This is a genomic window from Streptomyces yaizuensis, from assembly GCF_034961445.1.
Classification (GTDB): domain Bacteria; phylum Actinomycetota; class Actinomycetes; order Streptomycetales; family Streptomycetaceae; genus Streptomyces; species Streptomyces yaizuensis.
Map to the genome: position 1 here is coordinate 173,015 of NZ_BSBI01000004.1, position 230,686 is coordinate 403,700.

Annotated in this window: 175 protein-coding genes and 5 pseudogenes (2 of these 180 cut by a window edge); 103 read left to right on the top strand and 77 right to left on the bottom strand. The window is 73.0% G+C overall.

Annotated elements, in window-relative coordinates; genetic code table 11:
* Both SYYSPA8_RS11780 and SYYSPA8_RS11785 read left to right on the top strand, forming a co-directional pair.
* Window positions 1-751, top strand: partial view of a saccharopine dehydrogenase family protein gene (locus SYYSPA8_RS11780; protein WP_323447038.1) — the 3' portion only. 350 nt of this gene lie to the left of the window's left edge; 751 of the gene's 1,101 nt are visible here — the last part of the coding sequence; its start codon lies beyond the left edge, outside the window; it ends in the stop codon at window positions 749-751.
* Window positions 748-1,341 (top strand): TetR/AcrR family transcriptional regulator, encoded by a 594-nt coding sequence (locus SYYSPA8_RS11785; RefSeq protein ID WP_323447039.1) that lies wholly within the window; start codon window positions 748-750, stop codon window positions 1,339-1,341. The genes SYYSPA8_RS11780 and SYYSPA8_RS11785 overlap by 4 nt, the downstream gene beginning before the upstream one ends.
* Window positions 1,342-1,366: 25 nt before the next feature.
* Here the strand turns inward: SYYSPA8_RS11785 and SYYSPA8_RS11790 are convergent, their stop codons facing one another.
* Window positions 1,367-1,495: a hypothetical protein gene (locus SYYSPA8_RS11790; RefSeq protein WP_323447040.1), complete on the bottom strand. Its 129-nt coding sequence runs from the start codon at window positions 1,493-1,495 to the stop codon at window positions 1,367-1,369.
* A gap of 170 nt (window positions 1,496-1,665) precedes the next feature.
* Here SYYSPA8_RS11790 and SYYSPA8_RS11795 point away from each other — a divergent pair, with 170 nt between their 5' ends.
* Window positions 1,666-2,427, top strand: coding sequence for a maleylpyruvate isomerase family mycothiol-dependent enzyme (locus SYYSPA8_RS11795; RefSeq protein WP_323447041.1), 762 nt, complete (start codon window positions 1,666-1,668; stop codon window positions 2,425-2,427).
* A 188-nt stretch (window positions 2,428-2,615) separates the two neighbouring features.
* Here the strand turns inward: SYYSPA8_RS11795 and SYYSPA8_RS11800 are convergent, their stop codons facing one another.
* On the bottom strand, window positions 2,616-3,056 hold the full coding sequence (locus SYYSPA8_RS11800; RefSeq protein ID WP_323447042.1) for a GNAT family N-acetyltransferase: 441 nt from the start codon (window positions 3,054-3,056) through the stop codon (window positions 2,616-2,618).
* Between the two features lie 100 nt (window positions 3,057-3,156).
* Here SYYSPA8_RS11800 and SYYSPA8_RS11805 point away from each other — a divergent pair, with 100 nt between their 5' ends.
* A complete protein-coding gene (locus SYYSPA8_RS11805; protein ID WP_323447043.1) occupies window positions 3,157-3,504 on the top strand; it encodes a hypothetical protein in 348 nt (115 codons plus the stop codon).
* A gap of 171 nt (window positions 3,505-3,675) precedes the next feature.
* Complete coding sequence (locus tag SYYSPA8_RS11810; RefSeq protein WP_323447044.1) at window positions 3,676-4,227, top strand: DUF2690 domain-containing protein; 552 nt, start codon at window positions 3,676-3,678, stop codon at window positions 4,225-4,227.
* A gap of 47 nt (window positions 4,228-4,274) precedes the next feature.
* Here SYYSPA8_RS11810 and SYYSPA8_RS11815 read toward each other — a convergent pair whose 3' ends face one another.
* Window positions 4,275-7,922 carry a WD40 repeat domain-containing protein gene (locus SYYSPA8_RS11815; RefSeq protein ID WP_323447045.1) on the bottom strand — a complete coding sequence of 1,216 codons (3,648 nt, stop codon included), beginning with the start codon at window positions 7,920-7,922 and terminating at the stop codon, window positions 4,275-4,277.
* Window positions 7,923-8,118: 196 nt separating this feature from the next.
* Between SYYSPA8_RS11815 and SYYSPA8_RS11820 the strand changes: the two genes are divergently transcribed.
* The 4 genes from SYYSPA8_RS11820 (at window position 8,119) to SYYSPA8_RS11835 (ending at window position 12,794) form a co-directional block, all read left to right on the top strand.
* Window positions 8,119-8,376: a YlcI/YnfO family protein gene (locus tag SYYSPA8_RS11820; protein ID WP_323447046.1), complete on the top strand. Its 258-nt coding sequence runs from the start codon at window positions 8,119-8,121 to the stop codon at window positions 8,374-8,376.
* Between the two features lies 1 nt (window position 8,377).
* On the top strand, window positions 8,378-8,749 hold the full coding sequence (locus tag SYYSPA8_RS11825; RefSeq protein ID WP_323447047.1) for a toxin Doc: 372 nt from the start codon (window positions 8,378-8,380) through the stop codon (window positions 8,747-8,749).
* Between the two features lie 117 nt (window positions 8,750-8,866).
* A complete protein-coding gene (locus SYYSPA8_RS11830) occupies window positions 8,867-9,460 on the top strand; it encodes a DUF4291 domain-containing protein (RefSeq protein ID WP_323447048.1) in 594 nt (197 codons plus the stop codon).
* Between the two features lie 52 nt (window positions 9,461-9,512).
* A complete protein-coding gene (locus SYYSPA8_RS11835; protein WP_323447049.1) occupies window positions 9,513-12,794 on the top strand; it encodes an ATP-binding protein in 3,282 nt (1,093 codons plus the stop codon).
* Between the two features lie 66 nt (window positions 12,795-12,860).
* Here SYYSPA8_RS11835 and SYYSPA8_RS11840 read toward each other — a convergent pair whose 3' ends face one another.
* Both SYYSPA8_RS11840 and SYYSPA8_RS11845 read right to left on the bottom strand, forming a co-directional pair.
* Complete coding sequence (locus SYYSPA8_RS11840) at window positions 12,861-14,105, bottom strand: cytochrome P450 (RefSeq protein ID WP_323447050.1); 1,245 nt, start codon at window positions 14,103-14,105, stop codon at window positions 12,861-12,863.
* Between the two features lie 215 nt (window positions 14,106-14,320).
* Window positions 14,321-15,157 (bottom strand): alpha/beta fold hydrolase, encoded by an 837-nt coding sequence (locus SYYSPA8_RS11845; RefSeq protein WP_323447051.1) that lies wholly within the window; start codon window positions 15,155-15,157, stop codon window positions 14,321-14,323.
* 320 nt (window positions 15,158-15,477) lie between these two features.
* Here SYYSPA8_RS11845 and SYYSPA8_RS11850 point away from each other — a divergent pair, with 320 nt between their 5' ends.
* Complete coding sequence (locus SYYSPA8_RS11850; RefSeq protein WP_323447052.1) at window positions 15,478-16,002, top strand: ATP-binding protein; 525 nt, start codon at window positions 15,478-15,480, stop codon at window positions 16,000-16,002.
* Window positions 16,003-16,035: 33 nt separating this feature from the next.
* On the opposite strand, the gene SYYSPA8_RS11855 is transcribed toward SYYSPA8_RS11850, so the two are convergent.
* The gene (locus tag SYYSPA8_RS11855) at window positions 16,036-17,007 is read right to left on the bottom strand and encodes a GlxA family transcriptional regulator (protein ID WP_323447053.1); all 972 of its coding nucleotides are present in this window, start codon (window positions 17,005-17,007) and stop codon (window positions 16,036-16,038) included.
* Window positions 17,008-17,090: 83 nt separating this feature from the next.
* Between SYYSPA8_RS11855 and SYYSPA8_RS11860 the strand changes: the two genes are divergently transcribed.
* Entirely contained in the window at window positions 17,091-17,393 is a 303-nt protein-coding gene (locus tag SYYSPA8_RS11860) for a hypothetical protein (protein ID WP_323447054.1), read from the top strand.
* A 61-nt stretch (window positions 17,394-17,454) separates the two neighbouring features.
* Here SYYSPA8_RS11860 and SYYSPA8_RS11865 read toward each other — a convergent pair whose 3' ends face one another.
* From SYYSPA8_RS11865 to SYYSPA8_RS11885, 5 genes are read right to left on the bottom strand one after another with little or no spacing between them, the layout of a single operon-like run.
* Window positions 17,455-18,774 carry a lysine N(6)-hydroxylase/L-ornithine N(5)-oxygenase family protein gene (locus tag SYYSPA8_RS11865; RefSeq protein WP_323447055.1) on the bottom strand — a complete coding sequence of 440 codons (1,320 nt, stop codon included), beginning with the start codon at window positions 18,772-18,774 and terminating at the stop codon, window positions 17,455-17,457.
* Window positions 18,771-19,391 (bottom strand): GNAT family N-acetyltransferase, encoded by a 621-nt coding sequence (locus tag SYYSPA8_RS11870; RefSeq protein ID WP_323447056.1) that lies wholly within the window; start codon window positions 19,389-19,391, stop codon window positions 18,771-18,773. The genes SYYSPA8_RS11865 and SYYSPA8_RS11870 overlap by 4 nt, the downstream gene beginning before the upstream one ends.
* Window positions 19,388-21,190 (bottom strand): IucA/IucC family protein, encoded by a 1,803-nt coding sequence (locus SYYSPA8_RS11875; RefSeq protein WP_323447057.1) that lies wholly within the window; start codon window positions 21,188-21,190, stop codon window positions 19,388-19,390. Before SYYSPA8_RS11875 ends, SYYSPA8_RS11870 begins: the two co-directional genes overlap by 4 nt.
* The gene (locus tag SYYSPA8_RS11880) at window positions 21,187-22,731 is read right to left on the bottom strand and encodes a pyridoxal phosphate-dependent decarboxylase family protein (protein ID WP_323447058.1); all 1,545 of its coding nucleotides are present in this window, start codon (window positions 22,729-22,731) and stop codon (window positions 21,187-21,189) included. Before SYYSPA8_RS11880 ends, SYYSPA8_RS11875 begins: the two co-directional genes overlap by 4 nt.
* Window positions 22,732-22,737: 6 nt before the next feature.
* Entirely contained in the window at window positions 22,738-24,549 is a 1,812-nt protein-coding gene (locus tag SYYSPA8_RS11885) for an IucA/IucC family protein (RefSeq protein ID WP_323447059.1), read from the bottom strand.
* Between the two features lie 211 nt (window positions 24,550-24,760).
* On the opposite strand from SYYSPA8_RS11885, the gene SYYSPA8_RS11890 reads away from it, so the two are divergent.
* Entirely contained in the window at window positions 24,761-26,287 is a 1,527-nt protein-coding gene (locus tag SYYSPA8_RS11890; RefSeq protein WP_323447060.1) for an MFS transporter, read from the top strand.
* A gap of 88 nt (window positions 26,288-26,375) precedes the next feature.
* Here the strand turns inward: SYYSPA8_RS11890 and SYYSPA8_RS11895 are convergent, their stop codons facing one another.
* The 7 genes from SYYSPA8_RS11895 to SYYSPA8_RS11925 form a co-directional block, all read right to left on the bottom strand.
* Window positions 26,376-28,436, bottom strand: a complete 2,061-nt coding sequence (locus tag SYYSPA8_RS11895) for an iron ABC transporter permease (protein WP_323447061.1) — start codon at window positions 28,434-28,436, stop codon at window positions 26,376-26,378.
* Window positions 28,436-29,431, bottom strand: a complete 996-nt coding sequence (locus SYYSPA8_RS11900; RefSeq protein ID WP_323447062.1) for an ABC transporter substrate-binding protein — start codon at window positions 29,429-29,431, stop codon at window positions 28,436-28,438. The genes SYYSPA8_RS11895 and SYYSPA8_RS11900 overlap by 1 nt, the downstream gene beginning before the upstream one ends.
* 146 nt (window positions 29,432-29,577) lie before the next feature.
* On the bottom strand, window positions 29,578-30,393 hold the full coding sequence (locus SYYSPA8_RS11905; protein ID WP_323447063.1) for an ABC transporter ATP-binding protein: 816 nt from the start codon (window positions 30,391-30,393) through the stop codon (window positions 29,578-29,580).
* Between the two features lie 302 nt (window positions 30,394-30,695).
* Window positions 30,696-31,559: a hypothetical protein gene (locus SYYSPA8_RS11910; protein ID WP_323447064.1), complete on the bottom strand. Its 864-nt coding sequence runs from the start codon at window positions 31,557-31,559 to the stop codon at window positions 30,696-30,698.
* A gap of 78 nt (window positions 31,560-31,637) precedes the next feature.
* Window positions 31,638-32,297: an RICIN domain-containing protein gene (locus SYYSPA8_RS11915; RefSeq protein ID WP_323447065.1), complete on the bottom strand. Its 660-nt coding sequence runs from the start codon at window positions 32,295-32,297 to the stop codon at window positions 31,638-31,640.
* Between the two features lie 59 nt (window positions 32,298-32,356).
* The gene (locus SYYSPA8_RS11920; RefSeq protein ID WP_323447066.1) at window positions 32,357-32,923 is read right to left on the bottom strand and encodes an RICIN domain-containing protein; all 567 of its coding nucleotides are present in this window, start codon (window positions 32,921-32,923) and stop codon (window positions 32,357-32,359) included.
* 51 nt (window positions 32,924-32,974) lie between these two features.
* Window positions 32,975-34,546 carry an AbfB domain-containing protein gene (locus tag SYYSPA8_RS11925; protein ID WP_323447067.1) on the bottom strand — a complete coding sequence of 524 codons (1,572 nt, stop codon included), beginning with the start codon at window positions 34,544-34,546 and terminating at the stop codon, window positions 32,975-32,977.
* Between the two features lie 941 nt (window positions 34,547-35,487).
* Here SYYSPA8_RS11925 and SYYSPA8_RS11930 point away from each other — a divergent pair.
* From SYYSPA8_RS11930 to SYYSPA8_RS11950, 5 genes are all read left to right on the top strand, one after another.
* The gene (locus SYYSPA8_RS11930) at window positions 35,488-37,083 is read left to right on the top strand and encodes an AbfB domain-containing protein (RefSeq protein ID WP_323447068.1); all 1,596 of its coding nucleotides are present in this window, start codon (window positions 35,488-35,490) and stop codon (window positions 37,081-37,083) included.
* Between the two features lie 122 nt (window positions 37,084-37,205).
* Window positions 37,206-38,330: an ALF repeat-containing protein gene (locus SYYSPA8_RS11935; RefSeq protein WP_323447069.1), complete on the top strand. Its 1,125-nt coding sequence runs from the start codon at window positions 37,206-37,208 to the stop codon at window positions 38,328-38,330.
* A 287-nt stretch (window positions 38,331-38,617) separates the two neighbouring features.
* Window positions 38,618-42,553 carry a hypothetical protein gene (locus SYYSPA8_RS11940; RefSeq protein WP_323447070.1) on the top strand — a complete coding sequence of 1,312 codons (3,936 nt, stop codon included), beginning with the start codon at window positions 38,618-38,620 and terminating at the stop codon, window positions 42,551-42,553.
* Window positions 42,554-42,578: 25 nt separating this feature from the next.
* A complete protein-coding gene (locus tag SYYSPA8_RS11945) occupies window positions 42,579-42,869 on the top strand; it encodes a hypothetical protein (protein ID WP_323447071.1) in 291 nt (96 codons plus the stop codon).
* A gap of 131 nt (window positions 42,870-43,000) precedes the next feature.
* Window positions 43,001-43,522, top strand: coding sequence for an AAA family ATPase (locus SYYSPA8_RS11950; protein ID WP_323447072.1), 522 nt, complete (start codon window positions 43,001-43,003; stop codon window positions 43,520-43,522).
* Window positions 43,523-43,577: 55 nt separating this feature from the next.
* Here the strand turns inward: SYYSPA8_RS11950 and SYYSPA8_RS11955 are convergent, their stop codons facing one another.
* Window positions 43,578-45,122, bottom strand: coding sequence for a hypothetical protein (locus SYYSPA8_RS11955; RefSeq protein WP_323447073.1), 1,545 nt, complete (start codon window positions 45,120-45,122; stop codon window positions 43,578-43,580).
* 373 nt (window positions 45,123-45,495) lie between these two features.
* Between SYYSPA8_RS11955 and SYYSPA8_RS11960 the strand changes: the two genes are divergently transcribed.
* Window positions 45,496-48,807, top strand: coding sequence for a S8 family peptidase (locus SYYSPA8_RS11960; RefSeq protein ID WP_407705994.1), 3,312 nt, complete (start codon window positions 45,496-45,498; stop codon window positions 48,805-48,807).
* A 194-nt stretch (window positions 48,808-49,001) separates the two neighbouring features.
* Entirely contained in the window at window positions 49,002-49,352 is a 351-nt protein-coding gene (locus SYYSPA8_RS11965; protein WP_323447075.1) for a hypothetical protein, read from the top strand.
* 62 nt (window positions 49,353-49,414) lie between these two features.
* Here SYYSPA8_RS11965 and SYYSPA8_RS11970 read toward each other — a convergent pair whose 3' ends face one another.
* A complete protein-coding gene (locus SYYSPA8_RS11970) occupies window positions 49,415-50,518 on the bottom strand; it encodes an abortive infection protein (RefSeq protein WP_323447076.1) in 1,104 nt (367 codons plus the stop codon).
* A 242-nt stretch (window positions 50,519-50,760) separates the two neighbouring features.
* Here SYYSPA8_RS11970 and SYYSPA8_RS11975 point away from each other — a divergent pair, with 242 nt between their 5' ends.
* Window positions 50,761-52,005: a helix-turn-helix domain-containing protein gene (locus tag SYYSPA8_RS11975; protein WP_323447077.1), complete on the top strand. Its 1,245-nt coding sequence runs from the start codon at window positions 50,761-50,763 to the stop codon at window positions 52,003-52,005.
* Window positions 52,006-52,683: 678 nt separating this feature from the next.
* Complete coding sequence (locus SYYSPA8_RS11980; protein ID WP_323447078.1) at window positions 52,684-52,932, top strand: hypothetical protein; 249 nt, start codon at window positions 52,684-52,686, stop codon at window positions 52,930-52,932.
* 213 nt (window positions 52,933-53,145) lie between these two features.
* Here the strand turns inward: SYYSPA8_RS11980 and SYYSPA8_RS11985 are convergent, their stop codons facing one another.
* From SYYSPA8_RS11985 to SYYSPA8_RS11995, 3 genes are all read right to left on the bottom strand, one after another.
* Window positions 53,146-54,750, bottom strand: coding sequence for an alpha/beta hydrolase (locus tag SYYSPA8_RS11985; RefSeq protein ID WP_323447079.1), 1,605 nt, complete (start codon window positions 54,748-54,750; stop codon window positions 53,146-53,148).
* 204 nt (window positions 54,751-54,954) lie between these two features.
* Window positions 54,955-55,365, bottom strand: coding sequence for a hypothetical protein (locus SYYSPA8_RS11990; RefSeq protein ID WP_323447080.1), 411 nt, complete (start codon window positions 55,363-55,365; stop codon window positions 54,955-54,957).
* 70 nt (window positions 55,366-55,435) lie between these two features.
* Window positions 55,436-55,876 carry a ribonuclease domain-containing protein gene (locus SYYSPA8_RS11995; RefSeq protein WP_323447081.1) on the bottom strand — a complete coding sequence of 147 codons (441 nt, stop codon included), beginning with the start codon at window positions 55,874-55,876 and terminating at the stop codon, window positions 55,436-55,438.
* Window positions 55,877-56,019: 143 nt separating this feature from the next.
* On the opposite strand from SYYSPA8_RS11995, the gene SYYSPA8_RS12000 reads away from it, so the two are divergent.
* The 3 genes from SYYSPA8_RS12000 (at window position 56,020) to SYYSPA8_RS12010 (ending at window position 58,966) form a co-directional block, all read left to right on the top strand.
* Window positions 56,020-56,319 (top strand): barstar family protein, encoded by a 300-nt coding sequence (locus SYYSPA8_RS12000; protein ID WP_323447082.1) that lies wholly within the window; start codon window positions 56,020-56,022, stop codon window positions 56,317-56,319.
* A 381-nt stretch (window positions 56,320-56,700) separates the two neighbouring features.
* Window positions 56,701-58,137: a family 16 glycosylhydrolase gene (locus tag SYYSPA8_RS12005; RefSeq protein WP_323447083.1), complete on the top strand. Its 1,437-nt coding sequence runs from the start codon at window positions 56,701-56,703 to the stop codon at window positions 58,135-58,137.
* A 268-nt stretch (window positions 58,138-58,405) separates the two neighbouring features.
* The gene (locus SYYSPA8_RS12010) at window positions 58,406-58,966 is read left to right on the top strand and encodes a hypothetical protein (protein WP_323447084.1); all 561 of its coding nucleotides are present in this window, start codon (window positions 58,406-58,408) and stop codon (window positions 58,964-58,966) included.
* On the opposite strand, the gene argJ is transcribed toward SYYSPA8_RS12010, so the two are convergent.
* Entirely contained in the window at window positions 58,954-60,108 is a 1,155-nt protein-coding gene (argJ, locus tag SYYSPA8_RS12015) for a bifunctional glutamate N-acetyltransferase/amino-acid acetyltransferase ArgJ (RefSeq protein WP_323447085.1), read from the bottom strand. The two genes, SYYSPA8_RS12010 and argJ, sit on opposite strands and share 13 nt — an antisense overlap.
* A gap of 84 nt (window positions 60,109-60,192) precedes the next feature.
* Entirely contained in the window at window positions 60,193-60,957 is a 765-nt protein-coding gene (locus SYYSPA8_RS12020) for a YqjF family protein (protein WP_323447086.1), read from the bottom strand.
* A 184-nt stretch (window positions 60,958-61,141) separates the two neighbouring features.
* Here SYYSPA8_RS12020 and SYYSPA8_RS12025 point away from each other — a divergent pair, with 184 nt between their 5' ends.
* The 4 genes from SYYSPA8_RS12025 (at window position 61,142) to SYYSPA8_RS12040 (ending at window position 64,207) form a co-directional block, all read left to right on the top strand.
* The gene (locus SYYSPA8_RS12025) at window positions 61,142-62,200 is read left to right on the top strand and encodes a Rieske 2Fe-2S domain-containing protein (RefSeq protein WP_323447087.1); all 1,059 of its coding nucleotides are present in this window, start codon (window positions 61,142-61,144) and stop codon (window positions 62,198-62,200) included.
* A 111-nt stretch (window positions 62,201-62,311) separates the two neighbouring features.
* Entirely contained in the window at window positions 62,312-62,752 is a 441-nt protein-coding gene (locus tag SYYSPA8_RS12030; protein ID WP_323447088.1) for a hypothetical protein, read from the top strand.
* The gene (locus tag SYYSPA8_RS12035; RefSeq protein WP_323447089.1) at window positions 62,749-63,099 is read left to right on the top strand and encodes a winged helix-turn-helix domain-containing protein; all 351 of its coding nucleotides are present in this window, start codon (window positions 62,749-62,751) and stop codon (window positions 63,097-63,099) included. The genes SYYSPA8_RS12030 and SYYSPA8_RS12035 overlap by 4 nt, the downstream gene beginning before the upstream one ends.
* 226 nt (window positions 63,100-63,325) lie before the next feature.
* On the top strand, window positions 63,326-64,207 hold the full coding sequence (locus SYYSPA8_RS12040; protein ID WP_323447090.1) for a universal stress protein: 882 nt from the start codon (window positions 63,326-63,328) through the stop codon (window positions 64,205-64,207).
* Between the two features lie 126 nt (window positions 64,208-64,333).
* Here the strand turns inward: SYYSPA8_RS12040 and SYYSPA8_RS12045 are convergent, their stop codons facing one another.
* The 3 genes from SYYSPA8_RS12045 to SYYSPA8_RS12055 all read right to left on the bottom strand — a co-directional run bounded on the left by SYYSPA8_RS12045 (window position 64,334) and on the right by SYYSPA8_RS12055 (window position 67,384).
* On the bottom strand, window positions 64,334-64,786 hold the full coding sequence (locus SYYSPA8_RS12045; RefSeq protein ID WP_323447091.1) for a GNAT family N-acetyltransferase: 453 nt from the start codon (window positions 64,784-64,786) through the stop codon (window positions 64,334-64,336).
* 658 nt (window positions 64,787-65,444) lie between these two features.
* Complete coding sequence (locus tag SYYSPA8_RS12050; protein WP_323447092.1) at window positions 65,445-66,002, bottom strand: NUDIX hydrolase; 558 nt, start codon at window positions 66,000-66,002, stop codon at window positions 65,445-65,447.
* 65 nt (window positions 66,003-66,067) lie between these two features.
* Window positions 66,068-67,384, bottom strand: coding sequence for a hypothetical protein (locus SYYSPA8_RS12055; protein WP_323447093.1), 1,317 nt, complete (start codon window positions 67,382-67,384; stop codon window positions 66,068-66,070).
* 142 nt (window positions 67,385-67,526) lie between these two features.
* Between SYYSPA8_RS12055 and SYYSPA8_RS12060 the strand changes: the two genes are divergently transcribed.
* The 11 genes and pseudogenes from SYYSPA8_RS12060 to SYYSPA8_RS12110 all read left to right on the top strand — a co-directional run bounded on the left by SYYSPA8_RS12060 (window position 67,527) and on the right by SYYSPA8_RS12110 (window position 82,823).
* Window positions 67,527-68,531 (top strand): ABC transporter substrate-binding protein, encoded by a 1,005-nt coding sequence (locus SYYSPA8_RS12060; RefSeq protein ID WP_323447094.1) that lies wholly within the window; start codon window positions 67,527-67,529, stop codon window positions 68,529-68,531.
* A complete protein-coding gene (locus SYYSPA8_RS12065; protein ID WP_323447095.1) occupies window positions 68,528-69,586 on the top strand; it encodes a FecCD family ABC transporter permease in 1,059 nt (352 codons plus the stop codon). Before SYYSPA8_RS12060 ends, SYYSPA8_RS12065 begins: the two co-directional genes overlap by 4 nt.
* Window positions 69,583-70,587: an iron chelate uptake ABC transporter family permease subunit gene (locus SYYSPA8_RS12070; RefSeq protein WP_323447096.1), complete on the top strand. Its 1,005-nt coding sequence runs from the start codon at window positions 69,583-69,585 to the stop codon at window positions 70,585-70,587. Before SYYSPA8_RS12065 ends, SYYSPA8_RS12070 begins: the two co-directional genes overlap by 4 nt.
* Window positions 70,588-70,664: 77 nt before the next feature.
* Window positions 70,665-71,532: pseudogene (locus SYYSPA8_RS12075) on the top strand (ABC transporter ATP-binding protein).
* 91 nt (window positions 71,533-71,623) lie between these two features.
* Window positions 71,624-71,767 carry a streptamidine family RiPP gene (gene amiA, locus SYYSPA8_RS12080; protein ID WP_323447097.1) on the top strand — a complete coding sequence of 48 codons (144 nt, stop codon included), beginning with the start codon at window positions 71,624-71,626 and terminating at the stop codon, window positions 71,765-71,767.
* A 163-nt stretch (window positions 71,768-71,930) separates the two neighbouring features.
* Complete coding sequence (locus SYYSPA8_RS38345) at window positions 71,931-73,403, top strand: hypothetical protein (protein ID WP_407705983.1); 1,473 nt, start codon at window positions 71,931-71,933, stop codon at window positions 73,401-73,403.
* Window positions 73,367-75,052, top strand: a complete 1,686-nt coding sequence (locus tag SYYSPA8_RS12090) for a CocE/NonD family hydrolase (protein ID WP_407705984.1) — start codon at window positions 73,367-73,369, stop codon at window positions 75,050-75,052. Before SYYSPA8_RS38345 ends, SYYSPA8_RS12090 begins: the two co-directional genes overlap by 37 nt.
* A gap of 32 nt (window positions 75,053-75,084) precedes the next feature.
* On the top strand, window positions 75,085-76,452 hold the full coding sequence (locus tag SYYSPA8_RS12095; RefSeq protein WP_323447384.1) for a YcaO-like family protein: 1,368 nt from the start codon (window positions 75,085-75,087) through the stop codon (window positions 76,450-76,452).
* Window positions 76,453-76,462: 10 nt separating this feature from the next.
* Window positions 76,463-77,971 carry a nitroreductase gene (locus SYYSPA8_RS12100; protein WP_323447098.1) on the top strand — a complete coding sequence of 503 codons (1,509 nt, stop codon included), beginning with the start codon at window positions 76,463-76,465 and terminating at the stop codon, window positions 77,969-77,971.
* A complete protein-coding gene (locus SYYSPA8_RS12105; protein ID WP_323447099.1) occupies window positions 77,968-81,075 on the top strand; it encodes an ATP-binding cassette domain-containing protein in 3,108 nt (1,035 codons plus the stop codon). Before SYYSPA8_RS12100 ends, SYYSPA8_RS12105 begins: the two co-directional genes overlap by 4 nt.
* Window positions 81,072-82,823: an ABC transporter ATP-binding protein gene (locus tag SYYSPA8_RS12110; RefSeq protein WP_323447100.1), complete on the top strand. Its 1,752-nt coding sequence runs from the start codon at window positions 81,072-81,074 to the stop codon at window positions 82,821-82,823. The genes SYYSPA8_RS12105 and SYYSPA8_RS12110 overlap by 4 nt, the downstream gene beginning before the upstream one ends.
* 82 nt (window positions 82,824-82,905) lie before the next feature.
* Here SYYSPA8_RS12110 and SYYSPA8_RS12115 read toward each other — a convergent pair whose 3' ends face one another.
* On the bottom strand, window positions 82,906-83,799 hold the full coding sequence (locus SYYSPA8_RS12115) for a TIGR03620 family F420-dependent LLM class oxidoreductase (RefSeq protein WP_323447101.1): 894 nt from the start codon (window positions 83,797-83,799) through the stop codon (window positions 82,906-82,908).
* 253 nt (window positions 83,800-84,052) lie between these two features.
* Between SYYSPA8_RS12115 and SYYSPA8_RS12120 the strand changes: the two genes are divergently transcribed.
* On the top strand, window positions 84,053-84,532 hold the full coding sequence (locus SYYSPA8_RS12120; RefSeq protein ID WP_323447102.1) for a VOC family protein: 480 nt from the start codon (window positions 84,053-84,055) through the stop codon (window positions 84,530-84,532).
* A 179-nt stretch (window positions 84,533-84,711) separates the two neighbouring features.
* Here the strand turns inward: SYYSPA8_RS12120 and SYYSPA8_RS12125 are convergent, their stop codons facing one another.
* Window positions 84,712-85,725, bottom strand: coding sequence for a TIGR04222 domain-containing membrane protein (locus SYYSPA8_RS12125; protein WP_323447103.1), 1,014 nt, complete (start codon window positions 85,723-85,725; stop codon window positions 84,712-84,714).
* 493 nt (window positions 85,726-86,218) lie between these two features.
* Here SYYSPA8_RS12125 and SYYSPA8_RS12130 point away from each other — a divergent pair, with 493 nt between their 5' ends.
* From SYYSPA8_RS12130 to SYYSPA8_RS12140, 3 genes are read left to right on the top strand one after another with little or no spacing between them, the layout of a single operon-like run.
* Entirely contained in the window at window positions 86,219-87,340 is a 1,122-nt protein-coding gene (locus SYYSPA8_RS12130) for a FecCD family ABC transporter permease (protein ID WP_407705985.1), read from the top strand.
* Window positions 87,340-88,113: an ABC transporter ATP-binding protein gene (locus tag SYYSPA8_RS12135; protein ID WP_323447104.1), complete on the top strand. Its 774-nt coding sequence runs from the start codon at window positions 87,340-87,342 to the stop codon at window positions 88,111-88,113. Before SYYSPA8_RS12130 ends, SYYSPA8_RS12135 begins: the two co-directional genes overlap by 1 nt.
* A 59-nt stretch (window positions 88,114-88,172) precedes the next feature.
* Window positions 88,173-89,192, top strand: a complete 1,020-nt coding sequence (locus tag SYYSPA8_RS12140; RefSeq protein WP_323447105.1) for an ABC transporter substrate-binding protein — start codon at window positions 88,173-88,175, stop codon at window positions 89,190-89,192.
* A 105-nt stretch (window positions 89,193-89,297) separates the two neighbouring features.
* Here SYYSPA8_RS12140 and SYYSPA8_RS12145 read toward each other — a convergent pair whose 3' ends face one another.
* Entirely contained in the window at window positions 89,298-89,762 is a 465-nt protein-coding gene (locus SYYSPA8_RS12145) for a MarR family transcriptional regulator (RefSeq protein WP_323447106.1), read from the bottom strand.
* Window positions 89,763-90,004: 242 nt separating this feature from the next.
* Between SYYSPA8_RS12145 and SYYSPA8_RS12150 the strand changes: the two genes are divergently transcribed.
* Together SYYSPA8_RS12150 and SYYSPA8_RS12155 are read left to right on the top strand one after the other, a co-directional pair.
* Window positions 90,005-90,172, top strand: coding sequence for a hypothetical protein (locus tag SYYSPA8_RS12150; RefSeq protein ID WP_323447107.1), 168 nt, complete (start codon window positions 90,005-90,007; stop codon window positions 90,170-90,172).
* 160 nt (window positions 90,173-90,332) lie between these two features.
* Window positions 90,333-90,971, top strand: coding sequence for an NAD(P)-dependent oxidoreductase (locus SYYSPA8_RS12155; RefSeq protein ID WP_323447108.1), 639 nt, complete (start codon window positions 90,333-90,335; stop codon window positions 90,969-90,971).
* Between the two features lie 24 nt (window positions 90,972-90,995).
* Here SYYSPA8_RS12155 and SYYSPA8_RS12160 read toward each other — a convergent pair whose 3' ends face one another.
* Window positions 90,996-92,342 carry an aminotransferase-like domain-containing protein gene (locus SYYSPA8_RS12160; protein WP_323447109.1) on the bottom strand — a complete coding sequence of 449 codons (1,347 nt, stop codon included), beginning with the start codon at window positions 92,340-92,342 and terminating at the stop codon, window positions 90,996-90,998.
* Between the two features lie 277 nt (window positions 92,343-92,619).
* Here SYYSPA8_RS12160 and SYYSPA8_RS12165 point away from each other — a divergent pair, with 277 nt between their 5' ends.
* Entirely contained in the window at window positions 92,620-93,279 is a 660-nt protein-coding gene (locus tag SYYSPA8_RS12165; RefSeq protein WP_323447110.1) for a LysE family translocator, read from the top strand.
* On the opposite strand, the gene SYYSPA8_RS12170 is transcribed toward SYYSPA8_RS12165, so the two are convergent.
* Window positions 93,189-94,340 (bottom strand): helix-turn-helix transcriptional regulator, encoded by a 1,152-nt coding sequence (locus tag SYYSPA8_RS12170; RefSeq protein WP_323447111.1) that lies wholly within the window; start codon window positions 94,338-94,340, stop codon window positions 93,189-93,191. The genes SYYSPA8_RS12165 and SYYSPA8_RS12170 overlap by 91 nt on opposite strands.
* Before the next feature lie 427 nt (window positions 94,341-94,767).
* On the opposite strand from SYYSPA8_RS12170, the gene SYYSPA8_RS12175 reads away from it, so the two are divergent.
* A complete protein-coding gene (locus SYYSPA8_RS12175; protein ID WP_407705986.1) occupies window positions 94,768-96,042 on the top strand; it encodes a phosphatase PAP2 family protein in 1,275 nt (424 codons plus the stop codon).
* Window positions 96,043-96,263: 221 nt separating this feature from the next.
* On the top strand, window positions 96,264-97,334 hold the full coding sequence (locus SYYSPA8_RS12180; RefSeq protein ID WP_323447112.1) for a protein kinase family protein: 1,071 nt from the start codon (window positions 96,264-96,266) through the stop codon (window positions 97,332-97,334).
* Window positions 97,335-97,421: 87 nt separating this feature from the next.
* Here SYYSPA8_RS12180 and SYYSPA8_RS12185 read toward each other — a convergent pair whose 3' ends face one another.
* From SYYSPA8_RS12185 to SYYSPA8_RS12195, 3 genes are all read right to left on the bottom strand, one after another.
* Window positions 97,422-101,282: an nSTAND1 domain-containing NTPase gene (locus SYYSPA8_RS12185; RefSeq protein ID WP_323447113.1), complete on the bottom strand. Its 3,861-nt coding sequence runs from the start codon at window positions 101,280-101,282 to the stop codon at window positions 97,422-97,424.
* Window positions 101,283-102,090: 808 nt separating this feature from the next.
* Window positions 102,091-104,127: a DUF6596 domain-containing protein gene (locus tag SYYSPA8_RS12190; RefSeq protein ID WP_323447114.1), complete on the bottom strand. Its 2,037-nt coding sequence runs from the start codon at window positions 104,125-104,127 to the stop codon at window positions 102,091-102,093.
* Window positions 104,124-104,453, bottom strand: a complete 330-nt coding sequence (locus tag SYYSPA8_RS12195) for a YciI family protein (RefSeq protein ID WP_323447115.1) — start codon at window positions 104,451-104,453, stop codon at window positions 104,124-104,126. Before SYYSPA8_RS12195 ends, SYYSPA8_RS12190 begins: the two co-directional genes overlap by 4 nt.
* Window positions 104,454-104,612: 159 nt before the next feature.
* On the opposite strand from SYYSPA8_RS12195, the gene SYYSPA8_RS12200 reads away from it, so the two are divergent.
* From SYYSPA8_RS12200 to SYYSPA8_RS12235, 8 genes are all read left to right on the top strand, one after another.
* Entirely contained in the window at window positions 104,613-105,338 is a 726-nt protein-coding gene (locus SYYSPA8_RS12200; protein WP_323447116.1) for a DUF998 domain-containing protein, read from the top strand.
* A 467-nt stretch (window positions 105,339-105,805) separates the two neighbouring features.
* Window positions 105,806-107,155 carry a cytochrome P450 gene (locus SYYSPA8_RS12205; protein WP_323447117.1) on the top strand — a complete coding sequence of 450 codons (1,350 nt, stop codon included), beginning with the start codon at window positions 105,806-105,808 and terminating at the stop codon, window positions 107,153-107,155.
* A gap of 117 nt (window positions 107,156-107,272) precedes the next feature.
* Window positions 107,273-109,042: a prenyltransferase/squalene oxidase repeat-containing protein gene (locus tag SYYSPA8_RS12210; RefSeq protein ID WP_323447118.1), complete on the top strand. Its 1,770-nt coding sequence runs from the start codon at window positions 107,273-107,275 to the stop codon at window positions 109,040-109,042.
* A gap of 128 nt (window positions 109,043-109,170) precedes the next feature.
* On the top strand, window positions 109,171-110,493 hold the full coding sequence (locus tag SYYSPA8_RS12215; protein WP_323447119.1) for a cytochrome P450: 1,323 nt from the start codon (window positions 109,171-109,173) through the stop codon (window positions 110,491-110,493).
* Window positions 110,484-111,404 (top strand): UbiA family prenyltransferase, encoded by a 921-nt coding sequence (locus SYYSPA8_RS12220; RefSeq protein ID WP_323447120.1) that lies wholly within the window; start codon window positions 110,484-110,486, stop codon window positions 111,402-111,404. Before SYYSPA8_RS12215 ends, SYYSPA8_RS12220 begins: the two co-directional genes overlap by 10 nt.
* A gap of 229 nt (window positions 111,405-111,633) precedes the next feature.
* Complete coding sequence (locus tag SYYSPA8_RS12225; RefSeq protein WP_323447121.1) at window positions 111,634-112,698, top strand: fatty acid desaturase family protein; 1,065 nt, start codon at window positions 111,634-111,636, stop codon at window positions 112,696-112,698.
* Window positions 112,699-112,853: 155 nt separating this feature from the next.
* Window positions 112,854-114,020, top strand: a complete 1,167-nt coding sequence (locus tag SYYSPA8_RS12230) for a glycosyltransferase family 4 protein (RefSeq protein WP_323447387.1) — start codon at window positions 112,854-112,856, stop codon at window positions 114,018-114,020.
* 103 nt (window positions 114,021-114,123) lie between these two features.
* On the top strand, window positions 114,124-115,401 hold the full coding sequence (locus SYYSPA8_RS12235) for a cytochrome P450 family protein (RefSeq protein ID WP_323447122.1): 1,278 nt from the start codon (window positions 114,124-114,126) through the stop codon (window positions 115,399-115,401).
* Here the strand turns inward: SYYSPA8_RS12235 and SYYSPA8_RS12240 are convergent.
* Window positions 115,340-115,831: a MarR family winged helix-turn-helix transcriptional regulator gene (locus SYYSPA8_RS12240; protein WP_323447123.1), complete on the bottom strand. Its 492-nt coding sequence runs from the start codon at window positions 115,829-115,831 to the stop codon at window positions 115,340-115,342. The two genes, SYYSPA8_RS12235 and SYYSPA8_RS12240, sit on opposite strands and share 62 nt — an antisense overlap.
* Window positions 115,832-115,920: 89 nt before the next feature.
* On the opposite strand from SYYSPA8_RS12240, the gene SYYSPA8_RS12245 reads away from it, so the two are divergent.
* The 4 genes from SYYSPA8_RS12245 (at window position 115,921) to SYYSPA8_RS12260 (ending at window position 118,881) form a co-directional block, all read left to right on the top strand.
* Window positions 115,921-116,931 (top strand): NmrA family NAD(P)-binding protein, encoded by a 1,011-nt coding sequence (locus SYYSPA8_RS12245; RefSeq protein ID WP_323447124.1) that lies wholly within the window; start codon window positions 115,921-115,923, stop codon window positions 116,929-116,931.
* A complete protein-coding gene (locus SYYSPA8_RS12250) occupies window positions 116,928-117,737 on the top strand; it encodes an oxidoreductase (RefSeq protein WP_323447125.1) in 810 nt (269 codons plus the stop codon). The genes SYYSPA8_RS12245 and SYYSPA8_RS12250 overlap by 4 nt, the downstream gene beginning before the upstream one ends.
* A gap of 126 nt (window positions 117,738-117,863) precedes the next feature.
* Window positions 117,864-118,640, top strand: a complete 777-nt coding sequence (locus tag SYYSPA8_RS12255; RefSeq protein WP_323447126.1) for a hyaluronoglucosaminidase — start codon at window positions 117,864-117,866, stop codon at window positions 118,638-118,640.
* Window positions 118,641-118,686: 46 nt separating this feature from the next.
* Window positions 118,687-118,881 (top strand): hypothetical protein, encoded by a 195-nt coding sequence (locus tag SYYSPA8_RS12260; protein WP_323447127.1) that lies wholly within the window; start codon window positions 118,687-118,689, stop codon window positions 118,879-118,881.
* 98 nt (window positions 118,882-118,979) lie between these two features.
* On the opposite strand, the gene SYYSPA8_RS12265 is transcribed toward SYYSPA8_RS12260, so the two are convergent.
* Entirely contained in the window at window positions 118,980-120,968 is a 1,989-nt protein-coding gene (locus SYYSPA8_RS12265) for an ABC transporter ATP-binding protein (RefSeq protein ID WP_323447128.1), read from the bottom strand.
* A gap of 358 nt (window positions 120,969-121,326) precedes the next feature.
* On the bottom strand, window positions 121,327-122,253 hold the full coding sequence (locus SYYSPA8_RS12270; protein ID WP_323447129.1) for an alpha/beta hydrolase: 927 nt from the start codon (window positions 122,251-122,253) through the stop codon (window positions 121,327-121,329).
* Window positions 122,254-122,513: 260 nt separating this feature from the next.
* Here SYYSPA8_RS12270 and SYYSPA8_RS12275 point away from each other — a divergent pair, with 260 nt between their 5' ends.
* Complete coding sequence (locus SYYSPA8_RS12275) at window positions 122,514-123,308, top strand: alpha/beta fold hydrolase (protein ID WP_323447130.1); 795 nt, start codon at window positions 122,514-122,516, stop codon at window positions 123,306-123,308.
* A gap of 36 nt (window positions 123,309-123,344) precedes the next feature.
* Here SYYSPA8_RS12275 and SYYSPA8_RS12280 read toward each other — a convergent pair whose 3' ends face one another.
* Window positions 123,345-123,965, bottom strand: a complete 621-nt coding sequence (locus SYYSPA8_RS12280; protein WP_323447131.1) for an RICIN domain-containing protein — start codon at window positions 123,963-123,965, stop codon at window positions 123,345-123,347.
* Between the two features lie 103 nt (window positions 123,966-124,068).
* Between SYYSPA8_RS12280 and SYYSPA8_RS12285 the strand changes: the two genes are divergently transcribed.
* Window positions 124,069-124,434: an iron chaperone gene (locus SYYSPA8_RS12285; protein ID WP_323447132.1), complete on the top strand. Its 366-nt coding sequence runs from the start codon at window positions 124,069-124,071 to the stop codon at window positions 124,432-124,434.
* A 54-nt stretch (window positions 124,435-124,488) separates the two neighbouring features.
* Here the strand turns inward: SYYSPA8_RS12285 and SYYSPA8_RS12290 are convergent, their stop codons facing one another.
* The gene (locus tag SYYSPA8_RS12290; RefSeq protein ID WP_323447133.1) at window positions 124,489-125,394 is read right to left on the bottom strand and encodes a hypothetical protein; all 906 of its coding nucleotides are present in this window, start codon (window positions 125,392-125,394) and stop codon (window positions 124,489-124,491) included.
* 224 nt (window positions 125,395-125,618) lie between these two features.
* Between SYYSPA8_RS12290 and SYYSPA8_RS12295 the strand changes: the two genes are divergently transcribed.
* The 12 genes from SYYSPA8_RS12295 (at window position 125,619) to SYYSPA8_RS12350 (ending at window position 138,048) form a co-directional block, all read left to right on the top strand.
* Window positions 125,619-126,914 carry a cytochrome P450 family protein gene (locus SYYSPA8_RS12295; protein ID WP_323447134.1) on the top strand — a complete coding sequence of 432 codons (1,296 nt, stop codon included), beginning with the start codon at window positions 125,619-125,621 and terminating at the stop codon, window positions 126,912-126,914.
* A 186-nt stretch (window positions 126,915-127,100) separates the two neighbouring features.
* Window positions 127,101-127,457 carry an NADH-quinone oxidoreductase subunit A gene (locus tag SYYSPA8_RS12300; RefSeq protein WP_323447135.1) on the top strand — a complete coding sequence of 119 codons (357 nt, stop codon included), beginning with the start codon at window positions 127,101-127,103 and terminating at the stop codon, window positions 127,455-127,457.
* On the top strand, window positions 127,448-128,644 hold the full coding sequence (locus tag SYYSPA8_RS12305; protein WP_323447136.1) for a hypothetical protein: 1,197 nt from the start codon (window positions 127,448-127,450) through the stop codon (window positions 128,642-128,644). Before SYYSPA8_RS12300 ends, SYYSPA8_RS12305 begins: the two co-directional genes overlap by 10 nt.
* Window positions 128,637-129,524: an NADH-quinone oxidoreductase subunit H gene (locus tag SYYSPA8_RS12310; RefSeq protein WP_323447137.1), complete on the top strand. Its 888-nt coding sequence runs from the start codon at window positions 128,637-128,639 to the stop codon at window positions 129,522-129,524. The genes SYYSPA8_RS12305 and SYYSPA8_RS12310 overlap by 8 nt, the downstream gene beginning before the upstream one ends.
* A 149-nt stretch (window positions 129,525-129,673) precedes the next feature.
* The gene (locus SYYSPA8_RS12315) at window positions 129,674-130,180 is read left to right on the top strand and encodes an NADH-quinone oxidoreductase subunit J (protein ID WP_323447388.1); all 507 of its coding nucleotides are present in this window, start codon (window positions 129,674-129,676) and stop codon (window positions 130,178-130,180) included.
* Window positions 130,177-130,482, top strand: a complete 306-nt coding sequence (locus SYYSPA8_RS12320; protein WP_323447138.1) for an NADH-quinone oxidoreductase subunit NuoK — start codon at window positions 130,177-130,179, stop codon at window positions 130,480-130,482. Before SYYSPA8_RS12315 ends, SYYSPA8_RS12320 begins: the two co-directional genes overlap by 4 nt.
* Window positions 130,479-132,347, top strand: coding sequence for a proton-conducting transporter transmembrane domain-containing protein (locus SYYSPA8_RS12325; RefSeq protein WP_323447139.1), 1,869 nt, complete (start codon window positions 130,479-130,481; stop codon window positions 132,345-132,347). The genes SYYSPA8_RS12320 and SYYSPA8_RS12325 overlap by 4 nt, the downstream gene beginning before the upstream one ends.
* A 5-nt stretch (window positions 132,348-132,352) precedes the next feature.
* Complete coding sequence (locus SYYSPA8_RS12330) at window positions 132,353-133,894, top strand: complex I subunit 4 family protein (RefSeq protein ID WP_323447389.1); 1,542 nt, start codon at window positions 132,353-132,355, stop codon at window positions 133,892-133,894.
* Window positions 133,895-133,917: 23 nt separating this feature from the next.
* Window positions 133,918-135,342 carry an NADH-quinone oxidoreductase subunit N gene (locus tag SYYSPA8_RS12335; RefSeq protein ID WP_323447390.1) on the top strand — a complete coding sequence of 475 codons (1,425 nt, stop codon included), beginning with the start codon at window positions 133,918-133,920 and terminating at the stop codon, window positions 135,340-135,342.
* A gap of 258 nt (window positions 135,343-135,600) precedes the next feature.
* Complete coding sequence (locus tag SYYSPA8_RS12340) at window positions 135,601-136,758, top strand: LLM class flavin-dependent oxidoreductase (RefSeq protein WP_323447391.1); 1,158 nt, start codon at window positions 135,601-135,603, stop codon at window positions 136,756-136,758.
* Window position 136,759: 1 nt separating this feature from the next.
* Window positions 136,760-137,377 (top strand): FMN reductase, encoded by a 618-nt coding sequence (locus tag SYYSPA8_RS12345; protein ID WP_323447140.1) that lies wholly within the window; start codon window positions 136,760-136,762, stop codon window positions 137,375-137,377.
* 134 nt (window positions 137,378-137,511) lie between these two features.
* Window positions 137,512-138,048, top strand: a complete 537-nt coding sequence (locus SYYSPA8_RS12350; RefSeq protein WP_323447141.1) for a hypothetical protein — start codon at window positions 137,512-137,514, stop codon at window positions 138,046-138,048.
* Between the two features lie 55 nt (window positions 138,049-138,103).
* On the opposite strand, the gene SYYSPA8_RS12355 is transcribed toward SYYSPA8_RS12350, so the two are convergent.
* Window positions 138,104-139,534 carry a polysaccharide lyase 6 family protein gene (locus SYYSPA8_RS12355; RefSeq protein WP_323447142.1) on the bottom strand — a complete coding sequence of 477 codons (1,431 nt, stop codon included), beginning with the start codon at window positions 139,532-139,534 and terminating at the stop codon, window positions 138,104-138,106.
* Between the two features lie 392 nt (window positions 139,535-139,926).
* On the opposite strand from SYYSPA8_RS12355, the gene fabG reads away from it, so the two are divergent.
* A complete protein-coding gene (gene fabG / locus SYYSPA8_RS12360) occupies window positions 139,927-140,721 on the top strand; it encodes a 3-oxoacyl-ACP reductase FabG (protein ID WP_323447143.1) in 795 nt (264 codons plus the stop codon).
* A gap of 57 nt (window positions 140,722-140,778) precedes the next feature.
* Here fabG and SYYSPA8_RS12365 read toward each other — a convergent pair whose 3' ends face one another.
* Window positions 140,779-141,183 carry a hypothetical protein gene (locus tag SYYSPA8_RS12365; protein ID WP_323447144.1) on the bottom strand — a complete coding sequence of 135 codons (405 nt, stop codon included), beginning with the start codon at window positions 141,181-141,183 and terminating at the stop codon, window positions 140,779-140,781.
* A gap of 457 nt (window positions 141,184-141,640) precedes the next feature.
* On the opposite strand from SYYSPA8_RS12365, the gene SYYSPA8_RS12370 reads away from it, so the two are divergent.
* Window positions 141,641-142,357, top strand: coding sequence for an SRPBCC family protein (locus SYYSPA8_RS12370; RefSeq protein ID WP_323447145.1), 717 nt, complete (start codon window positions 141,641-141,643; stop codon window positions 142,355-142,357).
* Window positions 142,358-142,478: 121 nt separating this feature from the next.
* Entirely contained in the window at window positions 142,479-144,002 is a 1,524-nt protein-coding gene (locus tag SYYSPA8_RS12375; protein ID WP_323447146.1) for a pentapeptide repeat-containing protein, read from the top strand.
* Between the two features lie 275 nt (window positions 144,003-144,277).
* On the opposite strand, the gene SYYSPA8_RS12380 is transcribed toward SYYSPA8_RS12375, so the two are convergent.
* Window positions 144,278-152,827, bottom strand: coding sequence for a type I polyketide synthase (locus tag SYYSPA8_RS12380; protein ID WP_323447147.1), 8,550 nt, complete (start codon window positions 152,825-152,827; stop codon window positions 144,278-144,280).
* A 176-nt stretch (window positions 152,828-153,003) separates the two neighbouring features.
* Between SYYSPA8_RS12380 and SYYSPA8_RS12385 the strand changes: the two genes are divergently transcribed.
* A complete protein-coding gene (locus SYYSPA8_RS12385) occupies window positions 153,004-153,591 on the top strand; it encodes a DinB family protein (protein ID WP_323447148.1) in 588 nt (195 codons plus the stop codon).
* A gap of 103 nt (window positions 153,592-153,694) precedes the next feature.
* Here the strand turns inward: SYYSPA8_RS12385 and SYYSPA8_RS12390 are convergent, their stop codons facing one another.
* Window positions 153,695-154,678 (bottom strand): helix-turn-helix transcriptional regulator, encoded by a 984-nt coding sequence (locus SYYSPA8_RS12390; RefSeq protein ID WP_323447149.1) that lies wholly within the window; start codon window positions 154,676-154,678, stop codon window positions 153,695-153,697.
* A 63-nt stretch (window positions 154,679-154,741) separates the two neighbouring features.
* Between SYYSPA8_RS12390 and SYYSPA8_RS12395 the strand changes: the two genes are divergently transcribed.
* Window positions 154,742-155,128: a VOC family protein gene (locus SYYSPA8_RS12395; RefSeq protein WP_323447150.1), complete on the top strand. Its 387-nt coding sequence runs from the start codon at window positions 154,742-154,744 to the stop codon at window positions 155,126-155,128.
* A 220-nt stretch (window positions 155,129-155,348) separates the two neighbouring features.
* Here the strand turns inward: SYYSPA8_RS12395 and SYYSPA8_RS12400 are convergent, their stop codons facing one another.
* The 3 genes from SYYSPA8_RS12400 to SYYSPA8_RS12410 form a co-directional block, all read right to left on the bottom strand.
* A complete protein-coding gene (locus SYYSPA8_RS12400) occupies window positions 155,349-156,236 on the bottom strand; it encodes a YwqG family protein (protein ID WP_323447151.1) in 888 nt (295 codons plus the stop codon).
* A 125-nt stretch (window positions 156,237-156,361) separates the two neighbouring features.
* Window positions 156,362-157,045 (bottom strand): hypothetical protein, encoded by a 684-nt coding sequence (locus SYYSPA8_RS12405; RefSeq protein WP_323447152.1) that lies wholly within the window; start codon window positions 157,043-157,045, stop codon window positions 156,362-156,364.
* 149 nt (window positions 157,046-157,194) lie between these two features.
* Window positions 157,195-157,518: a hypothetical protein gene (locus SYYSPA8_RS12410; protein ID WP_323447153.1), complete on the bottom strand. Its 324-nt coding sequence runs from the start codon at window positions 157,516-157,518 to the stop codon at window positions 157,195-157,197.
* A gap of 235 nt (window positions 157,519-157,753) precedes the next feature.
* Between SYYSPA8_RS12410 and SYYSPA8_RS12415 the strand changes: the two genes are divergently transcribed.
* The gene (locus SYYSPA8_RS12415; RefSeq protein WP_323447154.1) at window positions 157,754-159,190 is read left to right on the top strand and encodes a VCBS repeat-containing protein; all 1,437 of its coding nucleotides are present in this window, start codon (window positions 157,754-157,756) and stop codon (window positions 159,188-159,190) included.
* Window positions 159,191-159,326: 136 nt separating this feature from the next.
* On the opposite strand, the gene SYYSPA8_RS12420 is transcribed toward SYYSPA8_RS12415, so the two are convergent.
* Both SYYSPA8_RS12420 and SYYSPA8_RS12425 read right to left on the bottom strand, forming a co-directional pair.
* The gene (locus SYYSPA8_RS12420) at window positions 159,327-159,959 is read right to left on the bottom strand and encodes a trypsin-like peptidase domain-containing protein (RefSeq protein WP_323447155.1); all 633 of its coding nucleotides are present in this window, start codon (window positions 159,957-159,959) and stop codon (window positions 159,327-159,329) included.
* A gap of 263 nt (window positions 159,960-160,222) precedes the next feature.
* Window positions 160,223-161,290 (bottom strand): RICIN domain-containing protein, encoded by a 1,068-nt coding sequence (locus SYYSPA8_RS12425; RefSeq protein WP_323447156.1) that lies wholly within the window; start codon window positions 161,288-161,290, stop codon window positions 160,223-160,225.
* A 281-nt stretch (window positions 161,291-161,571) separates the two neighbouring features.
* Between SYYSPA8_RS12425 and SYYSPA8_RS12430 the strand changes: the two genes are divergently transcribed.
* A complete protein-coding gene (locus SYYSPA8_RS12430) occupies window positions 161,572-164,073 on the top strand; it encodes an XRE family transcriptional regulator (RefSeq protein ID WP_323447157.1) in 2,502 nt (833 codons plus the stop codon).
* Window positions 164,074-164,081: 8 nt separating this feature from the next.
* On the opposite strand, the gene SYYSPA8_RS12435 is transcribed toward SYYSPA8_RS12430, so the two are convergent.
* A complete protein-coding gene (locus SYYSPA8_RS12435) occupies window positions 164,082-164,579 on the bottom strand; it encodes a MarR family winged helix-turn-helix transcriptional regulator (RefSeq protein WP_323447158.1) in 498 nt (165 codons plus the stop codon).
* A 161-nt stretch (window positions 164,580-164,740) separates the two neighbouring features.
* Between SYYSPA8_RS12435 and SYYSPA8_RS12440 the strand changes: the two genes are divergently transcribed.
* Window positions 164,741-166,099 (top strand): serine hydrolase domain-containing protein, encoded by a 1,359-nt coding sequence (locus SYYSPA8_RS12440; RefSeq protein WP_323447159.1) that lies wholly within the window; start codon window positions 164,741-164,743, stop codon window positions 166,097-166,099.
* A gap of 118 nt (window positions 166,100-166,217) precedes the next feature.
* Here SYYSPA8_RS12440 and SYYSPA8_RS12445 read toward each other — a convergent pair whose 3' ends face one another.
* The 3 genes from SYYSPA8_RS12445 to SYYSPA8_RS12455 all read right to left on the bottom strand — a co-directional run bounded on the left by SYYSPA8_RS12445 (window position 166,218) and on the right by SYYSPA8_RS12455 (window position 169,441).
* On the bottom strand, window positions 166,218-166,421 hold the full coding sequence (locus tag SYYSPA8_RS12445; RefSeq protein ID WP_323447160.1) for a cold-shock protein: 204 nt from the start codon (window positions 166,419-166,421) through the stop codon (window positions 166,218-166,220).
* 319 nt (window positions 166,422-166,740) lie between these two features.
* Window positions 166,741-167,673 (bottom strand): trypsin-like serine peptidase, encoded by a 933-nt coding sequence (locus SYYSPA8_RS12450; protein WP_323447161.1) that lies wholly within the window; start codon window positions 167,671-167,673, stop codon window positions 166,741-166,743.
* A 430-nt stretch (window positions 167,674-168,103) separates the two neighbouring features.
* On the bottom strand, window positions 168,104-169,441 hold the full coding sequence (locus SYYSPA8_RS12455) for an MFS transporter (RefSeq protein WP_323447162.1): 1,338 nt from the start codon (window positions 169,439-169,441) through the stop codon (window positions 168,104-168,106).
* A 343-nt stretch (window positions 169,442-169,784) separates the two neighbouring features.
* Here SYYSPA8_RS12455 and SYYSPA8_RS12460 point away from each other — a divergent pair, with 343 nt between their 5' ends.
* Complete coding sequence (locus SYYSPA8_RS12460) at window positions 169,785-170,597, top strand: DJ-1/PfpI family protein (RefSeq protein WP_323447163.1); 813 nt, start codon at window positions 169,785-169,787, stop codon at window positions 170,595-170,597.
* Between the two features lie 133 nt (window positions 170,598-170,730).
* Here the strand turns inward: SYYSPA8_RS12460 and SYYSPA8_RS12465 are convergent, their stop codons facing one another.
* Window positions 170,731-171,234: a YfbM family protein gene (locus SYYSPA8_RS12465; protein WP_323447164.1), complete on the bottom strand. Its 504-nt coding sequence runs from the start codon at window positions 171,232-171,234 to the stop codon at window positions 170,731-170,733.
* Between the two features lie 189 nt (window positions 171,235-171,423).
* On the opposite strand from SYYSPA8_RS12465, the gene SYYSPA8_RS12470 reads away from it, so the two are divergent.
* The 7 genes from SYYSPA8_RS12470 to SYYSPA8_RS12500 all read left to right on the top strand — a co-directional run bounded on the left by SYYSPA8_RS12470 (window position 171,424) and on the right by SYYSPA8_RS12500 (window position 179,416).
* Window positions 171,424-173,070, top strand: coding sequence for a hypothetical protein (locus tag SYYSPA8_RS12470; RefSeq protein WP_323447165.1), 1,647 nt, complete (start codon window positions 171,424-171,426; stop codon window positions 173,068-173,070).
* 578 nt (window positions 173,071-173,648) lie between these two features.
* A complete protein-coding gene (locus SYYSPA8_RS12475; RefSeq protein WP_407705987.1) occupies window positions 173,649-174,545 on the top strand; it encodes a hypothetical protein in 897 nt (298 codons plus the stop codon).
* A gap of 172 nt (window positions 174,546-174,717) precedes the next feature.
* Window positions 174,718-175,992 carry an MFS transporter gene (locus SYYSPA8_RS12480; protein ID WP_323447166.1) on the top strand — a complete coding sequence of 425 codons (1,275 nt, stop codon included), beginning with the start codon at window positions 174,718-174,720 and terminating at the stop codon, window positions 175,990-175,992.
* Window positions 175,993-176,313: 321 nt separating this feature from the next.
* Window positions 176,314-176,940, top strand: a complete 627-nt coding sequence (locus SYYSPA8_RS12485; protein WP_323447167.1) for a choice-of-anchor C family protein — start codon at window positions 176,314-176,316, stop codon at window positions 176,938-176,940.
* A gap of 260 nt (window positions 176,941-177,200) precedes the next feature.
* Entirely contained in the window at window positions 177,201-177,665 is a 465-nt protein-coding gene (locus SYYSPA8_RS12490; protein ID WP_323447168.1) for a hypothetical protein, read from the top strand.
* A gap of 125 nt (window positions 177,666-177,790) precedes the next feature.
* Window positions 177,791-178,468 (top strand): hypothetical protein, encoded by a 678-nt coding sequence (locus SYYSPA8_RS12495; protein ID WP_323447169.1) that lies wholly within the window; start codon window positions 177,791-177,793, stop codon window positions 178,466-178,468.
* A 24-nt stretch (window positions 178,469-178,492) separates the two neighbouring features.
* On the top strand, window positions 178,493-179,416 hold the full coding sequence (locus SYYSPA8_RS12500) for a transporter substrate-binding domain-containing protein (RefSeq protein WP_323447170.1): 924 nt from the start codon (window positions 178,493-178,495) through the stop codon (window positions 179,414-179,416).
* Here the strand turns inward: SYYSPA8_RS12500 and SYYSPA8_RS12505 are convergent.
* Window positions 179,400-179,891, bottom strand: coding sequence for an NUDIX hydrolase (locus tag SYYSPA8_RS12505; RefSeq protein WP_323447171.1), 492 nt, complete (start codon window positions 179,889-179,891; stop codon window positions 179,400-179,402). The two genes, SYYSPA8_RS12500 and SYYSPA8_RS12505, sit on opposite strands and share 17 nt — an antisense overlap.
* A 118-nt stretch (window positions 179,892-180,009) precedes the next feature.
* The gene (locus SYYSPA8_RS12510) at window positions 180,010-181,113 is read right to left on the bottom strand and encodes a TolB-like translocation protein (protein WP_323447172.1); all 1,104 of its coding nucleotides are present in this window, start codon (window positions 181,111-181,113) and stop codon (window positions 180,010-180,012) included.
* A gap of 436 nt (window positions 181,114-181,549) precedes the next feature.
* On the opposite strand from SYYSPA8_RS12510, the gene SYYSPA8_RS12515 reads away from it, so the two are divergent.
* The 4 genes from SYYSPA8_RS12515 (at window position 181,550) to SYYSPA8_RS12530 (ending at window position 187,532) form a co-directional block, all read left to right on the top strand.
* Window positions 181,550-183,310, top strand: a complete 1,761-nt coding sequence (locus SYYSPA8_RS12515) for a methyltransferase (protein WP_323447173.1) — start codon at window positions 181,550-181,552, stop codon at window positions 183,308-183,310.
* Window positions 183,311-183,376: 66 nt separating this feature from the next.
* On the top strand, window positions 183,377-185,815 hold the full coding sequence (locus tag SYYSPA8_RS12520) for an SDR family NAD(P)-dependent oxidoreductase (RefSeq protein ID WP_323447174.1): 2,439 nt from the start codon (window positions 183,377-183,379) through the stop codon (window positions 185,813-185,815).
* A 164-nt stretch (window positions 185,816-185,979) separates the two neighbouring features.
* Window positions 185,980-186,798: a hypothetical protein gene (locus SYYSPA8_RS12525; RefSeq protein WP_323447175.1), complete on the top strand. Its 819-nt coding sequence runs from the start codon at window positions 185,980-185,982 to the stop codon at window positions 186,796-186,798.
* Window positions 186,795-187,532, top strand: a complete 738-nt coding sequence (locus tag SYYSPA8_RS12530) for a hypothetical protein (protein ID WP_323447176.1) — start codon at window positions 186,795-186,797, stop codon at window positions 187,530-187,532. The genes SYYSPA8_RS12525 and SYYSPA8_RS12530 overlap by 4 nt, the downstream gene beginning before the upstream one ends.
* Before the next feature lie 148 nt (window positions 187,533-187,680).
* Here the strand turns inward: SYYSPA8_RS12530 and SYYSPA8_RS12535 are convergent, their stop codons facing one another.
* The 5 genes from SYYSPA8_RS12535 to SYYSPA8_RS12555 form a co-directional block, all read right to left on the bottom strand.
* A complete protein-coding gene (locus SYYSPA8_RS12535) occupies window positions 187,681-187,974 on the bottom strand; it encodes a hypothetical protein (protein WP_323447177.1) in 294 nt (97 codons plus the stop codon).
* A gap of 460 nt (window positions 187,975-188,434) precedes the next feature.
* Entirely contained in the window at window positions 188,435-189,889 is a 1,455-nt protein-coding gene (locus SYYSPA8_RS12540; RefSeq protein ID WP_323447178.1) for a hypothetical protein, read from the bottom strand.
* A 32-nt stretch (window positions 189,890-189,921) separates the two neighbouring features.
* Window positions 189,922-191,265 carry a cytochrome P450 gene (locus tag SYYSPA8_RS12545; protein ID WP_323447179.1) on the bottom strand — a complete coding sequence of 448 codons (1,344 nt, stop codon included), beginning with the start codon at window positions 191,263-191,265 and terminating at the stop codon, window positions 189,922-189,924.
* A 21-nt stretch (window positions 191,266-191,286) separates the two neighbouring features.
* Window positions 191,287-192,702, bottom strand: a complete 1,416-nt coding sequence (locus SYYSPA8_RS12550) for a cytochrome P450 (protein ID WP_323447180.1) — start codon at window positions 192,700-192,702, stop codon at window positions 191,287-191,289.
* Window positions 192,703-193,315: 613 nt separating this feature from the next.
* On the bottom strand, window positions 193,316-194,146 hold the full coding sequence (locus SYYSPA8_RS12555) for a hypothetical protein (protein WP_323447181.1): 831 nt from the start codon (window positions 194,144-194,146) through the stop codon (window positions 193,316-193,318).
* A 725-nt stretch (window positions 194,147-194,871) separates the two neighbouring features.
* Between SYYSPA8_RS12555 and SYYSPA8_RS12560 the strand changes: the two genes are divergently transcribed.
* Window positions 194,872-195,786 carry a peptidoglycan DD-metalloendopeptidase family protein gene (locus SYYSPA8_RS12560; protein ID WP_323447182.1) on the top strand — a complete coding sequence of 305 codons (915 nt, stop codon included), beginning with the start codon at window positions 194,872-194,874 and terminating at the stop codon, window positions 195,784-195,786.
* A gap of 146 nt (window positions 195,787-195,932) precedes the next feature.
* On the opposite strand, the gene SYYSPA8_RS12565 is transcribed toward SYYSPA8_RS12560, so the two are convergent.
* Complete coding sequence (locus SYYSPA8_RS12565) at window positions 195,933-203,381, bottom strand: LamG domain-containing protein (RefSeq protein ID WP_323447183.1); 7,449 nt, start codon at window positions 203,379-203,381, stop codon at window positions 195,933-195,935.
* Between the two features lie 500 nt (window positions 203,382-203,881).
* A complete protein-coding gene (locus tag SYYSPA8_RS12570) occupies window positions 203,882-204,610 on the bottom strand; it encodes an ArsR/SmtB family transcription factor (RefSeq protein ID WP_323447184.1) in 729 nt (242 codons plus the stop codon).
* Between the two features lie 57 nt (window positions 204,611-204,667).
* Here SYYSPA8_RS12570 and SYYSPA8_RS12575 point away from each other — a divergent pair, with 57 nt between their 5' ends.
* Together SYYSPA8_RS12575 and SYYSPA8_RS12580 are read left to right on the top strand one after the other, a co-directional pair.
* Window positions 204,668-205,441 (top strand): flavin reductase family protein, encoded by a 774-nt coding sequence (locus SYYSPA8_RS12575; RefSeq protein WP_323447185.1) that lies wholly within the window; start codon window positions 204,668-204,670, stop codon window positions 205,439-205,441.
* A gap of 79 nt (window positions 205,442-205,520) precedes the next feature.
* The gene (locus tag SYYSPA8_RS12580; RefSeq protein ID WP_323447186.1) at window positions 205,521-206,126 is read left to right on the top strand and encodes a GOLPH3/VPS74 family protein; all 606 of its coding nucleotides are present in this window, start codon (window positions 205,521-205,523) and stop codon (window positions 206,124-206,126) included.
* Between the two features lie 393 nt (window positions 206,127-206,519).
* Here SYYSPA8_RS12580 and SYYSPA8_RS12585 read toward each other — a convergent pair whose 3' ends face one another.
* A complete protein-coding gene (locus tag SYYSPA8_RS12585) occupies window positions 206,520-206,990 on the bottom strand; it encodes an Lrp/AsnC family transcriptional regulator (RefSeq protein ID WP_323447187.1) in 471 nt (156 codons plus the stop codon).
* Window positions 206,991-207,049: 59 nt separating this feature from the next.
* Here SYYSPA8_RS12585 and SYYSPA8_RS12590 point away from each other — a divergent pair, with 59 nt between their 5' ends.
* Window positions 207,050-208,204 (top strand): trans-sulfuration enzyme family protein, encoded by a 1,155-nt coding sequence (locus SYYSPA8_RS12590; protein ID WP_323447188.1) that lies wholly within the window; start codon window positions 207,050-207,052, stop codon window positions 208,202-208,204.
* Between the two features lie 102 nt (window positions 208,205-208,306).
* On the opposite strand, the gene SYYSPA8_RS12595 is transcribed toward SYYSPA8_RS12590, so the two are convergent.
* From SYYSPA8_RS12595 to SYYSPA8_RS12605, 3 genes are all read right to left on the bottom strand, one after another.
* A complete protein-coding gene (locus SYYSPA8_RS12595) occupies window positions 208,307-209,539 on the bottom strand; it encodes a hypothetical protein (RefSeq protein ID WP_323447189.1) in 1,233 nt (410 codons plus the stop codon).
* Window positions 209,540-209,601: 62 nt separating this feature from the next.
* The gene (locus SYYSPA8_RS12600; protein ID WP_323447190.1) at window positions 209,602-209,910 is read right to left on the bottom strand and encodes a chaplin family protein; all 309 of its coding nucleotides are present in this window, start codon (window positions 209,908-209,910) and stop codon (window positions 209,602-209,604) included.
* 206 nt (window positions 209,911-210,116) lie between these two features.
* Window positions 210,117-210,266 (bottom strand): hypothetical protein, encoded by a 150-nt coding sequence (locus tag SYYSPA8_RS12605; protein WP_323447191.1) that lies wholly within the window; start codon window positions 210,264-210,266, stop codon window positions 210,117-210,119.
* Window positions 210,267-210,650: 384 nt separating this feature from the next.
* On the opposite strand from SYYSPA8_RS12605, the pseudogene SYYSPA8_RS12610 reads away from it, so the two are divergent.
* Window positions 210,651-211,388 (top strand): annotated as a pseudogene (locus SYYSPA8_RS12610) (enoyl-[acyl-carrier-protein] reductase FabV); the annotation flags it as partial.
* A gap of 311 nt (window positions 211,389-211,699) precedes the next feature.
* Here SYYSPA8_RS12610 and SYYSPA8_RS12615 read toward each other — a convergent pair.
* From SYYSPA8_RS12615 to SYYSPA8_RS12640, 6 genes and pseudogenes are all read right to left on the bottom strand, one after another.
* Entirely contained in the window at window positions 211,700-212,521 is an 822-nt protein-coding gene (locus SYYSPA8_RS12615; RefSeq protein ID WP_323447393.1) for an SDR family oxidoreductase, read from the bottom strand.
* Between the two features lie 138 nt (window positions 212,522-212,659).
* Window positions 212,660-212,998 (bottom strand): annotated as a pseudogene (locus tag SYYSPA8_RS12620) (RidA family protein); the annotation flags it as partial.
* 552 nt (window positions 212,999-213,550) lie between these two features.
* Window positions 213,551-214,045 (bottom strand): hypothetical protein, encoded by a 495-nt coding sequence (locus SYYSPA8_RS12625; protein WP_323447192.1) that lies wholly within the window; start codon window positions 214,043-214,045, stop codon window positions 213,551-213,553.
* 178 nt (window positions 214,046-214,223) lie between these two features.
* Window positions 214,224-215,213 (bottom strand): thiolase family protein, encoded by a 990-nt coding sequence (locus tag SYYSPA8_RS12630; RefSeq protein WP_323447193.1) that lies wholly within the window; start codon window positions 215,211-215,213, stop codon window positions 214,224-214,226.
* On the bottom strand, window positions 215,210-216,565 hold the full coding sequence (locus tag SYYSPA8_RS12635; protein WP_323447194.1) for a cytochrome P450: 1,356 nt from the start codon (window positions 216,563-216,565) through the stop codon (window positions 215,210-215,212). Before SYYSPA8_RS12635 ends, SYYSPA8_RS12630 begins: the two co-directional genes overlap by 4 nt.
* Window positions 216,562-216,846 carry an acyl carrier protein gene (locus SYYSPA8_RS12640; RefSeq protein ID WP_323447195.1) on the bottom strand — a complete coding sequence of 95 codons (285 nt, stop codon included), beginning with the start codon at window positions 216,844-216,846 and terminating at the stop codon, window positions 216,562-216,564. The genes SYYSPA8_RS12635 and SYYSPA8_RS12640 overlap by 4 nt, the downstream gene beginning before the upstream one ends.
* A gap of 551 nt (window positions 216,847-217,397) precedes the next feature.
* On the opposite strand from SYYSPA8_RS12640, the pseudogene SYYSPA8_RS12645 reads away from it, so the two are divergent.
* The 3 genes and pseudogenes from SYYSPA8_RS12645 to SYYSPA8_RS12650 form a co-directional block, all read left to right on the top strand.
* A pseudogene (locus tag SYYSPA8_RS12645) lies at window positions 217,398-222,053 on the top strand (beta-ketoacyl synthase N-terminal-like domain-containing protein); the annotation flags it as partial.
* 907 nt (window positions 222,054-222,960) lie between these two features.
* Window positions 222,961-223,104 (top strand): annotated as a pseudogene (locus tag SYYSPA8_RS38350) (alcohol dehydrogenase catalytic domain-containing protein); the annotation flags it as partial.
* Between the two features lie 186 nt (window positions 223,105-223,290).
* Window positions 223,291-224,940, top strand: coding sequence for an SDR family NAD(P)-dependent oxidoreductase (locus SYYSPA8_RS12650; protein WP_323447196.1), 1,650 nt, complete (start codon window positions 223,291-223,293; stop codon window positions 224,938-224,940).
* Between the two features lie 4 nt (window positions 224,941-224,944).
* On the opposite strand, the gene SYYSPA8_RS12655 is transcribed toward SYYSPA8_RS12650, so the two are convergent.
* The 3 genes from SYYSPA8_RS12655 to SYYSPA8_RS12665 all read right to left on the bottom strand — a co-directional run bounded on the left by SYYSPA8_RS12655 (window position 224,945) and on the right by SYYSPA8_RS12665 (window position 227,528).
* On the bottom strand, window positions 224,945-226,006 hold the full coding sequence (locus SYYSPA8_RS12655) for a beta-ketoacyl-[acyl-carrier-protein] synthase family protein (RefSeq protein ID WP_323447197.1): 1,062 nt from the start codon (window positions 226,004-226,006) through the stop codon (window positions 224,945-224,947).
* Complete coding sequence (locus SYYSPA8_RS12660; protein WP_323447198.1) at window positions 226,003-227,136, bottom strand: cytochrome P450; 1,134 nt, start codon at window positions 227,134-227,136, stop codon at window positions 226,003-226,005. Before SYYSPA8_RS12660 ends, SYYSPA8_RS12655 begins: the two co-directional genes overlap by 4 nt.
* A 125-nt stretch (window positions 227,137-227,261) precedes the next feature.
* Complete coding sequence (locus tag SYYSPA8_RS12665) at window positions 227,262-227,528, bottom strand: acyl carrier protein (protein ID WP_323447199.1); 267 nt, start codon at window positions 227,526-227,528, stop codon at window positions 227,262-227,264.
* 408 nt (window positions 227,529-227,936) lie between these two features.
* On the opposite strand from SYYSPA8_RS12665, the gene SYYSPA8_RS12670 reads away from it, so the two are divergent.
* Window positions 227,937-230,686, top strand: the start of a protein-coding gene (locus tag SYYSPA8_RS12670; protein WP_323447200.1) for an SDR family NAD(P)-dependent oxidoreductase. It continues 4,720 nt past the right edge of the window; only the first 2,750 of its 7,470 coding nucleotides appear in the window; it begins with the start codon at window positions 227,937-227,939; its stop codon lies off the right edge, out of view.

Sequence of the window (230,686 nt, forward strand, 5' to 3'; positions counted from 1 at the left end):
CGGCTCGCCCACCGCGCCCGCGCTCCTCTCCTCCGGCTGGATGGGCGGTGTGGTGCCGCTCGTCGCCGCCGTGCTCGCGGGGCGGGTCGGCGGGGCCGAGAGCGTCGACACCGCGATCCGCTACGACCTCGCCGACCGCTCCGGAGCCGACTCGGTCGAGTTCATGGACCGGCTCGGCGTCGACTTCGAGGTACTCCAGGACGGCCGCGACACGGTGGTGAGCCCCCTCAGCGGCGCCCGCACCCTCGACATCGGCCCGGACCGCACCAAGGTCGTCAGGATCGACACCCCCGAGCAGTTCACCCTGCCCCTGACCCTGGGTGCCCGCACGGTCACCACCCGGCTGGGCTTCAGCAGCGCCTCCACCACGTCCGCCCTGGTCGCCCTCGGCCGGACCGGGTTCTTCCGGCGGGCCCGGGGCGAGTTCTGGCGGCCCCTGCGCCGCCGTATCCTCCACTCGCCGGGCGAGGGCGGCACGGCCACCGTCCGGATCGAGGTGCGCGGGCCCGGCGGCGCCCTGACCGCGACCGTGACCGACGCGCGCGGCCAGTCCCACATGACCGCCGTCGGCGGGCTCCTCGGGCTGCGGCGCGTCCTCGGCGACGACGGCGCCCCGGCGCCCGGCGCCGGGCTCGCCCTCCCGGAGGCGCACCCGCTGCCGGAGACCGTACTGTCCGCGCTGGCGGCGGAAGGCGTCGTGGTCGACATCGTCCCGTCCCCTGCTGCGTCCTCTCTCCGGGCGGCCGCGTGACCACCGCCAAGGGCGCCGCCCGCCGCACGGCCCTCCTCGACGCCGCCGAGGCCCTGCTCGTGTCCGGCGGCCACACGGCCCTCTCCCTCCGCGCCGTCGCCGACGCGGCGGGCGTGCGCCTCGGCCATCTCCAGTACTACTTCCCCTCCCGGGACGGCCTCGTCGCCGAACTCCTCGCCCGGATCCTCCAGCGCTCCCTGGACCACCTGACGGAGAGCGCCACCGACGGAGGAAGCGGCAGCGGCACCGACGATGTCGGCCTCGACGCGCTCGTCGGCATGGTGCTCGGCCAGCAGACCGACACCGGACTCGTCCGCGTCTTCGCCGAACTGTGGGCCCTCGCCGCCCGCGACGAATCCGTCGCCACCGCCGTCCGCGCCTTCTACCGCCAGTACGTGGACCTCGTCGCCGACCGGATCGCCACCCACGCCCCCGGCCTCCCGCCACCGGAGCGGCGGGCCCGCGCCGAGGTCTTCATCGCCCTGGTCGAGGGCGCCTCCCTGATGCGCTCCGGGATCGCCGGCACCCCGTCGGCGGCCACGGACGCCCTGATCTCGGGCACGGCCCTCGCGATCCTCACGGGGAAATGAGCCCCTGGGAGCCCTCGAAGTCCGGTCACCCGCAGGCGGCGAGCGGGGTGCCGCCCGCGTCGGTGATGGTGTGGTGCTTCGAGCCGAGCGGGAGCGGACGCCGCTGCCTGACCGGCAGCAACGGATCGATCCGCCCCCACGGGTCATCCGGCACCCTCCACGGCTCCACGGAGGACCGTTCCCCTTCCCCATGAATCGTTCAACGAGCCGGCCAGGACGGGAATACGGCGACGACCAGGCTTTCCATGAGCTGCTCCCAACTCCCGCAGCTGACGGCCTGAAACAGAGGGTGCGTCGGCTGAGCCTGGGTGATAGGCAGGCGATGTGACAGAGAGCCTTGAGTTTTCCGCCCTGCTGCAACTGATCGACGAGCGGTCGGCCGTGTTCCGCAGTGCGGTCGCCGCCGCGCCCAGCCTGGATGCGCCGGTGCCGTCCTGCCCCGAGTGGACGTTGTTCGATCTGGTGCAGCACCTGGGTACGGGCCAGCGCTGGTGGGCCGCGGTCGTCACCGCGGGCCCGGCCGGGGCTCCGCCGGCCAAGGACGCTTCGGAGGCGCCGCGCGAGCCCCGGGCACTGCTGGCCTGGTACGCCGAGTCGAACGAACTGCTGCTGAGTGCGCTGCGCGAGGCCGGCGCGGAGCGCGAGTGCTGGGCGTGGTGGGGCGCCGGCGTATCGCCGGCGAACGCCTGGGGCGTCGCCCGGCGCCGGGTGCACGAGGTGCTGGTGCACACCTACGACGCCCAGCTCGCCGCAGGCGCCGTGCAGCCGATACCGGCGGACATCGCGATCGACGGCGTGGCCGAGTTCCTCGACACCTGCAACTCCACCCCGGCGGCCTGGCCGCACGAGCCGGCCACCATCCACTACCACGCCACCGAGGGCCCCTCCTGGCTCCTCGCACTGGACGGCACCGGCGCCTGGCCCGCACCCCTCACGGACGACACCGTGCCCGCCTCCGTTTCGGCCACGGGCACCGCCGAGCAACTGCTCCTCTTCGTCTGGGGCCGCCTCACGCTGAGCGACCTGACGGTCGAGGGCGACCGGCAGGTGTTCGAGCGGCTGATCGCCTGGGAGCCCGAGGAGTAGCCAGTCCGTACCGCTGGCGGACGGCCGGTACGGCCTCGTACGGCTCGGGCCCGTGCGCCTCCCGCAGCCCTGCCGACTTCGGAGGCCTGGAACCGCCGCCGCCCGGGGACGGGGCCGTCAGCAGGTGGACGCCGGCCACGTGCGGTGCGGTGCGGTGCGGTGGGGTGGGGTGTGCGGAGGGGCCGGAGTCAGGAGAGCCGCAGGTCGATCCAGGGGATGGTGTCCCCGGGAAGCAGGTACCGCTCGGTTTCGGCGAACCCGTGCCGGTGCGCGAACCGCAGCCCCTCTTCGTTGGAGGACAGGACGACGGTCTCGATGATGCCGGCCCCCAGCTCCCGTGCCCGGTCGAGCCCTCGCGCGTAGAGGGTCTCGCCGAACCCCTGACGCCGGTGGGCGCCGAGCACACGGGCGATCACCGTCGCCGTCCGCGTACCGTCCACCGGCGGGCGCACCGTACTGCACCCCACGAGAACGCCACCCAGATACGCGACTTCCAGATGATGACGCCGGGCACGTTCCCGTACCTCGTCCAGCGACAGAGGGTGGGTGGGGATGATCACGTTGTGGACGTACCTCCACTCCTCAAGGGCGGCGTCAGTGTCCGGTTGCAGGATGCGAAGGTCGGGCATCGCAGCAGGACACCCGAAGACCCCCCGGACGTCAACTCCGGGCGCCGGACGCCCACCACCGTCGACAGGACGGAAGCCGGGCGCGGGCAGAATGACTCCCGTGCCCACTACCGTTGTCGAGATCCATGTCCCGCTGACCCCGGCGCCCGGCCTGCCGGACGGTGCCTACCCGTTCCCCTGGATCGACGCGGTGGAGGACTTCCTCACCGGCCTGGAGGAACGGGGCCCCGTCCGGGTCCACGACGACGGCGAGGAGGACGGCGACGCCTACGTCTTCTTCGTCACCGGAGCCGGCGAGGAGGCCCTGCTGGCGGTGGCGTCGCGGGTCGCCGCCCTGTCCGGAGTCCCGGCGGGCGCCTTCGCGGTCGTCGGCGACGACACGGCCGAGGAGCCCGGACAGGCCAGGCGGATCCCCCTTCCCCTTCCCCTTCCCGGAGTGGGCCGGTGACCCGGCGGGAACCGCTCAGGGGGCGTGCGTCCCGGGGCCCGGGGCGCCCTTTTCGCCTCCTTCGCCCCCGCCGCCCCCGGGTGGCGCCTTGACCGGGCACGGAGCGGAAAAGAGGCTGATTCCCCGTACTCCTCACTCCTCCGTTTCCCGAACCACTCCCCGGGTGTGTCCATGACGACGAACAGCAGCGAGGGCGGCGACACCGCCTCCCCGGAACCCGCCCCGCGACCGGCAGGCCGTCGCCGTCTGCTGCACAGTCCGGGGTTCCTGGCCTTCTCGGTGGCCGTCGTGGGCGCCGTGCTGGCCGCCGTCGTGACCCCGGTGGGGGATCACGTGGTGAAGGCGTTCCTCGACGAGCCGACCTGCCCCGGCGAGGCGTGCGAGGGCAAGAACCCGCGCGACCAGGGGTGCGGCGAGGGCGCCCGTACGTTCAAGCCCGGGTCGGGCAACCCCGCCCAGCTCCAGATCCGGTACAGCGAGGACTGCCGGGCGCTGTGGGCCCGGATCCAGCGGGGCAGCCCCGGGGATCTCGTCACGGTGCGGGTCGACGGCGGCACCGAGCGGAGCGCGGAGATCGAGTACGACGACGACCAGTTCACCCACATGGTCGGCGCTCCGGACGGCGAGTTCCGGGTGACGGCCTGCGCGGTCCCCCAGCAGGGCGGCGAGAGCGCCTACGAGCGCTACTGCATCCATGCCACGGAGGCCACCGCCTGGCGCTGAACCCGGACGACGCCCCAGAACGGCATCACGGCGCCGAGCCGGGCGAGTCAGCAGGTCTTCCGGTAGCGCAGTCCGGGCATGTACGCGGTCCATTCCCGTCGGGTCAGCTCACCGGAGTGGGCACAGGTCGCCCGGGCGAGAGCGGGAGGGCCCACATCGTACGAAAGCGACGCTGTGTCCGCCGTAGCGGCCCGTACCCTGCCGTCCACGACGACAAGATCCCGTATGGGGCCGGAAGCCCTGGCCACCAGGGCGCCGTCCAGTTGGGGCGCGGCTGTTTCCCAGACGCGTATCGAGCCGTCCGCGAGGCCGACGGCGATCTGAGTGCCGTCGGAGGAGAACGCCAGCGCGGGTCGGCCGTTCGGGTTGCTGGGGCGGCCGTTCTCCTGTTCCTGAAGCACGGCGAGTCGTTCTCCGGTTCCGCGGTTCCAGAGGGTGACCCGTCCGACGTAATCACCGACCGCCAGATACTGGCCGTCGGCGCTGAAGGACACACTTTCCAGATTTCTTTCCCCTGGGGTCGCTGGTCGTGTGGGGCCGGCATCCATTGAATGGGATCGGCCGTCGGTGGTCAGTACGGTCCTCAGGTCCGGCGCGAGGAAACTGTCGTACGCGGTGATGTCGATGTCGGCGGCGAGCAGCCGACGGCTGCCGTGCTGGTCGAACCTCCACACCATCAGACGAAGGTGATCGCCTTCGCCGTTCACCACGATGCCGACGGAGGAGACGGTCACGAAGCTCCCGCCAGGACCGACAACCAGGCTCTCCGCGCCGGAAAGCCGCGCCGTCCAAAGGGTACGGCCGGTGGCCGTACTCACCACACGCAGATCTCGCGCTGGTACACCGGTGGCGTACGCGAGGGCGTCGCCGCGTGGCGAGAAAGCCAGCCTCAGGGGGCATTCTCGGCAGGTGGGGCTGGGGAGTCGGCGTATGAGGGCGCCGCTCTGGGCGTTGCGCAGCATCGGTCGTCCGTTCTCCGAGGTAACCGCGAGGCGGCCGTCCGGGCTGAGACGGATCTCCCGGACCTGGGGCAGAACGGGGGTGGTTTCCAGTGTCCTGCCGAGGAAGAGGGTGCGCGTCGTCACGCTTGCGCGGCCTTCCCGGTAGCGCACCATTCCTACGCGTTCGTCAACGCGGATCTCATAGACGCTGTGGTTGACAGGCGGGCTGATATAGACCGGGCTCCCGGGGTTATGGGTTCGCCAGATTCGCACGGTGCCACTGGTGTGCGCGGTCAGCCAATCACCGGACGGGCTGAACGCGAGGTTCTCGGCGTCACGGGCTGGCACATGAGGGCGCTCGCGTCCGGAGCGCAGATCCCAGGTGCGCACGCTGTTCGGCGTGGGTGCGGCGAAGGCCCGACTGTCCGGAGTGAAGGTGATTTCATCAGCCATGCAGGCCGCCCGCGATAGGTCCCGGGGCGGAGCGTGGACCGTCCGGCCGGTCAGATCGTGGATCATCAGACGGCCCTGATTGCACCAGGCCACCAGGCGATTGTCGTTCGTGACGGCGTACGGAGGGCCTCCGTTGCGGGCATTGCGGGTAGTGAACAGAGGCTTGCCGGTGCGGGTGTCCCGCACTTGGAGCAGACCACCACCATTGTCGCCGACGACGAAGAGCTGTCCGTCAGGACTGAAGAAACCCCTGTCAAAGCGGTGGGCACCCAGAGGGATACGGACTTCCCGCCCGTCGGGAGCGCGGCGCAGGACCAGGTGGCCGCTGTCCCAGGAGGCGATTACCCCGCTGTCGGGCGCGAGAGCGAAGAATTCCTCTCCGGGTATGCGGTCGTCTGCGATGTGTCGGTGGGAGGCGATGTCCCAGCGCATCAGCCGGTCCTTCACCACGACGGTGAGGGTCGTGCCGTCAGGACTCAGCTGGCGTTTGACGGGCTCTTGGTCGAGCGCGGGGGTGAAGAGGTCGTGGTCGCTCTGCCCCGCTCCGGCCCGCACCGCTTCACGGGTCTCCGGCAGATCGGCGATGCGGTACGCGGCCACTCCCAGGCGCAGGGCGACGCGTGGGTCGGTGGTGCGCAGGGTGGCGGCGACGGCGGCGATCCGGCGGGCCTCGGACTCGTCGCGGCGCTTTTCGATGGCCCGGCTCTGCTGCCAGGCAGCGGTGCCCGCGAGTACGGCGGTCACCAGTAGTGCGGCGAGCAGGCCGGTCAGGCTCCGGAGTCTGCGGACGGCCCGCCGCGCCGCTCTCTCCTCTCTTCGCAGCGCTTCGACTCCGGCTGTCAGGAAGGCGCGCTCGCCGTCGGTGAGGTCCGTGGCGTCAGTGAACGACTGACGGGCCAGGGCCAGCCGTACGCCCCGGTAGAGCGCGCCCGGGTCCCGGTCCAGCTCCAGCCACGCCCTGGCCGCGTCGGTGAGATGGCGGTGCCGTCGCAGTCGCTCGCGGTCCTCGTCGATCCAGGTACGGAATCTGGGCCAGGCGGTGAGCAGAGCCTCATGGGCGAGTTCGATCTCGTCGCCGTCGGTTGTCAGCAGCCGGGCGGTGATGAGGCTCTCCAGGATCCGGTTGGCGGTGGGTGAGGTGTTCAGTTCGGCGCGGCCGGCGCGGCGCCGGGTGTCCGGGGTGCCGTCGCCGGGGGCGACCAGCCGCAGCAGGAGGGCGCGGGCGACGGCGGCCTCCTCGACGGTGAAGGCGGCGCAGGTCTCCTCGGCGGTGTGGGCCACGGCCCCGTGGATACCGCCGATCGCGTCGTAGGCGGCCTCGGTGAGCCTGCGGCCGGCGCGGCGGCGCCACACCTCCCGCAGGGCGTGCGCCATCAGCGGGAGCCCGCCCGGCTCGCCGTCGGTGTCGGAGACGATCCGGGCCGTCAGCGCGCGCTCGACGATGACCTGCCGGGTGGCGGCCGGCCGGATCACCGCTTCCCTGAGCTGATGCGGTGTGAGAGGCCCGACGAGGAGGGCCGCGTCCCGCAGGGCTTCGGCGAAGGGGCCGTACTCGGCGCAGCGCCCCGAGAAGTCGGCCCGCACGGCAAGGACCGCGCTCAGCCGGCGGGCGGGGTGACGGGCGGCGAGGAGCAGGTCCAGGAAGGCGATGCGCTCGGCCGGGTCGTGACAGAGCGTGTAAAGCTCCTCGAACTGGTCGACCACGAGCAGGGTGCGCCCTCCGCCACCGACCGGGGTGAAGCGGGCCCGGTGAGTGTGGGCGGGCCGCTGACCGGGGGTGAGTACCTGGACGGTGGTGAAGTGGTTCGGGCCCTGTCCCCGGTCGCGCAGGGCGGGTACGAGTCCGGCGTGCAGCAGTGACGACTTCCCGCAGCCGGACGCGCCGACCACGATGGTGAGGGGCCGGCTCAGGGCGAGCTGGGTCAGACGGGCGGTGAGTTCTTCCCGGCCGTGGAAATGTGCCTGCTCGGCGGTGTGGAAGCGGGCCAGGCCGGGATAGGGCGAAGGGGAGTCGTCCGCCGACGCGATCTGGTCGCTGTGCTCCCTGGACACCTCGTGCCAGCGGGCCTCCCAGGCCACCGGGTCACCGCCGCACGCCTCGACGTAGGCCAGGGTGACATTCAGCGACGGAAGTTGTTCACCGGCCGCCGCCCGCGAGAGCGTCACCGGCGAATACGCCACCCCGCGTGCCATGGTCCGATAGGGCGGACCGCCCGCCTCCGTACGGAGTTTCCGCAGGTCGTGCGCGAACCGCTGCACCGGCCCCGCCGACGGGTCGACAGGCCCCTCACGACGCCCCACTCGTCACTCCCCTCCTGCTCCTCCTGGTGAAACCAGCCCCCGACCGAGGCTAGGAACCTGCCGAACAGGCGCACAAGCCCCCATCCGGCCCGCCCCTGGGCGGGATCCCCCTGGGCACACGGATTCGCGGATTCGCGGACTCGCGGACTTCGTCGGTTCCGTACCGACGCTGTACGCCCTGCTGTACGGTCGTGCCATGTCGAAGTCAGTGACGATCAGGGTCCCCGAGGAGCTCTACGCCCAGCTGCGGGAACGGGCCGACACCGAGGGCACCACGGTCACCGCGCTCATCACCGAGGCCGCGCGCAACGCGGTCCGCGACCCCCGCTTCGAAGGCGCGGCCGAGGTCTTCCGGCGGTTCGTCTCGGAGAACGCGGACGCGTTCGACACGGCCTTCCCCGAGGACGCCCCCACCCGCCAGGACGCCGCCGGGGCTCCCGGGCGGGCGGCCTGACGTGGAACTGCACATCGACATCCGCTGGCTTCTGGAGCGCCAGGCCGAAGTGCTGCCCAAGGACCCGTCGGTGCACGACTTCTCCACCCTCGTGGCCGCCGTCGCCCGCCACCGCGTCAACACTCCGCAGGTCGGAGCCACCGTCGACAACGCCTGGCGCGCGGCCGCCCTGCTGCACTCCGTCATCCGGCTGCGCCCGCTCCCGGCCCGCAACGCGCTGTACGGGGCCGCGATCGTCGTCTCGTACATGGACGCCACGGGCGAGGCCATCGACCCGCCGTACGGGGCGCTCATCGACCTCGCCCGCGACATCGACGCCGGTCGCGCGGACGGGTACGACGCGGCCGACCGCATCCGTTCCTGGCGGATCTGAGGGCGGAGACCTGAGGGCGGCGCGGAAAGCAGTCCCGCAACCAGTTCCGCAACCAGTCCCGCAAGCGGCGCGGAAAACGATTGGTCCCCATCAAGGCGTTCGTCCAGAATTGCCGGCATGCCAGAACCCACCTACCGGATCCGTGCCCTCCACACGGCGTCCACCGTCACCGTCTACCAGGCGTACACACCGGGAATCGGCCTGCCCGCCGCCCGGACGGGCCGCTTCCCGGCGGCCTGGAAGCGGGACCGGATGACGTGGATCAAGCCGTCCTTCCTCTGGATGATGTACCGCTGCGGATGGGCCACCAAGGAAGGACAGGAGACCGTCCTCGCCGTCGAGATCACCCGCGAGGGCTTCGCCTGGGCGCTGGAGCACGCCTGCCCCGCCCAGTACGAGCGCGGACTCCACCCCGACAGCGCCACCTGGCGACGCGCGCTGAAGCGGGCACCGGCCCGGGTCCAGTGGGACCCCGAGCGCGATCTCTCCCTGCGCCCCCTGCCCCACCGTTCGCTGCAACTCGGGCTCACGGGCGAGGCCGCCCACCGTTACGCGGACGAGTGGACCGTCTCCATCAGGGACGTCACCCCCCTCGCCCACGAGATCCGCGCCCGGGTACGGGACGGTGACGTCGACGGCGCCCGGCGACTCCTCCCCGCGGAACGCCCCTATCCCGAACCGGACGGGCTCCTGGACCACCTGCGCCCCTGAGCGGAGCCGAGGCCCCAACTCCCGTACCCGGCCGCGGTAATAGGCTGCTGCGGTGACGATCGAACTGACCGTTCTCCCCACCGTCTCCTACCGGGGCCACGAGATCACCGCCCCCCGGCTGCGAGGGCTGATCGCCCTGCTGGCCGGCGACGAGCGGTCCGGGTGCGGCACCGGGCGGCTGATCGAGGGGCTGTGGCCCGACGAGCGGCCCGCCAACCCGGCGAAGGCGCTCCAGGTCCTCGTCGCGCGGGCCCGTTCCCTGCTCGGCCCCGAGGTCATCGTCAGCACCCCCACCGGCTACCGGCTCGCGCTCGGCCCGGACCGGATCGACGCCTCCGCCCTGCTGCTGCACGCGGCCGCCGCCGCCGAGAAGTCCCGCGCGGGGGACCACGCGGGCGCCCTCGCCGAGGCCGAGGCGGGGCTGGAGCTGTGGGACGGCGCGGGCGCGGCGCCCCCGGACGGGACGGCCCCGGACGCGGCGGCCGGCGACCCGGTGGCGGAGCTGCGTGCCGGGTGCGCGGCGGCCCACCGTGGCCTGCGGCGGGCCGGCGCTCTCGCCCTGGCCCGCACCGGCGGCCGGGACGCGGCCGTCGCCCCCCTCACGCGCGCCCTGGCCGACCACCCCCGGGACGAGGAACTGCTGCTGGAACTGATGCGCTGCGAGGCGTCCGTCAGCGGCGCCGCCGTCGCGCTGATGCTGTACGACCGGCACCGCCGTGCCCTGCGCGACGAACTGGGCACGGACCCGGGCCCCGCGCTGCGGGCGTTCCACCAGGAACTGCTGCGCGGCGAGCGGCCCGCGATCCGGCGCGGAGTGCCGCACGAGCCCAACCAGCTGCTCGGCAGGGAGGCCGACATCGCGGCCGTGGAGCGGCTGCTCGGCGTCTCCCGGGTCACCTCGATCGTGGGCCCCGGCGGCCTGGGCAAGACCCGCCTGGCGGGGGCGGTGGGCCGGCGGTCCGGGGCGCGTTCGGTGCACATGGTCGCGCTCGCCGCCGTGACCGACGACGCCGATGTGGCGGATGCGGTCGCGGAGGCCGTGGGGGCGCGGGACCCGTCGCGCTCCCCGCAGCACCCCCCGGGTTCCCCGGCGGGCGGCCGGCGGACCGCCGACCTGGTCGGCGCGATCGTCCCGGCCGTCGGTTCCGGGCCGGCGCTGCTGATCCTGGACAACTGCGAACAGGTCGTCGCAGGGGTGGCCGACCTGGTGGGCGCGCTGGTCGCCGCCACCCGCGAGCTGCGGATCCTCACCACAGGACGGGCGCCGCTCGGCCTGTCGTCGGAGTCGGTCCACCTGCTGCCGGAGCTGGACCCCCGGGCGGCGGTGGAGCTGTTCGGCCGGCGTGCCCGCGCCGCCCGCCCCGGGGTGGAACTGCCCCGGGACGAGGTCGCGGAGGTGTGCCGCCGGCTGGACGGCCTTCCGCTGGCGATCGAGCTGGCGGCGGCCCGCGTACGGGTGATGACGGTCGCGGAGATGGGCCGGCGGCTGGAGGACCGGTTCGCGCTGCTGCGGGGCGGAGCCCGGGACACCCCCGAACGCCACCGCACCCTGCACGCGGTCGTGGACTGGAGCTGGAACCTGCTGGAGCCGAGGGCACGGGCGGCGCTGCGCGTGATGTCGGTGTTCCCGGGCGGATTCACGGCGGAGGCGGCGCGGGCGGTGCTCGGGAACCACCCCCGCTTCACCGGCCCCGGCGGCGACGACGTGCTGTCCGTCCTGGAGGACCTGGTCGACCAGTCCCTCCTGCGGGTCACCGACACACCCTCCGGTGCCCGCTTCGGGATGCTGGAGACGGTACGGGAGTTCGGCGCGGCGCACCGCGGCCGGGCGGGGGAGGACGCGGCGGTGGCCACCTGGTTCACCGCCTGGGCCGCGGACTTCGGCAGGAGCCACCACGAGGGGCTGTTCGGCCCGGACACGGCGGCCGTCCGGCAGCGGGCCAGGGCCGAACAGGACAACCTCGTACGCGCTCTCGCCCTCGCCCTCGCCGCGCGGGACGGGGACGCGGTCGCCGCGGTCGCCGCCGTCCTCGCCGGGCTGTGGACGGTGGAGTCCCACTACGCGCGGATCGGGACCCTGGTCGAGACCACCGCCCGGCTCTTCTCGCACCACCGCCCCGGCGCCGCCTCCGTCGAAGCGACCCGTACCGTGGCGACGCTGGTCTGCGTCGGCTCCCTGCTGGGCACCGGGCGGGCCGAACCACGGTTCCTGCTGGCCCTGCGCCGGCTGCCGGCGGCACCGCCCGACACCCTGGTCCGGGCCGCCGCGACGGTGCTGTGCGCGCTGCCGGGCGTGCTCGGCCCCGACGGGGCCGTACTGCGGGAGCTGCGGGCCGGCGATCAGCCCCTGCTCGCGGGTGTCGCGGACGGGTTCGCCGGGTTCGCCGCCGAGAGCGGGCAGGACCCCGAGCGGGCGATCGCGGCCGTGAGCGGCATGCTCGCCGCCGTCGAAGGGCTGGGCCTGCCGTGGCTGGAGGTGGTGGCGCTGTCCCGGCTGGCGGAGCTGTACCTCCACCACGAGCGGGGCGCGGAGGCACGGGAGAGCATCGGGCGGGCCATCGCGATCCTCGACGGCTCCGGCGCGTGGACGGACACGATGGGGCTGCGCTGGGCGATGGTCCTGGCCACGCTCCAGACCGGCGCGGTGGACGAGGCCGGGCACTGGCTGGAGGCGGCGGTGCGCGAGGAGCCCGGGGACTCGATCGAACTGCTGGCGCCGGACCTCGCGGCCCGCGCGGAGACGGCGCTCGCGCGGGGTGACACGGACCGTGGGCTGGCCCTGTGGCGGCAGGCGGTCGAGCGGCTGGCCGGGGGCACGGTCCCGGCCGCCTACGGCGCCGAACTGGACCTGGAGCCGTGGAGCCTGGAGGTACGGGCGGTGACGGTGGCCGCGCACGCGCGGCACGGCGCGCTCCACGCGGTGGGGGAGTTGCTGGCGGACCTTCCCGGCCGGCTCGCGGCCCGGTTGGAGAGCCGTCGGGGCCCCGCTCACCGCCGGCCGCCGGCGGGAACGGCGGTGAGCGGGGCGCTGGCGCTCGCGCTGGGCCTGGCGGACCTGGCGTCCCCTGCTCTTCCCGTCGGCCCCGCGGATACGGTCGCGGCGGCACGGCGGCGCGAGCGGGGCATCCGGCTGGTCGTGCTGGCGGACCGGCTGGGCTGTCCGCGCACCTTCCATCCGACGATGTCGTCGGCGGCCTCCGAGCGGCTCGCCCGTGCCGCCGACGGGGCGGTGTACGCGGCGGCGGTGGCGGAGTACGCCGGGCTGGACCGGGACGGGCTCGCGGCGGCGGGACTCGCCCTGCTGGCGGGGGAGGAGCAGGACGGGGCCCGCTGAGCCCCCGCCGTGAGCCGTTGCCGCAAGCCCCTGCCGTGAGCCCCTTGCCGGTACGGGGCCGGGGGCTCAGAACCGTACCGGCAGGCTCTTCAGGTGGAACCCGTCGCCGGGCCAGTGTCCGAACTCCAGCGCGTCCCGGGGCACGGCCGGTCGCAGGCCGGGCCGCCCGATGAGCATCCGCTCGAAGACGGTCCTGGTCAGCATCCGGCCGAGGGCGGCGCCGATGCAGTAGTGGGGTCCGTGCCCGAAGGCGAGATGTCCGTCGCCACGCCCGAACCGGCGCGAGATGTCCAGGTGTTCGGGGCCCTCCCCGTACTCGTGGGGGTCGTGGTTCGCGCCGAGGAGGGCGACCGCGACGGCCTCGCCCCGGACCAGTTCGGTACCGGCGAAGGTGAAGTCCTCGGTCGCGTACAGAGTGGCGCCGATACGGACGAGGGAGACATACCGCAGGAGTTCGGCGACGGCCCCTTCCAGCAGGTCCGGCCGGCCGCGGAGCAGGTCGAGCTGGTCGGGGTGGTCGAACAGGGCGAGAACGGCGTGCGCGAGGAACAGGGCGGGCGGTGTGATGCCGGTGTTGATGAGGAGCAGGACGGTGGAGACGAGACGTTCCTCGGTGAGGGGGGAGCCGTTCTCGTCGGTGCTGCGGATCAGGGTCGAGATCAGATCGTCGCGGCCCTCGGCGCGGCGCCGGGCGATGAGGTCCTTGAGATGCCCGACGATGCCCTCCAGCGCGGCGCCGACACCCGTGCCGTCACCGTAGGCGAAGTCCCGTATCCAGCCGCACACCTGGTCCCGGTCGGCGGCGTCCACACCGACGAGTTCGCAGATCAGGGAGGTCGCCAGGGGATAGGCGAAGTCGTGCAGGAAGTCCGCCTCGCCTTGGGCGGCGAGGTCGTCGGCGAGCTGCGCGGTCCGCTCCTCCAGGAAGGGGCGCAGGGCGGTGACCCAGCGGGCGGTGAAGGCCCGGGTGAGGGGCGCCCGGCGGCTGGTGTGCTCCTCGGCGTCGAGGAGGGCGAGATGGTCGTTGACGAACGCGATGTACTCGGGCGGGAGGTCGCTGAAGGCGTCGGTCAGTTCGTCCTGGTGATCGGTGACGCCCTCGGTGCCGGGGATACGGCCGCGGTCGCGGATCAGCCGGGGCTCGGTCAGGGCCTCCTTGACGTCGGCGTAGCGGGTGACGAGTCGTACGGGGGTGGTGAGGCCCGGCAGGACGACCGGGGTGAGCGAGGGCCGGTCCCGGAGGTCGGCGTAGCCGCGGACGGGGTCTTCGAGGAGTTCGGGGGTGAGGTGGCGGACGGGGCACTGCGACATGGGGTCCTCAGCCTTCCGGGATCTGCGGTCGGTTGCTTGCCCGAAGCCTGCGGGGAGCCGGTTTCAGCCCGGCGTCAGCGCGGTTTCACTCCTGACGCCCCCGGTGGTCGGGCCGGCGGGCGGGCAGGCGCGGCCGGACGGCGCTTTCCCACCCCTCCGGTAGCGCCCACCGTGCCCGCGCGGACCTGGTCCGCGTTCCCCCCCGGCGGGTGCCGCTACGGGCCCGTATCCGCCTCCACCGGATCCACCGGGTCCACCGGGGGTACGGGGTCGGCCCGGCGGACCGCCGCGGCGAAGGCGGCCGGGGCGTCGATGTGCACCAGGTGCGTCGCACCCGGGACGACCTCCGTCCGCATCGCGGGCAGCGCCCGCGCCAGCCGCCGCCGCACCCCGTGGAAGAAGGGATCGCTCCGCTCACCCAGCAGAAAGGTCACCGGGACCCGGACGCGGCGGATCCGGCGTGTCGGCAGATGCTCGAAGAGCACTCCGAAAGGATGCGGATCCAGCTCCGCCAGCACATTCGCCGCGTGCGAGAGCAGCCGTTCGCGCTCCTGCGCGGGCGCGCCGTCGAAGGAGTCGCCCGCCGCCCAGCGGAAGAAGTGCGCGGCGGCCTCCCGGGGCCGCCCCCGGAGCTGGTCGCGCTTGGCCCGGGCCAGGGCGCCCAGCATCGGCGCCGTGGCATGGCGCAGCCCGTGCAGCGGGGGTTCCACCAGGATCAGACGGCGTACCAGGTCCGGGCGTTCGACGGTCAGGGCGAGCGCGATGTTGGCACCCGCGCTCCAGCCGGTGACGGTCGCCGGTTCCCCGGCGACCTGTTCGAGCACGGCGGCGGCGTCCCGGACATGGCGGCGGTGATCACGGACCGGAGGGTGCGTGGAGGCACCGTAGCCACGCCGGTCGTAGACGATGACCCGGCGGTCCGCCGCCAGGTCGCCGACCACACCGTCCCAGGTCGCGGCCTGCGCCCCGCTGCCGTGGATCATCAGCATGGGTGCGCCCCGGCCGTGCTCCTCGTAGGCGAGGTCGGCTCCCGAGTAAGGGAGTACGGGCATCCGTGCCGCCCTCAGACCCGGGAGAGGGGGACGGTGTGCGGCCCCGGCCGGAGGCGGGCCATGGGCGGGGGGAACAGGGGAAGAGGGCACACGGGCGGCTCCTTCGCCGAGGGACACTTCCGGCACCGTAGGCTCCCGCGCCCGGGGCGCACTGTCCAACATCTGTACACACCGCCGCCCGGAACCCGAGCCGCACCGGAGTCCTCTCCCGCACCGGAGTCCTCTCCCGCACCGGAGTCCTCTCCCGCACCCGTACCCGTACCCGTTCTGTGACGCGATCCGTATCGGCCCGCGAACCGTGGCCCGCTAGCGTCGGGGCCATGATCGTATGGCTCAACGGCACCCACGGCGCGGGCAAGACGACGACCGGCGCGCTCGTGCAGCCGCTCCTCCCCGACGCGCGGGTGTTCGACGCCGAGAAGGTCGGCGAGACGCTGATGGACATCACCCCCGGGCTGCCCCGGACGGACAACTTCCAGCACTGGCCGCCGTGGCGGCCCCTGGTCGTCGAGACCGCCCGACACGTACTCGACTACACCGGCGGCACCCTGGTGATGCCCATGACCGTCCTCGTCGAGCGGTACTGGCGCGAGATCAGCGCGGGACTCGCCCACCACGCCATCCCGGTGCGGCACTTCGTCCTCCACGCCGACCAGGACACCCTGCGCCGGCGCATCGCGGGCGACACCGTCCTCGGCCCCGACTCCCCGTTCCGCCTGAAGCACCTCGAACCCTACGCCGAGGCGGCCCGCACCTGGCTGCACGCCGAGGCCGAGGTCGTCGACACCACACACCTCACACCCGCCCAGGCCGCCGGGCGGATCGCGGACGCCGTCAAGGGCTGAGGCCCGCGGGCCCGAAGGCTCCGAAGCCGTCCATCAGTGCCGCACCTCGGACACCGGGCCCCGGAAGGTCCTGCGGTACGCGTGCGGGGTGGTGTCGAGCGTCCGCAGGAAGTGGTGGCGCAGCAGGGCGGCGGTCCCGAACCCGGTGCGGCCCGCGATGGCGTCGACCGTGTCGTCGGTGGTCTCCAGCAGCTGCTGCGACAGCAGGATCCGCTGCCGCAGCAGCCACCGGTACGGGGTGGTCCCGGTCTCCTGCCGGAAGCGGCGGGCGAAGGTCCGCGGCGACATATGGGCCCGCTCGGCGAGCCCCTCCACCGTGATCTCCTGGTCGAGATGGTGTTCCATCCAGGTGAGCAGTTCGCCGACGGTGTCGCAGCGGCCGGCCGGCAGGGGGCGTTCGATGTACTGGGCCTGTCCGCCGTCGCGGTGCGGCGGCACCACCATCCGCCGGGCGACGGTGTTGGCGACCTTCGGGCCGTGTTCCTGCCGCAGCACGTGCAGCGAGGCGTCGATGGCGGCCGCGGTCCCCGCCGAGGTGATCACCGGCCCCTCCTCCACGTAGAGCACGCCCGGGTCCACGATGGCGCGGGGGAAGCGTTCGGCGAGTGCCTGGGCATGGCGCCAGTGCGTGGTGCAGCGCCGGCCGTCGAGCAGGCCCGCCGCGCCGAGGACGAAGGCGCCGGTGCAGACGCTCAGCAGCCGGGCGCCCCGCGCGGCGGCGTGGCGCATCTCGGCCAGCAGCTCCGGCGGATAGTCGCGGCTGGGGTAGTCGCCCCCGGTGGGCAGCGCGATCAGATCGGCCTCGGCGAGCCGGTCGAGTCCGTACGGGGTGGTGATCTCGAAGCCGGCGTGCGTGCGCAGCGTGGGCCCGGCGGCGGAGACCACGGCGAAGTCGTAGACGGGGAGCCCGTCGTCACTGCGGTCGTGTCCGAACACCTCGCACAGTACGCCGAGTTCGAACGGGTGGACGACATCGAGCAGGACGACGGCGACGTTTCTCAGCATGCGCGCAGTGTGGCAGTAATTTGCTTCCATATGACAGTCCTGCCACTGCCGGACCGGTCCCCCGGGCGGCGAAAGTGGTGGACATGACCACCACGACACTGTTCAGCTGGCTCGCGCTGCTCCTGGCCGCCGCTCTTGTCCTGCTCCCCTCCCTCGTCGGCCATCTGCGGGAACGCCGGATCGACCGGCAGCTGAGAGAGGCGGAACGGGGCCACCGCCCGTCGGCCCCGGCGCGCGCGGCCGCCCCCGCGCCCGGCCAGGCGGCCGCCCCCGCGCCCACGTCGGCGCGGGCAGCGGACCGGCCCCGGGGCTGGGACCCCGGCGCGACCCGTCACGAGGCACCCGTACGCGAGACGGCGGTACGCGAGACGGCCGCGCGCCCCTGAAACGCGGCCGCCCCACCCGGGGACACCGGACGGGGCAGCCACGCTCCGGCAGCTGACCGCGCTACGCGACCGGCGGCGGCGCCTCGAAGCTGGTGAAGGCGCTCCGCTTGGGCAGCCGGTAGGTCTCCCGCCCGGTGATCGCGTTGAGGATGGTCGCGTTGCGCACCGCGCCGATGTCCAGGTTCGGGGCGGAGACCCCGTGGGAGTGGGTCTCGGCGTTGGCCACGAACACCCGCCCGGTGACCCCGTCGGCGAGTTCGACCGAGTGGTCCAGACGGACGCGGTGCCGGCCCTGCCCGTCCCGCAGGAGCAGCTCGTCGATCGGCTCCAGGAACGCCGGCGGACGGTTGCGGTAACCGGTCGCCGCCACCACGAGATCGGTGGTGTGCTCGAAGAGCTGGCCGGTGTCCCGGTGCCGGCAGGTCAGCACCGTACGCCCCGCCGCGTCCACCGCCGCGGACTCCACGGTGATGCCGAACCGCAGTTCCACATCGGCGAGTCCGTGTTCCAGCTGGCGCCGGTAGAGCAGTTCGTGGACCTCCTCCAGGGTGTCGGTGGAGATGCCCTTGTAGAACTGCCACTGCTCGCGGGTCAGCCGGTTGCGTACCTCCTCCGGCAGGGAGTGGAAGTACTGCATGTACGCCGGAGTGGTCATCTCCAGGACCATTTTGGTGTAGTCCAGCGGCGCGAACGACGAGGTGCGGGTCAGCCAGCTGACCGCGGGCCCGCCCTCCAGGTTGCGGCCGATGAGGTCCACCGCGACCTCGGCCCCGGACTGCCCCGAGCCGACCACCGTGATCTTCCCGGCGGCCTCGATGTCCGCCACGCGGTGCACGTAGTCGCAGGTGTGCAGCAGCGCCGACGCGGGCAGGTCCGCCAGCGCCTTGGGGATGTGCGGCGCGGTGCCGATGCCGAGGACGAGATGACGGGCGGTCATCCGCAGCCGGGTGCCGTCGCCGCGCACGGAGAGCACGGTGAAGGTCTCCTCGGCGGCGTCCCAGCGGACCTCCTCGACCCGGTGGGAGAAGTGCACCGAGGGGAGTCTCGCCGCCGCCCAGCGCAGATAGTCCTCGTACTCCCGGCGGGACGGGAAGAAGTTCTCCCGCACCGTGAAGGTGTAGAGCCGGTCCATGTCGTGCAGGTAGGCGAGGAACGACAGAGGGTGTCCGGGCGCGACCAGGGTGACGAGGTCCGCGAGAAAGTTCACCTGCATGGAGGCGTTGCCGAACATCATCCCGCGGTGCCAGGTCAGCTCGGGCTGCTCCTCCAGCACCACCAGATCGAGATCGTCCACGGTCGAGGCCAGCGCGGCGAGACCCAGATTGAAGGGCCCGCAGCCGATGGCCACCACGTCGTGCCTGCTGCTGAGGGAGTCGGTCATCGGGGCAGATCCTCCTCGTGGCGCGGACGGATGAGCAGCGCGGCGTCCTTCTCGGGGAAGGTGATCCGACCGGCGGCGCGGAACCCGGCCGCGGCGAACGCCTTGAGCGAGGGCGCGTTGGTGACGTCCGGCTCGGCGACCACCCGCGTGCACGCGGGGTCGGCGGCGAGCAGGCCGTCGGCGAGCGCGCGCAGCAGCTCCCGGCCCAGGCCCTTGCCGGTGCTGCTCACCTCGCCGATGGCGATGTGCAGGCCCAGGTCGTGGTCCCGGTACGGATACTTCTCCGCGATCCGGTCCCGCACCACGCGGTAGATCTCGATGTACGCGAACGGGCGGCCGTCGAGATCGACCATGAGCGGCAGGATGGTGTCGCCCGCGAGATGATCCGCGATCTCCTCGACCCAGCGTTCACGCGGCCATGCCTGGTGCCAGAAGGCCTCGATGTGCGACGACTGCATCCAGCCGTGCACCCGTTCCAGGTCGGGGCCCTCGGCCCGGGCCACGCGCGCCGACCAGCGCCCTTCCAGTACGGGCAGTGGCGGCCCGGGGACCTCGGGCGACGGGCCCGCCCCCTGCTGCGGCTGCTGTGCCGGTTCTGTCAGCTGTGCCGACGTCATGCCGTGGCCTCCTGGAGGGGGTTGGGCGCGTCCAGGTAGACGGACTGGGCGTCCAGGGGCGCGAGGACCTCGTCGATGCCGTGCAGGCGGGTGAGCAGGTTGCCCTTGCACGGCAGGGTGCCGGCGTCCAGCCAGCGGCGGGCCAGCCGGTCGCCGCCGGGCCCCGCCTGGGCGAGGGCGGGCAGGGCCGCCCGCAGCCGGTCGGCGAGCACGGCGAGCAGGTCCCGCTCGTCGGCCAGCCCGTCGACGGCGAGGCAGCCGACGACCGACAGGACCTGGTTGCGCAGCAAGTAGTACGACAGCCGGTCGTCCACGATGGCGTCGTCCACGACGGCCAGCGTGGAGGAGTCCTCCCCGAGCCTCGCGAGCAGGCCGGGCAGATGGGAGGCGGCCAGGTAGTAGCCCTGGTTGTCACGGAACGTGCCGCCGGTCACCCGGCCCCGCGCGTCGAGGCGGACCAGGGTGTTCTGCTGATGGGCCTCCAGGCCGATACCGGTGGCGGCGTACAGGTGCAGCATGGGCACCAGCACCTTGTCGGTGTAGTCGGCCGTCCACTGCTCGGCCGCGCCGGCGCCGAGACCGGCCACCAGCTCGCCCAGCGCGCTGCGGCCGAGACCGGGCCTCGGCGCCACCAGGCCCACCAGGGTGCGCAGGTCGGCGATGTCGCGCGGCACCTCGCGCACGGCGACGTCGAGACCGGTCACCTCGGGGCCGCCCGCGCGGCCCGGCTCGTCCACCGCGAGCCAGGCGGGGTCGCGGGTGATGGCGAACCCGGGGTGGGCGTCGAAGGTGGTCCGCGCGTACCCGGCGTCGAGGAGCCGGTTGATCTCCAGACCGCGCAGGAGTTCGGTACGGGTCGACTCGCGCCGCGAGTTGGTCAGGCGCAGCCCCAGCGACAGCTTCAGCATCACGCCCGCGTCCGGCCGGTACACGGTGCGGACGCTGGACGTCGGCCACCACTTCGGGCCCAGCTCGCCCAGGGGCTCCAGCGCGCCCGACGCGACCAGGGCGGCGATCCGGGGGCGGTGCAGCAGGTCCCGGGCCTGCCAGGGGTGGGCGGGGACCAGGATCCGGCCGTCGTCCGTGCGGTGCTCGGCGAGGCCCGCGAGGAGGGCGACGGTGTCCTGGCCGGCCAGGGACGGGGCGCCGGCCACCGCGCCGTGCGAGACGACCGACGGGTCGGCGGCGAACCAGTGCAGCCGGAAGGAGCCGCGCAGCTCGGGCGAGAAGGCGGCGGCCTCGTGGTCGGAGATGCCGTCACGGCTCTTGGGCGCGGGGTGGTTCAGATGACCGAGCAGCAGGGCCTGTTCGGCGTCGAGGAAGCCGTCGACGCCGGGCGGCGGCCCGGGGTTGCCGCGGCGGTCGCCGATGAACGTGGCGACCCGCCGTACGGACTCGGCGGTGCGCTCCACCAGGTCGGCGACCTCACCGGCCGGGACCCCGCCGGGGCGGCTGCCGCCCCCCACGGCCGCTTCGGTGGAGAGCAGCGCGACGGCCGTCACGGGGTCGGCGGCGGCGCCCAGCGGCCCGCCGGGACCCATCAGCCGGACCGGGGCGAACCGGTGCCAGCCGGTGGGCGAGCGGTGGGTGACCTCGGTGACCAGGGTCAGCCCGGCGGTGGGGAGTTCGATCCGCAGCGGCCCGGGCGCGACGGGGGTGCCGGTCTCCAGGAGCCAGCAGCGCAGCAGCGCCTCCAGGTGGGCGTGCTCGGACGCGCCCCGGGGGTCGAGTTCGTGCAGCGGATCGGCCGGGGCCCGGTCCGCTTTCCCGGCGGGGGCCTCGGTGGCGACGGCGCTCATGCGGCGCTCTCCTCGGTCAGTCGTACGCAGGCGCGGCCGGCGTCGAGGACGGTGTCCACGAGGCCGTCGATGTCCTCGGCGGTGGTGGTGGGGTTGAGCAGGGTGAATTTCAGGCAGACCCGCTGGGGGGAGCCGGGCCCGCCGGAGCGGACCTCCGTACGCCCGATGAGCGCGGTCCCCGACTCCAGCAGCCGCCGGCGCAGCGCGCCGTTGAGGCGGTCGGCGTCCGCCGGGTCCCCGCCCCGGTAGCGGAAGACGACCGTGGTCAGCTCCGCCGGGGCGACCAGCTCCAGCTCGGGCTCCTCGCGGATGCGGCGCTCGGCGTGGCGGGCGAGGTCGTGGCAGATGTCGACCATGCGGCCCATCCCGGTCCGGCCGTGCGCCAGGAAGGTGGCGGCGGCCTTCACCGCGTCGGGGCGGCGGGTGGTCTGGAGGCTGCGCCCGAGGAGACCGTCGTAGCCCGCTTCGGAGTCGTCGGTCGGGTTGAGGTAGGCGACCTCGCGGTCGAGCGAGGTGAAGGCGGTCGTGTCGGACACCAGCAGCACACTGGTGGCGGCGGGCTGCCAGCCGATCTTGTGCAGGTCCAGGGTGACCGAGTCGGCCAGCTCCAGGCCGGCGAGCCGGCCGGCCAGCCGCTCGGAGAACAGCGCGCCGAAGCCGTACGCCGCGTCGACGTGCATCCAGATGCCCCGGTCGGCGGCGATCTCGGCGATCTGCGGCAGCGGGTCGATGGAGCCGAAGTCCGTGGTCCCTGCGGTGGCGACCACCGCCAGCGGCGTCTGGTCGGGCGTGAGCGCCGCCAGGGCCGCGGCCAGCGCCTCGGGCCGCATGCGCCGCTGGTCGTCGGTGGTGACGGGGTGGACGGCGGCCTCGCCGAGTCCGAGGGCGGCGCAGGCGCGCTGTACGGAGAAGTGGGCCAGCTCGGAGCAGAACACCACCGGTCCGGGCAGGGCGGCGACCCCGTCCTCGCGGGCGTTGAGCCCCAGCCGGTGGGCGGCGGCGTCCCGGGCGAGCAGCAGGCCGAGCAGGTTGGACAGCGAGCCGCCGGGGGTGAGGACGCCGTCGGCGCGCTCCCCGAGCCCGGCCAGGTGGATCAGTACGCCGATGAGCCAGCGTTCGACGGCGATGGCCGAGGGCCCCGAGTCGTAGGTGTCCAGCGAGGCGTTGGTGGCGCTCGCGAGGGCGTCCGCCGCGACGGCGACCGCCAGCGACGGCGGCTGGAGGTGGGCGGCGGCCCGGGGGTGGGCCAGGTTGATCCCGTGCTCGGTGAGCGTGGTGGCCAGCAGCCGCAGCGCGGCCCTCTCGCCGACTCCCTCGGCGGGCAGCCGGGCCGGGCCCAGGGCGCGGGCGGCGGCGCGGAGCACGTCGGTGGGGGTGCCGACCGGTATCGGCCCGGCGGGCCGGGCGGCCGACCGCACGGCGTCGACGGCGTCGCCGAGTGCGGCCAGGGCCTCGGACAGGCCCTCGGCGCCCCCCGCGAGCAGGGACGGCGGGAAGGACGGGTGGATCGAAGGTGCCTCGGTGAGCGGTGTCACGCCCATGTCTCCTCAGTCCTCGGCCAGCGGGTTGGGATGCGTGCCATTCGGGTACAGCGCGTGGCGCAGTGCCCGGTCGCCGTAGCGGGTGACCACGATCCGGTCGCGGTTCAGGCCGTAGCGGGGGATCTCCGGGGTGAGCAGGTCGTACTCGGCGAACCGCTCGGACAGCTCGGGGAAGCGCGCCTGGAAGTCGAGGATGGTCCTGCGGACCATTCGCCAGAACGTTTCTTCAGGGACGCCCAGCTGGTCGGCGCAGAGCGGCGCGAGGTAGCGGAAGTGGCCGACGAAGACCTGGTCCACCACGTGCTGCCGGATGATCGAGGGGTGCTTGCGCGGCAGGACGTGGTCGTGTCCGTCCGGCTCGGGGCCGCGCTCGGGCACATCGGTGAAGGACACGCACACGTCGTCGACGAAGTCCTTCAGATACAGGCGGGTCGGCACGTCGTTCTCGTCGTAGCCGATCAGCGTGTTCTGTCCGTGCGGGTTGAAGGTGACGCCGTACCGGTACAGCACGTGCATCAGCGGGACGAGCAGCGTGTCGAAGAGCCGCCGCAGCCACTCCTCGGCGTCGAGGCCGGAGGAGCGGACGAGTTCGGCGACGAACGCGTCACCGGTGTGGTCCGTGTGGAGCAGCGAGGCGAAGGTACGGACCCGCTCGTTCGGGTCCTTGCGCGCGGTGACCGAGTCGCGCCAGATGCAGCCCAGGGTCTCCAGGTGCTGGTAGGGCGCGTCCTCCAGTTTGGAGAGGTAGGGGTGGCGGACGGTGACGGAGGCGACCTCGCCGAGGAAGACGGTCCGGCACTGCTCGGTCAGGAAGGTGTCGCGCTCCACCAGGCCGCGCAGCCACTGGGTGACGACGGGCGCCCCCACGGTGCAGTGCGGCGGGATGCCCCGCCAGACCAGGGTGTTGAGGATCTTCAGCGGGAGTTTGACGTCGTACCGCTGCGGGGTGCCGACATTGGCCATCGTCCGGATGGACTGGCCGGGCAGATACGCGTCCGGGCTGTCGCCCAGCGGGATGATCCGGCGCTGCGCGATGTCGGCGGCGTGCAGGACCTGGACGGCGTGGTCCCACTGCCAGGGGTGGACGGGCATCCACACATAGCCCTGCGGGTCGACTCCGGCGGCCTCCAGCACGGCGGTGAAGCGGGTGCGGGTCGCCTCGTCCAGTTCGCGGGCGAGGATCTCGTGCTCGGACAGCTCCGACGTGCCCCGGAACTCGGCGAGTCCGCGGTGCACGGCGACCCACTGGAGCCGGAGCGACTGGCCCGACTCGGGGGCGTACTTCTGGACGTCGGTGGCCGAGAAGCCGATGCGGCCCTTGTTGGCGACGAGGAGGTTGTGCCCCGTCATCCGGCATTCGAGTTCCGTGTGGCCGAGGGTGCGCAGCTGGGCGACGGTCTCCCCGCCGTGGGTGATGCGGGCGGCATCGACGGCGAGCGTGGCGGACAGCTCGGTGAAGTAGGTGGCGATCGTGGAGGCGTCGCTGCCCAGGGTGGAGGCCGCCTCCAGGAGGAACTGCTGCGCGTCCCAGGCGGGTTCCGCCACCGCGTTGCCGAGCATGCTGGTGGCGGTGCGGGTGATCGACCGGTGGTCGACCCGCAGCCAGCCGAACGCTCCCGGGGTGGCGCTGAACGCGTAGGTCGTGCCGCTGTCGAGATCGACGCGGTAGCCGCCGTCTCCGGTCTCCGACGCTTTGAGCATGTCCTCGAAGCACCACTCGCCGATCGCTTTGGCGAGGAGCCGGCGATTGGCCTCCCGCCAGGCCGCGGGGGCCACTTCGGGCAGCGCGGGAACGGGATGGTCGGGGGGGATGGGCATCAAACAGCTCCGTTGTTCCGGTGGTTCGGATCGGCCTGGGCGGACGGACCCGGGCCGCAGTTAGGTTAGGCACACCTCACTCAGCCAACAAGATCGACTTTCGGCCACGTTGTCCGTGACACGCCATCAACTCGTGTCAGCGAAGTTAGGCTTACCAAACTTTGACCTCCCTTTGACCTCCATGATTTCTCCCGATTCGAGGTGATCAGCGGTGCCTTCCCGCCCTCGCACTCCCCGATGGACCTTCGCCTTGGTCAGCGCCGGTGGCGTGATGATGACCCTGGACGTGACCATCGTGAACGTCGCGCTTTCGGACATCTCCCGGGACCTGGACGCCGGACTCGGCCGGGTGCAGTGGACCGTGTCGGCCTACTCGCTCGCGTTCGGCGCCCTGCTGCTCAGCGCGGGCGCGCTCTCCGACCGCGTCGGGCGGCGCCGGGTCTTCACGGCCGGGATGGCGCTCTTCACCCTCGCCTCCGCCGGCTGCGGACTGGCCCCCGACGCCGGGACGCTCATCGCCGCGCGGGCCGCCCAGGGCCTGGGCGGAGCCATGGTGTTCGCGCCGACGCTCGCACTCCTGGCGGCCGCCTACGAGGGCGCCCGCCGCCAGGCCGCCATCGCGGGGTTCGCGGCCATCGCCTCCGCCGCCGGCGCCCTGGGACCCCTGGTCGGCGGCGTGTTCGTGCAGACCCTCGGCTGGCGGTGGATCTTCCTGATCAACGTGCCGATCGGCCTGCTGGTCGTCGCCGGCGCCCTGGCCCGGATGCCCGAGTCCGCCGCGCCGCGCGACACCCGCCGCCGGATCGACCCCCTCGGCGCCCTGCTCGCCGTCGGCACCCTGCTGGCCCTGCACTATCCGCTGGTCACCGGCCCCGAAGCCGGCTGGACCGCACCGGACGTCCTCGCGTCCGCCGCCCTCGCGGTGATTCTCGCCGTGGGCCTCGTGGCCGGTCAGCGCCGTGGCGGCGGGCTCATCGACATGACGCTGCTGCGCGTGCGCGCCTTCTCCGGAGCGGCCGTCCTGGGCTTCCTCGCGCGCATGTCCAGCCTGGGCGTCCTCGCGTTCACCACGCTCTGGCTCCAGAGCACCCACGGGTACTCGGCCCTCGAAGTCGGCCTCCACCTGCTGCCGCTCACCGGAAGCCTGCTGGTGGCGGGCCTGTTCGTCGCCCGGCTGCAACGCGTCTTCGCCCCCGACCGGCTGGTGGCCGGCGGCTTCGCCCTCCAGGGGCTCGGGCTGCTCGCCCTGGCCGCGGCGGCGGGGGACACCGTGGGACCGGCGGTCGTGGCGCAGGCGGTGACGGCCACCGGGTTCGTCCTGCTCGGTGTCGGAGGGGCCGTCATCTTCCCGCCCCTGATGGGGGTGGCGGTGAGCGCGGTCCCCGCCGACCGGGCCGGAATGGCCTCCGGGCTGACCAACGCCTCCTACCCGCTGGGCACCGCGACCGGTGTGGCCGTCTTCGGAGCCCTGTTCTCCCAGCGGCTGGAGGGGGCCGCTCCCGAGGTCGACCCGTCCGCGTGGTCCGCCGTCGAGACCGGGCACTTCGACCTGGTCGAACCCGCGCTCCAGCCGCTCGCCCGGTCCGCCTTCTCCGGCGCCTTCGCCGCCGTCTGTCTGGCGTCCGCGCTCGTGTGCCTCGTCGGGGTGTTCGTCGCCCGCACCCTCAGGCCCGGGGCGGAGCCCTTCGACGGCCCGGCCGTGAAGAGCCCCGCGGCCACGGTGGGCCAGAGGTCCTGACCCGCGGATCGCGGCCCGCCGGCCGTTCGGGGGTTAGGGTCACCGAACCCCCGAACGGCCGGCGGACGACCTGTGGAGCGGCGGCCGGTCAGACGTCCTGCGTCCGGCGCAGCAGCCACACCAGGTACGGCGCCCCGATCAGCGCGGTCACGATGCCGACCGGGATCTCCGTCGGGGCGAGCAGCCAGCGTCCGAGCGCGTCCGCCGCCACGACCAGGACGGCTCCCAGGACGGCGGCCATGGGCACCATCCGCGCCGTGCCGTTGCCGACGATGCGCCGGGCGAGGTGCGGTGCGACCAGTCCGACGAAGCCCACCGCGCCGACGGCCGCGGCGGTGCCGGCCGCGAGCACGGCACCCGCGCCCAGCACCAGCAGCCGGGCCTTCCCCAGGTCCAGGCCGAGCGCGCGGGGCAGCTCGTCACCGAGGGGCAGCAGGTTCACCGGCCTCGCCACGACCACGAGCGCCACCGCGACCAGCGCCGGCAGGGCGAGCCAGCCGAGCGCGGTGTAGTCCCGGGCGTAGGTGCTGCCCGCGAGCCAGCTCAGCGCGGCCGAGATGTTCATCTGCGCGCTGACCACCATGATGTTGACCAGGGCCATGGAGGTCGCGGCGGCCCCGATGCCGACGAGGACCACCCGCGTCGGGTCGAGTCCTGAACGCCCGCCCGCCCGGCTCCCCCGGGCGACGAAGACCACGAGGGCGAGCATCAGCACGCCCCCGATCGCGGCGGCGGCCGGGAGGGCCACGGCCGGGGCGGAGGGGACGACGACGATCACGGCGACCGCGCCGAGGGACGCCCCGCCGGTCACCCCGACGAGCCCCGGTTCGGCCAGCGGATTGCGCACGACGGCCTGGACCGCCGCACCGGCCACGGCCAGGCAGGCCCCGGCCAGCGCGGCGACCAGGACACGCGGCAGCCGGTAGTCGACCACGGCCTCGGTGGCCTCCTCGGCGGAGCCGAACAGGGCCGCCCCGAGCTGGCTCCAGGTGATGTCGACGTCACCGATCCGCAGCGACACCGCGATCGCGACGGCCAGCGCGACCAGTCCACCGCCGAGCGCCACCGCGTACGCGGGGGTCCGCCGCTGCCCCGACACGGTGACCGCCGCGCCGGTGTCGGCGTCACCGGTGCTCACCCGGCGCGCGAGCAGCATGAAGACCGGGCCGCCGATGAGGGCGGTGACCACGCCGACGGGGATCTCCGAGGTGTAGACGGCGGACGGCGGTACGGCCAGCTGGGCGGCCGCGTCCGCCGCGAGCAGCACTGTCGCGGCGAGCACCGCCGCCATCGGCAGGAGCAGCGCATGCCTGCGGACGCCCAGCTGCCGCACGATGACGGGCGCGATCAGGCCGATGAACCCGATCGGACCGGCCAGCGACACCGCCGAGGCGGAGAGCAGCACCGCGAGGAGGAAGGCGGCGGGACGGATGCGTTCCACCCGTACGCCCATCGCCTCGGCGGTCTCGTCGCCGAGGGCCAGCAGATCGAGCGGGCGGGCCAGCAGCGGTGCCACCAGCGCGCCCACGAGGACGACCGCGCCGAGCGTCAGCGGCCGTTCCAGATCCGCCTGGAGCAGGGTTCCGTTGCCCCAGAAGAACAGCCCCCGGGTCTTCTCCACATCGAGCATCTGGAGGAACTCGGCCCCCGCGGTCCCCGCCAGGGCGACGGTCGCCCCGGCGAGCAGCACCCGGCCGGGGGTGAGGACACCGCTGCGGCTGAGGAGATAGACCACGGAGACGGCGAGGAGACCGCCGACGAAGGCCGCGCCGCCGGTGGGCAGCGGACCCAGGCTCACCCCGGTGTACGCCACGAGCACCACGGCGAAGTAGGCCCCGGCGTTGACCCCGAGCGTGTCGGGGGCGGCCAGGGGGTTGCGGGTGGCTCCCTGGACGAGGACGCCGGAGACCCCGAGGGCGACCCCGACCACCAGCCCGGTCACGGTCCGGGGCAGCCGGCTGCCCACCAGGATGTCCCAGGTACGGGGGGAGCCCCGGCCCAGGACCAGGTCCACGATGTCGCCGGTGCCCACCCCGGAGGCGCCGATGCTGAGATGGACGACGGCGACGGAACACAGTACGAGAAGCAGGGCGCCGCCCACGAGCGGGGCTGGTGGGCGGCGGCCGAGCAGACGGGCGGGGACGGTCATCAGACCTTCAGGGCCTTGCCGGTCTCGTCGAGGACGTGCAGCGCGGAGAGCGGGCCGCCGAAGAGCCAGGTGCCGGGGTCGAGCGGGAGGACCCGGTCCTCCTTCACGAACTTCAGGCCCTTCCACACGGCGTTGTCCGCGAAGGCGCCCGTGAACGGGTTGTCCTTCAGGGCGGCGACATAGAGGAAGGTGGAGTCGGCGTTCACCTTGGTCAGGCCCTCGACGCCGACCGTGGTCATGCCCCACGCGTCGCCCTTGCCCGTCCAGCCGTTCTTCAGACCGGCGAGATTCAGCACCTGGGGCGTGATGGCGTCATCGGTGAGCACCCGCGCGGACGAGGTGCCGTTGGCGGTGAAGCCCTGGGCGACGGTGTACGTCAGGCCGCCCTTGCCCGCCTTCTCCAGCCGCGCCTTCAGATCGGCGGCCTTGGCGTCGATCTGCCCGTTGACCTCGGTGGCCTTGTCCTCCTTGCCGACCGCCTTCGCCAGCTCGGTGAAGTTCTTCTTCATCGTCTCCAGCTGCGGCTGGGTGGTGTACGTGAACGCCACCACCGGCGCGATGTCCTGGAGCGCCTTCAGGTTCGCCTTCGATCGCTCGTTGTCGATGACGATGAGATCCGGCTTCAGTGACCGGATCTTCTCCAGGCTCGGCTCGTTGCGCCCGCCGACGTCGGTGACGCTGTCCGGGAGGGCCGCGCCCTTCGCGGTGATCCAGGTGCCGTAGCCCTCGTTGTCGGCGTTGCCCACCGGCGGGACCCCGAGGGCCACCAGCTCCTCGGCGTACGTCCACTCCAGCGACACCACCTTCGTGGCGGGCTTGCTCAGGCTGACCTGGCCCTGCGCGGTGCTGACGGTGATCTTGCCGGCGCCCTTGTCCCCGGAGGACTTGTCGCCGCCGCCCGAGTCACCGGCCGTGCCGCCGCCGCAGCCGGCGACGGTGAGGGCGAGTGCGGCGGCGGTGCCGCCCGTGACGAGGGCGCGCAGAATCCTCTGCATGGTGGAACTCTCCTTGTGTACGGGTGTACGGGAAACGCTGGTGAAACCGCTGTGAGGCGGTGATGACGAAGAAGCCCGACGGGATCGGGGCCCGGGACCCGGGCTCGGGACTCCGGCCCCAGGACTCGGGGCTCAGGACTCGGGGCTCAGGTCTTGGTGACGGGCCGGTCGTGGCTCTCCGACCGCTGCGGGAAACAGGCGAGATACCCGGTCCCCGGATCCCGGACGACGTTGACCCGCAGACCGAAGGCACGATCGATGACATCCGGGGTCAGCACCTCCTCCGGTGCCCCGGACGCGGTGATCCCGCCGTCCGCGACGACGACGACCTCGTCGGCGTAGGCCGCCGCCTGCATCAGGTCGTGCAGGACCACGCCACAGGCGATGCCGTGCTCGCGGGCCAGCCGCCGCACGACGTCGAGCACCTCGAACTGGTGCCGCATGTCGAGATAGGTGGTGGGCTCGTCCAGCAGCAGCACCCCCGCGCGCTGCGCCAGCACCATCGCCAGCCAGGCACGCTGGCGCTCGCCGCCGGACAACTCGTCCAGCCTGCGGTCCGAGAGGGGTTCCGCGTCGGTGACGCCGAGCGCCCACTCGATCGACTCGGTGTCCTCCCCGGTGTGCCGGGCGAGAGCGCCACGATGCGCGTACCGGCCATGACGTACCAGCTCACGAACCGTCACCCCGGCCGGGGCGTGGGACGTCTGCGGCAGGAACGCCAGCCGCTGCGAGAGCGTACGGCGGGCCAGCTTCTGGACCGGCTCGCCATCGATGCGCACCTCGCCCGCGATCGGCGGCAGCAACCCGGCCACCGTGCGCAACAGGGTCGATTTGCCACAGCCGTTGGGCCCGACCAGCACGGTGATCGCGCCGGACCGCAGCTCCAGATCGACCTGCCGAAGAACCGGGCGACCCGCGTGCCCGACGTCAAGACCATTCGCCACCAGGCGGACGTCGTTCATGGACACCGCATGCCTCCCCACACCGAACTGACCTGATAAGCCTACAACTTAGGGAAGGTACACCTAACCTTTCGGCCAACTTCCTTCGCCTTGTGATCAGCTTGAGACCCAGCGCACTACCGCGCGCCCCCCGCGTACAACTCGCTTGCCCTGCGGGGGAATCCTCCTGTTCCCGGGCAAAAGGGGGACATTGATCGGTCGGTGATGTGCGCTGGGGGACCGGAGGGTCGCAGAGTCGCGAGGGCCGAGGAGGGCAGGGAATCAGGGGACGAGGGCAGGTGGGCGAGAGGCGGGCGGGCGGCCTACAGGAACGAGCGCATCACCTGGTACGGAACCATCATCAGACCCAGGCCCAGCAGTGGTACGCACAGGAGCACACCCAGCGTGCGCAACACCCAGCTGCCGAGGGAGTACCTGCCCACGGCCCGGGACAGGTTGCGGGGGTCGTAGACGACCGGGACCTGTCCGTCGACGACCAGCGAGGCGTCGTCCACCTCGACCGTGCGGGCGGCGCCCGACGCGTCGGTGAAGCGGCAGGTCAACTTACCGCTGCTGCTCTTCCCTGGCTGTGCCAGGACGGAGACTCCCCGCAGGCGCAGCAGCGCGCGGAGGTAGAGCGCGTGCAGACCGGCGCCGAGGCCGAACCCGCCGAAGAGCAGGGGTTTCACCCCGAGCACATAGATCAGGAGCCGGAACCACTCCCCGGTGGCGATCAGATGCACCAACCCGGCGAGATAGGCGAGGACGGGCAGAGCGAGAACGCCGACCAGAAGAATGATCACGAGGTCCCACTCCGACGGGCGCGACCACGCGCCGCGCCGCTTCGGGGCGGCGTCGGCCAGGATCTCGACCAGGTCGGAGCCGTTCACCGGCGGCTCGTCCGCAGTGCGGGCGGGAAGCCGGGTGTTGACGGCGTCGGCGAACGCGGTGGCGGAGGCGTCGTTGGGTGCGCCGACCCGGTAGGTGACGGGGTCGGCGCCGTGCGGGGCGGTCAGCACAACGGTGACGGCGGACCGCCCCGAGGCGGCCGCGCGGACGGTGGCGACCGCCCGCAGCGGTATGCGTCTTCGGACACCGTCCAGTTCGAGCAGGAGCCCGGTGGATTCCAGCCGGACGGATCCCTTACGGCTGCGCAGGGACACCGACGGCAGTGAGGTTCTGGCCATCCCGGGAGCGTAGGCAGGGGCCGGATCGCGGGGGAAGGCCCCCACGCCGGTGATACGGGCGGGATGAGCGGTGCCCGGTCAGGCCACCGGCGTGATCCGCCAGAGCTGCGCCGCCGACGTGGTGCACTTCGCCTGCCGTGCGGAGACGCCGTTGCCCGTCCCGGCGCCCTCGATGTCCAGACAGAGGCCCTCGGCATGGTCGGGGCGCAGCTGGAAGAGGTTCCCGGGCTGGTCCACGAGGGTCGCCCGCCAGCGCATCTGAGGGCCGCCGGAGCACGGGGACTGCTGGACGACGGCGGGCGACGCGGTGCTGTTCTTCGCCACCTCCAGGCACTTTCCGGTGCTGGTCGCCAGCCGCAGCTGGAAGGTGCCGGCAGCGATGGGGACCATGCGCCACCGCTGGGCGGCGGAGCCGACGCACTCCGACTGCCAGGGCTTGACGCCGTTGTCCGCCCGGCCCCGGTCGAGGTCCAGGCACTTGCCGCTGTGCTGCACCTTCAGTTCGACGATCGTGGCCGTGGCAGCGGCGCTCTCCGCCTGGACGCCCTCGCGCGCCATCATCGCCGCCTTCCTCGCCGCCGCGGCGGCCTCGGCGGCGGAGCCGGGCGGGTGCGGCGACGCGGGGTGGCCGGCGGGGGGAACGGGTCCAGGGAGCAGCGCCTGCGCGGTGGTCGCCGTGCCCACGAGCAGGGCGAGACCGGCGCCGACGGCCAGGGCCGCCCGGATGGTCCGTGACATGGTGAGTCCGTTTCTGTACAGGGGGAGGAGTGAGGGTGGTGCGGCGGGCCCGTGGCGGGTCAGGCCGCGGGCAGGATCTGCCACCGGCTGGCCGAGCTGCCCTTGCACAGGCCGATGTACGTGTCCGTGTTCTCCTCGACCGCGGCCCCGCTGACGGTGAGGCAGTACTCGGAGGCCACGTCCGGGCGCACCTCGTACAGGTTCGTGGCGACATCGGCCAGGTTCACGCTCCAGCGCTGCTCCGGCACACCGCCGCACCAGATCTGGAGGGCCTTCCACTGGTGGCCGGAGCCGGTGGTGAGGCATCTGCCGCTGTGCCGGGGGCGGAGCTCGAAGGTGCCCGGTCCGGTGGGGACCATCCGGAAGAGCTGGTGGTCCGTCTCGGGGGCGCAGGCCGACTGCACCGCGGCGGTCCGGTCCTTGAAGCTGCCCTTCGCGACGGTGAGGCACTTGCCGCTGTGCTTCACCTGGAGCTGGACGTACGACGGGTCGGCCGCGGCCGACGTGGCGGCCGGGTCGGCGGCGGCCGGGGCCGGGGACTGGTTGGCGCCGGCGGTGGCCGTGCCGCCGATCAGCGCGACGACACCGACGGTCGCGACCAGGGCGGTGCGGGCGGTCCGGAACATCAGGGGGGTCCGTTCTCTTGCGGGGTGGGCTCGGCCGGTGGGCGGGCGGGGTCAGGGCGCGAGCGGTGTGGAGACCTTCCAGGTGGAAGGCGTCTTGTTGGCGTTGTTGTCGTAGTGCTGGGCCGCGAAGAGGTCGCCCGACATGTGCCGGAGCCAGCGCTCCTCCTTGCCGTACCCCCACTGGAAGGAGGTCCCGGAGCCGATCAGGGCCTTGCGGGCGCACCAGGTGGCCGTCTCCCGGAACTTCGCGCTGCGGTCGTCCGCCGCCACCCGTACCCGCAGGGTGTCCGCGTCGGCCTGGAGGTAGTGGCCGGGCTTGCGCACGGACTCGAAGGAGTAGCAGCCGGCCCGGCCGGCGAGCGAGGGCAGCACGGTCCAGGTGGCGTCCTCGCGGTCGGCCTGCCTGTTCCTGGCGTCGACGGGGGCGAGGAAGCCCTCGCCGCCGTCGGCCAGGGACTGACGGGCGTACCAGCCGGGCAGCTTGGCGTCGGCGGCCTGGAACGACTGGCGCTTGAGCCGGTACTGCGTGTCCTCCTTGAGGAAATCGGCCACGGCCTCGTCGGTGCCCGCCAGCGCCTTCTTGGCGGCGGCCACCAGATGGGGGTGGACCCCGCCGTTCTCGGCGGCGGCCTGGATCTGGAGCGCCAGCCTGCGGTTGGCCTCGGCGATCTTCTTGCGGCGGTTCTCGTCGTCGCGCTTGTACGCGGCGTCCGCACCGGTGTGGATGAACTCCTTCCACACCGCCGGGTCGGGGCTGAGCACCGCGCGCTGGGCCGCGGCGTACAGCTCGGAGCCCTGGAGGTCGGCGGGGGCGACGCGCAGCAGCTCCCGGATGAAGTTGTCGTCGGCGAGGGCGAGCGCGGCCTCGGTGGGGACGGTGCGGAACAGTGCGGCGGCGCTGTTGCGGGCCGCCAGCTCCTTGAGGCGTTCGGCCTCCTTGCGGTCCCGCTCCGCCAGCTCCTCCAGTTCCCTGGCCACGTCCCGCTGATGGGCCTCGCGGGCGCCGTTGACGATGAAATCGCGCCAGGCGGCCGCGTCACCGGTCAGTGCCGTGGCCGCCGCGGCCCGGACCTCCGGGCCGGACGCCGCGTGGCGTGCGATCGCGCGGACGAAGTTGTCGTCGCTGAGCGCCAGCAGCTCCGGGGTGCTCGGGATGCCGATGGCGAGCAGCGCCTGCGACTTGGCCTGCCGGGCCGCGCGGTCGGCCTCGTCCCTGTCCCGTTCCCGCTGCTTGTCCAGCTCGTAGGCCTGGTGGATGCCGGTGGTGATGAAGTGCACGTGGTCGTCGGCGACGGTACTGGCCATGGCGTCCTCGGCGGCCGTGCGCACGGAGTCGAGCCGTTCGCCCGCGTCCCGGGCCTTCTGCCACAGCGCGTGGATGAAGTCGTCGTCGCTGAGCAGGAGCACATCGGGGGTGGGGTCGAGGCGGACCACGGCCGCGGCGTCGACCCGCTGGACGTCGGTGGTCCCGATCGTGCCCGCGAGTGCCACCGCGTTCGACGGCTCGGCGACGGCCGTGACGGGTACGGCGACACCGAGGGCGGCGAGCGCGGTGGTGGCCACGATGCCGTGGGTGAGGGCCCTGCGTACGTGGGCGGAGGGGAGAACCCGTCTCTTGTGCATGCTGATGTCCGTAGTCCTTGTGCTGTCGCCGCTCTTGGGCGACTCGATGGGTGTGCCGAAACGGGCGCGGCGGGGTGCGCCGACCGTCCCGGGGGAACGCGTAGGGCGTCGCCCGCGCCGCCGGTCCCCGTACGGACGGCCCGGACGGCCGTGTGTGCGGGGCCGCGCGGGGCGACGGAAGGAAGGCGCGCCGGCAGGCGAGGGATTCGCCGATGCCGGTGCCGATGGTGGCGGTGGTGGTGCCGGTGCCGATGGTGGCGGTGGTGGCAGGAGCCGACAGGGTTTCGACGTCACCTGTCGGCCGTACGGGAAGCGTCCTTTCCCCGTGCCGGCCGGTGCTCTAGCGGATGAATGCCGCCGTGGCCGCGGTGCTGATGTTCCCTGGCTCGCCGAACACCGCGAGACCGGCCTGCGCCGTCGCGGTGGCCCTGCACACAGTGGTGCGGTGCACAGTCATTCCCCCGGTTGTGAACGAACTCCTCCGAGCACGCGGAAGACGGAAGGAGTGTGGCCCTCCGCTGGTCCCTTCCGCATGCATCCCGGCCAGGCCGGTACCGGAACCGTAACCGCCGCTTACTGAATTCCGCAATGACCGTTTCCGGGATCCCGCAGGGTCCGATGGCCCCGTGGGCCGCTGTCTTCCCGTTGATCCGGTGTCCAGCACGCGGTGATCTGTCAGCACATCAGAAAGATCATTGCGGTGTTCGCTATGCGGACGTTAGGGTCCTGCTGACCAGCCGGACCGCCGTCGTGTTCCGGCCAATGAACCTCCCTCCTGACGTTGGGTCAGGGCGCACTCCGCGACGACCACGCGGCGCGCACCCGCCCGACGTCCGTTCGGCGTGCCCGCTGTCCGCCCGCGCGGCGGATCAGCCGCCGCACACCACCCCGCTCACGCAGAGCCGCCGGCAGCCCGGCGGCAGAGGAGTCCTCGCACACCCATGAACGCTCAGCACAACGCCTCCGCCCGCAGACGGCGGACCGCCATGCGCGGCCTCGTCGCCGCCACCGTTCTCGCGGCCGTCACCGGCACCGCCGTACCGGCCGCGGCCGCCGACACCGCGCCCGGAGCGCCGGACGCGGTCGCCAGTGCCGTGGGCATCGGGACGACCGACATCCAGCGCGTCGAGGCCGCCGCCGTCGTCCGCCTCGACCCGACCCCCGATGTCCTGCTCCTCAGCGACCACGACTTCATCCACGCCATCTGGCAGAAGGCCGACGCGGCGGGCGAGCGGATGGACGCGGTGCGCACCGCCGCCGAGAGCGCGATGGCCGGCACCTCCGCCGAGGAGCACGTGGCCTTCATCGTGACCGGCATCCACGAGGCGTACCGGCTGGACCAGCAGCGGGAACGGGACAAGGCGGAGGCCGAGCGGGCGGCCCGGCAGGCCAGGTCGCAGGTCCTGCTGACCATCGGCATCCCGAGCACTCCGGAGCTGCTGGCCCTCGCCGACGACAACTTCGTCCGGGCCGTCGCGGGACACGCCGAGTCGGGCCCCGAGGTGCGGACGGCGGCGCTCCAGGCGCTGGCCGGCGACGCGGCCGCCTGGCGGGAGTTCATCGTCAACGGTGCCCGCGAGGCCCACCAGCGGGACGTGGCCAGGGAACTGGAGGAGCTGGCGGAGCGGGACCGCAAGGAGGCCGAGCGGCTCAAGGAGCTGGCCGCGCGCAAGAGCACGGCGGCCCTGTTCGGCCTCACCGCCTCCGAAGCCATGCTCGCTCTCGCCGACGACAACTTCCTCCGGGAACTGCTCCGTCAGGCCACCCCCGACCAGCGGACCACCGAGCTGTACATCGAGGCGCAGCGCGCCGTCCTCAGCCCGGACCCGGCGGTGTGGAAGGCGTACATCCACACCGGCGCGGACGCCGCGTACAAGCGCGATGCCGAGAACCGCCGCAAGAAGCTGGCCGACGCGAACCGCAGGCTGGCGCTCCAGATCCAGGCCGCCGCCGAGAAGACCGGGGTCAACCCCCACCTGGTGGCCGCCGCGAAGAAGGCCCTGGCGGGGAGCGACGACGACGTCACCCAGTTCCTGAAGGCGGACACGCAGTACCGGCTCAAGCGCCAGTCGCTGGCCCCGTGGGGCAGCCCCGGCTATGTGAGCCTGTCCGGCGGGAAGGTCGTCCTCGGCGAAACGGTCAAGTCGACCAGCGCGAAGGCCGAGCGGGAGGACGCCACCTGGGTCGTCCTGCCCGCGCTCGCGAGCCAGGCCGGCTGCTACTCCTTCGAGTCCGTCCGCAAGCCGGGCCACTACCTCAGGAGCGGCAAGGCCGAGAAGGACGGGCTCCGGGTGGAACTCGCCGCCGACGACCGGAGCACGGCATTCCGGAAGAGTGCTTCATGGTGCGCCCGCGATCACGCCATGCTCTTCGGGGGGAGCGGCTTCACCCAGCCCGCCGGAAAGGGCGTGAACTGGCTGACGCGTTCGGAAGGGGCGCTCTACGCCGGCGGCGGCCTGAAGCTTCCCGATGCGGCGCCGGGTGCGATACCCACCCTTGCGGCCTCATGGAAGTTCTCCGCACCGCTGGCGCCCTGACCCGGTGCCGGGGCCCGAACCCCGGTGCCCCGACGGCGGCCGCACGGCAGGACGACACAGCGGTACTCGGCAGACGAACGACGGCGTACCACCCGTTGTGACAAAGGGGGAGAGCGACAGTGATGGCAGGTTTCACCACGCGCGGCGCGAGAGGCCGCAGATGGATCGCGTCCGGGCTGGTGGCCGGCGTGCTGGCCGGTGGCGGGGTGCTCGTGGGGGTCTCGCCCGTACAGGCGCACAGCGCGGTGGCCGTGGCCGTGGCCCCCGTACCGGCCGATCCATCGGCCCTGATGGTGGCGGCCGCGGCGAACGCCGCACGCGACCGGGTGACGCGGCTGGCGAAATCCGGCCTGCCCGCCGAAATTCGTACGTCCGCGTGGAACGCGCTGCGCAGCACGCGCGGCGACGCGGCGATCGCGGAGTGGCTGGCCCCCGGCGGCGGCTACGACGGGGCGAAGCAGCGCCTGCGGGACACGCGTACGCGCAACCGGGCCTTCTGCGAGCGGGTGGTGAGCACCCACCCGGCCGCGTTCTCGCCGGAGGTGCGCTCCGCCGCGCAGAAGGCGCTGAAGGGTACGGACGCCGACCGGGCCGCCTTCGTACGGACCGGTTACGCCGAGGCCCAGCAGCGCGACCGCCTCAAGCGGGAGGCCGACGCGGCGCAGCGGCTGGAGATCGCCGAGCGGGACCGTGCCTTCGTACGGGCGCTCGCGGACGGCGATCCGGGCGAGCAGGTCCGCGTGGCGGCGCAGTGGGCGCTGCGGGCCGGTGCCACGGACGCGGACATCGCCGAGTTCTTCGGCTACGGCTGGGCGACGGGCGCCGCGCTGGACGTGGAGGCGTACCGGCTGCGGGTGGCGGACGCCGAGGTGCGGCGCCACCACCAGCTGTCGCTGCTGGTCGCGCGGGCCGTGGCCGCCGAGGCGGCGCTGACGTCCGCCGCCGACACCGCGAAGGCGCGCGCCGAGGCCGAACTGGCCTGGCGCACGGTCGCCGATCACGCGGACGAGGCGCACCGGGCGTGGCTGGCCGAGCAGGAGGCGACCAGGGTGCAGGCGGAGAACTGGCAGAACATCGCCCGGCTCTCGCAGGAGAGCGCGGACGGCGTCTGGAAGCAGATCACCCTGCCGGCGGAGGCCCGTCAGCACGACTGGGCCGGGGAGCAGGCGGAGGCCGGAGCGGCGGCCGCCTTCTGGCAGGACATGGCGGACCGGGCGCGGGACAGCGAGAGCCGCGTCAGGGGCTGACATGGCGGGCTGACGTCACGGGCCCGGCGGCGACATGTTCCGCCGGGCCTGTACCAGCCGTAGCCCCCGACACCACCCGCAACAACTTCGGAAGCCAGGACTCCGACCGGTTCCCCCTGTCCGCGTACCCGCGGGCAGGGGCTCTTGTCCTGCTCCGATTCCTTGATTCCTCGATTCCTCGATTCCTCTGTCCGACCGATCATTTGAGGGGGATTCCCGTGAAGGGAAGATTCCGGCCGAGGGCCGGAAACATACGTGGCCGTGCGCCCGGCAGGATGGGCAGGGCGGTGGCCACGGCCCTGGCCCTCGCCGTCCTCGGCGTGACCGCCGGGGAGGCGGGCGCCGCCACCGCGCAGCGGCCGGCGGGTGAGGCGCTCGCGTCCGCCCGGGCCCTGGCCGCGCCGACCGCGCCGACGGCGGCCGTGCCGCCCCCGGCGCGTTCCGCTTTCGACACTTTGAGCGCGGACTTCGACCGGCAGCTCGTCCAGGACTACGCGGAGTTCGACGAGGAGGAGGAAGTCCGCGAGGCCGCCAGGAAGGCGCTGGAGAGCACCGATCCGAACGCGATCCGGGACTTCCTGGAACGCGGCGAGGCCGAGGCGCGCCAGCGCGCCAAGGACAAGAAGGACGCCGCCGACGTCGCCAACCGCCTCCGGATCGAGGCGCTGCGCGGCACGGGCGGCCCGTACTTCAACGCCGAGGTCGAGCGGGTCCTGAAGGGTACGGCCCGGGACCGCGAGGACTTCCTGGCGTTCGGTGCCGACATCGCCAGGCAGCGGGACCAGGCCACCGAGCAGAACGAGCGGGAGCGCGCGGCCGAGAACCGCAAGCGCGTCGAGATGCTCGCCACCGTCGGCGGCCCCGAGGTGAAGCGGACCGCGCAGGCCGCCCTCGCCACCGGTGACGACAAGGCGATCACCGAGTTCCTGGAGAAGGGCTACCTCGTCGCCGCGCGGAAGGACGCGGACGACCGCGCCGCGCACGAGCAGGCGCTGAAGGAGGCGCTGGAGGCGACCGAGAGGCTGCGCAAGCTGGCCGAGAACGCCGCGCGCGCCGCAGAGGCCCGTACCAAACTGATCGCCGCGCACGGCACGGCGGTGAAGGCGCTCAAGACCGCGTCGAACGCTATGAGCGCGGCGGCGTCGCAGTCCCGCGAGGCGGACCGGATGCTCGCCGCCGACCGGGCCGGAAAGCGTCTGTCCGACTACGGTCCGGTCAAGACCGAGATCGGCCGGCAGGTCGGCATCGCCGAGGGCGCGGCCGTCCAGGCACAGGTGGCGGCGGCGCAGGCCAAGGTCCAGGCCGATGTGCTGGTCGAGACGGGGCTGACCCACGGCGTCCAGTGGTCGGAGGTCGCGACGGGCATCGCGGCCAGTGCGGAAGCGGCGGCCACGGCGGCGGCGACCGCGCGGCACGCGGTGGACGCGACGGCCGCCAACGCGGCCGGCCTGAACTCCAAGAACCAGGCCGAGCTGCACGCGCGCCAGGCCGTGAAGTGGCGGGAGAACGCCGAGCAGCACGCGAAGGCGGCTGCCAAGCTCGCGGACGCGGCGGCCAGGCAGGCACGGATCGCCGCCGACGCGGCGGCCAAGTCCCGCCAGGCGCGGATCGACGCCGAGCAGGCCGAGAAGCAGGCGTGGAGCCACGCGAAGAAGACCCGCGACGCGCGGATCGAGGCGCAGCGCCAGGCCAAGGTCGCGGCCGAGCAGCGGGTGATCGCCGAGCGCGAGCGCGACCTGGCGGCAGCCGCCCGGGTCCGCGCCGAGCAGGAGCGGGACCGGGCCGCGCAGGCCCGTGCCGTCGCCGAGGCCGAGGCGCGGACCGCGTCCGCCCGGCGGGCCGATGCCCAGGCCGCCGCGGCCGTCGCTGCGGAGCGCCGGGCCACCGCGCAGACCCAGGAGGGCATCGCCTCCCGGGCCGACGAGCTGGCACGCGGCGAGGAGGGCAAGGCCCGCACGGCCCGTGACAGGGCGGTGGCGGCCGAGCGCGCCCACAACGCGGAGGAGGCCCGCGCCCGGGCGACCGAGGCACTGGCCGCCAAGGCCAAGGGCACCGAGTACGCCGAGACCGCGCGCGATGCGGCCACCGAGGCGCGGTCCGCCGCGAACGGGGCCGGGGCCGCGGCCGGTACCGCCCGTGGCGCGGCGAACGACGCGTCCGCGGCGGCGATGCGTTCGCGTTCGGCGGCCATCGAGGCCGCCGGTGCGGCCGCGCGGGCACGTGCGGCGGCCAGCGAGGCCACCGCGCACGCCGCGCGCGCCAACGCCGCCGCGAACAAGGCCGAAGGAGCCGCCTTCGCGGCGGACGCGGCCGCGAACAGGGCCGAGTCCGAGGCCGCCGCCACCCGCGCGGCGGCCCAGCGGGCAGGCGCCAAGGCCGCCGAGGCCACCGCGCAGGAGGCCCGGGCCGGCATCGCCGCCCACGAGGCCTCCCGGCTCGCCGGGCTGGCCGCGATGGAGGCCAACCACGCCCTCCAGGCCGCCAACCGCACCCGCGAGGAGGCCGAGGGCGCCACCCGCGAGGCGGCGATGGCCCGCCTGCACGCCACCACGGCGGTCCAGGCCGCCACATCGGCCCGTACCACCGCCGCCGGCATCGCCGACCCGGCGAACACCGCGATCCGTCTCACCGAGCCGTTCACCGGCACCGATGTGAACGCGGACTTCGCCACCGAGGTCGCCAAGGCGGCCCTGGCGCTGGGACAGGCCGAGGTCACCAAGGCCGAGACCAGGGCGGCCGACGCCGTCAAGGCCGCCGAGGCCGCCGAGGCGGCGGCCACCAAGGCCAACGCCCAGGTCGCACCCGCGTTCAAGGCGGCGGCAGCGGCGGCACGCTCCTCCGCCGACGCCGCGCGCTCCGCCGTGGCCGCGATGAAGTCCGCCGCCCAGGCCGCCGACGACGGCGCCAAGGCCCGGGCCGCGGCCGCCCGCGCCAACGAGGCCGACGCCCAGGCGCAGGCCGACGCGAAGCTCGCCCGCCAGTCCGCGGGCGAGGCCTTCGCGGACGCGGCGGCCGCCCGCAACGCCGCCACCCAGGCCGAGGCCGAGGCCGAACGCGCCCGGGGCGCGGCCACCGAGGCGGAGAACCACGCGGTGGCCGCCCAGAGCGCCGCCACCCACGCCGAACAGGAGGCGAGCGCCGCCCAGGGCGCCGCCGCCCAGGCGGAGAAGGACGCCGCCGACGCCGACCGGCTCGCCACCTCCGCCGAGGAGCACGCCAAGTCGGCCGAGACGGCGGCCAAGAACGCCGGCACCTACGCCAAGGAGGCCGACGACGCCGCCAAGCGGGCCGAGGAGTACCAGCGCGAGCTGGAGCGCCAGCGGCGCGAGGCGGCCGCGAGGGCCGGGAAGCAGAGTTCAGGCGGTGATCCGTCGGAGGCCGAGCGGAGAGCGCTCGAAGCCGCCGGCATCAGCCTGGCCGAGTACGAGGCGGCCAAGGCGCTCGCGCAGAAGGACCTGCTCGACTACCTGATGGAGAACGGCGCCGAGCTGCTGGTCGAACTCGCCGCCGAGAAGCTCATGGAGTGCTGGGACGACCCCGACATCCCGACCTGTCTGTGGGCGGTTGTCGAAGCCCTGCCCTGGAGCAAGGCCGCCAAGCTGCTGAGCAAGCTGCCGAAGATCAGTAAGACGATCTGGGGCATCAACGACTTCCTCGACAAGTCGACCGAGGCGAGGGAGCTGGTCGACAAGGCCGAGAAGGCCATCGACGGGGTCAAGGGCGTCGTCTGCCCCACCCCTCCCCGTCCGAAGACCGCGTCGAGGGCCTCCCTGGCGGTGCCGTTCGCGGCAGGGGCGGGCTTCGCCCCGGTGGCGCGGGCGGCGAGCTTCAACGGCTGGGACGGCTGGGACGGCTGCGAGTTCACCCCCACCGGCCAGAATCTGCCCAAGAAGGGCGCTGCCGAGGTCGCCCTCGACACGCTTGCGCTGAAGGGGCTGCGGAACTTCCACTTCGCGGGTGGCGTGGGTGTCGATGACACGAAGGGCCTCTTCAAGTCCGAATTCACACTGTCGGACATGCGAGATATCTTCTCCCAGGCGATCACGGACCCGGGTGAGTGGAAGCCGGCCAGCGGCGGACCCACCTACTTCGAGAAGAAGGTCCGTATCAACAAGATCGTCGGAGTGTCCTCCAAGACGACCGGGGCGGGGGAAACCAAGTGGGTCACCATCGTGGTCAGTGAGTACGGCGACCTCATCACCATGTACCCGACTCTGCCGTAGGCGGAGCGAGGAGAGGAGGGCCGGAATGGGCCTGGGAATTCGGAAACTCAACCGTGGGCGTGAGGTCGTCGAGACACTCTGCGACGACGCGGAGGACTCGTTCCGCGCGATGTGCCGGCGAGCGCCCGAGCACAGTCTGCGCTACGGCATCACGCCGTACGACCACACCATGTTCAACACTCCGCAGCTGGTGCGGCTCGTGGCCGAGCTGGAAGAGCTGCCCGACGAGGAGAAGACCCCCGTGGTGAGGCAGGTCATCGACCAGGCCCACCAGGCCATTCGTCTCTCGGGCTATCTCTACTTCATCGGAGACTGACCCAGGCGTTCCAGCGAAGGGGTCCGGCATTCCCTGCCGGACCCCTTCCGTATGCCCCGGAACCGGCCCCGTATGGCGAGATATGAGTGATCCGCTGCCGGACCCGCCTGCGGTCTCGTAGCCTGGAAAACATGATCATCTGGTTGAACGGCACCTTCGGCGCGGGCAAGACCACCACCTCGAAGGAGCTGACCGCCCTCGTCCCGGACTCCAGAGTCTTCGACGCCGAGCAGGTCGGCTACATGCTCTGGCATGTACTCGGCGTGCCGAAGAATTTTCAGGACTTCCCGCCCTGGCGGGGACTGGTCGTGGAAACCGCGCGCCAGGTGCTCGACCATGTGGGCGGCACCCTGGTGGTCCCGCAGACCGTCCTGACCGAGCAGTACTGGCGGGAGATCCACGACGGGCTGACCGAAGCCGGCATCCCCGTCCACCACGTCGTGCTGCACACCGACCGGGACACCCTCGTCCGGCGCATCGAGACCGACACCGTCCCCGAGAGCGTCAAAGCCCGGCAGTGGCGCCTCGACCACCTGACCGCGTACGAGCAGGCCCTGCCCTGGCTCCGGAGGGAGGCCCGGGTCATCGACACCACCGACATCGCTCCCGCACGCGTCGCGGAGACCATCGTCGCCGGAGTCCGCGCGGGTTGACCCGCACCGGCTGACCCGCACCGGCTGACCAGCGCGGCGCCGGTCACCCCCTCCGTCACCACCCCCGGGCCGCCCACCGGGCCCTTCCCCCGATCCAGGGGTCCGGGTCCCCGGCGTACGGGGTGAGCAGCCGGATCCGGCCCTGCCGCTCGTACCACTCCGCCAGCCACACCCCCGCCCGCCGGACATGGCGCGGGTTGGCCGGGGCCAGCAGGGCCGCGATCCGGGACTCGGGCAGATCCTCGGCACAGGGGAGCAGCCAGCGCAGGACCTGGTCGACGACGCCGGGGTGCGGGTCCCCCAGGAGCCGCAGCAACTCCTCCCGGGGCACCCTGCCCAGCCGGTGCAGCCCGGCCAGCGCGACCGTCCGCACCCGGCTCCCGCCGGGCCCGGCCAGCACGCTCCGGAAGAGCGCCGCGTCCCCCGCCTCGGCATGGCGCACCAGGAACGCCAGGAGGTACGAGGGAACACCGGCCGGGTCCGCGCAGCGCGCCCGCAGCAGGGCGCGCGGATCCCGGCCGGCCGTCACCAGCGCGCGGTAGGCGGTCTCCTGGACGACGGGAGCGCTGTCACCGAGGTGCGCTTCGAGTTCCGCGCCACGGCCCAGCTCCGGCAGCACGGCGACGGCGGCCGCACGGGTCGCCCCGTACACCGCCCCGAGCAGCACGTCCATCAGACCGAAACGTTCCGGATGTCCCGTACGGACGGCTCGGAGGACCATGTCCGTGCAGACGCCGCGGACCGTACGGTCCCTGGCCCCGGCGGCGAGTCGGGCCAGGTGCTCCGGCGCGAACAGCCCGTCCCGTACGCCGGTCCGCCAGACCAGGGCGCGGATCCGCGGCTCGCGGTCACGGGAGACCAGCCGTACGAGCAGCTCCGATGCCAGCAGGCCGTCCTGGAGCCCGCCCGCCACGGCCAGTTCGCGGATGTAGGGGTGCGGCTCCCGTTCGATGACGGCCGCCAGCTGCTCCCCGGTGAGCAGCCGTCTGCTGAGCGCATGGGTCACGGCGGCCCGGCGCAGGCCGTCGTGGGGATCGGCGCAGGCCCGGCGCGCGGTTTCGTCGGCCGCCGCGGCTCCCAGCAGGCGGCGCAGCAGCCGCCAGCCCCAGCGGCCGTGCCGGTGGGTGCTCAGCAGCAGGGCGAGCGGCAGCAGCTCCGGCAGTTCCGCGACGGGGGAGGACAGTTCGGCCTCCAGTAGGCGGCGGGCCTCGTTCCGTACGGCCGGAGCGCCGTGCGCGCACCGCATCAGCAGCAGCGGCAGCAGCTCCGGGCGTCCGGAGGCCGCCGGGAGGGCGGCCCGCAGGACCCGTTCCCCGTGGTGGCCGAGTCCGATGGCCAGCTCGGGCACGGACGGGAAGCCGTCCGCGACGCTCCCCGGGCCCCCGGTGCCGTCGGCGATGCCCAGCCACCGTTCGTTCGCGGCCCAGTGGAGCCTGCCGCCCTTCCCGTGCCCCCGCGAAGACCAGTGGAGCGAGCTGTCGAGCCGCTCCCAACGGGCCGGGTCGCCCGCCTCGATCGCCGCTGCCACGGCCCGGCAGCGCGTCAGCCGGTCACCGGCCGGGAGGAGACAGGGGGTGAGGAGGGGGAGCAAGGGGCGCATGGCCCGGACTGTAGCGGGAGTCCGGGCCGAGTGGCGAGGCGTTTACGCAGGTCAGGCGGGTAGTGGGGTGGGCTGGTCGCCGTGGGCTCAGATGCGGTGTCCGTCGTGGGCCGATCGTCGGGCGGACTCCGACTCCGCTGTGCGGCACGGTGGTTGACGTTGTGTTGACCTGCTGTTGAACGCGTTCCTCCACGATGGGAGCGCAGGCCCGTCCCGGATCGCTTCCCACGGGGACGGGCCCACTCATGCCCACTCATCCCCAGGGGGAGATGTGCATCATCACAGCAAGGCGTACAGGGCTGCCGTCGTCGCGGCGGCGGCCGTGGCGCTGACAGCGGGCCTGACCAGCCCGGTGTCGGCCGTGACCGAATCCATGGCGAGATCCGCGAGCGTCGGGCAACGGCCGGACCCGGCCGCGACGAAACCCGCCCAGCAGATACAGCAGATACAGCAGATACAACAGGAACAGCAGAAACAGCAGAAACAGCAGATACAGCAGGACCGGCGACACCGGATCACCTTGATCACCGGTGACCGCGTGCTCGTCGACGCGAAGGGCCGGATCACCGGATTCGAGCGGCCCGAGGACCGCCGGCGGATCCCCATCCGGACCCACACCCAGCAGGGCCGTACCTACGCGATCCCGCTCGACGCCCAGCGGCTGATCTCGTCCGGGCGTCTCGACCGACAGCTTTTCGACATCACCGAGCTGAGCAGTCCCGCCGCCCGGTCGGCGTACGCGAAGGGCCTCAGGACGATCGTCGGCTACCGGGGCGACGCGGCGAAGACCGCCCGTGCCCAGGCGCGTTCCGCCGCCGACAGCGAGGGGCGCCGCGGCCTGAGCACCCTCGGCGCGGACGCGCTGACCGCGCCGCCGGACGGTGGCTCCGCCCTGTGGCGGGCCCTCACCCGGCCGGGGCGAGGGGGGATGGCGACGACCGAGCCCGGTGTCGACCGGATCTGGCTGGACGCCGTCGTCAGGGCCACGCTCGACACCAGCGCCGGCAGGATCGGCACGCCCGCCGCCTGGCAGGCGGGCCACGACGGAACGGGCGTCACCCTAGCCGTCCTGGACTCCGGCATCGACACCACCCACCCGGACCTCGTCGGCAAGGTGAGTGCCGAGCGGAACTTCAGCGACGCGCCCGACGCCAGGGACCGCAACGGTCACGGCACGCACGTCGCGTCCACCGCCGCCGGTACGGGCGCGGGGTCCGGCGGGAAGTTCAAGGGCGTCGCGCCCGGGGCGAAGCTCCTCAACGGCAAGGTGCTCAACGACTCCGGCGAGGGCACCTTCACGGGCATCATCGAGGGCATCGACTGGGCCGTCGCCCAGGGCGCCGACATCGTGAACCTGAGCCTCGGCGGCACCGACCACCCCGGTATCGACCCGCTGGAAGCCCACGTCAACAAGGTGTCCGCGGAGAAGGGCGTCCTCTTCGCGGTCGCGGCGGGCAACGAGGGCCGCCGCGGCGCGGGCACGATCGGTTCGCCCGGCAGCGCGGACGCGGCCCTCACGGTGGGCGCGGTCGACGACCAGGACCGGATCGCGGACTTCTCCTCCCGGGGCCCGCGCGTCGGCGACGGCGGACTCAAGCCGGACGTCACCGCCCCCGGAGTGGACATCACGGCCGCCGCCGCGAGCGGCGTCCCCGGGCAGAACCCCGCGGGCTACACCTCGTTGTCCGGTACGTCGATGGCGGCCCCGCACGTGGCCGGCGCGGCGGCGCTGCTCAAGCAGAAGCACCCCACCTGGACCCCCGCCCGGCTCAAGGCGGCCCTGACCGGGTCCGCCGAACCCGGCAACCACACCGCCTACCAGCAGGGATCGGGCCGGATCGCCGTGGACCGGGCCATCGGGCAGACCGTCCTCGCCGAGCCGGTCTCCTTCGACTTCGGTCTCCAGCGGTGGCCGCACCACGACGACACCCCGGTCACCAAGCGGGTCACGTACCGCAACACGGGCACCGAGCCCGTCACCCTCGATCTGACCGTCGAGACCACCGGCCCCGGGGGCAGCCCCGCCCCGGCCGGGTTCTTCGCGCTGGACACCCCCCGGGTCACCGTCCCGGCGGGCGGCACCGCCGCCGTGGGCCTCACCGCCGACACCCGCCTCGGCGGCACCGCCGACGGCCACTACTCGGCCGCCGTCACCGCGACCGGCGGCGGCCGGACCATCCGTACCGCCGCCGCTGTCGACCGGGAGGTCGAGTCGTACGATCTGACGCTCCACCACGTCAAGCGGCCCGGGATGGCCAACTGGGGCACCGACGTCGTCGGCTACGCGGGGCTCGCCAAGGGCCGCCGCGTGGAACCGGACATGTCCACGGGCACCGTCACCCTCCGGCTCCCGAAGGGCGACTACGCGCTCGAAGCGATCGATGTCAGCGACCCCACCGCTCCCACGTCCGCGACCGACCGCGTCGTCCAGCCGAAGCTGAGCCTCACCGGTGACACCACGGTCGCCCTGGACGCCCGCACCACCCGGCCCGTGTCCATCACCGTGCCCGACGCCCAGGCCAACCGGGAGTACCTGGAAGCGGAGTACGTGGTGGGCCGCGGCGGCGACCAGCACGGCAGTGCCCTCCAGACGGGGTCGGACCTGCTGCGGACCGCACACGTCGGCCCCGACGTCACCGACGGCTCGCTCCGCCAGATCTGGTCGGGACAGTGGAACCGGGGCACCACCGACTACGGAGTCACCACCGGCGGCCCGGCCCGCCGGCTCGCCACCGGCTTCACCCAGCAGTACACCGTCGGTGACATGGCGAAGGTCGAGGTCGGCCTCGGAGCCTCCGCCCCCGGCAAGGAAAGCCACCTGTCGGTGCGGGGCCACGTCCCCGGCAAGGGCGGCTGGTCCTGGTACCCCGTACCGCAGCCGGCACCCGGCGTCCGCACGGTCTGGCTCTCCACCGGGGACCAGGTGACCTGGGACATGGAGAGCTACATCTACGGCCGGGACGCCCAGGGGCAGGAGGTCCACGAAGGCAGCCACTACTTCCCGGCCCCGAAGACCTACCGGCCCGGGAAGACCTATCGGGAGAACTTCCACACCGGGGTCCACGGCCCGCTGCTGACCGGCGACTTCGGGGTATTCCGCGACGGCGACACCATCCGGGCCGCGCTGCCGGTGTTCGCCGACGGCCAGGGCAACCCCGGCTCCTCGGTGTACTCGTCGGTGGACACCGTCCTCCGCCGGGACGACACCGAGCTGATCCGGAACCAGGACCCGCTGGACGGCAGCGGCACCTTCACGGTCCCCGCCGGACCGGGCGCCTACTCCCTGGAGACCTCCATCCGGCGCGACCCGTCCGTCGCGCGGACCGCCGACCGGATCGACGCCCACTGGCACTTCCACTCCGCCACGACCGCGTCCCGCACCCGGCTGCCGCTGTCCACGGTCCGCTTCGGCGCCGCGGTCGACACCGACGGCACGGTCCCGGCGGGCGTCACCCAGCTCGTACCCCTGCGCCTCCAGGGCCCGGCGGCCGCCGGAAACGTCACCTGGTCGCAGGTCAGGGCCTCGTACGACGGGGGTACGACCTGGCAGGAGCTGCCCGTACGGAACGGCAGGGTCGGTGTCCGCAACCCCGACAAGGGCGCGTCGGTCTCCCTCCAGGCCACCTTCACGTACCCGCAGGGCAAGGCGTCCGTCACCGTCCACAACGCCTACTACGGCAGGTGACCCCGCACCGGGGACCTTGCTGAGCACCGGGGGAGCGGTATCCGCGGCAACGGGTGCCGCTCCCCTCCACGCGGTGGGCGCTCCGCCGAAAGGATGACGGAGAAACCTTCCGGCGGCGGCCCGCCGCATGGGGCCCGCGAGCAGAGGTACAGGTACCGGTGGTTCCCGTCCCCTCCCACGAATCGAGGATCACCGTGCGTCTTCGGCACACGGTCGCCGCCGTCTGCTCCTCCCTGGCACTGACGGCCGTCCTGTCCACGCCCGCCCACGCGGCGACCGGCGACTTCCACTACCGCTTCATCGCACTGGACGGCCGGCCGCAGTCCGCGACACTCCACGACCCGCCGAGCGACACATGCGTCCCCCTGCCCGAGGTCGCCGACCCGGGAGCGTCCTCGCCCGCCTTCGCCCCCCACAACGACACCGACTCCTTCGCGATCGTGTTCACCGAACCCGACTGCACCGGCCAGTCGTGGACCCTGCGCCCCCACGGGCGCCCCGCGTCGGACAATCTCCTGCTGCGCTCGGTCGTCTTCTTCAAGTAACCAGGGGTACGCGGCGGGCCGTTCCGACGTGGTCCGGCCCGCCGCGCAAGCCGACCGCACGGTCACCGGAAGCGTCGGGCCACCGCGTGGAAGGACCGCTTCGGCTCCCAGTGCCCGGTCTCCGCGTAGCCGCGCCGCGTCCCGGTGGGAAAGGTCCTGGCCAGGGCGAAACTGGCGATGTCCAGATCATGGCGGCGCCACGGGGACCAGGGCGAGTCGGGCGCGATGAAGTTGTACACGAACGCGCCGTGGACGCGCTCCGCCGCGTACAGGTCCAGCAGCTCGCCGATCTCGTCGGCCTGCTCCCGCTCGTCGCGCACGAAACCGTCCCTCACCACCGGCGGCACCCGCTCCCAGTCCACCGCCAGGAACCCCGACCCGCCGTGCTCCCGGGCCCCCGTGAAGGTGCAGCAGCCGAACTCTGTGACGACGACGGGCTTCCCGTGCCGCCGCAGGGTGTGCAGCTTCCACGTGTACGCGGCCCTGTTCCGCGCGTCCCGGTACAGATTCACCCCCACGACGTCGAAGCCGCGCCAGTCGATCTCCTCCCACTCGCCGGAGCTGTACGTGACCCGCCCCCCGAACAGCGGCCGTACGGTCTCCAGCGCCCGGCCCAGGAAGGCGTTCAGCCGCTCCTGGTAACCGGCCGACTCGGGACCCTCCAGCGCCTTGCCGCGCTCGGTGTAGTCGTTGCCCGGCACCAGACCGGACATGAAGAGGGTCAGCTCGGTGCCGACCGCGATCCCCACATCCGGATGACGGCTCCGCAACCGCTCGGCCGCGCGCGCCACCGAACCAAGGAACGCGAGGGTCCGCTCGGCGTCCTGGTCGAACTGCCGGGGCTCGAACCAGACGAACAGCCCCTGCTCGGCGGCGATCGACGCGGCCTCCACCAGCCGGTCGAGATCGTGCCCGAGCAGCAGGACCGCATTGGCGTGCAGCTGCTCCCCGATGGCCGCGATCTCCCGGCGGACGTACTCCGTCCGCCAGACTTCGCGGTCGGTGTCGACGTTGACGCCCTTCCAGACGAGCGCCCCGGCGGCCGGGGGAGACGCCCCCGGGCCGGAGGATTCCGTCAGGGCATGGGCGCTGCCGGCGGCGAGACCGGTGGCCAGCGCGGCGGTGCCCGCGAGGACACTCCGGCGGGCGATGGATGCGGATGTCATGCGGCCAGCCTGTCCGGGGCGCGGCCGCCGGCGCGTCGGCCGAAGGACTCCGACCGGCCGACCAAAGTCGCGGTGGGGCCCGACTTTTGACGCGGGCCGGGGTCTTCGGGCGCCTGTCGCCGGGGGCGGGGCGGAGCGTTGGCCCGACGCCGAAAGCGCCCTGGGCGAGGGCGCGTTCAGGGGTTCCGCCGCACGCGGGGGAGTACGTTCTGAGTGTCCAAGTCAGAACGGAGAGCGACATCATGCCTTCTCACGACGCCGGTCATATCGGTATGCGCGTACGCATCGCCCGCAACGCCGCCGGACTCTCACAGGTGCAACTCGCGGACTTCCTGGGCCGCACGGAATCATGGATGGCCAATGTGGAGAGTGGCCGCCAGCCCCTGGACCGGTACTCCGTGATCACGGCCATCGCCGATCAGTGCGATGTGGACGTGGTCTGGCTGCTCGGCCAGCCCTACCGATTCCAGCACCACAGCGGAGCCATCGCCCACGCGCACATCCCGGCTCTCCGCACCGCCCTCCGCCGCGCGGGGCTCATCCTGTCGGGGCACCCGGGCCTCGAACCGCACGGAGCGCCACCGGCCCCGGAGGAACTGCACACCGCGTCGTGGGAGGCCAACCGTGCCCGCCAGGCCGCGAACCTGCCCCGGCTCGCCGCCCTGTTGCCCACCATGATCGAGGACCTGAGCGCTTCGGTGCTCAGCACGGAAGGAGCCGCCAGGGAGGACGCCCTCCGGCTCATGGCCGATGCCGCTCGCACGGCCCGGATGTGCCTGAACTGCCTGGGATACCCCGATCTCGCCTGGTCCGCCGCCGAGGTCGCCGCCGGGGCCGCGACCCTCCTGGACGACCCGATCACGAAGGCGGCCGTCGCCTGGGACCGGTGCGGCGCACTGCTGCACCAGGCATCGCTCACCGAAACCCTGGTGGTGGCCGAGGCGGCGCTGCGCGATCTGGAACCGCTGGCCGCCGGAGCGCGGCCGGTGGACGAGGCGGTCTCCCTCCGGGGCGCTCTGCACCTTCGCTGCGCGGTCGCCCACGCCCGCGCCACCCGGGGGCCGGACGCCTGGGCCCGGATCGGCGCCGCGCTGGAGGACGCCGACCGCCTGGGACCGGACTTCTACGACATGGGGTCCCAGACCGTGTTCGGCCGGGGGACCGTCGCGGTGCACGCGGCCGAGGTCGGCGTCGAGGTGGACCAGCCGGAGACCGGGCTGACGAGGGTGCCGGACGTGGACATCCCCGCCGTCCCGAGCCGGGAGCGGCGCACGCACTACGCCATCGACGAGGCACGGGCGCTGCGCCGCATGGGCCGGGCGGCCGCAGCGGTCACCAAGCTGCGGGCCGCTGCGGCAGAGGCCCCGCACTACGTCTTCGGCGACCCCATGGCACGGGCAACGGTCGCGGACTTGGCGCGGGCGGGGGTGCCGTCGCAGGCGTCCAGCCTGTCCTACCTGGTGAGAAGGATGGAGCTGGTGCGCTGAGACAGAGCCGGGAAACGCCCCCTAGAAAAACTAGGGGGTGGTCCCGGTCGGCATCGCCATCCTCAAGTCATCGCGGAAAGTATCCGAGTGATCACGCAAGGAGGGTGGGATGGGGCTCATCAACACCCGGGATCCCGCTGCCGCGGCCCATGCCTACACCGGAATCCTGGGGTGGTCGCTGGCTGTTGGGCACTGCCACCGACCCCGGGCGGGGTGCACCTGCGCCGATCGGTTCTGCCGCACACCTGGCGCCCACCCCCGCCACAGCGGCTCCTTCTCCCTGGCAGGGGTGGAGGAACAGCTTCTGATGGAGCCCGGCGCGGCTCTGATCGCAGCGACCGAGGCATTCGACGCCCTGATGATGCCCGTGAGCATGGCCATGGCCACCATGGTCCGTCTCGATGCCGAAGCGCCCGTGCCTGTCCCGTGCCTGCGCGCAGGAGACCATGGGGCTCTGCTCGTGCAGGCGGGGAGCGGCACCCTCGCCCTCACCCCTCGGTCACGCCCCCTCGTGACGGTCAGGTCAGGTCCCGGGGGGTGGCTCGCGCTGCCGCCGTCGGCGGGTACGTCCTGGGACACCCCGCCCTGGGCCGAACCGCAGGGAGACCCGGTGCGGCTGTTGCACGGAAGCGACGTGCGTCCGTATCTGCACGGATCCTGTTCGCGAAGCGGCACGTGATGGAGATGCAGACCTGGCGGGAGAGCCGCGCCCGTGCCGAGTCGGCCGCCCGGTCGCTGCGCCGGGCCCTCGCCGTCGCCGGGTTCGGCGAGGACGTGTGGCGTCCGATCGGGCCGAAGGTGTCCCGGTTCGGCGACGCGCGGGTGGAGATCGGGTGTCTGCCCGCCGACGTGGTGGAGCGCATGGCCGCCGCTCTCCGCGGAGAGCCCGACACCGGCGCCACGGGCCCGCCGGAGCCGGCCGATTGAGGAACCCCCGGCATCCGAGCCCGCGCCCGGGTGCCGCCACCGACCGCCCTCGGTCCGACCACGCCTCCGGGCCGAGGGCTCGCCCGCCGCCCCGCACCGCGGCGGGCCCCCTCCCCGCCCACCGTACGGGCGGGGAGGAGAAGGGGGTCGTGGCCGCCGACGTACAGGCGGTGGCCACGACCCCCGCTCGGCCACCGGCCGGATCGCCGGCCGTCAGCGCCGGTGCGGCGGCAGGACCAGGCCCGGGACGTCCGTGGAGCCCAGCCGCTGACGGGCCGGGGCAGGCTCCGCGGCGCAGACCCGGTCGGCCGCGGGGTACCGGCCGTCGATCAGATACGCGGTCGTGATCCGGTCCGCGCAGGCGCTGCGGCCCGTCGCGTAGACACCGTGGCCCTCGGCCTCGTCCGCCACGACCAGACGGGAGTTCCGCAGGGCCTTCCGCAGACCCTGGGCGCCGATCAGGGGCGTCGCCTGGTCCCACTCGTTCTGGAGGATCAGCGCCCGGACGCCGTTGTCCACCCGGACGGGCTTCTCCGCCGGGCGGTCCCAGAAGGCGCACGGGGTGATGTTGCCGGCGTAGTCCCCGTAGATCGGCTGCCGGAGCTTGTTCCGGGCCGCTTCCTTGCGGTACGTCTCCGGGTTCCGGGACCAGTTCGCGTCGCCGCAGTGGACCGCCCAGAACAGCGACAGGCTCTCGTCGTCGGCCTCCTGACGGGCCTCCGCGAAGCCCTTGGTGGGCTTGCCCGCCACCGCGTCCTTCAGCATCGCGACGCTCGCCGCCGCCACCGCTGTGGTGTAGAAGCGGGGCTGCATCAGCGCGCGGATCTCGTCGCCCGTGAGCGGCACACCGCCGGTGACGACCGGGGCGCGGTCCGCCCGGGCCACGATCCCCCAGAACGAGGCGGAGACCGCGGCGGGGGTCCTGCCCAGGCCGTACGTCGCGGAGCGCCGCGCGGTCCACTCGGTCCAGCGGGTGAACGCCTTCTCCACCTCGGAGCCGTACAGCAGATGGTCCTTCCGCCACGCCAGCGCGGGGTCGATCGCACTGTCCAGGACCACCCGGCCGCTGCGCGCGGGGAAGAGCTGTGTGTAGATCGCACCCAGGTAGGACCCGTACGAATAGCCCAGGAAGTTGAGCTTCCGCTCGCCCAGGACGGCCCGGATCACCTCCATGTCCCGGGCGGTTTCACGCGTGGTGAAATGCCGCAGCGCGGTCCCGTACTTCGCCCGGCACCGGTCCGCCACGTTCCGGGTGACGGCGATGTCGTGGGCGAACGTCGACGGCTTGTACGGGAGATGGAACATCCGCTCCTGCGACCGCAGCCCGCAGGCGACCGGCGTGCTCCGGCCGACGCCCCGGGGGTCGAAGCCGATCAGGTCGTACCGCTCCTTGAGGACCTTCGGCAGTTTCAGGTCCGAGGAGTACGGGAAGTCGACGCCCGCGCCCCCGGGGCCGCCGGGGTTGAGGAAGAGGGCCCCCAGGCGCTTGCCGGGGACGCTCGCCGTGCTCCGGGATATCTCGACGTCGACCGTCCGGCCGCCGGGGTCGCGGTAGTCCAGCGGCATCGTGAGGGTGGCGCACCGGGCGGTGGCCGGGATGCCTTCCCCGCAGCTGCGCCAGTCGACGCGCTGACCGGTGAAGCGGGCCAGCGGATCGGCGGCCGAAGCGGAGGAGGTGGTCGAAGCGGAGGAAGCAGTGGTGGCGGCGGGGGTCGGTTCGGCGCTCGCCGGCGCGGTGGTGAGCGCCGGGACGAGCGCCGCCAGCGCGCTGACCGAGAGCAGCGGGGCCAGCCCTCTTCCGATACGTCGCAATCTCATGGCACGCAGGCTCTTCCATTCGGGGTCCTGGGAACCCCCCGAGCCTTTCCTGTCGTGCGGTTGGGCGAATCCACCGTGGGGATGGGCCGGATCGATCTTCGGTCGTACGCCGGCCGGGCCGTCCACTACCTCCGTGGTTTGAGCGATTTTCGGCCAGGAACGGGGGTGGTCCTGCCGCCCTGCTGGCAGGGCGGCAGGAAGGGCTCAGTGCCCGGCTCCACGGAGGACAGAGTTCCGCTTCGCGGAGGCGATCAGGAACGACACGATGCCCGTCGCGGCCAGGCTCCCCATCATGATCAGACCCACGCCCACCCCGAAGAGCCCGGTCGAGTCGTCCGACCAGTCGTAGAAGGACGCGACGGTCAGCCCGGCGGTGACACCGATCACCGAGGCCACGACGTACTCCCGGAAGGCCGCCAGACCCACGGCCACCAGCAGGGTCAGCCCGAGGCCGATCACCTGCCAGGCCTCGTAGGGGCCGGTCGTCGAACCGTCGGGGTGAACATCACGGTGCTGGTCCCAGCCCAGCCAGGCGGCCCAGAGGGCTGCCGCCACCCCGGCCAGCACCAGGGTCACCAACAGATCGGGAGCGGGTTTCCGCAGTCCTTTGCGCATGCCGTCAGCTTTCCGGGCCGCTCGCACGCCCGTCAGAGTACGGATACTCAGTTCGGCAGGGGAGGAAGACTCACTCGCAGCCGGAGGAGATCTCCCGGAAGTTGGCGTAGTGGTCGGCCGTGTACCAGACAGCGGTGGTGTCGGTGTCGCGCACCAGGCGCTCGGCGTCGCGGCGCGTGCCCGGGACGCGCGGGTTGACGTCGTACTCGCGGTAGTGACCGGCGGCCGGCAGATCGCCCGAGCGGTTGTGGTAGACGTTGGCGCCCCGGATGACCAGGCGGGTGTTCACGACCGGGTGGTCGGTGGCCCGGGACGCGCGCGGCCAGGTCAGCTCCTTCCAGATCCCGCACGCCTCCTTCACCTGACCGGGGAACGCCTCGACGGGCAACGGCGGCTCGATGACGTCGGCGGGCCGCAGCGCACGGTCCGGCGACCCCGCCGCCGGTACGGGGACGGCGGGGGCCGGGGATGCCGCCGGAGCGGCGAAGGGGACCAGGAGCAGAGCGGCCACAACGGCGCCGCGCAGGGTGCGAGGAGAAGTCACGTTCCCCCAACGGGCGCCCGGCCGCCGGGGACACGGCCGGGCACTCCGTACGGGTGCACGCGCGCACGACGGGTGCCTGGAAGGGCCCGGCCGGTGGCTAACCTGCTCCGATGACCCACAGCGAGCTGGTGGTCGACCTGCGGGGCCGGCCGATCGACACCCTCGGCGACTTCTGGGACGCGCTCGTCCGGCCCTGCGGGCTGCCGGCCTGGTTCGGACGGAACCTGGACGCGTGGGCGGACACGATCGTGGCCCGTGGTGTCTCGGAGACCGTCGACAGCCACGACACCCTGACCGTCCACGTCGACCGGCGGGGGCTCTTCACCGGGAACCGCCCCGAGGCCCGGGCCCTGGCCGCCGTCTTCGACGGGCAGCGCAACCGGCTGATCGTCCACACGCCGGACCGCTGATCCGTACACCCCTGATCCGTACACCCCGGGCCTGAGCCGGGAGGCACGGCCGTCCTCCGCGGTGCCCGGACGGATGCCCGGACGGATGCCCGAACCCCCTTCCGGCCAACAGCTCTTTTCTGCCATGGGCGTGACGGGAGGGGGGAGATGGTGGGACCGTTCATCTGTCCCGCAGGAACGGGGGTTCCCTCCGAAGAAGCCCTCTGTTCCTCCCGTGGGAGGGCCCTCCCACGGGAAGAATGCGTTCCAGGCGGGTCGCCCACCGAAAGCCACATCGAACGACATCGAGCCGCAGCAAGCAGTGTCAAGCTGCATCAAATCGTACATATCGTACGAGTCCTATGCGCCGTTCCTTCCATATTCGTCAGGAGCGCAGGGCAATTGAGACGACATCAGCACCGGCGTGAGACCCCGCCAAGTACCTCCGGACGCTTCCGCCGCAGGTGTGCGGCGGTCCTCGCCTACACCATGATCCTCGGCTTCGCCGTCGAGACACTCTCCGCCGACACGGCCGGGGCCGCGCGGCGCACGCCCTACCACCAGAGCCTGAAGGACACCGACCACCCCGACTCGACCCGCGCCGCCGACGCCCCCCTGCGGCTCCGAGTACCACCCGGTACGAGCTGGGCCGACGACTTCACCGGCGGTGCCGGAACGCTTCCGTCCGGCACCACGTGGCGGCTGGAGACCGGCGGCCACGGCTGGGGCAACAACGAGCGCCAGTACTACACCAACCGCCCGGAGAACGCCCGGCTGGACGGCCAGGGCAATCTGGTGATCACCGCGCGGCGGGACAACACCTCCGGGCTCCAGTGCCACTACGGCCCCTGCGAGATGACCTCGGCCCGGCTGAACACAGCGGGCAAGGTCAACGCGAGGTACGGCCGGATCGAGGCCCGGATCAAGGTCCCGGCGGGGCGCGGCGTCTGGCCGGCCTTCTGGATGCTCGGTGAGGACATCGGCTCCGTGGGCTGGCCGGGCTCCGGCGAGATCGACATCATGGAGAACGTCGGCAACGACAGCGCCCGGCTGCTGGGCACGGTGCACGGGCCCGGCTACAGCGGCGCCGGCGGCGTCGGCCGCTCGATCGTCCACCCGCAGCCGCTGAGCAACGCGTTCCACACGTACCGCATCGACTGGGGACCGGACCGGATCACCTGGTTCCTGGACGGGCAGCACTACCTCAGCGTCGAACGCGGTGACCTGCGCGGCAACCCCTGGGTCTTCGACAAGCCGTTCTTCATCATCCTCAACCTGGCCGTCGGCGGCACCCTGGGCGGGACCGTCGACCTGGGTGACCTGCCGGCCCAGATGCTCGTCGACTATGTCGCCATCACCGACCTCGGCGGGCAGAACCCGGTCAAGTCCACCCCGCCCAACGGCTCCGGCGGCGTCTGGGACGGGTGGCGGATCGAGAACCCGGGGTTGATCATCCGCAGCGCGGCCGACAGCGAGGTGGTCGACGTGGACGCCTCCGCGCCGCAGCCCGAGGGCGCCCGGGTCAACGCCTGGAGCCACAACGGTGGCGACAACCAGCGGTGGCAGATGTACCGGCGGGGGACGGAGAACCGGTTCATCTTCCGCAACGTCCGTTCCACGCTCGTGCTCGACAAGGACCGCGCCAGTAACCGGATGCAGCAGTACGGGTACGGCGGGAACGCGAACCAGGAGTGGGTCTTCCGCGACGCCCCCGGCGGGACGGTCCAGATCCGCGACGGCCAGACGGACCAGTGTCTGACCAACAAGGGCCACGGCGCCCAGATGCTCACCGAGCCCTGCCGCGCCGGCGACGCCAACCAGACCTGGCGACTCCAGTGACCGACCCACTCGGTACGCCCTGACCGGGCCCGGCACACAGGACCCCGTCCCCGCACCACCGGCGGGGGCGGGGTCCGCGCCTTCCGTCCCCCGGGCGGGCGGGTGTGCGGGTGCGGGCAGGCGCGGGTGGGCCAGGGCGGGCCAGGGCAGGCCGCACCCGGCGTCGGAGCGGCCGTCGGCGCTGCGTACGATATCCCCGTCCAACCCGGCAAAAGGGGTGTAAGTAGCCACTCCGGGGCAAGCGAGAACCGAGTGAGAGAGCGGCACCGTGGAACCGATCGTCTACCGCAACCGGGACCGGCGGCGCACGGTGCTGTGGTCGGTAGCGTTCTTCCTGTGGGGCGCGATCTCCCTCGCCCGTCTGCTGCGCGGTACCGAACCCGACTTCCTGCACGTCCTCGGCGTGGCCTGGCTGGTGATCCTGCCCTTCGTCCTGCCGGTGAGCTTCGGCAGCATCGCCGTCGACGACATGGGGATCACCGCCCGGCGGGTCATCCGCCGCAGATACGCCTGGCGGGACATCTCCGGCATCACCGTCGAGGAGCGGACTGGCCGGGGCAACGGCGCCTACCGGATCGTGCTCTCCCGTCCGGGGCGGCGGCCCCGGGTCCTGCCCGCGCCGTACGTGGACATCCGCGCCTCACGCGTCTGGTACGAGGAGCTGCTGACCCAGGCCGAGCAGCTCAGGGCCCGCCACCGTGCCGCCCTGGAAGCCGCGGGCGGCACGGACGGCACGGACAGCGCGAATGGTGCGGCGGCGGGCGGTGCGGCGGTGGACGGCACGGAGGCGGACGGCGCGGAGGCCGGGCGGGGTCCTCAGGTGGTGTAGTCGGCGTTGAGGCGCACGTATCCCTCGGTCAGATCACAGCCGTAGACGGTGAACTCGCCCCCGCCGATCCCGAGGTCGACCGCGATGACCACCTCGTCCCCGGCGAGATAGCCGGCGGTCCGCTTCAGCTGCTCCTCATCGGCCCCGCCGGGGTAGAGCACGTCGTCACCGAAGGCGATACGGACGGCGCCCGGCTCGATGTCCTCGTCGTCCTCCAGCTTGCCGAGCGCCATGGCGACACGGCCCCAGTTGGGGTCGCGGCCGTGCACGGCGGTCTTGACGAGCGGGGAGTTGACCACGGCCTTGCCGGCCCGCTTGGCCTGCGCGGTGTCCCGGGCGCCGGTGACGCGGACCTCGATCAGTGTGGAGGCGCCCTCGCCGTCGGACGCGATGTCACGCACCAGGCGCAGGGCGCACGCGTACAGCGCTTCCTCGAAGGCGGCGGGGTCCACCGGCCCGGCCAGTCCGTTGGCGAAGACGGCGGCGGTGTCGCTGGTGGAGGTGTCGGTGTCGATGCTCAGCGCGTTGAAGGTCCGCTCCACCACCCGGCGGAAGATCGCGTCCAGCTCGCCGGCGGGCACCTCCGCGTCGGTGAAGAAGAAGGTCAGCAGGGTCGCCATATTGGGTTCGATCATGCCGACGCCCTTGGCGATACCGGTGATCACGGCGTCCCCGCAGCGGGCGCTGACGTGCTTGGCCCGGGTGTCCGTCGTCATGATCGCGGCGGCGGCGGCCGGGAAGTCGGCCTCGGGGAGCGGCAGGGGCAGCGCGGCGAGCCCGGCGCGGATGCTCTCCATCGGGTAGGGCCGGCCGATGACCCCGGTGGAGCCGATGACCAGTTCCTCGGGGGCGACCCCCGCGATGCCGGCGACCCGGCGGCGGACCTCCTCCGCGTTCCGCGCGCCCTCGGCGCCGGTGGCGACGTTGGCGTTACGGGAGATGACGACCATCCCCCGGCTGCGGTGGGCGCCCGTGTCCCTGCGGCTGAGGGTGACGCTGGGGCCGGCGAAGCGCGAGCGGGTGAAGACGGCGGCCGAGGCGCACGGGACCTCGGAGACGACGACGGCGAAGTCGTCACCGGTCTCCTTGAGCCCCAGATTCGCCGTAGTGCCCCGGAAGCCGCGCGGTGCTGTGAACTGCATGCCGGACCCGCCCTCTCTACCCGTCTGCCCGTCTGCTCGCCCATCCGCACACGGTGAATTATTATACGGTTCACCGCATGTATATCAGATCTCGGCGGCCCCCGGTGAGCGCGCGGGCCGGCCGAGGCGGACGGGTACGCCCGGCGAATACAGCACACTGACGGGTTCCCCCTGCGGCGCGGGCAGCCCGGCCGCCGCGATCAGTCCTTCCCGGCATTCGACCAGCTCCGCCCGGTACAGCGGCCACCGGGGATGGTCGTTCGGAAGGTAGGCGACACCGCCGGGGAAGGCGTTGTGCATCCCCCATCGGGCGGTCAGGAAGTGCTCCAGCTCCGACGGCTCCTCGATGCGCTCCCCCTTCCGTACGGCTATCCGGCCGCCCACGCCGCGCGGCCCGGGCCAGCGCCGGGAGCTGGTGTAGACGACGGTGTCGCCATCGGTGCGGACGGACATCCGGGACCACAGGTACGGCAGCCGGAACCCGGCCCGTCCCATGACCACCGGCAGCAGCCGGGCGGCGTCCATCGAGCGGAACACGACGCCGCGCCGGCCGTCCGCGTCGACCGAGTACAGACGTACGTTCGTCTCCGGGAACGCGCCGAAGTAGGGAATTCCGGGCAGCCGGAACCAGCCGACCCGGTCCATCCGGAAGGCCACCAGGCCGACATAGGTGGTCCCGTGGAGTACGTCGGGAACGGTCCCGGCGGGCAGCAGCCCGGCCACGTGGGACGGATCCACGGCCCAGTGGACGAAGGCGAGATCCAGCCACCGCTGGGTGAGCAGAGGACTCGCTATCGCCGTGGGGGCATCCGGGCTGACGGGGCCCGGGAAGTGCTCTGTGCGTGACATGGCGTCAGCATCGCAGAGTGGCCGGGACGCCCCGCCCGGCGCCCTCGTTCGGGTGATGTGCGGCGATTTGGAAGGGTGTTGGAGCAAGGTGGGCAGGCTTCCCGCAGCCGAATCGGGCAGCTCGGTCCGGGCAGTTCGGGTTCGGGCGTTCGCTCCAGGCGGCTCGATGCAGGCAGGGGAGACGGTGGGATTTTCACGCGAGTACGGGCGCAGGATCAGTCAGGGGCCGACTCCGGCGGACCGGGCGGGTCTGCCGGCGCTGCCGTATCCGAGCGGGTGGTCCGCGCTGGCGTTCTCCGGGGAACTGCGGCCCGGCCGCGTGCTGACCCGGCCGCTCGCGGGCGGGGACGTGGTGCTGTACCGGCTGACGACGGGCGAGGTGCGGGCGGTGCGGCCGTACTGTCCGCACCTCGGCGCCCATCTCGGCCTGGCGCGGGTCGAGGGGGACGATCTGGTCTGCCCGTTCCACTTCTTCGCGTTCGGTCCCGACGGGGCGTGCGTGCGGACGGGTTACGGGACCCCGCCGCCGCGCTCCCGGCTGGAGCGTCTGCCGGTGTGCGAGGCCAACGGAGCCGTGTTCGTGTGGCGCCACCACGAGGGCCGGGACCCGGACTGGTGGATCCCCGAGTGGCACGTCATCGGCCGGCGGGCCGCCCGGAGCGCCGTGTGGGAGCTGGCCGGAAACGTTCAGGAAGTGATCGAGAACTCGGTCGACGTCGGACACTTCGCCACCCTCCACGGCTGGCGGAAGGCCGAGACGGACGGTCCGGTCGTCTACGACGGCGCGATGTTCCACGTGTCCCTGCGGGCCCACGAGTCGGCGCCCCTGCTGGGTGACTTCACCGTCGACGTGGAGGTCGACGGCTACGGGCTGGGCTGTCTGCACGCGGACGTGCACACGCCCCGGGTCGGGCTGCGGATGTGCACGATGGTGATGCCGACCGCGATCGGCCCCAACCGGATGCAGTTCCGGCAGCTGAACCGGCTCGCGTTCACCGAACCGGCCGCACTGCCGGGCCCGCTGGCGCGCACGGTGAGCCGGACCGCCGAGCGGCTGCTGAACCGCGCCGTCTTCCGCGCCAGTTGTGCCTTCACCGCAGCCGACTTCCCCATCTGGGACCACAAGCAGTACCGGCAGCCGCCCCGCCTCGCCCAGGGGGACGGCCCGATCGGCCCCTTCCGCCGCTGGGCGCGCCGGTTCTACCCACCGCCGGCCGCCGGCGGTGACGGTTTCCCGTCCTGACCGACAAGTACTTGCCGCAATGGAAAGTAGATGCCACTCTGGAATGAGATCGAACAGATCGAACAGGTTGAACAGATCGACGCAGTCGAGAGATGGCGGGGGCGGAGTCGCATGGACGCACACGGGCACGGACATCCGGACGCGCACGGCACGGCGGAGGCCGCGCTGAGGCGTGCCGCGCGGGTGGAAGCGGCCTCGGTCGACTCCAGCGGGTGGTACGCCCGCTATCTCTGGACTTTCGCCGCCGGGCAGCTCGTCCTCGTCCCCATGGCCCTGCTCTGGCAGGGCCTCGTTGCCGCGCTGACCTTCGCCGTCCTCAACATCGCCCTGGTGGGCGGGCTCAGCGTGTACGCGAGCCGACAGCGGGCGATCCGCCGTGGCTTCGGCCTCCGGCACGGCGGGATGCTCGGGAACTGGGCCGTCTTCTTCGCGATCGCCGTGGCCCTGGGGACGTCCTCGTTCGAGGACAGCGTCCCCTTCGCGGCGGTGGCCGCCCTCGTGTGCGCGCTGCCGCCGGCGACGGTCGCGTTCCGTGAGGGGCGGCTGGCGTGACCGGGCACCCACGGCACCCACGGCACGCGCTGTGCCCGCTGCTGAACGCGCCCGTCCGGCTCTCCGTCGTCGCCGCGCTCGCGCCCGTCGACCGGGCCGAGTTCGGCTTCGTGCGCGACCTTGTCGAGGTCACCGACTCCGTGCTGTCCAAACAGGTGGCGTCCCTGGAGGAGGCCGGCCTGCTCGCCGTCGACAAGGGCCGCGTCGGCCGCAGGCCCAGGACCTGGCTCGCGCTGACGGGGGAGGGCCGGGCGGTGTACGCCCGCCACCTCGACGCGCTGCGCGCGATCGCCGACGGGCCGGCGATGCCCGGGGGCCCCACGGACACGGGCGGGGGCGGGAGCTGAGGGCGTCGGGCCGGGTTCCGCCGGCCCGCCCGCCGGCAGGGGACCAATGGCGTACGGGAACGGCCTTTGCGCCCTCGCCGTGAGGGCTGTTCGTCCCTCCTCACCCGGACCTTCGGCCCGTGCGGGCCCCGTCTCACGGGTCGAGACTGAAGGCGTACAGCGGTACGCCGGTTCGGGGTACGGCGGTACCAGGCACGCAGAAGCGCAGAAGAACGGAAGTGCTGTGATGAACGGTCCGGTCGTGGTCGGTGTGGACGGCTCGAAGTCGGCGCTCACCGCAGTGGAGGTCGCGGCCCGGGAAGCGCGGCTGCGCGGGGTGGGGCTCCATGTGGTCCATGCCTTCATCTGGCCCGCGATGCATGTGGACCTCGGCCCTTCCCCCACGGGCCCGGTCGGCGGCGGACTGCTCAACGCGGCCGAGCGGGTGCTCTCCGACGCCGTGGACCGGGCGCGGGAGACCGCGCCGGACATCGAGGTGACCCGTGAACTGGTGACCGGTGAGCCGCTGACCGTGCTGGAGTCGCAGTCGCGGAAGGCGTCCCTGGTGGTCGTCGGCAGCCGGGGGATGGGCGGTTTCATCGGGCTCCTCGTCGGCTCCACGGCGGTGCACCTGTCCGCGCACGGGCGCTGCCCGGTGCTGGTGGTACGCGGTGACGCACGGGATTCCGGGCCCGTCGTGGTGGCGGTCGACGGCTCGCCGGAGGCGGACGCGGCGGTCGGGTTCGCGTTCGCGGAGGCCTCGGCACGGGGCGCGGAGCTGGTGGCCGTACACGCGTGGAACACCTGGACCGAGCGCGGGGACGACGACCCCGGCCACCCGCAGAACCTGGTAGACGGCGTCGACCGGCTCCGGGCGGGGGAGGAGCGGCTGCTCGCCGAGGCACTCGCCGGCTGGCAGGAGCGGTACCCGGACGTCACCACGCGCCGGCGGCTGGTGGAGGGCCGGATCCGCCCGGCGCTGATCGAGGAGACCGAGCGCGCCCAGCTGATCGTGATGGGCGCGCGGGGACGCGGCGGCTTCGTGGGGCTGCTCCTGGGCTCCGTCAGCCAGGCGCTGCTGCACCACGCGCACTGCCCGGTGGCGGTGGTACGCGGCGACAGGCCGTGATCCGCTGCCGGCGGCCCGGTCCGTCCCGGGCCGCCGGCGGACCAGGTCGTACGAGCCCACTGTGCCGTGCCTGCCTGCGACCCGGCGGACGAGGACACGCTTCCCGGCCGTGGCCCACCGGCACCCTCAGAGCGGGAGCTTGAACCCGACGTGAGTCGCTTCGAAGCCCAGCCGCTCGTAGAACCGGTGCGCGTCCGCGCGGGTGATGTCCGAGGTCAGCTGGACCATCCGGCAGTTCTCCCGGCGGGACTCCTCGACGGCCCACTCGATGAGCCGGGTGCCGAGTCCGCCGCCCCGCTCGTCGGCGTGGACACGGACGCCCTCGATGATCGAGCGGGTGGCACCGCGCCGGGAGAGCCCCGGCACGATGGTGAGTTGAAGGGTGCCGACCACCTGCCCGTCGCGAACGGCCACCATCAGGCGCTGATGGGCGTCACCGGCCAGCCGTTCGAAGGCGGCCAGATACGGGGCGGGATCGTCCGGTGACTCCCGCTGGGCGCCCAGGGGATCGTCGGCGAGCATGGCCATGATGGCGGGGACGTCGTCCGCCGTGGCACGGCGTATTTCCGGTTCGTTCATGATCAGCAGACTACGCGGAGCCGTTACGCGCCCGACGGGCCGGTGGGACGGGGTGGGCGCCGGCGTCCTCCCGCCGGCCGCCGCCGACCGTCGCCGAGGAGGTCATCGCCGGACTCCGGCCGGTCCTCCCCCAGGTCCTGTCGGGGTGGCGAATCCGCCAAGTCCTCTACCGTTACGGAGAGTTGTAGGGGATCCGGCCAAATCGTGGCCGACTTCCACGACTCCGCGGATCGGCCGCCCTGCCGTCGCAACCGCCGCCGTCGACCACTCGTCTTGTGGTATGTACCGACAGTCGAACGGACGGGCGCCGAGTGCGGCGGCCCCTCCCGAAAGAGCCGGAGAGCACTGACATGGAGACATCACGCAGGGCCGAGAAGGGCCGGGCCGGGCCAGCGGGCGACGACACCGTAGGCCGGACGGGGCGGTGGGCGATGTGCGCGCCCGGCGCCCACTTCGATCCGGAGTGGGACAACGGTCCGAGGTGACCGACCCGTCCGGATAGCGTGACGCCTCCGTTCCGGGACGCCGGAACGGAGACCTGCCGGAGCGGGCCCGGTCGGCCCTGTGCTCCGTACCAGGACCGACAGAACATCTGTCCTCATCGACTCAGACTTCCCCACGGGAGCGGCCCGCTGAAGCCGGCTGCCCCGTCAGCCGATCACCCGGTGAGCCGGACGAGCAGAAGGTCGAGGGCGGCGGCCCGGCCGGGTGGGGGACCGGCAGGGTCCCACCAGTGGAGGCCCGTGGTCTCCGCGTTGACGCGGAAGGGTTCGCGCCGCGCGGCCCCGCCGGTGAAGAGGGCGCCGTACTCGGTCCGCCGCGCGGGGGCGGTCAGGAACCGGGCCCATCCCGCGAACCGCAGCTCCCCGTCGGCCCGTTGCCCGCTCTCCTCCCACAGCTCCCGGGCGGCGGCGCGGCGCGGGATCTCGCCTGGCTCGATTCCGCCGCCGGGCAGTTCCCACCAGTCCCGGTACCGGTCGTGGACCAGCAGGATCCGGCCGCCGTGGCGCATGACCACCAGTGCCACCGTGACGGGAGCACCGCCCGGGGGAGTGTCCTCGGCGCCGGGGAGGAACGCGAGCAGCGCGTTCCCGCGTTCGTCCACGGCGAGCGGCCCCGGCCCCGGCCCCGTACCCGTACCTGCACCGGTGGCTGCACCCGTACCCGTATCCGTCCCCGTAGCCCTGTCGCTGTCCGTCCTTCTGTTCTCCGGCATACGGGCATGGTGCGCCGGCAAGTGCCACCGTGCCAGGCCCCCGGTGTACTGCTCCGGGCCGGTTGTCAGCGGCCCACGGTGTCCCGTTCGGCGCCGTCGCCCGGTGAGACGAGCGCGAGGCGGCCCCCGTCGTCGAGCGGAGTGGACACCGTCAGCGTGCCCAGCGAGGCCCCGGCCGCCGCGTCCACGAGCTGGATCTCGCCATGGCCGCCCCGGCTGACGGCGACCAGGTCATGGGCGGGTGAGGCGGCGATCGCCCGCCGCTGGGCCCCGTCCCAGGGGGTGTCGCCCGCGCGGGGGCGCCCGGCCATCGCGGGCAGTGGTATCCGGCCGGTGATCTCGACCGTCTCGGCGTCGACGAGGACGAGTTCGTCGCCGTCCGGGTGGACCCGCGCGAAGGCGAGATGCCGGGCGGCCACCGCGAAACGGAACACGAGCCCGGGACCGAGCGGCAGCCGGCCCGTACGCCCCTGGTCCGGCCGGTGCCACCAGGCGCAGTTGGTCCACTCGGGCCACCGCGCCGGGTCGGCCGGGCCGCCGCGTACACAGGACCAGAGCGTCCGGCGGGCGGCGTCGAACCGCAGGAAGTAGCCCCGCCCCCGGCCCTGCCAGGACAGCGCCGGCTCGGCCACCAGGCCCACCCGGGTACGCCGGGCGCGGTGCACCCCCGAGCCCGCGGCGGCGAACAGCCGTCCGCCCACGGGGTCGTACGCGTCCCCGTGGCCGTCGTCGTCGGACAGCGGCAGCTCGTGGTGGAGCGGCGCGGGCGGGCAGCCGGGCCCCGCCGCCAGCAGCTCCCGGGACCGGTGGACGGTGAACGCCCCCGGTTCGCGGTGCCGCAGCACCACCCAGCCCTCCAGCGGGTCCTCCCCGTCGCCCGGGACGACGACGGCGCCGGGCTCCCCGGCACGGGTACGGACCCGGACCGCGCGGGGTCCGCCCGCCGCGCCGAGGTCGACCACGGTCGTCACCTCGCTCCAGGGGAGTTCGTTGCGCCCGAGCCCGGTGGTGACGACGACGAGCCGGCCGGACGGGTCGGCCGCCAGGTGCTCCGCGGGCGTGGCGACCGGCGCCGACGCCGCGACCAGCGGACGCCCCCGCTCCGGCCCGTACGGATCGAGGACGATCAGCTCCCCCGCGCGGTCGTCGACGAACGCGGTGCGGCCCCCGGGCAGCGCGAGGAATCCCGCGTGCTCGGACAGGTGCACCCCGTCGAGGCCGCCGACGGTCTTTCCGGCCTGCTTTCCGGCCTGGTCTCCGACGGGCTGTCCGGCCGTCGATCCGGCCGTCGATCCGGACGGGAGGTCCAGGACCCGTACGGCTCCGGCGTGTTGGTCGGCCACCACCAGCCGGGGCGGAAGGGCATCGGGCGAGGACGGCATGGGCTGCTCCCAGGGCTCGGGGACGGATCCGCGGCGGGTTCGCAGCGGGCACGTGTCGGAAAGATTAATGGAAATGATTATCATGTGGCTCGATGTCGCACCGCAACGGCGGTGCATAAATGGACATAAGGGAGGAATTTCTGTGTTGCGTGTACGTATACGCGTCCGGACACTGCGCCGCTGGGCCGCCACCGTTCTCGCGGGAACGCTGATCACGGGGTGCGGAGCGATCACCGGTGGGGACTCCGGCGACTCCGGGGGCTCCGGGAGCGCCGCCCGGCCCGGTGGGCGCACCGACCGGAGCGTCGCCCCCATCACCCCCGCCCGCACCGTCACCGACGTCCACCGGGTGACCGTCACCACACCCCGCCCGCCCGAACGCGTCGTCTGCCTGGTGGCGCTCTGCGACGACATGCTCAGCGAACTCGGCATGGTCCCCGTCGCCACCAACTCCGAGCTGCTGGCCCACCCGCGCTTCCTCGGCAAGGAGCGGGCCGCCCGGATCCCGTCGATACCCGGCGGCTTCCTCAGCCCCGAGGCCGAGGCGGTCCTCTCCCACCGGCCCGACCTCGTGATCGGCCTCGCCGACACCCACGGCCGGCTCGCCCCCGCGCTCAAGGGCGCCACGGTGTTCTGGCCCGTACAGCCGGGCAACTGGCAGGAGAGCGTCCGCTACCTGCGGGACCTCGCCGCGCTCACCGGCCGGACCGCGCAGGCCGAACGTGCCGAACAGCGTTTTCGGGACAAGCTCGCCCGGGCCGAAAACGACCCCAGTGACCGGACCAGCCTGATCGTCTTCGGCGACGAGGAGAACTTCGGCGTCGCCACCCCCGGCACCGATGTCACCGCCGGGCTCTTCCCCCGCCTGTCGCACTACCCCTGGAAGAGCCGGGGCGTCTCCGGCGCCTACAGCCTGGAGGAGATCCTGGCCCGGAAGGTCGACGTCCTCTTCGTCGAGACGCTCACCGCGCGCGGCTCCTCGGACGGCCCCCTCGCCGAACGGCTCGCGCAGCACCCGCTCTGGTCGAAGGTCCCCGCCGTCCGCGCGGGCGAGGTCCACGAGGTCGACGCCGACGTCTGGGCCAAGGGCCGCGGCACCCGCTCCCTCGGCATCGTCCTGGACGAGGCGACGGCGAAACTGCGGTGAACCGCCGTCAGCTGCTGCTCGCGGTCTCCCTCGCCGTGGCCCTGTGCGGCCCCGCCCTCGGCACCCCGGCGATCCCCCTCGCCGAACTGCCGCACGACATCGTGGTGACCGAACTGCGGCTGCCCCGGCTGGTCCTCGCCCTCGTGGCGGGGGCCTGCCTCGGGGCCGCCGGCCTCGTGCTCCAGGAAGCACTCCGCAACCCGCTCGCCGTGCCCGAACTCCTCGGCGTCTCCTCCGGCGCCGCCCTCGGCGTCGCGGCCCCGCTCGTGCTCGCCGTTTCCGTCCCGCTCGCGCTCCAGCCCTTCCTGGCCATCGGCGGCGCCGTCGTCGGCGGCGCCCTCACCCTGCTCGCGGCCGGATCCGCGCGCGGACCGTCCGCCGTCCTGCTGTGCGGCGCGGCCGTCGCGGCGGCCCTCCAGGCCGCCCTGCTGGTCCTGATGGTCCTCGCCGACCAACTGGACCTCCAGCTCATCTACCGCTACCTCCTCGGCAGCCTCTCCGCCCGCACCTGGGACGACGTCACCGGCCTCGCCCCGTGGCTGCTCGCCGCCGTACCCGCCCTGGTCCTGTGCGCGCCCGTCCTGTCCGTGCTGCGGCTCGGGGACGACGATGCACGGGCCCTCGGAGTACGCGCGGATCGGGCGCGACTGGCCGCGCTCGCCGCTGCCATTGTCCTGATCGCGCCGGTGGTCGCGGTCTGCGGCCCCCTCGCCTGGGTCGGCTTCCTCGCCCCCCGGCTGGCCGCGTGGCTGCTCCCGGACGCCGAGGCACCGCGTCGCCTGCCCTGGGCGGCGGCGTGGGGGGCGGCCGTCGTCGCCTGCGCCGACCTCCCGGCGCGGCTCGCGCTCGCCCCCGTCGAGACCCCCGTCGGCGCCTGGACGGCACTCCTCGGGGTCCCCGTCGGCGTCCTGCTGCTCAGACGCGGTACGCGCGACCGGCGCGCGGCGGCATCGGGAACGGAGGGAGCGGAGGGATCACCGGGGACATCGGGAGCAGCGGGCACATCGGCGGCACCCGCGGCGCCGGCGGCACCGGCCGGAGGTGGCGCCCGATGAGGCGGATCGCCCTGCTCTGCGCGCTCGTCGTCGCCGCCGGCTGCGCGGGCCTCGTCGCCGGACGTGCCCTCGGCCCGGCCGGGGTGTGGGAGGTGCTGCGCGGCGGCGGCGACCCGCTCGCCCGCCATGTGGTCCTCGAACTGCGGCTGCCCCGGGCCCTGGTGGCGCTCGGCGCGGGCGCCGCGCTCGGGGTCGCGGGCATCGTCCTCCAGTCCGCGCTGCGCAACCCGCTCGCCGGGCCCGAGGTCACCGGGGTCACCCCCGGCGCCGTCCTCGGCGCGGTCGCCGCCACCGGCGCCGGAATCGCCGGCTGGCACTCGCCGGCCGCCGTGGTCGTCGCCGCCGTCGCCGGAGGGTGCGCGGGCGCGGGACTGCTGTGGCTGCTCGCCGGCCGGGAACGGGCCGACCCGCAGGGCGCCGCCGTCTACGGAGTCCTGGTGTCCGCCGCCCTGTCCGGCCTCACCGCGATGGTGCTGCTCGTCGCCCCCGGCGAACTCGGCAGCGTGGTGCAGTGGCTCGTCGGCTCCACCGAGGGCCGCGTCTGGGCGCACTGGAACCTGCTGTGGCCCTGGACGGCGGTGTGGCTCGCGGTGGCGTGGGCCCTCGCGGGCCCGCTCACCCTGCTGCTCTGCGGGGAGGACCAGGCAGCCGCCGCCGGACTGCGCCCCGGCCCGGCCCGGCTCGCCGCGATCGGCTGCGCCGTGGCGCTCACGGCGGGCGCCGTCGCCGCCGTCGGAGCGCTCGGATTCGTCGGACTGCTCGTGCCCCGGCTCGCGTTCGCGCTGCACGGCGCCGATCTGCGGACGGCGCTGCCGGGCGCCGCGCTGACCGGCGCCGCCGTGGTCGGCGGAGCGGACGCCGCCGCCCAGGCGCTGTCCAGGCTGCTGACGGAAGCCCTCGCCGCCGACCGGCTGACCGTGCCCACCGGCGCGGTCACCACCTGCGTGGGCGCGGCGCTGCTGCTGCTGGTGGCCCGCCGTACCCCGCAGGAGACGCCGTGACCCGCGATGACCGACCCCCTAACGGTACGAGGAGAGCACCCATGACCACAGCGGACCGGAAACGGAAACGGAACCGGATGCCGGACGGAGCCGCGCCGACACCGGGGGAGAGCGGGGACGGCCCGGTGCTCCGTGCCCTGGGGGTACGTTTCGGCCACCCTGGCGGGCGGGAGGTCCTGCGCGGTGTCGACCTCGCGGTCCGGGCCAGCGAGACGGTGGCCCTGGTCGGGCTGAACGGCTCCGGGAAGAGCACCCTGCTGCGGCTGTGCGCGGGCCTCTCGCGCCCCGGCGCGGGCCGGATCCTGCTCGACGGCGACGACCTCGCGGGGCTCTCCCGCCGCGCCGCCGCCCGCCGGGTCGCCCTGCTCCACCAGTCGTCCCCGCCCGTCCCCGGGATGACGGTGCGCCAGCTGGTGCGCCAGGGCCGGTACGCGGACCGGGGCCCGCTGGGGATGCTGCGCGGCGGCGACGACGCCGTGTGTGCGCGGGCGCTCGCCGACGCGGGAGCGGCCGACTGGGCGGACCGGCCGGTGGACTCGCTGTCGGGCGGTGAACGCCAGCGCGTCCGGCTGGCCATGGCGCTGGCCCAGAACACCCGCGTCCTGCTGCTCGACGAACCGACGACCTATCTGGACCTGAGACATCAGCTGGCGGTGCTGTCGACGGTCACCCGGCTGCGCCGGGAGCGGTCCCTCACCGTGCTGATGGTCCTGCACGACCTGGGGCAGGCGGCGCGGTTCGCCGACCGGATCGTCGCCCTGCGGGACGGCGTGGTCGCCGCCGACGGGCCGCCGCACGAGGTGGTGACCCCCGAACTGCTCGCCGGGGTGTTCGGCGTGGCCGGCCGGGTCGGCACGGATCCCGAGGGCGGCTGGCCGGTGTGTTACCCGGATCACCCCGTCCCGCTCCCACCACCCCTTGCGGAATGAAAATCATATTCATTAAGGTCGGTCATGTGCTCGCGACAACGGGCATGAAGCACCAGAAAAACCATCAGAAAACCCATCTGTCGTTCATCAGAAGAGGAGTTCGCGTCATGGACCAGCACAAGGTGTTCGCCCCGATCGCCGACCCGGGTCAGCTCGCCCACCTGTCCGCCAGCCACTCCAACGCGCTCGTCGAGAACCCGTTCGACGACGCTGCCGAGGCTGCTGACGCCGCCGAGGCGGGCCAGGCGTAACCACGGCATGAACCCGTGGTCGCCGTCCCGGCGGTGACCACGGGCCCACCCGCCGGGGCCGTCCGGCACTCCCCGCGCCGGACGGCCCCGGCTCCCCCTCTCCCTCCCCTTCCCCTTCACCACCGTCACCGCAGTCCACCAGCAGCAGTCGAGGAGCCCTCCCGTGAACCCCCTCCGCCTCGCCCCCGGCGCCGCCCTCGTCGCCGTACCCGGCCGGGGGCCGGCCCTGCGCACCCCCGACGGCGACTTCCTCCGGGTCGACACCGGGACCGTGCCCCCGGCGGAGCTGATGCGACTGCTCGACGGCGGGCCGCCCACCGGTGACACCCACCCCGGGGACCCGGCCACCGCGCGTCTGCTGGCGGCTTTCGATGCGGCCGGATACCTGGCCGCCGACCCGGACACCACGGACACCACGGACACCACGGATACCGGGGATGCCACCGACACCGCGGACACTGCGGATGCCCGGGACGCGGCGGACGTCTGCGGAGAGCCGGGCGCAGCGAATCCGCCAGCCGGCTGCGATGCCGTTGGACGTCTGGCCACCGGCCCGGATGCCCGGGACGCCGGAGACGTCGGCGGCGCACCGGACTCCGTGCGTCCGCCGGCCGCCCTCGATACGGCCGGACACCTGCCCACCGGCCCGGGGACCCCGAACGCCACGGAAGCCCCTGCTGTTTCGGACGTGCCCGACGCACCCGATGTCGTGCGTCTGCTGTCTGCCTTCGGCGTCGCGGGTGGCCGCGCTTCCGGCCCGGATGTCGGCGGCGTACCGGACGTCACGCGTCTGCTGGCCGCCCTTGATGCGGTCGGACGTCCTGCCGCCAGCCCGGCGATCTCGGGTACCCCGGACGCTCCGAACGCCACGAGAGCCACGGTTGCTTCGGACGCGTCCGGCGTACCGGATGCCGGGGATACGGCGGACGGCCGCCGCACACCGGACTCCGGGCGTCCGCCGGCCGGATTCGACGCGGCCGGATGCCGTCTGGCCACCGGCCCGGAAACCCCGAACGCCACCGCCGCTTCGGAGACCTCCGCCCTCCTCGCCCGTACCACCCTTCTCCTCCTCGGCGACCCCGTCCTCACCGGCCCGCTCACCGACATCGCGCGTGCCCTGGGCGCCGACCCCGTACCGGTGACGGACCCCCGGTCCCTCGGCGCGCTCGCCGCCCGCACCGGCCCCCGTACCGCCGTCGTCTGGTGTCTCGACCGGCCCGTGCCCCCCGGCCTGTGGGACATCCCCGACCAGCTCTCCCGCGACGGCGTCGGCTGGCTGCGCTGCCACCGCGAAGGCGCCCACGTCTGGCTCGAACCACCCGCCGCCGGACCGGTCGGCGTCACCGCCGCCGATGTCCGGCTGCGGCGGCTCGCCGCGACCCCCGCCCACCGCGAACTCGCCGCCTACTGGGCCGGCACCCGCACCGCCGACACCGGCCCCCGGCACACCGCCGCCTCCGCCGCGTACACGGCGGCCCTCCTCACCCGCGACCTCGTCGCCTGGGCGCGCGGCGAGCCCGGCCCCGGACATCCGCTGCTCCGCCGGCTCGACCTGAGGGACCTCACCCTCTCCGCGCACCCCGTCCTCCCGGTGCCCGCGTGCGCGCCACTGCCCGCCCCGGCGGCCACCCCGTGACCCGTACCGTCACCGTCCCGTCCGCGGGCGCCCGCCTCGCCACCGACATCCACCTCCCACAACCGGGCACCACCGGCCGCCGGAAGAAGCACCCCACCCTGCTCATCCGTACGCCCTACGGCCGCTCCGCCCACCACGCGGAGGCCCGCCGCTGGACCGAACACGGCTACGCGGTGGCCGTCCAGGACGTCCGGGGCCGCCACGGCTCCCCGGGAGCCTGGCGCCCCTACGCCCACGAAGCCGCCGACGGCGCCGCCACCCTGCGCTGGATCCGCGACCGCCCCTGGAGCGACGGCCGCACCGTCGCCGCGGGCTCCTCGTACGCCGCGTACTGCGCCCTGGTCACCGTCACCGGGGACACCACCCACCCGCCGCCCCACCCGGACGAGGCACCCGGCGCCGTCATCGCCGCCGTACCCGCCCTCGGCACCGCCGAGACCGCGCGCGAACCCTCCGGCGTGGAACGCCTCCTCGGCCGGGCCGGCTGGTGGGCCGCGCACGGCGACCGGCACGACTCCGACCCCGCCGCGCTCGACCGGCTGCTCGCCCGCGACCCCGGCCTCCTCGCCCATCTGCCGCTCACCGCCCTGCCCGCCCGGCTCGGGCGCGCGCTGCCGTCCTGGCCCGGGGTGTGGACCACCCGGTGGGCCGGACCGGTCCTCGGGCTGGCCGCCGCCGCACGCGTCCCGCTGCTCGCCATCGGCGGCACCCACGACCCGTTCGCCGCCGACACCGTCGCGCTCTGGCGCCACTGGGGCGGCCCCGCGCGGCTCGTCCTCGGACCCTGGGGCCACCGGCTCACCCGCGACCCGGGCCCCGGCGCCCGGCCCGAACACCACATCGACACCGGCCGGCTCGCCGCCCGCTGGGCCCGCGCCGTCCACGACGGCCGATTCACCGACCGTACGGAGGACACAGGCCGCACGGACGGCGCCCACCGCGCCCACGGCGCCATCGCCCTCGCCGGCAGCCCCTGGTGGTGCCCGGCGGGCCCCGCCCTGGACACCCCCGCCCACCACTGCCCCTTCGAACCCGCCGAACCGCCCCACACCTCCGGGGACCTCGGCCCCGCGCCCCCCGACGGCCCCCCGCCCGGCCGGCCCCTCGCCGCCCGGCTGCTGTACGGCGCCACCTTCCTCGCCGACCCCGCCCACCCCGTACGCTCCGACGACCTGCGCGCCGACCCGGACCGCGCCGACCGCGCCCTCCTCCTCACCGCCCCCCTCGACCACCCCGTCGACCTGCTCGGCACCGCCTCCGCGCTGCTGCGCGCCCGCGCCGACACCCCGGCCGCCGACTGGTTCGTCCGCGTCGTCGCCCTCGACCCCGAAGGGCGGGCCGCCCCCCTCGCCCTCGGCACCGCCCGCACGGCCGGGCCGCCCGGTAGCGACACCACCGTCCGCGTCGAACTCGGCCTCCTCGCCCGCCGGCTGCCCGCCGGCACCCGGCTGCGGATCGAGGTCGCCGGACACCACTTCCCCGCCCACGCCCGCAACCCCCACACCGGCGGCGACCCCGTCACCGCGACCCGGCTCCTGCCCTCCCGCCGGACCCTGCACCCGGACGGCAGCGCGCTCCTGCTGCCCGTCACCGAGGTGCGCCGCGCCGACACCGTACGACCGGACCCCGCCGAGGAGACCCACCCATGACCACCGCGCCCGTGACCACTCCGCCCCAGCCCCTGCCCCTGCCCCTGCCCCTGGAACATCTCACCGACCCCGTCTGCGGCATCGTCCGCTCCGTCGCCCCCGTACCCCACCCACGGGGGGCGCCGCCCCGCTACACCGCCATGACCGCCGAGGTGTCCGACGCCCGCCGCTTCGGCGCCTGGCCCGCGGACCGGGTCTCCCTCGGCACCACCTTCGGCGACCCCGACGGCGCCCGTGTCGCCGCCGTCGCCGAAGCCGTCGAACGCTACTGCGGCAACCGCCTCCCGCCCCCGGGCCACCCCGACGCGCCCCGCCGGACCACCGCCGCGCGGCTGGCCGCCGAGGGACAGCGCGTGTACGGGCCCGGCGACCTGCCCGCGTACGCCGACTGGCAGTACCGGCGCCCCGGCTTCCCCTACCGGCCCCTCGGCCCGGACACCCCCGCGCTGTGGACCCGCGCCGACGAGGACGGTACGGAATGCTGGGTCCCCGTCGCCCTCAGCCACCTCAACTGGCGCCAGGGCGCCCTGCGCGAGCTGCCCCGTACCCACCATCTGAACTACGCGGGCATCGCCACCGGGCAGGGCCTCGACGACGCCGTCGAACGCGGACTCCTCGAAGTCGTCGAACGCGACGCCCTGGAGCTGTGGTGGCATCTCGACGGACCCGCCCGGGGCATCGACATCGCCTCCGTGCCCGGGCTCGCCGACGACCTCGCCGGGTGCGCGCTGGAGATCAGCGTGGTCGAGATGGAGTCCGAGTTCGCGCCCTGCTTCGCCGCCCTCGCCCACGACCCCGTACGCGGCCTGTACGCCGCCGGGTTCGCCTGCCGCTTCGACCCGGCCGAAGCCGTCCGCAAGGCCGTCCTCGAAGCCGTGCACACCTGGGTGTTCACGCAGGGCACGACCGAGCCCGACGGCTGGGTCTTCCAGGCCGTCGACGCCGGGCTCCTCGCCCCCGGCCTCTACCTCGAACACCGGCCCGACCGCCGCTACCTCGACGCGGCCGGCGACGACTTCGCCGCCGTACGCGACCTCGGCGCCCATGTGCAGATCTGGCTCGACCCCCGGACGGCCCCGCTCGCCCGCCGCTTCACCCACCCCGCCCTCGGCACCGTCCCCGTCGACGCGGTCGAGCCCGGCAGCCGGGCCCGGCTCGACGCCCGCCTCGCCGCCGGCGGACACCGGGTCGTCACCGCCGACCTCACCACCGAGGACATCGCCCTGACCCCGCTGATGGTCGCCCGCGTCCTCGTCTCCGGACTCGTACCCAACGCGCCCGCCGCCTTCGGCTACTTCGGCTGCCCCCGCTTCGCGCAGGCCGCACTCGACCGGGGCTGGCGCACCGAACCGCCCGTCCGTGCAACGGACTTCACCTTGGTCCCGCCCCCGCACATGTGAGGCCACCGCCATGCCCACCACGCCGTCACCGGTCACGGCCGCCCTGGCCAGGGCCCGTTCGTCCGAACCCCCCGGCCCCGACCTGCCCCCGCGGCCCGCCGCCCGGCGGCCCCGGGGCCGGGACGGCGGACTCCCGGTGCCCGCGACGCTCGATCCGCTGCTGCGGCACTCCGTCGCCGGCCACCGGCTGCGGCCCGTACCGTCCGCGGGCGCCCTCCACCCCGTGGACCTCCACCTCCTCGCCGGGGCCGGGAGCGGCGTGGGCCTGCCCGCCGGACAGTACGCGTACGACCCCGTCGGCCACCGCCTCCACCCGGCCGGGCCCGCACCCGCAACCGCACCCGGGGACACCGCCGGGGGCGTCTTCGCGGTCCTCCGCGCCGCCCCCGGGAGGACCGTCGCCCACTACCGCCACCGGGGCTGGCCGCTGACCCTCCTGGACACCGGGCACACCGTCGCCGCACTCGTCGCGGCCGGTGCTCCGGCGTACTGTCTCGACCTGGCGGCCCGTTCACTGCCGGAACCCCGCGACGGCCGTCCCGGCGAGGACCCCACGATCCCGCTGGCTGTCGTCCGGCTCACCGCCGACGGTGACCCTGGGGCCTGGGTCCGTGCCTGGGATGCCGATGGTGACCCTGGGGCCTGGATCCGTGCCTCGGACGCCCGCGTGTCCGTGACGCCTTGGGATCGTGCGCCGGATGCCCGTGCCTCCGTGACGTCCTGGGCCCGTGCTTCCGTGACGCCCCGGCCCCCCGCCTCGGACACCCGCGCCCCCGCGACGCCCCGGCCCTGCTCCCCGGACACCCGCACCGCCGCGCCCCCACCGGAACCGGCCCACCCCGACCTCGAACAGGCGTACCGCGTACTCCGGGTACTCGCCGACGCCGGGACGCCGCACGGCACCTGGCACACCGACCACCGCCGCGCGCCCCGCGCCGTCGTCACCGCCCGCCGCAGCGCGGACCCCGGCACCCTCGCCGCCAGTGGCACCCCCGACGACGACATGCTGCTCCACGTCCTGGGGGCCGCCCGCGCCGGAGCACCCACCGGACCCCGCTGGTACCTCGCCACCGGGGGACCCCGGCCCGCGCTCCTGACCGCCCGCGCCGGACGGCTGCGCACCGAGGCCCGGGGCCCCGTCCTCCCCACCCTCGCCGCCTGGGCCGCGGGGCAGGGCTGGATCGCCCGTACCGGAGCCGTCCTCCTCGCCGCCGGGTGCCCCTCCCGGGCTTCCCCCGCCCGCGTCCGCCGCGACCACCTCCGCGCCGGGTACGGCGTCGGGCACGCCCATCTCGCGGCGACCGCCCTCGGTCTCGCCGCCCGGCCCGTCGGCTCCTGGCAACAGGCCGACCTCGGCGCAGCGCTCGGCGGCCCGGCGGGCGAGGTCTGGATCGTGCACGGCCTCGCGTTCGGCACACGGTCCCCCGCCGACGTCACCGACCTCACCGAACCCCCTGGCCTCGCAGGCCCCGGCCCGGCTCCCGCACCCCGCACACCAGAGGACACCGACCCCGCATGATGCTCCACCCGGAACTGCTGCGCGCCGCCCGGCCCGCGCGCGGCCCCCTCGCCCGGGCCACCGCCGTGCTCGCGGCCGTCGCCTGCACCCACCTCGCCCAGGCCGTCCTCCTCGCCACCGCCCTCGCGGCCGTCGCCCGGGGCGACACCGGCCCCCTCCCCGCCCTGCTCGGCGGCGTCCTCGCGGCCGCGCTCCTGAGGGCCGTCCTCGGCCCCTGGCAGCGGCGCACCGCTGTCGCCGCCGGCACCACCGTACGGACGGGGCTCCGCGACGAACTCCTCGTCCGCCTCGGCGACACGGGACCCGTACGCGGAGCGGACGACCGCGCCGGCGCCGTACGGGCCGTCCTGGTCGACGGCGTCGAGGGAGTCGACGCGTACGTCTCCCGCTACCTGCCCCAACTCGCCGTCACCTGCGTGGTGCCGCCCCTGCTGCTGACGGCCGTCGCCCTGGTCGAACCCCTGGCCGCCGCCGTCCTCGCCCCCGCCCTCCTCCTCGCGCTGCTCGCGCCCCGCTGGTGGGACGGGCTCCTCGCCCGCCGGGGGGAACGGCACTGGGGGGCGTACGAGGCCCTGTCCGCCGACTACCTGGAAGCCCTCCAGGGCATGGCCGCGCTCCGGGCCGCCGGCGCGGTCCGCGGCACGCGCGCCCGGCTCGGCCGCCGCTCCGGCGAACTCCACCGGGCGACCGTCGCCAAACTCCGTGTCTCCCTCGTCGACACCGGCATCACCGACCTGGCGGTCCAGGGCGGCACCGTCGCCGCCGTCCTCGTCGCCTGCTGGTCGGCCACGACCGGCGGCGCCACCGCGACCGGGACCTACCTGCTGCTGATGCTCGCCTCCGAATGCTTCCGCCCGGTACGCGACCTCGCCCGAGAATGGCACGCCGGCTACCTCGGCGTCTCCGCCGCCGACGGCATCACCCGCCTCCGCACCGCACCCGCCGCCGTCCCCCGCACGCCGGGACAGGACACCGGCCCGGACGCCGCGCCCGGACCCGTACCGGCCACTGGCACCGACGTCCCCCGCGCATCAGAGCCCGGCGGCCCGGCACATCCCGCGGAGGGCCACCCGTCCCCGGACACGCGGGTGGACGAACGGGCGGCGGACTCCACGGCACTCGACGCGACGGCGGGCGAGGGCGGCCGTGCCTCCAGCGTGGTGCTCCGTGTGGTGGGGGAGCCCCCAGTGTCCGGTTCCGCAGTTCGCGGTGATGGCCAACGGGCCGTGGGCGAGCCGCCGGCGCCGGACTCCGCGAAGGGTGACGGCGAGGGTTTCCGCGCGTCGGGGGATGCGTGCTCGCCCGTGGCGCCCGGCTCCGAGGCGGCGGGCGGTGACCGTGTTCCGGGCGTGGTGCTCCGGATGCTTGGTTCCGGCCAGGTGTCTGATTCCGGTGTTCGTGGTGGTGGTCGACCGGCTGTGGACGTCCCAGGGGTGCACTCTGCGGCGACCGGTGACGAGGTCTCGCGGGTGTCGGGGGAGGCACGCATGTCCGCCTCCGGCCGTACGGGCGATGCTTCGGCCGTCGTTCCCCGCGCGGTGGGGGAGCCCCGGATGCTTGGTTCCGGCCAGGTGTCTGGTTCCGCTGTTCATGACGGTGGTCAACCGGCCGTGGACGCCCCGGGGGCGGACTCCGCGAACGCTGATGACGAGGATTCCCGCACGCCCGGAGAGGCGCACCTGCCTGGTTCCGGTCGCGCCGATGGGCCCTCTGCGGCCGGGGGCGCCCTGGGCGTGGCACCCGGACCGGTGGCGGGCGGCGACCGTGTCTCCGGTGCGGTGCTCCGTGTGCCGGACGAGTCTCGGACACCTGGTTCCGGCCGGGTGTCCGCCTCCGCTGTTCACGCTGGCGAGGCTTCCCGCGCGTCGGCGGAGGCGCACGTGCCCGGTGCTGACGATGCGGCGGTCGGGGCGGCAACGGCGACCACTCGTCCCGCTCACGACGGGGACGCCCGTGACACCCGTCCCTCCGGCCCACGCACGCTCGACTCCCCGGTCTCCGGCGACCCGACCGCCGACCCGGGTACACGGCAGGACCCGGACCCGTCGGGGGTGGTGCGGACTTCCGTGCCGGGCGACGCGGGCAGCCGCATCGCCGGCCCGCGTGCGATGGACCGCCGTCCGACCGGGTCCGCGAGCGCGTCCGGTTCCGTGGCCCGTGGCGAGTCCGCGCCGGCCGACACGGAAGCCCGCACGCCCGCCACACCAGCCACAGACGCGGCGGACACCCCCGAGCCCCGGGCCACGGCCCCCCGCACGCACGACGACGCACGCCCACCCGCGACCGGGACCGCACCCCCATACGGAACCGCGACCGGCGCGCAGTCACGACGCGTACGCCCCGGCCCCTGGACCGCACCGCCCACCCTCCGCTTCGAGGACGTCCACTTCACCCACCCCGGCGCCACCCGGCCCGCGCTCGCCGGGGTCGACTTCACCGCCCCCGCCGGCCGGACCACCGCCGTCGTCGGCCCCTCAGGCGCCGGGAAGTCCACCCTCCTCGGCCTGCTCCTGCGCCACGCCGACCCCGACCGGGGCCGCGTCCTCGCCGACGGCAGGCCCCTCGCCGCCCACCCGCTCGCCGCGCTGCGCCGGGGCATCGCCGTCGTCGCGCAGGAGACCTACCTCTTCCACGCCTCCGTCGCCGACAATCTGCGCCTGGCCCGGCCCGGCGCGACCGACGGCGATCTCCGCGCGGCGGCCCGCGCCGCCGCCGTCCACGACGAGATCCTGGCGCTGCCCCACGGCTACGACACCCTCGTCGGCGAACGCGGCGCCACCCTCTCCGGCGGCCAGCGCCAGCGCATCGCCCTCGCCCGGGCGCTCCTCGCCGACGCGCCCGTCCTCGTACTCGACGAGGCGACCAGCGCCGTCCACGAACGCGGCGAGGCCGCCATCGTCCGCGCGCTGACCGCCGCCGCGCGCGGCCGGACCTGCCTGGTCGTCGCCCACCGCCTGGCGGCCGTCCGGCACGCCGACCGCATCGTGGTCCTCGACGCCGGCCGCGTCGACGCCGTCGGCGACCACACCACCCTCCTCGCCGCCGGCGGCGTCTACGCGCGCCTCGCCCACGCGGCCCTCACGACAGCGGGGCCCGCCGCATGACCATCACCGACACCGCTGTCACCAGCGACACCGCTCCCGAAACCCCCGCCCCCAGAGGCTCCCTGCGGGCCCTGCTGCCCGTGCTCCTCGCCCACCGGTCCACCACCGCCCGTACCGTCGCCGCCACACTCCTCGCACAGGCCGCGCTCGTCGCCCTCGTCACCCTCGCCGCGTACACCGTGGGCACCGCCGTCACCCGCCACACCGCCCCCGGGCCAGGAGTCGTCGCCGCGCTCGCCGCCCTCGTCGTCGTCCGTGCCGTCGCCACCTGGTGGGAGATGGACCTCTCGCACGACCTCGCCTACCGGGTCCTCGCCGAACTCCGGGTACGCGTCTTCGACGGACTCGCCCGCAGCGCCCCCGCCCGGGTCGCCGGCCGGGACAGCGGCGACCTCGCGTCGGCCGCCCTGACCGACGTCGAGGCGCTGGAGTTCTTCTACGCCCACGCCGTGGCCCAGTTCATCGCCTCGGGAACGCTGTTCTCCGCCGCGGCCGCCGTCCTCGCCGCCACCGAACCGGGCCTGCTGCCGCCCCTCCTGCTCGCCGCCGCCCTCCTCGTCCTCCTCCCGATGCTCGACGGGCGGATACGGGAGAGGCACGCCACCCGCACCCGCCACCGTGCCGCCCGGCTGTCCGCCCGTACCGTCGAAGCCGTCGACGGACTGCGCGAACTCCTCGCCTTCGGCGCCCTGGACCGGATGCGCGACCGGCTCCGCGCGGACGGCGGCGCGCTCGGCGCGGCCCAGCTCGCCGAACAGACCTGGGACGCCCGCTGCGCCGCCGCCCGCGACCTGCTGGTGACGACGGCGGTCGTCGGCGTCGTCGCGATCGCCGCGACCGGCACGGCGGCGGACTGGGCCCCCGCCGCCATGGCCTTCGCCCTGGGCGCGCTCGCCCCCGTCGCCGACGCCTCGGGCGCCGCCGGGCAGGCCGCCGGGCTGCGCGCGGCGGCGGGCCGGGTCCGGGCGGCCGCCCAGGCCCCCGCGCTCGCGCCCGAACCCGTCCGGCCGTGCCCCCTCCCGCCCGGCCCGCTGGCCGTACGGTTCCACGACGTCCACGCCGACTACGGCGCCGGGCCCGTGCTCAGCGGCGTCGACCTGTGGCTGCCTGCCGGGAGCCGTCTCGCGCTGACCGGCGCCTCCGGAGCGGGCAAGTCCACCTGCGCCCACCTCCTCGCCCGGTTCTGGGACCCCGCGCACGGCCGGGTCGAACTCGTCGCCGCCGACGGGACCGCCGTCGACATCCGCGCCGTGGCCGACACCGAACTGCGCCGCACGGTCGCCGTCGTCGGCCAGGACACCCCCCTCTTCCACGGCACCCTCGCGGAGAATCTGCGGCTCGCCGCCCCGGAGGCGGGCGACCGGGAGCTGTCCGCCGTCGCCGCCGTCACCGGGGTGGACCGGGTCGCCGCCGCCCTGCCCCAGGGCTACGACACCCTCGTCGGCGAACGCGGCGCCACCCTCTCCGGCGGCCAGCGGGCCCGGGTCGCGCTGGCCCGCGCGCTGCTCACCGGGCCGAGGGTGCTCGTCCTGGACGAGACCACCGCCCACCTGGACGGAGTCGGCGACGCCGAGGTGCTCGCCGCCCTGCCGCGCTGCACCACCCTGGTCATCGCCCACCGCCCCGCGACGATCCGCAGCGCCGACCGGATCGCGGTCCTCGCCGGCGGCCGGATCGCCCAGCAGGGCACCTGGTCCGAACTCACCGCCGCGCCCGGCCCGTTCCGGGACATCATCACCCGGGAGTGACCACGAGGGGGAGCGACCGCGAGGGGGAGCGACCGCGAGGCGGGGGCGCCCGTACCCGTACAGGTACGGGCGTACGGTCCCGCTACGCGCCCGTACCGAGATCCAGCGCGGCGGCCAGCTCCCGCCACTCCTTCCGGGGCGGCGTCCCGGCCCGCGCGTCGGAGATCACGTTCAGCGCGACATGGTCCGCACCCGCGTCCGTGTACGCGGCGACCCGGTCCCGGATCCGCTCGGGGGAGCCGAGCGCGAACAGCGCGTCCACGAGCCTGTCGCTGCCGCCGTCCGCGAGGTCGGCCTCGGAGAACCCGAGCCGGATGAGGCTGCGTACGTAGTTCTCCAGCCCGAGATAGTGCGCGAGGCTGCCACGGGCGATCTCGCGGGCGCGGCCCAGGTCCGGTTCGGGGACGACCTTGAGGTCGGGGGCGAGGACGGCGTCCGGCCCCAGCGCGGAGCGGGCCTCGGCCGTGTGCTCCGCCGTGACCAGGTAGGGGTGCGCCCCCAGCGACCGGTCGGCCGACAGCCGCAGCATCTTCGGCCCGAGCGCGGCGAGGATCCGCCGGCCGGCCGGTACGGGGACGGGTGCCGCGTCCAGGGCGTCGAGGTACGCCACCATCGTCGCGTACGGCTTCGCGTACTGCGGGGCGAGCACCTGGTGGCTGATGCCGAGCCCCAGCAGGAACCGGCCGGGAGCGGACTCCTCGATCCGGGCCACGCCCGCCGCGACCTCGTCGGCCGGGTGCTGCCAGACGCTGAGGATGGCGGTAGCGACCCGGATCCGCGGCGCGGCCGCCAGCAGTGGCGCGGCCTCCGCGAGCGAGGGGCTGGAGCCGATCCACAGGGTGCCGAAGCCCAACGCGTCCAGTTCGGCGACGGCTTCGGCGGCGTCGGGGGCGAGGCCCTGTCCCGGCACGGCCCGGAGCGCGGCGCTCCAGACACCGATGCGGCCCAGCCCGGTGCGATCTGCGTGAGTGGTCATGCCGGGGCCAACCGCCATGGCCCGTACGGTTATTCCACCATTCCGTTCATACGCCGATCTGCTCATCCGGTCATCTGTCACCTTGACCGCCGGCCCCCTCCGCGACCGGCCGCCACTGGTGGAATCGGAGGGAATCCCGGCCGACCGGTGATTTCCGGGGTGCCCGGCGGTCATAGGAACAAGGGGCCCGCCCGGACGGGTCCCCGCCGCCCGCGCGGGAGTGCCCGCGCCACAGCACCCAGGAGAGTGTGCGATGCCCCGGATCATTCCCAACCTCTGGTTCGACACGCAGGGCGAGGAGGCCGCCACGTTCTACTGCTCGGTCTTCCCGAACTCGCGGATCACCCGTGTCACCCACTACGGAGAGGTCGGTCCGCGCCCGGCGGGCACGGTCCTCACCGTCGACTTCGAGCTGGACGGCCATCCGTACACCGCCATCAACGGCGGCCCGGAGTTCACCTTCGACGAGGCGGTCTCCCTGCTCATCGAGTGCGAGGACCAGGAGGAGGTCGACCGCTACTGGCGGCTGCTGACCGCCGACGGAGGCCAGGAGAGCCAGTGCGGCTGGCTGAAGGACCGCTACGGATTCTCCTGGCAGGTGGCTCCCCGGGGCCTGGACGATCTCCTCCAGGACCCCGACCCGGCCCGCGCGGACCGGGCGATGCGGGCCATGCTGGGGATGTGGAAGCTGGACCTGGCGGCCCTTCAGGCGGCGGCGGACGGCAAGGACTGACCCAAGGGCCGACCCAAGGACCGACCCCGGACGGCTACGGACAGCGGTGGCGGTGGGCGGTGGGCGGTGTGGTCCGACCGGCGCCCCGCCACCCGCCACCCGCCGCACCCGCCCGCCGGGTCTGCTCGCGGTACGACCCCGACGTCCGCCGGGACGCCGGGCCCTGACAGACCGCGCTCCTAACAGGCCCCGCCCCCGCCACCTCCGCAGGACGAGCCCCCGCCACCACAGGCGGACCCTCCGCCCCCGCACGAACTGCTGCTGCCGCCCCCGCCACAGGAGGAACCCCCACCCGCGCAGGAGGAACCCCCACCCGCGCAGGACGAGCCCCCGCCGCAGGAGGAACCCCCGCCCCCGGTGCCGCACCCCGAACCGCCCCCGCACCAGGTCGCCCCCGCCCCGGCCGCGCCCTCCGAACCCGCCGCCCCCACCGCGCCTCCACCCACGAACGGCACGGCGAAAGCGGCGAGCAGCAGGCCCCTCGCGGCGCCGCCGGGGAACGCACGGGGCCCCTTCAACGCGACCCGTACGGCAGGCTCGGGCCTGCGCCGATGGCGGAGCGTGTACGCCCTCAGTGCCCGCCGGCCCGCCCGGCTCACCCGCGCGGGCAGCATGCGGGCGACGACCCTGGCGGCCAGCGCGCCCGCCACCAGCACCGCCGCCGCCCCGTAGTCGAACGACCGCACCAGGACGGCCACGGCGGCGAGCACCAGCACGGCGGCCTGGGCCACCGCCCACCGGCGGACCCCGACACGGAACGCCCGCCGGGGCACCGCCAGCCCGCGCCCGGCGAGCCGGTCGCCGATCTCCTGGACGGCGGGGGAGACGGCCGCCGTGTGCCGTACGGCGGCCAGCGCCCCCGTACCGGCGCTCTCCACGGCCCCGACCACGGCCGCTGGGACCGGGTGCCCGGTGTCCACGCCGCCCACGGTGTTCATGGCGTCCACGGAGGTGACGACGGTGACGACGCCGGGCCCGCCGATCCCGATCCGCCCGGTGCGGGACAGTTCGGCCAGAGCCGTGTCCACGACCCGCAGCGGGCCGCCCCGGAGGAAGGCCGCCTCGTACACGTCGAGAACGCGCGACGGCCCGCCCCGCGACCGCTGCCGCGCGAGTACCCCCGCCACCGCCAGGGCCGCCGTCAGCACGGCCACGACGACGGCGACGGTGGATCCCTCCGTCGGGTTCCCCATGGGTACCTCCGTAAGGTTCGGCGGCCCGGGGGAGCGTGATGTCCGTGGCCGTGTACAGGAGGACATGGCCAGGAAGCGCCCTGATGAACCCGGCAATTGCCGTTTTCAGAGGAGAACTTGAGGTTCCGCGCTCCCCTCCCGCCAGGTCACGGCTCCGGCGCGTACGGTGTGCCCCTCCCGGAACCCGGACCCGGAACCCACCCCGACCCCGACCCCGACCCCGTACCCGAATCCGGAGTCCGGGCGGCCCCGGCGCCCCGCCCTCCACGCCGACGGGTTACGCTGCACCCGCTCTGCGGGGGAAGTCCGGTCGAAATCCGGCGCTGACCCGCAACGGTGGACGTGGCCCCGGTGACCGGGGCCCGTGAGCCCGATCACCCGCAGTGGCGCGAGACTCCTGTCAACTCGCCGTGGACTGCGAGAGGATGACCGGCCGGGAGTGCCCGCGGCCGCTCCTCCGGGTGCACGGCCCGAGGCGAAAGCGACACCACGCGTGGCCGTGAGCGCCGAACGCAACCCCGTGCACCCCCCGGCCGTGCCCGGCCCGGCCCCCCTCACCGGCACGGGCCCCGCACCGCCCCGCCGGGTGCCGCTCCTCCCGATCGTCACCGCCCTCGTCCTCGCCCTGCCGCTCTCCCTGCTCTGCGGCGCGGTCCTCGGCGCGTCCGGCATCGGCTGGGGCGAGGCCGTCGGCCATCTGAGGGCCGGATTCACCGGCGGCACCATCACCCCCGAGCAGGTCCCCGCGTACACCATCGTCTGGGAACTGCGCCTCCCCCGCGCGCTCCTGGCCGCCGTCGTCGGCGCCGGCCTCGCCGCGATCGGCGTCGCCGTCCAGGCCATGGTCCGCAACGCGCTCGCCGACCCCTTCGTCCTCGGCATCTCCTCGGGCGCCGCCGTCGGAGCCAACGCCGTCCTCATCTTCGGCGCGTTCGGGGCGTTCGGCGTCTGGGCCCTGTCCACCGCCGCCTTCGGCTCCGCGCTGCTCGCGATGACGCTCGTGTACGCGATAGCCCGCACCGACCACGGACTCACCCCGCTCCGGCTCGTCCTCACCGGCACCGCCCTCTACTACGGCTTCTCGGCGATCACCACCTTCATGGTCTTCGCCGCCGAACACGGCGAGGCGGCCCGCTCCGCGATGATGTGGCTCCTCGGCAGCCTCGGCGGAGCGAACTGGGGCTCCGTTCCGATCGCGGCGGCCGCCGTCCTCGCCGGCCTGCTCCATCTCGGGCTCTCCGCACGCCGGCTGAACGCGCTCGCCATGGGCGACGAGACCAGCGCCGCCCTCGGTGTCGACCCCGCCCGGCTGTGCCGGGAACTCTTCGTCGTGTCCGCCGCCGTCACCGGTGCCGTCGTCGCCGTCAGCGGGGCGATCGGCTTCGTCGGGCTCATGGTCCCCCACGCCGCACGGATGGTGGTCGGCGCCGACCACCGCAGGGTCCTCGCCGTCGCGCCCCTGGCCGGCGCGATCCTGCTGATCTGGGTGGACATCCTCTCCCGAACCGTCCTCGCCCCCACCGAACTCCCGCTGGGCGTCCTCACGGCCGCCATCGGCGTCCCCTGCTTCATCCTGCTGATGCGCCGCCGCGGCCACACCCTGGGAGGCCAGTGATGGACGTCGACATCGACGAGGTGACCGTCACCGTCGGCGGGGCCCGGCTCGTGCGGGACATCACCCTGCACGCCGGCAGCGGCCGGGTCGTGGGCCTGGTCGGCCCCAACGGCAGCGGCAAGTCCAGCCTGCTGCGCTGCGCCTACCGGGCCCTGCGCCCCACGGCCGGCACGGTCCGCCTGGACGGCGACGACCTGCACGCCCTCAGCCAGCGCGAGGGCGCCCGCCGGCTGGCCGCGCTCCCCCAGGAGTCGGCCGGCGAGTTCGCGTTCACCGCCTGGGAGGTGGTGGAGATGGGCCGTCTGCCGCACCAGGGCGCCGGATCCCGGACCACGGCGGAGGACCGGTCGGCCTGCGCCGCCGCACTGGAGGCGGTCGGCGCCTCCCACCTCGCCGGCCGGAGCTTCCCCACCCTGTCGGGCGGCGAGAAGCAGCGGGTCCTCATCGCCCGGGCCCTCGCCCAGCGCCCCGGCGTCATGGTCCTGGACGAGCCCACCAACCATCTGGACATCGCCCAGCAACTGGAAGTCCTCGCGCTGGTCAGGGGCAGCGGCCTCACGGTGCTGACCGCGCTCCACGACCTCAACCTGGCCGCCGCGCACTGCGACACCCTGTACGTGATCCACCACGGCCGGATCGTCGCCGACGGCCCGCCGCACGACGTCCTGACGGCCCCTCTGCTCGCGGAGGTGTTCGGCGTCCGGGCCCACCGGGTGCCGCACCCCGTCACCGGGACGGTGCACCTGCTGTTCGACCGGCTCCCGCCGACCTGACATCCCCGCCTGTCCCCGCTTGTCCCCCATCCCCCCATGCCAAGGAGCTGCTGTACGCCATGCCCCACCACCCCCTTCACCCCCTGCGCGTCCCGGCCCTCGCCCTCGCGGCCGTCCTGACGCTCTCCGGCTGCGGAGCCGATGTCGCCGCCCCGTCCGGGGAGCGGAGCCCCGCGGCGGACCGGCACTACCCGGTGACCGTCGAGAACTGCGGTGAGCGCCGCACCTTCACCCAGGCTCCGGAGCGTGTCGTCACCAACGACGTCGGCATCACCGAGATCATGTTCGCCCTCGGTCTGGAGGACCGGATGGCCGGCTATGTGATGCCGGGCAGCAAGGGCTCGGCCCAGGACGTCCCCTGGAAGGACGCCTACGAACGCACCCCCTGGCTGTCCAAGAAGCGGATCAATGCCGAGCTGGTGCTCGACGCCCGCGCCGACCTGGTCTTCGCGGGCTGGAACTACGGCTTCGACGAGAGCACGGGCTTCACCCCCGCGAAGCTGCGGAAACTGGGCGTCGACTCCTACCTCCTGACCGAGTCCTGCCGCAACGGCGGCTCCTCCAGGGCCCGGGGCGTGATGGCGCCCCTGGACGCCCTCTACACCGACCTGCTGAACCTGGGCAGGGTCTTCGACGTCGAGGACCGGGCCGAGAAGCTGGTGGCGACCTTCCGCGAACAGGTCGCGGACGCCATGGCCACCGCTCCCCGGGGAGCCGACCGGCCCCGGGTCTTCCTCTACGACGACGGCCGGGACAAGCCCTTCACCTCCGGCGCGTACGCCGGCCCCCACGACATCATCACCCGGGCCGGCGGCGACCACGTCATGAAGGACCTCAAGGACAGCTGGACCACGGTCGGCTGGGAGACCGTCGTGGAACGCGACCCCGAGGTCATCGTCATCAACGACTACGGGGACACCAGCGCCGAGGAGAAGAGGAAGTTCCTCCTGTCCCACCCGCCGCTCGCCCGGGTGTCGGCGATCAAGAACAAGCGCTTCGTCGTCCTGGAGTACGTGGAACTCGTCGAGAGCCCCCGCAACCCGGGCGCGATCGTACGCCTCGCCCGCGAACTGCGCTGATCCCCGTCCCGGCCCCTGTCCCGGCCCCCGTCCCGGCTCCCGCCTTCGTGCCGTCGGCAGGCGGGGGGCCGGAGGGCGGTGCCCTCGGGGCCGGAGCGCGGTGCCCTACTCCGGCAGATTCCCGTTCCCGCCCATGTTCGCGACCACCCGCCGCAGCACGTTGACGGTGGTGACGAACTCCTCCGTCCCGACGCCCGCGTGGGCCCGCTCCAGCACCCGCGCGTTCCGCTCCTTCGCCCGCAGCCGCCCGGCCGCGCCCTCCTCGGTCAGGGCCATACCGCCGGCGGGCCCCGCCTCCGTCAGCCAGCCCCGGGCCACCAGGTCGTCGAAGACGGCGGAGAAGTCGGTGTCCATGTCGTCGTAGGGCGTCAGCCGCTCCACCAGCGCCGCCCGGTTCCACCTGCCGGGGGCACCGGCGGCGTGGTTCAGGGTCCACCAGTGCGGCTGGGTGAGCCCTTCCACCGCCAGCTCGGCCCGCAGGCCGCCGACCACCAGCCGGAACGCCATACCCGTCCAGGCCCCGATGGGCTGGGCGGCCAGTAGGTCGGGGGAGTACTCCTTGAGATCCATGACCGTGTCGCCTTCCCGTGATCCTGTCGCCGGGTCGCTCGGTGCACCCGGCGACGCTTTTGCGCCTGTACGAGAACCGTAGAAGCTCCAGTGGACTTGAGGTCAAGGGGCGCGGGGAGGACGGGTCCTGACGCTCTCACCTCGTCAGGTACCCGAAATCCGGGGTCGGTTGGATGGCATCGGGAGGGTATGGTTCCAGCCATCACGGCCCCGTCGCGGGGCACGACGAACGGAGGACGCCCATGAGGACCCGACAGATCGCGGGCCCGCTGGTTTTCGGATGGGTCATCGTGCTCTCCGGTGTGGGATACAGCCTGAACGACGGCACTCCCAGCATCCCGTGGGCCGTCGCCGGACTCGCCGTCGGCTGCCTCTGCGTCTTCGGGCTCCAGCGGTCCAGGGGCTGGTGACACAGGAAGCCCGGCCGCCCCGAAGGCCGGCCGGGCTCCGTCGTCCCGCCCCGGGCCGGCGGACTCCGGTCGGGCGACCCTCACTCATGGGGCACATGATTGCGGCGAGGATTCCTCCCAGGAGGAAGCGAACACTCACCCACCCCCGGAAGGGGCGATCATGCGATACACGGTCTTCGGAGCGACCGGCGGCACCGGCCGGCAGCTCGTGCGGCAGGCGCTCGCCGCCGGGCACCAGGTCACAGCGGTCGTGCGCGACCCGGACCGGCTGCCCGTCCGTGAGCACGAGCGGCTGGAGGTCGTCGTCGCCGGCGTGACCGACCAGGAAGCGCTGCGCCCGGCGGTCGCGGGGCGTGACGCCGTGCTCTCGGCGCTCGGCGCACCCACGAACAAGGCGGTGGGGATCGCCTCCGCCGGGACCCGCGCCATCCTGGGCGCCCTCGACGCCGAGGGGGTGCGGCGCCTCGTCGTGGTGAGCGCCGCCCCGGTCGGGCCGCCGCCGGACGGCGAGGGCCCGCTGTACCGCCTGGTGCTGCTGCCCCTGGTGCGGCGTGCCTTCCGGGACGTCTACGCCGATCTCGCCGTGATGGAGAACGAGATCCGGGCCGGCGGCACGGACTGGACGGTGGTGCGCCCGCCCCGGCTCACCGACGGCCCGCCGACGAGTACGTACCAAACGCGGTTCGGCGGGGCCGTGACCGGCAGTCACACCGTGAGCCGCGCGGACGTGGCCCAGGCGATGCTCGCGCTGGTCGAGGACCCGGCAGCGGTCCGACAGGTGGTGGGAGTCGCGGCCTGACCCGGTCGACGGCCCCTCCACAAGCTAGTCGGTGACCAGGTCCTCCGGGGCGGAACGGGCCAGTCCGGCGAGCGTTTCGAGGGCCTGGCCCAGGACCTCCGTGCCGGGGGAGGCGAGCGCCAGCCGGATCGCGTCGGGGGTACGCCCGCGCCCCCGGCCGGCCGAGAACGCGGCGGCCGGAGCCACCCCGATGCCGTGCCGCGCCGCCGCCGCGACGAAGCTGTCCGTACGCCAGGGGCGGGGCAGCTCCCACCAGCAGTAGTACGAGCGCGGATCGCTCCGTACCGCGAAGTCGCCGAGGTGCCGCCGGGCGATCTCCTGCCGTACGGCGGCATCGCGCCGCTTGGCCCGTGCCAGCTCCGCCACGGTACCGTCCGCCTGCCACAGGATGGCGGCCTCCAGCGCGAACCGCGGGGGGGTGCAGCCGCCCGAGCGCAGCGCGGCGGAGACCGGGGCGGCGAGAGCCGGGGGCACCACCGCGAAGCCCAGGGTGAGCCCGGGGGCGAGCCGCTTGGAGAGGCTGTCCACGAGGAGGGTCCGCTCGGGCACCAGCGCGGCGAGGGGCGGCACGTCGTCCCGGAGGAAGGACCAGACGGCGTCCTCGATCACCGGGACGCCGATCCGCCGGACCGCTTCGGCGAGATGGGCCCTCCGCCCGTCGGTCATGGTGAGCGAGAGGGGGTTGTGCACGGTCGGCTGGACGTAGATGGCCTGGAGCGGGCCGGCGCGGTGGGCCTGGGCCACCGCCTTGGGGATCACCCCGTCGCCGTCCATGGCGAGGGGGACGAGCGTGATGCCGAGCCGGGCCGCGATCGCCCCGAGCACGGGATAGGTCAGCTCCTCGACGCCCAGCCGGCCGCCGGGCGGCACCAGGGCGGTGACCGCCGCCGAGATCGCCTGGCGGCCGTTCCCGGCGAAGAGCACCTGCCCGGGGTCGGGGTGCCAGCCGCCACGCGCCAGGAGGGCGGCGGCCGCCGCACGGGCGGCGGGGGTGCCGGCGGCGCCGACCGGACGCAGCGCGCCCGCCAGGGCGTCCGGCCGCAGCAGCGGGCCGAGCCCGGCGCCGAGCAGCGCGGCCTGCTCCGGCACCACCGGGTAGTTCAGCTCCAGGTCGACCCGGGTCCGCGCCGGTTCGGTGAGCAGCGGGCCGGCGTCGGCGCCGGTGGGCTCGCGGACGAAGGTGCCGCGCCCCACCTCGCCGGCGGTGAGGCCACGGCGGGCGAGTTCCCGGTAGACGCGGGTGGCGGTGGAGTTGGCGATGCCGTGCCGCCGGGCGAAGTCCCGCTGGGTGGGCAGCCGGTCCCCGGGGCGCAGCCGCCCCGCCTCGATCTCGGCCGCCACGGTGTCGGCGACCCGCCGGTAGTCCCCCATGCCCCGCTCCCCTCTCCTGCTTCTTCCGCTCCTGCCCCCTGCGTTCCACGGAAGTCTGGCCCAGAATTGCACCGAGTGCAATATTGCATATTGCACCGAACTAAATGCCCTCCTAGACTCGCCATTGCTCCGACACCGTCCCGACTCCCCATCCCTTCCCACCGGGTTGACACGGGATCACGACCGACCGACCGAGGGGCCGGCCGCGGAACGCACGCCACCGCAGAACGCGGACCACCGAGGAACGCAGACCACCGAGGAACAGGGGCAGGTACACATGATCGAGGCCGGCGCGTTCGCGGGCATGGTGATGGTGGCCCTGGGCATGGTGCTCACCCCCGGGCCGAACATGATCTACCTCGTCTCCCGCAGCATCACCCAGGGCCGTCGCGCCGGCGTCATATCCCTGGGCGGGGTCGCCCTCGGCTTCATGATCTACCTGCTGGCCGCCAATCTGGGCCTGTCGGTGATCTTCATCGCCGTCCCCGAGCTGTACGTCGCCGTCAAACTGGCGGGCGCCGCCTATCTCGCCTACCTGGCCTGGAACGCCCTCAGGCCCGGCGGGGTCGATGTCTTCGCCCCGCAGGACGTCCCGCACGACTCCCCGCGCCGGCTGTTCACCATGGGCCTGCTGACGAGTCTGCTCAACCCCAAGATCGCCATCATGTACCTCTCGCTGATCCCGCAGTTCATCGATCTGGACGCGGGCCATGTGCTCTTCCAGGGCTTCGCCCTCGGCGCCGTCCAGATGGTGGTGAGCGTCGCGGTCAATCTGGCGATCGTGCTGGCCGCGGGGACCATCGCCGTCTTCCTCGCCCGCCGCCCCTCCTGGCTGAGGGTCCAGCGCTATGTGATGGGCGGGACCCTCGGCATCCTCTCCGTCTCCCTCGCGGCCGACACGTCCGTCCCGTCGGCCGCGAGCAGCGCCGGTTCGTAGTGGCGGGTGAAGAGGGCGGCCACCAGGTCGCGCCGGCTGCGTACCCCCGTCTTGTCGAAGACCGACGTCAGATGCTCCTGGACGGTGTGTACGGAGAGCCGCGCCGCACGGCCGATCTCCGCCGTGGAGTGGCCGCGCAGCACCAGCGCGACGATGTCCCGCTCCCTGGGGGTCAGCCCGTAGGCGGCCATGACGATCTGGATGTGATCACCCGGTCCCGCGGCTTCGACGGCGACCGCGAGCCGGGCGGGCTCCTGCCCCGCCAGCCGCCAGGCGTGCAGCCGGACCCGCCCCCGGGTGCGGGTGTGGGCCCAGGAGACGAGTGAGCCGGGGGAGCCGGGGGCCCGCACCGCCGCCGCGACCGCGTAGAGGGCGGGCGGCAGCGCGCCCGGCCCGCTCGCCGGGCGCGGTCCGGCGGGGGCGGGCAGTTCGTCCAGCCAGAGCCCGGCGGTCGGGCTGGCCTGGACGGGGGTGTACGCGTCGTCCAGCAGCACCAGCGCCGGGGCGGGCGCGCGGCCGGGCCCCGGGGCGCCGGTGGACGGGTCGCCTTCCTCGGCCCGCCGGGTCAGATGGAGTCTGCGGAGGATCCCTCCCAGCGGCTGGGCCAGACCCTGGGCGACGGCCCGTGCCTCGGGGCCGAAGGGCGGGGTGTCGCGGCCGACGCCGAGGATCAGGGCGCCCCACGCCCCGTACCGGTCGCGCAGCAGGATCCGTACCTCGTCCCGGAGCCCCAGCGGCCCGATGATGTCCCGGAAGCGGGGGCTGCGGTCGTGGATCCCGCCGACGGCGTCGCCGAGGAGCCCCACGGGCACCGGGCTCCGGGCGAGTTCGGGCAGTCCGTTGACATCGCCCTCGCGGTACTCGATGTCCAGCATGCGGGGCATGTACCGGAGCGGCACGGCCTGCCGGTAGTGGCCGCCGGTGTTCATCAGCGTGCCGGGGTCGATGGTGATCCCGGCCCAGACGTCGGACCGCAGGACGGGGCTCACCGCCCGCATCACCCCGTCGAAGAACTCGTCCACCCCCCGCGCGGCGCCTGCCGCCCGGACCGCCGCGGCCACGAATCCACCGGGCCGCCCCGTCCCCCCGCCTACCATGGCCGCAGGCTAGACCCGCCGCCCCGGCCCGGTCACCGGGTTGCGGCGGCGCGTCGCCGACGGCGTACCCCGCGGCCGAGGCCGTACGGGGTGCGCTGATGCCGGTGCACGACGAGGTCGCCGAGGGCCGGGAGGAAGCCACCCATGGGATCGAGGGTCCGGCCACCGCCCATGAGCAGCGGAACCCACCCGCAGGGCTTCGATAGAATGATCGAATTCACAACGATCGCCCTGATCGCCCTTCCTTCACTGGAAAAGCACCACTTGGTGCGAACTTAATCTTTTACCCAATAATCGAACAAATCGGCCAAATCCCTTGATACAGATAAAATCGCGAACCTCCTCGCGGACAGACCGGAGAGACCCGTCCGCCCCATGGCGTCCGTCACGGGTGACGCTGTGGATCGCGGCGGGTGCGGTGGCCCTCGGGTTCCTCATCGCGCTGGAGATCGCGGCGCGCCGCTACGGCATACCGGGGCCGATCACCAACCAGACCCGAGAGCTGATACGCACCCCCGCCTCGGGGCCGCTGCTCTACGCCAGCATGGCGCTGATGATGGTGGTGCTCACCTGGCGGCAGCGGTTCGTCGCACTCGGCGCGGCCGTCGGCATCGACGTCGCCCTCTCGCTCGTACGGTGGGCCATCGACGCGCGAATAGGCTCCGGCAGCGGGGCCCTGTGGGTGATGGTGGGCTGTGCGGTCATCGCCCTCACCCGCCGCACCGGCCACGAACGCGTCCTGCTGCTCAAGGGTGTCGGCCTGGGTCTGCTGCTGGTGGCGGGCCGCAAGACCGGCGACACCTGGCTCCTGATCACGTCGAAGACCCGCCCGCAGGTGCTCGACCAGTATCTGGCGGTCGCCGATCACGCGCTGGGCAACCCGTCGTGGGTGGTCGGCCGGATGGTCGAGGCCACAGGGCCGATCGGCGCGAACGTCCTGGACTGGGTCTACGTCCAGCTCGCGGTGGCCGCGGTCGTCGCCGCGCTGTACCAGCTCCGCCATGTGGCGGCCGAGCGCCGCTTCCCGCGCCACCATCTGGTGCGCACCTTCCTGGTCATCGGTCTGCTCGGGCCGGGCATCTACATCATCTTCCCCGTGGTCGGGCCGATCTTCGCCTACGGCGCCGACGGCGGACAGTGGGCGGTGGCCGATCTGTGGCCCCACACGCCCACGCCGACCAGCACCCCGCAGCACATGCCGTTCGACGAGATCACCCCCCGCAACTGCATGCCCAGCCTGCACACGGCCTGGTCCGTCGCGATCTTCATCCATACCCGCAACAGCCCCCGCCTGCTGCGGTACGCGGGCACGTTCTGGCTGATCGCCACGCTCGGCGCGACCCTCGGCTTCGGCTACCACTACGGCGTCGACCTCATCGCCGGCGTGGTGTTCACCCTCACGATCGAGGCGGCGCTGCGCGCCCACGACCGTGGCTGGGACCGGGCGGGAATCCGGATGGTCGCCTACGGTGTGGGCGTCTTCGTCGCGCTCCTGGTGTCGTACCGCTGTCTCCCGATGCAGATGGCCGAATACCCCTGGGTCTTCGGACCCCTTCTCGTGCTGGCGATGATCTCGGTGATCTACGCCTATGTACGGACCACCGGAACGCGGGATCCGGAGTCCGCGCCGGCCCGGCAACCGAAACCGCAGCCCGAAATGGTGTGAGCCGGCCGACCACGGGTCGTGGGCCGCATCATGAACCGGGCGGCACAGCCGCAGAAGAAGGGCCCCGGCCGGACGGCCGGGGCCCTTCCCGCTGTCCGCGTGCCGCCCGCGCGGCCGGGATGCCCCGCTGCCCCGGCGTGAGAGGGTGTCAGGCAGCTCCTGCCCGGGTGTTCGTACGCGAGGCGGGTGCCCGGCTGGAGGCGTAGGTGCAGAGTCCCGACATGTCCCGCGGTGCTCGTCTGGCCGCCCACGGCGCCGTTTCCACGGCGCTGGCGCTGTACGGTGATCGCGCCCTGCGAGAGCTGGTGGACGCCGCCGTACCGATCGGCACCGGCATCGGCGGGCAGACGGTGCTGCTGGACATCGACGGAACCCCGGTCTTCGTCAAACAGGTACGCCTGACCGATCCGGAGCGCCGGCCCGAGAACGTCCACTCCACGGCGAACCTGTTCAAACTGCCGCTCTTCTGCCACTACGGGGTCGGCAGCATCGGCGGCCCGGGGTTCGGGGCCTGGCGGGAGCTGGCCGTGCACACCATGACCACGAACTGGGTGATCGCGGGGGAGCACGAGGGCTTCCCCCTGATGCACCACTGGCGGGTGCTGCCGGATTCCGGCCGGCCGCTTCCCGCGGAACTGGCCGATGTGGAACGAGCCGTCGCCTACTGGGGAGGCGGACCGGAGATACGCCGCCGGATCGAGGCTCTCCAGCGGTCCTCGGCGAGCCTCACGCTGTTCCTGGAGTACATACCGCAGAACCTGCACGACTGGCTGGGTGTCCGGATCGGGTCCGGTGACGACGCCGGTGACGAGGCCGAGCGGGCCTGCGCCATGGTGGAACGCGAGCTGGAAGCCGGCCTCTCGTTCATGAACGCCCGTGGGCTGCTGCACTTCGACGCCCACTTCGAGAACATCCTGACCGACGGCCGGCGGCTCTTCTTCGCCGACTACGGCCTCGCGATCTCCTCCCGCTTCGACCTCACCCGGGCCGAGGCCGACTTCTTCGACGGACACCGCACCTACGACCGGTCCTACGCCGTCACCCACCTGGTGAACTGGCTGTCCGTCGCCCTGTACGGGCACGGACCGGAAGAACGCCGGGCGTTCGTGCGTGCCTGCGCCCAGGGGGTGCCCCCGGAAGGAATCCCGGCGGAGATCGCGGCGGCCCTGGTCCGCCACGCGCCCGTCGCCGCCGTGATGGGGGACTTCTACCACCGCTTCCGGCAGGAGAGCCGGGCAACCCCCTACCCGCTGGAGACGATCCGCCGGACCGCCCAGCACACCCACCGGTGACCGGCCGGGCCCGCCACCCCCTGGCCGGGCCCGGCGTACCTACCGATCCGGGCACACCGCCACCGCCGGCAGAGTGCGCGTTCCGGTTCAGGGGCAGGTGGGGGTGGAGTCGTGGCCGGGGAGGTACTGTGCGCGTTCGTCGGCGGTGAGGTTCCGCTGGAAGGCCCGGCAGATCTTGTGCAGGGCGTCGGCCGGCTCGGTCATGGCGATCCTGCGCAGCCTCACCTTCTTGTCGTCGCTGCCCATGGCGAGAGTCCGGCCGTCGGGACTGAAGGCCACGGAGAAGACCTCGTCGGTGTGGGGCGGGAGGGTGGTCCGGACGGTGCGGGTGGCCACATCCCAGAGCTGGATCTCCCAGTCCGCGCCGGCCGTCGCGAGGGTGCGGCCGTCCGGGCTGAAGACGACATCCCCGTTACCGCCGGGAAGGGTGGCCTCGATGGCCCCCGTCGTCGCGTCCCAGAGCCGCACTTTGTCGTCGAGGCTCGCGCTCGCGAGGGTTCGGCCGTCCGGGCTGAAGGTGACGTCCATGACCGCCTCGGAGTGGGCGCTGAGGACGTTCCGGATCCTTCCGGTGCTCACGTCCCACAGTCTGACCTTCCGGTCGTCGCCCCCGGTGGCGAGGGTGCGGCCGTCCGGGCTGAAGGCGACGGACCTCATGGACCGGGCACCGGTCTTGAGGACGGTCCGGGCCCTGCCCGTGTCCACGGCCCACAGCCGGACCGTTCCGTCGTCGCTCGCGCTCGCGAGGGTCCGGCCGTCCGGGCTGAACGCGATCTTCATCACCGGCTGGGTGTGGCCGGTGAGGGTCGCACGCGCCGTTCCGGTGTCCACGTCCCACAACCGCACCCGCTGGTCGTTCCCGCCCGTGGCGAGGGTGCGGCCGTCCGGACTGTAGGCCACGGTGTGGGTGCCGTCCGGGTCTCCGGTGAGCGCTGCCCGGACTCCGCCCGTACCGGTGTCCCACAGCCGTACGGTCCTGTCGCCGCCGACGCTGGCGAGAGTGCCGCCGTCCGGGCTGAACGCCACCGCCGAGACGGGCTTCCCATGGCCGGTGAGGGTCATGTCGCCACGGCCCGTCTCCGCCTGCCACCAGCGGACCGTCCCCTCGGATCCGACGCTCATCAGCGTTCGGCCGTCCCGGCTGAACTTCATCAGGTGCGCCACGCCCGTGTGACCGTTGAGGACCACGAGGGACCGCCCCGACGCGACGTCCGACAGCCGGATGTTCCCGTCGAGACCCGCCGTCGCCACGGTCCGGCCGTCCGGGCTGAACGCCACCCTCGCCACCCCGTCCCGGTGGCCGGTCAGTTCGACACGGAGCTTCCCCGTACGCACATCCCACAGCCGTATTTTCCCTGCACCCGGGGCAGCGGTCGCGAAGAGCCGTCCGTCCGGGCTGAACCCATGTGCCCCCGCCCCTTCGATCTTGCCGACGGGAAGCACGAGGGATTGGTCCGACGCGACATCCGTCAGCCGGACGCTCCCGTTGAAACCCGCCGTCGCCACGGTCCGGCCGTCCGGGCTGAACTCCACCTTCGCCACACCGCCCCGGTGGCCAATCAGTTCGACGCCGAGCCTCCCCGTACGCACATCCCACAGCCGCACCTTCCCTGCACCCGGGGCAGCGGTCACGAAGAACCGTCCGTCCGGGGTGAACGTTTCATCCGATCCCCTGGAACGCTCCTCGTCCCGGGTGAGGACGGCGCGGAGCTTTCCCGTACTTGCGTCCCACAACCGCACCGTGTGGTCCAGGGCGCCCGTGGCCAGAGTCCGGCCGTCCGGGCTGAAGAGCAGCAGTCGTGTCATTTCGCTGTGGCCGGTGCGGATCGTGCGGACTCTGTTCGAGTCGACATCCCTCAGGCGCAACGTCCCATGGCGACTGAGGCTCGCGAGGATCCGGCCGTCCGGGCTGAGCGCGGCCATGGCCCTCGCACCGTTTCCGGCGACCCTGCGGTTCCTGCCCGACCCTGTGTCCCACAGCAGCGTTCCACCGGTGTCGTCAACGGTCACCAGGCGCCGCCCGTCCCGGCTGAACGCGGCCTCCCACACCTCCCTGGAGTGGCCGGTGGAGCTTCTGATCAGAGGGCGGTCGGCGGCCTTGTTCAGGCTGACGATCGCCTCGGTCGTGGGGCTGGTCCGATAGGCATGGACCGCCAGCAGCGAGGCGAGGTCGGGATCCTTGGGGAACAGCGCCGCCGAATGCGCGGCGGCCTGGCGGGACTCGGCCGTCCGCTGCGCGGTGAGGGCCCGCTGTTCCGCGGTACGGGCGTTCTGCCTCTGCCACAGGGCGATCCCGGCGGTGAGCAGCGCCAGGACGAGTACGCAGGCGAGGACCGAGTTGAGGACCCGGGCGCGGCGGATGGTGGTCAGGCGGTGGTTCTGGCTGGCGGTGAGGAAGGTGTGTTCGAGGGCGGTGAGGTCGGAGGGGTGATCGGTGGCGGGGAAGGCCTCCCGGGCTTCGGCCAGGCGGATGCCGCGGTAGAGGGCTCCGGTGTCCTGGCCGAGGTCCTGCCAGTTCTGGGCGTCGCGGGTGAGTCTGCGGTGGACGCGCAGGCGGTGGCGGTCCTCCTGGATCCAGTTGGCCAGCCGGGGCCAGGCGGTGATGAGGGCTTCATGGGCCAGATCGGCGGTGTCGCCGTCGAGGGTGACAAGGCGGGCGCGGGTGAGGTTTTCGAGGACTTGCGCGGTCTCGTCGGGAGTGTCGGCCTCAAGTTCGGCGCGGGGGGTGGGGCGGCGGGTGTCGGGACTGCCCTGACCCGGGGTGATGAGACGGAGCAGAAGACGACGGGCGTGGGCCGCCTGGGTGGGGGTGAGCCGGCCGTAGGTGTGCTCCGCGGTGTCGGCGACAGCTCCGTGGATCCCGCCGATGCTCTCGTACGCGGCCAGGGTGAGGGTCCGGCCGCGGCGCCGGCGCCAGACCTCCAGGAGGGCGTGGGACATCAGGGGGAGGCCGCCGGGTTCGACGGCGGTCTCCGCGACGATCCTCGCGGTGAGTTCCCGCTCCACGATGAGTCCCGCGGCACGGGCGGGGCCGACGACGGCCTGGCGCAGTTCGGCCGGGGTCATCGGACCCAGGGCGAGATGCGCGGTGCGCAGGACCTCGACCAGGCCGGGGTGCTCGGTGCAGTGCGCGTAGAAGTCGGCCCGCACGGCGATCACGACCCGCAGACCGCTGTCCGGGGTGCGGGCGGCGAGCAGCAGTTCGAGAAAGCGGGCCCGTTCGGTCTGCTCCTGGCAGAGGGTGAAGAGTTCCTCGAACTGGTCCACCACCAGGACCGTGTCCTTCCGGGCACGGTCCTCGTCCGTTGCCCCGGGGGTCTCCCCTCCGTCGCCTCCGGCGGCGTCCGCCGGCTGCGGGAAGGCGGTGAGGACCGGTGTGTGGGTGGCGACGGGGCGCGCGCCGGGTGTCAGCACCCGGATCCCCGCGCACCTCACCGGCGCGTTCGCCGGGTGGCGGAGGGCGGGGATCAGGCCGGCCCGCAGAAGTGATGACTTGCCGCTGCCGGAGGCCCCGGCGACGATCACCACCCGGTGGCCCCGGACCAGCTCGATGAGTCGGGTGAGCAGGTGGTCGCGGCCGAAGAAGAGTGCGCGGTCGCCCGGTTCATAGCGCGCGAGCCCTCGGTACGGGGGGTCCGTGCCGTCGTCGTCCCGGACCGCGGAGCCCGTGGTCTGTTCCTCCAGGGCGCGGGCCGTCCCGTGCCACCGTGCCTCCCACTCCTCCGGATCACCTCCGCAGAGCGTGACATAGGCGAGGGTCACCGGGAGGGACGGCAACTCGTCCCCCCGCGCCGCCGCGGCGAGCGTGCTCACCGAGTAGCCCGCCCGCGCGGCCATGGCCCGGTACGTCGGACCTCCTGCCGATGCCCGCAACTCCCTCAGCCCGTGGGCGAGCCGCTCCAGCGGGCCCGCCTCCGGATCCAGTGGCCGTTCCCGACGCCCCGCCATCCCGTCCCACCCCGTTTCCAACGGACCGCGCATCTCGCCGGGCGCGGTGTCCGGCACATTCGCCCATCGAACCGGCCCCGGGATTGTGCGACCAGCATGAAATCAGCTGTCCGCACAATCGGCGGGGGTGTGGAATCAGGGACAGACCCCGGCGCCGGGGAGGGATCCCAGGCGCCGGGGCCGGGGGCGGCCGCGCCACGACCGGACGGTGTCCGCCCCCGGGGAGAGCGCCGGCGTCGACGCGGTACGGGGGTACGCGTCGGCGCCGGATCCCTCCACCGGGCACCGGCCGGGCGTACGGGTGCGGCGACGGCCACGGCGGGGGCGAGCCCCGGTCACCCGCGGGACCTCGGCCTCCGCACACGGATGCCCGCGGTCGTTCTTCGGCGTCCGCCCGGGATCGGCCCATCGGCTGCCGAACGCTGGGCAGCCGGGGCTGTGAGGACCGCTTACGCGGCCGAGGCGGCCAGTCGCTCATCCGGGCCGGACGGCACCCGGGCGGGCCCCTTCCGCCCGGCGCCGCCCCTGCGGCTGATCGGCCGCGGACCCGGCGGGCGGCTGCTGCGCCGGCTCGTGCGACCGCGCGCCGACGGCGATCGCGTGACGCTGCTCGCCGTGGACCGGTCCGGCCGTGTCATGCGCCGTGAGGAACACGTGCCCCTGGAGGCCGCCCGGTGTGGGACGCCTGGGGGGCCACTCCCACCCATGCCGGTCGGCGTCCGCTCGCCAACGCGAGCGTGGACACGGAGGGTGGGACTCCGTACGTACGTCGACGCCGTCCTCGGGCTGCTCACACGGGGGCGCCCCGTCAGGCACGGGGCCTCAGCTGCCGGAGCGTGCAGGTCCCGGTGGCCTGTTTGAAGAGGTACTCGGCGCGCTCGTAGGAGAGCCGGCTGCGGCCCGTCCCCGGATCGAGGTCGGCCGGGTCCACGGGGGTGCGGGCGGGGCCGGGGCGGCGGTCGGTGAGGAAGAGCGGGCCCCGGGTGCGGCCCGCGAGCAGTTCGGGCAGGAGCCGGGCCGTGCCGGAGCGCCAGGTGATCCACCCGGTGCCGGAGCGGGCCCGGCGGTCGTCCAGATCGAGATCCTCCGCGTTCAGGGCGAGCACCGCCTTCACGGGGGCCCCGGACTCGTGGAGGAGCCGCCAGAAGGTCCGTTCGCGCACCGGCAGATCGGTACGGCTCCACAGGGCGGACAGCGCGTCCGGTCCGATGGGTTCGGGGCGGGGGCGGCGGTCGGTGCGGCGGGCCAGGCCGGTGGTGGGATCGGCCAGGCCCGCCCAGTCGGCGAAGGAGCGGACGGCCGAGAGGTGCCGGTTCCAGGTGGCGGGCGCGGCCCCGTCCCAGGACTGGGCGAAGACGTGGGCGACCCGGTCGGCGGAGAGCCGGGCGAGGGGCAGCCGGTCGCCCAGGGCCAGCCGGAGGCGCCGCAGTGTCTGCCCGTACGCCCTGGCCGTGGCGGGGTCCAGTCCGTCACGGGCGAGGAAGCGCTCGGCGGCTCCGGCGAGGACGGGCCCGGAGTCGGGATCGGGGCCGGAGTCGGTGTCGGGGTCCGGGCCCGGGTCCGCGAGGGCGTCGGCGCGGCGGCGGAGGAAGGCGCGTTCGGCGGCGTTACGGGTGAGGGCGGCCGCGCGGTCGAACTCCAGCCGGGCCTCGGCCCGGCGGCCGAGCCGGGCCAGCAGATCGCCCCGGGCCGCCGGGAGGAGGTGGTAGTCCCGGAGCGCGGGATCGGCGTCGAGCGCGTCGAGCTGGACGAGACCGGCCCCGGGGCCCTCCGCCATGCCGATCGCGATGGCGCGGTTGAGCCGTACGACCGGGCTGGGCCGCAGCCGGTCCAACGCCCCGTACAGCGCCGCGATCCGTCCCCAGTCGGTGTCCGCGGCGGTGCGCGCCTGGGCGTGGGTGACGGCGATCGCGGCCTGGAGGACGTAGGGGCCGGGCGGAGAGCCGAGGTCGCGGGCGCGGAGCAGGGCGGTGAAGCCCCGGCGGACGAGGAGCTGGTCCCAGCGGCCCCGGTTCTGCTCATGGAGCGGGACGGGTTCGCCGTGCGGGCCGGTGCGCGCGGCGGAGCGGGACTCCTGGATCTCCATCAGGGCGACCAGGCCGTGCGCTTCGGGCTCGCGCGGGGCGAGCGCGGCGAGCAGCCGGCCGAGCCGCAGCGCTTCGAGGGTGAGGCCGGGGCGGAGCAGATCGTCGCCGGAGGTGGCGGAGTACCCCTCGTTGAAGATGAGGTAGATGACCTCCAGGACGGAGGAGAGGCGTTCGGCGAGCCGGTCGCCCTCGGGGAGTTCGAAGGGGACGCGGGCCTCGGCGAGGCGGCGTTTGGCGTCGGCGATACGGCGGGCGGTCGCCGTCTCGGTGTCGAGGAATGCGCGGGCGATCTCGGCGGCCGTCAGCCCGCCGATGAGACGGAGGGTGAGGGCGACCCGGGCCCCGGTCGGCAGGACCGGATGGCAGGAGATGAACATCAGCCTCAGGACATCGTCCTGTTCGGGCCGCTCGGAGGAGTTTTCGGAGGAGTGCTCGTGGACGTCGGGGGGCTCGGGTGACTCGGGGTGGTCGGAGGCCTGTCCGTGTTCGTGGGCGAGCTGCTGCTGCTTCTGCTCCAGACGCTGGGCGCGGCGGATGTGGTCCACCGCGCGGCGTTTGGCGATGGCCATCAGCCAGGCGCCCGGATTGTCCGGGACGCCTGACCGGGGCCACTGTTCGAGCGCGGAGACGAGAGCATCCTGGGCCAGTTCCTCGGCCAGGCCGACATCGCGCACCATCCGGGTGAGCCCGCCGATGATCCTGGCGGACTCCAGCTTCCAGACGGCGTCGATCGTGCGGTGCGCGTCTCCCCGGGTCACGGTCCGAAGACCTGCTGGAGCACGCTCTCGCCGTCGCCGACGATGCCACGGAAGCGGCGGCCCAGCTCGATGGCCTCCTCCCGGGAGCGGACCTCGACCAGGGCGAAGCCCACGACGGCCTCCTTGGCCTCGGTGAAGGGACCGTCAGTGACGGTGACCTCGTCGCCGGCGGAGACCAGCCGGACTCCGGCCGGGTCCAGTCCGCCGGTGGCGAGCAGGACACCGGCGGCGGTCAGCTCCTCCACGAACCGGCCCATCTCCGCCATGAGCTTCTCGTCGGGGGCGTTCTGGGTCTCGGACGCCTTGGTCATCATCAGGTAGCGCATCGCGGTGGTGCTCCTTCGGCAGTGGGTGACTCATGTGGTGCTGCCTACGCGTCGAACAGCTTATGTGACAGGTAATGGCGGCGTTCCCTGTCACATGGGCCGTTCGACGCGTCAGCGAGAACCGAGATCGAGACCGACACACCGGAGAGGCCGACCGAGATGACCACCCTTCAGCAGTCCCCCGCCACCGCAGCCACCGCAGCCACCGCCGTCACCACCGCCTCCGGGGTCTCCGGGGTCTCCACCCGCGCCCTGCTCGGGGCCGGGGCCGCCGCCGCACCCGTGTGGACCGTGGTGGCACTGACCCAGGCCGTCACCCGGGAGGGCTTCGACATCACCCGTCATCCGCTGAGCGTCCTGAGCAACGGCGCGCTGGGCTGGATCCAGATCGCCAACTTCGCCGTCACGGGAACCCTGATGGCGCTCGGAGCGATCGGACTGCGCCGGACACTGCGCGGAACGCCCGGCGGGACCTGGGCGCCCTGGCTGGCGTTCACCGCCGGCATCGGGATCATCGCGGCCGGGGCGTTCGTGATGGACCCGGCGGACGGATTCCCCGTCGGCACCCCGGCCGGGCCGCCGGAGATGCTCTCCGGGGCGGGCATCGGGCACATGGCGGCGGGGATGGTCGCCTTCACCTCGATGATCGCCGCGAACTATGTGCTCGGCCGGCACTTCAGCCGGGCGGGGCAGCGGGGGCGGGCCGTCCTCTCGCGGGTCGCGGCGACCGGGCTGCTGCTGGGGAACGGGTGGGCGATGGGCGGCGGGACCTGGGGGACGCTGACGCTGGCGGTGGGAGTGATGGGAGCGATGCTGTGGCTGTCGGCGGTGTGCGCGTCGGGCGCCCGGGTCCGCCGGGGAGGCCCGGGCCACGCGTCGCGATGACACCGGCGCCGCTGCCGCTGCCGCCGCCGTATGCCGCTGCCGCCGGGTGGAGCACCACGCACCCGGCGGCAGGCCGCGTCCCGACCCCTCCCGACCCGACCCGTCCTCACGGACCCGCTCGCGACCCTCCGGTGTCGAGACTCGGCCAAACTGCCGGGCTTCCGGCCCGCCGATCCTGATCCGCGGAGTACGCGGACGGCGTCCACCGGAGAGGCCGGGGCCGCCGCACCCGTCTGACCGGGGTGAACCCGCCGTCGCGTACCGCTGATCGGGCTCCGGCCCGGTCCCGGCCCGGCTCCGTACGGCCCGGCGCGTGCGCGGGGCGGGCACGGCACCTCGGGAAACGCCCCCACGGCCGGAAATCGGTCACCCGTCGCGCCCCGCCGTTTCCCGTGCGCGCCGGATGCGCATTCTGGCTACGGTGAACGGTCCGGGCTCCTTCACCCCTGAACGGGCGGAGGTTCCCGATGGACGCTCTCGACGACATGGCGTCGGTCCCCACCGCGGCGGGGCGGTTGCCGCTCATCGGCCATGGACTTGCGCTGGCACGGCGCAAGCAGGACTTCATGTGCGAACTGGCCGCCCACGGCGAGCTGGTACGGCTCTATCTCGGCCGTCTGCCCGCCTACTACGTCCACGGCCCCGAGCTGCTGCGGCACCTGCTCGTCACGGACGCGCGCAAGGTGGCCAAAGGCTGGGTGTACGACCGGGTCAGAGCCCTCATCGGGGACGGTCTCGTCACGGCGGAGGGCCCGCTGCACGCCATGCACCGCCGTATGATCCAGCCCGCGTTCCGCAGTACGAGCATCGCCTCCTACATGGACGTCATGCACCGTGAGGCGACGGAGATGGCACGGTCGTGGCAGGCCGGCCGGGCCGTCGCCGTCGACCGTGCCGTCGCCGGGCTGGCCGGCACGGTGGTGGCGCGGTCCCTGTGCTCCTCCGCCCATATGTCCCCGCGCACGGCCGGACGGCTGGCGTTCCTGAACACATCGGTGCTCAAGGTGATGAGCGCCCGCTCGCTGCTGCCGCGGAGCACGTGGGAACGCCTACCGCTGCCGAGTACCCGCCGTACCACCGCGCATGTGGCCGAATTCCATCGCATCGTCGACGATCTGATCGCCCGCTACCGCGCGGACGGCACCGACCACGGCGACCTGCTGTCCGTGCTGCTGGCCGCACGCGACGCGGACACCGGCGCCGCCCTGTCTGACCGTCAGATCCACAGCGAGATCACGACCCTGTTCGTCGCGGGCATCGAGACGACCTCCGCCGCCCTGGCCGGTGCGTTCCACGAACTGGCCCGGAACCCGGACATCGAACAGCGGGTCGTCGCCGAGCTGGGAGAAGTCCTCGCCGGTCGCCCGCCGGCACTCGGGGACCTGCCGCGACTGGACTACACCCGGCGGTTCCTGCGCGAGGTGCTGCGCCGCTACGGCATCTGGTTTCTGATGCGGCGTGCCGTGGACGACCTCGAATGGCGCGGCCTGCGCATCCCGGCAGGCACGACGCTGCTGTTCAGCCCGTACGCCCTGCATCACGACCCCGGGCTCTACCCGGACCCGGCACGGATCGATCCGGACCGCTGGCTGGAAGACGACCTGCCCAGAGAGGCGTTCCTGCCGTTCTCCACCGGTCCGCGCGGGTGCCTGGGGGAGTCCTTCGCCTGGGCGGAGCTGACGGTCGTGCTGGCCGCCGTCCTGAGCCGCTGGCGGCTGCGGCCGGCTCCCGGCTCCGCCGTGCGCCACGTGGCCAGCAGCTCGGTGCGTCCCGAGCCCTTACGCATGATCGCCGAGCCTCGGCGGCCGCCCGGGTGAGCCCTGCACCGGCCCGGGCGGCCCGTGGTGCGGCCCGTGCGGGCCGGACCACGGTGGGACGACGCCCCGATCCATCGCGACCACCGACCCGTCCACACCCACGAGGAGCGCGCAGCGATGCACGAACAGACCACGGAGCACCCGGCCGTTCTCCGTTCCCTGGCCGGGTGGCGGACCGGTGCGGCGCGGGCCGCCGCCGAGCTGATCTCCGACATGGCCGCGCACCCACGGGGGACGATGTCCCCCTCGGTGTACGAGACGGCCCGGTTGGTCAGCGGCGCGCCCTGGCTCGACGGCCACGGCGCCCGGTGCGACTTCCTGCTGGCGACCCAGCGCCCGGACGGCCGGTGGGGGCAGCCCGACGGCTATGACCTGGTGCCCACCCTCAGCGCCGTCGAGGCCCTGCTGCGCGAACGCGACCGGCCGCGCGCCGACGGGTCCGGGCCGTCCGTCCCCGCCGTCGCCCGTGCCGCCCTCCGGGGGCTGTGGGCCCTCGCCGACGAACAGGCCGCCGGCCCCTCGGCCCCGTTGCGTGACACCATCGCGGCCGAGCTGATCGTCCCCTGGCTGGTCGAGGAGGTGAACGGCCTGCTGGAGGGCTCCGGAGGACGTCTGGGCGCCACCGCGCTGGCCCTGCCCCCGGGCGTCGTACGGGAGTCGACGGACCGGCTGCGCGGGGCCGTTGCCGCCGGGCAGGCGCTGCCGGAGAAGACCTGGCACACCCTGGAGGTCCTGGGCGAGAGGGCCGCCGACGCGCCCGGGGTACGACTTGTCGCCTCGGCGGTGGGCTCCTCGCCCGCCGCGACCGCCGCCTGGCTCTCCGGCGCGGCCCGGCTATCGGGCGCTCCCCGGCTCTCCGGCACGACCCGCCTCTCCGGCACGACCCGCCTCTCCGACGCGGCCCGGTTTCCCGACGCCGCCCGGCTTCCCGGCCCGGCCCCGCTCTCCGACGCGACCGGGCTCTCCGACCGTCCCCGGCAGGAGGCCGCCGTCGCACTGCTCCGCGAGATCCAGGCCCGCTGGGGCGGCCCGGTTCCCGGGGTCACCTCCATCGAGGTGTTCGAGACCGCCTGGGTCCTCGGCTGGCTCCTGGACGCCGGAGTACCCGTCACCGTCCCGCCGGCGCTGGCCGCCTCGCTGGAGAACAGCCTGGGCCCCTCCGGTGCGCCCGCGGGCCCGGGACTGCCGGCCGACACCGACGACACCGCCGTCGTCCTGCACACACTCGCCCTCGCCGGCCGCCCCGCCCCGGTCCACTCGCTGTGGGCCTACGAGGCCGACGACCACTTCCTCTGCTTCCCCGCCGAACGCACCCCGTCCACCAGCACCAACGCACATGTGCTCGAAGCCCTGCTGGACCCGCCGCCCCCCGGCGAGCAGGCCGGGGAAGCCGCCCGCCGGCGCGGCGCGGCCCGCAAGGTCGAGACCTGGCTGCTCGCCCAGCAGCGCCCGGACGGCTCCTGGGACGACAAGTGGCATGCCTCCGCGTACTACGCGACGATGTGCTGCGCCGTCGCCCTCGCCCGCGGCCGGCACCCGGATGCCGCGGGCGCCCTCGTGCGTGCCGCGCGGTGGACACTCGCCGCGCAGCGTCCCGACGGCTCCTGGGGGCGCTGGGAGGGGACCGTGGAGGAGACCTCCTACGCGATCCAGACGATCCTGCGCGCCCACCCGGGCGAACTGCCGCCCCTGGTGGCCCGCGCCGTGGCCGGCGGCTGCGGCTTCCTCCTGGACCGCCGGGGGGCGGGCGACTTCCCGCCGCTCTGGCACGACAAGGACCTCTACGCCCCCGTCACCGTGGTCAGGTCGGCCCGCGTCGCCGCCCTCCACGCCGCCGCCGCCCGCCTGGTGCCGAACCGCCCGGCCGGCTCGGCCGTCGCACGGTGACGCCGGGCCGGCGGCGACGACGAGCGAGCGGCGACGAGGAGCGAGCGGTGACGGCGAGCGAGCGGTGACGACGAGCGGACAGTGGTGGCAAGTGAACGGCGACGACGAGCGAACGGGGTGACACGGCGATGACCATCGCCAAACTGCGGCTCGGCTTCCAGGGCCTGTCTTTCCTCGACGCGGTCTCCGCCCGGCCGGAGCGGTCCGTGCGGCTCACCCGGGCCCCCGCCCCCCATCTGCTGGTGTGGGCGCCCGACGATCTCGCGGAACTGTTCCGCTCCGAACGGGACATGTACCTGAAACCGAGCGACACCCTGCGTCCGCTCGTCGGCCCCACCTCCGTGCTGTTCGCCAACGGCACCCGGCACGACGCCTACCGGCAGGTGATCGGGCCCGCGCTGCGGGGCAGGCGGCTGGCCCGTCACATCCCCGCCATCCGTACCATCGCGGAGCAGGCGGGCGACGAGCTGGCCGGGCGGGCTTCGTTCGTGGTGCCGGAGTGGGCCCGCCGGGTGACCCTGCGCGTCATCGGGCACATCCTGCTCGGTGACGGGAACAGCGCCGTGCTCGGCCGGGTCGGCGACCTGGTGGAGCAGATCCTCGGCAGCCCGTGGCGCACCGTGCGCCACCGCTATCTGCGCCCGCCCGCCCCGGTGCCCTCCCGGTGGGGCGCCTTCCTCCGCGACCGGGACGCGCTGGGCGAGGAGCTGACGGGCCTGTGCCCCCGGCCCGCCTCCGACGCGCGTGTTCCGGCGCCCGGACCCGTCCGCGACGTCCCGTCCCTGGCGGCCGAGCTCGCCTCCGGAGAACCGCCGCTGGGCCCGCTGGGCGGGGACGAGTTCGCCGATCAGCTCATCTCGCTGATCTTCGCCGGCCATGAGACCACCGCCTCCGCGATCGCCTGGACGCTCTACTGGCTCGCCGCCCACGACGGGGTACGCGCCAACCTCGGGGCGGAACTCGCCGCCTGCTCGTCCGACGGCTCCTCGGCGGCCGACCTCCCGCTGCTCGACGCCGTCTGCCGGGAATCCCTGCGGATCACACCACCCGCCGTCCTTGCCGGAAACCGGACCTTGACCACCGACAGGGAACTGCTCGGCCGCGGCTGGAGCAGGGGCACCACACTCACCCCCTGCGTCTACGCGGCGCACCGGCAGCCCGACCTCTACCCGGGGCCGGAACGGTTCGACCCCGGCCGCTTCCTCGGCCGCAAATGGCCCGGGCAGCACTATCTGCCCTTCGGCGGCGGCACCCGGCGCTGCCTGGGCGCGGATCTGGCCCTGCTGGAAATGCGGATGGTCGTCGCCGCCGTACTGCGCAGGGTCGAACTCGGCCGCCCGGGACCGCGCGACGGCGTTCCGCACCGCCGTGGCCCCGCCATGGGTCCGCCGCCCGCCCTCACCCTGGCACTCGGCCCGCACCCCCGCCCTCGCCCCCGCCCGTGTCCCTGACCGCCGGCCGCCGCGGCCGGACGGTACGGGACCTCTGCCGCGTCCACCGACTGGAGTTCCCGTTCCCCGTCGCCTACCTCTGCCACGCCCTCTGGGGCGCCTGCTTCGCGGCCGGCGCGCCCCGGCAACTCGTCCAGCCCGCCGTCCTCCTGGCCGTACTCGCCAATCTGATTCCGCTGATCGCGCAGAACGTCCTCAACGCGGCCATGGACATCTCCGCCGACGCCCGTACACCCGGCAAGACCGGTGTCGCCCGGGCCGCCCGGCGCATCGGCCGGACCCGGCTGATCGTCATCGCGTCCGCCGAGATGGCCGTCGCCCTGCTGCTGGCCGTCGGGGTCTCCCTCCACCTCGGCCGCCCGCTCGTCGCCGCCGCCGTGGCGGCCGGGATCCTGGTGGAGTACCTGTACAACCTCGAACCGGTCCGTCTGAAGAAGCGCGGTCTGGCCAACCCCGTCAGCCTGGGCCTGCACTTCTCCCTCCTGCCGTGCCTGTCCACCTTCGCCGCCGTCCGCCCCGGCCTGCCCGGCTGGGTCTGGCCGCTCTTCCTCGGCCTGTGGCTGCTGCTCATCGGCCGCACCCTGTGGTGGTCGCTGCCCGACGCCGCCGCCGACCGTGCCGCGGGGCTCGCTCCGCCCGCCGTCCGCCACGGCGTCTCCCGCGCCCTCACCCTCGCCACCGGGGCGACCGCCACCGCCCTCGGGCTCATCGCGTGGGGCCTGTCCTGGGCCCTGGGTCCCCTGTCCGCCGCGATCGGCACGGCGGCGTGCGGCGTCTTCCTGATCGGAAAGCTCCGCCTGCGCCTGACCGGAGCCGCCCTCGATGCCCTGCACGAAACCCGTATGCGCCGGCACACCCTCGCCTATGTCGTCGGCGCCGACGCGCTCCTCGTCCTGCTCCCCCTTGTCTGACTTGCCTGACTTATCTCACGTGTCGAACTTTCGAGCGACACACGGGATGACGCGGGCCCGGCGGACGGTGGGCCGGGTGAGTATCGCCCCCTTTATTTCGTTCAAATATCCGGCTGCCGTACAGATGTTGCATATTAAGGAGAGTCCGGGTATTCCCAGGGCCTTATTTTGTCGACGGCACGCGCATATCGTCTTAAGGAGTCGTGACTCGCCGACAGGAGGGCCTTTCGTGCACCATCCGGAACCCACCTGGCCCGATACCACCCGGCGTGGCAGCGACTTCTCGGAGCTGTACCGCAGGGTGGCGGCAGCGGGTCTGCTGAAGCGGCGGCCGGTCTACTACACCGCCCTGATCACCGGCACTCTGGCGGCGGCCGCGCTGGGCACGGCGGTCTTCCTCCGGCTGGGGAGCAGCTGGTGGCAGCTGGCGGTGGCCGCCCTGATGGGCATCGTCTTCGGGCAGATCGGACTCGTCGCCCATGAAATAGCGCACCGCGCGGTGTTCCCCACCCGCCGTACGAGCGATCTCGCGGGAATACTGCTCGGGAACCTCGGGCTCGGAATGAGCTACGGCTGGTGGACGAGCGATCACACCCACCATCACGCGAATCCGAACCGGGAACGGCACGACCCCGCAGCCGACGCCCTCTTCTTCGCCAGGACGCCCCGACAGGCGGCCGCCACCCGAGGCCTGACCCGATTCCTCGCCCGGCATCAGCGGGCCCTCTTCTTTCCCGTCCTCACCTTGCAGGGCATCGGCCTCGGCATCATCGGATTCCTGACGATCGTCCGACGCCGCGTGAAACACCCCGTCGTGGAAGGAGCCCTGCTCGCCCTGCACTACGGGCTCTACGGGGCCGCGCTCCTCCTGGTCCTCACCCCCGTCCAGGCGCTCTGCTTCTTCCTCCTCCACGAGGCGGTCCTCGGCGTGTACCTGGGATGCCTCTTCGCCCCCAACCACAAGGGCATGCCGATGATCGAGGAGGACGCCCCACGGCTGGACTTCCTGCGGCGCCAGGTGCTCCCCTCCCGGAACATCCCCGGCGGCCCGGCCCTCACCTGGCTCTTCGGCGGACTCAACTACCAGATCGAGCACCACCTCTTCCCCTACCTGCCCCGCCCCGCGCTGCGCCCGGCCAGCGTGATCGTGCGGGAGTACTGCCGGGAACTCGGCATCCCCTACCACGGGGCCGGGTTGCGGGCCTCCTTCGCGGAGGTGCTCCGGGATCTGCGCTCGATCAGCGACACCCTGGGCGAGGCCGGGAGCACCCCGACGGCCGGGACCAGGAAGTGAACAGACCCCCCAACCCACCGCAGACAGCCAGCGACATCGGAAGCCGGACCCCTGTGAACGCATGGAAGAGCCCGCCGAGCGGACCACGCCGAGACGATGTCCGCCTCTCCGCCCACCGCCCCGACCGCGACAGCCCTGGCGCGGATGGCCGCACCCTGCGGGTCGCCGTCGTGGCCGAGGCGTTCCCGCCCCAGGTCAACGGGGTCGCGCACAGCGCGCTGCGGACGGCCGACCACCTTTTCCTGCGGGGGCACGCGCCGCTGGTCATCGCCCCTTCCGCACCACGCGGCACAGCCTCGCCCGGGAAGGGCACCGGCGGCACGGACCACGAGGAGCCCCACCCCTACCCCGTCGTCCGTGTGCCGTCCCTGTCGCTGCCCGGGTACGGGGATGTACGCGCGGCCCTGCCGAGCCGGCGCGCGGCCCGGGCGATCGCCGCCCACCGGGCCGACCTCGTCCATCTGGCCGGCCCCTTCCTGCTGGGCGCCGACGCGATGAAGGCGGCCCGCGGCCTCGGGATACCCGCGGTCGCGGTCTACCAGACGGACATCGCCGCCTACGCCCGGCTGTACACCCCCTGGGTACCCGCGGGTCCGGCGCTCGCCTGGTACCGCCTGCGGGCCGTGCACAACGCGGCCGACCTCACCCTCGCCCTGTCCGGCGCCTCCCGCCACGACCTGGAGGAACACGGCGTCCCCCGGGTCCGGCTCTGGTCCCACGGAGTGGACTCCGTACGCTTCCATCCACGGCACCGGGACCCTTCGCTGCGCCGGCGGCTCGCCCCGGAGGGCGAGGTCCTCATCGGCTACGTGGGCCGGCTCGCGCCCGAGAAACGCGTCGAGCTGCTGGCGGAGACCTGTGCGCTGCCGGGAGTGCGCGTGGTCGTCGTGGGAGACGGGCCGAGCGGTGCCCGGCTGCGCCGGGCCCTTCCGCGCGCGGTGTTCCTCGGGCGGCGCACCGGGGACGACCTGGCGCGGATCTTCGCCTCGCTGGACGTCTTCGTGCACACCGGCCCCTTCGAGACCTTCTGTCAGACGATCCAGGAGGCCATGGCGAGCGGTCTGCCGGTGATCGCGCCCGCCTCCGGCGGCCCCCTGGACCTGGTCGACCACGAACGTACCGGCCTTCTCGTACCGCCCGGCGACGCGAGCGCGACGCGGGACGCCGTACGGGCACTCGCCGGCTCGGTCCGTACGCGCGTGGCCCTGGGGCGGGCGGGCCGGGCGGCCGTCGCCGACCGTTCCTGGGAAGCGGTGGGCGACCAACTCCTCCGCCACTACGCTCGGGTACTCGGCGAGCGGGCCGGAATCCACCCGGTATGAGAACCGGTAGGAGAACCGGTACGAGATGCGGTACGAGATTCGGTACGAGATGCGGTATGAGCACCACTCATCGTCCGTCCACCCCTTGTTCCCAGGAGTCCTCGTGGACCGAGAATCCGTCTTCGTGCTCGACCCCCAAGGCAGCGACCGGCACGGCGAGGACGCGGCACTCCGCGCGCGCGGCCCCCTGACCCGGGTCGATGTCCTCGGCGTGGAGGCGTGGTCGGTCACCGACCCGGCCCTGGTACGACGGCTCCTCCTGGACCCCCGGGTCTCCAAGGACGCCCGGCAGCACTGGCCCGCCTTCCCCGACCGGATCGTCGGGGTCTGGCCGCTCGCGCTCTGGGTGGCGGTGGAGAACATGTTCACCGCCTACGGGGAGGAGCACCGACGGCTGCGGCGCACCATCGGACCGGCCTTCGCCGCCCGCCGGATCAACGCGCTGGCACCGGTCATCGAACACCTCGTCACGGAGCTGCTGGACGAGGTGGCCACCACCCCGCCCGGTGAGGCGGCCGACCTGCGGGAACGCTTCGCCTATCCGCTGCCCATCGGGGTCATCAGCCATCTCGCCGGCCTGCCCGAGTCCGACCGGCCCCGGTTCCGCCGCACGGTCGACGTGATCTTCTCCACCAGCCACAGCCCCGAGGAGACGACCGCCGCGGTCGAGGATCTGTACGCGCTGCTCGCCGACCTCGTCGCCGCCAAGCGCGCCACGCCCGGCCCCGACCTCACCTCGGCGCTCATCGCCGCCCGGGACACGGAGGGCGACGGTGCGCCCCTGACGGAGGCCGAACTCAGGGACACACTGCTGCTGGTGATCAACGCCGGTTTCGAAACCACCGTCAACCTCCTGGACCAGGCCATCACCGCGCTCCTCACCCATCCGGGGCAACTCGCCCACGTCCGGGCCGGGCGCGCGGACTGGAAGGACGTGGTCGAGGAATCACTCCGCCACGAGGCCCCGCTCGCGCACCTGCCGATGCGCTTCGCCGTGGCGGACATCCCCCTCCCCGAACACGGCACGACCATCCGGAAGGGCGACGCCATCCTGCCCTCCTACGCCGCCGCCAATCGCCATCCGGACCTGCACGGCCCCACCGCCGACGACTTCGACACCACCCGGAGCGACAAGAGCCACCTCTCCTTCGGCCACGGAATGCACCTCTGCCTCGGGGCCGCCCTCGGCCGCCTCGAAGCCGAACTCGCCCTGCGCGGGCTCTTCGAACGCTTCCCCCGTCTCGAACTCGCCGTACCCCCGGACCGGCTGCGCCCCAAGCAGAGCTTCATCTCCAACGGTCACAGGGAACTGCCCGTCGTCATCCACCCGGCCCGGCGGCGGGATCCCGGGGCTGCCGCTCCGCCTCCAGCGCGGCCGTGACCGCCCGGCAGTCCTCCGCGAAGCGCGCGAGGCGCCGCGGGCCGAGGACATCCACGAAGAGGGCGCGGACATCCCCGGCGTGGGCGGGGGCGGCCCGGCGGATCGCGGCCCGGCCCGCATCGGTGAGCAGGACGTCGGGGTAGCGGCCGGTCCGTGAGGGCTCGCGGCCGACCAGGCCGCGCCGCTCCATCCGGGTGAGGTGGTGGGAGAGCCGGCTCTTCTCCCACTGGGTCGCCTCGGCCAGCTCGCCCGGCCCCATGCGTCCGCGGGCGGCCTCCGAGAGGTTCACCAGGACCTCGTAGTCGGCCGCCGAGAGGTCGAAGTCACGCTGCATGCGCGAGGAGAGACGGGCGGCGAGCAGGCGCTGCATATGGAGGTAGGACCGCCAGGCGCGCTGTTCGGCCTCGTTCAGCCAGGGTTCGTCGGACATGCCGTCATCCTAGCTCCTGGTTGACGTATCAACCAGTCAGCTCTACGCTGAAGGCAGCGAAGTTGATACGTCAACCAAGGGAGAGATCGATGCCCGGAACGAAGAAGATCATCGCCGTGGTGGGCGCGACCGGCTCGCAGGGCGGCGGCCTCGCCCGCGCGCTCCTGGCCGACCGCGACGGCCCGTTCGCCCTCCGCGCCCTGACCCGCGACGCCGGCTCGGCCGGGGCCCGGCGCCTGGCCGCCGCGGGCGCCGAGGTGGTGGCGGCCGACCTCGACGACGAGACGTCCGTCCGCGCCGCGTTCGAAGGGGCGTACGGAGCCTTCGTCGTCACCAACTTCTGGGCACCGCGCCCGGAGGCGGACGTCCGCCGCCGCACAGCGGCCCAGATGGAGCAGGAGCAGGCCGGCAACGCGGCCCGTGCCGCGCGGGCCGCCGGACTCCGGCATGTCATCTGGTCCACCCTGGAGGACACCCGCGAGGTACTCCGCGGCGACGACGGCGACGGTGCCGGCGGCAGTGGTGCCGGGGGCAGCGGCGGGCCGGTGCCCGTGCTCGAAGGCGACTACACCGTGCCCCACTTCGACGCCAAGGCCGAGGCGGACCGCCTCTTCACCGCCGAGGGCGTCCCCACCACCTTCCTGCGCACCGCCTTCTTCTACGAGGCGTTCCTGGGGGGCATGGGGCCGGTACGGGACGGTGACGGCACGCTCGTCCTCACCCTGCCGATGGCCGGCGCCCGGCTCGCCGCGATCGCCTCCGAGGACATCGGCCGTACCGCGCTGGGCGTCTTCCGCCACCCCGAGCTGGCCGGCCGGACCGTCAGCATCGCGGGCGCCCACCACACCGGCGCGGAGATCGCCGAACTGTTCACGGCGGCCCTGGGCGAGAAGGTCCTCTACCGGCCGGCGGACCTGGACGAGTACCGCGCGTCCGGCGGCTTCGCGGCGGACGAGTTGGCGAACATGTTCGCGTACTACGTCCGGGCCGCCGGCACCTTCACCGGGGAACGCGACCTCGACACCGTACGCGCGCTCAACCCCGGCCTCCAGCCGCTCACCGACTGGCTGGCGCTCCACGCGGCGGAGACCGTCCGATGAGCGCCGCCGCAGCCGGAGGCCCGGCCGTACGCCCGGCGGGTCGCCTGGCCGGCCGGCGGGCGGTCGTGACCGGCGGGACCCGGGGCATCGGAGCCGCGATCGTGGCACGGCTCGTCGCCGAGGGCGCCTCGGTGCTCACCACCGCGCGCGGCCCCGTCGGCAGCCTCCCCGAAGGAGTCCACTTCGTGACCGCCGACGCCACCGTCGCCGACGACGCGAGCCGGGTGGCCCGCGCGGCCCGGGAGAAGCTGGGCGGCGTCGACATCCTCATCGACAACGCCGGCGGCACGGACGCCCGTCCCGACAGCGTCCTGGACACCGGCGACGAGGAGTGGCACCACAACCTGGAGACCAATCTGATGTCGGCCGTCCGGCTCGACCGGGCCGTCCTCCCCGGCATGATCGCCCAGGGCTCCGGAGTGATCGTGCACATCTCCTCGACCGCCGCGCACGAACCGATGGGGGAGGCGGCGGCGTACTCGGCCGCCAAGGCCGCCCTCTCCTCCTACAGCAAGAACCTCGCCGACCGGCTCGGCCCCCGGGGCATCCGCGTCAACCGGATCTCCCCGGGACTGACGATCACCTCGGCCGTCGAGGAAGTGCTGGAACGCATCTCCGCCCGGGACGGCTCGGACCGTGCGGCGGCCCTGGACACCTGGATGGCCGGGCTGGGCGGCATTCCGCTGCAACGCCCCGGGACAGCCGAGGAGATCGCCGCGCTCACCGCCTTCCTGGTCTCCGACGAAGCCGCCTGGATCACCGGAACCGACCACGTCATCGACGGCGGAATGCTGCGCGCACTCTGACCCCGCCCCGGCCCCGGCCCCGACCCTGACAGGAAAACCTCCTGTCATCCGTACAACCCGGGCGGTCGTTCGTGAGTCGTCTCCGTGATACGCCATTGGTGCGCGCACGCAATTGGGGAGGACGACATGGCTGTGGACCGGAGACTGTTCCTGGGGGGCTTCACCGTGGGCGCCGTGACCGTGGCCGCGTCGGGTGCCGCCGCTGCTCCGGCCGCGGCGGCGCCCGGCCCGGGCGACTTCGACACGCTGGTGACAGCGCCGGGGTTCCGGGCGGACTCGACCGTCACGGCGGCCAGCTTCAGGACGACGTCCACGACCGACAACGCCGTCACGGTCATCCAGGGGGCCACCTCCGGCGGTGGTGTGGCCCTCAACATCGTCTCCCACAACCCCGAGGACTCCGCCGTCTATCTGACCGGCCGGGAGCGGAAGCACGGCACCCTCAAGATCTCCCACATCGGGGACAAGGACGGGAACGACGCGGGCGCCGCCGCCATCTCCATCGAACTCCACACGCCCGGGACCGCCGCGCAGGGCATCTTCGTCACCGGGAAGAAGGGGGTGCCCGGAACCACCCCGGACACCCACACGACCGGCAACCTCATCTGCCTCCGCAACAACGGGCGCGACGAGTTCGTCGTGAAGGGCAGCGGACGCGTCGGCATCGGCATGGGCGTCGGGTCGAACCCCTGGGCGCAGCTGCATGTCGTCCAGCAGCAGGGCGTGAACTCGGCGGTGATGGTGGAGGGCTCGGTGCGGGTCGTCGACGCGGCGACCGTGCCGACCGCCGTCGACCAGCGCGGCGGCGGCGTGCTCTACGCGGAGGACGGCGCGCTGAAGTGGCTGGGCTCCGGCGGGAAGGTCACCGTGATCGCCGCCTCCTCCGCCTCTTCCCCCGCCTGAGCACGCCGTAGCCGTAGCAATACCGGCCGTACCACTGGAGAATCTGATGCAACTGACCCCTGACCAACTGGTCTCGGAGTTCCACGACGCCGTCATGGAGCTGTACTTCGCGCGGAAGCGGATCGCGCTGCTGGAGGCCGAGAACGCGGCGCTGACGGCGAGGGTCGCGGCGTACGCGGCGGAGCGGGCGGCGGAACCGTCAGCGAGCGACGCCGGGGACGCCGGGGGCGCCTCGGAGTGACGGTCCGCCGGAGCGCGGGATCGCGGGAGCCGCCTGCCTCGGTGCCGACGGCACCGAGGCCGCCTCTCAGATCCCCCTCGGCCGGGCGTTCACCGGGATCACGACTCGTCCGCCCCGGTCGGAGCGCCGTGGTACCCGGCCGCCTGAAGGGTGAACATCTGACAGTACTCACCCTGTTTGTCCATGAGTTCCCGGTGGGTTCCGGATTCGATGATCTTTCCGTTGTCGAAGACATGGATGCGGTCACAGTCGGCGACGGAGGCGAGGCGGTGGGAGATGAGGACGGTGATCTGGCCGGGGTGGCGGGGCTCCTGGAGGACTGCCTGGTAGACGGCGTGTTCGGCGCGGGGGTCCATGCTGGCGGTGGGTTCGTCGAGGAGGAGGACGGGGGCGTTCTTGTAGAGGCCGCGGGCGACGGCGATCTTGGCCCACTGGCCCGCGGAGAGTTCCTGTCCGCCCGCGAAGCGTTTGGAGAGCACGGTCTCCCAGGTGTCGGGGAGGTGGCCGATGACGGTGTCGGCGCCGGAGGCGGTGGCCGCCGCGTGGACGTCCTCGGGTACGGAGTCGGTCAGTGAGCCCCGGGAGACGGTGATGTTCGCGAGCGCGGTGAAGGGGTAGTGGACCGGGTCCTGGAGGACCATGGCGACGCGCTGCTGGAGCGAGACCGGGTCCAGGTCGTGTGCGTCGGTGCCGTTCCAGGTGACGGTGCCGGCGGAGGGGTCGTACAGTCCGGCGATCAGTTTGGAGCAGGTGGACTTGCCGGAGCCGTTGACGCCGACGAACGCGATCGTCTCCCCGGCCCTGAGGGTGAGGCTGATGCCGTCGAGCGCGGGAGTGTCCTTGTCCGGGTAGGTGAACGACACGCCGTCGAGGCGGATCTCGTCAACGCGGTCCGGGGCCGGGTCCCCGCCGGTGCGGGGGAGCAGGCTGCGGCACCGGGCCTGGACGGTCAGCAGGTCCCCGACCCACAGGGCGTGTTCGTAGACCATGTGGGCCATGTTCACGAAGCTGGTGAGGGAACGGTGGCTGGACTGGATGGCGAGGACGGCGCCGGCGCCGACGGCCAGGGGGATCCAGCCGCCGATCAGCATCGCGCACAGCGCGGCATACGTGATTCCGGTGCCGATGCCGCCGGCGGCACGTCCCGCGAGGTGGATACGGGCCGCGCGGACACCGAGCCGGGTGTCCTCGGCGGCGATCTTCTCCGTGAGCCTGCGGTGCTCCGCCAGCAGTGCCCCTTGGGTGGTGTTGGAACGGATCTCGGCGGCGGAATCCTGGTCGAGCAGGAGCCAGCTGAAGGTCCGTACCCTGCGCTGGAGGGCGTTCCAGCGCATGTACGAGTGGAAGCGCTCACGGGCCGCGCGGACGGCGGCGGCGCCCACCGGGAGCACGGACAGCGGCAGCATGAGGATCAGGAGCGGGTGGAGCACGGTCAGGACGGCCGCGGTGGCGACGAGGTCGAGAAGGGCCGCCGCCAGCGCCACGATCTGGCCGACGATCTGCCGCGCGTAGTAGAGCCCCCGGTCGCTCGCCCGGTGGATGTCGTCGTGCCAGTGCGCGTCGTCGACGGCCTCCAGCCGCACATGCGCGGCCAGCCGGTAGAACTCGACCTCCAGCGCCGTCCTGATCTTCGGTGTGAGCCGGGCCTCGGCGGTCGACACCGCGGCCTCCAGTGCCGCCCGCAGCGACAACAGCGCCACCACGAGCATCAGCCCGGGCAGCGCCGCGCGGACCTTGTCCGGCGTCGGACCCGTCCCGAACAGCTCGCGCAGGACAGCGACCGAAGCGACCAGACCGAAGGCGTTCATCGCCGCCGACGCGAGCTGGAGCACGGCGACCGCGACGGTTCCGCGCCGGTCCGCCTGCCATGCCAGCGCCCCGACCCGCCGCACGATCCTCGGCAGCTGGGCCAGGATCTCCCGGACGCTCGCCTTCGCCGACGCCCCGTCATGAACCGCCCAGTAGGCCGTCTCCATGCCGTCGGTGATGTCGTCGCCGTCGGCGGGCCCGGCCGCGACCCGCTCCGGCGGCAGCCCCAGAGGCGCCCGGGGCCCGGGGACCCCGCCCTTCGCCGTGTTCTCGCTCACCTGCGATCTCCCTTCGTGACATCCCGCTGATCCGGGACAACGATCCGGCCGCCCGCTCGAACACACGTTTTTGAGACGGAGCGCCAACCGCGTCAAGGAGCGGATGCCGGTACCTGTGTCGGCCACCGACCCTTGCCGTGTCCGGGACGGTGCCGGAGCACGCGGTGGCCGAAACGCCGATGCCGATACGCCTGTGACTCCTGAGATTTCGCGCGCTGCTCACCGCCGGGCGCCCCCCGACGCGCTGTCCAGCCGGCCGGTGACGCGCGCCGATGCGGTGACGCGTGATGAGCAGTGACGCGTGATGAGCGGTGGCGTGCGTCGAGCGGTGGCGTGCGTCGAGCGGTGGCGACTGCTGTCAGCGGGACGTCGCGGAGCAGCGGTCCGCGAGCCAGCACTCGATGTCGTGCAGCGCCGCCTCGGCCATGCCCGTCGTACGGGAGGTGAAGCCGTGCGGTGCTTCCGGATAGACCCGGAGGTCGACGTCGCCTCCGGCCGCCGAGACCCGGGCCGCCATGGCCATGTTGTCCTCCAGCAGGACGTCCTTGCTGCCGACGACCATCAGGACCGGGGGCAGGCCGCGCAGGTCGCCGAAGACCGGTGAGATGTCCGGGGTGGTGCGGTCGGCCGCATGACCGGCGTAGGCCCGGATGAAGTACTCGTCGGAGATCAGCCGGCCGGCGGGGGTCAGGCCGCTCAGATCGTACGCTCCGAACTGCAACGCGGCACCGGCGAACGCGTCGCCGAGACCGCGATCGCGCAGGCGCAGCAGCGTCGTCACGGCGAGCGTGGCTCCCGCCGAGAAGCCGCCGATCGCCGGCCGGGTCGGGCCGAAGCGGGCCTCGGCCCGACCGAGGAGCCACAGGGCCGCCGTTTCGCAGTCGTCGGGCGCGGCCGGCCAGGGGTGTTCCGGAGCGAGCCGGTAGTCCACGCTCACGACGGCGATTCCGAGCGCGTCCGCGAGCCGCTGATTGCGCGCGTCCCCCCACGCCGCCGCCCCCATGTAGAAGCCACCGCCGTGGATGTCCAGAAGGACACCGCGCGGCACGGCGTCACGGGGAGCGAGGATCCGCACCGGCACCTGCCGGCCGGCGGCTTCGGCCACCTCCTCGACGGCCGACGAGGCGACAGGCGACGAGCCCGCGTCCCGCCTGGCTCGTGCCTCCCGCAGCTCGTCCGGGGTGCTCGGGCCCTTCCTGGCCTCCGGCACGGCATGGGCCGCCCGGCACTCCTCGACATGCGCCGCGAGCTTCGTGTCGATGAGACTCTCCAACCCCAACTGCATGAGCATCCCCTGGTGTTCTGAGCGACGGACCCGCTTCGGCACGGCCCCGCCACGCCGACGGGGCCGGCTGACGGGATGGTCCGGGGGTGTGAGCGCTTCGGGCCGGGGAAGGACCGGCCGTGGACCTCTGCCCGGTGCGGAAGGACGCCGCGCGGGGCTGCCGATCGGGTTGTCTTCCGGCCGGTGCGCATTCGGGGCGCTCCCTGACGGTACATGAGCGGGGTGGACAGCGTGCCGACAGCCGAAGGGACCGTTCCGCCTTGACCTCTCCCACCCTGCCCGAAGCCACCTACGCCCGCACCCGGCTGGGCTCCGGCTCCGGACTCGTCCTGGCCCACGGCGCGGGCAGCAGTGTCGACAACACCTGGGGACCCCTCCTCGACGGGCTGACCGCGGGCCACACCGTCGTCGGCGTCGACTACCCGGGCAGCGGCGGCACCCCCCGCTCGCCGGGTCCCCTGTCCCTGGACGACCTGGCCGACCAGCTGGTCGCCGGCGCCGAGGCCGAGGGCCTGCGCACCTTCGCGCTCGCCGGCTACTCCCTCGGCGGCCTGGTGGCCATGCGGGCCGCGGCCCGCCACCCCGAACGCGTCACCGTGCTCGTCCTGACAGCCACGATGCCCTACCGGGACACCCCGCTGGCCCTGAAGACCTCCGTCTGGCGGCAGCTGGCCGAACTGGGCAACCGCAGGCTGCTCGCCGAGTTCCTGCTCCCCGTGGGCAGCAGTCCCCGGGCCCTGGACTCCTACACCGACGACCAGATCCGGGACGCCCTCGCCTTCGCGGGGGATTCCGCCGCCGACGGTACCCCGGAGCAGGCCGAGCTGGCCGGACGGGCCGACGTCCGCGGCGACCTCGCGTCGATCAAGGCGCCTACCCTGGTCATCTCCACCACCGCCGACCAACTGGTCCGCCCGGTTCTCCACCAGCAGCTGGTCACCGGCATCACCGGCGCCGAACGTGCCGAGATCGACGCCGGCCACCTGGTCATGGTGGAGCGGCCCCGCGAGTGGCTCCAGCTCATCACCGCGTTCCTCGACCGGCACCACGCCTGAGAAGCCGCAGGCGAGGGCACGGGCTGGGGGCTGCGGTCAGACCGGGATGAATTCGAAGGTGTCGTTGCGCGCCCCGGTGCCGGGGTTGCTGCAGGGGTGGGTGATCATGCCCACGCCGTCGCCGGTCCCGGCGTTGTGGACGTGCAGGCACAGGGGGCCGTTGTTTGTGGGCGGGTCGACGAAGGTCCTGATCTGCTTCCCTGCCCAGGGGTGCTCCCCGTTGAGGGAGTAGGCGAGCGACTTCCCGAGCCGGTCGCAGGTCGTCGTGCGGATCACGAGATCCCTGACGGGCATGCCCCAAAACCAGCTGCTCTCGCCCCAGCACTTGCCGGAGTCGGTGACGAAGGCGTAGTAGGCCGTTCCCTTGTGTTCGCCGTAGGACCACAGGCCGACGCGCTGGGAGGGGCGCCCGTCGCAGGGCTGCTGGTGGATGCCGACACCTTCGCCCGTGCTGTTCCCCGCCGGGCCGAGGCACTTGCCGGAGTGGACGGCGCGGATGTTGTAGACACCGACGAGTCCCTCCGCCGCGGCCGGTGCCGACGGCTGGGCGGGCGCGGTGGAGGCCGCGCTCGCGGAGGGCGTGGTACCGAGTCCGAGAAGGGCGAGGGCGGCCAGGGCGAGGCCGCCCCGGACCGCGCGCGAACGGGCAGAAGGCATGGGTTCACTCTCCTGAACCCGGGGACAGGCGTCCGACGCTGACCGGGGACGCCTCGGAGCTGTCGATACGGGCTTCCATCCGAATCCGGCATAACCTCGTCGAATGGTGCAGAGCAAGGCGAGCGACGTCGACGGCTACCTGAACGAACTTCCCGAGGAACGCAGGGTCCCGCTGGCCAGGCTGCGGCAGCTGTGCCGGGCGGAGCTGGTGGGCTTCGAGGAGGTCATGGCGTACGGGATGCCCGCGTACGAGCGGGACGGCGCCACGGAGATCGCGTTCGCCGCCCAGAAGCAGTACATCTCCTTCTACCTCATGCGCGGCGACGTCCGCGACGCGTTCGAGGAACGGCTGGCCGGCCAGGACATGGGCAAGGGCTGCCTGCGGTTCCGCAGACCGGAGAACATCGACTTCGACCTGGTGCGGGATCTGCTCAGGGCCACGGCGGCCCGGCCCGGCAGGATCTGCTGACACCGCCGGTCGCCGGTCGCCGGATGCCGGTCACCGGGTGCCGCCCCAGGCCGGTCAGGCGCAGCCGAATTCCTGCTTGGGCGCCGGCCACAGCTCGACGCCCTGCGGGGTGCGGATGTACACCCGGGAGGGGTCGGACGTACGGAACAGGGCCCGCTCGCCCTGCCGATAGCCGGTGTCACGGGCGTCGGGCGGCAGAACGGCATCCCCGTCGTACCGCGTGGAGAAATCCTCCGGCGGGAACACCCCCTCGGGATCGCGGACGTACATCCGCTTCTCCCGCCCCTCGGTGAGATGGAGGAAGTGCGCCGACTGCCAGTCGCAGTGCTCGGGCCCGGCCGAGCCGCTCATCCGGGTGACGGGGACCCGCCGGCCCCGGGCGTCGGTCCAGATCTCGTACCCCTGGGAGTCGGTGTAGCTCGCCGGCAGCTCGGCCGGGTCGCAGGAGGCGCTGGTCTCCGGGCCCCAGCCGGGACGGCCCGGCCGGTCCTCGGCGACGACCACCGCGACCTTGGTCTCGCCCCCCACATCGAAGGAGTACAGCACCCGGCCGCCTTCCTCGCGCTCCACGCGATAGCCGCTCCTCGGGACATCGGGCTGCTCGATGTCGAAATAGGCCCTCAGGCCCTCCTCCGGACTCGACCCGCCGTCCCCCTCGCTCCAGGGGTCGCTGTTCCCGCCGCCGTACATCTCCCCGTCGCACTCCAGTGCCCGCCCGGCGGAGCCGGAGGCGTCCCGGAGCCGCCGGGGGTCGTCCTCGTCGCCCCCGTCGGTCTCCTTGCCCGGGACGTCCAGCGGTCCGTCGTACGCCTTCGCCGGCGGAGTGCCCTCGATCACCGGCCCCCGCGCCGCGCTGTCCGTTCCGCCCCCGTCCCCTTCCCCGCCACCACCGCCGCATCCCGCGACCGCCGTCGTGACCGCGAGCGCTGCCGCCAGCGTGCCGATCAGACCCTTGCGCATGTGTCCGCCCCCAGGAGTTCCGTGTCCGTTACGTGCCCGTTCCGTGTCCGTGGTGGTCGGACGGACGAGCCGCCCCGCTGGTTCCCCTGGGGCGCCGGTGACGACGTCCCCGCGTCACATACATCCGTTTCGGGGGATTGACGTCCCCAGAGGGTGTGAAATGCGGACTTCGCGTGATGATGCCATCACTGAAACGAGTCATCGCCTGTTTGGAGCACCCCGACATGACCGTGCCGGAAGCGGACACCACCGAACCCACCGAACCCACCGAACCCGGCGCCGAACCCCTGGACCTGACCGATCCGGATCTGGTCCGTGACCCGTTCACCGCATACGGCCCCGTCCGTGAACGCGAGCGGATGGTGCGGGGAGCCGTCCCGGGCGTCGACCCCATGTGGGTGGCCACCCGCCACGACGACATCCGTACGATCATGAGCGACCCCCGCTTCACCATCGACGCGGCGACCGTCCCCGGCGGGTCGGTCGCCCACCGCACCGAACAGACCTGGCAGGCCCGCGGCATGTACCGGGGGCACGAGAAGTACCTGCGCGCCGGAATCTTCGACGCCGACGGCCCCGACCACCGCCGGCTGCGCGGCCTGGTCACCGCCGCCTTCTCCCCGCGCCGCGTGGCCGCGCTGCGCCCCAGGATCGAGACCATCGCCACCGGGCTGCTCGACCGCCTGCCGGACCACGCCGAGGACGGCGTGGTCGACCTGATCGAACACTTCGCCCGGCCGCTGCCCATCACCGTCATCTGCGAACTCATCGCCGTCCCCGAAGCCGACCGCGACCGCTGGCGGGCACGGAGCGCCACCCTGAGCGCCGGCGTCTGCGGTGACGAGCTGGGCGACGCGCTCGCCGGCATGGTCGAGGACGCCCACGCCCTTGTCGACCACCACGCCACCCACCCCGGCACCGACCTCATCTCCGAGCTGCTCGCGCCCCATCACCGCGACCGGCTGAGCACCGACGAACTCGTCGCACTCATCACCAACCTGGTCGTCGCCGGGCACATCACCACCGTCAACCTCATCGCCAACAGCACCGAAGCCCTCCTCGCCCACCCCGACCAGCTCGCTCTGCTGCGCGAGGACCCCGGTCTCATGCCGTACGCCGTCGATGAACTCATGCGCTACTGCGGCCCCGTCGTGCGCGCGCTGCCCCGCTACGCCATCTGCGACACCACCGTCGGCAGCACCCCGGTGTCCGCCGGGGAGGCCGTCCTGCCCATCGTGTCCGCGGCCAACCGCGACCCGGCCGTCTTCACCGACCCCGACCGTCTCGACCTCGAACGCACCCGCCGCGGCAGGGAACCCCACCTCGGGTTCGGGCACGGAGCCCACCGCTGCCTGGGCGCGCACCTCGCCCAGGAGGAGGCCGCCGTGGCCCTGGCCGCGCTGTTCAGCCGGGTACCGGACCTGGCGCTGGCCACCGATCCGCAGCATCTGCGGCGCGGCACCAACCCCGTCAACTGGCATCTCAAGGCCCTCCCGGTGCGCCTGCGACCCCGGTCCTGAGGTCCCCTGAGGTCCCATGAGGTCCACGGTCCCCCGGCCCGGGTCCCGGCCCGGGTCCCAGCCCTGTGAGCCGAGGGGGAGAAAGTGGTCCTCTGTCCCGTGTTGTACCCCGTCTCCCGGTGTGAGCGCTGAGACACTGCCTGCCGATGGCAGCCGGTGGCGGTCGCCCGCCGGGAAGGGGATTGCGTGGAAGCCGCGGCCTGGGAGCCGGTCGTCCTCCTGCTCGCGCTCGCCGTGGCGGGTGTCCTCCTGCTCCACTGCCTCGGGGCCGCCGTCCGCGCCGTCCGGGAGCCGCTGCGCACGGGCCCGTTCAGCGGTGGGCTCGCACCACGGGAACACGCGGTCTCCCGGTTCCACGTGCGCTGGTACCCGGTCACGATGGTCTTCCTCGCGTTCGACATGGAAATGCTCTTCATGTACCCGTGGACGAGGGTCGTCCCCGAGGTCGGCACCCCGGCCGTCGTGGAGATGTTCCTCTTCCTCGGTGTCCTGCTCGCCGGCGTCGGCTACGCCTGGCGCGAGGGGGCGTTCCGGTGGACCTGAGGGCACGGTTCACCAGGGTGGCGCTGGCCCGGCCGGCCGTACTGCTCACCACGAGTCCCGGCGCGACGCGCGAGCGGCTGGCCGTCGAGGCCGAACTCGGGCGCAGGGGCTGGCCGCGGGCCACCGGGCCCGCCTCGGCGGACCTGGTCGTCTTCGCGGGCGCCCCCCTTCCCGTACGGGACGACGACTGGGCGGAACGGGTGTGGGCGGGGGTGCCCGCCCCGAAGGCGCGCGTGACCGTGACGGACGCCGGGCAGGCCGCGCACGCGCTGGACCGCGCGCACGGCATGCTCCTCGCGCCGGCCGCCGTACACCCCGCCGATCACCACGGGACGGACCGGACGGACGGGCCGCACGAGCAGGGTGGTCGGCAGGACCACCACGGTGACCAAGGCCACCACGGCCACCACACGGGGCTCGTGGCCGGTCTCCCCCTCGCGGAAAGGGCCGACGACCGGGACGGCCTGCGGCTCGACCGGCTGCACCTGCCGCTCGGACCCGCGCTGCCGCACTGGCCCGCCGGACTCGTCCTGCGCCTGGAACTCCAGGGGGACGTGGTGCAAAGCGCCCGGGTCGACCCGGTGCCCGCGCCGGCCGCCTCCCGGCCCGCCTTCTGGAACGAACCGTGGCTCAGGGCCCTCGCCGGTGAGCCGGTGACGGTCGGCGAGGCCGCCCGCCGGCGGTGCGCGGCCCATCTCGACAGCCTCGGCAGATTCCTCGGCGTGACCGGCTGGAGCGACGCGGCGAACCGGGCCCGCCGGGCCCGCGACCGGACCCTGGACGACGCCCGCGCCGACGAACTGCGGCCCCTCGTCCGCCCTGTGGTCCGGCGCCTGCGCACGTCGCGGACCCTGCGCTGGCTGACGGCGGGCGTCGGCCAACTGCCCGGCGCAGGACCGGCCGGAGGGGACGTGCACAGCAGACTGACCGGCTGGCTGGACGGGATCGAACGCGCCCTCCACGAGATCGACGGGCACGCCCCGCTCGCCGCCCACCCCCACCCCCTGACCGGGCCCCGGGGCCGCGTCGACACCCGGACGCCGCCGTCCCGGGCGCTGCTCGCCGCCCTTCCCGCGCTCCTCGAAGGCGCCGAGTTCGCCTGTGCCCGGCTCATCGTGGCGAGCCTGGACCCCGATCTGGACGAGTCGGTCCCGCGGGGCGCACCGGAGGGCCGTGCCCATGGCTGAGCCGGCTCCGCTGTGGGCGGTACTCGTCCTGCCTCTCGCGCTGGCGCTGGTCGCGACGGCCCTGGCGGCCGCCGACGCGGGGTCCGCCGGGCCGGGCCGTGAGCTGCTGCGGCTGCTGGTGCAGCAGCGGCGGGTGACGACGGCGGCCGATGTCCCTCTCGTACGGCTGGGGACGGCGCTGCTCCCGGTCGCCGCCGTGCTCGCCGCCGCCGTCCTCCCCCTCGGCTTCCGGTCGGTGTCCGATCTGCCGGACGGGATCGTGTGGTTCAACGCCATGGAGGCGCTGGCCTGGGCGGCCGTGTGGCTGACGGGCTGGGGGCCGAACTCGGCGCTGTCGCTGATCGGCGGGTACCGCTTCCTCGCGCAGGGGCTGGCGTACGAGCTGCCCCACATGCTGGCGATCACGACGGCGGCGCTCGGCGCGGAGTCGTTGCGCGTGGGCGCGGTGGTGGAGGCGCAGGCCGGGCTCTGGTTCGCGGTGTGGATGCCGGTGGCGTTCGGGATCTACCTGCTGAGCGCGTTCGCCATGGCCTTCTGGGGGCCGTTCGACCAGCCCGCCGGGGCGGACGTGGCCGGCGGGGCCGCGGCCGAGCTGTCCGGGGTGGACCGGCTGGTGTTCCTCGGCGGGCGCCGGCTCCTGCTCGTGGTCGCCGCCGCCTTCTCCGTACCGCTGTTCCTGGGCGGCGGGCACGGTCCGCTCCTGCCCGGCTGGGCGTGGACGGTGGTCAAGACGGCCGCCGTCCTGGGTCTTCTGGTGTGGGTGCGGCGCCGGGTGCCGACCGTACGGATGGAGCGGTACATGGAGCTGGCCTGGGTGGTGCTGACACCTCTGGCGGTGGCGCAGGCGCTGGTCGTGGCCGTGGTGGTGCTCGCACGGTGAGCTTGATGAGCGCGGTGAGCGCGGGAAGTGCGGGAAGTGCGGGAAGTGCGGGAAGTGCGGTGAGTGCGGCGAGCACGGTCAGCGCGGGAAGTACGCCCGGCACGGCGGCGTTCTGGGTGCTCGCCGTTCTCGCGGTGGCGAGCGGAATCATGGTGTTCCGCTTCGACTCGATGGCGCGCGCGACCTTCTCGCTGCTCACCGCTCTGCTCTGTGTGGGCGGGGAACTGATCGTGCTCGGGCTCGACTACCTCGGCATCGTCACCGTGCTGATGATGACGATCGAGATGGCCGTCATGGCCGTCTTCATGATCATGTACATGATGAATCCGGCGGGTCTGATGCCGATGACGATGACGCACAACACGCGGGGAGCGGCCGTGATCTGCGCCGTGTCGTTCACGTCGCTCGTCGCCTGCGTCCTCCTCGTCCCCTGGCCGCGCCGGCGCGGCCGGCCCCCGGCCGACCCGACCATGGATCTCGGCCTCTCCCTGATGGGGACGCAGATGCTCACCATGATGACGCTGGGCATGGCCCTGTTCGCCACGATCGTCGCGTCCGTCGTGCTCTCCACGCGGCGCGGCCGGTACGACCGGTACGGCGACGATCTGCGGGCGGCCCGGCCCGACGACCCGGTGCGCGGGGGAGTGGGCCGGTGAACCTGGAGCTGTTCCTGATCACCGCCGCCGCGCTGTTCTGCGTCGGGCTGTTCGGCGCGCTGACCCAGCAGTCGATCGTCATGCTGATGATGGGCCTGGAACTGATGCTGGGCGGGGTGATCCTCGCCGCCGGAGCCGTCTGGCGCCACATCGCCCCCGCCACGGCCGACGGGCAGGTCCTGATCGTGGTCGCCATCACGGCCATGGCCGTGGAGATGGCGATCGGATTCGCCGTCGTGACCGCTCTGTTCCGGTCCCGCGGGATCGACCTGACCGACGAGGCGGCGGGCCTGAGGGAATGAGCCTCCTGCTGTGGTCGCTGATCGGCCTGCCCCTGGCGGCCGGCGCGCTGCTCGCCCTCGCGGGGCGGCGGGCGGACCGCTGGGCACCCCTGTGCGCGGTGGCCGTCGCGGCCGCCACCCTCGGGCTGGCCACCGCCGCCGCCCTGCGGCACCCGGCCGTCGAGGCGCCCCTGCTGGCCGGACTCCCCTTCCGGCTCGCGGTGGACGGCCTCTCCGGGGTCCTCGTCACCACCGTCACCGCCGTCACCCTCGCCGTCCTCCTCTTCAGCAGGGCGGAGTTCGGCGCGGACGAGGCACGGGCCCGCTTCTTCGGGCTGATGCTCCTCTTCGCGGGGAGCATGCTCGTCACCGTCACCGCCACCACCCTGCCGGCGCTCCTCATGGGCTGGGAGGTCATGGGCGCCACCTCCTGGGCGCTCATCGGGTACTGGTGGCGCGAGCCGGCCCGCACCGCCGCCGCCGACACCGCCTTCCTCACCACCCGTACCGCCGACCTCGGCCTGTACCTCGCCGCGGGCGCCGCCCTCGCGGCCGGACCCGGCACCCTCGCCCTCGACGGGCTCGCGCGGGCCGACGAGCCGTGGCTGTCGTTCGTGACGGCGGGTGTCCTGGTCGCGGCGCTCGGCAAGTCCGCGCAACTTCCCTTCAGCTTCTGGCTGTCGCGGGCCATGCAGGGGCCGAGCCCCGTGTCGGCGCTGCTGCACTCGGCGGCGATGGTCGTCGCGGGGGCGTATCTGCTGCTGCGGACGGGGCCGCTGCTGGACGCCTCCGGCTGGGGCGCGGAGGCGGCCGCGTGGGTGGGCGCGGCGACCGCCGTCGCCCTCGGTCTCGTCGCGGTGGCGCAGAACGACATCAAACAACTGCTCGCCGCTTCGACCTGCGCCCAGATCGGTTTCATGGTGCTCGCCGCCGGCGCCGGAGCGCTCACCGGCGGCACCTTGCAGCTGATGGCGCACGCCGCCGCGAAGAGCCTGCTGTTCCTCGTCGCGGGCGCCTGGCTCACGGCCTGGGGGACCCAGCGGCTGCCCGCGCTGCGCGGAGCGGCCCGTACCCACCCGGTGGTCGGTGCGCTGTGCACGGTGGGCGCCCTGTCGCTGGCCGGGCTGCCGCCGCTCTCCCTGTGGGCGGCGAAGGACGTCCTGCTCGCCGGGGCACTGGAGGACAGCGTCCGGCTGTACGGGGCCGGGCTCGCCGCGGCCGTGCTCTCCGCCGTCTACAGCGTCAAGATCCTCTGGTTTGTCTGGGACCGTCCGGAGCGCCGTCTGCGCGAGCAAGAGATTCCGGGCGGAGTCGTGGTGCCGCTCGCCCTGCTCGCCGCCGCCTGTGTCGCGCTGACCCCCGTGGCCTTCCCGCCCGTACGCGACGCCCTCACCCGCTATCTCGGCACGGGTGGCCAACCAGCGCCGCATTTGTGGGAGTTCGCCCTGTCCGGCGCTCTCGCGCTGGCGGCCGCCGCCGTGGCCTGGACCTGGGGCCGGACCCGGGGCGCCCGCCCGCTGCCGCTGCCGTCGCGGGTGGGACGCCCGGTACGGGAGTGGCTCGGCCTCGAACGCGCCGCCCACGCCCTGCTCGTCGCCCCCACGCTCGCGCTGGCCCGCACCGCCGCCGCGTTCGACGACAAGGTCCTCGACCGCGCCGTGGACGCCTTGGCCCGGGGCGCGCTCGGCCTCGCCCGATGGACGGACCGGTACGCCGAAGGGGCCGTCGACGGAGCCGTCCGGGGCGTCGCCACCGCCGCCCGCCGGCTCGGCCGATGGGCCCGCCGCCCCCAGACCGGCCAACTGCACCAGTACCTCGCCGAGGCCGTCGCCGCCTTCTCCGCCGTCGCCCTCGCCATCACCGTCGTGCTCGTCCTCGTGAGGTGACCCGCTTGCTCACCGCCCTCGTCTTCACCCCGACCGCGGTCGCCCTGCTCCTGCTCGCCCTGCCCGCCCGTACCCCGGTACAGGTGCCGCGCGCCGTCTGGGTGGCGACCACCGCCGTCGAACTCGCCCTGGTCACCGCCGTATGGGCCGGGTACGGAACGGGCGGCGGCATGCAGTACGAGGTGCGCGCCCGCTGGATCCCCACCGCCGGCGTCGGCTACCACATCGGCGTCGACGGCCTCTCCCTGCCGCTGCTCGCCCTCACCTGCGTCCTCTTCCTCGCCTGCGCGCTGTACTCGCTCCGCGAGAACCGCCGCTTCCCCCCGTACGCCGCGCTCTTCCTCTTCCTCCAGACCACCTGCCTGGGACTGTTCGTCTCCCTCGACCTGATCCTGTTCTTCGTCTTCTTCGACCTGTCGATCGTGGCGATGTACTTCGTCATCGCCGGCTGGGGCCACCGCGACGCCAAGGCGGCGGCCCTGAAGTTCTTCCTCTACACCTTCCTCGGATCGCTCGCGCTGCTCCTCGGCTTCATCGGCCTCTATCTCGCCGCCACCCCCCACACCTTCGACATGGTCGACCTGACCCGCCAGAACCCCCTCGCCGGCCGGTCCGCCCACGCCTCGCTCGTCCTGCTCGCCATCGTCGTCGGCCTCGCCGTCAAGACACCCACGATCCCGTTCCACACCTGGCTCCCACCCGCCCACACCGAGGCCCCGGCGGCCGGGTCGGCCATCCTCGCCGGAGTGCTCCTGAAGATGGGGACCTACGGCTTCCTCCGCATCGCGATGCCCATGCTTCCGGACGCGTGGCGGCGGTACGCGCTCGTCCTCGTCGTCGTCGGAGTCCTGTCCGTCCTCCACGGCGCGCTGGTGGCCCTCGCCCAGACCGACTTCAAGCGCATGATCGCGTACACCTCGGTCAACCACATGGGGTACATCGTCCTGGGCGTCGGAGCCGTCGCGGCCACCGCCGACACCTCCGCCCAGGCGCGCTCCCTCGCCGTCACCGGCTCGGTCACCCAGATGGTCAGCCACGGACTCATCACCGGCGCGCTGTTCCTCCTCGCCGGTGTGCTGTATGAACGCGGGCGGACCCACGACATGGGCGCGTACGGCGGGATCGCCGCGACCGCCCCCGTGTTCGCGGCCCTGACCGGCGCGGCGGCCTTCGCGTCGCTCGGGCTCCCCGGGTTCTCCGGCTTCATCGCGGAGTTCCAGATCTTCACCGGCGCGCTCGGGCCGCAGCCGCTGGCCACCGCGCTGTCCGTGCTCGGCATCCTGCTCACGGCCGGGCTGTTCCTGCGCGCGCTGCGGACCATCCTGATGGGGCCGCTGCGGCTGCCGAACGCCTCCGGCACGTCGCACCCGTCCCTTACACCGCACCCGTCCCGTACGCAGCGCGCGTTCCCGGACCTGCGCGCGCACGAGTACGCGGGCGTCGTCCCCCTCCTCGTACTCGCCGTGCTCCTGGGGCTCGCGCCCCGCTTCCTCCTCGACGTCGTCGAACCGGCCGCGCGCACGATCCTGGAACAGCTCGCCCGATGACCGCACTCATCGGCACGAACGTCATGACGGACATGAACGAGAACCCGCTCGACATCCTCCCCGAGCTGCTTCTCGCGGCGTCGGCCGTCCTCGGACTCCTCCTCGGCGCCTGGCTGCCGCGCCACCGGCAGTGGCTCGTGGGACTCCTCGCGGCGGTCGCGGCCTGCGCCGGCCTCGTGGCGGCGGCCCTCGCGGCCGCCCGGCCCGATGTGACCGCGTTCGGCGGGGCGTTCACCGCCGACCCGGTCACGAGCACGTCCCGCCTCGTCGTCCTCGGCACCCTCCTGCTCGTCCTCGCCCTCGCCGCCGGACCGTTCCACGCCCATCCGCGCGAAGCCGAGTTCTCCGTCCTCCTCCAGCTCTCCGCCCTCGGGGCGCTCCTGCTGGCCGGCACCCAGGACCTGCTGCTGCTCGCCGCCGCGTACCTGCTCGCGAGCATCCCCGCCTACGCGCTCGCGGGCTTCCGCAAGGACGGCCCCGGCACCGAGGCCGCGCTCAAGTACTACGTACTCGGCGCGCTGCTCGGCGTCCTCATGCTGGCCGGAATCACCGTGCTGTACGCGGCGGGGCGGGCCACCGGCTATCCGCTCCTCGGCCCCGCGCTGCCCGAGGCCCCGGACGTGCTCGTCGCGGTCGGTGCCGTCGGGCTGCTCGCCGGCGTGCTGTTCAAGGCCGGCGCCGTCCCCGCCCACTTCTGGGTGCCGGACGCCGTCCAGGGCAGCACCTCTCCGGTCGCCGCGTTCCTGACGACCATCCCGAAGATCGGTGCGCTGGCGGCGCTGCTGCGGCTCGGCGAGGTACTCCTCGCCGGCAGCGGAATGCCGTGGGCGGCCGTGCTCTCCGTGGTGGCCGCGGCCTCGATGACGCTGGGAAATCTCGCGGCCTTCTTCCAGGACGACGTCAAACGGCTCCTCGCGTACTCGGCCGTCGGCCAGGTCGGCTATCTGCTGCTGCCCATCACCGTGGCCGGCCGGTCGGACCTCGCCCAGGAGGCCCTGCTGTACTACCTGGCCGCCTACTCCGTCACCAACCTCGGGGCATTCGCCGTGGTGTGCGCCCTTCCCCGCGCCACCCGGACCGGCGACTACCGGGGTCTGGCCCGCCGGCGCCCGCTCCTGGCCGCGAGCCTGGTCATCTGCCTCCTGGGACTGGTGGGCACACCCCCGACCGGCGTGTTCGTCGGCAAGCTCACAGCGTTCAGCGCCGCACTCGACGGCGGGTACGCCTGGCTCGCGGTGCTGGCCGCCGTCAACACCGTCGCCTCCCTCTTCTACTACCTGCGCTGGATCGTGCCCGCCGTGTCGAGCGGCGGGCACGAAGACGGGTCCACGGCTCCCGGCACCCGCCCGGCGCGGGCCGTCGCCTACACGGCCGCCGCGATCTCCGTGGGGCTCGGCCCGGCCGCGGGGCTCGTCCTCCCGGCGCTGAGCGGCTCCCTCACCGCGTAGTTCCCGTGGAGCGGTTCAACTCCGCCCTGCGGGGTACTCGGCAGGTGAGCTATGAGGCTGGTGTGGCAGGGGTTGCCGGCAGAGGTTGCTCCCTTCCCACTCTTCGGGGCTGCCTCGGTAGCCACCTTGGTAGCCACTTTGGTAGCCGAGCGCACTGCGCCGTATGCGCGAAGTAGCCAGTGGCCGGTTCTCGCGGGGGCGAGGGCGAACGGACAGGCGCGTCACCCCGGCAAGGAGAGTGGCAGCGAGATGAGTGGTATGCAGTTCGGCATCTTCACCGTCGGTGACGTGACGGCCGACCCGACCACGGGCCGTACACCGACCGAGGCGGAACGTATTCGGGACACCGTGGCCATCGCCCTGAAGGCCGAGGAGGTCGGCCTGGACGTCTTCGCCACGGGCGAGCACCACAACCCGCCCTTCGTGCCGTCGTCACCGACGACACTGCTCGGCTTCATCGCCGCGATGACGGAGCGGATCATCCTCTCCACCTCGACCACGCTGATCACCACCAACGATCCCGTCAAGATCGCCGAGGACTTCAGCGTGCTCCAGCACCTGGCCGGCGGACGGACCGACGTGATGCTGGGCAGGGGGAACACCGGACCGGTGTACCCGTGGTTCGGCCAGGACATCCGGCAGGCGATCCCCCTCACCGTCGAGCACTACGGGCTGCTGCGCCGGCTGTGGCGGGAGGAGGTGGTCGACTGGGAGGGCAAGCTGCGCGGCCCGCTCCAGAGCTTCACCCTGGCCCCCCGCCCGCTGGACGGCATTCCGCCCTTCGTGTGGCACGGCTCCATCCGCACCCCCGAGATAGCGGAGCTGGCGGCCTACTACGGGGACGGGTTCTTCGCCAACCACATCTTCTGGCCCGCCTCCCACACCCGCACGATGGTCGAGCTGTACCGGAAGCGCTTCGAGCACTACGGGCACGGCGCCCCCGAGGCCGCGATCGTCGGCCTGGGCGGGCAGGTCTTCGTCCGCCCCAGCAGCCAGGACGCGGTCAGGGACTTCCGGCCCTACTTCGACAACGCGCCGGTCTACGGGCACGGGCCGTCGCTGGAGGAGTTCACCTCGCTCACGCCCCTGACGGTCGGGTCGCCCCAGCAGGTGATCGAGAAGACCCTGGGCTTCCGCGAGTACGCCGGGGACTACCAGCGGCAGCTCTTCCTCGTGGACCACGCCGGACTGCCGCTCAAGACGGTGCTGGAGCAGCTGGACCTGCTGGGCGAGGAGGTCGTGCCCGTACTCCGCAAGGAGTTCGCCGTCGGCCGGTCCCCCGGCGCTCCCGACGCCCCCACCCATCGGTCGATGCTCCGGGCACGCGAGGCGGGGGCCGGGCCGGGGGAGGGCGGGGGCCCGGAACAGGGCCCGGACGAGGCCCCCGACGGGGGCACGCCGAGAGGAGCCGGCTGAGATGACGACCACGATCGCGATCATCACCGGCGGGTTGCGGGAACCCTCCTCGACACGGCTGCTGGCCGACCGGCTGGAGGCCTCCGTACGTACGCGACTCACCGCCGCCGGGGACATGGTCGATTCCTCGTTCGTCGAACTGCGCCCACTGGGACGCGCGATCATCGACGCGATGCTGAGCGGATTCCCCACCGAGCCCCTGGAGGAGGCGTACGGCACGGTCGGCGGCGCCGACGGCGTCATCGCGGTCACCCCGGCGTTCAACGCCTCCTTCAGCGGCCTGTTCAAGTCGTTCTTCGACGTACTGCCGGAGGACACCCTCGCGGACATGCCCGTCCTCATCGGCGCGACCGGCGGCACCGAACGGCACTCCCTCGTCCTCGAACACGCGCTGCGGCCGATGTTCTCCTATCTGCACGCCATCGTGTCCCCCCGGGGCGTCTACGCGGCCACCGACGACTTCGGCACCCGCGACAGCGGCGCGGCCCTGGGCGAGCGCATCGACCGGGCCGCGGCCGACTACGCCCGCCTGGTCCAGGGCTGCGGCCCCCGCATCCGGCGCGACTCCCTCACGGAGGAAGTCGCCGCGATGGAACGGCTTCTCCAGGGCGACCCCTGACGGCACGCCGCCGCACCCGTGGAATCCGGGCGGTGCGGCGGCGGGGGAACAGCGACGGGGGAATGACGGCGGGGAATGACGGGGAATACAGTGATCCCCGCCGGGCTCCCGGCCACCCGCCGCACGGAGGCACGATGTCCGACACCCCGACCCCGCAGACCCCTGACATCCCCGGCCCCGCCACCCCGGGCCCCGACGCCCTCGCCACCCCGGGCCCCGACGCTCCCGCCGCCCCCGACGCTTCCGCCGCCCTCGACGCCTTCGACGCCCTCGACCCGGACCGGATCGTCGCCGAGCGGTACGTGACCGTCCGCGCCGCGGGGCAGGAACTGTCGGTCTCCTTTGACCCCTTCGGCTCCCACGGGTCCGCCGACCGCGAGACCGTCGTCCGGCTGCTGCCGCGTGCCCGGGCCCTGCTCGCCGATTTCGCCGCCGTCCGCGAGCGCGCCACGGAGTATCTGTGGGAGTGGGGCGCGGACGGGGAATCGACGGAGGAGGAGAGGGCCGCGTTCCGCAGGGAGATGGTCCCCACCACCCTCACGGTCACCGAGGGAGCCGGGACCGAGGTCCACTTCGAGAACGCCGGCGAGGACTACCTGCTCGACGGCTACTGGCCGGTGGTCCACCACGACGCCGACATGAACCCCGTCCGGGTCACCGTCGAGGCATGACGCCCCGGTGCCCCCGGTACGGGCCGCCGTGCGCCGGCCCGTGCCGGAGGGTGGCTCACGCGGCGTTCGGGCCCACGTCGGCGCCGGTCAGAGGGGCGCGTACGGGCGCGGCCGTCGCGTACTGGTCCGCGCCGATGTCGCGGCGGCTGCCGCGCGGGTGACCGTCCACGTCGTCGTTCACGGGGTGGCTCGTCGGCACGGCCACGCCGATGGCCGGGCTGCCCGACGACAGCCGGAAGACCCCGTCGGCGCCCTGCTGGAGACGCGGGTCGGCCCGTACGAAGCCGCCCGCGGGGATGGTGCCGTCGGCCGCCCTGCCCCACAGCAGATTCCCCTGCCAGGTGAAGCCGGTGTTCCGTCCCAGCGCGACCAGGCTGCCGGCGTCGGCGACCAGGAGGTTGTTGCTGACGACCACGTCCCGGGGCTCGTGGGCGCGGTCCTCGCCCACGAGGGTACGGGCGTTGCCGACCAGGGTGTTGTGCGTGATCAGCGCCCGGTCGCAGGCGTCGTTGCCCCGCCGCTGCGGCAGGGGCTCGCCCGGGACGTGGTCGCGGGCCGTCCCGCTGCCGATCACCAGGGCGCGGCCGGAGAGCCCGGCCAGGTGGTTGTTGACGACCACATGGTCGTTCCCGTAGACGCGGATGCCTTCGGTGCCGCCGATGAGGTGGTTGCCCTCCACGACCGAGCCGTTGCCGTGCCGCAGCACGATGCCTCCCGCGCTGTCGCGGAGGGTGTTGTAGCGGATGACGTTCTTCGAGGACTTCACCGAGATGGCCTCGGCGTCCCCGTCGCACCGCTCGAACAGGTTGTACTCCACCCGCGCCCCGGCGGCGGTGAGCGCCCGCTCGGCTACGCCGAGCCGGATGGACTCGCCGCCGTTGTCGCCGGTGTAGGTGTGGCGGGCGAAGTGGTTGCGGAAGATGTGCAGGTCCTGGGCCATGTCCTCCCGGCCGGGGCCGTCGGCGACGAGGAACACGCCCTGGGTGGCGCGGTCGTGGAAGTAGTTGCGGTCGACCTTGACCCCGTTGCCCTCCACCACGACCCAGTGGACGCCGGTGATGTCGGCGAGCCCGAAGTCGTTGCGGGTGAGCCGGATGCCGGAGCAGTCGGCCGGGATCAGCAGGGTCTCGCGCTGGCGGAAGGCGAAACCACTGAGGGTGATGTTGCTGGAGTTGCTGAGGACGAAGCTCCGCTCGCCCTGGAGCACCGCGCCGCCCCGGCTCTGGGAGCTGATGGTGATGTGCGCGGCGCCGGTGCCGTGCCGGCCCGAGATCCGGAGGGAGCCGCCCGCCGGGACGGTGTAGGTGCCGTCGGCCAGGACGATCCGGTCGCCGGGCGCGGCACGGTCGATCTCCCGCTGGAGGTCGGCGAGGGAACCGACGGTCACCGTGGCGGCGGACGCGGCGGTCGTGGTCAGGGCGGCGACGGGCGCGGCGGCGAAGGCCGCGCCGAGGAGGGTGCCGGTGAGGAAGGTACGTCGCTGCATGGTGCCTCTTGTTCTCGTGGACCTCTGGTGCGCGGCGTCCTGTGTCATGACCCCATGACCCGGATGCCGAGCAGGAGATGTCGGGGGACATCCGGTCCATGATCGCTGAAAAGTGAACGAGAGATTCCGCAGGAGATCCGGTGTGACCCGACCGACACCGACCGACACCGACCGACACCGAGCGACGCACCTGCCGCACCTGCCGCGTTCGCCGCGTTCGCCGGGCCCGCGCCCCTCGGTTCGTGAAGTGCTCCAGGGCGTGGGCCGTTGGCCGGAGACCGTCGACAACCGGCCGCCCGCGTACGGATCGCCCACCCCGGGCGACGCGCTCCGCTAGGGTGCCTCCGCCGCCGGCGCTCCGGCCGGCGCGCACCGAACGAGGAGCACGACGTATGACGTTCACACGCTGGGAGGGCCGGTCCGTCATCGTGACCGGCGGGACCCGGGGCATCGGACACGGGATCGCGGAACTCTTCGCCCGCCAGGGCGCGAACGTGCTGCTCACCGGCCGGAACGGAGAGACGGCACGGGCCGCGGCCGACGGGCTCGCCCGCAGCGCGGGCGGCGGACGGGTCACGGGGATGGGCGTGGATCTGCGGGAGCCGGAGGCCATCGAGGCGATGGCGGCCGAGGCCGTACGCCTGTACGGAGGGATCGACGTCCTCTGTGCCAACGCCGGGATCTTCCCGGAGAAGCCCCTGCGGGAGATGACCGCCGCCGACGTGGACGAGGTGCTGTCCGTCAACCTGCGGGGCAGCATCCTCGCGGTACGGGCCTGTCTGCCGGCGATGGAAAGCGCCGGCCGTGGCCGGATCGTGCTCACCTCCTCGATCACCGGGCCCGTCACCGGTTACACGGGCTGGTCCCACTACGGCGCGAGCAAGGCCGGCCAGTTGGGCTTCCTGCGCGGCGCCGCGCTGGAGACGGCCCCGTACGGCATCACCGTCAACGCCGTCCTGCCCGGCAATGTGCGCACGGAGGGACTGGTCGACCTCGGCGAGGAGTACCTGAGCGGTATGACGGCCGCGATTCCGCTGGGCCGGCTGGGCGACACCGCGGACATCGCGCACGCGGTGCTCTTCCTCGCCTCCGACGAGGCCGCGTTCATCACCGGCCAGACGCTGACGGTCGACGGCGGCCAGACAGTGCCCGAGTCCCTGGACGCCCTGGCGCCGCCGCGCTCCTGACCGATCCGCCACCCGGGCCGGGCCGGGCCGGCTCGGGCTGAGTCGGCCCGGCCCGGGTCACAGGTTCTGGACGAGGCCGATGCCGAGGGCGATGAGCGCCGCGGCGATGAGGACGGCGCCGGCCCGGGTGAGGTGGGTGCCGGGGGAGGGCCGCCCTTCGGTGCCGAGGGCGAGGTGCAGGAAGAAGCCGCCGGACTGGGCGAGCACTCCGGCCAGCAGCAGGATGCCGAAGAGCCAGTCGGCGCCGGAGGAGAATTCCGCGCGGGGCAGATAGAGGAAGTAGACGAGGGAGAGGACCAGCAGCACCCCGGCGTGGGCGTGCCCCGCGCGGAAGAACCGCTCGCGCAGCGGTGTGAGCGTGCCGTGCCGGGTGGTGATGAGCTGAAGCAGCGCGTGGCCGCCGAATTCCACGGTGACCAGCGAGAAGACGGCGATGATCGGCAGGAGTTCGGACGCTTCCACAGCGAGGGGTCGCCTTCGGCCGTGTCGGGCGGGGGACGGTCGCACGATACGACGGCGCCCGCCGGTCGTCCGCCGGCGGCGGCCCGGCCCGGCGGAGGTTCACCCGCATGCGGGGTACGGGGCCACTGGCCACCGGAGCTGACCGCGTATCAGGACCCGGGCGCCGGCCGGTCGTCCGGGGCGGGCCCGCCGCCTCCCCCGCCCTGCGGGTCTGTGGGTTACAGCATCACGAAACTGTTAGAGGCTATCGCGAAGCGTGTTGACCTCTCACTCTCGCTGGCGTTATAACTAGTCACGAGTGAAAGAGCCCCTATCGCCGGTCCCGGTGGCGCACGGATGGCCCGGACGCGCCACCCGCGCACGTCACCGAACGCGAGGAACTCCGGGGCGCGGGACTGCCGAAGGACATGCACGCCGCGTCCACACGCCCATCGACCCACAGCACAGGGGGAACACCATGCCCGGCATCCGCAGCACCGGCATTGCCAGCACCGGCGTCCGCAGCACCGGCATTGCCAGCACCGGCGTCCGCAGCACCGGTATTCGCGCCGCCCTTTTCACCGTCCCGCTCATCGCCGGCCTCCTCGGCACCACCGCCGCGCCGGCCGGAGCCACGCCGGCCGGAGCCCCGCCGTCCCCTCCCGGCGCGTCCTCCCTGACCTGCCGTGGCGAAGGCGTCGCCCCGGACGCGCTCGTCCGCCACCGGGCCTCCACCGTCGTCCGGGCGCCGCTGCGCACCCTGTGGAAGCTCCAGACCGACGTGGAGCGCTGGCCGGCCTGGCAGGCGCCCGTCACGACCGTGGACCGCCTCGACCACGGCCCCTTCCGGAAGGGCTCCGCGTTCCGCTGGACGACCCCGGTGCCGCCGAACCCCGTGACTCCCGCGACCGACCTGGAGATCACCTCCACCGTCGAACAGCTCAAGCACCACTCCTGCATCCGCTGGACCGGCCCCGCGATCGGGGCGGGGCTGCGTATCGACGGTGTTCACGTATGGACCTTCACCAAGGTCAGGGGCGGTGTCCTGGTGAGCACCGAGGAGACCCACACCGGCCCCCAGGTCGACGCGAACGTCCCCGTCGCGACCGAGATCCTCCGCCAGGGCCTCGAAGGGTGGCTGCGCGACCTGAAGACCACCGCCGAGGCCCGCGCCGCCCACGACCGGCGGCACTGAACCAGAAGCCGATCCCGTTTCGTGCGACGGCGTTTCGTGCGAGGGGGGTTCGTGCGACGACGGTGCGGGTATTCGTGCGGATCCGCAACCGGCGGTGTCCCCCCGGCTGTCCTCAGAGAACGTGAGACCATCTCCCTTCCGGCGCCGGGGCGAGCGGCGGGGCCTGCGCCTGTGGCCCGTCGGCCCCGTTCTCGCCCTGAGCTTCGTCGCCGCCGTCCTCGTCGCCGCCTCGGTGTTCGCCGCCGCATGGTCACTGCTCGGCGTACAGGGGGTGAAGGCCGAGGCCCGTATCGATTCCAGAACCCTTTTCGACCTAGTGAAGCTGTCCTTCGGGGTGGTTGCCGGCGCCGGTGCCCTGGTCGCCCTCGTGGTCGCCTACCGGCGCCAGCGGGTCGATGAGGACGGCGCCCTGCGGGAGGCGATCCGCCTGCACACCGAGCGCTTCAGCAGCGCCGTCGGGCAACTCGGCGACGCCTCCGTGGCGGTCCGCCTCGGCGGCGTCCACGCCCTGGCCGGCCTCGCCGACGACGCGCCCACCCGCGCCCTGCGCCAGACCTGTCTCGACGTGCTGTGCGCGTATCTGCGCCTGCCCTGGACCGCCGAGGCCGACCTCGCCGCCGACGACAGGGACGGCCGGCACACCTTTCTCGCCCTGCGGGAGGTCCGGCACACCGTCATCCGTCTCATCCGCGACCACCTGCGACTGGAATCGGACCATCCGCACTCCTGGCAGGGCCACGACCTCGACTTCACGGGGGTCGCCTTCGACGGCGGGGACTTCAGCGGAGCCGTGTTCTCCGGGGGCACGGTCACTTTCCGGAACGCGGAGTTCCATGGCGGCACGGTCATGTTCACGAAGGCGGTGTTCCGCGGCGGAAGCGTTGATTTCACGAAGGCGGTGTTCTCGGGCGGGCGGGTCGACTTCGAGGGGACGGTGTTCTCGGGTGGCTCGGTCTCCTTCAGGGGAGCGGTCTTCTCGGGCGGTATGGTCCACTTCACGGGGGCGGAGATGTCGGCCGCCGCGGTCGTCTTCCAGGGCGCGGTGTTCTCGGGCGGCAGCGTCCATTTCATGGATGTCCGGTTCTCGGGTGCCGCCGTCAGCTTCGTCGGTGCGGAGTTCTGCGGCGGTCAAGTCGACTTCGGCAAGGCGGGTTTCTCCGGAGGGACGGTGAACTTCACCGGGTCGGCGTTCTCGGCCGGCGAGGTCGGCTTCTGGGGCACGGAGTTCTCCGGAGGGACGGTCCACTTCACGGGCTCGACGTTCTCCGGCGCCATGCTCCGCTTCAGGCGGGCGGAGTTCACCGACGGCAGAGTGAACTTCACGGGATCGGAGTTCTCGGGCAGCAGGGCTGACTTCGTGGGATCCTCCTTCTCGGGCGGAACGGTGAACTTCACCGGATTGACGTTCTCCAGCGGTATGTTGAGCTTCGTGGAGTCGGCCTTCTCCGCAGGCGAGGTGAATTTCACGGGAACGCGGTTCCGGGGCGGTCTGGTCGACTTCGGGGGCGCGGATTTCTCCGGGGGAACAGTGAACTTCACCGGGGCGACGGCCGAGCGGGGCGGCACCGTGGACCTCGCGGCCGCGTCCGGCCGGGTTCCGGAGCCACCGGGGCCTGCCTCACCTCCTCCGAACTGGACCAGGTGACCGCTCCCGCGAACCGGGGCACGGCGGCTGGACGACCCGCCACCCGCGCCCCACACCGCACGCCGCCGCCACGCCCGGCCCGCCGCACCCGGTCCGCATCGCGTCGAGAGCCGATCACGACCGGCAGGACGCGCCGGACCGCGACCCGCCCGGACCTCCACCGTCCACAGCGGTGGGACGGGAAGGCAGACGGCGGGAAGCAGCGAGGACCGGTGCCGGCCCCCCGCTGCCTGTTGCCCGGTCGCGCCCGGTCCACCGCACCGGGTGACCGTGGCTCAGCCGGTGGGCCCCGCGAGCCCGTCGACCCAGGCGCGGACCGCCCGGGCGGTCGTGCCGGCGTGTTCCTCCATGATCGTCCAGTGGTCGCCCGGCACCTCCAGGGTGTCGCGGACACCGGGCCAGGAGGCCTGCCCGGCGCGCCCGGCGGGGGCGCCGCCGTGGGTGTCCGCCTCCGGCGGCCGGTCGGCGGCGCGGACCAGCAGGACGGGCACGGCCGGCACGTCGGGTGCGTCGGGCCTGTCAAGGGGGTCGGGTTGCCACCCCCGGAGCATCCGGGTGTAGGCGCCGAACGAGGTCAGGGCCGTGTCGTCCACCACCGTCTCGAACTCCGCTCCCATGGCCAGGGCCGCGCGGGCGGGCATGGCGAGCAGCCACGGCTCGGCCTCCCGCTCGGGGGTCACGTGATAGGTGTCGAGGAGGATCAGACCGGCGGGCGGAGTGCCGGTGGCCGCGAGCCGCGCGGCGACCGCGTGGGCCGGGCACCCGCCCATCGACCACCCCAGCAGGACGGGTCGGCGCCCGCCCAGCCGCTCGCGCAGGGTGGCCGTGTGCAGGTCCACCAGCGTCCGCCAGTCGCGCGGTGGCGCGTCGCCCGAGACGATCCCCGGATGCCGCATCTCCAGTACGTCCCGGTCCTCATCGAAGTGGCGGGCGAGCGTGGCGTACGAGGGCCTGCCGAGGACCGGGGAGAAGCCGGGGAAGCAGACCAGCGGCGGCCGGCCGGCGTCACCGCCGGCCAGGTGGAGCGGGTCCAGGGTGTGCGCGGCGGCGTCCTCGGGGCCGAAGCCCGGGACCGCCAGCGAGGCGGTCACGAGCAGGTGCATCGCCGAGACGACGTCTCCCGTCCCGCACACGCGGCGGTAGAGGGAGGCGAGGGTCTGCGGGGACCGGGCCTTCGCGGGACGCGCCCGCCCGACGGCAGCAGTCTCTCCGTGAAGCGTCCCTCTGTGGACCGTCTCTTCGTGGGCCGTCTTTCCACGGGCGGTCTCTCCCTGCGGCGACGCCTCGGACACCCCGGCGAGCAGGTGCTTCGCCAACTGCTCGCAGGTGGGCAGGTCGAAGGTGAGGGTGGCGGGCAGCTCAAGCCCCGTGAGCAGGCTCAGCCGGTTGCGCACCTGAACGGCGGCCAGGGAGTCGAGGCCGAGTTCGCCGAGGGCACGGTCGGGGGTCACGGCGGCGGCATCGGTGTGCCCGAGCACGTCGGCGACCACCTCGCGGACCAGGACGAGCAGTGCGGGGGCACGGTCGGCGACGGGCAGCCGCGCCAGCCGCCCGCGCCACGCGCCCGGCGTCCCGTCCGGCACCCCCTCCGGAACCAGGCCGGTACCGGGTTCCCCGACCCCGACGCCGACTCCAGCCCTGTGCGCCGGTGGCGGCGGTGAACCGGACGGACCTGACAGGTCCCGCAGGGGCGGCGGGAGGTGGCCGTGCCGGGGCCGGGAGGCCGCCCCTTCCAGCGGCAGCGGCGCGAGGACGGGCTCGCCCGCCGCCAGGGCGGCGTCGAACAGCGCCAGGCCCTCGGTGGCGGTGACGGCCCGGACCACGCCGTCCTCCGTCCGGCCGGTGCGGGCGGCCATCCCCCCGCCGCCCGCCCACGGTCCCCACGCCAGCGAGAGCGCGGGCAGCCCCCGGGCCGTCCGGTGCAGCGCGAGGGCGTCGAGGAAGGCGTTGGCGGCGGCGTAACCGGCCTGCCCGGGGTTTCCGAGCAGGCCCGCCGCCGAGGAGAAGAGCACGAACCGCGACAGGGGCAGATCCTCCGTCAGCTCGTGCAGATGCCAGGCGGCGTCCGCCTTCGGCCGCAGGACGGCCGCGACCCGCCCGGGTGTCTGGCCCGCCAGTACACCGTCGTCCAGCACCCCCGCCGTGTGCACCACGGCGGTCAGGTCGGGGGCGTACGCGGCGATCACCCCGGCCAGCGCGGAGCGGTCGGCGGCGTCGCAGGCGACCACGTCGACCCGTCCTCCGGCCCGTTCGATCCGCTCCCGCAGCCGCCGCGCACCGGGCGCGTCCGGGCCGCTGCGGCTGGTGAGCAGCAGCCGGCGCACCCCGTGACGCTCCGCCAGATGACCGGCCAGCAGGGCGCCGAGCGCCCCCGTTCCGCCGGTGACCAGGACCGTGCCGTCCGCCGCGAATCCGGCCGCCCGGCCGGGTCCGGCGGCCGCCGGGCGGGTCAGCCGGGGTACGAGCACCCTGCCCGCGTGTACGGCGAGCTGGGGTTCGCCCGTCGCCAGGGCGGCCGGCAGCCGGTGCGCCGACTCCGGGTGGCCGTCGATGTCCACGAGGGTGAGAAGGCCGGAGTACTCGGCCTGGGCGCTGCGTGCCAGCCCCCAGACCGCGGCGGCGGCCAGGTCGGGATCCGCGCCGGTGGCCCCCCGGGTCACGAGGACCAGGCGGGTTCCCGGGGCCAGGGCGGGCAGTCGGCCGCGCAGCAACTCCAGGGCCCGCGCGACCAGGTCGTGCGTGCGGGCCACCGTAGACGTAGACGCGGACGCGGACGCGGACAGGCCGGGCGGGGCCAGGGAGACGACGAGGTCGGGCCCACCGGGCGCTGCCCCGGGGCCGGGTGCACCGCCGGACAGCGCGGCGGTCAGGCCGAGGTCGTCCGGCATGCCCACCTGCCAGGCGGGCGGGGCGGAGCGGGCCGGTCCGGCGGGCGTCCAGTACGGCCGGTACAGCGGTTCGGGCAGCGACGCCCCGCCATCGCTGTCGCTGTCGCCGTCGGGGCCGGGACCGGGCACCGGGCGGGTGGTCAGCTCCGCCACCCGCAGCACCGGCCGCCCGGCCGGGTCCGTGAGGTCCGCCGCGACGGTGTGTTCCCCGGTGGGTCGGAGCCGTACCCGCAACGCGGTGGCGCCCGTCGTGTGGCGGCTGACACCCCGCAGGGCGAACGGCAGCCGGCCGGTCCCGCCGGGCTGCCCCGGATCGGCGGGGAGCAGCAGCGACGCGTGCAGGGCGGCGTCGAACAGCGCGGGATGGAGGCCGTGGCGCTGCGCCCCGCCCATGGCCTCGTCGGGAAGCCGCACATCGGCCAGCAGGTCGTCGCCGTGCCGCCACATCGCCCGTACGCAGCGGAATGCCGGGCCGTACACGTGACCCGCCTCCGCCAGGCGCTCGTACGCTCCGGTCAGGTCGACGGGCACCGCGTCCGGGGGCGGCCAGGTCCCCTCGTCGCCGTGTGCCGGGCCGGGGTCACCGGCCGGCGGCCCCAGACGGCCGGCGGCGTGACGGGTCCATGCCCCGAGGGGGCCGCCGTCCCCGGGCCGCGCGTGCAGATCGACGGTCCTGCGGCCGGACGGGTCCGGTGTGCCGAGCACCACCTGCACGTCGACACGCCCGCCGGAGCCGGGCAGGTGCAGCGGGAGCAGCAGCGTCAGTTCCTCCAGCTCCGGCAGGCCGCAGACCGCGCCGGTGTGGAGTGCCAGGTCGGCGAGAACGGTGGCGGGCACCAGCACCCGCCCCCGCACGACGTGGTCGCGCAGCCAGGGCTGCCCGGCCTGGGACAGGTGGCCGGTGCTCAGCAGCCGGTCCGTGTCCGGGAGGCTCGTCGTCGTGGTCAGCACCGGGTGGCCGGTGGAGTACGCGGCCGTGCCCGTTCGGCCGGTGGAGTACGCGGCCGAGTCCGCTGGGCCGGTGGCATGCACGGCCGTGTCCGCGGGGCCTGCCTCGGTGGCCGGGGGCTCGGCCAGCCAGTGGCGTTCGCGCTGGAAGGGGTAGGTGGGCAGGCCGATCCGCCGGGCGGGCGGGCCCCGGTGCCCCTGCCGGACGGCCTCCCAGTCGACCGGGAGGCCGTGCACGTGCAGCCGGGCGAGCGCCGCCAGGAGGGCGCCGGGCTCCGGCCGGCCGGGCCTGGTCGTCGTGGTGAACACGCGGTCCCCGGGCTCCCCGACGGTGCTCAGCACGGCCGACGTGAGGTGGGTGCCGGGACCGGCCTCGGCGAAGGCGGTCACCCCCGCTTCGTCCGCGAGGTGGCGCACGGCGTCGGCGAAGCGCACCGTCCCACGGGCGTGGCGGACCCAGTACTCCGGTGAACGCAGGTCGTCCCCGGTGGCCGGGCGCCCCGTGAGGGTCGAGACGACCGGGATCGCGGGCTCGTGGAAGGCGGCGCGCTGCGCGGTCCGGGCGAACTCCGCCAGCGCCGGTTCGACCAGCGGGGAGTGGAAGGCGTGACGGGTCCGCAGGCGTTCGGTGCGGCGCCCACGGGCCGCGAAACGGGCCGCCACCTCCGCCACCGCCCGCTCCGCGCCGGAGACGACGACCGACCGGGGGCCGTTCACCGCCGCGACCGCCACCGGCCCGGCCGCGGCCGGGGTCCTCGCGAGTTCCGCCGTCGCCTCCTCCTCGCTCGCCTCCAGGACGACCATGGCGCCGCCGGCCGGAAGGTCCTGCATCAGCCGGCCCCGGGCGGCGACCAGGGCGACGGCGTCGTCCTCGGTGAGGATCCCGGCGGCGTGCGCCGCGGCCAGCTCCCCGACGGAGTGCCCGGCCAGGACGTCGGGCCGTACGCCCCAGGAGGCGAGCAGCCGGAACAGGGCGACCTCGAAGACGAACAGCCCGGCCTGCACGACATCGGTCCGGTCGAAGGCGTCTGTCCGGTCGAGGGCGTCCGTCCGGTCGACGGTGTCCGTCCCGCCGACGGTGTCGAACCGGCCGCTGTCGGCCGGTTCAGGCCACAGGCTCTCGCGCAGCGGCCGTTCCCCCGTGCCGACGGCGTCGAACCGGCCGCACAGCGCGTCGAAGGCATCGGCGAAGACCGGGTAGGCGGCGTGCAGCTCCCGGCCGAGGCCCGGCCGTGCGGCACCCTGGCCGGTGAAGAGCAGGGCCAGCCGAGGGCCCGTACGGACCGGTACGGGCGCCGTCGCCCCGGCGGCGAGCCGGTCCAGTCCGCTCAGCAGACCGGCACGGTCGTCCGCGGGCACCGCCGCCCGGTACCGGAGTGCGGCGCGTGTGGTGGCGGCGGAGAACACCACGTCCCCGAGCGGCTGTCCGGGCCGCTCCCGCAGGAACGCGGCCGTACGCCGTGCCTGGGCCCGCAGCGCGCCCGCGTCGGCGCCGGACAGCAGGAGCGGCGGGTACGCCGGGTACACCGGATGCGGCAGATGCGGCAGATGCGCCGGCTGAGGAATGGCCGGAATGCGCTCTGCGACGGCCTCCTCCTCGACCTCCTCGACGGCCTCCTCCAGGATCACATGGGCGTTGGTTCCGCCGATGCCGAAGGCCGACACCGCCGCGCGGCGGGGCTGCCCGGGAGCGGGCCGCCACGGCTGCTCCCGGTCCAGCAGCCGCACCGCGCCCGAGGACCAGTCGACCCCCGGGGACGGCTCGTCGAGGTGCAGCGTGCGCGGCAGTACGCCGTGCCGCATCGCCAGCACGGTCCTGATGACCCCGGCGACCCCGGCCGCGGCCTGGGTGTGCCCGAGGTTGGACTTGAGGGATCCGAGCCACAGGGGCCGGTCGGCCGGGCGGCCCGGCCCGTAGGCGGCGAGGAGCGCACGGGCCTCGACGGGATCGCCGAGCGGGGTGCCGGTCCCGTGCGCCTCCACGGCGTCGATGTCGCCCGGGGCGAGCCCGGCGGCGGCCAGGGCGTCGCGGATCAGCCGTTCCTGCGCGGGCCCGCTGGGCGCGGTCAGACCGTTGGACGCACCGTCCGAGTTGACGGCGGAGCCGCGGAGCACGGCGAGCACCGGATGGTTGTTGCGCCGCGCGTCGGCGAGCCGTTCCAGCAGGACCAGCCCGACGCCCTCGCCCCAGGCGGTTCCGTCGGCGGTGGCCGAGAACGGCTTGCAGCGGCCGTCCGGGGCGAGGGCGCGCAGCCTGCTGAACGCGGTGAACGGCACCGGGCCGGCCATCACGGTGGCGCCACCGGCCACGGCGAGGGAGCACTGTCCCGAACGCAGCGCCCGCGCCGCCCAGTCCATGGCCACCAGCGACGACGAGCAGGCCGTGTCCACGGTCACGGCGGGCCCCTCCAGACCGAGGGCGTAGGCGATGCGCCCGGAGGCCACGCTGCCGGCGGATCCGAGCGCGAGGTGGGCCTCGTACGGGTGGCCCCCTCGGTGCAGCAGACGGCCGCCGTAGTCGCCGTGCATCACGCCGACGAAGACACCGGTGTCGCTGCCGCGCAGGGCGGTGGGGGCGATACCGGCCCGTTCCGCGACCTCCCAGGCGGTCTCCAGCAGCAGTCGCTGCTGCGGATCCGTGGCCAGCGCCTCACGCGGGGACATGCCGAAGAAGGCCGCGTCGAAGTCGGCGGCCCGGCGCAGGAACCCGCCGCGCCGGGTGACCGAGGTGCCCGGCCGGTCGGGGTCGAAGGCGGAGCCGGGGTCGTGGAGGGCGTCCAGGTCCCAGCCCCGGTCGGAGGGGAAAGCGGAGGTGGCGTCCGCTCCGTCGGCGAGCACCCGCCACAGCTCCTCCGGCGTGCGGACGTCGTCCACGGGTCCCGGGAAGCGGCAGGCCATCGCGACGATGGCCACCGGCTCGTCGGCCACCGGCCTCTCCTCGGCCCCCGGCCCCTCGCCGGGCGGCGGGACGTCACCACGGATGCCGGGCCCGGACCGGCGGGGGCGGGCCGCCGGGGGAGGGGGGCCGAGCAGCGCGTCATGCAGAAATCCGGCCACCGCGTCCGGTGTTGGACGGTCGAAGACCAGGGTCGGGGGCAGTTCCAGGCCGGTGACCGCCGTGAGCCGGTCGCGCAGCAGCACCCCCTGGAGGGAGCCGAGCCCCAGATCGGCGAAGGTCCGCCCGGGGTCGGGCCGAACCCCCTGCGCCTCGCCCGCCTCAGTCTTCTCCGCCGCCCCGGCCGTGGCATCGAGGACGAGGCGCAGCACGGCGCGGCGGCGCTCCGGTCCGGGCTGTGCGAGCAACCCGGCGCGCAGCCGGGCCCGGGTGCTTTCGCCGTCGTGTACGAGGGTTTCGGCCAGCCGGCCGGCGAGGACGTTCCGACGGATCTTGCCGGAGGAGGTACGGGGCAGGGTTTCGGCCGGCCGGATCTCGTCCGGCACCTTGAACGCGGACAGCCGCTCGCGGCACGCGGCCCGCAGCCCGGCGAGGTCGGTGCCCTGCGGGCCGGGCACGACGAACGCCACCGGGACCTCTCCCAGTACGTCGTGGGAGCGGCCGACGACGGCCGCGTCCGCGACGCCGGGGAAGGACAGCAGGACCTGCTCCACCTCCACCGGGTTGACGTTCTGGCCGCCGCGGATGATCAGGTCGCCCACGCGGCCGGTGACGTGCAGCCCGCCGCCCGGAGTGCGGCGGCCGAGATCGCCGGTGCGGTACCAGCCGTCGCGCAGGACCCGCGCGGTGCTGTCGGGGCGGTTGTGGTAGCCGGTCATCAGGCCGGGGCCGCGCACCCAGATCTCGCCCTCGTCGCCGTCCGTGACGGTGTCGGAGGAGACCGGGTGGGCGATGCGGACATCGACACCGGGCAGCGGCCGCGGAACCCGGTCCGGTCCCGGCGTACCGGGCCGGGCGAGCGCGATCTTGCCGCTGGTCTCGGTGGAGCCGTAGCCGTCCAGCAGCGGTACGCCGGTCAACTCCTCCACCGAGGCGCGCAGCTCCGGGGGGCAGGGCGCTCCGCCGGTGACGCACACCCGCAGCCCGCCGGGGACCGGCCGGCTCCGGCGCACCGCGCTCACCAGCAGGTGGTAGGTGGCCGGGACCCCGGCCAGCATCGTGAAGGGTTCGTCGGGCGGCTGCCGCCGCAGGGCTTCCACGACGTCCACGCCCCGGTCCAGGAGGCAGGCGCTCGCGCCGGTGGCGACCACCGCGACGACGCACAGCGAGAGCGCGTAGGCGTGGTGGACGGGCAGCGGCCACAGCAGCCGGTCCCGCCCGGACATGCCGAGGAGCGGCGCGTAGCCGGCGGCGGTCGACCACAGCACCGCCCGCTGGCTCGTCACCGCGCCCTTGCGGGTGCCGGTGGTGCCGGAGGTGTAGAGGATCCAGGCCGGCTCGTCCAGTCCGAGGTCGTCGCGCGGCGGTCCGGGCGCCTCGGCCCCGGCGAGCACGTCGTACGCCACCGCGTCCGTGTCCGTGTCCGCATCCGCCTTCGATCCCGTACCCGTATCGGCATCGGCATCGGCATCGGCAGGCGGTCCGGGCGGTCCGGGCGGCGGTGCCACCGCGCCCACGACCACCTTCACCCGCAGTGGGGACCGCCCGGCCGCCGCCCGCGTCAGCCGTGTCAGCCGTTCGAGGAGCGGCGCCCCGGCCAGGGCCGCCACCGCGCCGCTGTCGCCGAGGACGTGGGCCAGTTCGTCGTCCGTCGCGCCGGGGTCCAGCGGCACTCCCACGGCGCCGGCCCGCAGGACCGCCAGGCAGCTCTCCACCATGTCCACCCCGCTGGGCGGGCAGAGCAGCACCCGGTCCCCACGCCGTACGCCCAGCCGTGCCAGATGCGCTGCCACACGGGCCGTCCGGCGTTCCAACCGTGCCCAGGTGACCACCTGTTGCCCGGCCCGGAAGGCGGTCGCCTCCCCCGTGCGTGCGGCGTGCTCCTTCAGCGCCTCGGCCAACGGGCGGACCAGTTCCGCGCGAACATCCGCCATGCGTACCCCTCTTGCTACTCACAAGTCACTGGAACCCCAACGACTATAGGGTCCAAGGCGGTTCGGGCCCGTCGGCCCGGTGCGGCCCGTGCTCGCGATAGAGGTCAGGATCTGACCTGTATGACTCCTAGTGTGGTTCTCGAACGACGGACCGCACCGAACGGGAGTCACCGATCATGACCGCGAACGAGCAGACCAGCCGCCGGCTTACCGACGTACCCGCATCCGCATCCGCCCCCGCCCCCGCATCCGCATCCGCCGGTGAGCGTGCCGACCTGCTGGAGTCACTGGCCCATCACCGCCGGCTCCTGCGGCTGACCACCCGCGATCTCACCGATGAGCAGGCCGGGCGGCGGACCACCGCCAGTGAGCTGTGCCTGGGCGGCATCATCAAGCACGTCACCGAGGTCGAGCGGGTCTGGGCCGCGTTCATCGTCGAGGGGTCGGCGTCGATGACGGACTTCGCCGAGCTGACCGAGGAGGAGCGGGCGCGATGGGCCGACGAGTTCCGGATGCTGCCCGGCGAGACGCTGGCCGGAGTGCTGGACGACTACAGCGAGGCGGCGCGGCGGACCGACGAGCTGATCGCCGCGCTGCCCGATCTGGACGCCGCGCATCCGCTGCCGGAGGCCCCGTGGTTCGAGCCGGGGGCGCGGTGGTCGGCGCGGCGGGCGGTGCTGCACATCGTGGGCGAGACCGCCCAGCACGCCGGCCACGCCGACATCATCCGGGAGTCCCTGGACGGTGCCACGAGCATGAGCTGAACGGAACCCGCGCCGCACCGGCCCGCCGGGGAGAGGGCCCGGCGCGGGCGAAGACACCCGGCGGCCCTCACCCCGCTCCTCCCGGGAGCGCGGCCGCAGAGAGCTACTCGCCCCGTGGTTCGCCCTTCGGTGGCGGCGCCCCGTTGGCCGCGAACAGGTCCCGGGTGCGGCGCAGCAGCGCTTCCCGTACCTCGTCCGGGGAGAGGACCCGCAGCGGGGCGGCCAGGCCGAGCAGATATCCGGCGAGCCCGTCCGCGTCGGGGCCGCCGATGTCGACAATGGTGGCGTCGGGGCCGTCGGGGCGGTGGGTGCCGACCGACGGTGGGACCAGCCGCAGTGCCTGATCCATGGGCAGGGGGAGCCGGACGGTCGCGTAGAGCGGGTAGCGGCCGGTGGCGATGGACCGGGAGACGAGCAGCACCGGGTCGGGCGGGTCGAGGAGTTCCACAGCCTGCCCGGTCGGCTGGACGCGCGCCACCCGGTCCGCCCGGAACGTCCGCCACTCGCCCCGCGTGACATCCCGGGCGACGAAGTACCAGCGGCGCCCTGTGCGCACGAGGCGGTACGGGTCGACGTCCCGGGCGGTGGCCCTTCCTTTCCTGTCGCGGTACGACAGGTGAGTGCGCTCGCCCCTGCGGCACGCGGTGGCGAGCGCCAGCAGCATGCCGGACGCGATCTGCGGCTCGTCCGGTCCGGGGGCGTGCACAAAGGCGGCATCCATCGCGCCGACCCGGTCCGCGATCCGCGGCGGAAGGACCTGGCGCAGTTTCAGCAGTGCCGACAGTGCGGCCTGGTCACCGCCGAGAACGCCGCTGAGCGCCGCCTCGCGCAGCCCGACGGCCACGGCGAGTGCCTCCTCGTCATCGAGGACCAGCGGCGGCATCCGGCTCCCGGCCCTGAGGCGGTAACCGCCCCAGGGCCCGGGGTCGGACTCGACTCCGTAGCCGAGTTCCCGGAGCCTGGCGACGTCCCGGCGCACCGTGCGCTCGGTGACCGCCATGTGGTCGGCCAACTCACCGCAGGTCCACGAGGGTCGCGCGGACAGCAGTGATACCAGGCGCAGCAGGCGGGCCGAAGTGCTGATCACATCGTGAAGTCTCCCCCATGACCAGGACCGGAACTGTCCTGGTCCCGTCCTAACGTCTGCCGCATGAGCACAGGAAAGACATCCGCACCCGCGATCCGCTACTCGGCCATCACCTTCGACTGCCCGGACCCCGCCGACATGGCCCGCTTCTACGGTGACGTCCTCGGACTGCCCGTCGTCCTCTCCACCGACGACTTCATCCTGCTCGGCCAGGAGGGCTCGGCCGGACTGGGGTTCAACCGCCTGGCCGACTACCGGCGCCCCACCTGGCCGGACCCCTCCCAGGAGAAGCAGGCCCACATGGAACTGGGGGTCGACGACCTGGACGCCGCCCAGGCCTGGCTGCTCGCCCTGGGGGCGGTCGAGCCCACGGTCCAGCCGGAGCCCGACCGGTGGCGGGTCCTGCTGGACCCCGCCGGCCACCCGTTCTGCATCAGCACCCTGGTCTGAGGCACGGCCGGGGGCACGAAGCGCGGCCGCCGTCGTGAGCACCGGGTGGCGGCACCTCCGACGGAGGGCCGCCACCCGATGCCGGAATCCGGCCGTTTCGGCGGTGAGTGAGCCCCGCCGAGCGGCCCCACCGCCGCACCGCCCCACCGCCGCACCGCCCGCGGCCACGGTGGCGTCGCCGCCATCGGCCCGTGCGGGGCTTGCCGTCATACCGGCCCGGTCAGCACTGCCAGGTGAACACGGCCCGGTCGAACCGTCGCAGTGCCAGGTCCTCGGGCCGGATCAGCCAGTACAGGGCCCCCGTGTCGCCCCACATCATCCCGGCGGCGTCCTCCGTGTCGATCTGCGCCAGCAGTGTCCAGCGGCGCGCCTCGGCCTCCAGCCGGGGGTCCTCCCAGGTGGTGTCCGGACCCAGGACACCCTTCGCGACCTCCAGCTGTACCGGGTTCTGGACCGCGTGGGAGTAGCCGCCGATCCGGTGGCCCACCCAGTCGCCCAGATCCTGGAGTGCGTCCACGAAGGCGTCGTCGCACACCGGGTGCTCGTAGATCTCCCCGATGGGGGTGTCCGGCGCGAAGACGCTCTGGATCTCCGGGGTCCACGGCTCGTTGGCGGTCATCTCCACCCGCGCGGCCAGGGGGACCTCCGGGTACGGGTCCAGTCCGGCCGGAGCCTCCCGCCGGGCCGTCTCCGCCCCCGGCCCCGCCGGGACATGGAGCACCCGGGCGCCCGGCTGGCTGCCCGGGTCCTCGCCCTGGACCAGGGCCATACCGCCGTCCAACTGGCCGTCGAAGTAGAAGAAGAGCAGGGTGCCGCTGTCCGGGAGGTCGATGTCCAGCGGAAGCCGGGCCTCCGAAGTGCTCGTGGCCACGGCCGCGCAGTCGATCGAGGCGATGAACGAGAGGGGCCCGTGGCCCTCCCACACGGGCCACTCCTCCTCAACGGGGAGCGCAGGGCTGCCCCCCAGCCGCCCGACGACGCTCTCCCCCGGCCCGGCCGGCACCAGCCCGACCCCGGGCCGCAGCAGGCCGGTCCACTGCTCGGCGATATCGGGGGCGAGATGGCGCCGGGCGAGCGCGCGCAGGTCGTCAAGGGATCCATGGGTCATGGACAGATCATGCACCACACCACCGACAACCCGGACAGGGGGGTCAGAACGGATGAAACGCCTGGTTCAGGGTGAGACCGGGCCGGTGGCGTGGACCTCACCCCGTACCACGGCAGGCCCGGATCTCACTCGTACCACAGACCGCCGAGCGGACCGCGCGTGGTCATGGCAGGAACGCCGGGCGGCAGCGCGGCGAGGCTCAGATCGCCGCGGATGTGCTGGTAGAGGGTGGGGGCGGGTAGTCCGACGGTCTGGATCCAGTCCTTGCCGCGCACATGACCGGCGGCGATCAGCTCCTCCGCCTGTCCGGGAGGGGCGAGCTGTCGGTGGTACAGCTGGCTGACCGTCTCGTTGTCGTCCGCGAAGGCGAACCGCGCCGCGTACGCCCGCCGCTCCTCGTTCAGCCACACGTACAGCACGAGCGGCTTGCGCAGCACCGCGCGCAGCCACTGCGCGGACCGGTCGGCCAGCTCCTCGATGGTGCCGGTCGCGTCCAGCGCCCAGCTCGACGGCTGGTCGGGCAGTGTGTAGAGCTGATTGTGCAGCCGGTCGCCCCGGACGCGGTTCCCGGCGAAGTGCACCCCGATGTCCACGAGGTGGAGCGGCGCGCCGGGATCGGAGAAGGAGAACCAGGCCATCAACGCGTCCCAGCTGTCCGGCCGGCCGACCTCGCCGCTGACGTCGGCGGTGGCCCAGGGGGCGGTCCGTTCCCGCAGGGCGGCCACGAAGGCCAGCTCGAAGGCGGTGAACTCGTAGGAGTCGTCCTCGTCGGGCTCGTCGTCGATCTCGAACCAAGGGTGATCTTGCATGGCATCAGCGTACGGTCGGCGTATCCCGGCCGACCAGCGAGTATGTCCCGAACCGCGGCGTGCTCGGGTGGTCGCTCCGCAGGCAGAGCCAGAGGGAGTACCCCCGACGCCGAGTTGTCGTCGATCCCCCCCCGCGGCTCGCGCTCCGCTCACGTCCTGAGGTCCTCCACCGTCCAGCCGTTCCCCAGATCGCGGCGGAGCGTGTCCAGCAGCGTGTCGCTCGACTGCTCGAACGACGTCCATTGCTCCCGGGTCCAGGGGGAGGGGCCCATCGGATCGTCCCAGTCCAGCGAGGACTGGTAGAGGTCGCAGAGCCGGGACAGCTCGGTCCTGACCGCCGGGGTGATGGGCAGCCTCTCCGGCTCGCACGGGTAGCCGTAGGCACTGGCGAGGCCCGGGTCGCCGGACGTACCGGGCCACAACGGAGTGTGGTCGACGCCGTACTCGAAGAAGAAGCGCAGGTGGTAGGCCATGCCGCCAGCCTTTCACGGCTGCTCGGACGCCGACCGCGGCGGCGGCGCCGCTCTCCACGTCCCAACCCCGACAAGAGCGGCCAGCCGCTGCCCGGCGGCTTCCCCCGTCGGCGCGGGCACTTTTCCGTGATGCGTACAACCTTCTGTGATCGTCGTACGTCTGACCCGTGCCCCCGTATGCACGGGGCAGCCGCAGCCGCGGCCGCAGCTCAGGAACAGAACGCAGGAGCCGTACGTGTCCAGTCGCCAGAACCTCCGCCTCGCCGTCGCGACGGCCGCCGCCGCCGCGCTGACCGGCGGACTGCTCACCGGCGCGACCGCCGGCGCGGCCACCGCCGCCCCCGTGAAGGCGCCTGCCAAGGCCTCTGCCAAGGCCTCTGCCAAGGCCCCCGCCAAGGGCGCCGAGTACGCCGACGACTTCAACGGCGACAAGATCCGCGACTTCGTGACCGGCTCCCACCCGGGCATCACCCTGCGCTACGGCGTCAAGGGCGGCGACGGGACCAAGCCGAAGCACATCGACCAGAACAGCCCCGGCATTCCCGGCGTGGTCACCCGGGGCAACAACGACTACGACGACAGCTTCGGCGAGGTGAAGGCCACCGCCGACTTCAACCAGGACGGCTACGCCGACCTCGCCGTCAGCGACCCTGCCGAGACGGTGGGCAAGCGCAAGGGCCACGGCATGGTGGTCGTCCTGTGGGGCTCCAAGAAGGGCCTCGGTGCCAAGGCCACCGCCCTGCCCGCGAAGAAGTCGCGCGCCGACGGCTACTTCGGCATGGCGCTGGCCGCCGGTGACTTCAACGGCGACACCAAGCCCGACCTGGCCGTCGCCGACCGCGACACCGTCTACCTCTACCGGGGCGGCTTCTCCGCCACGACCGGAAAGCCCGCGGGCGCGGTCACCGAGCACCGCCCGGCCGGCGGCAAGAAGATCATTCCGATGAGTCTGGTCGCCGGGAAGGTCACCCGGGACAAGGCCACGGACCTCTACGCCCTCGGACTGTCGGACGACGGCAGGAGGCCCCAGTCCGTCACCTGGTTCCTGAAGGGCGGCACGACCGTCAGGAGCGGCGCCTACCGCACGAGTACCGGAGCCGAGCCCGCGATCTGGGCGCAGGGCGTCATCGCGGACTTCGACCAGGACGGCCATGGCGACCTGGCGACCAACGAGTCCCAGTACAAGGGGTACACCGGGTCCGTCCTCGTCCTGCGCGGCAGCGAGAACGGCCCGGCCGGCTCGTACCGCATCACCCAGTCCACTGCCGGCGTCGCCACCTCCGCCCGCAAGGACGACCGGTTCGGCGCCGTCGTCTCCGCCGGGAAGGTCGACGGCGACAAGTACCCGGACCTCGCCGTGAGCGCGCCCGGCGAGAAGGTCGGCACGACGGAAGAGGCCGGCGGCGTGCACATCCTGCGCGGCGGCCCGAAGGGCCTGACCGGAACCGGCTCCCAGTGGTTCACCAAGAACACGGCCGGTATCCCCGGCCAGGCGGCCGCCTGGGACGCCTTCGGCGAGTACATGGCCCTGCGCGACATGGACCACGACGGCGACGCCGACCTCTACGTCTCCGACATCGACGAGAAGACCGTGCTGGTCAAGGGCGGGAAGAAGGGGCTCGACCTCAAGAGCGCGCGTACGGTGGGCGTCAACGCCGACTTCGTGCAGTAGCCGAACCCGTCGATCGGCCTCGGCCTCGGCCTCGACGACCCCGACTCGCCCGCACGCGCGGCGGCCGGTCGGGGACGCCCCGGGCGGGCTCTGCTCTCAGGCGGCCAGGCGGCCAGGCGGCCAGATGGTCAGGTGGTCAGGTGGCCAGATGGAAACCGGTGCCTACGCCACCCTGGGCGGTCATCTCGTCGATGATGCTCTGGATCGGCGAGCTGTGCTGCGCCCCGAAGGCGTTGCCCACCAGCGTCGTGCCGGAGACGACGGGGGATCCGGAGTCGCCGCCGTCGGTCCAGATCAGATGGGTGAACCAGATGCCGTTGGTCCCGAGCCGGATGCCGCAGGTGAGCCCGGTCCGGTGACCCTGCTTGCACATGCGGGTTCCGACCGCGGGCGGGGCACCGATGGAAGTGATGGTCACGGCACCGACGGTGGCGGTGGCCGCCACCCGGCTCTCGTCCAGTTTGATCACCGCGTAGTCGAGGCCCTTGGGTCCGCCGCTGAGCAGGTGGTTGGGCGTGCTGACGTAGGTGACCTCGCCGATGGCTCCCGTCACCAGGTCGGGGCGGGAGTCGGCGATCGGGGCCGGGGCGAGCGCCGTTCCGGCGGGGGAGCTGTCCCGGTGGACCTTCGCGCCGACGAGTTTGTTGCCCTGGCCGTCGATGAAGCAGTGGGCGTTGGTCAGACCGACCAGATTGCCCAAGGTGTCGCGGCCGACTGCCGTGAGGGTGCAGAGGTTGTAGCTCTGGTAGTTCTCCGGGCTCGGGATCATACGGAAGATGATCCCGGTGCCGCCGCCGATGGGTGTGCGTGCGGCACTGTCGGCCGAGGCCGAGGCCGAGGCGGGGGAGGGGGACGGGGCTGAGGCCGAGGCCGAGGCAGGGGCGGAGGCGAGGGTCATGCCGGTCAGTGCGACGGCGAGGCCGAGGACTCGTATGGCGCGCATCATCTGATCACTTTCTGTGCGGGGATGGGCGGGTGGGGCGCCTGTCATGGCTCCGTCCGGCAGCTGCCGGCTGCCGGACGGAGCCGGAATCAGGCGCAGGAGGTGAAGACCGGGTCGGTGTTCGCGATGTAGTGGGTCGCGCCACCGGCCGGGGCGTCCTTGAGGGGGACGGTGACGGTGTCCTCAGCCGTCCAGGGCAGTCCGCGCGCGTCGAATGTCCAGGTGCCGGTCACCTTCGTGGCCAGCACGGACAGGGTCACCCAGCCGTACTGTGCGGCGGGGACGGGCACCGTGACCTGGTTGTTGACGCTCTCCGAGCCGCTCCAGACATGGGAGAACTGGTTTTCGAGGGTCGTGGTGACCTTCAACGCCAGGTTCGGCAGGTCCCCGGTGGTGAAGCCGGTCGACATCTTGGTCGAGAGGGAGTTCTGCCAGCCTGTTGTCTTGGTCACCGCGAAGGTCTGGGTGATGGGCCCGCTGGTGTTGTTGAACCAGACCGACGACGCGCAGACCGTCGGCAGAGGCGCCGGCGGGGTTTCGCTCCGCGCCGCCCAGGAGCAGGTGGACGTGTCCTTCTGGCACTGCTTGGCGGCGTACTCCACCGCCAGCCTCCGTGCTTCGGGGACGGTGGACCACTGCTGGTTGACCCGGCCGTGGCAGGTGGACTGGCCCGTCCACGCGTCGTCGTACTGGGCGTTGGCGACGAGGTCGAGGCACGCGTTGTTGTTCTCGTTCCGGACCATGAACGCGTTGGCGGCTCCCCGCACCGGCTGGAAGTACCACTGCTGGCTCTTCTGGCCCCGGCAGGTCTGCTGGCGCAGGACGGGCCAGCCGAGGTCGATGCACTTGCCCGTCGTGTTGTTCACGATGGTGAACGACGAGTCGGACGCGTCGACGTTCAGACGCCAGGACTGATGGTGACCGGGTGCCGTGTTGGTGACGATGAAGGCCCCGTCGCCCAGTGAGCCGTTCTGCACGTCGAGCACGCGGCCATTGCCGAGGGAGGTGAAGTCCACGCACTGGAGCGGGGACCCGCAACTCCCGGCGGCGCGCGCCCTGGGCGTCTCGGCATGGGCCGCGGGCGTCTGGAACGGGGATGCCACGATGCCCAGGGCGGTGCAACAGATCACCAGGACCGCGGCGAGCACGCGCGGCATGCGCGGTACGCGCGGCGGACAGGGAGACGATCGCCTCGGGATGGAAAGTAACGCCATGCTGGATCAGTTCCCCTCGTATCGGGTTCACAGGGATGGTCGGCCCCGGGGTTCCGGCTCGTGCGGGCCCCGGTTCGTATCAGCTCCGGCACGACGCCGCGAGGATCAGCAGCGATGCTGCCGTCGGTGCCGTCCGGTGGACAGGCCGGCGCACCGGTCATATATGACCGGTGGCCACAGTAGGCTCCCCGCAGGCCGTATGCGCAGGCAGAGAGGATGCCGTGGTGGCGGGTCAGCTCGGGACGCTCTTACGCCGGCTGCGCAAGCAGTCGGGTCTGACACAGGAACAGCTGGCGGAGCGGTCGGGGGTGAGCGTCAGCACCATCCGCAGACTGGAGACCGGCAGATCCCCCGACCACCGCGTGGGAACGGTCAATCTGCTGGCGGACGCGCTCAGGGCCGGGCCGGAGGACCGCCGGAAACTGGCAGCCGTCCTCGCGAGAACGCACCCCGAACCGACTCTCGAATCCGTTTCCGAACCCCTCTCCGAACCCCTCTCCGAACCCCTCTCCGAATCCCTTTCCGAGTCGTCTCCCGAATCGCTTCCCGGTCCTGGCCCCTCACCGTCCCGGACACCGGGCCCGCTCGCCGGCGCGGCCAGGGAATTGGCGGAGGAAATCAGAAGCCGCTGGCAACTCGAAGAGGAACAGCGCAGGGTCCACGATCCTTTTCCGCTTCCGGTGCGATGGCATCAGGCACCCGCACACCTGACGGACCACCCCGAGAACATCCAGAGACTCCCACCGGGGACCGCGCCGAGCCGGATGGACCTGGATGGTGATCTGCCGGGCGTCGCCGAGGTCTACCGGCGCATCCCCTCCGGCCGCATGGTGGTCCTCGGCCGGGCCGGGTCGGGCAAGTCGATCCTGGCGATCAGGTTCGTCCTCGACCTCCTGGCCGCCCCGGCCGCCCCCGACCGGGTGCCCGTGATCTTCAGCCTCGGATCCTGGGACCCGACGGCCACCGCGCTGCACGACTGGCTGACGGACCGGCTGCTGCGCGACCACCCCCACCTGGCCCGGCGGGTCCGCAGCGGATCGACGCTGGCCGCCGCGCTGCTCGACGCCGACCTGGTGCTTCCCGTACTGGACGGGTTCGACGAGATTGTGGAGGCCCTGCGGCCCGACGCACTCGCGGCGCTCAACACCACCTCGCTGCCGATCGTGCTGACCAGCCGCCGCCAGGAGTACGCCGAAGCGGTCGGGGCGGCAGGCACCCCGCTGGTCTGGGCCGCCGGTGTCGAACTCGACGATCTCACCCCCGCCGACCTCACGGACTACCTCCCCCGCACCTCCCGGCCCGTCACCGCCCAGGGCAACGGCCAGGACCGGAGCGCGAACGCCTGGGGCCCCGTCCTCCAGTCCCTGCGCACCCAGGACACCGTGGCGAGCGGAAACCTCACCAGAGTCCTGAACACCCCGCTGATGGTCGCTCTCGCGCGGACGATCTACAGCGGGACATCCGGTACGCATCCGCAGGAACTGCTGGACACCGCCCGCTTTCCCACCGAGCAGGCCCTTGAGGACCATCTGCTGGCATCCTTCGTACCGACGGTCTACCGCCGCACCCCCGTGCGGGCTCTCGGCAAAGGCCCGCGCCGCCGGCCCGTACGGGACCCCGAGCGGGTCCAGTACTGGCTCGGCTACCTCGCCCACCACCTGACCCGGCTCGACAGCCTCGATCAGCAGGACCTGGCCTGGTGGCGGATCGGCGACTCGCTGCGCCGCTCGACGCGCGTCATGATCGTCGTGGCGGTATCCGCGCTGTGCGCCGCCGCGGCCGATGGGCTGTCGACTCTCCTCCTCCACCAGGCCGCGTTCGATCGGGCCCTCGTCCGGGCGGCTCTGACGGGATCGATCGCCGGCCTCACCGTCGGAACGGTGTACGCGATCATGATCGCGCTCGGTAACGAGATCATCGAACCGGCCCCGGTAAGGCTACGGCTGCCCGGCACAGGCAACACCGGCCTGAGTCGCAGGACGCTCCGCACCTTCATCGCCCGTCTCGGTACCGCGCTCCTGGGCGGATTCGTGCTGGGCATCGGGAACGGGTGCAGCCTTGCCGTCCAAGGCACGCTCTACCGGGACCTCCCGCTCGCGAACGGTGAGGTGATCGAGAACATCCTGATCAACATGCTGCTCTTCGAGCTGATCTTCGGAGTGGGCGGCGGCCTGGTCTTCGGGCTCCTGGCGTTGTTCGAAGCGCCCCTGGACGCCGCCTCGGCGGCCACCCCCGTCAGCCTGCTGGCCTCCCATCGCGCGACAGTGAGCCGGCAGGTTCTCGTCCTCGCGCCTTTGCTCACCCTGACGGTCGTCTTCGGCGGGAGCCTGACCATCCACCTGTTCCACGGACTTGTCGAGCCATCCGCCTGGGGTGTTTCGGACGGGATCCGCGCCGGAGCCGTCTACGGGTTCGCCGGCTCGCTCACCTACGCACTCCTGTTCACCGCCTGGGGGCAGTGGGTCGTCTTCACCCGCGTCCTGCTGCCGCTGACCGGCAGACTCCCCTGGGACACCGCCGCCTTCCTGGACGACGCCTACCAGCGCGGAGTCCTGCGCCAGACCGGTGCGGTCTACCAGTTCCGCCACAGCCGGCTCCAGCACCATCTCGGCGACTCCTTCCGCCGACGACACCTCGGCTACGCGCCCGCCGTGTTCACCGCATCGGTCCCCCCGCCCCCCGCCGGAGCCGAGTCGGTCCCCCCGCCCCCCGCCGGGGCCGAATGAGGCCGGATCTAGCGGCCCTCGTGCGCCTCGACGTTGGCGACCATCCTGCGCAGCACCTTGAGCGCGGCCACGTACTCCTCATCGCCGATGCCCTCGTGGACCACGGCGCGCAGCCCGGTCACCAACTCGCGCAGCCGCACCCTGGCGGCCTCCCCGGTGTCGGTGAGCCGCAGGCGCTCCCCGGCGTCCACGCGGAGCCAGCCGCGGTGGAGCAGCTGGTCGATGACACGATCGATCTCGTGCGGCCCGTCCGCGAGAGGTGTCAACTGGGTCACGACCTCCTCGCGGCCCGGGCTCGGTACCCCAGGCCCGCCGTTCACCCGGTTGAGCACCCAGTACTGCGGCTGCGTCACGTCGATCCGGGCCATGGCGTCCCGTATATGCCGGGTGACGACCGCGTGGGCCAGGCCGCTCCAGTAGCCGATGGGCTGAGTGGCCAACATGTCGTCGGTGACAGCCGGATCGGCCGGTGCCTGGTCGGTGATGGTGCCCGTCAACGGTTTCATCATCATGACGCTACATGAGGTTCCCGGCCTGTCGGGAGTGGCGTACGGGCCGACGCGGCGTACGGGCCGACGCCGTGCCCGGCGACAGGGGGGCTGGCCACACCCCGCGCCGGGGGCTGGGGCCATGGCCGCGGACCCGCCGGCTTGGCACGGTGGGCCGTATGAACACACCCGTGGACACACCCGTGAACCCAGCCGTGAACCCACCCGTGCACAAGTCCCGCGGAAAGTCCCGGTCGCGGACGGCCGTCACCGCCGCCCTGGCGATCGCCCTCGCCGGCGGAGCCCTCACTGCACCCGCCGCCGCGACCGCGTCGACCGACACCGGGAACACCCAGAACGCCGAGAGCGCCACGGCGGGCGAGGACCGCCGTGCCACCCCCCTCACCCGGGCCCAGCTGGCACGCGAGCTGGAACGGACCCTGAAGGAGGCCGGCTATGTCGGCATCGCGGTGGAAGTGCGCCACGGCGACACCCGTATCCACGCCGACGCCGGTGAAGCCGCCCTGGGCACCGGCCGGCCCACGCCCCGCAACGCGGTGTTCCGGGCGGCCAGCGTCACCAAGTCCTTCGTCGCCACCGTCGTGCTGCAACTGGTCGCCGAGGGCAGGCTGTCCCTGGACGACACGGTCGAGACCTGGCTCCCGGGACTGGTCGACGGCAACGGCAACGACGGCCGTCTCATCACCTTGCGCCATCTGCTCCAGCACACCGGCGGCATCTACAACTGGGACCACACCGAGGTCACCGGGGACACGGCCGAGGACTTCGAACGCACCCGGTTCGACCGCTTCACCCCCGAGGAGTCCATCGCCCACGCCATGCGGCACCGGCCCGACTTCCCGCCGGCGGCGCCGGGAGACCCCGCCCCTCCATGGAACTACTCCAACCCGGGCTATCTGATCGCCGGGATGGTCATCGAGAAGGCCACGGGACGCCCCTGGGCCGAGGAGGTGGAACGCCGCATCATCCGCCCCCTGGGACTGCGCGACACCCGCGCCCCCGGCGACGACCCCTTCCTGCGGGCACCCCACGCCCGCACCTATCACACGTTCCGCGGCTCCGACCGCTGGACCGACACCACGGTCCGCAATATGACCTCGGCCGACGCGGCGGGTGCCCTGATCTCGACCCGGCGCGATCTCGACCGGTTCTACACCGCGCTGCTCCGTGGCCGGCTGCTGCCCGCCGCGCAACTGGCCGAGATGCGCCGCACGGTGCCAGTCGGCGGGGTGATCGGGGAGGTGATGCCCGGTCTCGGCTACGGGCTCGGACTGATGAAGCAGCCCCTGAGCTGCGGGGGAGACCGGTGGGGTCATGGCGGTGACCTCGACGGGGCCACGGTCAGGACCGGGGTCACCAGCGACGGCAGCCGATCGGTCGTGATCGCCGCCAGCGGCAAGACCGCCGGTTTTGACCAGCTGGCGCGGGCGGAGCGGGCCGTACAGCGGCTCGTGGAGCGCGCACTGTGCGGCAACGTCAATGGCGGCGGTGGTGAGCGCGTCCGCGACGGCGGCTGACGGGGGGCGATTGGGGCCCGTGGGCGGTGCCGACGGGATCGTGCAGCCCGTCGTCTGTTGTGACGGACGCCCCCGCACCAACGGATTCCCGTTGGTGCGGGGGCGCCGAGGTCATCGGTCAGGCCGGGACGACGTTCTCCGCCTGCGGGCCCTTCGGACCCTGCGTGACGTCAAAGGTGACCTGCTGGTTCTCCTCCAGCGACCGGAAACCGGCGGCGTTGATGGCGGAGTAGTGGACGAAGACGTCCGGGCCGCCGCCGTCCTGGGCGATGAAGCCGAAGCCCTTTTCGGCGTTGAACCACTTCACGGTACCGGTGGCCATGATGTTCCCCTTTATCCAGGGTTGCGGGGCACTGGCTTGTCAGTACCCCTGGGAGGAGGTGATCGCCCTGGTCCTCGGGCACTGCCGAACAGCATGACGCCCGCGGTGCGAACCGCGGGCGCTGATACGTCGGAACCACGACTACTGACAGAGAAGTTAGCCGATCCGCGACCATCTGGCTACGGAGCGCGGCAGAGAAGAGCGGAACCCGCCCCTTCGGATCGTCCGGAAGGGTCCGTCCGCCGACGGATCCGTCCGTGTCGTACGGGGAGCGCACGGCCTCGCCCGCACCGGCCGAGGCGCGCGCCGTGTCCCTGTGTCAGGCCTTCTGGGCGCGGTCGTAGACCTTCTTGGCGATGGCTCCGAAGATCTCTCCGTAGCCCTTGGTGGGGGTGAAGGAGTCCATCGAGCTGTTGACGGAGACGAGGGTGCCCTTTCCGGTGGTGGTGTCGAAGCCGGCGAGCCAGGGGCCTCCGCTGGAGCCGCCGGTCATGTCGGAGGGGATGAACTGCTGGCCGCGCTCCTTCTTCGCCTTGCCGGTGACGTAGAGGAGTTCCTCGCCGCGCTGCGGGCTGGTGGCGGGGTAGCCGAAGGAGTGGATGGTCCCGCCGACGGGGCGGTCGAAGGCGATGGGCGTGGCGCCCACGACGTCGGTGAGCTTGCGGCCCTTCTTGTCGGCGTCGACGGTGAGCGCGGCCATGTCGTTGACGGACTGGGTGTCGAAGCTGCGCGGGGTCGCGGCGGCGCGGACCGCGAAGGCGCCGTACGGCTGCTTGCCCTTGTGGTAGGCGGGGACGAAGACCATGTCCACGTTGGTCATGTCGGGGGCGGAGCCCCGGCGCACGCAGTGGGCGGCGGTCATGACGACGGACTTGTTGGCGCTCTTGACGGCGGTGGCCGTGCACCAGGTGTCGGCGCCGTTGGCGTTGACGAAGAAGAGGCGTCCGACGGTCTTGAGGGTGGTGCCCTTCCAGGGCTTGGTCTTCGGCCCGGTCGGTCCGAGGTCCACGGACCGGCCGACGGCCTTGATGCGGGCGGGCGTCCAGTAGGCGAGGGCTGCCTTGCGCTCCTTGGCGGTGTAGTTCAGGACGGAGACCGGGTCGGCCGCCGCGGCACGGGTCTGGTCTGCCACGGCCGTCGCGGTCGCCGGCGCGAGGAGGGCGAGGGCGGTGCCGGCGACGGCGAGTGCCGTGGCCCGGCCGCGGATACGGCGGATGACGAACCGGGACGGGGACGGGGTGGTCCGGGACATGGCAGGCGTCTCCTCGGCTGGCGCTGGAAGCGGACCGGTCTGCGCCGGCCCGCCTCCTAGGAGCGGATGATCCACTCGTCCGGTTGAGCCTGTCGCGAGCCTGTGACACGCACGTGCGAAACACGGACACGTGCGCCGCCGTCCGGACAGGCCCGACCTCGACCGGACGTGAGCCCGGAGGGTGAAACGCGGGGCCGCACCCGGGCTGCTGGACGGACTGGAGCGCTGCTGTGCCGGTCTCCGCCCGGAAGGCGAGGGCGGGGTGCCCGCGCGCACGCGCCGCTTCCGCGCCCTGTCCGACCGGCGGTCCTGGCAGGTCGCGCGCAGGCGGCCCACGACCTGGTGGCGGGCCGCCCGCCCCCTCCGCAGGGCGCGGCCTCCGGTGCGGACACAGCCGTGACCGCGGCCGGTGCGTCGGTTCCCTCCGGTATCAGGCACGCTCCGGCGTAGCGGACTCCGTCGCGAGCGGCGCGTGAGCCGCCCCGCCGGGAGCCGCCCCGCCGGGAGCCGCCCCGGCGGGAGTCGCCCCGCCGGGGGCGGACGCCGTGCCACGCGGCGGCGCGGCCTTCTTCGCCTTCCTTCCGGCGCAGGCCAGGGCCGTCAGGAGGGTGATGCCACCCGCGAGCGCGAAGCACGCCTCCAGCGGCAGCCGGGCCACCAGCAGGCCGGCCGCCGCCGTACCGATCGAGACCCCCGCGTTCACCGCCGTGTTGACCCAGGCACCCGCCTGGGTGCGACGCCCGGGCGGCGCCGTCTCATCCGCGAGCAGATACGCCGTGGTCAGGGCGGGTGCCACGAAGAAGCCGGCGCACGCCACGGCCACGGTCAACGTCCCCAGGCCCGGCGCGAGGCCCGCGGCGGCCAGCGCGAGACCGAGGCCGACGACCAGCAGCGGGAGCCGTACCCGGGCACTGGTGCGCCAGGTGACGGCACCGTTCAGCAGGCCGCCGGCCGCGCTGCCCGCCGAGAGGGCCGCGAGCACCCAGGCGACCACCTCGTCGCCGTGGTGCCGCTGGGTGGCGAAGGCGAGGACGAACAGGTCCATGGCTCCCAGCGCCAGCCCGACCCCGGCCGCCATCACGGGTGCCATCAGCCCCACGGCGCCCCGACCCCGCGCCGGGGTACTGCCCGCCGCCGGATCGGCGGCGGCGGGCCGCAGGTCCCGCACGGCCGGTGACAGGACGAAGGCGCAGGTCCCCACGCCCACGAGGAGCGCGCTGGCCACGACCCCGGCGGCCGGGTGCGCGATCTGCACCAGGGCGCCGACCAGCAGCGGGCCGGAGACGAACAGCATCTCCTCCGCGACGGCGTCCAGGCTGAACGCCCGCTGGACCAGCGCCGGTTCGTCGGTGAGTTCACGCCAGACGGCACGCATGGAAGGGCCCAGCGGCGGTGTGGCGGCGCCCGCCGCGGCCGCCAGGGCACCGAGCAGGAGGGCGGAGCCGCCGGGCCGCCAGGAGGCTGCCGCGAGGGCGCCGAGGAGACCCGCGTACAGCAGGGCCATCGGGAGCAGGGCGGGACGCGGGCCGTGGCGGTCGACGAGGGCCGCCCGGAGAGGGGAGAGGAAGACGCTCGTGGCACCGAACAGCGCCATGACGGTGCCGGCCACGGCGTACGACCCGGTGGAACGGGTCACCGCCAGCATCACGGACAGGGCGACGATCCCGTACGAGAGCCGCCCCAGCAGGGCGGCGCCGAAGGTGCGTCGGGCATGGGGGAGGCGCAGGACGGCGGCATACGAAGGCCGCCCGATGACGGGCTGTGACATGGGAAAGTTCCTCGATCGAGGCGGAAGAAGGGACGCCGAAGTGCCGCGAGCGCGGTGCGCGGTCGCGGGGCTGGGGCGTGCCTATGCCAAGAGAAGGAACATGAGGGTCAACCTAGCAGCGCCGGGACGAGATCAACAGCCCGTCCCGCGCCGCCACCCGCCGGCTCGTGACCCCCGTCCGCCCGATGCCCTGCCCGCGGCGACCGCCCGGACCTGCGGCCGGAAGTCCCCCGGAAGTCCCCCGTAAATCCCCCGGGAACCTTGCCGGGATCCGGGCCGACTCCTGAAGCACAGGAAACAGGACACAGGAAACAGGACGTAGGACGAACGGGAGGACCGAGGGATGAACGGCAAGCAGGAGCACAGCCGCCGTGGGGTGTTGCGGAGCGCGGCGGGGGTGACACTCGGCGCGGGAATCGCCGCAGGCATCTCCGCGGCCCCGGCGACGGCAGCCCCGGCGACCGCTGCCCCGGCGACGGCGGCGGGGCCGGGCGGGGGCCGGAAGCCCCGGCAGGTGCAGGTGGCGGTGCTGCTCTACGACGGGTTCACCGCGCTGGACGCGGTCGGCCCGTACGAGGCACTCTGCCGGGTACCCGGCGTGCGGGTGACCACGGTGGCCGTCAAGGCCGGGCTGGTCCGGACGGACACCGGCGAACTGGGGCTTCCGGCGGCGAAGTCCCTGCGCGAGGTCCCCCGCCCCGACGTGCTGGTGATTCCGGGCGGCGGCGAGCGCGGCACGACGGCCAGCATGGCGGACGCCCGGATCCTCGACTGGATCCGCCGGGCCCACCGGCACACCACCTGGACCACCTCGATCTGTACCGGTTCGCTGATCCTCGGCGCCGCCGGACTGCTGCGCGGGGTGCCCGCCACCACGTACTGGGCCTCCCGCCCCTACCTGAAGGAGGTCGGAGCGATCTACACGCCGGGGCGTTTCGTCGAGTCCGGCAGGATCATCACGGCGGCCGGGGTCTCCGCCGGGATCGACATGGGCCTGCACCTCGCCGCCCGGCTCTCGGACGAGGAGGTGGGCCGGGCCATGGAACTGGCGCTGGAGTACGACCCCGAGCCGCCGTTCGGCACCGGCAGCCCGGAGAAGGCGAGCCCGGAGACCACGGCACTGGCACTGAAGCTGCTCGCCGACTCGGCGACCTGACCAGGCCTGTCGTCCCCGTCGTCCCCGTCGGCCCTGACGTTCCTGCCGTCCCTGCCGACGCGGGGCCGCCCGGCCGCCGGGGACACCGCCGGGCGGCCAGGCGATCCGGACCTGTGTTGCCCGGCGGTCGCCGTCAGGCGATCCAGACCAGCAGACCGTGCCGGAGGCGGGCCGTCGACCGGAAGAAGGCGGCGAGATCCTGGTAGGCGGCCGCGACGTCGTCCAGCCGCTCGCCGGGGTCGGAGCCCGCGTACGGATAGATCCCGGCGTCCGCCAGCTCAGCCGGGGCGATGTTCTCGATCAGTCCCTCCGGGGTGATCGCCGCCATCGCCCCGGCGGCGGCCCGCACCCGCTCCGGGCCAAGCGTCCGGGGCGGTCCGTACCCCCAGTCCTCCGCGCCGGGGATCTCCTCCTCGCCGTGCACCACGTCCACCCCGACACCCCGGAGCTTCAGCAGGTACTCCAGCGCGTGCCACGACTTCCCGGTGCTGTGCAGCCTGCCCCCGGCGACGGGAGTGCTGTCGCCGGGGGACGCGGCCAGATGCTCCTCGACGAACTCCCAGCCCCAGTCCGGATCCAGGACCGCCCGGTCCAGCTCGGCGGGCGTGAGACGGGCGTACTCTCCGATCATGCTCATGGCCGGATCGTAGGCGCCGCCACTGACAGCACCCCACTGACAGCACCCCACCGACAACGCCCCGGTGACCGATCGGTGGTGGCAGCACGCGGTGATGGGCGAAGGCGTACAACCCTCTTCCGCTCTCCCGGGTCACAGTCGGTGATCAATCAGTGATCAAGCGGTCCGGACACGGCGCATGGGGGATATGTGAGAGGTACCAGAAGGACGTTGACGGTGTGGGGTACGGCGGTGGCCCTCGCGGCTTCCGGCGGGGTGACGGCGCTCGGCGCCTCGGCGCAGCCGATCGGCACCGTCCGGGCGGACCAGCGGTCCGTGGCCCCCGAGGGGAATGTGTTCGTCAGCAGCGGCGACGACTACCGCGCGTTCGTCCTCGACAACGGAACAAAGCTGACCAGGGTCGAGATCCGGCCGCGAGGCGGCAAGGACGCCGTCGCCACCCTGACCACGTTCACGCGGCGGGAGGACGACGAGGCCGTCTGGTGGGAGAGCCCGGTCTTCGCTCTCGACGCGATCGGCTCCTACGAGATGGACATCTACGCCGAGGACCCCAGGACCGGCCGCGAAGTGAGCCGGCCGAACGCCGACACGTTCCTGTACTCGCCCGGCGCGGACATCGAGGTCTCCTCCGACCAGGACGAGTTCTCGCTGGACGACCTGGAAGCCGTGGCCACCGGCAGGGCGACGGCCCGGGACCCAAGGACCGGTGAGCGGGTTCCCCTGGCCGGCACCACGGTGTCCGTCTACACCCAGGATTGGGGCAACGGCGGAATCATCCAGGTCCGGACCGACGCCGACGGCCGTTTCTCCACCCCCTACACGGTGCTGGGGACGGAGCAGGAGCTGTGGCTGAACGCGAGAATCGACGATGACCTGGGCCGCGAGCTGGGGCGCCAGGGCCTGCGGATCCGGCCGCAGAAGTCCTCCGTCGAACTGTCCGGCCCGACCAGGAACCTGACGGCGCGGTACGGCGGCACGCCGATCTCCGGAAGGATCACCCGGATCGCCGACGACGGCACGGTCAGGCCCGCCGTCCGGCAGTACACCATGGCGCAGTGCCTCAAGAGCTGCGGCAACACGGGCTCGACCTTCGGGCCCGTCACGTCCGCCGACGGAAGCTTCACGATCAGCCCCCGGGTCACCATGCCCGGCTCCTGGCGGATCCAGTCCCGCAGCCCCTGGCTGACGCACACCTCGGGCGGTGAGCTGAACTACGCGAAGGTCACCCACACCACGCGGATGACCGAGGAGAAGGTGGTCTCCACCACGAAGAACAAGCTGACCTTCTCCGCCAGGCCCCTCCTCCGCGACGGCACCTCCTCGCAGCCCGCCACCGTCCTCGTCCGGGCCCGGCGCCACAACGGTGAGTGGGCGACGATCAGCCAGAAGAACGTGCCCTTCGGCAGGACGGCCACCTTCACGGCCGACGCGCCCCTCTTCCGGGTCACCGGCTGGCGCCTGTCGGTCCTGGAGAAGAGCGGCATCGGCCCCTCCGACGGCAAGGTCCTCAACCCGGGCCGCCTCCAGACCTGGTTCAACATGAAGAGTCACCCCCGGCTGCTGGACAAGGGCGACCCCCTGACCCTGAAGGGCACGCTGTACACGGCGACGGCGAAGAACACCGCCCAGGGATTCGCCGGTCAGCGGGTCCACTACTCCTTCCGGGCACCGGGCACCGCCTGGAAGAGCATGGGCACCGTCACCACCGACAAGAACGGCGCCTTCACCAAGACGTTCAAGGCCGAGCGCGCCGGCGACTGGAAGGTGGACTTCACCGACGGCGGCAGCAAGCGCTTCGACAACACCATCTGGCCCCGGTGGATCCACGTCCGCTGATTCCCCTGATTCCCTGACTGACCCTCATCGCACCCGCCCACCACGGTCCGGCGAGCCGGGGCCCGCCCTCTGTGCTAAAGTCGCTCTCGTGTTCGCGCCGGTGATCAACCGGTGGCGGGACTCGCGTTGGTGGTCCAAGGAAAGACACCCCACTTCCCGTGGGGGGATGCAGGTGCAAGGCCTGCCCAGCGCTCGCTCAGGTCCCGGTCTCCCGTGTGGAGGCCGGGACCTTTCCGTTGTGCGGGCCCTGTCGCCCGCGCGGTGCGGGCCGGGCCCGTCGGCCTGTTCCCGGCAGAGCGCTTTCGAGAAGAACCTCTGCCGCCGACCGCCTGTCTGCCCTGCCCACTTGCCCGCCTGCACTGCCCTGTCCTGGCGTAGCCGGGAGCCTCCGCGCTGCTGCGACTCCGTTCCATCCGGCCCCGGGATGTGGTGAGTTCTCCTGGCGGCCCGGGTGTTCGCGAGGGATGCACCGAGTCTGATCAAGGTCCCGAAAGGGGTGGTGCAGATACCCCTGGGGGGTATACATTCTCTGTGTGCGGACAACGCACGAGGGATACACCACCCAGAGGGAGAGCACGATGAAGACCACGTCCGGCCACAACATGAACAACCACGGCAGCCACGACGGTCACAGCGGCCATGGCAGCCACAGCGGCCACGGGGGATCCCGGCCCGGTGGACTGTCCGTCTCCGAGGACGGATACACCCTCGACCTCGACGCGACGATCCTCACCGCGGGCGCCCAGACGATCACCTTCCGGGTGACCGGCCCCGACGGACGGCCCGTGACCGCGTACGTGCCCGAGCACGAGAAGGAACTGCACTTCATCGCCGTCCGCCGCGACACGGCCGGGTTCCAGCACGTACACCCGGTGAGGGACGAGAAGGGCACCTGGAGCACGGAGCTGGTTCTGGAGCCGGGGGACTGGAGGTTCTTCGCGGACATCCACCCGGCCGGCCACCACGGGACCCTGACCCTGGGGGCAGACGCCGCGGTCGCCGGCTCGTACGACCCGCGTCCGCTCCCCGAGGCCACCGGAATCGCACGGACCGGCGAGTACACCGTCACCCTCGACGGCGACCTCGTGCCCGGCGAGGCGAGCGACCTGACGCTGACCGTCAGCCGCGACGGGCGGCCCGTCACCGACCTCCAGCCCTACCTGGGCGCGTACGGGCACCTGGTGGCGCTGCGCGTCGGCGACCTGGGCTACCTCCATGTCCACCCGGAGGGCGAGCCCGGTGACGGCACCACCGAGCCGGGGCCCGGGATCACCTTCATGGCCGCCGCGCCCTCGGGCGGCACCTACCGCCTCTACCTGGACTTCCAGCACGACGGCGTGGTCCGGACGGCCGAGTTCACCGTACGGGCCACCGCGACCGCCCCCCACCCGGACGAGGCCCCCCAGGCCGGACCCGAGCACGCGCCCCAACACCACGGCCACCATGGTCACCACAGCCACCACGCGCACCACTGACGTGCGAACGTCACCGGTCGGCTGCCGCAAGGAGACCGGCTCATCCCACCTGCTCGCCGGCCCCACACCCGGGAGCGACACCGATGCCTAGGGACAACCCCGCCTGTCCGCGCGGGGCACGGCCCCCGCCCCGGGGCCGTGCCCCGCCGCATGGAACCGGAAGGAACACACCATGCGACTCTTCGCGATCCGCGACTACCGCTATCTGTTCAGCGCCCAGATCATCTCCCTCTTCGGCACCGGACTGACGACCGTGGCCCTCGGACTGCTCGCCTACGACCTCGCCGGCCCGCGCGCCGGCACGGTCCTCGGCACCGCCCTGACCGTCAAGATGGTGATGTACGTGGTCATAGCGCCCCTCACCGCCGCGTACATCGGCCGCTTCCCCAGAAGAACCTTCCTGGTCCTCCTCGACGTGGTGCGGGCCGCGGTGGTCCTGGCCCTGCCGCTCGTCAGCGAGGTCTGGCACATCTACGTCCTGATCGGCCTGCTCCAGGCCGCGTCCGCCGCGTTCACCCCGACGTTCCAGGCCGTCATCCCCGACATCGTCACCGACGGGTCCGACTACACGCGCGCCCTGTCCGCCTCCCAGGTCGCCTCCACCATGGAGAGCCTGCTCAGTCCCGTACTGGCGGCACTCGCCCTGGCGTTCATGAGCTTCGACCGGCTCTTCCTGGGCACGTCCGCCGGATTCCTCCTCTCCGCCCTGCTCATCCTGCCCACCCGGATCCCCGACGCCCGCCCCAGCGCCCACACCCGCGCAGGGGAGAAGGCGGTGGCAGGAATCAGGACCTTCCTCAGGACACCGCGGCTGCGCGGGATCATGGCACTCAACCTCGTGGTCGCGGCGGCCGGATCGATCGTGATCGTCGGCACCGTCAACTACGTCCGCGACGAACTCGGCGGCTCGCAGTCGGACGTCGGCTGGATGCTCGCCGCCTCCGGCGGCGGAACCCTCCTGGCCGCCCTCGTCCTGCCCCGGATACTCGACCGGGTCGCCGCCCGTACCGTGATGGTGACCGGCGCCGGAGTCCTCGTCGGCGGCACGCTCGCCGCGGTGGCCCTCGTCGCGGCCGGCCCGGCCACCTGGACCGGCACGGCGATCGTCTGGGCCGTGATCGGTACCGGCATGGCGCTGATCATCACACCCACCGGCACCGTGCTGCGCGCCTCGGTCGAACCGAACGCCGTCCCCGAGGTCTTCGCCGCCCAGTTCTCCCTGTCGCACCTGGCCTGGCTGATCACCTACCCCCTCGCGGGATGGCTCGGCACGAACGCGGGCTTCACCCTCACCTGGTCCGTCCTCGCCGTCCTCGCCGCGGCGGGCACCACCGGCGCCGTCCTCCTGTGGCCGCGCCACGACGGACGACGAGCCCCGACCGGACCCGCGACACCGGTCCGGCTCACGCCCCGGACCGACAGATCCACCCTCTCCAAGGCCGCCTGAGAAGCCGTCCCTTCCCCATCCGCGAGTGACCGGTCCGTGCACCAGCCGACGGACCGGTCACAGGCGCGTACTCACAGGCGCGTACGGGAGTGCCCGTCCCGAAGGGGCGTACGACGGGGTGGGGGCGGGGGCGGTCGAAGGGGGCGTGAGGGTGTGCCGAGCGCTGCTCCGTACCCATAGGCGCCGCTCGGGGCGGCTCACAGCGTCTGCACCCGAGGGGTGCGGCCACCGTAGCCTGGAGCGCCGGGCCGTACCGGTGAGAAGCCTCCGCCCGCCACCGCGAGAGCCCGGCCCACCACATCCGCGTCCCAGGGAGAGCCCATGTTCTCATTACGCGTCTTTGCCGCCGTCGCCGCCGCTGCCACGGCCGTCGTCGCCCTGCCGGCCGGTATCGGCTCCGGCGCGGCCTCGGCCTTGGCTCCGGCGCCGTTCGCCAGCCGTTTCCACGACGGCAGTTTCGAGTACCCCAGGGCCCCGGCCAACCTCTTCACCCCGTACTTCCCGGGACAGTCCATCGGCCCGTGGTCCGTGACCCGCGGGGCGGTCGACCTGATCGGCGCTGGCACCTGGCAGGCCGCCGAGGGCGACCAGTCCGTCGACCTCAACGGCACGAGCGCCGTGAGCCAGACCTTCACCACGACTCCCGGCAGTACCTACACCGTCACCTACGCGCTCGCCGGCAACCCCACCGACACCGCCCCCGCCGTGAAGACGGGCCAAGCCCTCATCGACGGCCAGGAAGCCCAGAGCTTCTCCTTCGACGTCACCGGCAGGACCTACGCCGCCATGGGATACGTGACCCGGCAGTTCGCCTTCGTCGCCAACGCCGCCACCACGACCCTCGCCTTCGTCAGCACCACGGGCCCGACCGCGGCCAACGGCCCGGTGATCGACGACGTCCGCGTCGAACGCCGGTCGTCCTCCTGCCCGTCCTGCGCGGCCGGCTGACGGAGGGGACCATCGGGCGCCCGGGCGCCGGCCCGGGCGCCCCGCTGATCGCCCCCACCGGCCCCGCCGCGCCCCGCCTCGCCCGGCCGCGGCACGCCGAAGGCGGAGGTGGCAGAGCCGGCTCGATGTTCCCGTCCGGTCGCCGCTCCACAGATGTGCGATGTCCCCGGCAATCGCCTGCGACGCCGCCAACGGACACCTAACATGGGGGCGTTGAAGGGGCTGACACAGTCCGATGAGGGCCAGTGACGGGGGCATCCATGGCCAGTCTTCCCGCGATTTCCGCCGAACTCGCCGCCTACTTCTCGCTGGCGGCACAGACCTTGGGCGCCGCCATGGTCGCGAGTGCCGCACAGCGCATCACCGATGGGTCGATCGAAGCGGGTCAGGGCCACTTCCGCAGACTCTTCCGCCGAGGGGGCGGCGAGGACACGCCGCTCGCCCTTCCCGAGGGCCGCAGCGAGCAGCGTGCCGACGAGTTGCTCGACGGGCTCTCAGCCGAGGACAGGCAGCGGCTGGCCGAGGCCCTGCTGGCATGGCTCGGCGAACAGGGCGACCACGAGCCGGACGAGGCCCGGTTGGCGGAGCTGGTGGCCGCTGCCCCGTCGCCCACCTGCACGTACCACGTCACGGCGCACGGTCCGCATTCCGCCGCCGTCGGCTCGGTGGGGGACGGTGCCACGTTCCACTTCGGCGGTGGTGGCCGCCACGGTGACGGAGCGTGAGTGCCGCCGACCCCGGTGCGGAGAGGAAACCCGAGGCCGGCACCGTCAGCTCCAGTGGCCCCGGCGCGTCCTCGTTCGGCACGGTCGGTGACCATGCCACGTTCCGATGGGAGGTCAGGCGGTCGTTGGCACAGGTCGCGTGGCCCACTGCGGCCGCCTGTCTGGTCATCGCCGCGACCATCTGCTTCGCCGTCTTCGCCGTCGTCCGGTGGCCCGGCGGCCCGCAGACGCAGTACCTGTGGTTCTACATCCTCGCGCCCCTCGCCCTGCTGATCGCCGGCGCTGCCGCCCTGTACCCGGCGGACCGGACCGGGGAAGCCCGCGACGCCGTCCAGCGGGCCGCCGAAACCCGGCGGCGCAAGGCGGTCCGCGCCGTCCTCGTCGGCGCCGCCGCGCTGTGCTGCGGTGGCGGCGCGCTCGCCTGGGTGCATGTCGACCGCACCGGCGAGGTCGGCGCGGTCATGACCATCGGTGGCCCGCAGCCCGTGGGCGACGCCGGCGGCACGATCACGATGGAGATGAAGCGACCGGCCCCCGGCGACGTACGGGAGAAGCTGCGTCTGTCGCTGAGCATCGTCGACGACAGGCCAGGCTTGCCCACCTGCGTCGACAGGACGACGGCGACGATCAACGTCATCACCCCGGGCGTCACCCCGAACACGCGGAGGGTGCCCGCGCGGTCCACCGTCGACTTCGATCTCGGCAGACACGGGGGAGCGGTTCACTTCGAGATCACCGTGCGTTCGGACAGCGGCTGCTCCATGCGTCTGGGACCGACCCGCGGGACGCTGTACAGCGGCTGAACCACTACAGCTTGAGGACCCATCATGTACGGAACACCACACCGCAGACTCGCGGTACGCACCGGGGCCGGCGTGGCGGCCCTCGCGGCCACCGCCCTGGCCGGCTGTTCCTCGGACCCCCCGTCGCTGTTGACGGGGAAGGTCATCGAGGTCGGTGTCAAACGCGATCAGCCGGGCACGAGCTTCTCACCCTTCGCCGGCGAATTCGAGGGGTTCGACGTCAAGGTCGCCCGGGAACTGCTGTCCAGCGTGGGCGTCAAGGACCCCAGTTTCGAGGGCATCCTGTCCAAGCACCGGGCCAGTGTCCTCCAGAAGGGGCATGTCCAGTTCGTCGCGGCCACCTTCTCGATCAATCAGGAGAGAATGGCGCCGAAGGGCGAAATGGAGGGGGCTGAGAACCTCGACTTCGTGGGGCCCTACGCGGCCACCAAGCAGGGCTTCCTCGTACGGAAAGACGAATCCGCACGCTACAAACACCTCAGGGACTTCAGAGGGAAGGTCGTCTGCGTCTGGGAAGGCACCACTTCCGGTTCGGCGCTGGACGAAATCAAGGAAACATACGGCATCACGACCGTCACGGAGATGGACGCGGCGCAGTGTGTCAACAAGCTGAGAGCGGAGGAGACGGAAGCAGTCGACGCCGTCTCCACCGACCAGCTGATTCTCTATGGGTTCATGGAAGAACACCCTGAACTCGCTGTCGCCAGCGGTGTGACATTCGGTGCGGACAACCGGTACGGCGTCGCCATGAAGAAGGGTTACCGCGAGGACTGCAAGAAGCTTCAGCGGGCCCTCGTGGATTACGTGAACAGCAACGACTGGGAGGCGGATTTCCTGCTGGAACTCGGGAGCGTCCCGAGGGAGATCCGCAAGAAGGCCAAACCCCAGGTCGCCGACATCGAGAATCTGTCCTGCCGCGACGAGCCGGGCATCAAACAAGTGGGCTGACCGCTGTCCTCAGGTCGAACGGGGTTCCCGGTGGGCCGTTCCTGCGTACCCCGGCCAGCAGTTCCGGCAGCTGCGGCGGCCACAACGGCTCGGTACCACCGGACAGCTCCTGCGGCGACCACCACCGCCACCGGAGAATTCTGTCCTCCGCATGCGCGGCGGAGAGATCGCCCACGGGATCCCGGCGGGGACCGTACGCGAGGAAGACGTGCTCGTGCTGGCGGACCGGGATCCCGGCCCGGGTGAAGTCGTGCTCCCACAGGCACAGTACGGTGCCGTCCGGCTCGATGTCGGTCCAGCCGGTCTCCTCGCGCAACTCGCGCCCGGCCCCCTCCAACGGCGTCTCGCCCGGGTCCAGACCGCCGCCGGGCATCGCCCAGTGGACCCCGACCTCCTCGTTGTCGTACCGGAACATGAAGACCGATCCCGCCGGGTCGAGTACCGCGACTCTGGCCGCTTGCCTGGGTATCCGCATCACGCCAGCCTGCCAGCACCCCGGTGCCGCTGTCGATCACCCCCCGGGCGGCTGCCGGGTCCGGTGCGGTGTGCGGACCTCACCGTGGTGTGCTCCGGGCCGCTGTGGCGGGGGCCGGTCAGCGGAGGGTGCGCAGGAAGATGTCCGTCCTGCCGTTGGTGTCGCCGGGCACGATGTCCTCGGCCGCGGACTCGAAGACGACATGGCGTCCACCGGCGCTGACGCTGTCGATCCCGGCCGAGGCGGGCCGGTCGGTGACGGTCTCGTCGGTGCCCGTCTCCAGGTCGCGCAGGGTGAGCGGTGCCGGTCCGGTCGTGCCGGACGGCGTGTGCAGCAGGTAGCGGCCGGTGGGGTCGATGGCCACGCCCCTCACGCCGGGTACCGGCAGGGCGGTGCCGGAGGCGGTGTCGTGGACGTAGGTGTCGGGGCCCGAGCGGTAGACGACCTTGCTGCCGTCGTCACTGAGCTGGACGAGTTCGGCCGCCCTGCCCGGACCCTCGATCGGGCCGGCGGCGGTGTTGTCGGCCCAGTCCCACAGGAAGACGTCCCGCTCCCCACCGTCCTGGTAGGCGAGACGGGTGCCGTCCTTGCTGATGGACGGCCGGGACCGTGCGGTGTTGTGGATGACGTCGATGGTCCGCAGGCCGCCGGTGTCGGGGGAGCGGACCTCGATGCGCTGGTTGGTCTCCGGGTACCGGAAGCTGACGCTGAACGCCTGGTGGCGCTCGCTCGCGCCCATGGACGCCTCGCAGCTCCGGAGCGAGCAGGTGTACGCCGTCCACCACCCCATGCCCAGGTGGTACTGGTAGAGGGCCATGCTGTCGAACCGGGGTCCCAGAAAGGCGAGGATCTGTCCGTCGCTGCTGAACGTCGGCGGCGCCATCGGGGAGCCGCCGAACGACCTGTTCTGCCCCGTCGCCAGCTCGCGGACGAACACATCCTCGTTCCTGCCCGTGTCGCCGGGACCGAGGTTGTTCGCGTACGAGGAGAAGGCGATGCGATGGCCGCCGGGTGCGATCGACACGTCGGAGGAATCGTCGTTGGCCTGAGTGCCGTCGGCCGCGACGCTGACCCTCTCGACACCGGCCTGGCGGACGCCCCCCGCATCCGCGGGCTCGGCCGAGGCGGCGCCGGGTAAGACCGCTGTGACCGCGCAGACCACGGCCACGCTCAGGGCGGCCCGCACACGTCTGGTGGTGCCCCGGTTCGTGGTGCTTCTCATGCTCTCCCCAGGCGGCTTCCGTCTCCGGCACCTCACCTGAGGACCAGCAGCATGCAACCGCGTCGGCACCGTGCGGTCAATGCTTCCACGCGCCGGGGTGACCTGCCGGAGGCGCGGTTTCGTCATAGGCGAGCGGTCCATGCGGGCACCCCGGCCGGCAGTGGCGCGCCCCGATCACCCGGTAACCCCGGCCACCCTGACTGTATGTGACGGTATGGAGACTTTCTGTTACTGTCGTCTGTGTGGGGTGCCGGCAGAGCAACAGCCCGAAGAACCGTGCGGGTTCCGGGGCCTGCTCTGCGAGCCGGTCACGCGAGAAGGTCCGGCGGAACGGCGCCCGGATGAACCGGATGAAGGTGCCACGGCGCCCGGGGGAGGGTGCCGCGGCGTTGGTTCCGGTTCGCTTCCGCGGCGGAGTCGATCAGGAGGAGTGCACATGGCGGCCATCTTCGAGGGGGCGGCCGGGCTCGATCAGGCCGACCGGGCGGCGTTCGACGAGGCCCTCGCCTTCACCCGGCGGGCCGACACCGGCGACGTGCTCGCCCGCCTGCTCCCCGGGCTCGATGAGCAGCGCCGGATCTCGGTGGCGTCCCATTGCGCCCTCGTCCACGCGGCCGCCCTGGTCTTCCCCGCCTCGTGCGGACAACTGGTCGCGCGCCTGCGGGAAGCGGGGCTGACGGTCGCCGAACCGGTGCCCAGCGTGGTGGTCCGCGACCGGCTCGCCGCCCGCCACCGAGTGCCCGCCGGTGAGCTGGATGTGACCATCGTGCACGTCCGCCTTCCCTCGGACGGGGAGAGCGGCCCGGCGGTCGAGCTGTTCGTCCTGCCGGTGCCGCCCGGGTCACCGCTGACCCGGATCGCCGAGCGCGAGCGGGCCGAACGCGACGAATCACACCTGGCCCTGGGGGTCGGCACCCAGGACGCCGTCGTCGTAGCCGGTCTGTGCGCCCTGCTCACCGACGCCGATCAGGGCGGGCTGACACCCGACGGCGGCGGCCACAACGCCATCGAGGATTGCACGGTGCTGTACTTCCGCAGCACCGGCACCGGCACCGGCACAGGTGCTGGCACCGGCAACAGCACCGGCGCCGCGTATCCGGACCACCACCGCCGACTGGAGCTGCGGGTGCCCGGCCGCCACCCGGAGGCACTCGCCGCGCACCTGTCGCACACCACGGACGAGCCGGTGAAGCGGCTGCAGAGGCTGATGACCGGGGCCTGGACCACCCAGGCGATCGCGGCGGCCGCCGAGCTGGGCCTCCCCGACCGGCTGCCGGCCCGGGCCGACGAGCTGGCCGAACAGCTCGCCGTGGACCCCGACGCACTGGCGCGGCTGCTGCGCTACCTCGCGGCCGTCGGCGTGGTCACCTCCCAGGGGGACCGCTACACGCTCACCGCGACCGGCGAGCCGCTGCGGCGAGCGGCGGAGTACTCGCTGCACCCGGTCGCCCAACTCTACGGAGGTCTGTTCTACGAGTCCTTCGGCGCCCTGGCGCACGCCGTGCGCACCGGGCGGGAGGGCTTCGCCGAGGTTTTCGGCCAGGGGCTCTTCGGCCATCTCGCCGAACACCCCGACCTGGCCGCTGTGTTCGACGCGGCGATGGCCGCCAGTACCCCGATGTTCGAACCCGTCCCCGCGCTGGCCGACCTCGGTGACGCCCGCGTGGTGGTGGACATCGCCGGCGGCAACGGCGCGCTGCTCGCCCGGTTCCTCCACCACGACCCCGGCCTGCGGGGTGTGCTGGTGGAACAGGCCCACGTACTGGAGCGGGCCCGCACGAACCTCGCCGACGCCGGCTGCGCCGACCGCTGCGAGCTGGTGGCCGGCGACTTCACCAGCGGCGTGCCCGCCGACGGCGACGTCTATCTCCTCTCCCGGGTGCTGCACGACTGGGACGACGAACAGTGTCTGGTCATCCTGCGCAACTGCGCGGCGAGCGTCCGCCCGGGCGGACGGCTGCTGATCGTGGAACGACTGCTGCCCGAGGACGGCCGGGCCACCATGGCGGTGGCCTGGGATCTGCACATGCTGGTCACCATGGGAGGCCGGGAGCGCACCGCCGAGCACTACGGACGGCTGCTCGCCGCCGCGGGCTTCGATCTGGTCTCGGTGCACGGCCTGCCCCTGGACGGCAGCCTGATGCAGGCCGTACGCCGCCCGGCCGGACCCGCAGACCCGCCTCCGGTCGACGCCTGACCTCCACCGCACCGACCCGGGGCGCGCCCGCCGCCCCGGGCCCGTACACCCACCCCGGAGCCCGCCGTGCCCACCACTCCGCACGCACCCAGCCCGCCCGACTCACGGCCCCCCGAGATCCCCGACACCACGCTCGACGCGCTGCTGCTGAACCTCCCCTCCGGCACCGCGCATCGCCCCGCCCTGATCGACGCGGCGACCGGAGAGCGCTGGACCCACCACGAGCTGAGGGAACGTGTCCTGGCCGCCGCGGCCGGGTTCCGGCGCGCCGGGGTCGCACCCGGTGAGCGGGTTCTGCTCGCGCTGCCCAACGGCGTGGACTTCGCGGCCGGGCTGCTCGGGCTGCTCGCCGCGGGCGCGGTGGTCAGCCCCGTCGGCCACCGCACGCCCGCCCCCGAACTGGCCCGGCTGAGCACGCTGATCGGCGCCCACCGGCTGCTGGACGGCGCGGCGCCACAGCTCACCGTGATCACACCGCCCCGGGGCGGCGCCGTCGAGGGCACCCACCCGGCGGCGCCGGACAGCCTCGCGCTGCTGCCCTGGTCCTCGGGCACCACCGGCGAACCCAAGCCGATCGCCTTCACCCACCGCAACATCGTGGCCGGCCTGGTCCAGCTGTCCGCCGCCCAGCCGCTGACGCCGGACGACGTCCTGCTGGGGGTCCTGCCGTTCAGCCACCTGTTCGGGATGCAGTACGTCCTCAACCACGCGCTGCTGACCGGCGCGAGCGTGGTCCTGCTGCCGCGCTGGGACGCCGCTGGGGCACTGCGCGCGATCGGCGAGCATCGCGTCACCCAGCTGCACGCCGTCCCACCGATGGTCCACGACCTCGCCGAACAGGCCGGCTCGGGCCGCTGGGAGCTGGGCAGCCTGGAGCAGATCCTCAGCGGCGGCGCCCCGCTGCCCGCCGGGACCGCCGCCCGCTGCGAGGAGGCGCTCGGCGTCCCGGTGGACGGCGCGTACGGGCTCACCGAGGCCGCCGCCGGCCACTTCACCCGGCGCGGCGGGATCCGCCGCCCGGGCTCCAGCGGATACCCGGCGCCGGGCATCGAGTACCGGGTGGTGCGGCCGGGTGCGTCGTCCGACACCAGCGGCGAGGGCGGCGAGGGCGGCGGAGGCGGCAAGGGCGGCGAGGGCGGTGATAGCGGACGCGGCGACGGCGGACGCGGCGACCGGCCCCAGAGGACGGGGGAGCTGCTGATCCGCGGCCCGCACGTGGCGCGCGGCTGTCTCGACGCGGACGGCGGCCTGACCCCGCTCACCGACGCCGACGGCTGGCTGGCCACCGGCGACCTGGTACGGGTCGACGAGGACGGCTGCCTCTACGTGACCGACCGCATCAAGGACATCATCAAGTACAAGGGGTACCGGATCTCCCCCGGCGAGGTCGAGGCGGTCCTGCGCGACCACCCGGCCGTGCACGACGCCGCCCTGGTGCCCGTGCCCGCCCCGAGGGTCGGCGAATCCCCGGTGGCCTGCGTGGTGCCGGTCCCCGGCGTCCGGCTCACCCCCGAACTGATCAAGGAGATCCAGGACTTCGTCGGATCCCGGCTGGCCGCCCACAAGAAGCCCCGCCACCTGACCGAGGTCCCCCGGATCGAACGCACCCCCTCCGGCAAGCCCCTGCGCCGCCTCCTCGCAGCCGCCCTGCGCGACACCCCGGCCACCGGCGCGAGCCGGCCCGACCTCACCGGGCGGACCGTTCTGATCACCGGCGGCTCGCGCGGACTGGGCCGGGAACTGGCCCGCGCCTTCCTCCTCCACGGCGCCGAGGTCACCGTCACCGGCCGCGACCAGGAGACGCTGACCGCGGCCCGCGCCGCGCTCGCCCCGTACGGCGAGCTGCGCACCGAGGCGGTCGACAGCACCGACCACACCGCGCTGCGCGAACTGGCGGCGCGCCTGCGCGCGGACGGGGGCGGCGTGGATGTCCTGGTGTCCAACGCCGGAGTGCCCGGGCCGGCCGGCCCCGCCTGGGAGAACGACCCCGAGCAGTGGTGGTCCGCGCAGGAGACGAACGTCCGCGGCACCTTCCTCACCTGCCACGCGTTCCTGCCGCAGCTGATCGAGCGCCGTGGCCGGATCATCACCGTCGTCAGCAACGCCGGCCTGCACCGCTGGCCGCACATGTCGGCCTACTCGGTGTCCAAGGCCGCGGTCATCAAGTTCTCCGAGAACCTGGCCGCCGAGCTGCGCCCGCACGGCGTGGCCGTCTTCGCCTACCACCCGGGCCTGCTCACCATCGGGATGGCCGACATCCATCTCCACCGCCGTCCCGCACCGGACAGCTGGGACGAGCGGATCCAGCGCTGGTATCTGAACGAGTACGCCAAGGGCCGCACCACCCCCACCGGGCTCAGCACCCGTGGCGCCCTCCTCCTCGCGGCGGGCGCGGCGGACCACCTCTCCGGCGGCTACGTGACCCCCGACCACCCCGACCTCACCGGCCAACCAGCAGGGCCCGCCCCAGGGCCCGCACCCGCCGAGCCCGCCCCGCGCGGCTGAGCACCCCGGTCGGGGTCACCCAGGGGGCCGGCCCCCGAAGCAGGACCGACGGCGCCGGAACGGGCCTGGGCGGCGGGAGCCGTTCCTGTCATCCTGGAGGCCGGGGGATACCGCATCCCGGTTCGCTCCGACGGACCGGATGGGATCGACGGGGGGGATGACCGGTGAAGGGCTTCCTGACGGGCTCTCTGACGGAATTACCGGCCTTCTGGGCCTTCGCGGTCGTCTGGACCGGCGCGTTCACGGCATTCATGGCGTACTCGCTGGTCCGCCTCCGCTTTCTGCTCCGGCGTGACCGGCGGACGATCGCACGCTTCTTTGAAGCCGGTGCCGCCCGGCCCGTTCTCGCCATGTACCACCTGGAGGGGGAGCGGGCGGCGGCGCAGGCCGGGATCCTCCTGCTGTCTCCCGGGCACCGCCCCACCCGCGGCCGACCCGGGACGGAACGGACCGCGCAACCCGCGTCCCACCCCCTGCTGGCGGCACTCCACACAGCCGTCCAGGACGCCGGAGGGAACGGCTCCATCGAGGAGGTGAGGGCCTCACCCCGCTACCCGGCCTTCAGCGCCCGGCTGCGGCAGGCGGCCCGGCGCGACCTTCCCGGACGGCGGACGCGCGACGCGCCCGGCGTGCGGGAAGCGCGGGCGGCGGTGGCCGGTCTCTTCGCCGTCCTCGGCTACGGCATCGGGTTCCATGTCCGTCAGCCGGACGCCGGCGGGTTCTGGTTCCTGATCGCCCTCGCCGTCCATGTGCCGGCGGCGGTCTGGCTCGCGATCGCGGACACCAGGGCGGGAGGGCGGGACCAGTGGCCCGAGTTCGAGGCGCTCTGCGAACGCTGCGTCGCCGAGGCACGGGTCCGCGTCCAGGAACCGGGGAGGGCTGCGCGTACGGACACTGCCCCTGCCGGGGGCCGGGCCGACGGCGGCGTCGGCGCGTCCGGTTCGTGTGGTGGCGGCTGCGGCGGCTGTGGTGGCGGGATATGAGCCGGTCGTGGCGCACCCCCGGTATCTGGTGGGCCGGCCGGCGCTTCCGGAACTGGACGCAGCCGACGTCGCGGAGCTGGCCGGATGTGCACAAGGACGTCGCCCGCCTCACCCGGGGGCTGGGCCGCTGGCATCCCGAGACACGCCTCGCTCGCTCCTTGGTGTCCCTGTGGCTCAGCAGCGAAGGCCGGCACGCCGAAGTCCTGGCACTGGCCGAGGAGGAAGTGGCCGACAGGACCGCGGAGTTCGGGCCCGACGACCCCGAGACCCTCCGATCACGCCGTCTGCTCACCTCCGCCCTCCGCGGCGTCGGTGACCTGGACGGAGCCGTCGCCGGGACTCGGGCCGTCATGGAGCACTCGGCCCGGGTACTGGGCCCCGACCACCCCGATACCCATCGCTGCCGGGCGGCCCTCGGCCAGTATCTCGCCGAGAACGGGGAACCGGCCGAGGGAGCCCGCCTGCTGCGCGCCCTGTACGCGGAGTCGCTGGCCTTTGGTCCGGAGCGGTACGAGGAGGCCCGTTCCATCCGCCACCACCTGATCCTGGCGCTGGAGCTGACGGGCGGGTTCCAGGAGGCTCTCGACCTGTTGGACGAGGAGATCGCCGACGAGTCGGGGACGGTCCACGGCGTCGACGAGTTCCTCGGCGACCACCGGATGGAGCATGTGCGCGAGTGGCGCAGGCGACTGGTCACCCGGGCCGCCTCCGGGCGGCCCGGCACCGACGGCTGACCTCACACACCGTCCGCCGGCCCGGCGGACACGGCGCGCAGCTCCATGGACGGAGCGGTCCACCCGCCGGAACGAGAGTGGACCGCCACGGCCGGCCGCGTCGGATCTGTCAGTGCCGGAAGTCGGTGCCGGAAGTCAGCGTCGGGTATCAGTACCAGATGTAGAGGACGTACACCCAGCCGGTGCTCTCGCACTGGTACCTGGTGGTCGCCCCGATGCCGATCAGCGCCTCGCCCATGGTCGTGCATTCGGGGCCGGTCCAGTAGGCGTGGTAGTAGTGGAACGCGCCTTTGCTCGCCGATGCCGCCTGAGTGGTCTCGGTCGTGGCGACCGCCGGGGTCCTGCCTTCTGCCTGGGCCAGGGGTGCGGTCATCAGCCCGCCCCCGATCAGAGCCGCCGTCGCGGCCGCGGTGGCGAGTGTTCTGCGCAGTGCCATGCTCATGAGCTCCTCTGAATGGACTCGGTGAGCGGGGGTCGGTGTCCCCGTTGACGGATCGAGGCCGACCGGGCCGGGTCGACTGGTTCGGGTCGACCCGGCCCGGGGTTGGCCGACCTTGATGCTGCTCCGGGCGTGATGGCCGAAAACGAGAAACGCACACTCTGGCCTTAAGTAGTCGTTCAATCTACTTTCGGTCATAAACGGACCGAAAGCGTCCGTCCTCGGACGGCTCGGCTCCGACCTGATCGTGGCCGCGCATTCCTGCAACCCGGACGTCCCGACCGAGCCGGCGACGGCGGGCACGGCCGACGCCCGCAGGCCCGGAGTTTCCCTGGCCGACGGACCGTTCGCCGAATCCAAGGAACACGTGGGCGGCTTCCGGGTCATCCGGACAGCCGATCCGGTCGCCCTGGCGGCACCGGCGGCTCCGGCCAGGTCGCCCCGGACACAGCCCGCCGCCCGGTCACCACGTCCCCGCCGGCCGCGAGCGCTGGGGGGCTCCGGACCCCGTGCCCGCGCCCGGGCCCGCGTTCGCGATTCCCCCGTCGTAGGCCCAGTCCACCAGCCCCTCCGCGGTGGTCTCGCACCCGTCCGGAAGGACGAAACGCCGTCCGGGGTCGGTGAAGTAGCTCTCTCCGTGATGGCCACCCACCGCGAGCAGCCGGCTGAGTGGATACAGCCCGCCCAGCCGGTCCGCGGCTGCCGCGCCGCTCCCGCCGCAGGCGGTGAGCAGCCGGTGTGCCCGTGCCCCGATGCCGCTCTCCGCGGGATCGTCCACCATGATCATCTGCTCGTCCCCGTGCAGCGCGGTCCGCAGCGCTCCCGTCAGATGACTCGTCCGTATCAGCCCCACCAGGTCGCCGGGCGGTGCCAGCCGCGCGGCCAGCTCCCAGCCCGCGTGATCCCGCGAAAGGACGGTCAGCAGTTCCCGGACGGACGGGGAACACCTCCCCGGTCCGGCTCCCGCCACCGCGGGCAGGAGCGCGCCGCACTCGTCCGCCCGGGTCATCGCCGCCACCAGCCCTCCCCCTTCCGGCCCGAGGGCGGCGGTGAGACAGCGGACGAACAACTCCTCCACCGCGGCGGCCCGTTCCTCCACCAGACCGCTGAGCCGGCGCAGTTCGCGCTCCCCGAGAACCCCCTCCGCCCACCAGCTCCAGAGCCTGAGAAGGTACTGGGCACGGGGCAGATCCAGCACCAGCCGCACCCGGTGCCCCGGCCCGAGCAGCCGCACCACCCGGGCCACCGTGCCGCTCAGCCGTACCGCGTTGTCGAGTTCGTAGAGGCTCGGCCCGGCCTCGTAACCGGTGCGCACCACGCGCCCGGTGGGACGGAAGGCGCTCCGGAGAAACGGCACCGGCTCCCCGGACACCCCGCTGAGCCGCAGCGAACGCCCGCTGAACAGACAGCTCCCGAAGGCCACCACCGTCTTCCCGCCACCGCCACCGCCACTGTCACGGCCACCGTCACCGCCTCCGCTCGCCGCCCGCGACAGCCAGGCGGTCGACGGACCGGAACCGCCCGTCGTCGCCCACCACCGCCTGGCCGGGCCTCCCACACAGGAGAACACCAGATCGCAGCGGAACGTTGCACGGCCCGCCCGGCGCCCCAGGACCACCGCCGGACCCCCCACGGAGCGGCCGCCCGGGAGCGTCCGTGCCAGTGCCTGTGTCAGCGCCCGCTGCCGGACCAGCCGGATCCGGACCGACCGGGGCAGGACCGCCCCGTCGCCCTCCAGGGGCAGCGCCACCAGTGTGGGGACGCCGGGCAGCGGCGTCGGCTCCGTGACGGTCGCCGGATCGAAGACCGACACCCGGGCCGGGGCACCGGGCCCGCGGGGTGACCCGATCAGCGCCACCGCAGCCCCGGACCGTATGCCCGCCGCCTCCGCTCCGTTCACCGCCTCCGCTCCGTTCACCGGTCCCGCTCCGTTCACCGGCCCCGCTCCGTTCACCGGCCACGGCCCGGGTGCCGCGCCGGCCGTACGCCGTCGAACACCATGGGGAACTCCGTCAACCCGTGCACCAGCACCCGGTCACGGTGGACCAGCCCCGGATCGGGCCGGAGGAACCGTGGCCGCTCCACCCTGGCGGCGAACCCGGCCAGCAGTTCCTCCGCCGCCGGGCGCGCCAGCCCCGCTCCGGGACAGAAGTGCGGACCGTGCCCCAGACCCAGATGACCGACGCGCCCGCCCCCTCCGTCCCTCCGGTGATCGAAGACCCCGGGATCACGGAAGACCCGCGGATCCCGGCCCGCCGCGGCCAGATTCAGCAGCACCACCGCCCCCGGCCCGACCGCCACCTGGCGGGCCCCCGACCCGAGGACGGTACGCCGGGCCGCGTACCGCACCACCAGATGGGTCGGCGGGCACCAGCGCAGCACCTCCTCCACCACCGCGCCGGACCGCGCCGGTTCCCGCCGCAGCTCCGCCGCGACCACCGGATGGGCGAGGAGCGCGTAGAGACAGTTCGTCAGGAAGTGCCCCAGCGACTCATAGGCGGACTCGGCTGTCAGGACGGCGGTGGACACCAGCGTGGCCCGGTCCCCGGTGCGCTCGCGCAGCAGACGCAGCGGTCGGGTGAGCGCGGTCGCGGGCAGACCGTCCACCGCGTCCGCCACCAGCCGGTGGAAGGCGGTCACGGTGCGGGTGAGCCCCGGCGGCAGGGGGTCCGGCGTCCCCTCCGGTCCGGAACGCAGCGGGCCGGTCGGATCGATGACCTCGTCGAAGAGGGCCATCACCGCGCGGGCGCCCTCCCGGACGGCCGGCGCCTGCGCCGGGTCCAGTCCCAGCAGCGCGCACGCGAGATCCCGGGCGATCCGGTCGGTGAGATCGCCGACCGCGTCGATCCGCGCGGGCCCCGGCCCCAGCGAGTCCAGCGCCACCGCGACGATCCGCGCGATCTCCGGTCGCGGCCCGTCCCCGGACAGCCCCCGCACCACGGCGCCGCGCTCGGGCGGCGGGGGCCGGTGCCCGAGGAACGCGAACGGCGGCGTCAGCACCGAATCGGGCGCGTCCGGCCAGCTCTCGAAGAGCAGATCCGCCCTCCGGGCCAGCCAGGGACAGTGCCGCTGATCCGTCGTCAGCTCCGGGGCGGTCAGCGCGGCGAGGCAGTCCGCGTGATCGAGGAGCATGACGACGTCAGGACCCTCGGAGACCAGCGGACCCCACCGGCGCCAGCGCTCGAACCAGGAATGGGGATCACGCCGGGCATCCGGCGAGGCCAGCAGCTCCAGGGCCGCCCGCGCCCCCGGCGGTCCCGCGCGGCCCGTTGCGGCCCCCTTCACCGTACGCATCCGTCGTCCACCGCTCACTCCTCACCCGGCCTCACCCGGCCTCGCCCGCGCGTGCGCGTCCCGCCTCGCCCCCGGGGGCCGGGCGGTGAAGCGCAGCCGCAGTCCCCGGGCCCGGGTCACGGATCCGACGCTGGCCGTGACCCGGCTGCCGGGGGCGGGTTCCCAGGTGAAGCGGGCGGCGATGGCGGTGAGCGCCAGGGTGGCCTGGGTGAGGGCGAAGACATCGCCGATGCATTTGCGGGGGCCCAGGGCGAAGGGGATGAAGGCATGGCGGGGCCGGGTGTGTCCGGAGGCCCAGCGGTCGGGGTCGAAGACGCCGGGGTCGGGGTAGAGCCCGGGGAGGTGGTGGATGATGTACGGGCTGTAGGCGATGGCGGTTCCGGCGGGCAGGAAGTACGGACCCAGCCGGGTGTCGGCGGTGACCGTACGGGTGACGAACCATACGGGGGAGTAGAGCCGGAGGACCTCGGTGAGGATCCGGCGGGTCTCGTGGAGCCGTTCCAGGTCGTCGAAGTCCGCCGGCCGCCCGCCGAGCACCGTGTCGGCCTCGGTGCGCAACCGTTCCTGGAACTCCGGGTGTTCGGCCAGCGCGTGCAGGGCCCAGCCCAGGGTGCTGGCGGTGGTCTCGGTGCCGGCGAGGAAGAAGTTGGAGAGCTGGTCCCGCAGCTCCCCGTCCGAGAGTGACCCGTCGGCGCCCTGGCCGCCCTGCCCGTCCTGGCCGTCCTGCCCGTCCTGGGAATCCAGCAGGATGGACAGCAGGTCGCCCCGGTCCCGTCCGTCGGCACGGTACTCGGCGATGATCTTCGTATACATCTGCTGGAGGCGTTGGAGGGCCCGCTGATAGCGGAGGTTCGCCGGTAAGGGGAGCCGATTGACCACCGGCGGCAGGACCGACCGCAGATAGACGGTGTCGACCGCGGTGACGGAGTCGGCGATGAACTGCCGCAGACGCTCTTCCGCGATCCCGTGGGAGAACATGCACCGGGCGGTCACCCGGGCGGAGAGGCTCATCAGGGTGTCGACGGGGTCCACGGGCCGGTCCTGGGGCCAGGAGCGCACCGTCTCGGCGATGACCTCGTTCATGAAGGGGACATAGCCCCGCAGACGCACGGAGTGGAAGGCGGGCTGGGTCAGCCGCCGTTGCCTGCGGTGGTCACCGTGCGGGCAGGTGATCAGGCCGTTGCCGAGGAACTCCCGGGCCCGCTCGACGAGGCTGCCGCCTTTGTCGAAGGTCCGGCTGTCCATGAACATCTGCCAGGTCAGTTCCGGGTCGCACAGCACCAGGGTGGGCACTCGGCCCAGGCGTATTCTGACCACGTCCCCGCAGTCGGGAAGAGAGCCCAGGAAACGCAGCGGCTCGCGCATCATCGGGGGAATGTGGCCGACCAGGGGGAGCGCCCCGGGGGCGTCGGGGACTGAGCGGGTCTGTGCTGTCATGCCTCACTTCTTCTCTGTGATGGGCGGGGCAGGAGGGGGCGAGGGGGCACTGTCGTCTCCCCCACGGTGAGGGAGGGAGTCACCCTGGGGAACGGTGGCCGGGGCGACTGGTTCATCGGGGCGCGGCGGCCCCAGGGGTTTCCGGACACCGGTTGGATCAGCGACCGCCGTCCCAGGAGCATCACTGGTTCCGCCGCGAGGGCTGGAGGCATGGGCGGGAACCCGCGACGGCAGGACGTACAGCCAGGTGGGAGCGGGTCTCCCGGGCAGGACCACCGGTGTGGGGACGGAGAGCGCGCCGTCCCCGCCGGTGCCGGTCCCCTGCCGGCCGCGGGGTGCGATATGGCGCGGAGGCGACCGACCAGGCAGAGGGATGCAGCATGAGCTTGGCGAACCAGCAGGACACTCCGTCCGGCCCGTTGCCTCCGGAATCTGCGCCTTACAGGACAAATGGCGCTACTGCGAGAAATGCTTCGTGATGTTCTACTGGGGCTACCCGACCAACGGTGTCTGTCCGGTCGGCGGAGGACACCGCGCACAGGGCTGGAACTTCACCCTGTCCCACCTGTAGCCGCGCACGAGCGGGCCGGTGGCTCACCACGCGTGGAGCGGATCACCGGACCGGCCGCACCGGGCGGTTCATCTTCCAGACCAGCTCGCCCCCCTGAGTACCGGTGAAGCGGCGATCGTTCCAGCCGGGCGGGTGGACCGCGTCGTGGAGCCGGGCCTGGGTGGAGGTGGTGTAGGTGCCGTCCCGGTCCGGCAGAGGCAGCCGGAAGGGGCCGCACAACGTGATCCTCCCGTCGGCGTGCAGGGGGATCGGACAGCGGCGGAGTGTCGATTCGTGCCGGGTGCGGAGGAAGGACTTCCTGGCCTCCGCCGCGCGGTCCTTGCGCATCAGCCAGAGCCACACGACCGCGTCCCCTTCCGGCAGCAGGTCACCCTCGGGTGCCGCTTTGACCTTGACGGAGATCAGGAGCGCGTCACCGCGGCGTTCGAGGCACGGCATCACCGACACGAACGCCTGCGCCATCGGCCTCCAGTCGGAGCAGGTCCGGGCCAGCGGGGCGGGGGTGAAGGGCGCGCCCACGATCCGCTCCGCACCGTCCTCGCGGCCCGTGCCGTGGACGACCGCTCCCGCCGCGGCGGCCAGCACGGCGGCGACCAGGCCCGTACGCCACCACCAGGAGCGCGGCCGCAGCCGCAGTCGCCGCCGGTCGCGGGCCGGTGCCCGCTGCGACACCGCCATGGGCGACAACCGCTCGACCGGCGGGGCACCGGAGCCCTCCGGAGCGGGTCGCTGAAGTCTGCGCCGGCGCCGGGCGGCCCGCGCCTCGGTCAGCAGCGCCAGCCACCGGGCCCGCTCGTCCGCTCCGGGCTGGAACAAGTCCGCCAGCGCCGTGAGCACTGCCTCGTCGGGCAACGTCGTGTGCTGCGGGTCCATGTAGCGGCTCAGTGAGGAGCGCCCCAGCCCTCGGGAGTTCTGGCCGGGTAGCCGCTCCCTGAGTTTCGCTTCGAGCCGCTCCAGCGGAAGACCGGACACCTCCCACGCAGCGCGGAGCCTTCGCGCGAGGTCCGCCCGGGCCGCCCCGCAGGCGTCCACGGGGCCGGAGTCCCCGCCCCTGTGTGTGTCCCGGTTTCCCGCCACTGTCCCTCCCTCGTCCCGTACGCACGGTGTCCGCCCAGGCAGAAGCGGTGCGGTGGAAGCGGGACGGGCCCGGGACGCGGGCGGGAAAGGAGACCCGCCAACAGCCCTGGCCGGACCGGTGGAGGCCTTGGAAGCCTTGGGCCTCACGAACCCCCGGGACCGCGGCGCCACCGCATCGGCCTGCACCGAGGGTAGCCACGCACACGCCGCCCGCGGACCGCCGACCGCACGCACCCACGGAGCCACCCTGATGAATGCCACCATGCGCCGGGCGTGCACCACCACACGCCCGGCGCGTACCGCCAACGCCGCACTCGCGGCCGCCTCCACCGCCCTCGTTGCCGGTCCCTGCCCCGGTCCCTGCCCCGGTCCCCGCCCGGCACTGCCCGGCCCCGAGGCCTTGAGGCGCGGGCAGCGCGTCCGGCGGGCCCGGCGGGCCCGGCCGCCGCCGCCCGTTGGCACACCAGGAACCGACAAGGCGCCACCCGTCCCACCCTTCTCCCACCCAGTGGAGGTACTCCATGTCCCCTGTCCCCCCGTCCCGGGCCGCGGTACGGCGCGCTGTCGCCGGTGCTGTGGCCCTCGTGTCCCTGGCCGCCCCCGGCCTGCTTCTCACCCCGTCCGCGGATGCCGCCCCGTCGGCGGATGCGGCCCCGTCGGCGGCGCCGCGCTTCCAAGCGCCGTTCACCTGCGGCGAGACCTGGCGTGGCGCCACCCGCGACGGGCACAACGACCGTGACTCGATCGACTTCAACTGGGGATCGGGCCGCGACGACCACCTCCGCCCGGTGCGGGCGAGCGCCCCGGGCAGGGTGACCGGATCCGGCGTCTATCGCGACGGCGTGTCCTACGTCCTGATCGACCACGGCGGCGGCTGGTCCACCCGCTACCTCCACATGGAGGTCCGCAGTCTCGCGAGGAAGGGCACCACCGTCCGCCAGGGCGACAGGGTCGGCAAGGTCAGTGACGTCGGCTCCCGTGGCGCCGTCCACCTGCACTACGAGCAGCGCCGGGGCGGCGAGATCGTCGCGGCCCGGTTCAACGGCACCCCCTTCCGCTACCGGGGCCAGGACGTCACCAGCAGGAACTGTCCCTCCCGGCCCGCCGCCGTCCTTGAGGAGGACATCCGCGGCGCTGCCGCGGTACCGGCTGCCGCGGCCGCCGGCTGCCCGCGCGGCTACCTGTGCGTGTGGGACCGGACCGGCTACCGGGGCAGCATGTACAAGTTCAAGGACCGCAACCGCTCATGGGGCTCGTGGCCGATCGAGAATCACGACTCCTCCTGGTACAACAACGCCACCTCGGGCCTGAACGCCTGCGTCTGGCAGCGCCGGGGATACGGGGGAAGCGTCAAGGTGATCAAGGCGGGCACGTCCTCCGCCAAGGACCCGGCCCACGCCCACCGGGGCAGCTCCAACAGCTGGGGCAACTGCTAGGAGCCTGTCCGGAGCGGAACACCCGCGCGGGAACGGTCCGCGCCGGGCATTCCGCACGGCTCATCGAATCCGGCGTCACCCACGGCCCGGCTGCCCTCGTGGCAGCCGGGCCGTTTCTCCTGCGGTACCGCGTCAGGTGCCAGTGGTCAGTCGGTGACCCCGTAGTAGGCGGCGAGGAACTGGGCGATTTCCTGGGTGTGGGGGGTGAGGGAGGGGAGGTGGGTGGCGAGTGCGGTGCGGGTGGCGGCGGTGAGGTTGGGGAGGGTGGTGGCGGCGGTGGAGACGTAGGGGTCGAGGCGGCGGATGAGTTCGTAGTTGCTGGGGATGTCGATGGTGCGCATGTCCTTGGCGAGGGAGGGGGGCGTGTTGCTGGTGACGGGGGGCAGGACGCGGGAGAGGAAGGTGACGCGGTGCAGGATGCGCCAGCAGGGGGGTTTGCGGTCGCTCTGCCGGGCCTGGCGCAGGGCGGTGGCGTTGGCGTCGTTGCTGCCCGCGAGCCAGGTGGGGTCGATGACCTTGTTGTAGAAGTCGTCGAAGTGGGTGGTGTCCTGGGCGAGGTAGAAGGTCATGAAGCGGTAGGCGTCGACCTTGCCGGGGACCAGGACGGGCTTGTCGTTGACGTACTCGGGGGTGCCGTCGGCCTTGTACTTCTGGAGGTCCCGGTTGGGCTTGCAGATGACGTCGAGGCTGTGGCCGCGGCTGGTCTCCTGGGAGCGGCGGCGGGTCTGGGAGTAGCCGCCGCCGAAGGTGGCGTCCATCTGGTAGCCGACGCCGGCCCCGGAGATGAGGATGTTGATCTCCAGGGACGCGGTGACCTTGTTGGTCCAGGAGTAGGAGCCGGAGACGGTTTCGTTGACGACGTCGATGGTGCCGGTGGTCTCGGAGAAGAAGCCTCCGTCGGCGGTCCAGACGTAGGCGTTGGCGATGTTGCGGTTGGCGAACGCGCCCGCGGATTCGGTGTCGGGTTTCGCGTCGGGCGCGGCGGGGGTGATGCCGGTGAAGTTCTTGAGGATCTTCGCGGCCTGCTCGGCGGTGGGGTCCGGGTCGCCGACGCCGGTGGAGACACCGGAGTAGAAGTTCTCCAGTTCCTGCCGTTCGCGCAGGATGCGGCGTTTGAGGGCGTAGGCCTCGCGGGGTTTGAAGTAGCTGTACTCGCCGTACTGGGCGGCGGTGGGGTAGGCCTCGTCGAGGATCTTGCCGCCCTGCTCGGTGAGGCCGATCGCGCCGTCCAGGGTGCCCTGCTTGGTGTACTGGGGGTTGATGGGGAAGCTGATGATGTTCCAGTCCTTGGGGATGTCCGGGTTCGGCACCATCCGGTACGCCACCAGATCGCCGGTGTGGGCCAGGCGCAGGGCGTAGACGTCGGCGGTCTCGGACTGGACCAGGGCGTAGCCCTTGTTCTCGGGGAGGTAGCGCTTTCCGACGACGGTGTTGCGGATGCCGGTGGGGGATTCCCAGTAGCCGGAGAGCGCGGCGGTGGTGTTGCGGTCGATGGTGGTGGCCTGGGAGACGGTGGTCTCGTTCGTCCAGGTGCTGGCGTAGTCGGTGGCGTTGGTGACGCTGCCCTTGACCTCGATGGAGACGATCGGGTTCGAGACGCCGAGCCCGAGCGGTGCGATGACCGACATGGCACCCCACTTGGCCTGGGCCTTGACCGCTGCCTTGAAGGACATGTCGAAACGGCCGGTGCCGGCGGAGCCGAGGAGGGAGGTGACCTTGTCGGCTTCCTTGAAGGTGACGCTGGAGGCGCCCGAGGGGTCGCTCTTGCCGGTGAGGTTCTCCGACGGGACCGGGGGCGCGCCTTCGATGTAGCCGATGAGCTGGGGATCGAACTGGACCTGGCTGACCCACTCGGTGACGAGGTCACCGACCTTGTAGCCGGTGATCAGCCGCCAGGCGCCGTCGGTGATGTGGGTGTAGGCACGTTTGAGGACACCGGTGGCCTGGCCGTCGGGGGTGTACTGGAGATCCGCGTACTCCGCGGCGGCCGGCGGGGTGGAGATGCGTTCCTGGAAGAAGGTGCGGACGCCGGCGAGGGCGGAGCGGACGGCGGCGGTGTCGGTGGAGACCGGTGCGGTGGACAGGACGATGGCGGGCCGGGTGGTGTCGGTGCCGGGGTCGAGGTGGTTGCCGCGCAGGGACTGGTCGGCGACGGCCTCGGTGGTGGCGGTGGTGGAGGCGGCGTCGAAGGGCCAGTAGCCGAGGAGGTCCTGTTTGTCGCCCTTGATGCGGGTGAAGAGGCTGTCGAGGATCTGCTCGGGGGCACGGGCGGTGCGCCACAGCCGCACCTCCTCCAGGACTCCGTTGTAGAAGTCGCCGAAGGTGCCGGCGGAGTCCTTCCAGGCGCCAAGGGTGAGCTGGCCGCTGCCCCAGTCGCCGAGGGGGTTGGTGGCGGGAGTGTCGGCGGGGACCGGGGAGCCGTTGCGGTAGAGGGTGAAGGCGGAGGCGCGCGGGTCGGGGTCGGTGGCCCAGCGGGCGCCGCGGAGGCGGAGGTCGTAGCCGCCGGCGGGGTCGGCGGTGGTGTTGCCGGTGTTCTCCTCGAACGTCCAGCGGGCGACCAGACCCTCGTCGCGGGGCTCCAGCGGGGTGCCGAGCTGGTTGTTCTCCCGGGCCTTGCCCCAGATCCGTACCTCGCCGACCGTGCCGGTCAGCCCATAGACGGTGTCGCCGTCGCGGGTCCGGCCGATCTCCAGTGCCCCGCTGTTGCCCCGGGGGCCGGGGCCGGTGTACCGGCCCCTCTCGGGGAGCGTGACTCCCAGCAGGGGGGTGGAGGTGTCGAGGGCGAGTTCCGTGCCGTCGACGACGACCCGGATGTCCTGCCACTCCGCGACGTCGACCCGTTCCACGACGTCGAACTCCTGGTTCGTGGTGTTGCCGGAGGCGTCGGTGATGGGGAAGCTCTTCTTGCCCTTCACCTCCTGGGTGGTGCTTCCGGCCTTGCGGACGACTCCGATCCGGTGGAAGCCCGCGCTGATGGCGGTGGCCGTCTGGAAGCGTCGGACGACCGGACCGGGTTCCTCGAAGGCGAACTCCAGCTTCCCCCCGGGCAGCAGCGAGAGCTGGTAGGGGACGCTGCCGTCCGCGCCGTCCGCGAGCCGGCCCTTGGACAGCAGGCCCTGCCGGGTGGCGGTCGAGTCGATGGAGACGAAGACCTCGATGGTCAGATCACCGGTGATGTCCAGCTGATCGGCGTCGGGGGTCTCGGCCCAGGCCGCGCCCTCGAACCGCAGGGCCCAGGACTGCTCGTACACGGCGGCCAGATGGTCCCACTGTCCCGGCGGCCAGGCATCGCGGCTGACCCGGGCCTTGTCCCCGACCGCGGCCTGCACACGGTAGGCCACCAGGGCGGAGCCGATCTGGGCGGGGGTGTTGCCCCATACTTCGCCGTGCCGGTTCTGGCCGCTGATGTCGACGAACCGCAGCTGCCCGTTGTCGGACGTGGTGCCGGGGCGGTTCCTGTCGTAGACCCAGGCCCCGGCGAGTCCCGGCTCGCCGGCCGTGGCCCGGCGGAAGCGGTCGGCGGCGATGTCCGTGCCGGTACGGGCCACGCTCCAGATGCGGAACTCCGCCAGGGCCCCGGAGTAGCGCGAGTACTGACCGTCGTCGGTCCGTCCGACGATCAGGAAGTCCTGACCGGTGGGCAGGCCGGTGGCGGTGCGGCGGGCGACCTCGGCCCCGTCGCGGTAGATGACCTGGGCCAGGGTGGTGCGGTTGAAGGTGACCGCCCAGTGGTGCCAGTCCCCGTCGGGATAGGACGCGGTGGTGGTGAGGGTCTGCGCGGAGGCGTCGGCGCCCACGGCGAAGCGGAACTTCCCGTCGGGGGTGAAGCCCATGGACAGGCCCGTGTACCGGCTGGCGGCGATGGTGTCGACGACCGTGCGACCGGTGGTGCGCTTGAGCCAGCACTCGATGGTGAAGTCCGTCTGTACGGGGTCCACGCTCCTGAGCACGACGTCGTCGTCGGCGCCGTCGATCAGCATGCCGCCCGGGAGGGGATCTCCGGGAACCAGGGCGAGTGCCGCCCGGGTCTGCCCCCGGTTGAGATGCAGGAGCCGGGCGCGGGTGCCGGAGAACCTGCCAGGGCTGACCCATGCCTCCACGCTCAGGTCCCCGGCCGGGGTGGTGACCTGGTCCAGCTTCGCGTCCGGCAGGGTGAGGCGCTGGGCGGTGCCGTCGAAGGCGAAGGACCGGCCCGGGGAGTCCCCCCGCCACCGGGAACCGTATCCGGGAGTCCCCGCCACCGCGGTGCCGTTGGGGACGGGAAGATCGCCTGCGGAAGCACCGACCGTGATCCACCGCGACCCCCTGGCCAGAGAGACACCGGGGCGGGAAGAAGTGGCGAGAGAGCTGTCGTAGCGGACCAGGAACACATCCGCCCCCGCCGCCCCGGCCGGCGGAGCGGGGGTCACGGTCACCGCGGCGGCGCCCGGATCCACCGCACCGGCGACCCGGTGGCAGACACCGCCGATCCGCAGATACCCGGCGGCGGGCAGCGCGACGGGGGTTCCGGTGGCCAGCGTGACCGTACCGCCCTGGACCGACTTCACCGCCCCGACACGGACGCTGTCCTCCGGCACCCCGTTGACGACCGCGGCCAGCTCCCGCGCCGCACGCGGCAGCCCGGGAAACGTCTCGCTCTCCGTACCCCGCGTGATGGTCAGGTCGCACAACTGCGCGACCACCGACCCGTTCACCGTGTGATCGGCGACGGTGATCCTCGTACTCCCGGTGCTCAGGTCCACGCCGGGGTCCCGGGCGGTCAGCAGCACCGTCTGCCCGCCGCCGGACAGCTGCTGGGAACCGCGCTGGGTGCCGGTGTCGAGGTACGCGGCGAAGAACTGACCGTTCGTGCCCCGGAAGTAGAGCGCCACCCGCCCGGCCGCCCCGTCCGTCAGGAACGGCGCGGTATCGGTGCCCGCGAACTTCAGCAGCGCCCCGGCGCAGCTCAGACCACTCGCGTCGACACTGATACGGGGCAGGGGCAGGCCGAGTTCGCCGGAACCGAGGAGACCTCCGGTCAGCCGGCTCAGTTCCTCCTGGGCCAGCTGGATCTCCGACTTCTTCGCGTCGAGGTCCCTGGTGAGCGCCATGAGCTGGGACAGGATCACCCGTCCGCGGGCGGTCGCGCTGTCCAACTGGGGGTTGGGCGCCTGCCCCTTCTGCGTTCCGGCGATCAGCGCGGAACGAGCACGGTCGGTGTTCCTCACCGCACCGTTGGACATGGGTGCCAGAAGCCACTCGGAGTTGACGGCGGACTGCAGACGGAACGATCCCGGGAACGAGCCGTCGATGTACCAGCGCCGCGCTTCGGGTACCGGATCGGTGAATGCGCAGTCCTTCAGGTCCACGGCGTATATCGAGTTCGGCATCTCCAGGATCTGCGGGGTGGCGCCGATGCGGAGGACGGCCACGGCGGGGTTGCCGTAGCGTCCGGCCACCCCGGGCAGCGGCGTCACCCACCACACACCCTCCGAGTCCATGACACTTCCAGTGAACAGCGTCCACCGCAGCTGGTAGATCCATGCCAGCGCGTCGTTGGGCCTGTTCCTGGCGGCGGTGGCCTCGGCGAGCACCTGGTTCAACTCGGTGTTCAGAGGGTCGATGGCCTGCTGGATCGTCCGCGCCTGCCCCTCCAGCCGGACGATCAGCGCCTCCTGCTCCCTGACCTTGTCGATGCTCTGTTCCTGGGCCTGGCCCAGCTCGGCCAGGGTGATCACATCGGGGATGTCCGCGAGCCGCCCGTCGATCCCGACCCCGAAGTCGACGCTCGCCAGATGCGCCTGCGCCGCCGCCTCCCCGGCGGGACGGGTCGCGCACGCCAGCAGGACCCGCGCCTGGCGCCGAACGGGCCGGGCCTCTTCGCGATAGCCGGAGGCGATGTCCTCCTGCTGGTAGTAGAGCGTCGAACTGAGTCCGGACACGATGTCACGACCGGCGACGGTGAAGCTGTCACGCCGTACCCCGGGATGGTCGCCGACCGGCGCGAGCGAGGTCACCCACACCGGGCCGCCGGCGAGCGTGCCGTGGGCGGCGGTGTCGGTGAGGTCGTACGCCGTGGTCCCGGACCCCTCGTCGAGACGGTAGTAGGCCAGCAGGCCGGGCTCGTTCCCGATCAGCCGGTAGGCCATCTCCCCGGCGATCTCCGCCTGGGCGCGGGGCCGGTTCCAGATCCGCACCTCGTCGATGTCCCCGGCGAAGAAGCCCGTGCCGGCGGCCGAACCGATCCGCAGGTCCGCGGTGCTCTCAGCGGCCCAGGGCAGGTCATCGGTCATGCTGAAGCCGCCGTTGACGTACAGGGTGGCACGGGTGCCGTCGAACGACGCGGCTATATGGGTGTACACCCCCGCGGTCAGGGCCTGGGCCGAGACCACCTGCTTGCCGCCGTGGCGCAGGGCCAGCTTCCCCCCGGTGGTGAAGCCCAGCTCCCAGCCGTCGGAGCCGCTCGCGGTGCGGCCGACGACGACCCGGCGGCCGTCCACCACATCGGGCTTCACCCATGCCTCGACGGCGTAGGACCTGCCGCCGAAGGCCAGCTTCGGAGCCTTGCCCAGAGCGACACCGTCCGTGGTGCCGTTCAGCCGCAGCGCGGTCTCGGCGTGCCGGGCGTCGGGCACCAGCGGAATGAGGGCCTTCCCGGTGAACGGGCAGGTACCGGGCTGCCGCTCGTACACCGATCCCCGGTAGGCCGGGTCGGGGCTGGTCCAGTAGCGGCTGCCCTGGGTGTTGAACAGCCCGTCCGGGTCCTGCTCGATGCTGAACGCGTCGATCCGCCCGGTGGCGGAGTTGTGGGCGAAGAACTGCCACCGCTGCTGTCCCTGGACCGCGGTGGGCACGAGGACGGCGGTGAACCGTCCCCCGGTCAGGTTCCGGATCAGGTCCAGCTCCTGGGTCGGCTCGAAGAACGGCCTGCCGTCCATGTCGAACGCGCCCAGGCTGTCCTTCTCCGACGCCGGAAGCGTCTTGTGCCGGCTCCGCTTGAAACGCACCTCCGACACCGGCTTCAACTCGCCCCCGACCAGGAGGAACCGGTCACATAACAGCGTCCCGTCCACCACCGGCACGGCGACCGGCGTAGCACCCGCCGTCTGCACATCCACCCGGGAACGGTCACCGGTGGAACCGGACCCTTCCTTGAGGGTGAACACGGCATCCGTGCCGTCCCGGCCGATCGCCTGCCGCAGCACGACGACATGGGAGCCGTCGGAGAGGACCTGGAACGGCGCGCCGGGCGCGGTGAGGCGGGCCGTGGAGGAGAGGAAGGTATCGGTCTCCTCCGGCTCCAGGACCTCGACCGCCGTGGCTTCGGCCTGGCTGTCCTTCTTCACCACCGGCATCACGGTCGCCCCGGCGACCGCGTAGCCGACCTTCACCACCTCCGTGGGAAACGGCAACGCGACCGGGTTCTCCGACCAGTACGCCGCGTCCAGCTCCCCCTTCTCCTCGTCGAAGGTGGACAGATCCAGGACCGAGTAAACGATCCTGCGCGCATCGTCGATGGCGAAGGCGAGCACCGTGCCCTGGTGGCGCACCATCGTCGTGTGCGTGTACACGCGGTCGCTGTAGATCTTCACCAGACTCTGATCAGCCGTGGTCATGGGCCATCCGTCCTCGGACAGGCCGCCCCTGGACCAGGGGCGGGGCAGGGGGAGGAACACGTGCCGGGTGCGAGAAGCGAGCCGCCCCGAGGACGGCAAAGAAGCGGTCAAGACAGGCCGGGCACAGCAGATCACACCCCGACCCCGCCGAATATCGAACAGAGCGCCAAAGTCTGTCGAACGCTTACGGAATGGCGCATACACCATCCCTTCATCGGACGGATACCGCCGCCAGCCCGCGGCGACGCCCGCGCCCGCACCGGTCCACCACCGGACCGCGCGTCCACCACATCTCCGCACACCACGGCATCACCACGACACACTCCGCGTCGGTGGGCATCCGCACATGACGGAACAGCACCGTCAAGGCCTCCGGCGCTGCCACCGGCGGGAATGGCCTGAACCTCCCACCCGGCACGGCTCCATTCGACAGCCGGATCGACCGGTAGCCGCCTCGACCGGTGAACCGCGAGGGTGTGCCACAAGCCGCCGCCGCGACCTCATGTCTGTGTGAGGAGTTCATCGGACAAGCCGAGATGGCGGCGGAGTGCCTGTCGGCCGGGGGCGGTGACCGCGACCGCGCGCGTGGTGCCGACGGGAGTGATCCAGCCTGTGTCGAACGCGTGCCGGCACAGGGCGGCACCGACGGCGCCGGCCAGGTGGGGGCGGCGTTCGGTCCAGTCCAGGCAGGACCGTACCGACGGTCGGCGCGTGCCGGCCGGGACGGTGATGCCCAGCTCTTCGAGCCACCTCGCTCCGGCGCTGGTGAGTCCGAGCCCGTGCTCCAGATCCAGCAGCCTCCGTTCGAGCATCGCATCGGTGATGGCGACCCCGACGGTCCCGGCGAGGTGGTCGTAGCAGGTGCGGGCGTGGGCGAGGGCCTGTCGGCGGCCGGCCGCCGACAGGGAACGGGGCGCCGGGGTGCGGTCGGGTGCCATCGCGGCGAGGCTCTCGATCAGCTCGGCCACGTGCGGACCGGCCAGACGCACATAGCGGTGGCGTCCCTGCCGCTCCTCGGCCAGCAGGTTTCCGCGGACGAGCGCGTGCAGGTGCTCCGTCGCGGTCGAGGGCGCCACCCCCATATGACGTGCCAATTCCGTCGCTGTCCAGGCCCGGCCGTCGAGGAGGGCCAGACAGAAGCCTGCCCGCGTACCGTCGGCCAGGAGCTTCGCCACGGTAGCCAGGTCAGGACCGGCCGCATGTGCGCGCTGCATGTCCATGCGGTCCATTGTCCCCCTGTGACACTTCGGCCCCGGCCGAAACGAGCGGATCCTAGGCTCCTCGCCATGAACACGGCACCTCCCAGCACCCTGCCCGCACAGACAGCCGCCACCCATCTGGAGATCGAACCGAGCATCCTGTACTTCGGGACGCCGGTGGTGCTCCTGTCGACAGAGAATCAGGACGGCTCGTTCAACCTTGCCCCGATATCATCCGCATGGGCCCTCGGGAAGACGGTGGTGATCGGACTGGGCCGGGAGGGGCAGACCGCGTACAACCTCGGCAGCCGCCCCGACATGGTCATCAGCCTGCCGGCCCCCGCCCAGTGGCCGGCCGTGGAGCGGCTGGCGGCACTGACCGGCCGGAATCCCGTGCCCGCCGGCAAGCCCAGGGGCTGCCGCTTCGAGCCGGACAAGTTCGCCGCCGCGGGCATGACCGGCGAGCCCTCCCATCTGGTCCGGCCGCCTCGCGCCGCCGGATGCCCGATCCAGCTGGAGGCCCGTGCCGAGCGGGTGCAGCAGGACGCCTCCGGGGAGTTCGTCATCGTCGAGGCCGTGGTGTGCAAGGTGCACGCCGACTCCCGCATCGTCGTTCCGGGCACCGACCACATCGACCCCGCCGCCTGGAGCCCCCTCATCTACAACTTCCGCCACTACTTCGGACTCGGCCCGGAACTCGGCCACTCCTACCGCACTCAGACACCCCGCACCTTCGAGGGGCCTGCCGCAGAGCCTGCGCCCGCCGACATGGCGCCCGACTGGGACCGCCGGACGAGTGACGTGCCGGGCGCTCAGGGCCTCAAGATCAACTCATGGCCTGTGGGGGAGGGGCGATACTGATCGTGACAGTCGCTCCATCGCCGTGCGGGCCCGGGCGGTGAGGGACGTACCCGCGTCGATGTCTTCGAGAGGAGCCGCCATGACCACGGCGAAAGACCTGTTCATCATCGCCATGGACCCGGGAGCCGGACAGAGCGTGGGACAGGGTGACCTGTCGCTCGCACTCGCGGGCGCCGAGCTGATCGATCTCATCGTTGCCGAGGCGGTCGTCGTGGACAACGACCGCATCGTGCCCCAGGGGCCACCGGCGCCGGACGACGGGCTCGCGGCCGAGGCCGCGGCCGGACTCACCCGGCAGGCGCCCTACGAGAAGATCGAGGACTGGCTGTGGCGCCGGGGCCGGGACCTGTCAGCCGCGTACCAGGCCGCCCTGGAGAAGGACGGCGAGCTGATCCGCAGGCGAAGCGGCTCCTCGCCCCTCGGCCCGCGACGCGTTGAACCGGCCGATACGCCCGCGCGCCGCCGGGCGGTCTCCCGCTGGGAGGAGAGGGAACCCCTCCTGAGCGCCCTCGCGGCGGCCGTCGGCATCGGCGCCGAACGACCCGACGACGGGCCCGGCCTCACTGACGAGGCCGCGACAGCCGTGGTGGCCGCTGTCCACGACGCGGTGATGGAACTGGAAGCCGTACGCCAGAGGCGGTCCATCGAGAGCGCGGCGTTCGCCAACCTCTGGCGCGGAGTGTGAGCCCGCTCCGCGGGGAGCGGCTCGGGCCGGTGTGAGGGCGCCGATGTCCCGGCCGCCGGGGTGGATCCCTGAGTCTCGACGGATCCAGTGTTCCTTCGTGCACCTATCCCTGAAATCCGGTCACTTGAGCACGAGTCCCGTGCGGGTTTCGGTGCATCCCTCCGGGAGTGGGTGAACCATGGCGAGGACGAACCCGTTCCGCTGTGGGTGTCCCTGGCCGAGTGGGACACCCGCATCCCCTGCGTGATCTGCTCGTCGCCCGCTATGTGCTCGCCCCGATCGGCCGGGCGATCCGGGCGACTCTTCGGCCCATCGGGGACGCCACCCGAGAGGTCCTTCGGGCCATCCGCGGGACGACTCACACCCCGACCAACGGCAAGCCTCCGACTCGGCTCACCAGCCCGGGGTCAGCGGTCCTCCCGACCAGGATCCGAACACGAGGTGGGTCTCCACTCGGCCCACCTCCCGGCGTGCGGTGAACTCCAGGACGAGTTGCCGGAGGTCCTCAGTGTCACGGCAGGCCGTGTAAACAAGGAAGTCGAAGGCTCCGGTCACATGGTGCAGCGCGCGCGTCTCGGGCCGCTCCCTGGCCCATGCGACGAACGGGTCGACGAGGGGACGTGAATGCGCGATGAACTGCACGGCAAGGATGGCCTGGACCTGCCGGCCGATCGCCGCGGCGCTCACCTGGGCCTGAAAACCCTTGATCACCCCTGACTCCATCAGCCTCTGCGTGCGGGCCAGACAGGTGGACGGTGCCACGCCGACCCTCTGGGCCAGCGTCTTGTTCGGCAGCCGACCATCATTCTGCAGCTCGCGCAGAAGCGCCTGATCGATCGAATCCAGGACGACCTTTTCTTTCATTCACCGAATATAGTGCGGGTTTCATTCGCTGATGCCGATGCTTTGCCAAGACTGCCGTCATGACTGCGCATCACTGGGAAACCCGGGCGATCCATGCCGGCCGTGAGGACCTTGTCGATCTCGGACTGCATGTTCCGCCCATCGATCTGTCCACCACCTACCCCTCCCGCGACACCGCGGCCGAGGCGGCGCGGCTCGACGTGTTCGGCTCCGGAGCCGACGACGGAGGTCCGCCGATCTACGGCAGGGTGGGAAACCCCACCGTCGCACGGTTCGAGTCCGCGCTGGCCGAACTGGAAGGGGCCGAAGCCGCGGTGGCCTTCGCCAGCGGCATGGCAGCGCTCTGCGCCTGCCTTCTCGTGCAGGTCGCCCAGGGACGGCCGCACGTCGTCGCCGTGCGTCCTCTGTACGGAACCACCGACCACCTCCTGGACTCGGGCCTGCTGGGCACCTCGGTGACCTGGGCACAACCCCACGGCGCCGGTGATGCCGTCCGCAGCGACACGGGACTGGTGATCGTCGAGTCACCCGCCAACCCCACGCTGACGGAGATCGACATCCACGCGCTGGCCTCCGCATGCGCTCCGGTTCCGGTGCTGGTCGACAACACCTTCGCGACGCCCGCGCTCCAGCGCCCCCTGAACTGTGGGGCCGGCCTCGTCCTGCACAGCGCGACGAAGTACCTGGGCGGTCACGGTGACGTGATGGGCGGTGCGGTGGCGTCGAACGAGGAGTTCGCCCGTGCCCTGCGGCGGATCCGGTTCGCCACCGGAGGGATACTGCATCCCCTGGCCGGTTACCAGCTCCTCAGGGGACTGTCGACGCTGTCGGTCCGGATGCACCATGCCTCGGCCACGGCTGCCGAGATCGCCCGCCGACTCGTACACCATCCGGCGGTCACCAGGGTCCACTACCCCGGGCTGAGCGGTGAACCCCGGCCGCCGGAGCAGATGACCGCGGGCGGGGCGATCGTGTCCTTCGAGGCCGGCGATCCGCACGCGGTGACCGGCAGCGTTCGTCTCTTCACCCCGGCGGTCAGCCTCGGCAGCGTCGACAGCCTCATTCAGCACCCGGCCTCGCTCACCCATCACGCCATGGACCCGGACTCACGCGAACAGGCCGGCATCTCCGATCGGCTGCTCCGCGTCTCCATCGGGCTCGAACACGTCGATGATCTCTGGGCCGACCTCACCCAGGCCCTGACGCGAGACTGACTTCGCACCCGTCGGAGGGCCATCGCCCCCTCCGTTGTGTTCACCGTTGCTGGACGGAAGGCGATAGGGGGCGCGGGAACCCGTGCTGTCCGGCGGTGAGGGTCAGCGGGGGCCTGCCGCGGTGGCGGGAGTGCGTGTGGTGAGAAGGAGATCCTCGTAGGTGTGGTGGTGGCGGGTGGTGGTGCGGTGGTGCAGCAGGGCGACCGCGCGGGCGGGCTCGCCCGCGTCGACGAGGGCGCGGGCGAGGGTGTCCTGGATGATCTCGCGCTCGACCCGCACTCCGCCGATCCGTTCCTCCTTGTCCCCCAGGCCGGTCAGCAGGTCCACCGCCGTACGGGGACGGCCCGCGGTGATCTCCGCCAGCGCCTGGACCACGGGAGCCAGGACATCGCGGTAGTCGGGGCGTTCGTCGGCGGCGGCCCGGCGGGCCAGAATGCGCAGGTCGTCGGTGGCGGCTTCCACGGCCAGCGCGTGGGCGAGGTTGAAGGTGTGGAAGACCTCCGCCATCCCACCCGGCGCGGCGAGCAGTTCCCGGACCTGGTCCGGGTCGCTTCGGCCGGCCGGTGTCTGCCCGGCCAGGAGCAGACGCCAGTTCGTCGCGGCCCGCATGCCGACATCCCTACGCGCCAGTGCCGTGTCCGCGCGCCGGCGCGCGTCGGGGAAGTCGCCGCAGGCGATGGATTGCAGTGCGGCATGCCAGTTCAGATGCCCTGACTGCACCGCTTGCGGGTCCACCGCGAGCCACCGGTCCAGGAAATCGACCGAGGCCCGCCCGGCTCCCAGCTCGTGCTCGGCGTGCGCGAGGGCGTGCGCGGCCACACCCGAGCGGGGATACAGCCGCAAGGCCCGCCCGGCCAGCGCGTGCGCCTCCCGCACCCGGCCCTGTTCCGCCCTGGTCGCGGCCAGCCGGCTCAGCCACGGCCAGCTCTCCGGGCCCGCCAACGCCGCCTGCCGCTCCACCAGGGCGTCGCCGCGCGCACGGTAGGCGTCCTCCCCACAGGCGGAGAACGCGCCCACCATGAGCCCGGCCATCTCATCGGCGGGCCACCGGTCGAAGTGACCCGCCAGATGATCGGCCGTCAGCCGGTACTGCCGGTGCGTATGCAGGAACACCCCGTACACCAGACTGGCCTCCCGCTCACCGGCGGCCAGCGCGTCCCGGTGCGCGATCACCAGTTGCTCCTTCAGCACGGCGTCATCCCACAGGTCACCGGCCGCCAGTGCCACGAGCGCCCGCGCCACACCACAGCCCGGGTCCGAGCCGACCCACTGGCGCAGCAGCGGCAGCGCCCGCCCGCCCAAGGACAGCAGCGCCTCCACCGCCCGCTCGCCCACGGGCGTATCCGCCGCTGCCCCACTCGCAGCCGTCCGACCGGTCATGTCGCTCACCGGCCCGTTCAGTACGCAGGTCTGATGATGGCGGTGCAGATGATGCCGCTGTTGCCGCATTGGTTGCGCGGCAGGCTCAACGGCAGACCGATCTGATTGCCGCTGCCCACCCCGCTCCCGGCCACCGTGGCACCCGCAGCGCTCGCACCGCCCTGGTTGACACAGGTGTTGCCGAACACCGCGTTCCCCACCCCGATCACGCTCGCATGAGCAGCACCGGCCGGCAGCAGCGCCGCCCCGGCCACCGCACCCAGCACCGCGGCCCGCACACCCACACGTCCCGCACCGCCGCCCGTACCCCGCGTCTCCACACCCATCGCGCTCCTCCTTCATCCGGCACCGCATCCCGCCACCCCTACGGACCACGCCGGCCGGACGAACCCGGGCCGCACTCCCACCAACGAGAGAACCCGGCTCCCGACACGTGGGCATCCCGGCAGCGGCCGACGAGGCCCTTCTCGTACTCGGACAGCACTCCGCTTCAGCACGGGCGAAGAGCAGCCCGCACCGAAGCGTGGGCGTATCACTCGGTGTCGGTGACCACCGGGACCTCATCCTCCCGAATGATGAGGTGCTCCTCGCCTTCGATCGTGATTTCGGTGCCTGCGTACGTGCCGGACGGGGTCTCCTGCCCTGCGGACTCCGTCTCGTCGGTGCTTTCGTCCTCAGCCATGTCTCCTCCTTCCGATCGACACGATGTCGACCTGGACCCATCCTGTCATGACTCAACGTCACAGATGCATTGCTCTTGGTAGGTGAGGGGGCAGGGTCAGATCGACCGGGACGGGAACCGCAGGTCGGAGTGAAGCCGTGCCGGGCAGACCTCGTGCCGTGAAGCCGGGGCCACCGGACCTCTCAGGGCGCGGGACACGCGACGACGCCGAAGGAGGCTGTCGAGCTGTCGGCGGAATCCGTCCTCCCCTGCGCGCCGAGCCTGAGGTGCCGCCGGCTGTCCCCGTCGGAGCTGGTGGGAACCCTCCAAGCCCGGCTGGACATCGTTGTGTCGGTCAAGATCTCCGTGTTCATCCGCCGGGCCGCAGACTTGCGGGACGGCCTGGCGGTCCTCAAGCCGATCGGCTCGCCGCACACCACCAAGACCCTCGTCTTCGACGAGCACGGTGCCCCCGAGGTCAAGGAGGTCACCACCGCGCCGGCCGAGGGCGACGACATGGAACAGACCGTGGCGGTCATGGGCGGCGCCGACTGGGAACGGTGGATCACGTTCCTGGCCGACCGGTCCCTCCTCGCCGACGGCTTCACCACCGCCGCCCTGTCCTACATCGGCTCCCCGCTCACCGCGGCGATCTACCGGCAGGGCACCATCGGCGCCGCGAAGTCCCATCTGGAAGCCACCGCACGCACGTTGGACGAGCGCCTCGGCAGGACCGTCGGCGGCCGGGCGGTGACCTCCGTCAATGCCGCTGCCGTCACCCAGTCCTCCACCGCCATCCCCGGCATCGCCCTGTACGTGGGGCTGTTGCGCGGGGTCCTCGGCGACTCCATGGTGGCCCCGATCGGTCAGCTGGTCCAACTCTGGGACCAGCTGACCGGCGCCCGCCCCTTCGACCTCGATGACCAGGGCCGGGTCCGCCTCGACACCTGGGAACTGGCCCCCGCCGTACAGAACGCCGTCGCCGAACGCTGGACCACCGCCACCAGCGACAGCGTCACCGACCTCGCCGACCTCACCTGGTTCAGCGACGAAGTCCGTCGTCTCTACGGCTTCTCCGTCCCCGGCGTCGACTACACCGCCGCCGTCGAAACGGACGTTCCCTGGCCCACCCTCACCAGCTGACCCGCGCCAGAACGCCCCCGATCGCTTGGTAGGCCCAGGTCGCTGCGCCAGCGCTGGTGACCTGGGCCGTTGATGCGTCCCGGCCGTCCTGACCGCGACGGATGACGTGTCCGATGAAGCGGCTGGAGATCGCCGTGGGCGGACCGGGCCGAGGCCGCGGCGCGATGCCGATGAGGACGACCTGCTGGGGACCGGGACCGGCGACGTCCGGCCCCGGGTGTCCGGCGTCCGGCGCACTGCCGTGTCCCGCTCTCCGCCACCTGTCGGCGATCTACCGGCTCATGGTGCAGGTGACCTGTCGAGGGGCCGTCTCAGGCGCCGAACGCCGCCCGGGACACCCCGTCCCAGCGCTCCCACTCCTCGATGCGCGAGGCGTACTCGGCCCGGATCACGTCGAGGGGCCCCTTGCCGAAGAAGATGCGCAGGGGCGGCTCGTCGGCGTCGACGACGGTGAGGATCGCCGCGCGGGTGGCGGTCGGCTCACCGCGCACTCCGGCCGGGCGCTGCATGGCGGCGCGGAAGCCGTCGTAGGCGGGCAGGGGTTCGGCGTGGACGGCGGAGGGCCCGGCCCAGTCGGTGGCGTATCCGGCGGGTTCGACCAGAGTGACCTTGACGCCGAAGTCCCTGACCTCCTTGGCGAGGCTGGCGGTGAATCCCTCCAGGCCGAACTTCGAAGCGTGGTAGACGCCGAGACCCGGCAGGGAGAAGACGCCGGCGATCGAGGAGACCTGGATGATGTGCCCGCCGCCCTGGGCGCGCAAGTGCGGCAACGCGGCCTGGGTGACCCACAGCGGTGCCAGCAGATTCACGTCGATCTGCGCCCGGGCCTGTTCCTCGCTGATCTCCTCGACCATGCCGAACAGGCCGTAGCCGGCGTTGTTGACGACGACGTCGAGTCGGCCGAAACGGTCGACTGCCCGGCGCGTAGCGGCATGGACGGCCGCCCGGTCGGTGACGTCCAGCCGGATCGGCAGCAGGTTGTCGCCGTGGGCGTCGGCCAGGTCGTCGAACGCGCCGGGGGTACGGCTCGTCGCGGCGACGCGGTCGCCCCGTTCCAGGGCGGCTTCGGCCCACTGCCTGCCGAAGCCCTTGGAGGCTCCGGTGATGAACCAGGTCTTCGTCTTCGTGACCATATCGGGCTCCTGTGCTCCTGGGTGTCGGTGGGTTCCCGCGGCCGGTGCGGGGTGAGCGGTGACGGGGGCGCGCGTGGGGATGACGGCCAGGCCGTCGACCTCGATGAGCCATTCGGGCCGGCCGAGCGCCTGGACACCGACGAGCGTGCTCGCCGTGCGGGGCCAGTCGCCTCCGAAGGCCCGCCGGCCCGCCGCGAAGATCGGCTCGATCAGTTCGGGGCGGTGCCCCACGACGTGGATGGTGTTCTTCAACAGGTCGCGCGGGCCGCAGCCGACCGCGGCCAGTGCGGCGGCGAGATTGCGGAACGCCTGCTCGGCCTGGGCCGCGTGACAGTCTTCGCCGACGAGCCGGCCGTCGGCGTCCAGGGCGATCTGTCCCGCGATCGCGACTATGGATCCCGAGCGGGCGATCGCGAGATGGTGGTAGAGACCGCCGATCGGCGGAGCCAGCGCGGGCGGGTCGACATGTTCGATCACGGCCGTGTCCTCTCGTCGGGGGTGCGGTCGGGCAGCGCGAACAGCCGGGCGAGCGGCTTGGCGGCGTATCGGCGTATCGGCGCGTCCAGGCGGCGCGCGAGCGCACGACGACCGTGACCTGTGCCCCGTACCGCGTCGGCCGGCAGCCGAGCGCCGGGCCGGCGATGCCGGTGCCGGTGCCGGAGAACGGCGTCTTGATTCGGGGCATCGTTCACCACCTCAGGTCTTGGTCATTGACCAATTTCTGCGTCCCAGTAAAGTTGGTCGGCGACCAAATATCAACCGCGTGAGCCGATGCCGAGCAGAGGGATCCCCCACGCGACGGCTTGATCTTCATGAAGCCGGTGAACGGCAGGGCGAAGCCGGAGCGTTGGGCGGCGTCGGCGATGCGCTGCGGAGGAACGCCGGTTCGGCCAGGCCATCGACGCCGCACCCGGGCTGCCAGGATGTGCCGCGAGACGGGTTCCCGGGGCAGCGACACCGCCGCGCTGACCGCCGTGCGGCGTTGCGTACAACGCGTACCGTTCACGGCGGGGCTGAAGCCGGGTCGGGCTACGCGCCGGCAGCCCACGGTGTGGAGATGCGACGGTGCGGAGCCAGTAGGTGCAGTCCAGCCTCGGCCATCCTGTTCATGAGCGCGGCAAGTACCTGCCGGGCCTGGCGCTCGGTGACGCGATGCAGGACCCTGTCGTCCGCGTACCGCTCGAACCAGATGCTCGGGAACTCCCGCGCCATCCGCCTGCCCGGCTTGCAATCCGGAGTGCGAAGAACAGGGTGCAGCCCGGTCCACGGGGCTGATACGGCCGCAGCTGCCACGCGGGTACCGCGGGGCGAACCGCACCCGGTCTCGGCATCCGGCGTCACGCTGGCTTTGTCGTTCGCTCCGTCGCCGACCCAGTTGGCAGCGTCGGCGAAGGTGTGACGCGGGCCTCCGAAGGAGATGGCCTCGTTGAGTTCGAGGATGCAGTTGTTGTGGACCGTCACGGAGCTGGTCATGTCGTTGAAGGAGAAGCTGTCGAGCCATTCGAACGAGGCGTCATATTTCACGTCGTCCTTGCCCCGGTCCGCTCCGATCTTGAGGAGGAGGGATGCTCCCCTGTAGGAGGCGTGCTCGAAACAGCAGAGGTATGGAGATGCTCACAAGAACAGTGGTGATGTCCGCCGCCGCACCCTCGTCCGGCAGACCCGGGCGGACCCGCGCACCGAGTGTCTGCTGCTGGGGTCGCTACGTCCGGACGATGAGGCAGGTGGCGGTGTAGCCGGCTCCGACGCTGACGAGGAGGATCCGGCTGTCGGGCGGGGGTGGCCGGCTGACGATGTCGGCGAGGTTGGCGAGGAGGTCGCCGGCACCGAGGTGGCCCGTGCGGGAACCGTGTGTCTGGATCTTGTCCTGAAGGGGAGCGGGGAGAGCCGAGCGGACGGTCCAGTCGATGAACGTGTGGCCGAGGCGGAGCGGGAGGACGGTGAGCAGAGTGGGCGCGTCGGGGCTGAGGCGCGCGTCGTCGAGGGCGTACTGGACGGCTTGTTCGACGCAGTGCCGCATGCGCTTGAGGACGTCCTGGTTACGGAAGGCCGAGCCGGGCTCATCGGTGATTTCGGGCGGTGGTCCGAAGGGGTCGCGGCCGGGGAACTCGGCTTCGAGCGTGGGGTCCCCGTAGGAGGCGATGGATTCGATGAGCAGGGGACCCGGAGCCCGGGTGAGGACGGCGGCGGTGCCGCCGTCGCCGAGCGGGCCGCCGTCGGAGAGCACGGACCAGCGCCCTTGAGGGATGTCGGTGAACTGGTCGGCGGTGGTGATCAGGGCAGTGGTGACCCGGAGGTCGACCGCCATGGCGTTGAGGGCTGCTTCGATGGCGGCGGCTCCGCCGTTGGACTGCTGTTGCAGGCCGAGGGCCACGGCGTGCTCGGCGCCGACGAGTCGGGCGACGTGGTGAGGCGGATTCCAGTTCCCCGTGCCCTGCTGGTGGACCCAGGCGTGGATGAGGAGGTCGACCTCGCCGGGGGCGATCCCGGCGTCGTCGAGGGCGGCGCGTGCGGCCTCGGCGGCCATCGCCGCGACGGTGCGATCGTGGCAGACGGTCACCTGCGAGAACCCTTCGGCCTCGGCAGCACGACGGCGGATGGTTCCTGCCGCGACGGCTTCCTCCGCCGTGGACGCTGTTTCGGGAAGCCACAGCGCGGCGGCGGAGACATAGTGCGCGGTGTCCGTTCTCATACGGATGTCTCCCTGCGACCGGTACCGGCGGTACTGCTACCGGCGGTACTGCCGGTACCGAAGGTGACGGGAAGAGTGTCCAGCCGGCGGTTGACGGTGCTGCCCGACCAGGTGAGGGAGTCGAGGGGCGCGGCGAGTTCCATGGAGGGGTAGCGGTGGAAGAGGGCGCGCAGGGCGATGAGTCCTTCCAGCCGGGCGAGATGGGCGCCCACGCAGTAGTGGGGTCCGTGGCCGAAGGAGAGATGGGCCGGGGCGTTGGAGCGTCCCGGGACGAGCTGGTCGGGGTGCGGATAGACGTCGGCGTCCTGGCCGGGGGCGGCGAAGGAGAGCAGGACGCAGGCGCCTTCGGGGATGGTCGTGTCGCCGACCGTGACGGGTTCGGTGGTGAAGCGCCACGCGCCGGTGGGCAACGGCGGGTGGTGGCGCAGGAGTTCTTCCACGACGGGCTTGGCGTGCTCGTCGTCCCGGAGCAGGGCGTGGAGCGCTGGAGGGTGCTGGATCAGCCGGGCCGCGCCGTAGGCGATGAGGACGGAGGTGGTTTCCGTTCCGGCGAGGAAGAGCAGTCCGATCATGGCGTGGATCTCCAGGAGAGTGGGCCGGCCTTCCTGGGCGCGTGCGTCGAAGAGGAGGGTGATGAGGTCATCGCCCGGGTCGTTCCGGCGTACTTCCATCATCTGGCGGATCAGCTCGGAATGGGTTCGCTCGGCGGCGCGCATGGGTTCGCTGTCCGGGTGGTCGGGCGCCCCGATACCGATGGTCGCGGCGGTGAAAGGATGACGGAGATGCCCGGGGATGCCCAGAAGATTGCTCATCACTTCACTGGCCACGGGGTGCGCGTACTGAGCGACCAGGTCGCCCGGATCGCACCGGGCAAGGGCTTTCAGCGCATGCTCGGCGGCTGCCTCGATCATCGGCCGCCGCTGTTCCAGAGCCGTGCTGCTCAGGAAAGGCGCTGTCAGATGTCGCAGCCGGTGGTGGTCCGGTCCCTCGGTATTCAGGAGATGGCGTCCGCGTCCGGCTCCGCCGTCCTCGGGGTAGCGGCGGTGACCGACGCCGCCGGAGGGCTCGGGTATCCGGCGCAGATCGAGGCTCAGACGGGGGTCGACGGCCAGTGAACAGACAGCTCCGCGGTCGGTGACGAGCCAGGCGTTCAGCCCACCGGGGAGGACGACCGGGTGGACCGGTCCGGCGGCGGCCAGTCTCCGGACGACGGAAGGGTATGCCTCGTGCGGGAAGGCCGCGTCCACCAGGGGCTGGGCCGCTCCCGCCCGGGGCTGGGCCGCTCCCGCCCGGGGCTGGGCCGCTCCCGCCCGGGCCGGGCAGGCGGCCGGCGGCCGGCCGGCGGAGGTCATGGCCCGGAGCGGAGTTTGCCCGCGACGAGAGCACGCAGGTCACCGACGGTGCGCAGGTCGAAGAGTTCGTCGTCGTCGAAGGTGACGGAGAACTCCTTCTGTGCCCGCGAGATGACCCTCAGCAGCCCGAGTGAGTCCGCCCCTGGCAGATCGAGCAGCAGGTCGTCCTCGCCTTCGGTGAAGGTCTCCGCCCAGGCGAATTCCTGGTCCAGCAGGGTGTGGAGACCCTCCTGAGCCTGTCGTTCCCGTGTCGCCCGGGTCTGCCTCCGGACGCGATTCATATCTCGTCCGCCCCTTCTCCTCCACGGAGGGCTGACCGCGCTGCCCGCGCCGGTGAGGGTTGAGAACGTTGTTGCCCGGGCCATCCCGGGTGTCGACGGGGCCCCGGGTCATTCCGGGTGCCGACGGGGCCCCGGGCCATCCCGGGTGTCGACGGGGCATGTCCGGCGGCCCGTCGTCCTTCACCACCCTACGCTCGCCCATCGGTCTCTCTCATGTCGAGACGGGCCGTGACAGCCCCGTCGGCGCCGCGGCGCCGACCAGTGGCAGACATGGGACCATGAGTGCACACGGCCCCGTACAGCCCGCGCGCACGTGTCACAGGGGCACGCGGAGTCCCGCTCCGTACACCGCTCACACGGGGAATCTCCTTCTACGGGCAGAGCACGTTCCCCGTGGTGAGCGGTGCCTGCGGCCCACATCCCGGCGCCGGTGACCGGCCGGCCCCGGCGGGTGTCGGCCACAGCCGGGCAGGTGGACGAGGCCCCGCCCTGACGGTGCCGCAAGGCGCGGATCGGCTTCCGTGAGGAGGATTCCGATGGGTGAACACCCCATGTCAGGTGAGAGCCGGGGCACTCAGTCCGGGGATGGCGTGGCAGCGGGTGGGCCTGATGCGAACAAGCCTTCAGGCCGGTCACAGGATGCGGTCGCCATCGTGGGGGTGGGCTTGAGACTGCCGGGAGGCATCAGCGGCCTCGACGGTCTGTGGCAGGTGCTGAACGCAGGAGAGAACGTCATCACCTCCGTACCGGCCGACCGCTTCGATCCCGCGCGGTTCCTCGACGAGGACCCGGCGCGGGAGGGGAAGACGTACACCGTCGCCGGTGGATTCCTCGAAGACATCACGGCCTTCGACGCCGACTACTTCGGCATCTCCCCCAAAGAGGCGTCCCGGATCGACCCCCAGCAGCGCCTTCTCCTGGAGTGCGCGGTGGAAGCGCTCGACGATGCCCAGATCGATGCCGCGGCACTGGCGGGTGGTGACACCGCCGTGGCGGTGGGTGCCTCCCACCGCGACTACTTCGAGCTGCAACTGCGCCGGCTCAGGACGTGGAACGCCTACAACATGAGCGGGTCGGCGTTCTGCAACAACGCCAACAGGCTGTCGTACGTCCTCGACCTGCACGGCCCGTCGTTCACTGTGGACAGCGCGTGCTCGTCGGCGCTGACCGCGGTCCACTACGCCTGCGAGGCCATCCGGACCGGACGCAGCGCCCTGGCGCTGGCGGGCGGAGCCCATGTGATGCTCGATCCGGCCGACTTCGTCGGGTTCTCGAAGGCGTCGATGCTGTCGCCGACCGGGCGGTGTCATCCGTTCTCGGCCCTGGCGGACGGATATGTGCGTGGCGAGGGAGCGGGCGTGTTCGTCCTGAAGCCACTGCGTACGGCGCTCGCGGACGGTGACCGGATCGGGGCGGTGATCGTGACGAGCGGGGTGAACGACGACGGAAGGACGTCCGGGCTGTCCCTGCCCAGCGCGACCGCTCAGCAGGAGCTGCTCGACAGCCTCTACACGGAAGCAGGCATCGCCCCCGACCGGGTGGCGTACGTGGAGGCGCACGGCACCGGGACCCCGGCGGGCGACCCGTTGGAGTGTCTGGCCCTGGGGCGGGCGCTCGGCCGCCGCTCGCAGCCGCTGCCGATCGGATCCGTCAAATCGACGCTGGGACATCTGGAGGCGGCGGCCGGTGTCGCCGGCCTGCTGAAGGCGATGCTCGTCCTGCGACACCGGACGATCCCGGCGACCCTGGACGTGCTGCCGCTGAGTGACGAGATCGACTTCACCGGCCTGAACCTGGAACCGGTCGCCGTCCCACGCCCGCTGCTTCTGGCGGAGGACGGGGTGGTGGGAGTGAACTCGTTCGGTTTCGGCGGTGCGAACGCACATGTGACCCTCACCGCTTCCCCCGAGCAGGCACCGGCCGAACCGGTGGCGGGCGAGTGCGCGGAGTTGCCTCTGCTGGTCTCGGGCCGCACAGAGGAGGCCACCACAGAGGCGGCCCGGCGCCTGGCCGACCATCTTGAGACGTCGCCGGACTCGTTCTACGACATCGCCTATACGAGCTGTGTGCGCCGTACCCGGCACGAGCACCGGGCCGTGGTTCTCGCGCCGGATCCGGTACGGGCGGCGGCCGGTCTGCGGGCCCTGGCCGAGGACGGCGAGCCGGCGGCGGGCACCGCCCGGGGCAGCGCCGGGCAGGACGGCAGCGGGGTGGGATTCGTGTTCTGCGGCAACGGCTCCCAGTGGCCGGGCATGGGCCGGGACCTGCTGGATTCGGACGACGCCTTCCTGACCGAGGTCACCCTCGTCGACGGCGAACTCTTCCCCCGGCTGGGCTGGTCGGTCCTGGACGCGTTGCGCCGGCCCGCCCACGAGCCGGAGCTGCGGCGCACCGAGATCGCACAGCCCCTGCTGTTCGCCGTGCAGGGTGGGCTGGTCGCCTCGCTCGCAGCCGCCGGAATCACCCCGGCGGGGGTCACCGGGCACAGCGTCGGCGATGTCGCCGCGGCCTACTGCGCGGGCGCCCTGGACCGGGCCACCGCCTGCCGGATCATCGCCGAACGCAGCAGCGCCCAGGGCAGGACCGCGGGAAGCGGGCGGATGGCGGCGGTGGGGCTCGGAGCGGCGGACGCGGAAGACGTTCTCGCCCCGTACGCAGGGCGCCTGGTGGTCGCCGGGGTCAACAGCTCCGACGCCGTCACCGTCTCCGGCGAGGCGAAGGCGCTCGCGGAACTCGGGGAGACACTGTCGGCACGCGAGGTGTTCTTCCGGGAACTGGCGATCGACTACGCGTATCACAGCCCGGCCATGGAGCCCGTCCGCGAGATCCTTCTCGACTCGCTCCGGGGAGTGGTGGCCCGGCCGTGCCGCGTTCCGATGATGTCCTCCGTGACCGGCGGGCCGGTCGAGGGGCCGGAGGTGGACGCGGAGTTCTGGTGGCGGAGCATACGGGACCCCGTACGTTTCGCGGACGCGCTGGACGCCCTGTTGGAGAGCGGCTGCACGGTCCTGGTGGAGATCGGACCCCACACGGTCCTGGGCCCGTATCTGCGTGATGCCGCCAACCGGCAGCCGGGGCCGGTGACCGTGCTGCCCACCCTTCTGCGCGGCCAGGCGGGACTTCCGCTGGTGCGCTCGACGGTCGCCGCCGTCATGGCCGCCGGCGGCCGCACCGACTGGAATCCGTACTTCCCCGTACGGGGGAGGACCGTGCCCCTGCCCGCCTACCCCTGGCAGCGCGAACGCCACTGGTCGGGCGAGCCCACCTGGTGGGACGAATCGGTCCACCACGACACCCCCGCCGTCCCGGAGCACCCGCTGCTCGGCGAACGCCTGCCCACCCTCGACCCTGCCTGGCACCAACACCTGGAACCCGGCCCCCTCGCCTGGCTCGCCGACCACAAGGTCGGTGCCGCGGTGGTCCTCCCGGCAGCCGCGTACGCGGACATCGCCCTGGCCGCCGGGGAGAACGCCCTCGACGCGGGAGCGGAGGTCACCGGCCTGTCCATCGCATCGGCGCTCACCCTGCCCTTCGACGACCCTGCCATGGACATCCGCGTGCAGACCACCATCACCCCCGGCGGCCGGTGCACCATCGCCGGCCGCAGCGGACCTTCCGGCGTCTGGCAGGAACACGCCCGCTGCCGCATCCAGCGGCGCACGCTGCCGCAGCCACCACCCCTGGACCTGGCCACCGTCCGGGCCCGCACCCCCCGCCGCCGGACAGCGGACGAGCACTACGCCGAATGCGCCCGGGCCCAGCTCCCGTACGGTCCCGCGTTTCGGACGCTGACCGCACTCGCGGCCGGGGAGGGCGAGGTCCTGGCCGATTACACCGCCACCGTTCCCCTGTCCGATCGGTATCCGGCTCACCCGACCCTGCTGGACGGAGCCCTCCAGGCGGGCATGCCGCTGCTGTCCGCCGAAGACGATGACCTCGTGCCTTACCTGCCCGTCGGAATCGACACCGTACGTTCCTGGCAGCGCCTCCCGGACAGCGGCCACATCCACATCATGAGCCGCCCCGCCGACGGCGCCGACCGTATCTGGGACCTCACCATCACCGACGCGGACGGTCACATAGCCCTCCAGGCACTCGGCTGCCGCCTGCGCCGCTTCGACGCCGCCCGGCACTCGGCCCCGTCGCTGGTCACCGAAGTGATGCGGGCCGCCCCGCTGCCGGGCACACCGGCCGCTCCCTCCCCGCTGCCCTCCCCGCACATCACCCTCGCCGCCGCACGTGAACAGATGGCGGAACTCGGTGACGAGCACCTGGAGGACTACCTCCACTTCCGTGCTGCGGTACTGGACATCGCCGCCCACAGCACCACCCGTGCCCTGAAACAGATCCTCGGCCGGGCCGACACGGTCACTGTCCCCGCCGTCATCGCCACCGGGGTCCACCCGAAGCACACCCGCTGGCTCACCGCACTGTGCCGCCTCGCCGCCACCCGCGGAGCCCTCCGACGAACCGGCCGGGGCACCTGGCGGATCACCACCGATCCCGTCCCGGAACGCGTCTTCCAGGAAGCGCTCGCCGATCACCCCTCCATCGGAACGGCCCTGCACCCCACGGCGGTCGGCGGACTCCACATCGCCGACCTGCTCCAAGGACGGCTCGACCCGCTGGAATTCCTCTTCTCCGCCGACAACCTCGCCGGACGCGTCTACGACCACGTCCCCAACGTCCGCTACCAGTACGCGCTGGCCCGCAGCCTGCTCCGGACCGCCCTGGACGGCTGGCCGGCGAGCCGTCCCCTGCGCGTCCTGGAGGTCGGCGCCGGCACAGGAGGGCTCACCGCCGCGATCCTGCCTGTCTTCGCGCCCGAACGCACCCACTTCACCTGCACCGACATCTCACCGGCATTCTTCCCCCGCTGCCGTGAACGGTTCGCCGCCTACGACTTCATCGACTACCAGCGGCTCGACCTGGACCACGATCCCACGGACCAGGGCTTCGCCCCCGCCGGCTTCGACATCGTCCTCGCCGCCAACGCCCTCCATGCCGCCCGCGACCTGAACCGCACCCTGCGCCACATCTCCACCCTGCTGGCGGACCACGGCCACCTCCTGGCAGTCGAATCGCACAACAACGACACCCTGGTCCCGCTTTTCGGCATGCTCGACAGCTATTGGGAAGCTGAGGACACCGACCTGCGCCCGCACGGCCCCCTGCTGGCCTGGCAGGACTGGGGTCCCCTTCTCGAAAACTGCGGATTCGACCCACCCGCGCAGATCGGCGATGTCCACGCCCCCGACCTGCGTGACTTCTCCCTCCTCCTTGCCGCGCGCACCCCCCGGACGGCGACGGCGGCGCCGGGGCGACCGCCGTCACAGCAGCCCGATTCACCGGCCGATCGCCGCTGGATCGTCGCCGCCACCGGCAGAGCCGACGGCCCGAACACCGCCCTCGCCCATGCCCTCGCCGACACTCTGCGCACCACCTTCCCCGGCGGCGCAGACCTCATCGAGTCCGCCGGAGACCCGGACGCGTGGACCGCGGCGATTCCCCCGGGCCCCGGCCCCGTCGGACTCGTCCTCATCGCCGGCGACGAACACGACGGAGCCACCGAGGACCACACCACGCCGAATGCCCTCACCGAGGAGACCATCCGCCAGCTGACAGCCGTCCGCGCCCTCGCCGTCGTCTGCCCGGCACAGCCCCTGCGCCGGGCAGACCGACCCCTGGCTCATCACCCGCGCCACCGGCAACTGCGCCCCGGACCAGCCTCCCGGTGGTGTGGTCTCGGCCGCCCTCTGGGGCGCCGCACGCAGCCTGGCCGCCGAACTCGCCACCGCAGTCCGCCGCATCGCCCTCACCTCCCCTGCGGAGCCACCCGACGAGGGCGTGCTCGGGCCGCTGACCGCGGAACTCCACCACCCCACCGACGAGGACGAAGTGCTTCTCACCGCCGAGGGACGCTTCGTCCCCCGCGCCCAGCACCTCTCGGCCCCCACCCGACGGAGCGGCCACGGCACCGGGTGCTTCACTCTGGACGCCACCGCCCTCGGACCGCACTACGAACTGCACTGGACGGCCATCCCCCGGCCCGTCCCGCCGCCGGGACATGTAGTCGTCGCCGTGGAGGCGGCGGCCCTGAACTACCGGGACGTCATGACCGTGACCGGGATGGTGCCCCGGCCTCCCGGGTTCCCGGGAGACACGACTGTTCCGCTCGGCATGGACTGCGCGGGCACCATTCAGTCCGTCGCCGACGACGTCACCACCCTGGCGCCGGGAGACCGGATCGCCGGCATCGCGATCGGCTGCATCGCCTCCCACACCCTGATGCGCGCCGACCGGCTCATCCGCGTCCCCGACACCCTGCGCAGCACCGAAGCCGCCACCCTGCCCACGGTCTTCCTGACCGTGGAACACAGCCTCGGCCACCTCGCCCACCTGAGCCGCGGCGAAACCCTGCTCGTCCACGCGGGCGCCGGCGGCGTGGGCCTGGCAGCGATCCAGTACGCCCAGCGGGTCGGTGCCACCGTCATCGCCACCGCGGGCACACCGGGGAAACGCGATCTGCTCCGCCTGCTCGGCGTCGAACACGTCCTGGACTCCCGAAGCCTCGACTTCGCCGACCGGATCAGGGAGCTGACCGGCGGCGAAGGCATCGATGTCGTCCTCAACTCCCTTGCCGGAGAAGCCCTCTCCCGCAGCGTCGCAACCCTCAAACCGTACGGGCGGTTCGTGGAGCTGGGGAAACGTGACTTCCTCGCTGACAACCCCCTCCTCCTCGCCCCGTTCAGGAACAACCTCACGTTCTTCGGCGTCGATGTCACCCCCCTGCTCACCGAAGACATCCCCGACAGCGACGTGCTCTTCCGCAAACTGGAGGACGCCGTCCGCACCGGCACCATCCACCCCCCACCGCACCAGGTGTATCCCGCCTCGCACATCCGCGAGGCATGCGAATCCCTCCAGCACTCCCGCCACCTCGGCAAAGTCGTCATCGACCTCACCGACCCCGTCCCCGTACGCGAAGATCCCGCTCAGGGCCCCCTCGACCCGGAGGCGGAGTACCTCATCACCGGCGGCCTGGGAGGCTTCGGTGCCGCCACCGCCCGCCACCTCGCCGACCGGGGCGCCCGCCATCTCACCCTCATCAGCCGCCGCGGCCCCGACGCCCCCGAAGCGGGCGGTCTCCTCACCGAACTACGCCACAACGGCATCAGCGTCACCGCGTACGCTGCCGACGCCGCCGACCTCGACGCCATGACCGGCATCGTCGCGGGCATCGACGCCTCGGGCCGCCGCCTGGCCGGGGTGGTCCACGCCGCGATGGTCCTCGACGACGCGCCCTTCACCGAACTGACCGAGGACCGTCTGCGGACCGTCCTCGCGCCCAAACTCACCGGCGCCCTGGTCCTGGACCGGCTCACCACCGCTCGGAACCTGGACTTCCTCGCCCTCTACAGCTCCCTGTCCTCCCTCACCGGCAACAACCTCCAAGGCGCCTACAGCGCCGCGAACCTGGCGATGGAGAGCCTCGCCCGCCGACGCCGGAGCGACGGCGTGCCCGTACTCGCCTTCCGGTTCGGCGTGATCGCCGACGCCGGATACGTCCACCGCACCCGGACCGCGGGCACGATGCTCGCCCGGGGCATGGCCGGCACCCCCGCCCGCGAAGCCCTCCGGATCACGGACCGGCTCCTCGCCCACCCGCCCGAAGCACTCCCCAGCCACACCATCACCGTCGCCGGCATGGACTGGGCCGCCGCCGGTGACTTCTTCACCACCCTCACCGCCCCGCGCACCGCCGGCCTCCTGCCCCCGCAGGACGACACCACCACCCCCCTCCTGCGGGAACAGCTCACCCACGCCGACGACGGGGAAGCCGCCGCTCTCGTGGAGGACGCCCTGCGCGACCTTCTCGCCACCACCCTCCGAACCACCCCCGACCACATCCACACCAACCGCCGACTCGACCACATGGGCATCGACTCCCTCATGGCCACCGAACTCAGCACCGCCGTCCGCCGCACCTTCGACTGCGAAATCCCGCCCGTCGAACTCACCAACGCGGCCGACCTCACCGCCCTCACCCACCGCATCCTCACCCGTCTCAACCGTCGGCAGGACCCCACCTGACCGGTCACCTCGCGGGTTCACCGGACCTCCGGGCCGGTGCCGCGCCCGGCCGGTGCCGCCCTGTCGCGTCTTCGGCCCGTACGAGCAGGCAGGTCGCGATGGAGCCCATCCCGGTACTCAGGAAGAGCGCCCGGCTCCCCGGGGGAGGCGGTGTTCCGTCGAGTACGTCAGCGACGTTGGCGAGGAGATCTCCGGCTCCGAGATGCCCGGTGTGCGAGCCGTAGAGGCGGACCTTCTCGCGCAGCGGTGCGGGGAGGGCGGGGATGATGACGGTGGCGACGCCCGTCCGTCCGCTCCGCGCGGGCAGCACCACGCGGATGCTGGGGTCGGACGGGGCGATGCCCGTTTCCTCCAGCACCTGGAGTGCCGCTCGCTCCAGGCAGGACCGGAGCCTCTCCTGTATGCGCCAGTTGTCCGAGACCTCGGCCAGGGGCCGCAGGTCTGCCCCTCCGGGAGGGGTGAAGGGATCCCGGCTCGGGAAATCGCTCTCGATGCTGGGGTCGGAGACGGAGGCGATGGCCTCGACGACCAGGGGTCCGGCACCCCGGGTGAGGACGAGCGCGGCGGCACCGTCACCGAGGGGGGTGCCGACGGCCATCCCGCGCCACCGGTCGCAGTGCAACTCCGTGAAGTTGTCTCCGCTGGTGATCAGCACCGTGGTGAGAGCGCGGTCGGCGATCATGCGGGCGGCGCCGGCTTCCAGGGCCCCGGCGCCCCCGTTGCACTCCTGCCGGATGCCCACGGCGTGGCATCGGCGGCTTCCCAGCAGTCCGGCGATCCGGTAGTGGGGCAGCCAGTGCCCCTGTCCGCGGTCGAAGGCCCAGGAGTGGAGCAGCAGGTCGATGTCCCCGGCTGTGCGGCCGGCCCGCGCCAGTGCCGCGCGGGCCGCTTCCAGGACCATGCCGGGAACGGTGCGGTCGTGGCACTGGGGGAGTTGGACGATGCCCTCCTCCCGCGCGGTCCTCAGCCGTACCGCCCCCCTGGCCGCCGCCTCCTCCGCCGTGGACACCGTGTCGGGGAGCCACAAGGAGGCGGCGGCGATGGACAGGGAAGGGGTGACTCTCATGGTGACTTTCTTTCCGGGCCCGGCAGGACCGGCAGGGTGGCGTACCTGCGGTTGAGGTGGATGCCCTGCCAGGTCAGATGCTCGGGGGGCGTGGCGAGCCGCAGCGACGGAAAGCGGTGCAGGAGTGAGCGCAGGGCGATGCGTCCTTCCAGTCTGGCCAAGGGTGCGCCGGGGCAGTAGTGGCGGCCGTGGCCGAAGGAGAGATGGGCCCCTGCGTTGGTGCGGCGCGGATCGAGCCGGTCCGGGTCGGGGAAGACATCCGGATCCCTGTTGGCGCTGGGCAGACAGAAGAGGACGCATGAATCGGCGGGGATCGTTGCCGTTCCGGCCGGGATGGATGCCGTGCTGAAGTGCCATGTGCCGGTGGTGAGGGGGTGGTGGCGCAGGAGTTCCTCGACGACGCCGCGGGCAGTCTCCTCGCTGGAGAGGAGGGCCCGGCGGGCATCGGGACTCCGGAGCAGCAGCGCGGCACCGTGGGCGATGAGCGTGGTGGTGTTCTCCACTCCGGCGGTGAACAGCAGGCAGAGCATGCCGTGAATGGTGAACAGGGTGAGATCATCGCGGTGCGCGCGCGACCGCAGGAGATGGCTGACAATGTCGTCGCCGGGGTCCGCGCGGCGCAGGTCGATCAACTCCTGCATGATCTGGGTACGTTCGCCCCGGGCGGCACGCCGTTGTTCGCCCAGCGGCTCACCGAGCAGGGCGACTTCAGGGGCCGCTTCGGGATGGCGCTCGCGCAGGGCCGCGGGAACCCCGAGGAGATGGTCCATGACCGCGACGGCCACTCGCCGGGCGTAATGGGTGATGAGGTCCACGCGATCGCGGGTGGCGATGTCGTTCAGGGCCTGCTCGACGACCGTCTCGGTCATGGCCTGCTGGGAGGCGAGGGAGTGTTCGGTGAAGACGGGGGCGATCAGCTTTCGCAGGGCACGGTGCTCGGTTCCGTCGGTGTTCAGCCAGTGGCGTCGGTGCAGAGCGGGCCGGCCCAGGGGACAGCGGTCGTGGCCCAGGCCGTCGGGAAGGCGTGTCAGGCGTCGGATGTCCATGGTCAGGCGGGGATCGACGGACAGCTCGCGGGCGAGCGCGTAGTCGGTGACCAGCCAGGCGTTCAGTCCGCTGGGGAGCACCACGAGATGGATCGGCCCTTCTGCGGCAAGGCGACGAAGGGCCGGCGGATACGTCCCCTGGGTGAGTGAGGGTCCCGGGAGGAATCGGGGCACGGGGGTACCGGTGCCCGCCTGGCCGGGGCGCGCCGTCACACCGCGTCCCGGCGTTTGCCGTCGATCAGGCGACAGAGGGCGCCCACCGTGCGCGCGTCGAAGAGCTCGTCGCTTCCCAGGACGACGCCGAAGATCTCACCTGCTTTGATGACGACGCGCAGGTACCCCAGGGAGTCGGCTCCCGGCAGGTCCGCGATGCGGGTGTCACGGCCGATACTGACCGCGCCATGCCACTCGAACTCGTCGTCCATGAGGTGGTGCAGCTGATGCAGGATGCCATCCGGTGTCTCGGTATCTGCCATGGTCGGCTCCCATGTGCTCGATCCGGGGCCGGAGAGCACGACCACCCTGGGCAGGGTGGCTCAGCGGTCCGACCCGCCGATATTACATCCACCCATCTATGTATTCATGGCGCAAAATGGATAAATTCACACGCAATGCTGAATTAATGGCAATTCTCTGGCGAGTTCTCTCCAGGTTGTCGTACGGTCCGCTGCGCGCGGCTGATCGACGGTGGCCGCCGCGCATCCGGCCCTCCGCCTCGGCGACCGGGGCAAACGGTCCTCCTGTATCCCGTTTACCCGTGCGAGGAGACGACGCAGATGGCTCAGCCGCGCACCGCCGCAGGTGACCATGGTCCGGAGGATCGCCGCGCGACCCTGGCACGGACGGCACGGACGTCACCACACCGGCGGGCCCCGGTGGAGGCGGTGGCTGTGGTGGGTGTCGGCTGCCGGCTGCCCGGTGGAGTCCGGGACATGGACGGCCTGTGGCGGGTGCTGGATACGGGGCGCGATGTGATCACCGAAGTGCCCGCGGATCGCTTCGACGCGGCTTCCCACCGGGACCCGGACCCCGGGCGGGTGGGCACGACGTACACCGTCGCCGGTGGCTTCCTGGACGGTGTCGACCTCTTCGACGCGGCCTACTTCGGGATCTCTCCCCGGGAGGCGTCCCGGATGGACCCGCAGCAGAGGCTGCTGCTGGAGTGCGCGGTGGACGCCTTCGACGACGCGCAGATCGACACGGCCGCACTCGCGGGCAGTGACACCGCCGTGGTCATGGGCGTCTCCGCCCGTGACTACTTCGAACTGCGCCAGCGCCGTCCGCGGGAGTGGAACGCGTATGAGATGAGCGGCGGGGCGACGTCCAACACAGCGAATCGCCTCTCGTACGTCCTCGGCACGCGCGGCCCCTCCTTCGCGGTGGACACGGCCTGTTCCTCGGCGATGACCGCCGTGCACCAGGCATGCGACATCCTGCGCACGGGACGCAGCGCGCTGGCGGTGGCGGGCGGTGTCAATGTGCTGATCAATCCGGCGCACTTCGTCGGCTTCTCCAAAGCCTCGATGCTCTCCCTCTCCGGGCGGTGCCGTCCTTTCTCCGCCCGCGCCGACGGCTTCGTCCGGTCGGAGGGCGCGGGGGTGCTCGTGCTGAAGCCGCTCACCCGTGCTATCGCGGACGGTGACCGGGTGCACGCCGTGATCGTGGCCAGCGCGGTGAACGCCGACGGGACGACATCCGGGCTGGCCCTGCCGAGCACCGACGCCCAGCGGGAGTTGCTGGAGCGGGTCTACGCGGAAGCCGGTATCGCCCCGCACCGGGTGGGGTACGTGGAGGCGCATGGGACCGGTACAAAGGCGGGCGACCCCGTCGAGTGCCGCGCACTCGGTCAGGCGCTGGGCACCTCGCGCCCGTCCCCGCTGCCGGTGGGGTCGGTGAAGGGGAACCTCGGGCATCTGGAAGCGGCGTCCGGCATGGCGGGGCTGCTCAAGGCGCTGCTGGTCCTGCGGCACCGGACGATCCCCGCCACCGCGCATGCGCTCCCGCTCAACGACGGGATCGACTTCAGCGCCCTGGGTATCGCTCCTGTCACCGCGAACCGGCCGCTCGGCCTGGAGCCTGACGGTGTCATCGGCGTCAACGGCTTCGGGTTCGGCGGCGCCAACGCGCATATCGTGCTGGCGCCTGCGCCCGATCCGCAGACGGTCGACCGCCCACCGGCGAGCGGTCCGGTTCCGCTGATCGTGTCGGGTCGTACCGAGCGGGCCGCGGATGCTGCCGCGGGGCGTCTCGCCGACCACTTGCGTTCCTCGCGCGACGCGTTCCACGACATCGCCTACACCTCCTGCCGGCGCCGCACCGTGCACGAGCACCGTCGCGTCGTACTGGCCGAGCACGCGGGCTCGGCGGCCGCGGCACTGCGCGCCCTCGCGGAGGGGGAGCGGGCTCACTCCGCGGCGACGGGTGCCGCCGTCGGGCGCGGACGGGTGGGCTTCGTCTTCTCCGGCAACGGCTCGGTGTGGCCGGCCATGGGCAGAGACCTCCTGGACCACGACGCGGCATTCTCCGAGGAGGTCTCGCACCTGGACGCCGCCTTGCGGCCCCACCTCGGCTGGTCGGTGCTGGACGCTCTGCGTGACCCGCCGGACGGCGACCGGATGCGGCGCACCGAGGTGGCCCAGCCGTTGCTGTTCGCGCTCCAGTCGGGCCTGGTCGCCGCGCTGGCCGCGTACGGCATCCGGCCGGCGGCGGTGTGCGGGCACAGCGTCGGCGAGGTCGCGGCTGCTCACTGCGCGGGCGCCCTGGACCGCGAGGCCGCCTGCCGGGTCATCGCCGCGCGGAGCCGGGCACAGGCGCCGACCCGGGGCAGCGGCGGTATGGCAGCCGTCGGCCTCGGTCATGAACGGACGCGCGCCCTGCTCGCCGGGTACGGGGACCGAATCGTGATCGCCGCGGTCAACAGCGAGGTGGACACGACCGTGTCGGGCGACATCGCGGCACTCGCGGCTCTGGGCTCCCGTCTGCGCGCGGAGGACGTCTTCTACCGTGAGCTGCCGCTCGACCACGCCTTCCACAGCCCTGCCATGGATCCCGTGCGCCACACGCTGCTCACCTCGCTCCCCGCTGTGGAGCCGCTCCCCTGCCGTATCCCGTTCGTCTCCTCCGTCACGGGCCGGCCGGTCGAGGGAAGCGGCCTCGACGGGGAGTACTGGTGGCGCAATGTCCGCGAACCCGTACGCTTCGCCGACGCTCTCGACGGCGTGCTCGCGCTCGGCTGCGATGTGCTGGTCGAGATCGGACCCCATCCGGTCCTCGCCCCCTACCTGCGTCGCGGTGCGGCCCGAGGCGAGGGACCGGTGGCCGTGGTGCCGACGCTGCGCCGCGACGAGCCCGGGGCGCCCCTGCTGCGGACCGCGGTCGCCACCGCGGTGGCGGCCGGAGCCGGCATCGACTGGGACGCTCTGTTCCCCCATGGCGGCCGTACCGTCGCACTCCCCGCCTATCCCTGGCAACGGGAGCGCCACTGGGCGGGCGATCCCTCCTGGTGGCGCCACTCGGCCGACGATTCACCGATCTCCGACATCCACCCCCTGCTCGGCGAGCGCCTCCCCACGGCGACACCCGGCTGGCACCAGCACCTCCAGCCCGGCAGGCTGGCGTGGCTCGCCGACCACCG

Coding starts and splice junctions, on each gene's coding strand:
- SYYSPA8_RS11800 (WP_323447042.1), bottom strand. CDS start 3,056: ATGCCCGACCTTCGCATCCTGCAACCGGACACTGACGCCGCCCTTGAG.
- SYYSPA8_RS11810 (WP_323447044.1), top strand. CDS start 3,676: ATGACGACGAACAGCAGCGAGGGCGGCGACACCGCCTCCCCGGAACCC.
- SYYSPA8_RS11820 (WP_323447046.1), top strand. CDS start 8,119: ATGTCGAAGTCAGTGACGATCAGGGTCCCCGAGGAGCTCTACGCCCAG.
- SYYSPA8_RS11830 (WP_323447048.1), top strand. CDS start 8,867: ATGCCAGAACCCACCTACCGGATCCGTGCCCTCCACACGGCGTCCACC.
- SYYSPA8_RS11840 (WP_323447050.1), bottom strand. CDS start 14,105: ATGTCGCAGTGCCCCGTCCGCCACCTCACCCCCGAACTCCTCGAAGAC.
- SYYSPA8_RS11845 (WP_323447051.1), bottom strand. CDS start 15,157: ATGCCCGTACTCCCTTACTCGGGAGCCGACCTCGCCTACGAGGAGCAC.
- SYYSPA8_RS11850 (WP_323447052.1), top strand. CDS start 15,478: ATGATCGTATGGCTCAACGGCACCCACGGCGCGGGCAAGACGACGACC.
- SYYSPA8_RS11855 (WP_323447053.1), bottom strand. CDS start 17,007: ATGCTGAGAAACGTCGCCGTCGTCCTGCTCGATGTCGTCCACCCGTTC.
- SYYSPA8_RS11860 (WP_323447054.1), top strand. CDS start 17,091: ATGACCACCACGACACTGTTCAGCTGGCTCGCGCTGCTCCTGGCCGCC.
- SYYSPA8_RS11865 (WP_323447055.1), bottom strand. CDS start 18,774: ATGACCGACTCCCTCAGCAGCAGGCACGACGTGGTGGCCATCGGCTGC.
- SYYSPA8_RS11870 (WP_323447056.1), bottom strand. CDS start 19,391: ATGACGTCGGCACAGCTGACAGAACCGGCACAGCAGCCGCAGCAGGGG.
- SYYSPA8_RS11875 (WP_323447057.1), bottom strand. CDS start 21,190: ATGAGCGCCGTCGCCACCGAGGCCCCCGCCGGGAAAGCGGACCGGGCC.
- SYYSPA8_RS11880 (WP_323447058.1), bottom strand. CDS start 22,731: ATGGGCGTGACACCGCTCACCGAGGCACCTTCGATCCACCCGTCCTTC.
- SYYSPA8_RS11885 (WP_323447059.1), bottom strand. CDS start 24,549: ATGCCCATCCCCCCCGACCATCCCGTTCCCGCGCTGCCCGAAGTGGCC.
- SYYSPA8_RS11895 (WP_323447061.1), bottom strand. CDS start 28,436: ATGACCGTCCCCGCCCGTCTGCTCGGCCGCCGCCCACCAGCCCCGCTC.
- SYYSPA8_RS11900 (WP_323447062.1), bottom strand. CDS start 29,431: ATGCAGAGGATTCTGCGCGCCCTCGTCACGGGCGGCACCGCCGCCGCA.
- SYYSPA8_RS11905 (WP_323447063.1), bottom strand. CDS start 30,393: ATGAACGACGTCCGCCTGGTGGCGAATGGTCTTGACGTCGGGCACGCG.
- SYYSPA8_RS11910 (WP_323447064.1), bottom strand. CDS start 31,559: ATGGCCAGAACCTCACTGCCGTCGGTGTCCCTGCGCAGCCGTAAGGGA.
- SYYSPA8_RS11915 (WP_323447065.1), bottom strand. CDS start 32,297: ATGTCACGGACCATCCGGGCGGCCCTGGCCGTCGGCGCCGGTCTCGCC.
- SYYSPA8_RS11920 (WP_323447066.1), bottom strand. CDS start 32,923: ATGTTCCGGACCGCCCGCACCGCCCTGGTCGCGACCGTCGGTGTCGTC.
- SYYSPA8_RS11925 (WP_323447067.1), bottom strand. CDS start 34,546: ATGCACAAGAGACGGGTTCTCCCCTCCGCCCACGTACGCAGGGCCCTC.
- SYYSPA8_RS11930 (WP_323447068.1), top strand. CDS start 35,488: ATGAACGCTCAGCACAACGCCTCCGCCCGCAGACGGCGGACCGCCATG.
- SYYSPA8_RS11935 (WP_323447069.1), top strand. CDS start 37,206: ATGGCAGGTTTCACCACGCGCGGCGCGAGAGGCCGCAGATGGATCGCG.
- SYYSPA8_RS11945 (WP_323447071.1), top strand. CDS start 42,579: ATGGGCCTGGGAATTCGGAAACTCAACCGTGGGCGTGAGGTCGTCGAG.
- SYYSPA8_RS11950 (WP_323447072.1), top strand. CDS start 43,001: ATGATCATCTGGTTGAACGGCACCTTCGGCGCGGGCAAGACCACCACC.
- SYYSPA8_RS11955 (WP_323447073.1), bottom strand. CDS start 45,122: ATGCGCCCCTTGCTCCCCCTCCTCACCCCCTGTCTCCTCCCGGCCGGT.
- SYYSPA8_RS11960 (WP_407705994.1), top strand. CDS start 45,496: ATGGCGAGATCCGCGAGCGTCGGGCAACGGCCGGACCCGGCCGCGACG.
- SYYSPA8_RS11970 (WP_323447076.1), bottom strand. CDS start 50,518: ATGACATCCGCATCCATCGCCCGCCGGAGTGTCCTCGCGGGCACCGCC.
- SYYSPA8_RS11975 (WP_323447077.1), top strand. CDS start 50,761: ATGCCTTCTCACGACGCCGGTCATATCGGTATGCGCGTACGCATCGCC.
- SYYSPA8_RS11980 (WP_323447078.1), top strand. CDS start 52,684: ATGGAGATGCAGACCTGGCGGGAGAGCCGCGCCCGTGCCGAGTCGGCC.
- SYYSPA8_RS11985 (WP_323447079.1), bottom strand. CDS start 54,750: ATGAGATTGCGACGTATCGGAAGAGGGCTGGCCCCGCTGCTCTCGGTC.
- SYYSPA8_RS11990 (WP_323447080.1), bottom strand. CDS start 55,365: ATGCGCAAAGGACTGCGGAAACCCGCTCCCGATCTGTTGGTGACCCTG.
- SYYSPA8_RS12000 (WP_323447082.1), top strand. CDS start 56,020: ATGACCCACAGCGAGCTGGTGGTCGACCTGCGGGGCCGGCCGATCGAC.
- argJ (WP_323447085.1), bottom strand. CDS start 60,108: ATGCAGTTCACAGCACCGCGCGGCTTCCGGGGCACTACGGCGAATCTG.
- SYYSPA8_RS12020 (WP_323447086.1), bottom strand. CDS start 60,957: ATGTCACGCACAGAGCACTTCCCGGGCCCCGTCAGCCCGGATGCCCCC.
- SYYSPA8_RS12030 (WP_323447088.1), top strand. CDS start 62,312: ATGGACGCACACGGGCACGGACATCCGGACGCGCACGGCACGGCGGAG.
- SYYSPA8_RS12040 (WP_323447090.1), top strand. CDS start 63,326: ATGAACGGTCCGGTCGTGGTCGGTGTGGACGGCTCGAAGTCGGCGCTC.
- SYYSPA8_RS12045 (WP_323447091.1), bottom strand. CDS start 64,786: ATGAACGAACCGGAAATACGCCGTGCCACGGCGGACGACGTCCCCGCC.
- SYYSPA8_RS12050 (WP_323447092.1), bottom strand. CDS start 66,002: ATGCCGGAGAACAGAAGGACGGACAGCGACAGGGCTACGGGGACGGAT.
- SYYSPA8_RS12055 (WP_323447093.1), bottom strand. CDS start 67,384: ATGCCGTCCTCGCCCGATGCCCTTCCGCCCCGGCTGGTGGTGGCCGAC.
- SYYSPA8_RS12070 (WP_323447096.1), top strand. CDS start 69,583: ATGAGGCGGATCGCCCTGCTCTGCGCGCTCGTCGTCGCCGCCGGCTGC.
- amiA (WP_323447097.1), top strand. CDS start 71,624: ATGGACCAGCACAAGGTGTTCGCCCCGATCGCCGACCCGGGTCAGCTC.
- SYYSPA8_RS12100 (WP_323447098.1), top strand. CDS start 76,463: ATGCCCACCACGCCGTCACCGGTCACGGCCGCCCTGGCCAGGGCCCGT.
- SYYSPA8_RS12105 (WP_323447099.1), top strand. CDS start 77,968: ATGATGCTCCACCCGGAACTGCTGCGCGCCGCCCGGCCCGCGCGCGGC.
- SYYSPA8_RS12110 (WP_323447100.1), top strand. CDS start 81,072: ATGACCATCACCGACACCGCTGTCACCAGCGACACCGCTCCCGAAACC.
- SYYSPA8_RS12115 (WP_323447101.1), bottom strand. CDS start 83,799: ATGACCACTCACGCAGATCGCACCGGGCTGGGCCGCATCGGTGTCTGG.
- SYYSPA8_RS12120 (WP_323447102.1), top strand. CDS start 84,053: ATGCCCCGGATCATTCCCAACCTCTGGTTCGACACGCAGGGCGAGGAG.
- SYYSPA8_RS12125 (WP_323447103.1), bottom strand. CDS start 85,725: ATGGGGAACCCGACGGAGGGATCCACCGTCGCCGTCGTCGTGGCCGTG.
- SYYSPA8_RS12135 (WP_323447104.1), top strand. CDS start 87,340: ATGGACGTCGACATCGACGAGGTGACCGTCACCGTCGGCGGGGCCCGG.
- SYYSPA8_RS12140 (WP_323447105.1), top strand. CDS start 88,173: ATGCCCCACCACCCCCTTCACCCCCTGCGCGTCCCGGCCCTCGCCCTC.
- SYYSPA8_RS12145 (WP_323447106.1), bottom strand. CDS start 89,762: ATGGATCTCAAGGAGTACTCCCCCGACCTACTGGCCGCCCAGCCCATC.
- SYYSPA8_RS12150 (WP_323447107.1), top strand. CDS start 90,005: ATGAGGACCCGACAGATCGCGGGCCCGCTGGTTTTCGGATGGGTCATC.
- SYYSPA8_RS12155 (WP_323447108.1), top strand. CDS start 90,333: ATGCGATACACGGTCTTCGGAGCGACCGGCGGCACCGGCCGGCAGCTC.
- SYYSPA8_RS12160 (WP_323447109.1), bottom strand. CDS start 92,342: ATGGGGGACTACCGGCGGGTCGCCGACACCGTGGCGGCCGAGATCGAG.
- SYYSPA8_RS12165 (WP_323447110.1), top strand. CDS start 92,620: ATGATCGAGGCCGGCGCGTTCGCGGGCATGGTGATGGTGGCCCTGGGC.
- SYYSPA8_RS12180 (WP_323447112.1), top strand. CDS start 96,264: ATGTCCCGCGGTGCTCGTCTGGCCGCCCACGGCGCCGTTTCCACGGCG.
- SYYSPA8_RS12185 (WP_323447113.1), bottom strand. CDS start 101,282: ATGGCGGGGCGTCGGGAACGGCCACTGGATCCGGAGGCGGGCCCGCTG.
- SYYSPA8_RS12195 (WP_323447115.1), bottom strand. CDS start 104,453: ATGCGCTACCTGATGATGACCAAGGCGTCCGAGACCCAGAACGCCCCC.
- SYYSPA8_RS12200 (WP_323447116.1), top strand. CDS start 104,613: ATGACCACCCTTCAGCAGTCCCCCGCCACCGCAGCCACCGCAGCCACC.
- SYYSPA8_RS12205 (WP_323447117.1), top strand. CDS start 105,806: ATGGACGCTCTCGACGACATGGCGTCGGTCCCCACCGCGGCGGGGCGG.
- SYYSPA8_RS12210 (WP_323447118.1), top strand. CDS start 107,273: ATGCACGAACAGACCACGGAGCACCCGGCCGTTCTCCGTTCCCTGGCC.
- SYYSPA8_RS12215 (WP_323447119.1), top strand. CDS start 109,171: ATGACCATCGCCAAACTGCGGCTCGGCTTCCAGGGCCTGTCTTTCCTC.
- SYYSPA8_RS12240 (WP_323447123.1), bottom strand. CDS start 115,831: ATGTCCGACGAACCCTGGCTGAACGAGGCCGAACAGCGCGCCTGGCGG.
- SYYSPA8_RS12245 (WP_323447124.1), top strand. CDS start 115,921: ATGCCCGGAACGAAGAAGATCATCGCCGTGGTGGGCGCGACCGGCTCG.
- SYYSPA8_RS12250 (WP_323447125.1), top strand. CDS start 116,928: ATGAGCGCCGCCGCAGCCGGAGGCCCGGCCGTACGCCCGGCGGGTCGC.
- SYYSPA8_RS12255 (WP_323447126.1), top strand. CDS start 117,864: ATGGCTGTGGACCGGAGACTGTTCCTGGGGGGCTTCACCGTGGGCGCC.
- SYYSPA8_RS12260 (WP_323447127.1), top strand. CDS start 118,687: ATGCAACTGACCCCTGACCAACTGGTCTCGGAGTTCCACGACGCCGTC.
- SYYSPA8_RS12270 (WP_323447129.1), bottom strand. CDS start 122,253: ATGCAGTTGGGGTTGGAGAGTCTCATCGACACGAAGCTCGCGGCGCAT.
- SYYSPA8_RS12280 (WP_323447131.1), bottom strand. CDS start 123,965: ATGCCTTCTGCCCGTTCGCGCGCGGTCCGGGGCGGCCTCGCCCTGGCC.
- SYYSPA8_RS12285 (WP_323447132.1), top strand. CDS start 124,069: ATGGTGCAGAGCAAGGCGAGCGACGTCGACGGCTACCTGAACGAACTT.
- SYYSPA8_RS12290 (WP_323447133.1), bottom strand. CDS start 125,394: ATGCGCAAGGGTCTGATCGGCACGCTGGCGGCAGCGCTCGCGGTCACG.
- SYYSPA8_RS12295 (WP_323447134.1), top strand. CDS start 125,619: ATGACCGTGCCGGAAGCGGACACCACCGAACCCACCGAACCCACCGAA.
- SYYSPA8_RS12310 (WP_323447137.1), top strand. CDS start 128,637: ATGGCTGAGCCGGCTCCGCTGTGGGCGGTACTCGTCCTGCCTCTCGCG.
- SYYSPA8_RS12315 (WP_323447388.1), top strand. CDS start 129,674: ATGGTGTTCCGCTTCGACTCGATGGCGCGCGCGACCTTCTCGCTGCTC.
- SYYSPA8_RS12325 (WP_323447139.1), top strand. CDS start 130,479: ATGAGCCTCCTGCTGTGGTCGCTGATCGGCCTGCCCCTGGCGGCCGGC.
- SYYSPA8_RS12335 (WP_323447390.1), top strand. CDS start 133,918: ATGACGGACATGAACGAGAACCCGCTCGACATCCTCCCCGAGCTGCTT.
- SYYSPA8_RS12340 (WP_323447391.1), top strand. CDS start 135,601: ATGCAGTTCGGCATCTTCACCGTCGGTGACGTGACGGCCGACCCGACC.
- SYYSPA8_RS12345 (WP_323447140.1), top strand. CDS start 136,760: ATGACGACCACGATCGCGATCATCACCGGCGGGTTGCGGGAACCCTCC.
- SYYSPA8_RS12350 (WP_323447141.1), top strand. CDS start 137,512: ATGTCCGACACCCCGACCCCGCAGACCCCTGACATCCCCGGCCCCGCC.
- SYYSPA8_RS12355 (WP_323447142.1), bottom strand. CDS start 139,534: ATGCAGCGACGTACCTTCCTCACCGGCACCCTCCTCGGCGCGGCCTTC.
- fabG (WP_323447143.1), top strand. CDS start 139,927: ATGACGTTCACACGCTGGGAGGGCCGGTCCGTCATCGTGACCGGCGGG.
- SYYSPA8_RS12370 (WP_323447145.1), top strand. CDS start 141,641: ATGCCCGGCATCCGCAGCACCGGCATTGCCAGCACCGGCGTCCGCAGC.
- SYYSPA8_RS12380 (WP_323447147.1), bottom strand. CDS start 152,827: ATGGCGGATGTTCGCGCGGAACTGGTCCGCCCGTTGGCCGAGGCGCTG.
- SYYSPA8_RS12385 (WP_323447148.1), top strand. CDS start 153,004: ATGACCGCGAACGAGCAGACCAGCCGCCGGCTTACCGACGTACCCGCA.
- SYYSPA8_RS12395 (WP_323447150.1), top strand. CDS start 154,742: ATGAGCACAGGAAAGACATCCGCACCCGCGATCCGCTACTCGGCCATC.
- SYYSPA8_RS12400 (WP_323447151.1), bottom strand. CDS start 156,236: ATGACCCATGGATCCCTTGACGACCTGCGCGCGCTCGCCCGGCGCCAT.
- SYYSPA8_RS12405 (WP_323447152.1), bottom strand. CDS start 157,045: ATGCAAGATCACCCTTGGTTCGAGATCGACGACGAGCCCGACGAGGAC.
- SYYSPA8_RS12410 (WP_323447153.1), bottom strand. CDS start 157,518: ATGGCCTACCACCTGCGCTTCTTCTTCGAGTACGGCGTCGACCACACT.
- SYYSPA8_RS12420 (WP_323447155.1), bottom strand. CDS start 159,959: ATGATCCCGAGCCCGGAGAACTACCAGAGCTACAACCTCTGCACCCTC.
- SYYSPA8_RS12425 (WP_323447156.1), bottom strand. CDS start 161,290: ATGCCGCGCGTGCTCGCCGCGGTCCTGGTGATCTGTTGCACCGCCCTG.
- SYYSPA8_RS12435 (WP_323447158.1), bottom strand. CDS start 164,579: ATGAAACCGTTGACGGGCACCATCACCGACCAGGCACCGGCCGATCCG.
- SYYSPA8_RS12440 (WP_323447159.1), top strand. CDS start 164,741: ATGAACACACCCGTGGACACACCCGTGAACCCAGCCGTGAACCCACCC.
- SYYSPA8_RS12445 (WP_323447160.1), bottom strand. CDS start 166,421: ATGGCCACCGGTACCGTGAAGTGGTTCAACGCCGAAAAGGGCTTCGGC.
- SYYSPA8_RS12450 (WP_323447161.1), bottom strand. CDS start 167,673: ATGTCCCGGACCACCCCGTCCCCGTCCCGGTTCGTCATCCGCCGTATC.
- SYYSPA8_RS12455 (WP_323447162.1), bottom strand. CDS start 169,441: ATGTCACAGCCCGTCATCGGGCGGCCTTCGTATGCCGCCGTCCTGCGC.
- SYYSPA8_RS12460 (WP_323447163.1), top strand. CDS start 169,785: ATGAACGGCAAGCAGGAGCACAGCCGCCGTGGGGTGTTGCGGAGCGCG.
- SYYSPA8_RS12465 (WP_323447164.1), bottom strand. CDS start 171,234: ATGAGCATGATCGGAGAGTACGCCCGTCTCACGCCCGCCGAGCTGGAC.
- SYYSPA8_RS12475 (WP_407705987.1), top strand. CDS start 173,649: ATGAAGACCACGTCCGGCCACAACATGAACAACCACGGCAGCCACGAC.
- SYYSPA8_RS12480 (WP_323447166.1), top strand. CDS start 174,718: ATGCGACTCTTCGCGATCCGCGACTACCGCTATCTGTTCAGCGCCCAG.
- SYYSPA8_RS12485 (WP_323447167.1), top strand. CDS start 176,314: ATGTTCTCATTACGCGTCTTTGCCGCCGTCGCCGCCGCTGCCACGGCC.
- SYYSPA8_RS12490 (WP_323447168.1), top strand. CDS start 177,201: ATGGCCAGTCTTCCCGCGATTTCCGCCGAACTCGCCGCCTACTTCTCG.
- SYYSPA8_RS12500 (WP_323447170.1), top strand. CDS start 178,493: ATGTACGGAACACCACACCGCAGACTCGCGGTACGCACCGGGGCCGGC.
- SYYSPA8_RS12505 (WP_323447171.1), bottom strand. CDS start 179,891: ATGCGGATACCCAGGCAAGCGGCCAGAGTCGCGGTACTCGACCCGGCG.
- SYYSPA8_RS12510 (WP_323447172.1), bottom strand. CDS start 181,113: ATGAGAAGCACCACGAACCGGGGCACCACCAGACGTGTGCGGGCCGCC.
- SYYSPA8_RS12515 (WP_323447173.1), top strand. CDS start 181,550: ATGGCGGCCATCTTCGAGGGGGCGGCCGGGCTCGATCAGGCCGACCGG.
- SYYSPA8_RS12530 (WP_323447176.1), top strand. CDS start 186,795: ATGAGCCGGTCGTGGCGCACCCCCGGTATCTGGTGGGCCGGCCGGCGC.
- SYYSPA8_RS12535 (WP_323447177.1), bottom strand. CDS start 187,974: ATGAGCATGGCACTGCGCAGAACACTCGCCACCGCGGCCGCGACGGCG.
- SYYSPA8_RS12545 (WP_323447179.1), bottom strand. CDS start 191,265: ATGCGTACGGTGAAGGGGGCCGCAACGGGCCGCGCGGGACCGCCGGGG.
- SYYSPA8_RS12550 (WP_323447180.1), bottom strand. CDS start 192,702: ATGACAGCACAGACCCGCTCAGTCCCCGACGCCCCCGGGGCGCTCCCC.
- SYYSPA8_RS12555 (WP_323447181.1), bottom strand. CDS start 194,146: ATGGACCCGCAGCACACGACGTTGCCCGACGAGGCAGTGCTCACGGCG.
- SYYSPA8_RS12560 (WP_323447182.1), top strand. CDS start 194,872: ATGTCCCCTGTCCCCCCGTCCCGGGCCGCGGTACGGCGCGCTGTCGCC.
- SYYSPA8_RS12565 (WP_323447183.1), bottom strand. CDS start 203,381: ATGACCACGGCTGATCAGAGTCTGGTGAAGATCTACAGCGACCGCGTG.
- SYYSPA8_RS12570 (WP_323447184.1), bottom strand. CDS start 204,610: ATGGACCGCATGGACATGCAGCGCGCACATGCGGCCGGTCCTGACCTG.
- SYYSPA8_RS12575 (WP_323447185.1), top strand. CDS start 204,668: ATGAACACGGCACCTCCCAGCACCCTGCCCGCACAGACAGCCGCCACC.
- SYYSPA8_RS12580 (WP_323447186.1), top strand. CDS start 205,521: ATGACCACGGCGAAAGACCTGTTCATCATCGCCATGGACCCGGGAGCC.
- SYYSPA8_RS12585 (WP_323447187.1), bottom strand. CDS start 206,990: ATGAAAGAAAAGGTCGTCCTGGATTCGATCGATCAGGCGCTTCTGCGC.
- SYYSPA8_RS12590 (WP_323447188.1), top strand. CDS start 207,050: ATGACTGCGCATCACTGGGAAACCCGGGCGATCCATGCCGGCCGTGAG.
- SYYSPA8_RS12600 (WP_323447190.1), bottom strand. CDS start 209,910: ATGGGTGTGGAGACGCGGGGTACGGGCGGCGGTGCGGGACGTGTGGGT.
- SYYSPA8_RS12605 (WP_323447191.1), bottom strand. CDS start 210,266: ATGGCTGAGGACGAAAGCACCGACGAGACGGAGTCCGCAGGGCAGGAG.
- SYYSPA8_RS12615 (WP_323447393.1), bottom strand. CDS start 212,521: ATGGTCACGAAGACGAAGACCTGGTTCATCACCGGAGCCTCCAAGGGC.
- SYYSPA8_RS12630 (WP_323447193.1), bottom strand. CDS start 215,213: ATGAGAACGGACACCGCGCACTATGTCTCCGCCGCCGCGCTGTGGCTT.
- SYYSPA8_RS12635 (WP_323447194.1), bottom strand. CDS start 216,565: ATGACCTCCGCCGGCCGGCCGCCGGCCGCCTGCCCGGCCCGGGCGGGA.
- SYYSPA8_RS12640 (WP_323447195.1), bottom strand. CDS start 216,846: ATGAATCGCGTCCGGAGGCAGACCCGGGCGACACGGGAACGACAGGCT.
- SYYSPA8_RS12655 (WP_323447197.1), bottom strand. CDS start 226,006: ATGAGAGTCACCCCTTCCCTGTCCATCGCCGCCGCCTCCTTGTGGCTC.
- SYYSPA8_RS12665 (WP_323447199.1), bottom strand. CDS start 227,528: ATGGCAGATACCGAGACACCGGATGGCATCCTGCATCAGCTGCACCAC.